The sequence below is a fragment of the Natrinema hispanicum genome (assembly GCF_900111485.1).
In the GTDB taxonomy this organism is placed as follows: Archaea; Halobacteriota; Halobacteria; order Halobacteriales; family Natrialbaceae; genus Natrinema; species Natrinema hispanicum_A.
In genome coordinates, this window is record NZ_FOIC01000007.1 from 1 (window position 1) to 179,196 (window position 179,196).

At 61.8% G+C, this 179,196-nt stretch carries 176 protein-coding genes, 3 tRNA genes and 1 pseudogene; 97 read left to right on the plus strand and 83 right to left on the minus strand.

Going from position 1 to position 179,196, the window contains the following annotated elements; all coding sequences use genetic code 11:
- Positions 1-177: pseudogene (locus tag BSG09_RS20130) on the minus strand (RNA-guided endonuclease TnpB family protein); the annotation flags it as partial.
- Positions 178-466: 289 nt separating this feature from the next.
- Here BSG09_RS20130 and BSG09_RS20770 point away from each other — a divergent pair.
- The 3 genes from BSG09_RS20770 (at position 467) to BSG09_RS20140 (ending at position 4,031) form a co-directional block, all read left to right on the plus strand.
- On the plus strand, positions 467-640 hold the full coding sequence (locus BSG09_RS20770; RefSeq protein ID WP_175542174.1) for a DUF7556 family protein: 174 nt from the start codon (positions 467-469) through the stop codon (positions 638-640).
- A gap of 164 nt (positions 641-804) precedes the next feature.
- Entirely contained in the window at positions 805-3,774 is a 2,970-nt protein-coding gene (locus tag BSG09_RS08500; protein WP_092932119.1) for a bacterio-opsin activator domain-containing protein, read from the plus strand.
- 116 nt (positions 3,775-3,890) lie between these two features.
- Complete coding sequence (locus BSG09_RS20140; RefSeq protein ID WP_008014164.1) at positions 3,891-4,031, plus strand: rubrerythrin-like domain-containing protein; 141 nt, start codon at positions 3,891-3,893, stop codon at positions 4,029-4,031.
- A 33-nt stretch (positions 4,032-4,064) separates the two neighbouring features.
- On the opposite strand, the gene BSG09_RS08505 is transcribed toward BSG09_RS20140, so the two are convergent.
- From BSG09_RS08505 to BSG09_RS08525, 5 genes are all read right to left on the minus strand, one after another.
- A complete protein-coding gene (locus BSG09_RS08505; protein WP_092932121.1) occupies positions 4,065-4,694 on the minus strand; it encodes a phosphoribosyltransferase in 630 nt (209 codons plus the stop codon).
- A 75-nt stretch (positions 4,695-4,769) separates the two neighbouring features.
- Entirely contained in the window at positions 4,770-5,201 is a 432-nt protein-coding gene (locus BSG09_RS08510; protein WP_092932123.1) for a universal stress protein, read from the minus strand.
- A gap of 54 nt (positions 5,202-5,255) precedes the next feature.
- Entirely contained in the window at positions 5,256-5,936 is a 681-nt protein-coding gene (locus BSG09_RS08515; protein WP_092932125.1) for a class I SAM-dependent methyltransferase, read from the minus strand.
- Positions 5,937-6,105: 169 nt separating this feature from the next.
- The gene (locus BSG09_RS08520) at positions 6,106-6,600 is read right to left on the minus strand and encodes a hypothetical protein (protein WP_092932127.1); all 495 of its coding nucleotides are present in this window, start codon (positions 6,598-6,600) and stop codon (positions 6,106-6,108) included.
- 259 nt (positions 6,601-6,859) lie between these two features.
- Entirely contained in the window at positions 6,860-7,603 is a 744-nt protein-coding gene (locus tag BSG09_RS08525) for an SDR family NAD(P)-dependent oxidoreductase (RefSeq protein ID WP_092932129.1), read from the minus strand.
- Between the two features lie 146 nt (positions 7,604-7,749).
- Between BSG09_RS08525 and BSG09_RS08530 the strand changes: the two genes are divergently transcribed.
- Both BSG09_RS08530 and BSG09_RS08535 read left to right on the plus strand, forming a co-directional pair.
- Positions 7,750-8,817, plus strand: a complete 1,068-nt coding sequence (locus BSG09_RS08530; protein WP_092932131.1) for a pyridoxal-phosphate-dependent aminotransferase family protein — start codon at positions 7,750-7,752, stop codon at positions 8,815-8,817.
- A gap of 212 nt (positions 8,818-9,029) precedes the next feature.
- Positions 9,030-10,868 carry a carbon starvation CstA family protein gene (locus BSG09_RS08535; RefSeq protein ID WP_092932133.1) on the plus strand — a complete coding sequence of 613 codons (1,839 nt, stop codon included), beginning with the start codon at positions 9,030-9,032 and terminating at the stop codon, positions 10,866-10,868.
- 106 nt (positions 10,869-10,974) lie between these two features.
- Here the strand turns inward: BSG09_RS08535 and BSG09_RS08540 are convergent, their stop codons facing one another.
- Positions 10,975-11,583 carry a hypothetical protein gene (locus BSG09_RS08540; RefSeq protein WP_092932135.1) on the minus strand — a complete coding sequence of 203 codons (609 nt, stop codon included), beginning with the start codon at positions 11,581-11,583 and terminating at the stop codon, positions 10,975-10,977.
- A 227-nt stretch (positions 11,584-11,810) separates the two neighbouring features.
- Here BSG09_RS08540 and BSG09_RS08545 point away from each other — a divergent pair, with 227 nt between their 5' ends.
- Positions 11,811-12,050, plus strand: a complete 240-nt coding sequence (locus BSG09_RS08545) for a hypothetical protein (protein WP_092932137.1) — start codon at positions 11,811-11,813, stop codon at positions 12,048-12,050.
- 22 nt (positions 12,051-12,072) lie between these two features.
- Here the strand turns inward: BSG09_RS08545 and BSG09_RS08550 are convergent, their stop codons facing one another.
- Positions 12,073-12,297 (minus strand): hypothetical protein, encoded by a 225-nt coding sequence (locus tag BSG09_RS08550; RefSeq protein ID WP_092932139.1) that lies wholly within the window; start codon positions 12,295-12,297, stop codon positions 12,073-12,075.
- Between the two features lie 127 nt (positions 12,298-12,424).
- Here BSG09_RS08550 and BSG09_RS08555 point away from each other — a divergent pair, with 127 nt between their 5' ends.
- A complete protein-coding gene (locus BSG09_RS08555; protein WP_092932141.1) occupies positions 12,425-12,745 on the plus strand; it encodes a hypothetical protein in 321 nt (106 codons plus the stop codon).
- Positions 12,746-12,848: 103 nt separating this feature from the next.
- Positions 12,849-13,052: a hypothetical protein gene (locus BSG09_RS08560; protein ID WP_092932143.1), complete on the plus strand. Its 204-nt coding sequence runs from the start codon at positions 12,849-12,851 to the stop codon at positions 13,050-13,052.
- On the opposite strand, the gene BSG09_RS08565 is transcribed toward BSG09_RS08560, so the two are convergent.
- Complete coding sequence (locus BSG09_RS08565) at positions 13,053-14,309, minus strand: CobW family GTP-binding protein (protein ID WP_092932145.1); 1,257 nt, start codon at positions 14,307-14,309, stop codon at positions 13,053-13,055.
- Between the two features lie 74 nt (positions 14,310-14,383).
- On the opposite strand from BSG09_RS08565, the gene BSG09_RS08570 reads away from it, so the two are divergent.
- The 4 genes from BSG09_RS08570 (at position 14,384) to BSG09_RS08585 (ending at position 18,649) form a co-directional block, all read left to right on the plus strand.
- Positions 14,384-14,680 (plus strand): hypothetical protein, encoded by a 297-nt coding sequence (locus BSG09_RS08570; protein WP_006179832.1) that lies wholly within the window; start codon positions 14,384-14,386, stop codon positions 14,678-14,680.
- Complete coding sequence (locus BSG09_RS08575; protein WP_092932147.1) at positions 14,680-15,654, plus strand: ArsA family ATPase; 975 nt, start codon at positions 14,680-14,682, stop codon at positions 15,652-15,654. The genes BSG09_RS08570 and BSG09_RS08575 overlap by 1 nt, the downstream gene beginning before the upstream one ends.
- Before the next feature lie 90 nt (positions 15,655-15,744).
- Positions 15,745-16,944: a redox-regulated ATPase YchF gene (locus BSG09_RS08580; RefSeq protein ID WP_092932149.1), complete on the plus strand. Its 1,200-nt coding sequence runs from the start codon at positions 15,745-15,747 to the stop codon at positions 16,942-16,944.
- Between the two features lie 67 nt (positions 16,945-17,011).
- Positions 17,012-18,649, plus strand: coding sequence for a spermidine synthase (locus BSG09_RS08585; RefSeq protein WP_092932151.1), 1,638 nt, complete (start codon positions 17,012-17,014; stop codon positions 18,647-18,649).
- A 32-nt stretch (positions 18,650-18,681) separates the two neighbouring features.
- On the opposite strand, the gene BSG09_RS08590 is transcribed toward BSG09_RS08585, so the two are convergent.
- On the minus strand, positions 18,682-19,476 hold the full coding sequence (locus BSG09_RS08590) for a helix-turn-helix transcriptional regulator (RefSeq protein WP_092932153.1): 795 nt from the start codon (positions 19,474-19,476) through the stop codon (positions 18,682-18,684).
- Between the two features lie 237 nt (positions 19,477-19,713).
- Between BSG09_RS08590 and BSG09_RS08595 the strand changes: the two genes are divergently transcribed.
- Entirely contained in the window at positions 19,714-20,700 is a 987-nt protein-coding gene (locus BSG09_RS08595) for a DMT family transporter (protein WP_092932155.1), read from the plus strand.
- A 37-nt stretch (positions 20,701-20,737) separates the two neighbouring features.
- Here the strand turns inward: BSG09_RS08595 and pth2 are convergent, their stop codons facing one another.
- Complete coding sequence (gene pth2 / locus BSG09_RS08600) at positions 20,738-21,076, minus strand: peptidyl-tRNA hydrolase Pth2 (RefSeq protein WP_092932415.1); 339 nt, start codon at positions 21,074-21,076, stop codon at positions 20,738-20,740.
- Positions 21,077-21,245: 169 nt separating this feature from the next.
- Between pth2 and BSG09_RS08605 the strand changes: the two genes are divergently transcribed.
- Complete coding sequence (locus tag BSG09_RS08605; protein WP_092932157.1) at positions 21,246-22,418, plus strand: MFS transporter; 1,173 nt, start codon at positions 21,246-21,248, stop codon at positions 22,416-22,418.
- A 65-nt stretch (positions 22,419-22,483) separates the two neighbouring features.
- Here the strand turns inward: BSG09_RS08605 and BSG09_RS08610 are convergent, their stop codons facing one another.
- Positions 22,484-23,299: a hypothetical protein gene (locus BSG09_RS08610; RefSeq protein ID WP_092932158.1), complete on the minus strand. Its 816-nt coding sequence runs from the start codon at positions 23,297-23,299 to the stop codon at positions 22,484-22,486.
- 163 nt (positions 23,300-23,462) lie between these two features.
- Between BSG09_RS08610 and dcd the strand changes: the two genes are divergently transcribed.
- The 3 genes from dcd to BSG09_RS08620 all read left to right on the plus strand — a co-directional run bounded on the left by dcd (position 23,463) and on the right by BSG09_RS08620 (position 24,745).
- Positions 23,463-24,065, plus strand: a complete 603-nt coding sequence (gene dcd, locus BSG09_RS08615; RefSeq protein WP_092932160.1) for a dCTP deaminase — start codon at positions 23,463-23,465, stop codon at positions 24,063-24,065.
- Positions 24,066-24,230: 165 nt separating this feature from the next.
- A complete protein-coding gene (locus tag BSG09_RS20775) occupies positions 24,231-24,368 on the plus strand; it encodes a hypothetical protein (RefSeq protein WP_175542175.1) in 138 nt (45 codons plus the stop codon).
- Positions 24,369-24,439: 71 nt separating this feature from the next.
- On the plus strand, positions 24,440-24,745 hold the full coding sequence (locus BSG09_RS08620) for a hypothetical protein (protein ID WP_223174706.1): 306 nt from the start codon (positions 24,440-24,442) through the stop codon (positions 24,743-24,745).
- A gap of 242 nt (positions 24,746-24,987) precedes the next feature.
- Here the strand turns inward: BSG09_RS08620 and BSG09_RS08625 are convergent, their stop codons facing one another.
- Positions 24,988-26,271 carry a YihY/virulence factor BrkB family protein gene (locus BSG09_RS08625; RefSeq protein ID WP_223174707.1) on the minus strand — a complete coding sequence of 428 codons (1,284 nt, stop codon included), beginning with the start codon at positions 26,269-26,271 and terminating at the stop codon, positions 24,988-24,990.
- 147 nt (positions 26,272-26,418) lie between these two features.
- On the minus strand, positions 26,419-27,534 hold the full coding sequence (locus BSG09_RS08630) for a tRNA (guanine(26)-N(2))-dimethyltransferase (protein WP_092932166.1): 1,116 nt from the start codon (positions 27,532-27,534) through the stop codon (positions 26,419-26,421).
- Positions 27,535-27,635: 101 nt separating this feature from the next.
- Here BSG09_RS08630 and BSG09_RS08635 point away from each other — a divergent pair, with 101 nt between their 5' ends.
- Entirely contained in the window at positions 27,636-27,992 is a 357-nt protein-coding gene (locus tag BSG09_RS08635; RefSeq protein WP_092932168.1) for a hypothetical protein, read from the plus strand.
- 34 nt (positions 27,993-28,026) lie between these two features.
- On the opposite strand, the gene BSG09_RS08640 is transcribed toward BSG09_RS08635, so the two are convergent.
- Together BSG09_RS08640 and hisH are read right to left on the minus strand one after the other, a co-directional pair.
- On the minus strand, positions 28,027-29,226 hold the full coding sequence (locus tag BSG09_RS08640) for a Cdc6/Cdc18 family protein (RefSeq protein WP_092932170.1): 1,200 nt from the start codon (positions 29,224-29,226) through the stop codon (positions 28,027-28,029).
- An 812-nt stretch (positions 29,227-30,038) separates the two neighbouring features.
- Positions 30,039-30,701 (minus strand): imidazole glycerol phosphate synthase subunit HisH, encoded by a 663-nt coding sequence (gene hisH / locus BSG09_RS08645; RefSeq protein ID WP_092932172.1) that lies wholly within the window; start codon positions 30,699-30,701, stop codon positions 30,039-30,041.
- A gap of 351 nt (positions 30,702-31,052) precedes the next feature.
- Between hisH and BSG09_RS08650 the strand changes: the two genes are divergently transcribed.
- From BSG09_RS08650 to BSG09_RS08665, 4 genes are all read left to right on the plus strand, one after another.
- Positions 31,053-32,321: an MFS transporter gene (locus tag BSG09_RS08650; RefSeq protein ID WP_175542176.1), complete on the plus strand. Its 1,269-nt coding sequence runs from the start codon at positions 31,053-31,055 to the stop codon at positions 32,319-32,321.
- Positions 32,322-32,351: 30 nt separating this feature from the next.
- On the plus strand, positions 32,352-32,783 hold the full coding sequence (gene tsaA / locus BSG09_RS08655) for a tRNA (N6-threonylcarbamoyladenosine(37)-N6)-methyltransferase TrmO (protein ID WP_092932176.1): 432 nt from the start codon (positions 32,352-32,354) through the stop codon (positions 32,781-32,783).
- Positions 32,784-33,032: 249 nt separating this feature from the next.
- Entirely contained in the window at positions 33,033-34,028 is a 996-nt protein-coding gene (locus BSG09_RS08660) for an ABC transporter ATP-binding protein (protein ID WP_223174710.1), read from the plus strand.
- Complete coding sequence (locus BSG09_RS08665) at positions 34,028-34,837, plus strand: ABC transporter permease (RefSeq protein WP_092932178.1); 810 nt, start codon at positions 34,028-34,030, stop codon at positions 34,835-34,837. The genes BSG09_RS08660 and BSG09_RS08665 overlap by 1 nt, the downstream gene beginning before the upstream one ends.
- A 90-nt stretch (positions 34,838-34,927) precedes the next feature.
- Here BSG09_RS08665 and BSG09_RS08670 read toward each other — a convergent pair whose 3' ends face one another.
- From BSG09_RS08670 to BSG09_RS08690, 4 genes are all read right to left on the minus strand, one after another.
- Positions 34,928-36,049, minus strand: coding sequence for a TDT family transporter (locus BSG09_RS08670; RefSeq protein WP_092932180.1), 1,122 nt, complete (start codon positions 36,047-36,049; stop codon positions 34,928-34,930).
- A 412-nt stretch (positions 36,050-36,461) separates the two neighbouring features.
- Positions 36,462-37,058: a uracil-DNA glycosylase gene (locus tag BSG09_RS08680; RefSeq protein ID WP_092932184.1), complete on the minus strand. Its 597-nt coding sequence runs from the start codon at positions 37,056-37,058 to the stop codon at positions 36,462-36,464.
- Between the two features lie 51 nt (positions 37,059-37,109).
- Positions 37,110-37,685, minus strand: a complete 576-nt coding sequence (locus tag BSG09_RS08685; RefSeq protein ID WP_092932186.1) for an endonuclease dU — start codon at positions 37,683-37,685, stop codon at positions 37,110-37,112.
- Positions 37,685-37,864, minus strand: a complete 180-nt coding sequence (locus BSG09_RS08690) for a DUF5786 family protein (RefSeq protein ID WP_092932188.1) — start codon at positions 37,862-37,864, stop codon at positions 37,685-37,687. The genes BSG09_RS08685 and BSG09_RS08690 overlap by 1 nt, the downstream gene beginning before the upstream one ends.
- A gap of 219 nt (positions 37,865-38,083) precedes the next feature.
- Between BSG09_RS08690 and BSG09_RS08695 the strand changes: the two genes are divergently transcribed.
- Positions 38,084-38,752 (plus strand): MBL fold metallo-hydrolase, encoded by a 669-nt coding sequence (locus tag BSG09_RS08695; protein ID WP_092932190.1) that lies wholly within the window; start codon positions 38,084-38,086, stop codon positions 38,750-38,752.
- A 75-nt stretch (positions 38,753-38,827) separates the two neighbouring features.
- Here the strand turns inward: BSG09_RS08695 and BSG09_RS08700 are convergent, their stop codons facing one another.
- Positions 38,828-38,977: a 50S ribosomal protein L40e gene (locus BSG09_RS08700; RefSeq protein WP_092932419.1), complete on the minus strand. Its 150-nt coding sequence runs from the start codon at positions 38,975-38,977 to the stop codon at positions 38,828-38,830.
- A gap of 118 nt (positions 38,978-39,095) precedes the next feature.
- Between BSG09_RS08700 and BSG09_RS08705 the strand changes: the two genes are divergently transcribed.
- Positions 39,096-39,998 (plus strand): hypothetical protein, encoded by a 903-nt coding sequence (locus tag BSG09_RS08705; RefSeq protein ID WP_223174708.1) that lies wholly within the window; start codon positions 39,096-39,098, stop codon positions 39,996-39,998.
- Between the two features lie 40 nt (positions 39,999-40,038).
- Here BSG09_RS08705 and BSG09_RS08710 read toward each other — a convergent pair whose 3' ends face one another.
- Positions 40,039-40,542 (minus strand): DUF367 family protein, encoded by a 504-nt coding sequence (locus BSG09_RS08710; protein WP_008014097.1) that lies wholly within the window; start codon positions 40,540-40,542, stop codon positions 40,039-40,041.
- A gap of 86 nt (positions 40,543-40,628) precedes the next feature.
- Here BSG09_RS08710 and BSG09_RS08715 point away from each other — a divergent pair, with 86 nt between their 5' ends.
- On the plus strand, positions 40,629-40,976 hold the full coding sequence (locus tag BSG09_RS08715) for a nuclear transport factor 2 family protein (protein WP_092932194.1): 348 nt from the start codon (positions 40,629-40,631) through the stop codon (positions 40,974-40,976).
- On the opposite strand, the gene BSG09_RS08720 is transcribed toward BSG09_RS08715, so the two are convergent.
- The gene (locus BSG09_RS08720; RefSeq protein WP_092932196.1) at positions 40,977-42,119 is read right to left on the minus strand and encodes an MBL fold metallo-hydrolase; all 1,143 of its coding nucleotides are present in this window, start codon (positions 42,117-42,119) and stop codon (positions 40,977-40,979) included.
- Between the two features lie 212 nt (positions 42,120-42,331).
- Between BSG09_RS08720 and BSG09_RS08725 the strand changes: the two genes are divergently transcribed.
- Positions 42,332-43,861, plus strand: a complete 1,530-nt coding sequence (locus BSG09_RS08725; RefSeq protein ID WP_092932197.1) for a stage II sporulation protein M — start codon at positions 42,332-42,334, stop codon at positions 43,859-43,861.
- A gap of 242 nt (positions 43,862-44,103) precedes the next feature.
- The gene (locus BSG09_RS08730; RefSeq protein ID WP_092932199.1) at positions 44,104-47,007 is read left to right on the plus strand and encodes a PAS domain-containing sensor histidine kinase; all 2,904 of its coding nucleotides are present in this window, start codon (positions 44,104-44,106) and stop codon (positions 47,005-47,007) included.
- 70 nt (positions 47,008-47,077) lie between these two features.
- Here BSG09_RS08730 and BSG09_RS08735 read toward each other — a convergent pair whose 3' ends face one another.
- The gene (locus tag BSG09_RS08735; protein WP_092932201.1) at positions 47,078-48,454 is read right to left on the minus strand and encodes an MFS transporter; all 1,377 of its coding nucleotides are present in this window, start codon (positions 48,452-48,454) and stop codon (positions 47,078-47,080) included.
- A 121-nt stretch (positions 48,455-48,575) separates the two neighbouring features.
- Between BSG09_RS08735 and BSG09_RS08740 the strand changes: the two genes are divergently transcribed.
- The gene (locus BSG09_RS08740) at positions 48,576-49,265 is read left to right on the plus strand and encodes a DUF502 domain-containing protein (RefSeq protein ID WP_092932203.1); all 690 of its coding nucleotides are present in this window, start codon (positions 48,576-48,578) and stop codon (positions 49,263-49,265) included.
- 414 nt (positions 49,266-49,679) lie between these two features.
- Here the strand turns inward: BSG09_RS08740 and BSG09_RS08745 are convergent, their stop codons facing one another.
- The 4 genes from BSG09_RS08745 to BSG09_RS08760 form a co-directional block, all read right to left on the minus strand.
- Positions 49,680-50,618 carry a branched-chain amino acid transaminase gene (locus BSG09_RS08745; protein ID WP_092932205.1) on the minus strand — a complete coding sequence of 313 codons (939 nt, stop codon included), beginning with the start codon at positions 50,616-50,618 and terminating at the stop codon, positions 49,680-49,682.
- Positions 50,619-50,786: 168 nt separating this feature from the next.
- Complete coding sequence (ribB, locus tag BSG09_RS08750; protein WP_092932207.1) at positions 50,787-51,509, minus strand: 3,4-dihydroxy-2-butanone-4-phosphate synthase; 723 nt, start codon at positions 51,507-51,509, stop codon at positions 50,787-50,789.
- Positions 51,506-52,213, minus strand: coding sequence for a DUF120 domain-containing protein (locus BSG09_RS08755; protein ID WP_092932209.1), 708 nt, complete (start codon positions 52,211-52,213; stop codon positions 51,506-51,508). Before BSG09_RS08755 ends, ribB begins: the two co-directional genes overlap by 4 nt.
- A gap of 243 nt (positions 52,214-52,456) precedes the next feature.
- Complete coding sequence (locus tag BSG09_RS08760) at positions 52,457-53,656, minus strand: AI-2E family transporter (RefSeq protein WP_092932211.1); 1,200 nt, start codon at positions 53,654-53,656, stop codon at positions 52,457-52,459.
- A gap of 228 nt (positions 53,657-53,884) precedes the next feature.
- Between BSG09_RS08760 and BSG09_RS08765 the strand changes: the two genes are divergently transcribed.
- The 8 genes from BSG09_RS08765 to BSG09_RS08800 all read left to right on the plus strand — a co-directional run bounded on the left by BSG09_RS08765 (position 53,885) and on the right by BSG09_RS08800 (position 62,510).
- Entirely contained in the window at positions 53,885-55,048 is a 1,164-nt protein-coding gene (locus BSG09_RS08765) for a glycosyltransferase (protein WP_092932213.1), read from the plus strand.
- A complete protein-coding gene (locus BSG09_RS08770) occupies positions 55,045-56,289 on the plus strand; it encodes a glycosyltransferase (RefSeq protein WP_092932215.1) in 1,245 nt (414 codons plus the stop codon). Before BSG09_RS08765 ends, BSG09_RS08770 begins: the two co-directional genes overlap by 4 nt.
- Entirely contained in the window at positions 56,286-57,005 is a 720-nt protein-coding gene (locus tag BSG09_RS08775; RefSeq protein ID WP_175542177.1) for a glycosyltransferase family 2 protein, read from the plus strand. Before BSG09_RS08770 ends, BSG09_RS08775 begins: the two co-directional genes overlap by 4 nt.
- A gap of 16 nt (positions 57,006-57,021) precedes the next feature.
- On the plus strand, positions 57,022-58,440 hold the full coding sequence (locus BSG09_RS08780) for a sulfatase-like hydrolase/transferase (RefSeq protein ID WP_092932217.1): 1,419 nt from the start codon (positions 57,022-57,024) through the stop codon (positions 58,438-58,440).
- Between the two features lie 46 nt (positions 58,441-58,486).
- Positions 58,487-59,440, plus strand: a complete 954-nt coding sequence (locus BSG09_RS08785) for an alkaline phosphatase family protein (protein ID WP_092932219.1) — start codon at positions 58,487-58,489, stop codon at positions 59,438-59,440.
- A 67-nt stretch (positions 59,441-59,507) separates the two neighbouring features.
- Positions 59,508-60,419 (plus strand): glycosyltransferase family 2 protein, encoded by a 912-nt coding sequence (locus tag BSG09_RS08790; RefSeq protein WP_175542178.1) that lies wholly within the window; start codon positions 59,508-59,510, stop codon positions 60,417-60,419.
- Positions 60,416-61,549 carry a sulfatase-like hydrolase/transferase gene (locus BSG09_RS08795; RefSeq protein WP_092932223.1) on the plus strand — a complete coding sequence of 378 codons (1,134 nt, stop codon included), beginning with the start codon at positions 60,416-60,418 and terminating at the stop codon, positions 61,547-61,549. Before BSG09_RS08790 ends, BSG09_RS08795 begins: the two co-directional genes overlap by 4 nt.
- 37 nt (positions 61,550-61,586) lie before the next feature.
- Entirely contained in the window at positions 61,587-62,510 is a 924-nt protein-coding gene (locus BSG09_RS08800) for an alkaline phosphatase family protein (protein WP_092932225.1), read from the plus strand.
- A gap of 26 nt (positions 62,511-62,536) precedes the next feature.
- On the opposite strand, the gene BSG09_RS08805 is transcribed toward BSG09_RS08800, so the two are convergent.
- Positions 62,537-63,487 (minus strand): alkaline phosphatase family protein, encoded by a 951-nt coding sequence (locus tag BSG09_RS08805; protein ID WP_092932227.1) that lies wholly within the window; start codon positions 63,485-63,487, stop codon positions 62,537-62,539.
- 307 nt (positions 63,488-63,794) lie between these two features.
- On the opposite strand from BSG09_RS08805, the gene BSG09_RS08810 reads away from it, so the two are divergent.
- A complete protein-coding gene (locus tag BSG09_RS08810; protein ID WP_092932229.1) occupies positions 63,795-65,246 on the plus strand; it encodes an oligosaccharide flippase family protein in 1,452 nt (483 codons plus the stop codon).
- A gap of 45 nt (positions 65,247-65,291) precedes the next feature.
- Here the strand turns inward: BSG09_RS08810 and twy1 are convergent, their stop codons facing one another.
- The gene (twy1, locus tag BSG09_RS08815) at positions 65,292-66,299 is read right to left on the minus strand and encodes a 4-demethylwyosine synthase TYW1 (protein WP_092932231.1); all 1,008 of its coding nucleotides are present in this window, start codon (positions 66,297-66,299) and stop codon (positions 65,292-65,294) included.
- A 69-nt stretch (positions 66,300-66,368) separates the two neighbouring features.
- Positions 66,369-66,701, minus strand: coding sequence for a hypothetical protein (locus BSG09_RS08820; RefSeq protein WP_092932233.1), 333 nt, complete (start codon positions 66,699-66,701; stop codon positions 66,369-66,371).
- Positions 66,702-66,918: 217 nt separating this feature from the next.
- Here BSG09_RS08820 and BSG09_RS08825 point away from each other — a divergent pair, with 217 nt between their 5' ends.
- The 12 genes from BSG09_RS08825 to phoU (BSG09_RS08880) all read left to right on the plus strand — a co-directional run bounded on the left by BSG09_RS08825 (position 66,919) and on the right by phoU (BSG09_RS08880) (position 79,798).
- Positions 66,919-68,016, plus strand: coding sequence for a PstS family phosphate ABC transporter substrate-binding protein (locus tag BSG09_RS08825; RefSeq protein ID WP_092932235.1), 1,098 nt, complete (start codon positions 66,919-66,921; stop codon positions 68,014-68,016).
- Positions 68,017-68,046: 30 nt separating this feature from the next.
- Complete coding sequence (gene pstC / locus BSG09_RS08830; protein WP_092932237.1) at positions 68,047-69,123, plus strand: phosphate ABC transporter permease subunit PstC; 1,077 nt, start codon at positions 68,047-68,049, stop codon at positions 69,121-69,123.
- Complete coding sequence (gene pstA / locus BSG09_RS08835; RefSeq protein WP_092932239.1) at positions 69,120-70,673, plus strand: phosphate ABC transporter permease PstA; 1,554 nt, start codon at positions 69,120-69,122, stop codon at positions 70,671-70,673. Before pstC (BSG09_RS08830) ends, pstA (BSG09_RS08835) begins: the two co-directional genes overlap by 4 nt.
- The gene (pstB, locus tag BSG09_RS08840) at positions 70,670-71,602 is read left to right on the plus strand and encodes a phosphate ABC transporter ATP-binding protein PstB (RefSeq protein ID WP_092932241.1); all 933 of its coding nucleotides are present in this window, start codon (positions 70,670-70,672) and stop codon (positions 71,600-71,602) included. Before pstA (BSG09_RS08835) ends, pstB (BSG09_RS08840) begins: the two co-directional genes overlap by 4 nt.
- Positions 71,602-72,321 carry a phosphate signaling complex protein PhoU gene (gene phoU / locus BSG09_RS08845; protein ID WP_092932243.1) on the plus strand — a complete coding sequence of 240 codons (720 nt, stop codon included), beginning with the start codon at positions 71,602-71,604 and terminating at the stop codon, positions 72,319-72,321. Before pstB (BSG09_RS08840) ends, phoU (BSG09_RS08845) begins: the two co-directional genes overlap by 1 nt.
- A 104-nt stretch (positions 72,322-72,425) precedes the next feature.
- The gene (locus BSG09_RS08850; protein ID WP_092932423.1) at positions 72,426-73,451 is read left to right on the plus strand and encodes a PstS family phosphate ABC transporter substrate-binding protein; all 1,026 of its coding nucleotides are present in this window, start codon (positions 72,426-72,428) and stop codon (positions 73,449-73,451) included.
- 359 nt (positions 73,452-73,810) lie between these two features.
- Positions 73,811-74,776 carry a phosphate ABC transporter substrate-binding protein PstS family protein gene (locus BSG09_RS08855; protein WP_092932245.1) on the plus strand — a complete coding sequence of 322 codons (966 nt, stop codon included), beginning with the start codon at positions 73,811-73,813 and terminating at the stop codon, positions 74,774-74,776.
- 48 nt (positions 74,777-74,824) lie between these two features.
- Positions 74,825-75,772, plus strand: coding sequence for a phosphate ABC transporter permease subunit PstC (gene pstC, locus BSG09_RS08860; protein WP_092932247.1), 948 nt, complete (start codon positions 74,825-74,827; stop codon positions 75,770-75,772).
- A 34-nt stretch (positions 75,773-75,806) separates the two neighbouring features.
- On the plus strand, positions 75,807-77,420 hold the full coding sequence (gene pstA / locus BSG09_RS08865) for a phosphate ABC transporter permease PstA (RefSeq protein ID WP_092932249.1): 1,614 nt from the start codon (positions 75,807-75,809) through the stop codon (positions 77,418-77,420).
- A gap of 3 nt (positions 77,421-77,423) precedes the next feature.
- Positions 77,424-78,314 (plus strand): phosphate ABC transporter ATP-binding protein PstB, encoded by an 891-nt coding sequence (gene pstB, locus BSG09_RS08870; protein ID WP_092932251.1) that lies wholly within the window; start codon positions 77,424-77,426, stop codon positions 78,312-78,314.
- 165 nt (positions 78,315-78,479) lie between these two features.
- Positions 78,480-78,971 (plus strand): metal-dependent hydrolase, encoded by a 492-nt coding sequence (locus BSG09_RS08875; RefSeq protein ID WP_092932253.1) that lies wholly within the window; start codon positions 78,480-78,482, stop codon positions 78,969-78,971.
- A gap of 155 nt (positions 78,972-79,126) precedes the next feature.
- A complete protein-coding gene (gene phoU, locus BSG09_RS08880) occupies positions 79,127-79,798 on the plus strand; it encodes a phosphate signaling complex protein PhoU (protein ID WP_092932255.1) in 672 nt (223 codons plus the stop codon).
- Positions 79,799-79,883: 85 nt separating this feature from the next.
- On the opposite strand, the gene BSG09_RS08885 is transcribed toward phoU (BSG09_RS08880), so the two are convergent.
- The 6 genes from BSG09_RS08885 to BSG09_RS08910 form a co-directional block, all read right to left on the minus strand.
- Entirely contained in the window at positions 79,884-80,408 is a 525-nt protein-coding gene (locus BSG09_RS08885) for a cupredoxin domain-containing protein (protein WP_092932257.1), read from the minus strand.
- A 153-nt stretch (positions 80,409-80,561) separates the two neighbouring features.
- Positions 80,562-80,978, minus strand: coding sequence for a hypothetical protein (locus BSG09_RS08890; protein ID WP_092932259.1), 417 nt, complete (start codon positions 80,976-80,978; stop codon positions 80,562-80,564).
- A 1-nt stretch (position 80,979) separates the two neighbouring features.
- Positions 80,980-82,662: an FAD-dependent monooxygenase gene (locus BSG09_RS08895; RefSeq protein ID WP_092932261.1), complete on the minus strand. Its 1,683-nt coding sequence runs from the start codon at positions 82,660-82,662 to the stop codon at positions 80,980-80,982.
- Positions 82,662-84,176: an electron transfer flavoprotein subunit alpha/FixB family protein gene (locus tag BSG09_RS08900; protein WP_092932263.1), complete on the minus strand. Its 1,515-nt coding sequence runs from the start codon at positions 84,174-84,176 to the stop codon at positions 82,662-82,664. The genes BSG09_RS08895 and BSG09_RS08900 overlap by 1 nt, the downstream gene beginning before the upstream one ends.
- A gap of 1 nt (position 84,177) precedes the next feature.
- Positions 84,178-85,044: an electron transfer flavoprotein subunit beta/FixA family protein gene (locus BSG09_RS08905; protein ID WP_092932265.1), complete on the minus strand. Its 867-nt coding sequence runs from the start codon at positions 85,042-85,044 to the stop codon at positions 84,178-84,180.
- 191 nt (positions 85,045-85,235) lie between these two features.
- Positions 85,236-86,093, minus strand: coding sequence for a polymer-forming cytoskeletal protein (locus BSG09_RS08910; RefSeq protein WP_092932267.1), 858 nt, complete (start codon positions 86,091-86,093; stop codon positions 85,236-85,238).
- Between the two features lie 138 nt (positions 86,094-86,231).
- Here BSG09_RS08910 and BSG09_RS08915 point away from each other — a divergent pair, with 138 nt between their 5' ends.
- Positions 86,232-86,429 (plus strand): DUF5800 family protein, encoded by a 198-nt coding sequence (locus BSG09_RS08915; protein ID WP_008014031.1) that lies wholly within the window; start codon positions 86,232-86,234, stop codon positions 86,427-86,429.
- Positions 86,430-86,457: 28 nt separating this feature from the next.
- Here the strand turns inward: BSG09_RS08915 and BSG09_RS08920 are convergent, their stop codons facing one another.
- Positions 86,458-87,021, minus strand: coding sequence for a DUF420 domain-containing protein (locus BSG09_RS08920; protein ID WP_092932269.1), 564 nt, complete (start codon positions 87,019-87,021; stop codon positions 86,458-86,460).
- Positions 87,022-87,214: 193 nt separating this feature from the next.
- Positions 87,215-87,299 (minus strand) — tRNA-Leu (locus BSG09_RS08925).
- Between the two features lie 233 nt (positions 87,300-87,532).
- Between BSG09_RS08925 and BSG09_RS08930 the strand changes: the two genes are divergently transcribed.
- Positions 87,533-88,252: a TVP38/TMEM64 family protein gene (locus BSG09_RS08930; RefSeq protein ID WP_092932271.1), complete on the plus strand. Its 720-nt coding sequence runs from the start codon at positions 87,533-87,535 to the stop codon at positions 88,250-88,252.
- 24 nt (positions 88,253-88,276) lie between these two features.
- Here BSG09_RS08930 and BSG09_RS20780 read toward each other — a convergent pair whose 3' ends face one another.
- Complete coding sequence (locus BSG09_RS20780; protein ID WP_241430493.1) at positions 88,277-88,411, minus strand: HVO_2523 family zinc finger protein; 135 nt, start codon at positions 88,409-88,411, stop codon at positions 88,277-88,279.
- A 146-nt stretch (positions 88,412-88,557) separates the two neighbouring features.
- Positions 88,558-91,677: an adenosylcobalamin-dependent ribonucleoside-diphosphate reductase gene (locus BSG09_RS08935; protein ID WP_092932273.1), complete on the minus strand. Its 3,120-nt coding sequence runs from the start codon at positions 91,675-91,677 to the stop codon at positions 88,558-88,560.
- Between the two features lie 438 nt (positions 91,678-92,115).
- Between BSG09_RS08935 and BSG09_RS08940 the strand changes: the two genes are divergently transcribed.
- Positions 92,116-92,307, plus strand: a complete 192-nt coding sequence (locus tag BSG09_RS08940; RefSeq protein ID WP_092932275.1) for a hypothetical protein — start codon at positions 92,116-92,118, stop codon at positions 92,305-92,307.
- Between the two features lie 127 nt (positions 92,308-92,434).
- Here BSG09_RS08940 and trpG read toward each other — a convergent pair whose 3' ends face one another.
- Genes trpG through trpD form a run of 4 tightly spaced genes read right to left on the minus strand, consistent with a single transcriptional unit; the run spans position 92,435 to position 96,472 of the window.
- Positions 92,435-93,082 (minus strand): anthranilate synthase component II, encoded by a 648-nt coding sequence (gene trpG / locus BSG09_RS08945; protein ID WP_175542179.1) that lies wholly within the window; start codon positions 93,080-93,082, stop codon positions 92,435-92,437.
- Positions 93,079-94,797 (minus strand): anthranilate synthase component I, encoded by a 1,719-nt coding sequence (gene trpE, locus BSG09_RS08950; protein ID WP_092932277.1) that lies wholly within the window; start codon positions 94,795-94,797, stop codon positions 93,079-93,081. The genes trpG and trpE overlap by 4 nt, the downstream gene beginning before the upstream one ends.
- 5 nt (positions 94,798-94,802) lie before the next feature.
- Positions 94,803-95,459 (minus strand): phosphoribosylanthranilate isomerase, encoded by a 657-nt coding sequence (locus BSG09_RS08955; RefSeq protein ID WP_092932279.1) that lies wholly within the window; start codon positions 95,457-95,459, stop codon positions 94,803-94,805.
- On the minus strand, positions 95,456-96,472 hold the full coding sequence (trpD, locus tag BSG09_RS08960) for an anthranilate phosphoribosyltransferase (RefSeq protein ID WP_092932281.1): 1,017 nt from the start codon (positions 96,470-96,472) through the stop codon (positions 95,456-95,458). The genes BSG09_RS08955 and trpD overlap by 4 nt, the downstream gene beginning before the upstream one ends.
- Before the next feature lie 187 nt (positions 96,473-96,659).
- Between trpD and BSG09_RS08965 the strand changes: the two genes are divergently transcribed.
- The 3 genes from BSG09_RS08965 (at position 96,660) to BSG09_RS08975 (ending at position 99,296) form a co-directional block, all read left to right on the plus strand.
- A tRNA-Val gene (locus BSG09_RS08965) sits at positions 96,660-96,734 on the plus strand.
- Between the two features lie 273 nt (positions 96,735-97,007).
- Entirely contained in the window at positions 97,008-98,396 is a 1,389-nt protein-coding gene (locus BSG09_RS08970) for a selenium-binding protein SBP56-related protein (RefSeq protein ID WP_092932283.1), read from the plus strand.
- A 135-nt stretch (positions 98,397-98,531) separates the two neighbouring features.
- Positions 98,532-99,296 (plus strand): hypothetical protein, encoded by a 765-nt coding sequence (locus BSG09_RS08975; RefSeq protein WP_092932285.1) that lies wholly within the window; start codon positions 98,532-98,534, stop codon positions 99,294-99,296.
- A gap of 20 nt (positions 99,297-99,316) precedes the next feature.
- Here BSG09_RS08975 and BSG09_RS08980 read toward each other — a convergent pair whose 3' ends face one another.
- Positions 99,317-100,402 (minus strand): hypothetical protein, encoded by a 1,086-nt coding sequence (locus BSG09_RS08980; protein ID WP_092932287.1) that lies wholly within the window; start codon positions 100,400-100,402, stop codon positions 99,317-99,319.
- A gap of 239 nt (positions 100,403-100,641) precedes the next feature.
- Here BSG09_RS08980 and BSG09_RS08985 point away from each other — a divergent pair, with 239 nt between their 5' ends.
- On the plus strand, positions 100,642-101,550 hold the full coding sequence (locus BSG09_RS08985; protein WP_092932288.1) for an AEC family transporter: 909 nt from the start codon (positions 100,642-100,644) through the stop codon (positions 101,548-101,550).
- A 48-nt stretch (positions 101,551-101,598) separates the two neighbouring features.
- Here the strand turns inward: BSG09_RS08985 and BSG09_RS08990 are convergent, their stop codons facing one another.
- The 3 genes from BSG09_RS08990 to BSG09_RS09000 all read right to left on the minus strand — a co-directional run bounded on the left by BSG09_RS08990 (position 101,599) and on the right by BSG09_RS09000 (position 104,127).
- Positions 101,599-102,366 (minus strand): hypothetical protein, encoded by a 768-nt coding sequence (locus tag BSG09_RS08990; RefSeq protein WP_092932290.1) that lies wholly within the window; start codon positions 102,364-102,366, stop codon positions 101,599-101,601.
- Positions 102,367-102,453: 87 nt separating this feature from the next.
- A complete protein-coding gene (locus BSG09_RS08995; RefSeq protein WP_092932292.1) occupies positions 102,454-103,236 on the minus strand; it encodes a YihY/virulence factor BrkB family protein in 783 nt (260 codons plus the stop codon).
- 147 nt (positions 103,237-103,383) lie between these two features.
- Positions 103,384-104,127 (minus strand): CAP domain-containing protein, encoded by a 744-nt coding sequence (locus tag BSG09_RS09000; RefSeq protein ID WP_092932294.1) that lies wholly within the window; start codon positions 104,125-104,127, stop codon positions 103,384-103,386.
- Between the two features lie 161 nt (positions 104,128-104,288).
- Here BSG09_RS09000 and BSG09_RS09005 point away from each other — a divergent pair, with 161 nt between their 5' ends.
- Entirely contained in the window at positions 104,289-105,008 is a 720-nt protein-coding gene (locus BSG09_RS09005; RefSeq protein ID WP_092932296.1) for an SCO family protein, read from the plus strand.
- 49 nt (positions 105,009-105,057) lie between these two features.
- On the opposite strand, the gene BSG09_RS09010 is transcribed toward BSG09_RS09005, so the two are convergent.
- Positions 105,058-105,378, minus strand: coding sequence for a lycopene cyclase domain-containing protein (locus BSG09_RS09010; RefSeq protein ID WP_092932298.1), 321 nt, complete (start codon positions 105,376-105,378; stop codon positions 105,058-105,060).
- 104 nt (positions 105,379-105,482) lie between these two features.
- Here BSG09_RS09010 and BSG09_RS09015 point away from each other — a divergent pair, with 104 nt between their 5' ends.
- Positions 105,483-106,640 (plus strand): CBS domain-containing protein, encoded by a 1,158-nt coding sequence (locus tag BSG09_RS09015; RefSeq protein WP_092932300.1) that lies wholly within the window; start codon positions 105,483-105,485, stop codon positions 106,638-106,640.
- 115 nt (positions 106,641-106,755) lie between these two features.
- Here BSG09_RS09015 and radB read toward each other — a convergent pair whose 3' ends face one another.
- Positions 106,756-107,487, minus strand: a complete 732-nt coding sequence (gene radB / locus BSG09_RS09020; protein ID WP_092932302.1) for a DNA repair and recombination protein RadB — start codon at positions 107,485-107,487, stop codon at positions 106,756-106,758.
- A gap of 183 nt (positions 107,488-107,670) precedes the next feature.
- Entirely contained in the window at positions 107,671-108,855 is a 1,185-nt protein-coding gene (locus BSG09_RS09025) for a CAP domain-containing protein (protein ID WP_175542180.1), read from the minus strand.
- Between the two features lie 669 nt (positions 108,856-109,524).
- Here BSG09_RS09025 and BSG09_RS09030 point away from each other — a divergent pair.
- Positions 109,525-110,292, plus strand: a complete 768-nt coding sequence (locus tag BSG09_RS09030) for a hypothetical protein (RefSeq protein ID WP_092932306.1) — start codon at positions 109,525-109,527, stop codon at positions 110,290-110,292.
- A 37-nt stretch (positions 110,293-110,329) separates the two neighbouring features.
- On the opposite strand, the gene BSG09_RS09035 is transcribed toward BSG09_RS09030, so the two are convergent.
- The gene (locus BSG09_RS09035) at positions 110,330-112,177 is read right to left on the minus strand and encodes a PGF-CTERM sorting domain-containing protein (RefSeq protein WP_092932308.1); all 1,848 of its coding nucleotides are present in this window, start codon (positions 112,175-112,177) and stop codon (positions 110,330-110,332) included.
- Positions 112,178-112,805: 628 nt separating this feature from the next.
- Here BSG09_RS09035 and BSG09_RS09040 point away from each other — a divergent pair.
- Together BSG09_RS09040 and BSG09_RS09045 are read left to right on the plus strand one after the other, a co-directional pair.
- On the plus strand, positions 112,806-113,255 hold the full coding sequence (locus BSG09_RS09040; RefSeq protein WP_092932310.1) for a toxin transporter: 450 nt from the start codon (positions 112,806-112,808) through the stop codon (positions 113,253-113,255).
- A 935-nt stretch (positions 113,256-114,190) separates the two neighbouring features.
- Positions 114,191-114,640 (plus strand): toxin transporter, encoded by a 450-nt coding sequence (locus BSG09_RS09045; RefSeq protein WP_092932312.1) that lies wholly within the window; start codon positions 114,191-114,193, stop codon positions 114,638-114,640.
- A gap of 237 nt (positions 114,641-114,877) precedes the next feature.
- Here the strand turns inward: BSG09_RS09045 and BSG09_RS09050 are convergent, their stop codons facing one another.
- Positions 114,878-115,933: a PGF-CTERM sorting domain-containing protein gene (locus tag BSG09_RS09050; protein ID WP_092932427.1), complete on the minus strand. Its 1,056-nt coding sequence runs from the start codon at positions 115,931-115,933 to the stop codon at positions 114,878-114,880.
- Between the two features lie 1,414 nt (positions 115,934-117,347).
- On the opposite strand from BSG09_RS09050, the gene BSG09_RS09055 reads away from it, so the two are divergent.
- On the plus strand, positions 117,348-118,238 hold the full coding sequence (locus BSG09_RS09055) for a hypothetical protein (protein ID WP_139246199.1): 891 nt from the start codon (positions 117,348-117,350) through the stop codon (positions 118,236-118,238).
- 185 nt (positions 118,239-118,423) lie between these two features.
- Here BSG09_RS09055 and larC read toward each other — a convergent pair whose 3' ends face one another.
- Entirely contained in the window at positions 118,424-119,821 is a 1,398-nt protein-coding gene (gene larC, locus BSG09_RS09060) for a nickel pincer cofactor biosynthesis protein LarC (RefSeq protein ID WP_092932316.1), read from the minus strand.
- Between the two features lie 209 nt (positions 119,822-120,030).
- Here larC and BSG09_RS09065 point away from each other — a divergent pair, with 209 nt between their 5' ends.
- Positions 120,031-122,262, plus strand: a complete 2,232-nt coding sequence (locus BSG09_RS09065) for a CDC48 family AAA ATPase (protein ID WP_092932318.1) — start codon at positions 120,031-120,033, stop codon at positions 122,260-122,262.
- A gap of 61 nt (positions 122,263-122,323) precedes the next feature.
- Here BSG09_RS09065 and BSG09_RS09070 read toward each other — a convergent pair whose 3' ends face one another.
- A complete protein-coding gene (locus tag BSG09_RS09070) occupies positions 122,324-124,552 on the minus strand; it encodes an AAA family ATPase (RefSeq protein ID WP_092932320.1) in 2,229 nt (742 codons plus the stop codon).
- A gap of 568 nt (positions 124,553-125,120) precedes the next feature.
- Between BSG09_RS09070 and BSG09_RS21555 the strand changes: the two genes are divergently transcribed.
- Positions 125,121-125,255: a DUF7128 family protein gene (locus BSG09_RS21555; RefSeq protein ID WP_262488518.1), complete on the plus strand. Its 135-nt coding sequence runs from the start codon at positions 125,121-125,123 to the stop codon at positions 125,253-125,255.
- Positions 125,256-125,279: 24 nt separating this feature from the next.
- Here BSG09_RS21555 and BSG09_RS09075 read toward each other — a convergent pair whose 3' ends face one another.
- On the minus strand, positions 125,280-125,525 hold the full coding sequence (locus BSG09_RS09075) for a DUF7508 domain-containing protein (RefSeq protein WP_092932322.1): 246 nt from the start codon (positions 125,523-125,525) through the stop codon (positions 125,280-125,282).
- On the minus strand, positions 125,525-125,956 hold the full coding sequence (locus BSG09_RS09080; RefSeq protein ID WP_092932324.1) for a DUF5796 family protein: 432 nt from the start codon (positions 125,954-125,956) through the stop codon (positions 125,525-125,527). The genes BSG09_RS09075 and BSG09_RS09080 overlap by 1 nt, the downstream gene beginning before the upstream one ends.
- A 135-nt stretch (positions 125,957-126,091) precedes the next feature.
- On the opposite strand from BSG09_RS09080, the gene BSG09_RS09085 reads away from it, so the two are divergent.
- From BSG09_RS09085 to BSG09_RS09105, 5 genes are all read left to right on the plus strand, one after another.
- Positions 126,092-126,964, plus strand: a complete 873-nt coding sequence (locus BSG09_RS09085; RefSeq protein ID WP_092932326.1) for a shikimate kinase — start codon at positions 126,092-126,094, stop codon at positions 126,962-126,964.
- A complete protein-coding gene (locus BSG09_RS09090; protein ID WP_092932328.1) occupies positions 126,961-127,296 on the plus strand; it encodes a chorismate mutase in 336 nt (111 codons plus the stop codon). The genes BSG09_RS09085 and BSG09_RS09090 overlap by 4 nt, the downstream gene beginning before the upstream one ends.
- Positions 127,297-127,602: 306 nt before the next feature.
- A complete protein-coding gene (locus BSG09_RS09095; protein ID WP_092932330.1) occupies positions 127,603-128,208 on the plus strand; it encodes a TetR/AcrR family transcriptional regulator in 606 nt (201 codons plus the stop codon).
- A gap of 556 nt (positions 128,209-128,764) precedes the next feature.
- Positions 128,765-131,191: an HVO_2072 family ArtA-dependent S-layer glycoprotein gene (csg, locus tag BSG09_RS09100; protein ID WP_092932429.1), complete on the plus strand. Its 2,427-nt coding sequence runs from the start codon at positions 128,765-128,767 to the stop codon at positions 131,189-131,191.
- Positions 131,192-131,436: 245 nt separating this feature from the next.
- Complete coding sequence (locus BSG09_RS09105; protein ID WP_092932332.1) at positions 131,437-131,691, plus strand: hypothetical protein; 255 nt, start codon at positions 131,437-131,439, stop codon at positions 131,689-131,691.
- Positions 131,692-132,173: 482 nt separating this feature from the next.
- On the opposite strand, the gene BSG09_RS09110 is transcribed toward BSG09_RS09105, so the two are convergent.
- From BSG09_RS09110 to BSG09_RS09120, 3 genes are all read right to left on the minus strand, one after another.
- The gene (locus tag BSG09_RS09110; protein WP_092932334.1) at positions 132,174-134,660 is read right to left on the minus strand and encodes an efflux RND transporter permease subunit; all 2,487 of its coding nucleotides are present in this window, start codon (positions 134,658-134,660) and stop codon (positions 132,174-132,176) included.
- Positions 134,661-134,663: 3 nt separating this feature from the next.
- Positions 134,664-136,253: a COG1361 S-layer family protein gene (locus BSG09_RS09115; protein ID WP_254799174.1), complete on the minus strand. Its 1,590-nt coding sequence runs from the start codon at positions 136,251-136,253 to the stop codon at positions 134,664-134,666.
- A gap of 351 nt (positions 136,254-136,604) precedes the next feature.
- Positions 136,605-137,933 (minus strand): FAD-dependent oxidoreductase, encoded by a 1,329-nt coding sequence (locus tag BSG09_RS09120; RefSeq protein WP_092932338.1) that lies wholly within the window; start codon positions 137,931-137,933, stop codon positions 136,605-136,607.
- Between the two features lie 239 nt (positions 137,934-138,172).
- On the opposite strand from BSG09_RS09120, the gene BSG09_RS09125 reads away from it, so the two are divergent.
- The 4 genes from BSG09_RS09125 (at position 138,173) to BSG09_RS09140 (ending at position 140,630) form a co-directional block, all read left to right on the plus strand.
- Complete coding sequence (locus BSG09_RS09125; protein ID WP_092932340.1) at positions 138,173-138,460, plus strand: DUF357 domain-containing protein; 288 nt, start codon at positions 138,173-138,175, stop codon at positions 138,458-138,460.
- Positions 138,461-138,721: 261 nt separating this feature from the next.
- Positions 138,722-139,699 (plus strand): transcription initiation factor IIB, encoded by a 978-nt coding sequence (locus tag BSG09_RS09130; protein ID WP_092932342.1) that lies wholly within the window; start codon positions 138,722-138,724, stop codon positions 139,697-139,699.
- Between the two features lie 102 nt (positions 139,700-139,801).
- Positions 139,802-139,981, plus strand: coding sequence for a DUF7836 family putative zinc-binding protein (locus BSG09_RS09135; RefSeq protein WP_049911868.1), 180 nt, complete (start codon positions 139,802-139,804; stop codon positions 139,979-139,981).
- Positions 139,982-140,393: 412 nt separating this feature from the next.
- The gene (locus tag BSG09_RS09140) at positions 140,394-140,630 is read left to right on the plus strand and encodes a UPF0058 family protein (RefSeq protein WP_008013940.1); all 237 of its coding nucleotides are present in this window, start codon (positions 140,394-140,396) and stop codon (positions 140,628-140,630) included.
- 136 nt (positions 140,631-140,766) lie between these two features.
- On the opposite strand, the gene BSG09_RS09145 is transcribed toward BSG09_RS09140, so the two are convergent.
- Positions 140,767-141,222, minus strand: a complete 456-nt coding sequence (locus BSG09_RS09145; protein WP_092932344.1) for a DUF555 domain-containing protein — start codon at positions 141,220-141,222, stop codon at positions 140,767-140,769.
- Between the two features lie 155 nt (positions 141,223-141,377).
- Between BSG09_RS09145 and BSG09_RS09150 the strand changes: the two genes are divergently transcribed.
- The gene (locus BSG09_RS09150) at positions 141,378-142,274 is read left to right on the plus strand and encodes a DNA-3-methyladenine glycosylase family protein (RefSeq protein ID WP_092932346.1); all 897 of its coding nucleotides are present in this window, start codon (positions 141,378-141,380) and stop codon (positions 142,272-142,274) included.
- 63 nt (positions 142,275-142,337) lie between these two features.
- Entirely contained in the window at positions 142,338-142,652 is a 315-nt protein-coding gene (locus BSG09_RS09155) for a DUF3784 domain-containing protein (RefSeq protein WP_092932348.1), read from the plus strand.
- An 803-nt stretch (positions 142,653-143,455) separates the two neighbouring features.
- Here the strand turns inward: BSG09_RS09155 and BSG09_RS09165 are convergent.
- Together BSG09_RS09165 and BSG09_RS09170 are read right to left on the minus strand one after the other, a co-directional pair.
- Positions 143,456-143,734, minus strand: coding sequence for an acylphosphatase (locus BSG09_RS09165; protein ID WP_092932431.1), 279 nt, complete (start codon positions 143,732-143,734; stop codon positions 143,456-143,458).
- A gap of 70 nt (positions 143,735-143,804) precedes the next feature.
- On the minus strand, positions 143,805-144,494 hold the full coding sequence (locus tag BSG09_RS09170; RefSeq protein ID WP_092932433.1) for a cob(I)yrinic acid a,c-diamide adenosyltransferase: 690 nt from the start codon (positions 144,492-144,494) through the stop codon (positions 143,805-143,807).
- Between the two features lie 112 nt (positions 144,495-144,606).
- Between BSG09_RS09170 and BSG09_RS09175 the strand changes: the two genes are divergently transcribed.
- On the plus strand, positions 144,607-144,987 hold the full coding sequence (locus BSG09_RS09175; RefSeq protein ID WP_092932352.1) for a winged helix-turn-helix domain-containing protein: 381 nt from the start codon (positions 144,607-144,609) through the stop codon (positions 144,985-144,987).
- A 60-nt stretch (positions 144,988-145,047) separates the two neighbouring features.
- Here the strand turns inward: BSG09_RS09175 and BSG09_RS09180 are convergent, their stop codons facing one another.
- The 3 genes from BSG09_RS09180 to msrA all read right to left on the minus strand — a co-directional run bounded on the left by BSG09_RS09180 (position 145,048) and on the right by msrA (position 147,845).
- Entirely contained in the window at positions 145,048-145,905 is an 858-nt protein-coding gene (locus tag BSG09_RS09180; protein WP_092932354.1) for a hypothetical protein, read from the minus strand.
- A gap of 126 nt (positions 145,906-146,031) precedes the next feature.
- A complete protein-coding gene (locus tag BSG09_RS09185) occupies positions 146,032-147,255 on the minus strand; it encodes an FAD-dependent oxidoreductase (RefSeq protein WP_092932356.1) in 1,224 nt (407 codons plus the stop codon).
- A gap of 56 nt (positions 147,256-147,311) precedes the next feature.
- Positions 147,312-147,845 (minus strand): peptide-methionine (S)-S-oxide reductase MsrA, encoded by a 534-nt coding sequence (msrA, locus tag BSG09_RS09190; RefSeq protein ID WP_092932358.1) that lies wholly within the window; start codon positions 147,843-147,845, stop codon positions 147,312-147,314.
- Between the two features lie 123 nt (positions 147,846-147,968).
- On the opposite strand from msrA, the gene BSG09_RS09195 reads away from it, so the two are divergent.
- The gene (locus BSG09_RS09195) at positions 147,969-148,739 is read left to right on the plus strand and encodes an enoyl-CoA hydratase/isomerase family protein (RefSeq protein WP_092932435.1); all 771 of its coding nucleotides are present in this window, start codon (positions 147,969-147,971) and stop codon (positions 148,737-148,739) included.
- A gap of 5 nt (positions 148,740-148,744) precedes the next feature.
- On the opposite strand, the gene BSG09_RS09200 is transcribed toward BSG09_RS09195, so the two are convergent.
- Positions 148,745-149,410, minus strand: coding sequence for a 2,5-diamino-6-(ribosylamino)-4(3H)-pyrimidinone 5'-phosphate reductase (locus BSG09_RS09200; RefSeq protein ID WP_092932437.1), 666 nt, complete (start codon positions 149,408-149,410; stop codon positions 148,745-148,747).
- Positions 149,411-149,580: 170 nt separating this feature from the next.
- Between BSG09_RS09200 and BSG09_RS09205 the strand changes: the two genes are divergently transcribed.
- Positions 149,581-150,273 (plus strand): metallophosphoesterase, encoded by a 693-nt coding sequence (locus BSG09_RS09205; RefSeq protein WP_092932360.1) that lies wholly within the window; start codon positions 149,581-149,583, stop codon positions 150,271-150,273.
- Positions 150,274-150,352: 79 nt separating this feature from the next.
- On the opposite strand, the gene BSG09_RS09210 is transcribed toward BSG09_RS09205, so the two are convergent.
- Entirely contained in the window at positions 150,353-151,594 is a 1,242-nt protein-coding gene (locus BSG09_RS09210) for an RNA-guided endonuclease TnpB family protein (RefSeq protein ID WP_092932362.1), read from the minus strand.
- A 58-nt stretch (positions 151,595-151,652) separates the two neighbouring features.
- Between BSG09_RS09210 and BSG09_RS21560 the strand changes: the two genes are divergently transcribed.
- From BSG09_RS21560 to BSG09_RS09225, 4 genes are all read left to right on the plus strand, one after another.
- Positions 151,653-151,787, plus strand: coding sequence for a hypothetical protein (locus tag BSG09_RS21560; RefSeq protein WP_277613170.1), 135 nt, complete (start codon positions 151,653-151,655; stop codon positions 151,785-151,787).
- A 73-nt stretch (positions 151,788-151,860) separates the two neighbouring features.
- Positions 151,861-154,287, plus strand: coding sequence for a polyphosphate kinase 1 (ppk1, locus tag BSG09_RS09215; protein ID WP_092932364.1), 2,427 nt, complete (start codon positions 151,861-151,863; stop codon positions 154,285-154,287).
- Positions 154,288-154,511: 224 nt separating this feature from the next.
- Complete coding sequence (locus tag BSG09_RS09220) at positions 154,512-154,739, plus strand: DUF7511 domain-containing protein (RefSeq protein ID WP_092932439.1); 228 nt, start codon at positions 154,512-154,514, stop codon at positions 154,737-154,739.
- A 191-nt stretch (positions 154,740-154,930) separates the two neighbouring features.
- The gene (locus BSG09_RS09225; protein WP_092932366.1) at positions 154,931-155,926 is read left to right on the plus strand and encodes a phosphate uptake regulator PhoU; all 996 of its coding nucleotides are present in this window, start codon (positions 154,931-154,933) and stop codon (positions 155,924-155,926) included.
- 213 nt (positions 155,927-156,139) lie between these two features.
- Here the strand turns inward: BSG09_RS09225 and BSG09_RS09230 are convergent, their stop codons facing one another.
- Entirely contained in the window at positions 156,140-156,511 is a 372-nt protein-coding gene (locus tag BSG09_RS09230) for a 30S ribosomal protein S8e (protein WP_092932368.1), read from the minus strand.
- Positions 156,512-156,871: 360 nt separating this feature from the next.
- Here BSG09_RS09230 and BSG09_RS09235 point away from each other — a divergent pair, with 360 nt between their 5' ends.
- Positions 156,872-157,804, plus strand: a complete 933-nt coding sequence (locus tag BSG09_RS09235; protein ID WP_092932370.1) for a hypothetical protein — start codon at positions 156,872-156,874, stop codon at positions 157,802-157,804.
- Between the two features lie 6 nt (positions 157,805-157,810).
- Here BSG09_RS09235 and BSG09_RS09240 read toward each other — a convergent pair whose 3' ends face one another.
- Both BSG09_RS09240 and BSG09_RS09245 read right to left on the minus strand, forming a co-directional pair.
- Complete coding sequence (locus BSG09_RS09240; RefSeq protein ID WP_092932372.1) at positions 157,811-159,244, minus strand: outer membrane protein assembly factor BamB family protein; 1,434 nt, start codon at positions 159,242-159,244, stop codon at positions 157,811-157,813.
- Between the two features lie 4 nt (positions 159,245-159,248).
- Positions 159,249-161,504 (minus strand): NADP-dependent malic enzyme, encoded by a 2,256-nt coding sequence (locus tag BSG09_RS09245; protein ID WP_092932441.1) that lies wholly within the window; start codon positions 161,502-161,504, stop codon positions 159,249-159,251.
- Between the two features lie 151 nt (positions 161,505-161,655).
- Here BSG09_RS09245 and BSG09_RS09250 point away from each other — a divergent pair, with 151 nt between their 5' ends.
- Positions 161,656-162,123: a phosphopantetheine adenylyltransferase gene (locus BSG09_RS09250; protein WP_092932374.1), complete on the plus strand. Its 468-nt coding sequence runs from the start codon at positions 161,656-161,658 to the stop codon at positions 162,121-162,123.
- A gap of 98 nt (positions 162,124-162,221) precedes the next feature.
- Here the strand turns inward: BSG09_RS09250 and BSG09_RS09255 are convergent, their stop codons facing one another.
- On the minus strand, positions 162,222-162,530 hold the full coding sequence (locus BSG09_RS09255) for a transcription initiation factor IIB family protein (RefSeq protein WP_008013895.1): 309 nt from the start codon (positions 162,528-162,530) through the stop codon (positions 162,222-162,224).
- Positions 162,531-162,745: 215 nt separating this feature from the next.
- Here BSG09_RS09255 and BSG09_RS20785 point away from each other — a divergent pair, with 215 nt between their 5' ends.
- From BSG09_RS20785 to BSG09_RS09270, 4 genes are all read left to right on the plus strand, one after another.
- Positions 162,746-162,919 carry a hypothetical protein gene (locus tag BSG09_RS20785; protein WP_175542182.1) on the plus strand — a complete coding sequence of 58 codons (174 nt, stop codon included), beginning with the start codon at positions 162,746-162,748 and terminating at the stop codon, positions 162,917-162,919.
- A gap of 46 nt (positions 162,920-162,965) precedes the next feature.
- Positions 162,966-163,050, plus strand: a tRNA-Leu gene (locus BSG09_RS09260).
- Positions 163,051-163,272: 222 nt separating this feature from the next.
- Complete coding sequence (gene dacZ / locus BSG09_RS09265) at positions 163,273-164,085, plus strand: diadenylate cyclase DacZ (RefSeq protein WP_092932376.1); 813 nt, start codon at positions 163,273-163,275, stop codon at positions 164,083-164,085.
- Position 164,086: 1 nt separating this feature from the next.
- Positions 164,087-164,854, plus strand: coding sequence for a mechanosensitive ion channel family protein (locus BSG09_RS09270; RefSeq protein ID WP_092932378.1), 768 nt, complete (start codon positions 164,087-164,089; stop codon positions 164,852-164,854).
- A gap of 9 nt (positions 164,855-164,863) precedes the next feature.
- Here the strand turns inward: BSG09_RS09270 and BSG09_RS09275 are convergent, their stop codons facing one another.
- A complete protein-coding gene (locus BSG09_RS09275) occupies positions 164,864-165,685 on the minus strand; it encodes a nucleoside phosphorylase (protein WP_092932381.1) in 822 nt (273 codons plus the stop codon).
- A 59-nt stretch (positions 165,686-165,744) separates the two neighbouring features.
- On the opposite strand from BSG09_RS09275, the gene BSG09_RS09280 reads away from it, so the two are divergent.
- Complete coding sequence (locus BSG09_RS09280) at positions 165,745-166,176, plus strand: DUF488 domain-containing protein (RefSeq protein WP_092932383.1); 432 nt, start codon at positions 165,745-165,747, stop codon at positions 166,174-166,176.
- A gap of 22 nt (positions 166,177-166,198) precedes the next feature.
- On the opposite strand, the gene BSG09_RS09285 is transcribed toward BSG09_RS09280, so the two are convergent.
- The 4 genes from BSG09_RS09285 to BSG09_RS09300 form a co-directional block, all read right to left on the minus strand.
- The gene (locus tag BSG09_RS09285) at positions 166,199-166,396 is read right to left on the minus strand and encodes a hypothetical protein (protein ID WP_092932443.1); all 198 of its coding nucleotides are present in this window, start codon (positions 166,394-166,396) and stop codon (positions 166,199-166,201) included.
- Between the two features lie 60 nt (positions 166,397-166,456).
- Positions 166,457-166,846, minus strand: coding sequence for a cytidine deaminase (gene cdd, locus BSG09_RS09290; RefSeq protein WP_092932385.1), 390 nt, complete (start codon positions 166,844-166,846; stop codon positions 166,457-166,459).
- 43 nt (positions 166,847-166,889) lie between these two features.
- Positions 166,890-168,275: a phosphohexomutase domain-containing protein gene (locus tag BSG09_RS09295; RefSeq protein ID WP_092932387.1), complete on the minus strand. Its 1,386-nt coding sequence runs from the start codon at positions 168,273-168,275 to the stop codon at positions 166,890-166,892.
- A gap of 151 nt (positions 168,276-168,426) precedes the next feature.
- Positions 168,427-169,065: a MaoC family dehydratase gene (locus tag BSG09_RS09300; protein WP_092932389.1), complete on the minus strand. Its 639-nt coding sequence runs from the start codon at positions 169,063-169,065 to the stop codon at positions 168,427-168,429.
- 266 nt (positions 169,066-169,331) lie between these two features.
- Here BSG09_RS09300 and BSG09_RS09305 point away from each other — a divergent pair, with 266 nt between their 5' ends.
- The 5 genes from BSG09_RS09305 to BSG09_RS09325 all read left to right on the plus strand — a co-directional run bounded on the left by BSG09_RS09305 (position 169,332) and on the right by BSG09_RS09325 (position 173,312).
- Entirely contained in the window at positions 169,332-169,646 is a 315-nt protein-coding gene (locus tag BSG09_RS09305; protein WP_092932391.1) for an AbrB/MazE/SpoVT family DNA-binding domain-containing protein, read from the plus strand.
- 2 nt (positions 169,647-169,648) lie between these two features.
- A complete protein-coding gene (locus BSG09_RS09310) occupies positions 169,649-170,134 on the plus strand; it encodes a hypothetical protein (protein WP_092932393.1) in 486 nt (161 codons plus the stop codon).
- A 50-nt stretch (positions 170,135-170,184) separates the two neighbouring features.
- The gene (locus tag BSG09_RS09315; RefSeq protein ID WP_092932395.1) at positions 170,185-170,733 is read left to right on the plus strand and encodes a poly(R)-hydroxyalkanoic acid synthase subunit PhaE; all 549 of its coding nucleotides are present in this window, start codon (positions 170,185-170,187) and stop codon (positions 170,731-170,733) included.
- Entirely contained in the window at positions 170,730-172,325 is a 1,596-nt protein-coding gene (phaC, locus tag BSG09_RS09320; RefSeq protein ID WP_092932397.1) for a class III poly(R)-hydroxyalkanoic acid synthase subunit PhaC, read from the plus strand. The genes BSG09_RS09315 and phaC overlap by 4 nt, the downstream gene beginning before the upstream one ends.
- A 243-nt stretch (positions 172,326-172,568) precedes the next feature.
- Positions 172,569-173,312: a beta-ketoacyl-ACP reductase gene (locus BSG09_RS09325; protein ID WP_092932400.1), complete on the plus strand. Its 744-nt coding sequence runs from the start codon at positions 172,569-172,571 to the stop codon at positions 173,310-173,312.
- Positions 173,313-173,319: 7 nt separating this feature from the next.
- On the opposite strand, the gene BSG09_RS09330 is transcribed toward BSG09_RS09325, so the two are convergent.
- From BSG09_RS09330 to BSG09_RS09340, 3 genes are all read right to left on the minus strand, one after another.
- Complete coding sequence (locus BSG09_RS09330; RefSeq protein WP_092932402.1) at positions 173,320-174,003, minus strand: hypothetical protein; 684 nt, start codon at positions 174,001-174,003, stop codon at positions 173,320-173,322.
- A 2-nt stretch (positions 174,004-174,005) separates the two neighbouring features.
- Complete coding sequence (locus BSG09_RS09335) at positions 174,006-174,860, minus strand: DUF4330 domain-containing protein (protein ID WP_092932405.1); 855 nt, start codon at positions 174,858-174,860, stop codon at positions 174,006-174,008.
- Between the two features lie 326 nt (positions 174,861-175,186).
- Positions 175,187-175,978 (minus strand): hypothetical protein, encoded by a 792-nt coding sequence (locus BSG09_RS09340; RefSeq protein WP_092932407.1) that lies wholly within the window; start codon positions 175,976-175,978, stop codon positions 175,187-175,189.
- Positions 175,979-176,302: 324 nt separating this feature from the next.
- Between BSG09_RS09340 and BSG09_RS09345 the strand changes: the two genes are divergently transcribed.
- Positions 176,303-176,857, plus strand: coding sequence for a type IV pilin domain-containing protein (locus BSG09_RS09345; protein ID WP_092932409.1), 555 nt, complete (start codon positions 176,303-176,305; stop codon positions 176,855-176,857).
- A gap of 40 nt (positions 176,858-176,897) precedes the next feature.
- Here BSG09_RS09345 and BSG09_RS09350 read toward each other — a convergent pair whose 3' ends face one another.
- Complete coding sequence (locus BSG09_RS09350) at positions 176,898-177,887, minus strand: homing endonuclease associated repeat-containing protein (RefSeq protein ID WP_092932411.1); 990 nt, start codon at positions 177,885-177,887, stop codon at positions 176,898-176,900.
- 277 nt (positions 177,888-178,164) lie between these two features.
- Here BSG09_RS09350 and BSG09_RS09355 point away from each other — a divergent pair, with 277 nt between their 5' ends.
- Positions 178,165-178,383 carry a hypothetical protein gene (locus BSG09_RS09355; protein ID WP_092932413.1) on the plus strand — a complete coding sequence of 73 codons (219 nt, stop codon included), beginning with the start codon at positions 178,165-178,167 and terminating at the stop codon, positions 178,381-178,383.
- Entirely contained in the window at positions 178,380-178,694 is a 315-nt protein-coding gene (locus tag BSG09_RS09360) for a hypothetical protein (RefSeq protein ID WP_254799175.1), read from the plus strand. The genes BSG09_RS09355 and BSG09_RS09360 overlap by 4 nt, the downstream gene beginning before the upstream one ends.
- 165 nt (positions 178,695-178,859) lie before the next feature.
- Here the strand turns inward: BSG09_RS09360 and BSG09_RS09365 are convergent.
- A partial coding sequence (locus tag BSG09_RS09365) for an IS66 family transposase (RefSeq protein ID WP_139246200.1) occupies positions 178,860-179,196 on the minus strand: 337 nt, incomplete at its 5' end.

Consider the following 179,196-nt stretch of genomic DNA (forward strand, 5'->3'; position numbering starts at 1 on the left):
CTCCGACTTCAGTTCGGCTTCATCGGGAATCTCACCGTCTTCATCCCACCGTTCTTGGATGTAGTAGCGACCGACGTTCCACAGTTTCGATGCTGCGAACCCGCACTCGTCGAGGTCGTCACGAATCTGCGTGTGATTCGTGATGCGTGCGACGTAGGTGCGGGTTGTCTCCAGCATCGTACTGTGTTCATAATCAGTTATGAAACAGAGGATGTTAGAGGCTATGTTTGACGTGGAATATCCGGCCCTGTCGGTATCGGTGGAACGGGTCACTGAGTGACGGCGCGTATCCACGGCCTGAAGGCCGTGGTATTGCGCCTGTTCCACCTATAACCCTTCCGACTGTTACCTGCATCCGGTTATACCATCTCGATTTATACGAAATGAAGCCATATACATTGTGGTTTGATCATCTATCGAGTTAGTTTCGGAACGTTCATCACTGCTGTCGGTATACGATCGAATAATGACACCCGAAGCGACGTCGGCTGGACGGCAGGTGGACACGTCGAGCGACATCGTAGCAGCGATCGACGAGATCGATGGTCGATCACACCTCGTCATCGCCGATATTGCTCGAGACGACGCTTGGGTTGCGATGTCCACGGACGGTGCCGTAACCGTAGACGACTATCGGTAACCGCTTCGGTCACAACTGGTCGTAGAGCACACAGTCAGTTCCACTCATACCTCAGCTCTGAGGTCATTGGGCCAGCGCCACGCTTTTCGAATCGCGTTCCGAGTGGTAGCAATCGCTTGCCTCGAGCGATGGGTTGTAGCCGCGGGAGCGCCTACTCGTAACGAATGGCTTCCGCACGGACGCTCGACGACGCCCGCCTCCTCGTTGCCGAGCCATCCGACTCGAATCGCGTTCTCTCGCCTGCGCTTGCAGACGAGACACGCACAGTGACTGCCGTCTCGACCGTCGACGGAGCACTCGAGCGACTCGAGACCGAATCTATTGATTGTCTGCTGACTGCACAGTCGCTTGCCGACGGTGAGACGGGACTCGAACTCTGCAAGCGCGTACGCGAGCGCGATCCCGAGTTCCCGATCGTGCTCGCGCCAGCCGACGGTGACGAAACGCTTGCTAGCGCGGCAATCGCGGCCGACATCTCGGCGTACGTTCCCCGCGCGAACACGACCGATCCGGCGGCCGCGGACTGCCGGACGGCCATCGAGCAAGCGCTCGCGGACGGACACGAGCGCCGTCGACTGCGAGACCGCGCTCGTCAGTTCGACGCAATCTTCGAGGATTCGGAGGCGTATGCGTGGGTGCTCGAGCCAGATGGCACCGTTCAGCAGGCCAACGACCCCGCGCTTGCGGCGATCGACGCGACTGCGGGCGACGTTCGCGGCCGCCGGCTGTCGGCACTTCCCTGGTGGCAGTCGATCGGAGACGGTGGGGCTGCGATCGAGGGTGCGATCGAACAGGCGGCGGCCGGCACGGTCGCCCACCGTGAACTGACACGCCATCGCGCCGACGCCGCGGGGACTTCCGACCGCGGCGGAACCGATACGACCGACGAGCCCACCACCTTCGAGGTAACCATCCGTCCGGTTCACGACGAGTCGGGCACCGTCGTCTCGCTGCTCGCACGGGCAACCGACGTCACCGAACGTGCCCGCCTCGAGCGAGAACTCCGTGAATCCGAGGAACTTCATCGGGTGACGCTCAACAACATGACCGACACCGTTCTCATCACGGACGACGATGGAGCGTTCACCTACGTCTGTCCGAACGTCCACTTCATCTTCGGCTACACTGACGACGAGATCCACGAGATGGGAACGATCGACGAACTGCTCGGCTCGGACCTCTTCGATCGCGAAGAACTCGCGGAGACCGGCGTACTGACCAACATCGAGTGTACGGCGACCGGTCGGGCGGGCCGAGAGCACACGCTGCTGGTCAACGTCCGCGAGGTCTCGATCCAGGGCGGGACGATCCTCTATAGCTGTCGTGATATCACGACACGCAAGCACCGCGAAGCGGCGCTGACAGCATTGCATCGAACGACGCGAAAACTCCTGTACGCCGAAACCGACCGTGAGATCGCCGATATCGTCGTCGACGACGCAGCGGATGTGCTCGATCTCGAGGCCAGCGCTGCCTACCTGTTCGACACCGACGAGAACGTGTTACGGCCGGCCGCATCCTCGTCGGGGATCGAGCGGATACACGGGCCGGCTCGCGACCACCGGGCATCCGAGGACAGCATCCCCGGTCGGGTCTTCGTCGACGGAGAAACGCGGTTCTTCGCAGACGTTCACGACTCCCCGTTACTCTCGAATCCTGAAACCGATCTACGAAGTGCTGCGTATGTTCCACTTGGCGACCACGGCGTCTTCGTGGCGGGATCGAGCGAGTCGGGGGCGTTCGACGACGTTTCCCGGGAGCTGACTGACCTGCTGGCGGCGACCGCAGAAGCGGCACTCGACCGACTCGAGCGCGAGCGAACGCTGCGCGAGCGCGATCGTGAACTCAAGCGGCGGAATCGACAGCTCACGCGCGTCAATCGAATCAACGAGATCATCAGGGAGCTCGATCAGGCGCTGGTCCGGGCAGAAACCCGCGAAGAAATCGAACACGCCGTCTGTGACCGGCTCACGACCGCCGACCGGTTTTCGTTTGCCTGGATCGGCGCTCGGGAGGCTGGCGGCGAGCGCCTCGAGTCGCGGGCACAAAGCGGCACGATCGACGGCCAGGAGTACATAGACACTGTCTCGCTTGCGCTTGCGGACGCGAGCGAGCCGGCCGTCAGGGCGGCAACCGACCGCGAGGCGACCGTCATCTCGAACGTCGCCGACGGACTTCGTGACGCCCCGTGGCGGTCGACGGCCCTCGCCTGCGGGTATCAGTCGGCTATGAGCGTGCCACTGGCTTACGACGACTTCGCCTACGGCGTGTTGACCGTCTATGCGGATCAACCTGACGCGTTCGACGACATGATCCACGCCGTCCTCGCAGAACTCGGCGAGACGATCGCCGCCGCGATCGCGGCGGTCGAGCGCAAACACGCACTGCTGTCGGATGCACGCACGCGACTCGAATTCGACGTAACCGACGAGACGTTCCTCTTTGCCCGGCTCGCCCGACAGGCCGACTGTACCGTCTCGTTCGACGGCGGTGTTCGCCAGCACGACGACAGCGCGTCGGTGTTCGTGACAGTCGACGGTGCCTCGCCGGACGCCGTCGCGGCTGTGGCCGCGGATCTCGTCGGCGTCGAGCGTGCACAGGTCATCAGCAGCGACGGACGCACAGACGGAGCCGGCAGCGAGGCGGACACCCCCGACACGAATGAGAACGAGGCTGCCGGGACGATCCGGCTGCAGCTCTCACGGCCCGTCTTCGCCCTCCAACTCGCGGATCACGGTATCGTGTTACGAGGTGTCGAGGCAACCCCCTCGAGCGTGCGAGTCGTCGTCGACGTACCGAGTTCCGCCGACGTTCGGGAGAGCGCCGATATCGTCTCGAAAACGTTTGCGGACGCCGACCTCCGATCGAAACAGACCGTCGAGCGGATGTCGCCGCGGGATTTCCGGTCGACGCTGCGCGACCGACTCACCGACCGCCAGCTCGAGGTCGTTCAGGTCGCCTACTACGGCGGCTACTTCGAGTCGCCACGCGAACAGTCGGGCGAAGATGTCGCCGCGGCCCTCGAGATCTCTCCCGCGGCGTTCTACCGGCACGTCCGGACCACCCAACGGAAGCTCTTCGACATCGTCTTCGACGAACTCGGCGTTCCGTCGGCGCTGTCTACTGGTGGTTGAATATTGAACCCCTTTCTCCTGTCGACGCTAGATAACTGACGGATAGGTTCATCCTAATATCCCTATTATTCCTAAATGCATCGGCCACCAGAGCTAACCCGTCCATCGTCTCTCCCATGAAAGACATCAAACTCGACCCGAAGACGGAATCGACATATGAGTGTTTCAACTGTGGAACCGTCGTCCACGCAACTGCGCCCGATTCTTGTCCAAACTGCGGTGCGGAGATGCGGAATCGCCGGACACCGATCGAATAGCCCGATCCGCTGCGATCGTTCTGCCCGCTAGCATCAGCCGTCTCGATCGAGATACGCGATCGCTTCTTCATCGGTCACCTGTCCAAAATTCCGGTAGTACTGGCCAACAGCACGGAAATCCGCTGGTGTCTGCACGGCGATCACCTCATCGGTCTCGCGCTCGAGTTCGTCGATCGCTCGGGGTGAGCCGACGGGGACGGCCAGCCCGACCCATTCCGCGCCGCTCTCTTGGACCTGTCGGAGGCAGGCGGTTGCGGTCGCCCCTGTCGCAACGCCGTCGTCGACGACGGCGACCCGCTTTCCCTCCAGCTCCGGTAATCCTTCCGTCTCACGGTACCGGGCTGCCTTTTCCCGTGCGTTGTCCGCTTCTTCGGCTCGGACCTCCTCGAGATATTTCTCGGAGACGTCGATCCGTGTGATCAGATCGTCGTTGTACCAGACGCTGCCGTCGCTGGCGACCGCACCCAGGGCGAGTTCGGGATTCCCCGGTGCGCCCAGCTTGCGTGCGACGACGACGTCGAGGTCGGCAGCAAGTGCATCCGCGACCGGTCGCGCGACGGGTAAGGCACCGCGTGGAATCCCGAGGACGACGTCGATATCGAGGTCACGGCGCTCGAGTTCCGCGGCGAGTCGTTCGCCGGCATCGGTTCTGTCGTCGAACATGGTCTATCGTGATCCTATGATCGCGACGCACTATGGGTTTGTGTCGCATGCACTGGTCGAGTGGAACCCGATCCGCTACTGTTCGTGAACGACGACCACTGTCATCGGCGCGCGGCGAACGACCGTCTCGGAGACGCTACCGAGCATCACCCGATCGACGCCGTGGCGACCATGGCTACCGATGACGATCTGATCGAACGCCTCGTCGACGGCGTACTCGACGACCTCCCGGGACGGCTTGCCTGTTTTGACGACCGTCTCGATCTCGATGTCCTCCTCGGCCGCCGTCTGTGCAGCCGCTTCCAGTAGCTCTTCGCCGTGTGCCATTGCATTGTCGTAGCCCGGCACTTTCGTCGTCGAATCGGAAAATGCCGTCCAGTAACCCTCCGGCACCTGCACGACGTGAACTGCCGTGATCGACGACTCGGGAAACTCCTCGAGCGCGTACGCGAGCGCTGCGTTGGCCTGCGGGGAGCCGTCGATCGCGACCAGCGTCTTCCGTTTCATGCGCTCTGTTACCACAGGAGCGGACTTAACGACGATTCCCCGATTCCCTGTCAGTCAGTCTCTCATGAGACTCGAGAGAAGCGACCGATCCGGCGGCTGTCGCCGTCGAAGCCGCCCGCGGACGATCGGGGTCGCTGGAAACACCCCGACGTTTGCACGCTCGACGTCGAGAACCTCGAACGCGTCGTGGTCAACAAAGCGTGCGACCGTCTCGCGGTTTAACTGACAGCCGCCGGCCGCACGCGACCACAGCGGCGTCAGCGCGTCCTGTGCTCGTGCACGCCAGCCGTCGTTGCGAACGTGCTCGAGAAAGCGCAGCTCCCCGCCCGGCCGCAGGACGCGGGCGACTTCATCGAGAGCCGCGTTAAAGCCTGGAATCGTACAGAAGACCAGACTCGAGAGCACGGTGTCGAAGCTATTGTCAGCGTAGGGCAGTGACTCGCCGCGCGCGTCACGGAGGTGCACCTGCACGTCGGCCGCCTCTGCCTTGCGAGTGGCCCGCCGTCGCATCTTCGGGTCTGGTTCGATCGCGTGATACTCGAGGCCGCCATCGGCGACGTCGTCGACGTACGGAATCATCGCGCCGGTACCCGCGCCGAGATCGAGGACGGGTCCGGAGAGATCGGCCACGAGGTACTCGCGATGAGGACCGATCACGAAGCGGTCCGGCAGCCGATCGTACAGCGCCGCGAACAGGTCGCTGTCGGTCGCGTGCCGTCGGTCGCAGTCAGCCATGTTCGTACTCGGTCATCTACGGTGGCTCGAGTGATATACTGTTGGACGACGCCGGGATTCTCTCGTCGATAAAAGATAGTTATCCGGGCAGGGGCTCAATTTCTCCGGATGTTAGCGGGATTGATCGGTTGACTCTGGAACGTCTCTCGGCCAATATCGCTGTTGGTTTTCAATCAGACCCGCTGTACTCTTCGTCTGCAATCACTGCGAAACCCAATAACCCATACCCAATAGCGAGTGGGAGTAATCTGATCCTGTAGGGACAGGTGAATGCGCAGGCTCCCGGTTGCGAGTCAACGAGTAGGGTCGGGCCGACCATTCCTATGTCAATGGCGAATTTGATATTTCGCCACTGCTCGTAATTTTCTGGGATTGGACATGCGCCACTGGTACACCCGAGGAACAACGTCATCGCTCCCCAGAGGAGAAACGCCGTTCCAATAGTGGCTCGCCACGGGCGCGTCGAGAGCCACCCCACATAGGAGCCGACGAGAAGGAGCAGTCCCGGCCCGATCACATAGTTGTAAGCGAACCCACTTACTGGCCCAAGAAACTCCACCGGAAGCAGAGCGTTGAGAACCATCGTAGCGATAATGCCCGTGAGGCCAATCCAGAGACCAAGAACGCGGGCGAAATCATCCTGATACGGCCTACTGTCAGTCATCTCCGGTGCAACGGCAACCCGTCCTGCGGTTGCACCGGGAACTCGTTACAGCAGACCGTATGAAACCTGCGAAGGTTCCGAGTAGCAGTCATATCCGTGGATACCTCTCGAATAGTGATTTTCACTTGCTAAGCTTATAGTTAACTTTGCCGTCATGAAACACGCAGCTGTACTTATCCTGCCATTCACCGGAGAAGACGCTGTAATCCACACCAGCGAAGACTGCTATGTAACCCTCTCCCCTCCTAACGAGCCCCCGTCACTCTAATCGACGTTCCCACTCGTCGGCGGCCATCGATTCGCCGGTGACGCCGTCGGGTCCCTGCGCGAGCAAGCGCGTGGCCGCGTCGTTCATCACGTCTGGCTCGAGAATCTCGTCCCGTTCCGATTCCGGCAGGTGATCCCAGAAACCGGTTTCGACGCGGCCGCCGGGGTCGATGGCGTTGACAGTGATGCCATCGTCCTCGAGTTCGGCGGCCTGTGTTCGGGTCAGTCCCTCGAGTGCCCACTTCGAGGCGACGTACGGGCCCCACTTCGCTGCACCGCGCCGACCCAGTCCCGACGAGACGTTGATGATGGTCCCGCGTCCGTTGTCGATCAGTTCGGGGACGACGTACTTCGAGAACAGGAACACGCCGGTCACGTTCACGTCCAGAATCTGCCGGAAGTCTGTAGTGTCGACCTCGTGAAGCACGCGCTGTTCGCCGTACATGTTCAACAGCCCGATACCGGCGTTGTTCACGAGGCCGGTTACGGTGCCGTACTCCTCGATCGTTGCGTCGACGACGGCGCGAACCGCGTTCTCGTCGGTAACGTCCGCCGGCGCGACGAGCGTCTTGCCAGCCGCGTCGGCTACGTCGGCGGCGACCGTCTCGAGGTTGGCCTCATTGCGAGCGGTCACCACGACGTTCGCCCCCTCGCGAGCGAACCGCTTCGCCATCGATGCGCCGAGTCCCTGGCTTGCGCCGGTGACGATGACCGTCTCTCCGCCGAGTAGCGTCATGCCCGCAGCTACCGTCGCAGAGAACTTAAAAAGGAGTCCACCACAGCCAGTTCGGCTCCCGCTCCGACGGCGGTAGCCCGAGCACCCACGCAAGACACAGCACCGTCTCGAGTGGTTTTATGCCCGAACGCAGCGGTAGCCTCCGTATGAGCGACGATCGACTCCGCATGACGCCGGGTCCGACAGAGGTCCCGGCAGCCGTCCGCGAGCGGATGAGCGAGCCACTGCCGAATCCTGACGTCGAACCCGAGTTCTTCGCGTTCTATCGCGACCTGCTCGAGAAACTCGCGGCGATCTACGGCGACGACGAGATTGCCATCCTCGGCGGTGAGGGAATTCTCGGACTCGAGGCCGCCATCGCGTCGCTGGTCGAACCGGGCGACCGGGTGCTGTGTATCGCAAACGGCCTCTACGGCGAGGGATTCGCTGATTTCGTCGAGATGGCCGGCGGCGAGGCGGTCGTCTGTGATGCGCCGTGGCGCGAGCCGCTCGATCTTGCGGCGATCGAATCCCACCTCGCAGCCGACTCGTTCGACGTGGCGACGATGGTCCACTGCGAGACGCCGACGGGCGTCCTCAACGACATCGAACCGGTCCTCGAGGCCCTCGACGACCACGACGTCATCAGCATTGTCGACGCCGTCTCCTCGCTGGGCGGGACGGCGGTCCCAACCGACAAAATCGACGTCTGTCTCGGTGCCTCCCAGAAGTGTTTCAGCGCGCCGCCGGGGCTGACCGTCTGCTCGATCAGCGACCGCGCGTGGGACAAAATCGAATCCTTCGAGACGCCGAGTCTCTACACCGACCTCGAGCCGTGGCGCGACGCCGCCGACGAGGAGTGGTTCCCCTACACGCACCTCGTGTCGAACCTCTATGGGCTCGATACCGCGATCGATCTGCTGCTCGAGGAAGGCCTCGAACACGTCTTCGAGCGCCACGAGCAGGCTGCAGCACACTGCCGCGATCGGGCGGCCGATCTCGGGTTGTCGCTGTACCCCGACGAGGCGCAGCCGTCACCGACCGTGACGGCCCTCGAGATTCCAGGACGGGCGCAAGCAGTCCAGTCGACGTTGGCCGACGACCATGATATCGTCCTTGCGACCGGCCTTGGCGATCTTTCCGACGACATCCTCCGGATCGGCCACATGGGACACAACGCGCGTCTCGACCGCGTCGACCGGACGATGGACGCGCTCGCGGCCGTTCTCGAGTAGCGCCACACGCAACTGGCCATCACCTTCGTACTGGCCGGCATGCAATGAGCAATTCGTGACAAGAAATACGTCGACCTCTGTCGGTAGGACAAAATCCCCATATATAATGGCATTCATGCATCATTTAAGCTTGAAACAGACAGCCAACGCCCCCAAATAAAAACAAACAACAATTAAGGTTATTCGACCCGCTTCAGTTGTATAGAGGTACCATGACACAAGTAATATGGATCATTGCGGCAGTACTGGTGACGTTTACCGCCGGCTATGTGGGGTATTCGCGATATCTGACACGGTTCGTCGAACTTGACGAGGACGCGAAAACACCCGCACACAAATACGAGGACGGGCAGGAGTACGTCCCCTCGAAAAAACCGGTGTTGTTGGGGCATCACTACTCGAGTATCGCAGGTGGGGCACCGATCGTCGGTCCGATTACGGCCGGTGCAATCTGGGGGTGGGTGCCCGCGTTGCTGTGGATCGCCATCGGGAACCCGCTGATGGGCGCTGTTCACGACTTCGTCTCGCTGTCGGGCAGTCTCCGCCACGAGGGGAAGTCGATCGGCTACATGATCGGCGAGTACGTCGGCGAGAGCGGCAAGAACATGTTGCTGTGGTTCGCGTTCCTGACGATTGTGCTCGTCGTCGCGGTGTTCGCACTGGTCGTCGCGATCGTCTTCAACGCGTACCCACAGGTCGTCACAGCATCGTTGCTCTACATTGGCCTGGCGCTGGTATTCGGCGTTTATCTCTACCAATTCAATGGCCCGTTCATCCCGGGAACGATCGTGTTCGTCGCCGGGGTCTTCGTTTCCGTCTGGGTCGGTCTCCAGTATCCGCTGGCACTGTTCGCTGGCGACTACCCGGCTGGGACGATCGTGTTGTTCGGCGGAGCCGGCAACTGGGTGCCCGGCGCGGGTGCACTCGGCGGGAACACTGCAGCGTGGATTCCCTTCGTCATGGTCTACGCTGCGATCGCGAGCGCGCTGCCCGTGTGGGTGTTGCTCCAGCCGCGTGACTACCTGTCGTCGTTCCTGCTGTACACCGGGGTCGGCGGCGCGACCGTCGCGATCATCGTCGGGACGTTCCTCGGGACGTCGTCCCAGTCGCTCGTCATCGATAGCTCCATCGGTGCGTTCGAAGGCTTCTGGGGCGTCGAAGAAGCCGGGTTAGCACCGCTGTTCCCACTGCTATTCATTACGATCGCCTGTGGGACGATCAGTGGGTTCCACTCGCTGGTTTCCTCGGGGACGACTGCCAAACAGCTCGACAAGGAGACCGACGCCCGGCTGATCGGCTACGGTGGCATGCTCGGCGAAGGGCTCCTCGCAGCCGTCGCTCTCTCGACGCTTGCGGTCGCCGGCTTCGCCGATCCCGAGGGTGGGATCGGTGCTGCGCTGCCAAACTTCGCCGAAGGCGGCGGCATCATCTTGACGAGTCTCGGCGTCTCCGAGTCTGTTGGTGCCGTGTTCATGGCGCTGGTGCTCTGTAGCTTCCTGCTGACCTCGACGGACACGGCCGTCCGTCTGGGCCGGTACATGATGGAAGAGATCGTCGGCACGCCCGCTGGACGGACTGACACGGGACTGAGCGCCGATCCCGCGTCGTTCTTCCGCGGCCGGTACACGAACCCGATTATTCAGGTCGTCCCCGCATACCTGCTGGTCGTCTCCGGGCAGTGGGTCGTCCTCTGGCAGCTCTTCGGTGGGGCAAACCAGCTGCTTGCGGCACTGGCGCTGCTGACCGCGACCGTCTGGCTGGCAAATTGGGACGACAGCAAACAGCTCGTGTCCACCGGCGTCCCGATGGCGATCATGGTGGTGATTACCATCCTCGGACTGTCGATCTTGGTGTTCTACGAGAACCTGTACCTGAACCTGCTACAGGGTGGCGCTGGCTCGCTCGAGGCGATGCTCTCGTCGGCCGTCCAGATGGTGATCGGGCTCGTGCTCATCGTTCTGGCGCTGGCACTCGTCAGGCTGGGGTACAGAAACATTAGCAACGTCCGTCGTGGCCCCGAGACGCCTGCCGCCGAACCGGGCGACGACTAACGACCTGCGGACGATCCGTTTTTCCAGCCACGTTCGTTCGTTGCTGAACGCTGCTACTGCCAGAACGAGAGTCCTCGACCTCGACGGCTGCATTGTCACGCGATCGTTATTGCCAGAAGCGTCTCGCGAACCGCGAGAGAAAGCCCTCCTCGGGAGTCGTCACGTCGTCCCAGAGGGTAAACGCCTCCGCGACATCGGCAGCCTCGCTGGCGACGTGGGTCTCCTTCTCGGGGACGACAACGACCAGATTGACTTCGTAGTGGCCGTGGTAGCCGAACTTCAGTAACGTCCGGTCGCGAAAGCCATCGACGAACTCGCGGATGTCGTCAGGCAACTCGTCGGCAGCGAGGACGAACGTGAAATCCGTCCCGAAGTGTTCCTCGTCGGCGACGACGTGTTCGTCCGCCAGGTCGTGGCCGAGCTCGACGAGGCGCTCGAGCCCTGCCACCGTCGGCGTCGATTCGCGTCTGGCAAAGAGGTATTCTTCTGCTTCGTGGTCGGCGTAACTCAACGCCGGGTGAAAGAACTGCTTCTGGCTGCGCACGCGCATCTCGCCGTAGAGGGCCCACCGCTGGCCGCCAGCGCGATGGTCTTTCTCGAGATCGTAGTTGTACATCAGCCGGTCGGAGACCCGATCGAGATACTCGTCGTCCCAGTCTGGGACGGCCTCGCGGATCTCCACCGGTAGCTCCGCTGGCGTCGCTTTTTCGCTCATCGTGTCCCGGTGGTGAGTGACGGTGGCCGTTCACAACCCGGCGCTCGAGCTGTTCTATCCAGTTTCGTGACCTGTTCTCCCATACCACTGGTTGCCGTCGGAATGGCAAATACCCGTCGGTGATCGGACTCGATACGGTAGCCGATCGACCCCGCGTCCCGACTCCTTGCCCCACTCGGTCGGCAGGTTTTAGCCCTCGGAGACGTACTATTGTGCAAGGGATACGCATGGGAGGAAAGAAAACCGAAGCCTGTGGCCGCTGTTCCATGTCGACGGTCGTCGACATCGCGTCGTCCAGCGACGACGGTGACGGCGACGCCGAGGTGACCGACGCTCGAGATCCGTTCGGCGACGCCGCGATCGAGGTCGACGACGAGACGCTCCGGCGCGTCTCGCCGGGTGCCTGGATGGAACGGCTGACCGAGCGACTCGACGACCTCGGTCGGCGGCTCATCTACGGTCGCTAATTCAGCGCAGCCGTCGCTCGGCTCAGGACATCGTCACGAGATACGTCATCGCAAACAAAAGGATCGCAGCCGTCGCGACGTTGACGACCCCGAACTCGAGAAAGCCCAGATACGACAACCCCCAGACGATCGTCCAGCCAAAGAGCGTCGACAAGACGGCATTCATCACGAGCAGGACTCGAGGGTCTCCCTCCGAGGAGTCCACACCGGCCTCGAACCCATCCACGTCGGCATCGCCATCGCTCATACAGGGAGACGACGCCATCGCTACTTAACTGTTCGTCGGCAGCAGTTCACCAACACCTGCGGCCACTCCATTCGGAACCGACGCGATCACGGTATAGCTCTTTGCTCCTTGAGAACGAACGGCGCGTATGCACCTTCGCAATCGTCACGGGACACCCGTCGATCCCGTTCCATTCGTCGTGGTCGTCGGGCTCACGTTCATGGTCCTGCTGTCGTTCGGTCCGCTGTACGGACGGGAGCTGGGGTTGGCCCTCGAGACGGCGATCGTGCTCTCGGCAGCACTATTCGCGCTCACCGTTATCGTCGCCTTTTATCGACAGGTCTGGACGTTTCGTCCGGAGACGGCAGACAACGTCCCGTCGTCGGTCCGCGCCGAGCGACTGTTCTATCTGATCCCGATTCTCACAGCACTCATCATCGCACTTTCAATTCCGCTACTGCTCAGGTAATCGGACACCAATGTGGCGATAGGGTTCCGTCGCGACCCTGCGATCATGCATCCGTGATACATACCCGCATAGCGTTATTGTCATCCCCGGCGAATAGCCGACTATGGGACTCATCGAGTCGCTGAAAACGGCTTTCGCGTCATCAGCGCCGAACGACCGTCCCGACGACGGCTCCAACGGCGCGTACTGGTGTGACGACTGCGACATCCGGATCAGAGACGTCGATCTCGAGGGAGAACCAGTTTGTCCGAATTGCGAAACCGAGATGCGCTTCGAGCGCTCGACCGGCCGGAGCTGTGCGTGCTAATCAGGGCTCGCGGAGGACGATGTCCGCGTCCTGCTCGTCTGGGAAGGGGCCCTCGAGCGATACGTCCCACTCCTCGTCGGTGACGAGGGCGTCCTCGAGGGCCGCCCGGAGCGCCGATTCGTCGTAGTCGGTGCCGATAAAGACGAGTTCGGTGCGTCGATCGCCGTGCTCGTCGTGCCATTCGAGGTCGGGACGGTTCGATCGATACATGTCGCGTTCGATTTCGGGCAGGCTCGCGATCCAGGGGCCCTGCGCGGTGGCGCGGATCGATGGCCCGGCCTGGGCGATCGCGACCCGCATGTCGTTGTCGGCGATCCAGGCAGTTCCCTTCGCGCGGACGATCGCCGGCGGGAGGTCCTCGAGAAACGCGGCGAATCGATCGGGGTGGAACGGTCGGCGGCGGCGGTAGACAAAGGAGGTGACGCCGTAGACCTCGTCGGGGTGGTGATGGCCGTGATGGTCGTCGTGATGGGTGTCGCCGCCGTGACTGTGCTCGTCGTGAGTTGCGGTCGTTTCGTGGCTGTGATCGTCGTCGGCTGACTCGAGTGCGCGCTTCCAGCCTGGCAGGTCGTTTACTCGGCTGGGGTCGAACCGCTCCGCGCCGAGCAGCCGATTGGGGTCGACTGCCGAAAATTCGGTGCGGATCGTCTCGGCGTCCGGTTGCAGTGCCCCGACGAGTTCGTCGGCCTCTGCGAGCTGTTCGTCGGTGCAGAGATCGGCCTTGTTGAGCAAGACGACGTTCGACACCTCGACTTGTTCGACGAGCAGGTCCGACAGCGGGCGATCGCCTTCGCTGCCCTGTCGTTCCGGCGTTCCCTCGCCCGCGAAGGCCTCGAGAAACGCGGGCGTGTCGAGGACGGTCACCAGTGTATCGACGTCGTATCGGGCTGCGACGCGGGATTCAGTCGTAAACAGCCGCGCGACGGGAGCGGGCTCGGAGATGCCCGACGACTCGACGATGAGGTGATCAAATGAGCGGTCGCGGGCCAGCCGGACCACGGCGGTCTCGAGGTCATCCTGGAGTTCACAGCAGATACAGCCGTTCGAGAGTTCGGCGACGCCGTCGTCGAGTTCGAGTTCCGATCCCTCCGCGACGAGTTCGGCGTCGACGTTGACTTCGCCCATATCGTTGACCAGAACGGCCAGCGTCCGGTCGCCAGCGTTCGACAGCAAGTGGTTAAGCAGCGTCGTTTTGCCAGCACCCAGACTGCCCGAGAGAACTGTTACCGGGATTTCCCCATCCGTATCCGTCTCCATATCTCGCTTCAGGGGCCACAGCGTCTTGAAAGCGAGCCACGAGAGTTTTGAGCGTTCGGCACCCAGAGACAGGCATGGATCTGGCCGACCGGATCGACGCGTTTCGTGAGACGCTCGAAGAGTGGTTGCGAGGGCTCTATCACGGCATGATCTCGCATCCGGCCTACGAGAAAATCGAGAAGGAAGCCGAGGACGCCGAGGACGCCTTCATTCTGGCGTGTTTCCCGGACGCTTTCGGCATTCCGTCACCGGTTTCGTACTACACAGCCGAACTGCTTCCGTATCTCGAAGACGAGTTCGAGGCGTGGGAACGGCGGCTGTGGGACCGTGGCACGTATCTCGAGCGCAAGGGCCAGCAGTACCACTTCTAATGGAGCCATTCGTCTTCTTCGGTGGGAAAGGCGGCGTCGGCAAAACGACCGTCTCGTGTGCCTATGCGCTGCGCTGTGCGCGCGCCGGCCAGCGGACGCTTGTCGTCTCGACCGACCCTGCTCACTCCGTCACCGACGTGTTCGACCAGCCGTTCGACGACTCTCCACAGCCGGTCGACGGCGTCGACGGACTCGACGCAATGCAGATTGACCCCGAGGACGAAGTCACCCGTCACCTAGACGAGATCCGCCAGGACCTCTCCGAGCAAGTGTCGGCGTCGATGGTCAACGAGATCAACCGCCAACTCGAGATGGCCCACGGCACGCCAGGCGCCTACGAATCGGCGCTGTTCGATCGCTTCGTCGACGTAATGCGCGACTCGGACGCGTACGACCGCGTCGTCTTCGACACTGCGCCATCGGGGAGCACGCTCCGGCTGCTTGGCTTGCCAGAACTGCTCGAGGGGTGGATCGACCGGCTGATGTACAAGCGCCGGACGAGTATCGACCTCTTCGAGAAGGCCGCAATCGGCAACAACGAACCACGCCGCGTGATGGAGGGCGATCCCGTCCTCGCGCGGCTTCAGGAGCGCAAGGAGTTTTTCGAGTTCGCCGGTGGAGCGCTGCACGACGACGCTGCCTTTTTCCTCGTCGTGAACCCGGACGAACTCTCGCTGAACGAGACCGAGCGTGCGATCGCCGACCTTCGGGACAAGGACCTCGAGATTCGCGGTCTCGTCGCCAACAAACTCACGCCGTCGCCCGACCCCGACGAGAACGGCCGCGGCGCACGCTACCTCCGCGAGCGTGTCGCAACGGAGGACGAACGCCTCGAGACGCTCCGATCGGAGTTCGAACCGCCGCTGGTCGCCGAGATCGGCTGGCGGAGTTCGGAGGTGAAGGGCGATCTGTTAGACGACGTCGCCGCAGAGCTCGACATCGAGACGGCCGTCGAACCGCCGACGCACGTCTGATTTGGTGGCCGTTTGGACCCGGCACGTTTACTCATGGCACGCTGAAAGCGGAACAAAACCCGTTTAGCCCGGCCGCTCCAGGGACGAACAATGAGTACGAGTTACCGAATCGGACTCGTCGGCAAACCCTCCGTCGGCAAGTCCTCCTTTTTCAATGCGGCGACGATGAACGACGTGCCCGAGGGGGCCTACCCGTTCACGACCATCGATCCCAGCGTGGGCGAGGCCTACGTTCGTGTCGACTGTGCAGCACCGGAGTTCGACGAGGAGTGTACACCCAACGTCGGCTACTGCGACCACGGGACGCGATTCGTCCCGACGAAACTCGTCGACGTCGCCGGGCTGATCCCCGGCGCACACGAGGGTAACGGCCTTGGGAACCAGTTCCTCTCGGACCTGAACGAAACCGACGTGCTCGTCCACGTCGTCGACTTCTCCGGGAAGACGGACGCCGAGGGCGAACCCACCGAGGGCCACGACCCGCGAGACGACATCGCCTTCCTCGAGGAGGAACTCGACCAGTGGTACCTGGGCGTCCTGAAGAAGGGCATCGAACGCTACGAAACGGGCTACACCACCGAGGACGACGCCATCGAAGAAGAGCTCGCCGAACAGATGAGCGCGTTCAAAACCAACGAAGACGAGATCAAACGTCTCATCCGACGCGTCGACATCGGTTTCGAGCCCGACGAGTGGGAGGAAGCGGACAAACTCGAGTTGGCTCGCGAGATCCGCAAGGAGACCAAGCCGATGGTGATCGCGGCGAACAAGATGGACACCCCCGAGGCACAGGCAAACTACGAGGAGATCACGAACGATCCCGACTACGACCACCTGACGATCGTTCCCTGTAGCGCCCACGCCGAGAAGGCGCTGAAGTCGGCCGACAAGGCCGGCGTCGTCGACTACCGACCCGGCGATAGCGACTTCGAGATCACCGGCGACGTCTCTGGCGATCAGGAACAGGGACTCGAGCAGATTCGAGACTTCCTTGACGAGTTCGGCGCGACGGGCGTACAGGCGGCCCTCGAGACGGCGCTGTTCGACGTCCTCGGCGTGACGCCGGTGTTCCCCGGCGGCGCAAACGGGCTGGGCAACGAACGCGGCGAGGTGCTGCCCGACTGTTATCTGATCCCGCCGAACTCGACCGCGGAGGACTTCGCCTACAGCCTGCATTCGGATATCGGCGACGGCTTCCTGCACGCGATCGACTGCCGGACGAACCGGCAACTGGGTAAGGACTATGAAGTCGAGCCCCGGGACGTGATCGAAGTCATCACGACGAACTGAGACTCGAGAGCCGGCGAGTCCGTACTGTGCCGACAAGTTCTCGTCGCGGGCCCACGTTAGGCCGACAATGAGTATGGGGAAGCCCGCCGCCTTTCGGCCGACGAAACCCGACGTCGCGGTGTTCGTCTCCGGCGTCACGAGCATGGGTCTCGAAATTCTCGCCGGTCGGATCATCGCCCCCCAGTTCGGCAGCAGTATCTACACCTGGGGCAGCATTATCACCGTCTTTCTGGCCGCGCTAAGTCTGGGCTACTGGCAAGGCGGGAAGAAGGCAGCGACGGCGTCGAACCGGCGCATGAGCTGGCTGCTGTTGGGGACGGCGGCATACGTCGCCGTCGTGATCTACGGGAGCGATCAACTGCTGCTCTCGGCATCGGCAATCCCGCTGCCGGCCCGCTATGCCTCACTCCCGGCCGTCATCATGCTCTTCGGGCCGCCAACGTATCTGCTGGGCTTCATTAGCCCATACGCGGCCGAACTCTCCCAGAAGGAGGGGACCGGCGAAGCGTCGGGCCACGTCTACGCCCTCGGCACCATCGGCAGCATCGTCGGCGCGGGCGCGACGACGTACGTCCTCGTTCCCGCACTCGGCATCGATATGATCGGCCTCCTGTTTGGGTTCATCCTCGTCGGGACCGCGTTCGCGCTGACGCTGCCCAGACTCACCCCGAAGCCGGCGTCGGCCAGCGTCGCGATCGCGATCGTGCTCGTCGTCGCGGCTGGCCTCGGCCCGGTCGCGTTCGACCACCGCGGCGACGTCGTCTACCAGACCCAGACGGCCTACCAGGAACTCGAGGTGATCGACGACGGCGACGTTCGGACGCTGTATCTCGATGGCGCACGCCACAGCGCGATGGACCTCGAGGATCCCGACCGACACGTCTTCGAGTACACACGCTACTTCCATCTCCCCATGTTGATGGTCGACGATCCGGACGAGGTCGAGAACGTCCTGTTCATCGGCGGGGGTGGCTACACTGGCCCGAAGGACTTCGAGCGGAAGTACGACGTCGACATCGACGTTGCCGAACTCGATCCAGCAGTGACGCGGACGGCCAAGGAGTACTTCCGCCTCGAGGAAAGCGAGAACCTGACTGCACACACAGAAGACGGCCGGATCTTCCTCCAAGAGACCGACAAGGAATACGACGTGATCGTCCTCGACGCCTATCAGAAGGATCAGGTTCCCATCCACCTCACGCAAGTGGAATTCATGGAACTGGCCGAAAGCCATCTAGATGAGGACGGCGTCTTGCTTGCGAACGTCATTGCCGCACCGAGCGGTCCCGGTTCGGCGTTCTACCGGGCACAGTACAAGACGATCGACGAGGCCTTCGCGTCGACCTACAGCTTCCGCACCTCGAGCTGGGACTCCGTCCAGAACATCGAAATCGCCGCGACAAAAGCCGAGACGAACTTTACCGAGGCCGACGTCGAGACACGAAACGACCAGCGCGACCTGGGAATCGACTTGCGCGGTGAGGTCAGAAACTACATGGACGCGCCAAATACCGACGACGTGCCGCTGCTGACCGAGGATCACGCACCCGTCGACAACCTCCAGGCGTCGACGGTGGGCCAAGAGTACGTCATCGAGCAAACTGGAGAAGACGAGACACAGCCGGAGCCAGCGTCTATCACAGTCGGGCCGGAACTGCCCGCACACGCACGGCCGACATCGGGACTCGAGTCGATACCGGCCTGACTCAACTTCCCCGAGCACGCTGTTGCGACCTGTTACTCCGAAAGTGCGTCGACCTCGAGTGACGTCGCCGTCCGCCAATAGTGATCGAGTGAGTCCTCGGCCCACGCGCGGACGGCGTCGTCGTCGGTGTCGACGGCGGCCCGCAGGATGCCGTTCTCGTCGCGCAAGAGCAGACAGACGTCCGCGTCGACGATCATGATCGCGATCGGGACGCCCTCCTCTCGAACTCTGATCTCGGCGTTGTCGGCCGACAGCAGCGCCTCGAGCTGACCGCGAAGTCCGGACTCGTCGGCCAGCGCGTCGATCGCGTTCTGGCCGAAGACCCCCCTGAAGCGCTGCTCGCCCGCAGTCACACGGTCTCGAACGACGCCTAGCGTCTGCTCGTTGAACGTATGCGAAAACGTCCGGACTTCTTCACCCGTCCGGAGAAACTCGAGCAACCGACTCAGCGGCGCGTTCGGCCGCGTCGCGCTGGGAGTGGTAATCGTCGCGTCCGAAAGCCGCCGCAGGTCGAACTCCATCGCGTGGGTCGGCAAGTAGTCGACGATCTCACGCAGTTTGGCCTCCGTCTCGAGGATCTCCTGGAGATCAGTGAACCCCTCTGCGACCAGTCGCCCCGTCGCGGTCGCGACGTATGCATTGCCGTCGTGTCTGATCCACGACCGGTCCGCAAAGTCACCGAGGATCCGACCCAGCGTCGCCTGCGAGGCTCCAGTCGCCGCAGCTAGTTCGGTCCGCGTGTGTCGCCCGTCCGAGAGCAACCGGAGGACCTCAACGCGATTTGACGACAGTGCGAGAAACTCGATCTCCTCGAGCGCCGATTCCATACGGGTTCTCGTCGCCGCCGCGGCAAATTGGTTTCGCACCGTGCAAGGTTTTCAGAGGGTGCAGCAATAGCAGGGTCTCGGCCGCTTTCTCGGCTCGTCCGCTTTTCTTACTATGAAATGTTTTCTGAATCAAACTATAAACCCGGAGTTCGTACGGTGTAGTATGATCATCTTCGCGATTCGCGCGTCGGCTGCTCTCGAGTCGGCGCAATCGGTCCACACGGGGGTGGCGGGATAATGATGTCCCGTCGCAGTGCCGTCTTCTTCGCGCTCTCGAGTCTGCTCTTCGGTGGGACCTTCGTCGCCGCGAAAGCCGGGCTCGCGTACTTCCCACCACTGCTGTTCGTGGCGCTGCGCTACGACATCGCGGCGGTGGTCATGCTGGCGTACGTCGGGCTGACCGGTTCGCGGTCGGCGCTGCTCCCGCAGAGTCGCGGCGACGTTGCCAGCATTCTCGCGACCGGCGTCCTCGCGATCGGGGTGACGAACGCCTTGCTGTTCGTCGGCCAGCAGTACGTCTCGAGTGCCGTCTCCTCGATCATCTACAGTCTCAACCCGATCATGACGCCGGTGTTCGCCGCGGCGTTGCTCTCTGATGAACGCCTCTCTCAGCGCGGCGCGGCCGGGATGGGACTTGGCCTCGTCGGCGTCGGCCTCGTGGTCAGCCCGGATCCCGCAAATCTGCTGGCGGGAGCCGTCGGTAAGGGCATCCTCTTCGCCGCCGCGATCAGCGCCGCATTGGGTGCCGTGTTGATCCGCCGGGCCGACAGCGACCTCTCGAGTCCGGTCCGCGTCGCTTGGGGGCTGCCCTTCGCCGCAGCGCTGAGTCACCTGCTGGCCTGGGCAAGCGGCGAGTCGGCGGCTGCGATCACGTGGACGACCGAGGCGCTGCTGGCGCTTGGCTACGTGAGTGTCTTCGCTGGTGCCATCGCCTACGTCGCCTACTTCGGGCTTATCGATTCGGCCGGCGCGATCCGCGCGAACCTGATCTTCTACGTCGTGCCCGTCGTCTCGACGCTCGGCGGCTGGGCACTGCTCGGTGAGACGATCGATGCGCTCGCGATCGCCGGCTTCCTGACGATCTTCGCCGGCTTCGCCGTGCTCGGCAGCAAGTCGATCGATATCGGCTCGCTGCTCCCGGATGTCGGCTCCGACGTGGCGTCCTCGTCTGCCGACGGCGAGTCGGTCGTCAGGGAGGAACCGCGGGGCTACCGCTCGGACTGATTCGCTGGCGCTCGAGGCGCTCACTGTGGATCGGCAATCAGAACAGCGACAGTTCGCCGGTCACGCTGTCGACACGATCGTCGGCTGCCGGGCCGACGGCGAGCGCGGTGACCGTGCCGGGCTCGAGTTGGGTGTGGCCGGCGTCGCGGATGAGCGCGTTGGGGATGCCGTTACTGTCGGCGATCTCCGAGAGTTCGTGTAGTTGTCGTTCGCTCTTGCCTTTGAGGACGACCTTTTTTTGGCCGCCCTGTTTCCACTGGGATTGTAGCTGGCTATCTGCCTTTTCGTATGCCGACAGCGACGCGTGGGCGACCTGTGCGGCGAGTTTCCCCTGTCCCATGCCGATGTCGGTTCGAGCGACGATGGCCTGTTTCATAGCCGACTCGAGGATGGGGACACCTTTACTTGTACCTATACTGACGCCGGGAGCAAGACGGCCCGACAGGTTCGGTTCGCTGTCGATCCGACCAGTCACGATCGGGCAGCTTCGACTGACAGTCCAGACGACGAGAGCATTGATATGGTAGTGGACACCACACCGGACCATGCAGGAGCGTCGTCGGGTTCTCGTCGTGACGTCGGTCGCGCTGTTCTTCTCGGTACTGGTCTGGTTCAACTATTCGGCGGTACTGCCTCTGATCGTCGAGGAGTGGGGCCTCTCTGGGACTGAAGCGGGGATCGTGTTCGGCGCACTTCAGGCGGGCTATCTCGTTGCGATCGTTCCTGCCGGCGTGCTCGCGGATCGCTACTCGCCGCGGTGGGTGATCGCCGTCGGCGCGACCGGGACCGCCCTCCCGAGTCTCGCGTTCGCCGCGGTCGCTGACGGTCTCCTCGTCGGCACTGCCTTACGATTTCTCTCCGGGCTCTTCGTCGCCGGTGTCTACGTTCCGGGCATGCGCTTTGTCAGCGATTGGTTTCCCGAAGTGACGCGCGGTCGGGCGCTTGGACTCTACATCGCCACCTACGAACTCGGCAGCGGCTTCTCGTTCGTCTTTGCGACGATCGCCGCGGAGGCAGTCGACTGGCGGCTTGCGATTGCCGCCACGAGCGTCGGCGCGCTGTTCGTCGCGCCGATGATGCTCGGCTTGACTCGCGACAGCCCTGAGCGGACGACATCGGCGACCGGCGGATTCGATGTCTCGGTCCTCCGAAACCGGGAGTACCTCGCTGCGGTCAGCATCTACTCGTGGCACAACTGGGAGCTATTCGGCGTCCGCAACTGGTTGCTGGCCTTCCTCGTGGCGACGCCGGCGTTCGTGGCGACCGACTCGGCGGTCCTGCCGGGGCTGGTCGTCGGTGCAATGATTGCCATGAGCGGCGTCGGCAACGCCGCCGGTGGCTGGCTCAGCGACCGCGTTGGCCGGCCACAGACGATCGCCGCCGGTCTCGGTGCCAGTACCGTCCTGAGTGCGACGTTCGGCCTCCTCGGTGGACTGCCGCTGTCGGCGCTCGTCGCCGTGACACTCGCCTACGGCGTCGTCCTCGCGCTCGATAGCGCGCCCACGTCGACGCTCGTCACCGAGGTCGTCGCCGACGAACACGTCGGCACCGCGCTGTCGGTCCAGTCGCTGGCTGGCTTTTCGACGACGGTCGTCTCACCGATCGTCTTCGGACTGGCACTCGACCGTGGCGGCTACGCCGCGGCGTTTCCGACGCTCGCCGCCGGTGCGTTGCTTGGATTGCTGTCAGTCGGTGCGCTCGTGTGGCTCGAGCGATAACGGCTCGAGCGAGTTCAGACCGAGTCGTCGCCCGTCGCCACTCTGCAGGCGGCTTTGTCGCTCGCTCACAGGACGATGGCCTCGTTGCGAAGGAGCTCTCGTTCCGTCCGTTTTGCCTCCGGACCCGCTTCGACGAGTGTCGGCTTGTCGACTGGCTCCGAAAACCGATCCGGGTCCGGCTCGAGTGACTCGAGCATCGCAGAAAAGACCGAGCCGCGCCGGCCGCCGGCCGAGACGATGCCGCCGTATTTGCGTTCCTCGAAGGAGGTGTTGTCCGGGCTGGGAAACTCCTCGCGGATGATCTGTGCGGTCTCTCTGAGATACGTTGCCGCCTGCTGCTGTGAGTAGCAACTGTCCTCGTAGTACGCCTCGGCGTATTCGTCGGCTAGGTCCTCGGTGGAGTGCGCCGGTGATTCGTAGCAGATCGACTTCGTCGTCGTGTATCCATCGGTAAAGCGGATGTTCATCGTAAAGCTATCCGGATACCGGAGGATGACCGGTGAAAACATCATCTCCGTAATTGTGGTTCGTTGTTGAATCCGCCACAGTCCCTCGAAGTAGTAGGCAGCCAGTGCCCCAATCCGGTCGTCGCGATCGCCACGGGCATATGCCATCGCGACCTCCTCGTAGTCATCGCCTGCAATCCGCCTGAGCCGCCGCTCGAAACTCTCGGCAATGCGCTCGAGTTCTGCCTCGTAGGCAGCCAGCAGTGGAACCTCGGGATCGGCGAGTAACTCCGCTTTCCGCTCTCGAGCGTCCGCCACGGTCATCATGTTCTCGTGGAAGGCTCGCTCAGCTGTGGTGTCGGGAAGTGGAACCCGAACCGCACGTTGATGCAAGACTTTCGTATCGCCGTTGAAGCGATCCCGTTCCCCATCCATGCACCGCCGTTCATCATGTATCATTATAATTTATTAGGCCGCTCAGTCTACAATTTCATGTGAGCGATAAGATTTAGATATTACCATACAGTATGTGTGGTAGCTCGTTGGCCGCTCGAGCCGGACCGAGGAATTTAGGGCCCCGTACTCGCTCCTACTCGGTATGATCCTCTCCGATGCGGATATCTTAGCGCGTCTCGAGGCCGGCGACCTCGTCGTCGAGCCTCTCGACGACCCAGAATTGCAGATCCAACCCGCGAGCGTCGATCTTCGGCTGGGACGAGAATTCCTCGAATTCCAGCGGACGAACATCCCCTGTATCCACCCGAACTCCGAGCAGGAAGTCGACGAATACGTCACGGAAACGATCGTCGATGACGGTGACGACTTCATCCTCCATCCCGGCGACTTCGTACTGGGGACGACCCACGAGCGCGTCGAGATCCCGCCGGACCTGATCGCCCACGTCGAGGGGCGCTCCTCGCTGGGCCGGCTCGCCGTCGTCGTCCACGCGACCGCCGGCCTCTGTGACCCCGGCTATCGCGGCCAGATCACCCTCGAGCTATCGAATCTCGGGACGGCACCGGTCGCGCTCACGCCGGGCATGCGCATCTCCCAGCTCACCTTTACCGAACTCACGACGGAAGCTGAACGCCCCTACGGCAGCGAGCGTGGCTCGAAGTATCAGGATCAGGACGGCCCGCAGGCCTCGCGGATCCAGAGCGACGACGAGTTCGGTGGCGACCAGCTCGAGCGCGATCGGTGAACGGCGACGGCTGATACTGCCGGACAAAACGGTTTATCCCTCGATCGCACCCAAGACGCTGTCGCCGACGGCGACAGCCGCCAAGACGCGATCGAGTAGTCACTGACGGTTGTCCGGTAGTCTGAACACGCCGGCAGGCCGGTCACTTTTGGCCCGGGCATCGCGATGGACACTCCCCACGGTGGGACGCCATCGACGAGCGCGACCGCAGCGACGCCCGCGAGACTCGAGGCGATCCAAGACGCGGTGCCCGTCGCCGACGGCCGGGAAACGGTAGACGACGGACTCGGTGCACTGCTTTGAGTTCCGATCGACTGAGAGACGTGTCGCCGGCTGTTGCAGGCACCACCTGCTTGTCTCAGGTTGCAGTACCGATGGACATGTGCGCCACCTTTTCCGACGACGACGTCGGTAAGGCCGTCGAGAACGGTAACGGCGAGGCGGTCGGCGTCATCACCGCAGTCGAGGGCGACATCGCCCATGTCAAGCCGGATCTGTCGGCCGTCGAATCGATCACATCGTCGCTCGGCTGGGAGGGGGCTGCCGAGATGACCGTTACGCTCGAACGGACGATCATCCGAGAGCGTACCGGGGATGCCGTTCGGCTCGAGGGAGCACTTCCGCTCTCGAATGCAGCCGACGATGGAAGCAGAACTGAACGAGACGCCGTCAATGACTGAGACGCGCTCCTGTCTGTCAGTGCCGGTGGGACCGCAATCCTCGCACTGCGGTCCCACCGGGACATCGTCACAGCAGACCGTATGAGGCCATGGCACGTCAGTCGACCCGACCGACCTGACTCCCGCGATCCGTGAAACGGCTCCGATCGACCGGGGGCCGACGAGTCAAAAACAGCCGGGAGAACGACGATGATTCTGGGACCGGGAGCGATCGAGTATTCCCTGGCTTTTGTCCGGTCGTATCAGGAGCGTCGCTCGCCGATTGCGTCGCGCAGGCGGCCGGGCACGTCGAGCATGGAGATGCCAAAGCCGAACAGTACCATCAACACGTAGACGCCAAGCGTCGAGGTCCAGACGACCAGCAGCGAGAGGATCGCCCACGGGCCCGCAAGGAAGTAAAACGCCGCGATTGACATTGCAGTCCCGTAGAGCAAGACGATGTACGGCCCCCAGTCGCGGGCGTGGCCGCGCCGAACGCGTCTCCGAACGTAGCGTTTGAGTTCACTCTCGAGGGACTCTTTTCTGACGGTGCGGTCTTCGACGTCGTCCTCGAAGGTTTCGACGCGATCGCGCAGCCGCTCGATCTCCTCGCGCAGTACTTCGGAATCGTCCGCGCGGTCGTGTGTCCGGGCGCTCGCGCGGTCGCTGGCGCGGTCCTCGGTCGCCCCCTCGTCGGCACCCGTGGCGTCGTCGGTCATCGCTTCTGTCGAGACCTGTCGTCCGCGGGGACTTTGTAGCTGCCGATCCACTTCACGGTCGGCTAGGGTCGCGTTGAGGACCGCCCCGAAGACGAGGATGATCGCACCGGCGTACAGCCAGACGAGCACGAGGAACACGGCACCGAGCGCGCCGTAGATCGTGTAGCCGGTTGTGAAATCGGTATAGAGGGAGAACGTCCCGCTCAGCACGACCCAGCCGACGGCTGCGACGACCGTTCCTGGGAGCGCCTCACGGATCTCAACACTGGCGTCCGGAAAGATAACGTACAACGGGAGGAACATCGCGAGCAACCCCACGATGACGAAGAATTGGCCGATGATCGCCACCTCAACTCCCGGCACGACCAGGATCAGGAACTCGAGAACACCGACCCCAACGAGACCCAGCGTGATACTGATCGCGACGATTGTCGCGTCCCAGAACGTATCGAGCAACGATTTCGATCCAACTGTCCCGTATACCTGAGAGAAGGCCCGATCGAGACCGCGCAGGACTCGACTCGAGCCCCACAGCAAGCCGAGGATGCCGACGACGGTTGCACTTTGCCGGCCAGTCTCGTCGATGATCGTTTCGGCCAGCACCTCTCGGGCCGCCGGCGTGAGGATGTCGCTGGCCGCAACCGAGAGTTGCGCTGCAAGCGTCTCGCCGCCGATCGACGCCGCGATTCCAAGTGCCAGGAGCGTGAGTGGGACGAGCGAGAGAAAGCCGTAGAACGCGACGCCGGCAGCGAGTAGCGTCACCTGTTCGTCTCTTGCGAGCCGAAAGGCCCGCCCCACGAGCTCGAGCCTTCGTCTGTGATCGATCACACCACCTCCTTCGATCCGCCCAGCAATATGTAATCACATGGCACGGGGGCACAACTGGCTGTTAGAAGGATCCCTGTGCGCTGCAGTCTCAGGCTGGCGAGACTATCGGCGCTGTAGCCGCTTCCTTCGAGTGGCTCCGAGACCCAGCTACTCGAGACTGTCCGCTGTCGCCGCGCGAATCTCGCCGATGTTCGCGTCCGTTTTGAACGTCGTGCCGCCATAGTGGGCTCTCGAGGCCTCGTAGCCGGCGTCGCGGAGGTCAGCGAGGAAGTCATCCATCGCGTTAGCGGGCAGCCCCCAGTTCCGACAGAGCTTGTGCTGGTCGTAGTGGGTCGGTTCGTCGAGTTCCGCCGCGAGCGTGTCACAGAGTTCGCGCGCCTGTGGCGCGGTGCCGAACGTATAGGGAATTTCGTCCCGAACGGCGGCGATGAAATCCGGGTCCTGAACGGGGCCGAGCCAGACCGGCCCGGCAGTCAGCATGCGATTCCCGTCGCAGTGGGGGCACGTCTCGAGCGGATCGGCGATCAGGCCGGGATCGGCCTCGCGGTAGAGACAGTCTTCACAGTGGTAGATGTGGCCTAATTCGTCGATCGCTGCGTCGGCTGACGTGGCCTTGTGCTCGAGCTCGAGATACGTCCGGACGTAGTGGCTGGTCGCGTGGGTCAGGATCGGTTCGACGCCCACGTCGAAGCGGGCAGCGCTCCGGGCGAGCGCGGAGGTGAGAACGCGGACGCCCATCTCGGCGTGGTAGTCCGTGTTGCGCGGCACGGCAGAGTACGAGCGGACGCCGCTGTTGAAATGGGCCCCACATAGCGGTGCGGTGTCAGTCGCGGTGACGCAGACGAGATCGCGGCAGTTCGCGAAGGCCGCGTCTGCGAAGGGCATCGGCGTCCCGTAGGGGTCGAGATCGATCACGTCGAACGGCTCGTCATGCATCAAGGCGTTGACGTTGCGGTGTTCGACCGTCGCCTCGCAGTCGTTTCGCTCGAGGTTGTCCCGCGCGAGATCGACTGCCTGTTCGTCGACGTCACAGCAGGTGACGTCCCAGCCGTCGGCGGCGGCTCGAACCCCACGGACGCCGCTTGCGGTCATCGCATCGAGATACGACGTGGCGCGCTCTTCGCGCTCGCGGTAGGCCCGCAGCGTCGCGATCGTCAGATCCCGGTTCAACTCCTGTCGCGGGTTGTAAAAGACCGCCTCCTCGATGCCCTCGGTCTGTTCGCCGGGCACTTCGAGTTCGACCCCGCCCTCGGTGACGCGCATACCACGTCTCGGCGATAGCGGGCGAAAAACGGTGTGGTCTCGAGTGGCCACGCTGGCCGGACAACCAAACCGATTTTACAGTTGGGCGCACAGTTCCGGACGTGTCGAAGGCCAATCCCGTCGAGCGATGGCAAGCCGCTCTCGAGGAAGCTGGCGAGCTCACGCCCGAGATCGTCAGCGAAATCACGCGGATTCACGGCGACCGCGGGGTGCAGGCGATCGAGGCCGTCGGCGAGAACCGGGTGAAGGCCTACCGCGATTTCACGATCGTCGTCGGCTACGACGACGAATACATCGTCGAGGATGGGAACTGTACCTGCAAGGACAGCGAGTACAACCTGGACGACGACGACCCGACCGAACGCTGCTGGCACTCACTTGCCGTCGCGATCGCACGGCGAGTGGGCCACGTTGACTACCACGACATGTGGTACTCCGACGTGCGCGAATTCCTGTGACAGCAGCCTCCCGCCCAGCGAATCGCTGATCCCACTACTCGGATTCGTTACAGGCAGCGATGATGACCTTCGGATCGTCGATCAGCCGATTTTCCATATAATTGCCTTTTCCTCGTCCGGCCCATTTGCGTTCCTGCTCGATGATCGAGAGAAACTCGAGTTCCGAGAGGATGTCACGGACGCGGCGGAGCTTCAGGTGATCGGACTCGTCGCGCTCGCAAAGACGCTTGTAAAGATCGTAGGCCTCATTCGTCGTCACCGGTGCGTTATCGCCCTCCTTTTGCTGGGTGAGTAGCGCCATTGCCTCGAGGACCAGCTTCGCGTGACTCGGACTCTTGGAGATGAGTTCGGCGAGCCGACTCGTCTCCTCACGTTCGTGGGCGTGATCGACGCAGTCCTCCGTGACGGATTCGAGGTCACTCTCCTCGGCAATCTCGCCAGCAAAGCGGAGAATGTCGATTGCCTTCCGGGCGTCGCCGTGTTCACGGGCAGCGAGTGCGGCCACGCGGGGGATGACGCCGTCCTCGAGGACGCCCTCGTGGAACGCGTCCGAACGCGATCGCAGGATCTCACGGATCTGGGTCGCGTCGTACGGCGAGAAGACGTACTCCCGTTCGCAGAGGCTGGATTTGATTCGCTCGTCCAGCGAGTCCTTGTAGCGAACCTTGTTCGAGATGCCGATGACGCCGATCGTACTCTCGGTGAGTGCGCCGGATTCGACCGCCCGCGAGAGCTGCATCAAGATGTCGTCGTCCTCGATCTTGTCCACTTCATCTAGAATGATCAGTGCGACGTCGTATCGACTATCGACGATCCGCCAGAGCCGTCGATAGTACTCCGAGGTGCTCAACCCCGAGTGAGGAATCGAGATATCCGTTGTCGCCTGGTCGTTGAGTTGGTGGCCAGCCGACTGGACAGCCTGTGTCTCTGTCGACTCCTGCAGGCAGTCGACGTAGGCGACACCGATCGAGACATCGTTGTCCTTCGCACGCTCGATGGCCTGGTTGGTGATGAATTTCGAACAGAGGGACTTCCCAGTTCCCGTTTTCCCGTAGACGAGGACGTTGTTGGGTGTGTTCCCGCGCGTGGCCGGTTTGATCGCGTTCGCGAGATCCGTTAGTTCGTTCTCACGACCGATGATCCGGTCGCCGTCGGGGAGGTGCGAGACCTGCAGGAGTTCCTTGTTCCTGAAGATCTCGTTTTCGCTGCCGAAGTAATCCATCGAATCAGGCATTCAGTTGTCGGAGACATTCCCCGGAGAGTACTTAACCTGTTCGAACCGCGGTGCCGCTGTATCCACATCATTTTGCATTTTGAGGGGCTAAACGGCAGAAAAAGCACCCCATGGTGCCGCTGTATTTGTGAAACAGGACCCCGGAGTTCCGCTGTAATCGACGCAGGAGTCTCCTGACGGTCACCCCGCAGTGCCGCTGTATCGCGAGCGAGCAGCCCAAGCTCAAAAAGTAGTTGGACTGATCCGGTCGCAGCCGAGTACCGGATTTCTCCTGTATAAATGCAAATAGGTTTCTATAGGGACTGTTCCAGTCGTTCTCTACCCCGTAGTGCCGCTGTATGCGGAGACACACACCCCGTAATGCCGCTGTAAGTGCCTGGCAGTGTTGGGTCACGAGAAACGGGGGTTCGAAAGGGAAAACCAACCGGCCGATGGATTCAGCAGGCCGCTCGAGCGAACAGTCAGAACGGGCTGCAACCCACTTTATCGATTCGAGCGGCGGTTCTGCGTTCGAAACCGATTGAACGCGACTCCGTTCAAAACACTTAGTGAACGATTACACACCAATCATATTTAATGATACCGTCTTTCGAGTCGATCGTCAGGGTACCGAATTCGCCGTTCTACTCGATCAAAACGGTTTCACAGGGATAGCCCGATAGAGTCGCTATTCTGCGATCTTACAGCGGCATCGTGGGGTGTGTCTCTTCTCTCTCGCTCAACTTCGCTGCTCGTGTCATTGGTCACTAGCGTTCGCGTCGCTACTCTGGTCGAAAACCCTCGAGTCAAAACGAATCGGATCCGCGATGAAACTATTCTTCGGCGCAGATTTCCACGAAGTTCTGCAGAATCCGTAATCCAGTCTCACCGCTTTTCTCGGGGTGGAACTGCGTCCCGAAGACGTTGCCCGCCTCGTTTGCGACGATCGAGGGGAACTCCCGTTCGTAGTCCGTCGTCGCGACGACTGCGTTCTCGTCGTCGGGGGCCGCGTAGTAGGAGTGGACGAAGTAGGCGTACTGTCCATCGATCCCCTCGACGAGAGGGTGCTCGCGTTCGACCTCGAGTTCGTTCCAGCCCATGTGGGGGACCTTCTGGCCTTCGGCGAATCGGACGTTCGTCCCGGAGATCAGATCGAGTCCCTGGACGGCCGACTCACCGTCGGTTTCTCCCTCTTCACTCGTCGTGAGCAGCATCTGCATGCCGAGACAGATACCAAAAAGCGGTGTACCGCTCTCGGCGACCTCGAGGAGGTCCTCGCGAAGCGGATCGGCATTCTCGACGCCTTCGCGGAACGCGCCGACACCTGGCAGGACGACGCCGTCGGCGTCGTGGAAAGCCGCAGGGTCGTCGGTGATCTCGACGTCGGCACCCGCACGCTCTAAGCCGCGGGTGACGCTCCGGAGATTTCCCAACCCGTAGTCGACGATGACAACGGAGGCCAGCGTTTCCTCCGGTGGGGACGAAGCAGTGCTCATACGTCTACTCGGTGTGGCCCGTTCAAGTGAATTGCCATTCGGGCAATCATCCTCACGGGGCGAAGGGGGCCCACAGCCAAGACTGCCGGTCGACTGCCATCGGTGGTGAGCCTCGCTCTCGTCTCCGCCCAAAGTATTGCTCATCATTGTAAATACTAAAAGAGGCTTGATGCGAAGAGGTCAGTGTTCTCGTTGGTAACACAGTCCCAGTACAGTTTCGCTCAGGTTCCCCTCGAGTTCAAGAATCTCCGGAACGAACCATTTAAATGCAGGAATTGACCCCTCTCGAGGATGGCATCTGTCTCCGGTATCGAAGGCACTATTAACAATCGAACACTGAATAATAATTGCGTGGCGAATACAAGACTAACACGACTCAGACACACGATACGAGATCTCTTTGACGCGCGTGGCGTCCCGGCAGCGGACCAGCGGCTCATCGGCTATACGACGGGGGCACATGCACTCGATCACCTCGTCATCCTCTCGATTCCGCTGTTTATCCCCATCTGGATCGCCGAGTTCCAGGTGACGACGTACGAACTGGGCCTGCTCGTAACGCTCATGACCGGGCTGTACGGAGCCATGGCGCTCCCGTCTGGCATTCTCAGCGATCGGTTCGGCGCGGACACGGTGATCACCGGCTTCTTGCTGTTGACCGGTGGGGTGTTCCTGGCCGTTCCCTTCATCGATTCGTTCGCGGCATTGGCAGTCGTGGTCGCACTGGCAGGCGTCGGTGCTGGATTCTACCATCCGCCGGCGCTCGCCTTCATCAGCCGTGAAGCGGAGGCACCGAGCAAGGGCTTTGCCTACCACGGCATCGGCGCGAATCTCGGGATCGGTATCGGGCCGCTGCTCATCACTGCCGGACTCGCGGTCAGCGACTGGCGAACCGTCCTCGGACTGCTCGCGGTCCCACTGCTGGGATTCGGCGTGCTCTTTGCTCTCCGTGGTCCCTCGGACTCGAACGACCACACGGCGTCGACGCACTCGCTCGGTGACGTCCTCTCCCAGCTCCGTGCGCTCGTGACTCCCGTCTTCCTTGGGATCATCGCCGTCTACGTGTTCGCGGGGATCTACTACCGCGGCACGCTGACCTTCCTCCCGCAGTTCATCGACACGCTGTCGTCGCTGCCGAGTCTGGATCTCGCCGGAGCGTCCGTCGGTGCCGGGCAGTGGCTCTACTCGCTGATCTTGCTGACCGGCTCGGTCGGCCAGATCGCCGGGGGCCATCTCGGCGAACGCTTCGAGATCGAGCGCGTCCTGCTTGGCGTCTTCGCCGCGACGAGTCTCGCGTTGCTCGCTCTGGGTGGCCTTTCCGGCACTGCCGTCATCGGGGTCGGGCTCGTCTTCGGTGCCCTCCTCTTTACCCTCGCGCCGCTCCAATCGTCACTCGTCGCGAAACACACGCCCGATGCGGGCCAGGGAATCGGCTTCGGGCTCGTCTTTACCGTCAACTTCGGGATCGGCGCGCTCGGTGCCTCACTGGCCGGCTGGCTCCTCTCGAGCAGTTCGTACTCGCTACTCTTTGGCGTCCTCGCCGTGTTCCCGCTCGTCGCGGCCGCCGCGGTGCTTTCGGTCTCGAAGACAGGCCGCCCTCCTGAATCGCACGCACAGTAGCCCACTTCCAATCACAGACACACGACACTCATGACGATCACCTTCACACCAATCGGACACGTTCGCTCACCGTACGACACTCCCGCAGACGTCGACCACGACGCAGTCGACGAGACGACCGGCGAAATCGTCCTCGAGGGCGACTACGAAGACGGCCTCGAGGGCATCGACGACTTCTCACACATCGTCGTTTTCGCCCATTTGGACGAGATCGACGAATACCGACCGATTGCTCGGCCGCCACACGCCGACGACCTCGAGGTCGGCACCTTCGCGACGCGGAGTCCCCACCGACCGAATCCACTCGCCCAGACCACCGTCGAGTTGCTCGAGTGCGACGGGACGACGCTGCACGTCAAAGGACTCGATCTCGTCGACGGAACGCCCGTCATCGACGTGAAACCCTACGTCGGTTCGATCGACGACGAGGACGTGTCCTTCGGGTGGCTCGAGGACCTCTGAGACCGAATAGTGCTTCTCAACGAGGCTGTTCGGACAGCAGCCACCCCACAACCGTAGCGACTGCTGTCGAAGGCGTTGGCCTCGCACTTTTGTAACGTGGATACTTAAGTAGTGATCGTGACCGCGCGAGAAAACGAGGGGCAGCCGAACGGTGAGCGCGTCAATCACCCTCTCGGTGACCGATCGCCCGTAAGCGCCGCCGATCGGCTGTCACTCGACGAAGGGACCCGCAGCGAGGGAACTGATCCGCTGTCGAACTGCGCTTCCCGTGTTGACACACCGTCGACGACGGACAGCGGCATCGCTGTTTCAGTTACTGGGCTGCGAAAGCGCTTCGGCGACGGAACGGAGTCCGTTATCGCCGTCGACGACGTTTCCTTCGACATCGAAACCGGCTCGATTGTCGGTCTGTTGGGACCGAACGGCGCCGGAAAAACGACGCTCATCAAGTCGATTCTGGGCATGGTGCTTCCAGACGAGGGGTCCGTTCGGATCGGCGGCATCGATGTCTATGAACGGCCTCGAGACGCGTACGCGCACGTTGATGCGATGCTCGAGGGAGCCCGGAACGACTACTGGCGGTTGACCGTCAGGGAGAACCTGCGGTACTTCGCGACGATCAGCGGCGTCGACCCGGATTCGGTTCGCGAGCGCCACGAGCGGCTGCTGATGCAGTTGGGACTTGCGGAGAAAGCGGACGTTCCCGTTCGCGAGTTGTCGCGAGGGATGAAACAGAAAGTCTCGTTGGCCAGCGTCCTCGCTGGCGGTGCCGAGGTCGTGTTCCTCGACGAGCCGACCCTTGGACTGGATATCGAGAGTTCGCGAACGCTCCAGCGGGAACTGCGACGCCTCGTCGAGGAGGAAGCGCTCACCGTCGTGCTCAGCAGCCACGACATGGACGTCGTCGAGACGGTGTGTGACCGCGTCCTCATTATGTCCAACGGCGGGATCATCGCGGACGACACCGTCGACGCGCTGCTGTCAGGCTCCGATTTGCACTCCATTGAGATTACGAGTCGCGATCTCGAGTCGGCCATCGTCTCGACCCTCGAGGAACGCTTCGAGACGATCAGCGTCGAACCACGCGAGCGAGGGCACCGGATCACCGTGACGACGGACAGCGACGGGCTGTACGCGCTGTTTGCCCACCTCCGCGCCGAAGACGTTTCCCTCGAGGGTGTCCGGACGATTGAACCGGATCTCGAGGACGTCTTCGTCGACTTGACGGCTGGGAGGGACCCATAATGGCCAGCCAGCAGGGAACGGATGAAACGCCGCGGTCGGCCGGGTACTATCACCTCGCGCGGGCAGTGCTTTCCCGCGAATTTCTGATCTTCGTCCGCTATCCCGCCAACGCGATCGGCGGCATCGTAATCTCGGTGTTCTTCTTCGGCGTCCTCTTCTATGGCGGACGGATGATCGCCGGACAAGCGCTGACCGACTCGATCGAGGGGATCATCGTCGGCTACTTCCTGTGGACGCTGTCAGTGGGCGCGTACTCCTCGATATCGAACGACATCGCGAGCGAGGTCCAGTGGGGAACCCTCGAGCGTCACGTGATGACGCCGTTCGGGTTCGCACCCGTGGCGCTGTTGAAAGGCGTCGCGAAGATTGTCCGGACGTTCATTACCTCGACGGTCATTCTGGTCGTGATGATGCTTCTCACCGGGACGACGCTCCAACTAAATCTGCTTACGATCGTCGTCGTCGCGACGCTGAGCATCGTCTCGGTGCTCGGACTTGGGCTCGCAGCCGGTGGGGTGACGGTGCTCTACAAACAGATCGGCAACTGGCTGAACCTCCTCCAGTTCGGGTTCATCGTTCTCATCTCCGCTCCCGCGTTCGACCTCGGGTGGATGCAGGTGCTCCCGCTTGCCCACGGCAGCGCCCTCCTTCAGCGGACGATGGTCGACGGTATCCGTCTCTGGGAGTTCACAGCGTTCGATCTCACGTTGTTGTTCGTCACTGCGGCCGGCTATCTGGCGCTTGGGTATGTCGTCTTCCAGTATGCGACCCGCCGGGCGCGACGCCTCGGTGTGCTTGGCGACTACTGATCGACACGGATCGGTCACTACACTCCGCGCTCGAGTCGATTACCGACCGGGTCCCGCGTCTGGTATCGACAACACGGCGGCTGACTGGTGTTACTCACCTGTGAACGCGCGTCCACGGGCAACGAGCCGAAAGGTCTGTCCTGCGGTAATCGTCCAGATGAGCAGTAGCAGCGCCGTCACCCCGATCAGAATGTGGCCGAAGACGGCGACACCGAGGAAGGTCGCGAGCACGTCGGCCGAAACGGCGAACGCACCGATCGGGAAGGTGTAGGCCCACCATGTAAAAAAGAACGGGTGGGTTCGACGCGTGACGTAGTAGGCGACGAGTGCGCCAGTCAGGACGAACCACCAGGCCGAAAAGCCCCACAGCAACAGCGCCAGTAGCTTCAGGAGGGGCACCAGCGGTGCGACCGCGATGTCGAAGCCGACGCCAGCCTGTAACGCGTGAGTCAGTCGTGCGAGATCGATGACGAGGACGGACGTCGGCGCAAGCCCGATGGCGAACGTCGGGGCAAGTTTCTCGTGGGGCAGCGTCTCGTAGGCGTACCGGTAGAGGACGATCGAGCCGAAAAACAGGAACAAGAAAGTTCCCACGCCGAGGGCGACCACTGAGACGGTGAAGATCGTCTGCCCGGTGAGCGTGCCAGCGTAGTACTCACTGGCAAGCAGGAATCCGAGCAGCGGAATCACGAGGTGGGACACCGGCGGGATGTACCACGCGAAGACGCCGTCGTCGGGACCGATCCGGTCGTTGGTGAACATGAGCGTGACCAGCAGGAAGCCAAAGCCGAAGATGCCGACGCTCCCAGCGGCGAACAGGACCGTCAGGAGTGGTCGCAGCGTTGCCGCTGGCAAAACGTCGCCCATCGTCTGAGCGAGACCGACGCCAAGCACGATCAACGTGATCGGCATCGTCGGGAAGAACTGACTCCGGATCGGGTGGGTCAAGTCGGCCCACACCCGGTCGGGATAGAGGACAAGCCGCAAGCACCACGGGATCAGGTACGTGACCGTCGCGACCACCGTCAGGCCGACGAACGCCACAGCGAGCGTCGCGACGGGGGCGAGATCGGCCCGTGTGGCGACCAGCGCGAGTGCGATACCGAGCACGCCCGTCCCCATCGTCGATCCGAACCACTGTGGTCCGAAGAACTCGATCGTGGTCGCGATCCGTGACCACGTGTCGTCTGTGGTTCGTTCTACATTACTCATACACAGCTAATATAGTAGCAGGTGGGCACAACTGCATTTGAAGGTGTCGACTACGCTCTGTGACGACTTCCAAATCCAGTCTGTTCTCCTCCCGATCCAGTGATATATTCTACTTTTTACCTCGACAGCCGATTCACAACGGATTTGGTTGTATGGTGAACACTGCACAATACAACGGTGAGCGACGTTTCCCTGACGATCACCTCGAGTCTATCGAGTCCACCCTGTCTGTCGAAGCTGACATCGACGATCCCGACGAACTAGTCGCTCGCGGCGAAGAACTCTGTCACGTTCACGCAGCGCTTCGCGAGGGGCTGCACGCCGACGTTACCGTCGAAACTGACGCGTTCTGGCTGCCTTCGTCGACTTCGATTCTTCGAGCGAAGTGTCACGCGGGTCCGACTGCCGGCTCTCAAAAGCCGTCGAGTCGTGTTTGCCCGCCGTCGCTGTCGTCGACGTCCGCGAGCTCTGCTGCTCGCTGGAGTGCGTTCTCGAACGTCTCCGCCTGACTGCGATCGTACAGCGTCGCCGCCGGGTGGACACAGATCAGCAATCGTCGCGGCGTCCCGTTGATCCGGACCTCTTCGAGCGAGCCCGCTTCTTTGGTGACCGCGACCGACCGATCGAGGAGGTGTTCGCTCGGGACTTTCCCCAGCGTGACGATCACCTCGGGATCGAGGAGGTCGATCTCGTGCTCGAGGTAGTCCCGGCAGTGCTCGAGTTCCTCAGTCGTTGGATCACGGTTTTCGGGCGGGCGACAGCGCACGCAGTTAGTGATCCGAACGTCAGCGCGTGCGAGACCGACGGTTCGGAGGCCGTCGTCGAGGACCGAGCCGCTGCGGCCGACGAACGGTTCGCCCTGTTCGTCTTCGTTGGCCCCAGGTCCCTCGCCGACGAACAGCAGGTCGGCGTCCTCGGGGCCGACACCGTTGACGATCTGGCTCCGCGAGTCGACCAACGCCGGACAGCGCGTACACTCTGTGACACGGAGATCTTCCATCTTTCCCATACTGGTGGCTCACGCGGTCACCTTCTACCTCTTTCGGGACGTACGTGCCGGTCACTCCGAGTGGTCAACCGAACGAGCGTACGAATCGGCCGCGCGAGCTGCCAGCCGGGCGACGCGAATCGGCTCCGGACGGCCACCTGCGGGCGTAAACGCCCGAACGATCTCGTCCGTCTCGCTGGGCTCGAGGCCGATGGCCCTGACGTAGACGGTGTCGCCGTCGAGCGATAGTTCGCGTCGCTCGGGCAGTGCCCGGTAGGTCTCGAGGCGTGCCTCGAGTTCGGGACCCGAAAACGCGTCACGAAGCCCAGCCGCGAGTCCGTCGCTCGCCTCGAAGGTGACGGCGATTACCGGTCGCTCGGCTGCCTCGTGAATCCGTGACAGGTCGAGAATATTGTACCATGCGGGGGCGACAGCGCCGAGCATGACGTACCGGGCGTCCGGTCGCTCGAGGTCGTCGAACAATCCGAGAACGGCAGCAGTCGCGTCGGTGCCACCGACATGACAGGAACTGTACGCGAGTCCGTCACAGACGCGGTCGGCGCGAACGACGGCACCAGCGAGCGTGCTTCGACCTCGATCACCGCGGTACGATTCGGCGATGCCCAGCGCCCGCACCCCGGACTTCATCAGGTCTCGTCTTCGTCTTTGATCTCCTTGAGCCGGTCGAGGAGTTCGTCGCTCGATGCGCCGTTTTCGAACTCGATGGTTCCGTCGTGGCTGTTCGATCCCGACTTGACTGCGTCATCGTCGTCAAAATCAGCGTCTACCTCCTGCTGCTCGGATTCGTCGTAGCTCCCGAATCCCATACAGTGTCCACTATGGGGTTCGGGTTGAAAAATTCAGTGGTCACTGGTTTATTAGGGGTCCCCAAGTCGCCGGGACGTTCCGGAGGTGGCCCAACACGACCGGTTCGAGCATTGAATATAACTATCTCGTCATATAGTGGACCGGTCGGAGAACTGTCGGACGGTCCAGAGCAGTCATCGATGATACCGTTTTTGCCCCCGGCCGTCAACGGCTCCTGTATGGAAGTTCACCACGTCACCGAGGACGCGGAGACGTTCACCAGTAACGTCTATCTGGCTGTCGACGACCGGCCTACACTGATCGATGCCGGTGCGATGGAGGGCATCGTCGACGAGATTCGGCAACACACCGACGGGCTTGAGGCCGTCGTCATGACTCATCAACACGGCGACCACGTCGCCCAGCTCGAGGCCGTCGTGGAGGCGTTCGACCCCGAGGTGTACGCCTACGCCGACCATCCGATGCGTACCCACGCGATCGACGACGGCGACACGGTCGTGATCGGTGACGAGGAGTTCGAGGTCGTCTACACGCCGGGCCACGCCGACGACCACGTGTCGCTCGTCTCCGAGTCGTCGCTGTTCTCCGGCGACGTGGTCGTCCACGACGACGGCGCGTTCGACTACGGCAGCTTCGGCCGCACCGACATGGCCGGCCAATCCCGCGAGCGACTCATCGAGAGCATCCGGGACCTCCTCGAGCGCATGCCAGACGGGGGTCGCGCGAGCGACGCGAGTGCGGCCTCGGGAGACGAGCGAAGCGAGTCTGCCGGCGTCGAGCACATGTACGCGGGCCACGGCGGCGTCTTCCACGGCGATGTGCGCGATGTGGTCGAGACGGCGCTCGAGCGAGCGGAGAAGCGAGAGCCGAAGTACCCCGACGAGTAGCTCCGCGAGCGCTGCGCGTACCGGGTGCTGTAGCTCTGGTCGAGTGGGACTGGTGTGAGAAAACTGCTCGCTCGATTATGCCGCGCGCGCTTCCTTCGCCTTGGGGCGAAGCTTCTTGTAGCCGCACTTGCGGCAGCGCTTGGCGTCTTTGGAGTTGCGAGCGTTACAGCGCATGCAGATCTGCTTCTCGAGCATCCGTTTCTCGGCGGCGTCGAAACTGGCCATACCCGCCCTTTGCCCGTGGTGCATTTAATCGCTGTGATCCGAACGGGGCGTTTGCGTCTCGAGCGACTGGTTCAGGAACCAACAGTTAGGTGAAGGTAACACGAAGTGGCCGATACTGATGACCGACCCGATCAGGTGGACGCTTGATCCACGTGAAAGCTGGCTTGCGCGGCTCGCGACGTACGCGCCGTACGGGCTCTTTGGCGGAGCCGGCCTTCTGGCCCTAATTGGCGCTCTGGCGGTCATCGTCTTCGGGACGGTCGACGCATCGGTACTAGCGGTGCTCGTGGTCCTCGCACTTGTCGGCGGGCCACTGTCGCTGCTATATCTGTGGCTCCTCGTGAACTACGGGTCGAACGGGTCGAAGTGGCTCGCACAGCACACGAGGGCCCACGTCACGAAACGCGGTGTCGTCCTCTCGGCGGTCGTTGGCGGGCTCCTTATCGTGACCGCGATCGCTATCGCAGCCGAGTTGTTGGCCGTCTTCGCCGCCGCTGTGCTGGTCTCGGTCATGTTCGGCAGTCTACTCACGACGCCGGTCGCACTCGAGCCACGGGAACGACGACTGACCCTCGGCGACGACGATGGGTTCGGTAGCCCGACCGTGGTGGGCCTCGAGAACGTCACCAGCATGTGGTGGTTTCCGCTGGGGCCACTGTCGCACTGGCGGCTCGTCGTGCTCCGGCGAGTACGGGGGAACCCGGTGGTCGTTCCGGTTTCGGATCGACACCTCGAGACGGTCGAGTGCACGCTCGAGGCAGGCCTCGCCGCGACCCCAACCGCAGAGCCGAAGACGGCTGGAACGACGCGCCCGATGCGAATCGTGCTGGCCGCGATCGGGATCGGGTTCCTCATGACTGCAGTCGGGTTCACTGTGCTGATCGAACAGACGGGAATGACTGCTGGTGGGCGAGTGGTCGTTCCCATCGGGCTCCTCGTTATGTTCGCCACAGTCGTGCTCGGCTACGCTGGATACGAGTCGTGGCTCGCGCGCCGTTCAGAACCGTCGTCGGACGGGTGACGATGACCGTGGCTGGCGGTTCTAGTGGCTGCCCGCTCCGTCACTCCTCGTCGGCCAAATAATCGTCTTGGACCGCGACGACTTCGCTCGAGTCCGCACACTCGCTGTACCGACGTAGCGGTTCCTCGTTGAGCGTCAGGAAGGTCTCACCCCAGCGAAACGGCTCGAGGATGTCCTCGGCTAACTCCCAGTCACCGAGGATACAGGCCGCGCCGGCGAGTGCTTCGACGGTCGTCAACTGGAACGGGCGACCGTAGTTGATCGGATTCGCGGCGACGAGAAAGGGGAGTGCCCGATGAATCCCGCGCATCTTGAACGAGGCCGCCTCAGCGGACTCCCACGAGCAGTCGAGGGCGACCAGCGTCCCCAGCCCGTCGTCGGCGTCGGCCGGCGAGAGCGCCTGCTCGGCGTGGGGATTGAGCACGATCCCGTAGGGTACCTGCCCCATCGACCGATAGAGGGTCGCCTTGTCGAACTTCTCGAGGCGACGCGCGGTGCACTTATCGGGGTCGTCGTCGCCCTCGTAATAGACGTGACACTCCACGCAAGGGGATAGGGCAGGCCGCGAGAAAAGCACACGGTTCGGGACCGGAGTCGTACGCTTTTGTCGATGGCGACGAATGCGGTGATATGGATCCGGAGTCGGACGTGACGGACGACGGTCGTGCGCTCGTCCGTCGGTATTACGACGCGCTCGACGAGCACGACTACGGCGCGCTCGAGGACCTTCTCTCGCCGGCGTTCTCACAGCGCCGTCCCGACCGCACGTTCGAGGACCGCGAGACGTTCGTCGCGTTCATGCGCGAGAAGCGACCGAATCCCGACACCAGCCACGACCTCGCGTCGGTGATCGTCGGGGACGACCGCGTCGCGGTGCGCGGCCGCGTGACCGACGACGGGACGACGCTGTTCGAGTTCGCGGACTTCTTCGAACTCGAGGATGGACAGATCGGCCGACTCGAGACCTACTCGCGGTAATTAGGCCGAACAGTTGTTTGGCCCAAGCTCGAGTTCGACCCGGTCTTCCGGCGGAATCGCAGTGACACCGCGGTTGAACTCGATGATCTCCTCGTAGTTCGAGGGCTTCTCGCCGGCGTCAGCCATGCGATCGACGAACGCGTCTTTTTCGAGTCCGAGCAGGTCGATGCCCGTCCGCGCGTCGCGGATCGTCGTCCGGATCGGCTCGCCAGGTGCGCCGTGTTCGAACTCGCCGTCCGCGGTGACCGTCACGTGTCCTGGGAGGACGACGAGACTCTCGGGTTCGGACAGAATCGTCTGATGAAGCGTCTTGTAGAGCATTCTGGCTCCCCGTTCTCCCTCGTCGTCGCTGAACTCGAGTTCTGTCCGGCCCGTCGAGTCGACGTGGAGCGTATCGGCGGTCAGCAACGCGCGGTCGTCGACCAGCAGGGAGATCATCTCACTCGTGTGGCCCGGTGTGTGGAGGGCTTTGAACTCGCGCTCGCCGACGGAGAGGACGTCGTTGTGCTCGAGTGGGGTGTACTCACGTTCGACATCGCGCTTGCTGGCGTGCTCGCCGAGGTAATAGGGCACCTCGAGGTCGTCGGCCAACTGGTGACCGCCGGAGATGTGGTCGGCGTGGACGTGCGTGTCGATCACGCCCGTAATCGTGAGATTTGCTTCCTCGGCGGCGGCTTCGTACTCATCGGTGTCTGCGGTCGGATCAACGACGACGGCCTCGCCCGTCTCCGTACAGCCGACGAGATAGCCCAGACAGCCCTTCGCGCGCCGCTGAAGTTGGACGATCGTCAGTCCCTCACCGGCGTCGATATCGACGCGGCCATAGACGCCGCTCCAGCCCTTCATACCGCTATCGACGGCCATGACGTCGAACTCGTCGGTTGCTGACTCCAGCCGTGTCGCTAGATTGCTTGAGGAGATTCCCTTCGCACAGATAGCGATCACACGATCGGCGTCGCCGACGACGTCTTGCAGGTCCTCGAGTTTGCCGTCGAGTTCTTCCTCGGGACCGAACGGAAAGTTGACTGCACCAGAGACGTGCCACGACTCGTAGCTGTCTTCTGGACGGGTATCGACAAGGGCGAAGTCGGCGTCCTCGTCTTGCAACTCCGCGAGCCGGCCCGGCGAAATTGTGGTAACCATACACGATTGTATTGCCTCGAGTGACGTAAGCACCGAGTCGTCAATTGCCGGGGCCGACGTCACCACCGGACGACACCGGTCTCAGTGGCTTCACGGTCGAGTCACACGCCGGTTTGCGTGACTCTGAATGGTGGCTGATCGAACCTGCAGACTCACAGCCCGGCGGATCGTCGAGTGTAGTTATTTAACTGATACAAACGCAAAGGGCCAGTATGGCTCTGTCAGATTTCGTTACCGCCGTCGTTGCTGTCCTCCGTCGTCGGCCGTCTGATCTCCTCCCGCTGTACCTCCTCGGCGCTGCGATCCCCGCGATCGTCCGTGTCGTGCCACTGCTCGCGCTCGGTGTTGCCTACCTGCAACTCTCGGCGACCGGTCGACTCGAGACGATCCGCGCCCGCCTGATCGACCTCGGGTCGCCACCGGACCCCAACGCGAGTCCAGAGGCGTTCGAGACGTGGGCCAGTGGGCTCGAGCCGCTCGTCGACCAGCTCGTGACGCTGCCGTTGCTCGCACTCATCGGCATCTCGGTTGTCGCGAGCGTGCTGATGTTCGCAGTACTGTCAGCCGTCGTCGCCGCAGGCCAGCTGTCGGCCTGCTACGGCCGGCTTCGTGGGCGTCGCGGACTCCGCATCGGGCTCGACGGTGCATCCCGTTTCTGGCGTCGGGTTCTCGGGCTGTTCCTCCTCGAGTTGCTGTGCTGGGCGATCGTCCTCGGTGCCGTCGGCGTCGGCACGGCGCTGTTCGCCGGCGGCGTCTCGCTCGCGGCCGGTTCGGGAGCCGTCGCAATCCCCATCGTCCTGCTGGGCGCGTTCGTCGCGTTCCTCGGCTTGCTCGTCGTTCGTGCCCTCTTTGCGTTTGCGCCGGTCGCGATCGTCGTCGACGACGCAGGCGTGTTTGCCTCCCTCCGGAACGTCCTCGGATTCGTTCGCGCACAGCCGGTAAACGCGGCGTTCTACTACGTGCTCGCGATCGGCGTGCTCGTCGCGCTCTCGACGATCACGGGCCTGTTTTCGCTGGTCGATATCGCTACCATCGGCTCGCTGCTCTCTGCGCTGATTGCCATGCCGGTGCTGGATCTGTTGAAGACTGCCGTCTACTGTGGCTACCGGGATCGATTGCGACCCCCGGAGCCACCGACGCGATCGCTTCGCGACGGGATTCGGGCTGGGCTCCGTCGCGGCTGGCAGGAACTGATCGGGTTCGTCCGAACGCACCCAGGAACCCACCTGTTCGCCGCTGCCCTCGGCCTCCTCGGATTCTGGATGGGATGGGCTGCCGCCGGCCCCTTCGTTGGCACGTTCGAGGCCTCGATCGCGGCCCGTCTCGAGGGAGAGTTCCCGCCGACGATGGCGGCGAACCTGTTCGGCAACAACTGGCTGGTCGCACTCACGACAGCCTACGCCGGAGCTGCGTTCGCGATTCCGGCGATCGTGTCGTTGCTGTTCAATGGTGTCAGCCTCGGCATTTTCGCCCGGCTCGAGGTCGATCCGCTGGAACTCGCCGCATTCGTCCTCCCACACGGTGTCCTCGAGATTCCGGCAATCCTCGTCGCAGGCGCACTCGGCGTCTCCGTCGGTGGGAGCGTTTGGCGAACGTGGCGAGGACGCGCCGGTCGGGCGGCACTTGCGGAGACGCTCGAGCGAGCGTTCTGGGTCCTGATTGGAATCGGAATCCTGCTTGCGGTCGCGGCGCTTCTCGAGGGTTTTGTCAGCCCGTATTACTACCGGCCGTTTATCTCGTAGCCCCAGACCGGTTTCGCCGGCGGTTATACTGTCGGACAGAACTATTTGAAGGTCGCTCGCTCATATTCGGCTGTCACCGCCGGCAACAGCCGGTTTTCGCGAGCGACTTCTCACTGACTTCTGTCCGACAGTATTAGCGAACCGAAGGCACTGGGGAGCGTCGAACTCGAGAGCACGAGAGCCGGACGACGGATCTCACGGCCGGCGAGTAGCTTATCCCCGTCACTGGCCACTATGCCGTAATGAGTACATGGGCGGACGCCACAAACGAGGTATTCTGGAACGATGCCAACGACGAGGTGGCGCTCGATCGGTATCGGACGCTGGTCGAGACGATCGACGACGGGATCTACCAGCTCGATGCCGACGGGACCTTCGTCGCGGTAAACGAGACGCTCGTCGAGGTGACCGGCTACGACAGCGATGACCTCCTCGGCGAACATATCTCTCTCCTTCTCGCCGACGACGATGTCGACCGGATCAACCGCCAAATCTCGAGCTGTCTCGAAACGGACGACGATACCACTGGGACCGTCGCGCTCGCCGTTCACACCGCAGGCGGGGAGACGATCCCATGCGAACTACGGCTCACCCCGCTCCAAGAGGGCGGCGAGTTCCGGGGAACGATCGGCATCGCTCGAGATCGCTCCGAGACGAAGCGCCAGCGAACACGTCAGCGCACGCTCGACAGGATCTCCGACGCGGTCTACGCGGTCGACGACGAGTTCCGATTTACCTACATCAACGGTCCCGCCGAGGATCTCTTGCACCGCTCGGAGGGCGACCTGCTCGGTGAGCGCCTCTGGGACGTATTCCCCTCTGCCGCCGAGAACGACACGGCCCGAGCAGCGTTTCAGACGGCGATGCGGTCCCAGGAATCGACGCGCTACGACCGCTACGACGACACGCTTGACTCGTGGATCGAAGCGACGCTCTTTCCCTCCGAGACCGGTATTACGGTCTCCGTCCGTGACGTGACCGAGCGCAAGACTCGTAAGCGAGAGTTAGAGCGCTTTGAGCGCATCGCCGAGACCGTCGACGACGGCGTGTATACGACTGACCACGAGGGGCGGTTCGTCTTCGTCAACGACGCGTTCGTCTCGATGAGCGAACACACTCGAGCGGAGCTCCTCGGCGCGCACGGTTCTGTCTTCTTTGGAGACCGATTCGTTGACACGGACGAACCGGAGTGGCGCAAACTGGTCACCGGCGAGTGTGATTCGATCGAGTTCGAGACGGACATCACCGGCCCCGGCGGTGAGACGCTCACGGTCCACAACAAGTTCGTCCGCCTCGAGACCGGCGACGAAATTGGACGTGTCGGTGTCACGCGAGACATCACTGACCGCAAAGCATACGAACACGACCTCGAGCGGTACGAACGCATCGTCGAGACCGTCGGAGATGGTGTCTACCTCCTCGATGAATCCCACCAGTTCACGACCGTTAATAGCGCGTTCGCGTCGCTGACAGGCTACGACCGCGACGAACTCATCGGATCGCACGCGGAACTCGTCTTTGGCGAGAAGTATGTCGAAATCGCCAACGCCAAACAGGCCGAAATGGAGGCCACTGGGTCGTCAGTCGCGGTCTTCGAAGAGGAACTATATCCGGCCACTGGCGATCCGATTATCGTCGAGAGCCGGTTCACGCTATTCGAGTTCGGCGACGGCGAACGGGGGCGAATCGGCACCGTCCGTGACGTCACTGACCGCGTTGAACACGAGCGCGAACTCAAGCAGTACGAGACGATCGTCGAAACCGTCAACGACGGCATCTACGTGGTCGACGAGGACGGCCGATTTACGATGGTCAACGACGCGTACACGGACCTGACCGGCTACTCCCGAACTGAACTGCTCGGGTCGCACGTCTCCCTCGTCGGCGACGACGAAACCATCGAGCAGGCCAAAGAAGTGGAGTCGGAACTGGCGGCAGGAACCGCCGAGGAGCCGATGGTCGAAGCAGCGATCCGAACAGCGGACGGAGATCGCGTTCCGGCTGAGGCGACGTTCTCGCTGTTGTCGGGCGACATGCGCGAACGAGTCGGCGTCGTCCGCGACATGACAGAGCGCAAAGAGCACGAACAGGCGCTCGAGGAAAGCGAGCGTCGGTACCGCACCCTCGCAGAGAACTTCCCGAACGGTGCAGTCGCGCTCTATGACGAGGACCTGACCTACACTGTCGTCGGCGGAGAGCTACTCGACGACCTCGAAATCCCCACAGACGACATCGTTGGCACACCCATCTCCGAGCGCTATCCCGCCGACTTTGTCGAGGAGATCGAACCCCACTTCCGTGCCGTCTTCGATGGCGAATCGAACTCGTTCGAAACGAAATACCACGGCCGAGAGCTCCTTGCGTATACGCTTCCCGTTCGGAACGCCGGCGACGAGATCTATGCTGGGATGCTCATGATACAAGACATCACTGAGCGCGAGCAGTACCGCCGGAAGCTCGAGGCGTCCAACGAGCGCTTAGAACAGTTCGCATACGTCGCCTCCCACGACCTGCAAGAACCGCTGCGGATGGTCACGAGTTACCTCCAGTTGATCGAGCAGCGCTACGATGACGTCCTCGACGATGACGGCAAGGAGTTTCTCGAGTTCGCTGTCGACGGCGCAGAACGGATGCGTGAGATGATCGATGCCCTCCTCGAGTATTCCCGGATCGAGACGCGAGGCAATCCACTCGAGCCCGTCGATCTGAACGTCGTCGTTCAGGACGTCCTCGCGGACCTCCAGATACGGATCGACGAACATGACGCAACGATCGTAATCGAGGAGCTGCCACATGTCGAGGGCGATTCCAGCCAGCTCCGGCAGGTCTTTCAGAACCTGCTGTCGAACGCGATCACCTACAGCGGCGACGAGCCGCCGGCGATAGAGATCTCGGCCACGCGTGATCGCGAGAACTGGGTCATCTCGGTTCGCGACGAGGGGATCGGGATCGACCCGGCCGACACGGATCGCATCTTCGAGGTGTTCCAGCGGCTGCACAGTTACGACGAGCACGCTGGGACGGGAATCGGGCTGGCACTCTGTAAGCGGATCGTCGAGCGCCACGGCGGGGACATTCGGGTCGACTCCGACCCCGGCGAAGGGACGACGTTCTCGATTACACTTCCCGCGACAGCATCCACGTGACTACATCGACCTTCGATTCGTAGTCCGTGAGTCGTCAAAGCAGCTGCCGGGGTATCGCGGGTCAGCGTCGCTATCGATATGCCTCGAACTCCTCGCCGAATAGCAGGAAGTACGCGGTGCCGACGAGGCCGATTCCCGTCGCGATAGTGAAGGCGACAACCGGATCGCCGGCGAACACTTGCGCGCCCGTCAGCGGGTTCGAGATGCCGTCCCAGAGCAGGCCGCCGAGCGCGGCGCTCGGGATGACCACCACGTTCCGCAGGAGGTAGTACGCGCCGGTCACCCGGCCGCCGGCACCCCGTTCGGCGGGGCCGACGATCAGTGCCTTGTGGGCCGGCAAACCCGCGAACCGAAGCCCCGAGAACGCAAAGAGGACCGCGAGGACGGCCGGATCGGCGGGCGCGTTGATCAATAGGACCGGAAAGACCGCATAGACCACGAACCCGAGCGCGACGACTGGCTTTAGCCCGACGCGTTCGGCAGCCTTCGCGACCGGGACCATCGTCAGTAGGGCGACGACCATCTCGAGTCCCAGCAAGAGCCCGAAGTACGACTGCGGCGAGAGGGCAATCGTGCCAACCACCGGTAACGACAGTGAGAGACCGACCTCGAGAAACTGCGTGACGACGAGCACGAAAAAGACGTAGACCATCCCGTTGGCGAAGCGGACCAGCGTATCGCCGATCAGCAGGGGGCGAAGTTCGTCGGGCATCGCACGGAGATCGGTGAGAAGCTGGGAGACGCCCTCGAACTCCTTTCCGATGTCGTCTTCGTCGGACCGGTAGCGGACGTGCTGGATGACTGTCCCGATAACGCCGAACGCGACGGCGACGAGCAAGAGCAGTTGGAAGGCAGCTAAGACTGCACTGTTGCTCGAGCCGAACGGCGCGAACAGCGCGGCGGCGACCAGCGGGCCGACGAGGAAGGCACTCCGGCGGAACGTCTCGGTGCTTGCAAAGCCAGCGGCCAGCTGCGAGGGTGGGACTGCCTGCTTGACGATGGCGAAGGTCGCCCCGAGCCCGAATGATTTCCACGCCTGTGCGAGCAGCAAGCCGAGAAAGATTGCGACGATCGCAAGCGAAGTCGGGCCCACGGTGACGTCTGCCAAGGCGGGTGCGACGAGCCAGATTCCAAAGCCAAGCGTCGAGCAGAAGCCAAAAACCGTCAGAGCGTATCGCGAGCCGAGCCGATCCGAGATCGCGCCGCCGGGATAGGGATAGACGGCACTGATGACGTTTCCGAACGTGCCAAAGAGGCCGATGACGAACACGGACGCCCCCAGCGCCGACATGTACTCGGCCATATAGCGGCCAGTCATCTGGAAGCCGAGACTAAAGGCGAACATCGCCACCGAGAGGACGAGGACGTCCCGCTCGAGCGCGAAAAACTGCCGGAACGCGTCCAGCGGATCCGCCTGCTCGTCCGCGGACTCCTGCGGGAGGCTCATAGTCGCTGCTTTACAGGCCGGCGGCTTGAACCATCTGTGTCAGGCGTCATCGAATGTCACTGCCGGCGGAAAAATGCGAGAAAGGGAAGGGCTCATTAGCCAGTAGTGTGAGTTTCAGGACATGGCATCGTGGAAACGGGACTTCGCCAGTGGGCTCGTCGTCCTGGGTCCCATTCTCGTCACGCTCTACGCTATCTATTGGCTTTATGGACTGGTTGCCGGTCTGACACCGGGGATGATTCTCAACGCCGACGCGCTCGAGCCGCTCATTTCGGGCTCGAGCGTACAGGCCGAACAGACGCGCGAGCAGGTGGCCCAGTTCCTCCGCGTGATCGTCGCGCTGACCGTGTTCGTCATCCTGACGTTTTCGGTCGGCTATCTCATGCGGACGACCATCGGTGGGCTGGTCGAACGGCTCGTCGACAACCTGGCGAATCGGGTGCCCGTGATCCGGGTCGTCTACAACGCCTCGAAGATGGCCGCCGAGACAGCCTTCGGCGAACAGGAATCCCTCCAGAAACCGGTCAAGATCGAGACTTGGGAGGGACTACGGATGACGGCGTTCAAGACTGGCAAGGTGACCAACGACGGCCGTGAAGTCCTGTTTCTACCGACCTCGCCGAACATCACGACGGGCTACGTCGTCGAAGTCGACCCCAGCGAGATCACCGAACTCGAGGAGGACGTCGAGGACGCGCTGACGCGCGTGCTCAGTGCCGGCTTCGGTGACGCAAATCACCGTGGCATGGACGCCGGGATCTCGATCGACGTCATCGACGAAGCGAAGACGAGCCGAACCGATGATGACTAATGACCGTTTGCGCTGTGGTCTGTCGCGCTGACGGCAGCAGAGCCGCCGCACAGCGCGATGTCCCACGGTAAAACCTCGAGAGAGCCGCCCTCTCTCGGACCTCGCGAGAGCGAAGCTCCTGCGCAGTTTCGATCAAAAGCACCGGAAGACGATCCTGCTCGCTATCGCTCGCAGGCTGTGTCTTTCGAGCCGTCGTTCGCTCTGTCTTCGCGCGGCGTTGCGGCGCGTAGCGCCGCGTGCGGCTTCGCTCGCGGTCGATGATTTGGTCCCTGCCTGCCCGCCCCCGACTCGCGCGGCTCGAGCAGCTGCGAGAGCCGCGCTCCCGGCCACAGTGATCACACGGTCGAAGACAGGAGCAACAAGAGCAGAACCCCACATAGCCAGCCCGCGATCCGGTTTACCGCCAGGAATCGGTTACTCGATGTCGACGAACTCGAACCACTCGGCGTACTCGTCGGGGGCTTCTTCGACAATCTCGAAGAACTTCTGCTGGAGTTCCTCGGTCACGGGGCCGCGCGAGCCGTCGCCGATGACGACGTTGTCGACCTTCCGGATCGGCGTGACTTCGGCCGCCGAGCCGGTAAAGAACAGTTCGTCGGCGGTGTTGAGTTCGCCACGGGAAATAGAGACGTTGTCGTGGACGGTGTAGCCAAGATCCTCCGCGATCGTGATCACGGAGTCGCGGGTGATACCGTCGAGGATCGATTCCGAGAGTGCAGGCGTGTAGATCTCACCGTCGCGCACGAGGAAGACGTTCTCGCCGGGACCTTCGGCGACGTGGCCTTCCTTGTTGAGGACGATCGCTTCGGCATAGCCGTTGCGTCGAGCCTCTTCGCCGGCGAGCATGCTGTTGACGTAGAGGCCGGTCGTCTTGGCGTTGGTCGGGATCTGGCTCGAGGAGTGTTTCCGCCACGAGGAGATCATCACGTCGATGCCGTTCTCGAGGGCGTCCTCGCCGAGGTAGGCACCCCACGGCCAGACCGCGATGGCGGTGCGGGTCGGACAGTCCTTGGGGCTCACTCCCAGAGAGTTGTAGCCGTAGTAGGCGATCGGGCGGACGTAACAGGAAGGGAGTTCCTGGCGTCGAATGAGTTCTTTCGTCGCTTCGGTGAGTTCCTCTTTCGTGAACTCGATGTCCATCTCGTAGGGCTTTGCAGACTGGAACAGCCGCTCGAGGTGTTCCTCCCAGCGGAACAGCGCGGGACCCTTTTCCGTTTCATAACAGCGTGCGCCCTCGAAGACGCCCGACCCGTAGTGGAGGCCGTGCGTGAGAACGTGGACCTGCGCCTCGTCCCAGTCGACGAATTCGCCGTCCATCCAAATCGTGTCGACGTCCATCTCGTCGAATCCCATGATCAGAACTGTTGAAAGCCCCTGTACTAAGTGTTCGCGGTTTGCCGCTGTAGGCCGGTGCATACGGACTGCTGTCAGTCAATTCCGACACAGCCACGACTCGCCATGCGGACGTGCCAAGACCCAGTGATAGCAGCCCGCCTGACGGACGGTTCGTCCGATCGAGCGTTATTGTCGCGTGGCGTTCCCGAGCCGCTCGAGGACGTCTTGACCCTCGAGGTAAGCGAAGTCGTGGCGCTCGGCGTAGGCATGGGCGTCGTCAGGGGAGAGTGCCTCACCAGTGTCGTCGTCGAGCATCTCGCAGACGACGATGGCGGACGACTGGTCGGCGGCCTCAGCGAGTGCGAGGGCGAGTTCCGTGTGGCCCTCACGCTGGGCGAGCAGGTTGGGGGCACCTTTCAGTAGATGAACGTGGCCGGGGACGCGGAACTCGTCGGCGAAATCCGTCGCCTCGGGCGTGGCAGCGGCCTCGCCGAGCGCCTGGATAGTCGTCGATCGATCCTCGTCGGTGATGCCGGTGTACGTATCGCGGTGGTTGACCGTCAGCGAGAACGACGAGCGGTCGTCGTAGCCGAGCTCGTGATCGGCCGTCGCAGGGTGATCGACCGCCTCCGAATAGAAGGGGAGGTCAAAGGTCTCTGCGACGTCGTGGCCCAGTGCAACGCAGACCAGCCCGCCTGCGTCGTTACGAAGCCGGGCGACGGCGTCGGGCGTCACGGCGTCGGCGTGATAGATCAGATCCGTCTCACCCTCGCGGTCGGCCGCGTCGTGGACGAGAATCGGCTCGCCCGCCCGCAGCGACTCGAGGGCGTGGTCGAACGCGCTCGAAGCGGCACTCGCCCCTGCTGTCGCCCCGTCGGCGTTCGATCGTGGGCCGGCGTGGCCCGTCATTCGCGATCACCCACGGAGACGGTGACGTGATCGCCGTCTTCCAGCCCGAGTTCCTCGCGGAGCTTGTCGGGGGCGATCACCTCGAGCTGGTCGTCGTCGTGGTGGGTGCGTTCGGGTGCAATCGTGTACGCACCCTCGTAAACCTCGCCGTCGGCGGTTTCGATCGTCGCGGGATAACAGACGGCGGGACCGTAGGTTCGCTCCTCGGACTCCCAGCCGTCGATGGGCACGGGCTCGAGCGAGGCCATGGCGCTGCGTCGGCGGACACTGTCCTCACGGAGATCGACGTTCAACGTGCCGGGAAACGGCTCATAGCCCAGTCGTTCCTCGAACTGGCGCTGGTATCCCGACAGCGAGATGTAGTGGCGACCCTCGCCCATCCCACTGGTGACAGTGCCCTCGAGTGCGATCTGTGAGTCCGTCTCGAAGATACGCCGGTAGTCCTCGTACTCGGCGTGAAGCGTCCGTTCGCCGGTCTCCGTAATCTGGACCCACTGGCCGTCGCTGACGGTATCGCGTTCGAGCAAGTCGGCACTCTCGAGGCGCTGAAGCCGCCGTGAGGCGGTCTGACTCGACGCGCCGAGCCGGTCGGCGAGATGCGAACAGGAAATTTTGACGTCGCCCTCGAGTCCGCCCTCGAGTGCGAGCAGTTTGAGCACGGCGAGTTCGTCGTGCCCGACGGCGGACTCAGCTAGCACTGACATACACGTCTCTATACCGTAGCTCCCTAAAAGCATATCGAATGTGGGATGCGTAACGAAATTGTGATGGAATTCCGGCCGGGAAGCGCGTACATGGATGTCTCGAGGCGAGTGGAAAAAAGCCACCGGTCGGCGGGACGTGAATACCTCGGAGCCGAGGAGCAAACGGGGACGGATCGCACGCGAGAACGCTGACCGAATTACGAGAGCGGATACCACCAATGGTGGCTCTCGCGCCGACGATGCTCACCCCGATCCGATGTCGGTTCGGTCGACATCCGACGGCGGGGCTTTTTCGCGCTCGGGGACGCTTTCGGTAAACTCGTCGAGCGTATGCCCTGGTTCGACATCGACGCGCTCACGGTTGGGATTGGCCAGAACCGGGAGGATCAGCCGGACGAAGGTCACGATAAACAGCATCAGGAACGGCCCGAGGAAGATCCCGTACCAGCCAAACAGTGGCGGACCGAATAAGTATGCGAACATGACCAGCCCGGTGTTGAGCATTCGCCCGGAGAGGTACGGCCGGATGTACGTCCGGACGAGGTTGTCGAACGCGATGATCATGACCGCGAGGAAGACCAGCGGGAACCAGAGGAGCCGCGGATCACTCAGCGCGGCCTGCACTGCAAGCGTCCCAGCGATCGCAAAATAGACGATCGATCGACCCACGAGCGGCACGAGCGTGAAGAGACCGGTGACGACGGCGAACAGTACCGCCGACGGGATCGCCAGGTCAGCGGGCGCAAAGAAATTAAACACCGTGTAGATGATCGCCGAGAGGATGATCACCGCAAAGATCGTCATCGTGTAACCGAAGTAGACCGAACTCAGCCCGCGATCGACGGTGGAGAGATAGTCCGTCGCCAGACTCTCCTCGCCGAACACGTTCGATTCGAACCAGGTGGCGATGTTGCGGTCGCTGATCAGCAGGAAGAACGCGATCAGCAGCGAGATGAACATGTTAAACAACACTGCACCGACGGCCCCGATCGCCTGTCCGACGGAGCCGATTAGGGTTTGGACCGACGGGTCCTGAACCAGTACGACCGTCGTGTCGTACACCTCCGAGGGCGTGTTCGGAAGCTCCGAGACCTGGACCGGTAACTGCGCGAGAATTCTATCGACCGGGAGGTCCGCGACTGCCGTTACCAGTTGCCCGAGCGCGACGAGCAACACCGCACCGATCATTACGACGATCGGGACGACGATCAGCAGCAGCGTCAGTGCGGCGACGAGCGTCGGCGAGGCGATCCGCTGCTCGAGTCGCCGGGTGATCGGCCGTGCGACGTAGTAGATGAACAGCCCGAAGACGAGCCAGGGGAGGTACTGGTCGACGACGAGCCCCAGCACGGCCAGCAACACAGCTCCTAGCACCCACCAGCCGAGATGGCCCTGTGCTGCCCAAACGCGGACGTTCCGGACTGATGATTCGGTTTCTCCCATGGGTAGTGATACCACAGACACACTATTAACGAACGTCCGTCTTCGGCCTGAATGACCCGAAACCAGACGGTTCCGCGATAGTTCTGTCCGGGACGGCGATCTCGACATCTGAACGCTCAGCTGTGTGTTTTCCCGACACAGGGAGTCATGATTGGGAGAGACACCTCCCTTGCACAATGCAAGCCATCGTGCTTTGTCGCGACCCGTTGAGCGTTGCGACAGACCTATATGAAGCGGTTCCTCGAGGCGCTGTTCGGGCTGGTCGCACTGACTGGACTTCCGTATTTGATCTATCTCGGCGTCTACTACCTCCGACGGCCGTCGGGGACGCCCGCCAACACGTGGCCGCGAGAGCCGTCGGTGAGCATCGTCCTGCCGACCTACAACGAGGCTGCCATCGTCGAGTCGAAACTCGAGGAACTGGTCGAACTCGACTACCCGATGGCAAAGGTCGAACTCGTCGTCGTCGACTCGAGCGACGACGGGACGGCCGATCTGGTCGAGACGTTCTTCGCCGGCCGAGACGAACCGCAGCTGACGCTCATCCGCGAAGAGGAACGCCGGGGGCTTGCAGTCGCGCTGAACGAGGCCTACGCGGCCGCGGCCAACGAGGTCGTCATCAAGACCGACTGTGACTCCCGGATCGCACCCGATGCTATCCGGCGGGCCGTGGCGAACCTCGCCGACCCCGAGGTCGCAGGGGTGACTGGCCGCAACGCCGAGGTCATCGGCGACAGCGAAGTCGAGCGGGGCTATCGCGACATCCAGACGATGATTCAGGTGCTCGAGTCCCACATCGACTCGACGCTGATCTTCCACGGGCCATTTTCGGCGTTCGAACGCGACGCGATCGTCCCGATCGACGAGGACTCGATCGCCGACGACACCGAACTCGCGCTCAAGATTCGACGCAACGGCGGCCGAGTCGTCTTCGATCCGGCGATCCACTACAAGGAAGCCGCCCACTCGTCGTTCGGCAAGCGTCGCGAGCAGAAAGACCGGCGCGCGATGGGGCTGTTGCGACTCCTCTGGCGACAGCGTGACGCTCTCGGCCGCCACGGAGCCTACGGCCGGGTCGTCCTCCCCTTCAACTGGTGGTTCATGGTCGTCTCGCCGTGGCTCGTCGCGTCCGGACTCGCACTGGCCACGATCGGTTCGCTGGCTATTTTGGGTCCGCTCGGATTGGCGACGCCGGCCGGTATCGTCGCGTTCACGGCGCTTGGCTCTCGCGACGCGCTCGGGCCACTCCAGCCACTCTATTCGCTGTTCGACACGCAGATTTCGCTGTTTCGTGCGAGCGTCACCCTCCTGCGAGCGCGCGCCAATGGCGACGACGAGACCCACGACGGAACGTGGACGCCGGACGAGGAACTCCGAGAGGTGTTACAGTGACTGACGTCGCGATCCTCCACGACCGCTTCCCCGGTATCGGTGGTGGCGAGGAGTTCGCCATCGAGGCCGCACGCGTCCTCGACGCGCCGATCTACACCGCCTACGTCGCCGCGGGGACTGACCTCCCCACCGACGTCAGCGTGGTCCCGTTCCGCCAGGAAAAATACACCTCACTGCCCTGGCAGCCGTTTCTCGAGTGGCGAAACGAGGGAATGAATCCCCTCGAGACGCTCAACGTGGCCCTCGACATGACCGACGCGCATCCGGCGCTTGCAGAGTACGACGTGATATTAGAGAGCGCGCCGCTGTCGAAATCCTACGTCCCCGAGGTCGACCAGCGGATCGTCCACTATCCACATAGTCCGCCGCGCTGGCTCTATGACCTCTATCGGGACCGACTCTCGTCGTTTCGCAAACCGATCGTCGAGGCCGGCGTCAAGGCCTACGCGAAGGGGTGGCGCGCGCTCGACAAGGAAGCCAACGACTACGTCGACCAATTCGTCGCGAACAGCGAACTGGTCCGGGACCGAATCCGGCGCTACTACGACCGCGACGCGACGGTAATCTACCCACCAGTCACCGGCGATTGGCGCAACGAGGGCGACGACGGCTACTTTGTCACGTGGTCGCGACTCGCCCCCGAAAAGCGGATCGGCCTGATCGCGAAGGCCTTTGCGGGGCTGGACGAACGTCTCGTGATCGCTGGCGACGGCCAGCAACGCGAGCGACTCGAGGCGTTCGCGGCGAAGCACGACAATATCGAACTCCGGGGCTACGTCGACGACATCGAGTCGCTGGTCGCACGGGCCACTGCCGTCGTCTACGCGCCGAAACAGGAGGACTTCGGCCTCGTCGGTGCGGAGACGATGATGGCCGGCAAACCCTTACTCGGCGTCGACGAGGGGTTCACGCGGTATCAGGTACAGGGTGGACGGACAGGGCTGTGCTTCGAGCCGACTGTCGCGTCGATCCGGGAGACGGTACGGCAGTTCGATCCCGACGACTTCGACCCCGTCGAGATTCGTCAGACCGCCAGACGCTACGAGTACGACCGCTTCGCGGAAGACCTGCGCGCGGTCGTCGTGGAGACGGCGGCCGCCGACGTCGCTCCCGACACCGCTGACGAACTAGAAGCCGGTCGGCGGTCCCGCCCCCGATTCCGGAGACGCCACCTTCCCGAAGCGACCCGGGCCGTCGACACGGATCGCGATACGTCGCTTGAGGAGGTGGCCGACGAGTGACGGAACCCACAGACGGCTCGCTTCTGCGGCCAATCGATCATCCTGACCCCGTCATCTCCGTGGTCATCCCGACGATTCCCACAAACAGTCACGACGCCGTCGTCGCGTCGCTTCGCGAGCAGACAGCCGACGCATACGAGGTGATCGTCGTCGACGATGCGACGCTCGACATCTGCGAGGCGCGAAACGACGGGATCCGCGCTGCCCGCGGCGAAATCGTCGCACTGACCGACGACGACTGTCTGCCGCCGCGAGACTGGCTCTCGAAGATTCTGGCCGCGTTCGATCGCGATCCGGAACTCGTCTGTCTCGAGGGTGCCGTCTCCGGCGGGCGGACCTACGACGGGGAGCGCCGGTACGTCGGCTGTAACCTTGCGTTCGATCGCGATACGGCACTCAGCGTCGGTGGCTTTCGCTCGACGTTCGCCGGTTGGCGCGACGACACCGAGTTCGGCTGGCGGATGGAACGCGACGCCGACGGCCACTGTGCGTATCACGACGAGGTCAGGATGAACCATCCCGACCCGCCACGGGCGACGCTCGACGAGGCGCTCGAGGCCCGCCTGAAACGGAAGTATCCCGACCGCTACGAGACGGTTCTGGTCCCCGACACGCTCACGGGGCGGGTAAACGACTGGCTGTGGCGAAAGGGGGTCTGGAACCTCGTCGACACGGTCCGGTATGACCTGCCGAACGCGATTCGATCCAACAGATAACCCTCCATACGAATTCATGACGAACGTTGCACTCATCGTCCTCGATACGCTGCGATACGACGCCTTCGAGGAGCACTTCGACTGGCTGCCCGGCCGGCGATTCGAGTACGCCTGGAGTACCAGCCACTGGACGGTCCCCGCCCACGCATCACTGTTTACGGGACGGTACGCCAGCGAGGCCGGCATCTACGCCGGCGCACAGACGTTCGACTGCCCTGAACCGCTGCTCGCCGAACGGCTGCAGGATGCCGGCTACACGACCCGGGCATTTAGCGCGAATCCCAACATCTCGCCGGTGTTCGACGCCGATCGTGGCTTCGAGCAGTTCGAGAAGAGCTGGCGACTCAAACACCACGGTGAGGACCTCTTCGACTGGGACGGGTTCATCGCACAGACACGCGACAGCGGCCCCGAGCGGTACGCGCTCGCGCTCAAAGAAGTGGTTCTCGGGGACAACCGAACGCTCCCGTCGCTGAAACACGGCGCAAAATTGAAACTGCGCGACACTCGCTTCGGTCGCCATACAGCGGTCGTCGACGACGGTGCGAGCACGGCGCTCGAGCTCGCCCGCGAGACGGCGTTCGGCGACGACGAGTTCCTGTTCATGAACCTGATGGAGGCTCACTCGCCGTACGACCCGCCTTCAGAGTGGAAGACCGTCGACGTCGACATCGAGGGGCTTGCCGCCTCGCTGGGCGAGCCGAAAGACGACCCCGCGGATATCGAACGGGCCTACGACGACAGCGTCCGCTACCTCTCGCATATGTACGAGCGGCTCTTCGCGGCCCTGCGCGACTCCTTCGACCTGATCATTACAGTCAGCGACCACGGCGAACTCCTCGGCGAACACGGCGGCTGGGAACACCTCTCGGGAATCTATCCCGAACTCGCCCGGGTCCCGCTGTCAGTCTACGACGCACGCGATGGCCCCGTCGAGGGGATCACAACCGATAGCCGGTCGGTGACCCTCATGGACGTCTACGAGACGGTTCTCGCCGGGGCCGGCATCGAGTCCAACCTCGCCACTCGAGGCCGCGATCTCACTGCGCTCTCGGAACGCGACGCCGAGACTGCTGTCGAGCGCGACGATGCCGATGCTGCGGCCCACGGCGAGCGCGCACCCGGCAAGTTCCGCGAGGGAGAAACCCTCGTCGAGTATCACGGCCTCCCCGACCGACACATAGACGCCATGCGCCGGAAAGGGTTCGAGGACATCGCGTACCGAACTCGGTGGCTCGAGGGAGTCGCGCTCGGCGGGTACTTCGGCTACGAAACGTTCGACGGATTCGCGGAGTGGGGTGACACGCCTTACGAGGACCCGCAGGCGCGACTGCGCGCCCTCGTCGACGCGCTCGAGCGCCGCGAGGACGTCGAAGAAGACGGCGAACTCGACGAATCGGTGATGCAACAACTCGAGGATCTGGGATACGCATGATTGGGCGTCGAATCCACACGTCGCACTCGAGAGAGGTGCGTAGCTGATGGGGATCAGCCGATTCATCCGAAACGTGCCCGACCGCGGCGTTCGCCGGTCGCTTGAGGTCGTCTACGAGTGGGTAGGTCGGCATATGTGGATGGGTGAGTTCGCCGATCGGACCGTCTTCGAGCGCGAGTGGGACGTCCTCGTCCTGCTGGACGCCTGCCGGGTCGACCTGATGGCTGAGGTTGCCACCGAGTACGACTGGCTCCCCTCGCCGACCGACGTCGAGACAGGGGCAATCGACTCGGTCGCGGGGTCGTCGAAAGAATGGATGCGCCGGACGTTCACGCCGGCGCATGCGGCGACCCTCGAGCAGACGGCGTACGTGACGGGGAATCCGTTCTCCGCGGCGGTCCTCGGTGATGAGCATTCACTCGGACTGCTCGACGAGGTGTGGCGGTACGCCTGGGACGACGACGCCGGCACGATCCGGCCCGAACCGATCACCGACCGCGCGATCCGCGTCTGTCGGTCCGGGGAGTTCGACCGCGTCATCGTCCACTACATGCAGCCCCACGTCCCGTTTCTCGAGCGACCGGACCTTCACGCAGGTTATCGCCCGGCACACTGGGGGTCGCCAGGTTCGGTCGTGGATCCGGACGAGGCTGGACTCGACGCCTGGGGACGGGTGCGACGCGGCGAGTTGGACAGAGACGAGGTATGGGCGGCCTACGCCGACAACCTGCGAATCGGACTGGCGTCGATGGCGACACTTCGGCGCAACGTCGACGGCACGCTAATCGTGAGTTCCGACCACGGCAACGCGATGGGCGAACTCGGCATCTGGGGCCACCCCGACAAGCCCGTCTCGAGCGTCCGGCGGGTGCCGTGGATCGAACTCGAGGCCCGTGACGAAACGACCAGACAGCCGGCGCTCGAGGCGGAGTCGGACCGCGATCGCGAGGTCAGCGTCGACGTTCAGGACCGCCTGACGTCGCTTGGATACACGGAGTGAGACTCATGACGAGACAACTCGGCCGACAGACGAGAGACGATGCGACCGCAACGGGGGAGGACTCGTCGTGAGCTCCCCCAGCACTGCCCTCGGTCTCAAAGTGTTCAACCGCACCGAGAAACTCGAGCGGCTCCTCGAGTCGGTCCCTGCGAACGCCTACGAGACGGTCTACATCGCCGACGATGGGCGGACCGAAGAGCGCGACCACCTCTACGAGCGATCGTGGCCGTTCGATCTCGAGTTGATCGACCTGCCATACGATGCGGGGCTCGGCGTCGGCCGCAACGCGATCGTCGATGCCCTCTCCGAGGAGTACTTGACGGTCGTCGATAGTGACCACGAGGTGCCGACGAACGTCGATATCCTCGCGCGCCAGCTCGAGGCCCGCCCCGAGTTCGGCGGGATCAGTGGCCTGTTGCTCGAGCACGGACGGATTCAGGGATTGTGTCACGATCTGTTCGAGGACGGCGATGTGCTCATCCGTGATACGGGTGCGAAGACGGCAGCACAGGTAGCGGGCTACCCGCTCGTCGAGTTCGACTTCGTGCCGAACGTCGTGACGTTTCGACGGGACTGTCTCGAGGAACAGTCCTGGGACGAAACCTACGTCATCGGCCGCGAACACCTCGACTTCTTCGTCGCCCACTGGCAGACAACCGACTGGCGATTCGGGACCTGCCCCGCCGTGCTCTTCCCACACCACCCCGGCGGCGGCAGCGAGTACGACGCGAACCGGCGAGACCGTGCCAAACTGCTGGCGAGCAAGGCGTACTTCCGCGAGAAGTGGGGCTACGATCAGGTCGTCGCCCGCGAGTTCTGGCTCGGAACGCAGTCCGTCGACAAGCCACTCGCAATCCTCGATAGCGACCTCCCGCTTCCAACGTGGCTCGAGGCAAAAGTGATGGACGCACGAGACGCCCGGCTGCGCATCGAGGCTATGGCACCGACCCACGTGCTGCGACAGGTGATCCAGCGATGACGTCCGACGCGGACACGACCCCAGCAGAAACGACGCTGCTCGTCACCGTCGACTCGCTGCGTGCCGATCGGTTCGACGAGATGGAACGGACGCAAGAATTTCTCGAGCGGACGCACCCGCGAGCGTTTTCGACGTCAACGGCGACCTTCGGGAGTTTTCCCGCTATTATCGGCGGTGAGTACGCGGCTGGTGGCGGCCTCGGGGACGGGACGAGTGTCGCTCGCGCGTTCGACCGCCACTGCGTCGGCGTGACGACGAATCACCTTCTGTCGGCCGAATACGGCTACGACGACGGCTTCGACTCGTTTAGCTCCCCAAAAGGTGGCGGTGAGACGCTCAAAGAGAAGGGGGCAGTGGTGCTGGACCGAGGGACCCTTGCCTATCGGATCGCAAGCTGGAGCTGGAACCGGTATCAGGCGCTTCGGAGTCGCGTGACCGACCTCGAGAAGTCGTTTCGACCGGCAGACGACGTGATCGAGCAGTTCCTCACGGAATGCGAGGGACACGATTCGTGGTTCGGCTGGCTCCATTTCATGGAGCCACACCATCCGTACGATCCGGACACCACAGGCGTCAGTCGGGCCAAAGCCCAGCGAGTGACACGCCGCGTCCTCTCGGGGCGCGGCTCGACGGCAGACGAAGACCTCGTTCGCGATCTGTACCGCCGGGAGATCGTCGAACTCGACCGGAAACTCGCGCGGCTCTGGGAGGCGATTCCCGACGAGACGCGCGTCGTCTTCTGTGCCGACCACGGCGAACTTCTGGGTGAAGACGGCCTGTGGGGCCATCCCGGCGAGATGCGGCCGGAACTGTTACGCGTCCCCTTCGGGACGCGGAACGCGCCCGACCTCGGCGATGTCGTCTCGCTCGTTGACGTCCCGACGGTCTTCACTGGGCGTGAACACGGCGTCGGCACGCTCGAGCGCGAGGTCGCCTTCGCTGCCTACGGCGAGCAAAAGGCGGCGATGAACGCCGAGCACCTCGCGACGAACGATGGAACCGTTCGACTCACAGACGGCGACCCGGCGACCGATCCTGCGCTCGAACGACAGCTCGAGCGGTTCGATCCCGAGTACGTGGTCAAAGAGGACGCGCTGCAGGAGGACCTGGAGGACCTAGGATATGCATGATCGGTGAGCAACGACCGACTGACGGAGGGATCGACAGATGACGGTGATCATCCTAGCACTGGACGCCCTCGATGCCGGACTGGTCGACTACTTCGATCTCGATTCGTTTCGGCTCGCCTCGAGTGGCGACCTCGGGACGTTCGCGCACACACAGGATCTGCCGTACACGCCGGAGGTGTGGGCGACGGTCGCGACCGGTCTGCATCCCGAGGAGCACGGCATCACTGGCGGCGGGACGAGCGAGTGGGATAATCCCGTCCTCGAGGGGCTCTCGCGCATTTCCGGTCGACTCGACGAGTCGACGCGCGGCACGCTCGGAAAAGTCGTCCGCTCGCGGACGGGCGAACGCGAACGGATCGGCCGCACGGATGCCGAGTCGATCTTCGATGCTGAGGGCGCAGTCGTCCACAACTGGCCGGGCGTCGCTGACGGCCGGCCACTGCAGCGGGCGTGGGACCTGATGAACGCCGTCGCTGAAGGGATGTCTCGGAGCGAGTTCGAGCGCGAACTGTTCGGCCAGTGTGCCCAGCAGTTTGCCTGGGCGCGCGAGATGCTCCGCCATCCCGTCTCGATCGCTGGCGTCCACGTCCACGCCCTCGACGCTGCCGGCCACGCCTACGCCGACGACGAGGACGCGCTCCGACACGCCTACGCCCGCGTCGGCGAGTTCGTCGAGGAGATGGTCGACGCACTCGAGGACGGCGACGACCTGCTGCTCCTTAGCGACCACGGCATGCGCACTGCATTCTACCCGCCTGATGCTGGCAAGAATCCCGCGACGCACTCTTGGCGGGCGTACGCGAGTGCAACGACCGACACCCGTCCCGAATCAGTGTTCGACGTCAGAGACTGGGTCGACACACACGTCAGCGACACGCGTGTCGAACGTGAGAACGACGAGGGCGGAGAGACCATCGACGTCCCCGAAGATCATCTGCGCGAACTCGGTTACCTCGATTGAAAGGCGATGGGACAGGTACCGATCGGTTACTCGAGGTAGCCCAGATCCCGAAGCTGTTCTTCCGTCGTGTCCATCACTGCCGGCTGTCGCTCGGCTCGCCTGTCGTCGCTGTCGGCAGCGTGTTCGTCGACCCAGTCGCGAACGTCGAACACGCTTTCTGGCAGATCAGCGGCGAGCGTTGTCGATGCGAGCGCCCGCCAGCTGTGAAAGCCGGGTTTGGAATCGCCGTCGATCCACTCAACTTGCATGCCGTGATCCGACAGCACCAGCAGTTCGTCGACGTGCTCGCGGACGGACCCGAGCAGGCGATCGACCCGTTCGTACACCTCCCGCAGGCGGTCCGGGTGTGTCGCGAAGGCGTGGCCGGCGGCATCGAGGGCGTGCATGTGGACCCCGGCAACGGCCACGTCCGTCTGTCCCATCCCCTGCAACCAGCCGGCCTCGAGGCCGGCATTCCCGTACAGCCGCCGCCAGAGTTCGTCGTCAGAGATGTCATCGCGCGAGGCGAGGTTGAGCCAGTGCCAGGTTTCGCTCAAGTGTTTTCCAGGGGTGACGCCGGGCCACCAGCGGACGACGCGATTGTCAGGCTCAAAGAGGTGCGAGTGGTCGGTCTGTCGGAGCGTCATCCCGACGCCGTCGGTTCCGCTGCCGTCTTCGGCCGCACCGCCGTCTCCGCGCAGCCACGTGCCGATCTTAACACGCGCGTCCTTTGGCAAGAGATAGGGAGCCACCGCACTCGCGTACTCGAGGACCGGATTGCGCCACTGCTGTTGCTCGCCGGTCGAGGCGAGGCCGTGGCTCGGCGGCTCGACGCCCGTCGCAACCGATGTCCAGACCTCGAGCGTATTCGGGTTCTCGCCGGAATGGGCGAACGTCTCGAGTTTCCCGTGGGTCTCGAGCAACATGTTCTCACACCCCCACTCGCGGGCGAGGTCGTAGTCGGCGGCGTCAAGGGCGATAATCCCCAGCATCGTCATGCAGAGACACACCACGACTGGCCTCTTCAACATCCGGGCAGCGTCTCTCTTGGTGTCGCTGACGGGGGTGGCCGAAGATTGAACCCTTGCTATCGATTCGACGATCGGAGCAGGCGGTACACTGATACGCCCGGATAATGAGTGTGACCGCACGCAACTACGCTGGTGCTAGCCTAATGCTGCGTCCCCTCCCGTGTCGTTTCCGTCGATCGAACGTGATCGCTCGAGCGGTGGCTGGCGTGGTCAGCTCCATATACCACGGGAATCGAGCTAGAATCGCCGCTCTGTCGCCGTTGGCTCGAAACGAATGACGGACGCGACGTCGGTCAGCCTCGGCGGCGAGACAGTGAAGGCGACGGCCGCGAAGTTCACGATGGCTGCGATCGGCTTCGCTGGCACCATCGTCTTCGCGCGGGTGCTCGGGCCGGCCGGGTTCGGCGGGTTCTATCTGCTCTTCTCGCTGGTCAAACTCGGCGATCGCGCGGTCAACGGCTGGGGAACGGCGATCATGAAGCGATTCTCGGAGGCCGGTGCCCCCGAACGTGAGCTGATCGGCGGCCAACTAGTGTTTACGCTTGGCTGGCTGGGGCTTATGGGCGTGGTCAGCCTCCTCGCGTCGCAGTGGCTCGTGTCCTATACGGGACTCGCTGCGGCACCGGTGTTGTTCGTCGTCCTGATGAGTGCTGTCACGCTCTACGAGCCGACCGACCGCGTCGTCCAGGCGCGGGGCCTCGTCGGTGCCTCGATGTGGATCGATACCTTCCGGTCGCTGTTGACGTTCCCGCTCCAGCTTGCACTCGTCCTCCTCGGACTTGGTGCCGCCGGCATGGCCTACGGGCTGGCTGCGGCGACGTTCCTCTCATTGCCCGTTCTCTGGTACTTTGTGCGGACGAAACCGACGATTCCCTCCCGTGATACCATCACGAGCCTCTGGTCGTACGCGAAATACAGCATTCCGAACTCGTTTCTGGGACAGACCTACGACCGGTTCGACATTCTCCTCCTCGGCTATCTCCTCGCGCCGGCAGCGGCCGGCCAGTACGAAGTCGCGCTGAAGCTCACCGTCCCGGCAACGTTCGTGATGATGGCCGCCCAGAGTGTGCTGATGGCCCGTGTCAGTCGACTCCACAGTCAGGGCGAAGACGTCAGCGACGACGTCTCGAACACGCTCGCGTTCGCGAGTATCGTCGCGATTCCGATGTTTTTCGGCGCTGTCGCGATGCCCGAACTGCTCGTGGTGACCGCGTTCGGGTCCGAGTACGCCGACGCCGCCGCGCTGCTGGTTGGGCTCGCGCTGTTCCAGATCGTGAGCACACAAAGCGGCCCACTCACGAGTGCGATCGGCGGGATCGACCGGCCGGACGTGAACACGTGGATTTCGTCGACGACGCTTGCGCTGAACATCGTCCTTGGCGTCGCACTGACACTTGCATACGGGGCGATCGGGGTCGTGATCGCGACAGTCGTCGCCGAGACGCTGCGGTATCTCCTCTCCGCATACGTCGTCAGCCGGGAACTGCCGGCTGTCGAATTAGTCCCCCGGACGCTGCTCGAGCAGGTCGCCGCCGCGGTGTTGATGTTCGTGCTGGTCCGACCGCTCATCGACATCGTCGCCGTCGACCGGTGGTATCACCTGCTCGCCGTCGTCGCGTTCGGCGCGGCGGTGTACTCGGTGGCACTGTTCGCCATCAGTCGTAAACTCCGTGTGACGATCGAGGGCGTCGTTCGAGAGTCGCGACTCGAGATATCGAGTAACTGATCTGCGTTGGCTCGCGTTTCGCCGCGGGTCCGGGACGCTGGTGGGTTAGTCGCCGGTCACGGGGTCCCGATTCCAGAACTCGCTTCCCTTCTTCAGTTTTGGCACCCACGTATCGCTCGTCTTCGAGAGCAACGCGACGCGGGAGGCCGGGACGCCCATGACCTCGTCAAACTCGGGCATGTGGTCGGCCACCGATTCCGCGAAGTCCATGACCGCCTCGTGGTCAGGCATCGACGAGCGGTCGAGTCGACCGCGCGAGTGACCGATGTGCATGTAGGCTTTCAGCTCGATGAAATCGGGGTCGGCCTGCTGGTAGAAGCCAGCATACCAGTCGGGATGATGCATGTTCTCGCCGTCGACCAGCGTCGTCCGGAGGACGGTGCGGGTCTCGTCTTTGTCGGCGAGGACGGCCATCGTCTCGAGCAGCTTTGCCCAGGCGTCGTCCTCCATCGCGCCGACGACCTGATCGAAGGTGTGACGCTCGGGGGCGTCGACGCTGACGTACAGCTGGGTGGGATCGCATTCACGGAGCACCTCGGGACGGGTGCCATTGGAAACGAGGAACGTGGTGATGTCCCGGTCGTGGAAGGCCTCGATGAGTTCTGGCAGGTAGGGATAGAGCGTCGGCTCGCCGTCGAGACTGATGGCAACGTGGCGCGGTTCCATCGCCTGGTCGAAGACCTCGCGAGGGACCTCTTCGTTGCCGCCAAAGCCCGAGAGCAGTTTCTTCTGGAGTTTGATCGAGGCGTCGACGACCGCCTCGGGGTCGTCCCACTCGACGTCATCGAGTTCGTATGCGTGGCCGTTGTGATCGCGCCAGCAGAAGACACAGCGCTCGTTACATCGGACGACCGGCGTCATCTGGATGCAGCGGTGGGATTCGATCCCATAGAAGATGTTCTTGTAACACTTCCCCTCGCCGCGGAGGGCGTTTGCCGTCCAGCCGCAGGTCTGAGCAGCCGTGTGGTTCTCGCTGTGGTAGTCCGGACTCGAGACCTGTGCCGGCCCGCCATCCTCGTCGGCGTCGGCCCCGGAAGGTGCGGAATCGCTCATGTTAGCGGCCGTTGGACCGGGGTGGGCAAAAGGCGTGTGGTGTGTACGGCGACTCGAGCCGGCAGCCGGTCACTCGTCGCGGTTCCCGTCGCTCGAGGAGTCGCCAGGGCCGTCAGGCAACGAGAACGGATCAGCGGAGTCGTCGTTGTGTGTCACGTCGTCGCGTTCGAACAGGTACAGCGCCGGTCCCCCGACGACCATCACGAGCAGGCCAGGAATCGGCACGGCAAGCGGTGCGAGATAGAGCCCAAGCGCACTCCCCCAGGCGATGGCCACGATTCCTGCCCAGACCGTTGGTCTCGAGACACCGACTCGAGTTGCGTCCCGATAGACGACAGCGGCAGCGCCGAGCACGACCGCGATCCCAAAGAGTGCGACTGCGCCCACCTGCAGGAAACTCATACGCCGAGTTATACTGCTAGCTGTAAGTCAGTGTCGCGATTCGTCGATCCGACCCGGGCACGTGTAGCGATACCGTCACGCGGAGCCGAGCGCTTCGTGGTCGCCACCCGTCGCGTCGGTTGCCGCCGGCGTAGAGCTATATAGAGCTATGTCGCCACTGATCGGTATATATGGTTCATAGCATCGTATTTTTATAGCCCATCGGATTTCTCAGGTGATGGCAGACAACCAGTTCGAGCGCTCTGTGGATTCGGTATCGCGGCGGAAGTTCATCGCAGCGACCGGCGCACTCGGAACGATGGCAGCCGCCGGCTGTCTGGGCAATGCAAGCAGCGACGGGAGCACCGGCCCACTGACGGCCGACGGTTCCTCCACCGTGTACCCAATCACGTCCGACGCGGCGTCCTACTGGAACTCCAACCACCCCGCCGATGACGGCGAATACTGGGGATCCAACTCCGAAGGCACAGCGCCCGGCTATGACCAGATCGACAACTCCGACAACAAGAACCTCGCCGACTACTGGGCAGGCCTCTACGGCTTCGAGCCAAAGGACGGCGCTGCGCCGCCGTTCTCGGTCAACGTCGGTCTCAGCCACTCCGGGACCGGCATCGAGAAGGTCGCCAACGGGCAGGTCGACATCGGTGACGCCAGCTCGAGCGTCGCTGACGAGCTCCCCGACGCCAGCCAGGAAGAACTCGACAAGTACACCGACCACGTCGTCGCACGCGACGGCCAGCCTGTCGTCGTGAGCAGGGAAGTCTGGGACGCTGGCGTCGAGAAGCTGACCGGCGAGCAGGTTCGTGGGATCTACACCGGCGAGATCACGAACTGGTCCGAGATCCCCAGCTACAGCGGGCCGGACAAAGAGATTCAAGCTGTCGGCCGCGCAGTCGGCTCTGGTACCGACACGGCCTTCCGCGCCAACATGCTCGGCGACCCCGAGGCCGAGATGAACGTCGACGTCCGCAAGGGCCAGAACCAGCAGGTTCAGACGACGGTTGCCGACTCCGACAACGCCATCGCGTACATGGCGCTTGCGTTCGTCGACATGGACCGCGTCCCTGCGATCTCGCTCGAACTCGACGGGACGACCTACACGCTCGGCGAGAACCTCGGCTCGAAGGACTACCCGCTCTCCCGTGAGCTCCACTGCTACACCTACGAGGGCACCAGCGAGAAGGAAGCGGCGTTCATCAACATGCTGCTGAGCGAGTTCGGCCAGCAGCACTTCGTCAAGCCGAACAATTACTTCATGCTCCCTCCCGAGGAGCGCGACGAGCAGCGCTCGAAGCTGCCTGAGCAGTCGAACTAACGCGCGTCGCCGTTCAACCACCGTTATTCTATGTCAACGACAGAATTACACCAACAAGTACGAGAGCGGTTCGGGGTCGAGACGATCGACGACCGCGTCGTGGCGCTGGGAGCAGCGGGAGCGCTGTGTCTCCTCGTGTCGGCGATCACGTTCCTGATCGGATCGCCGTTTACAGCGCTGCCCTTCGCGGGCTTCCTGTTCACGGTCGCGTACGGGCTCTACGAGTACCAGGCGGCCACGGCCAAGGCGCTGAGCTTTCTGGCGACGATCGGGACCGGGACGATCCTCGCGCTGATCACCTTCTACCTGCTCGTCGAGGCGCTGCCTGCGATTCGACTCATGGGCGCAGAGATGTTCACGTCCACTTCCGAGCCGATGTGGCGCACGCGCGGTGAGGAAATGTACTCGCTCGTGCCGATGATGTGGGGCACACTCGTGACGACGGTTCTGGCGATGCTGATCGCCGGCCCGCTCGGCGTCGCGGGCGCACTGTTCATCAGTGAGATCGCGCCCGACGCGGTCCGCGAGGTCGTCAAACCCGCCGTCGAGACGCTCGCGGGCATCCCTTCGATCGTCTACGGCTTCATCGGCTTCACCATCCTGAACGACTACATGATGGAGAGTCTAGAACTGCCGACGTCTGGCAGCCTCGTGATCGTGGGGCTGGTCGTCGGGCTGATGTCGCTGCCGACGGTCGTCTCCGTCGCCGAGGACGCCATCGCGAGCGTTCCCGAATCGATGAAAAGCGGCTCCCTCGCGCTTGGAACGACCGACTGGCAGACGATCAAAAGCATCACCATCCCCGCCTCGTTCTCGGGAGTGTCGGCTGCCGTGCTACTCGGCGTCGGACGCGCCATCGGCGAGACGATGGCGGCGACGGTGATTCTGGGCCACGCCCAGCGGCTGCCCGATCCGCTATACGACGTCTTCGGTAACACGGAGACGCTGACCAGCCTCATCGCGAGCCAGTACGGTGTCGCCAGTGGAACGCACATGAGCGCGCTGTTCGCCGCGGGCGTCGTGCTGTTCGTCAGTGTCACCGTGCTGTCGATCGGCTCGCAGTATATTGAACGACGAATGAAACATCAGCTACAGGGTGAATCATGAGTGGAGAGACTTCTTCCCGGACGGCCGCGCCGGGAGTCGACATGTTCGACCGCGTCGCGCTGGGTATCGTCGGGACCGCTATCGTCACGTTCCTGCTCGGCTGGACGACGCTGTTCGATCGCACGAGCCCAGACACCGCAGTCGCGGGCCTCTCCCTGTTCGCGCTGTTCGGCGTCGCGTTCCTGCTCGCGGGTGCCGGTCTGATCGCCGCCGGGATCGCGTCGAACGTCGGCCTCTTCAAAACGACCGCCGATCAGTACACCGGACTCGGAACCGGCGTCGCGTTCGGCGTCGTTGGCTTCGCGACCGGCGGCCTCGTGACGACGATCCTATTCGGCGTCGGCGCGACCGGCAGCGCCCTCGCGGGGCTGGTCGTCGCGCTCATCGTGACGCTGGGCATCGCAGTACTCCCGGAAGACATCGGAACGACGCTCCCGGTCGGCCTCCTCGCGCTGGTCTGGGGCGTCTTGCTCGCCGCCGGATTCGTCGATGTCGGCTGGGTCTGGGATCCGCCGTCGCTGGCAGCCACGTTCCACGCGCCGATCGTCGTGCCGCTTGTGACGATCGCACTCAGCCTACTGGTCGCCTGGAGCGGTGCGATCGTCGCCGAGGGCTTTGGCAGTCAGGGCCGCCAGAACGGCGCGTACCTGATGATCGGACTGAACGCCTTCGGCATGATCGCCGTGCTCCTGTTGCTGATCCTCTTTGTCGTCCGCAAGGGGCTGCCGACGCTCCTTGAGGGCGCACAGTTCGGTCCAGGGCTGAGCATCTCCGTTCCCTTCCTCACGAAGGGCGTCATGCTCGGCCAACAGTACAACGGCATCTTCCCGGCCATCGTCGGCACGGTCTGGCTCGTGGTCGGCGCGGTGGTGCTTGCGATCCCGATGGGGATCGGTGCTGCCGTCTTCCTCACCGAGTACGCCGAACAGGGCCGGTTTACCGCGGTCATCGAGACCGCGACCAACGCGCTGTGGAGTACACCCAGTATCGTCTACGGCCTGTTCGGCTACGCGTTCCTCGTGCCGCGGTTTGGCAACAGGAACTCGCTGCTGGCAGGGATGATGGTTCTGGGCTTCATGCTGCTGCCCCTGGTCGTCATCACCAGTCGGGAGGCGATCAAGAGCGTCCCCGACGAGTACCGTGACGCCAGTGCCGCGCTTGGCGTCAACCAGTGGCAGACGATTCGAAGCGTTGTGCTGCCGGCCGCGATGCCAGGCGTCGTGACGGGCGTGATCCTCGGCGTCGGCCGGATCGCAGGCGAGACGGCACCGATCCTGCTGGTCACCAGCGGGGCACCGTTCCCGGCGCGCGCGCCGAGTATTCTCGGCTCGTTCCGGTTCACTGCGACGCCGCCGTTCGTCCAGAACGAGGCGCTGCTACAGGCCTCGAGTGCGCTTCCCTACCAGCTGTACGCCGTCATCACCGCCGGTGTCGGCCAGGAGGAGGCGTTCGGATGGGGGACCGCTCTCGTACTGCTGCTGGTGGTGCTTGGCTTCTACGCCATCGGCATCGCCTCGCGGATCTACTTCAGGAGGAAGCTACACCAATGAGCGACCAAACAGTAACACGAACGAACGACGAACAGCAATCGAACAGCCTCACGGACCAGCAACCCACTAGCCACACGGTCGACGCCGAGACCGACGAGCAACTCGTCGACTCGTGGACCGATTATGAGTTCGAGGGCGAGGCCGCGATCACGGTCGAGGACCTCGACGTCTACTACGGGGACGACCACGCCATCGACAGCATCTCGATGGAGATCCCCGAACAGAGCGTGACGGCCCTGATCGGGCCGTCGGGCTGTGGGAAGTCGACGTACCTCCGGTGTCTCAACCGGATGAACGACCGTATCGACAGCGCCCGGGTCGATGGGACCGTCGAGATCGACGGCGAGAACATCTACGAAGGCGACACCGACCTGGTGGAACTCCGGAAGAAGGTCGGGATGGTGTTCCAGAGCCCGAACCCGTTCCCGAAGTCGATCCGCGAGAACGTCTCCTACGGACCGCGCAAGCACGGCGACGTGAACGTCGGCCTGCTGGGTAAGCTCCTCGGCGGTGACGACAGTGAAGCCGAACGGCGGCTCGTCGAGCGTTCGCTCAAGCAAGCCGCGCTGTGGGACGAAGTATCCGATCGCCTTGAGGACAACGCGCTCGGCCTCTCGGGCGGCCAGCAACAGCGGCTGTGCATCGCGCGCTGTCTCGCCGTCGACCCCGACGTGATCCTGATGGACGAGCCCGCGAGCGCGCTCGACCCCGTCGCGACCGCCAAGATCGAGGACCTCATTGAACAACTCGCCGAGGAGTACACCGTCGTCGTCGTCACGCACAATATGCAGCAGGCTGCGCGGATCAGCGACCAGACCGCCGTCTTCCTCACGGGCGGCCAGCTCGTCGAGTACGACGACACTGACAAGATCTTCGAGAACCCCGAAAGCGACCGGGTCGAGGACTACGTCACCGGCAAGTTCGGGTGATGACGCGCGAGGACTATCAGGACCGCCTCGAGCGCCTTCGCGAGACGGTCATCGCGCTGGGCGATCTCGTCCGCGAACAGCTCGCAGATGGATTCAGCGCGCTGTTCACCGGCGATCGTGCGCTCGCGCGCGAAGTAATCGCGGGCGATCAGACCGTCAATCGCCGCTCGCTCGAGATCGAGGGCGAATGTCTCGACCTGCTGGCGCTGTACCAGCCGGTTGCCAGTGACCTCCGGAGCGTCATCGCGACGTTCAAGATCGTCACCGATCTCGAGCGGGTCGGCGATCTCGCGACCAACGTAGCGGAGTATACGCTGGCGTCGACCAGGTCCGCACCGACGCTTCCCGACGTCGATTTCGAGCGGATCGCCGCGCTCGCACTCGAGTTAGTCGAGGACGCGATCGAGGCGTTCGTCACGGACGACGTCGACGCCTGTTTTGCGGTCGCCGACCGTGACGACGAACTCGACGCCCGCTGTGGGGCCGTGACAGAGCGCATCGTCCGGACGCTCATTGATCTCCGCGCCGACGGTGATGCAGTCACCAGTGCGCAAGCGTTTCCGAACGAATCGGACGAGTGGCCGCTCGAAAACGTCCTTTCGGACGTCTCTCGGACGCTCGTGATCGTCCGCGACGTAGAGCGGATCGGCGACCATGCAGTAAACGTGGCCGCACGGACGCTTTATGCACTCGAGAACAGCGAGGAGCTGCTCGCCTAAGCGATCGGAGCCGACGACGCGGCGAACGGATCTATTGGATACTATTGATTGATATACAGCCCTCATAGCATCGTATTTTTGTAGTCTTCGGCGTCGTTCACATGATGAGACGCGACCAGTTCGGACGGTCTTTCGAGGGGGTGTCGCGGCGGAACTTCTTAACAGCGATCAGCGGGGCAACGGCGGCTGCGTTCGCCGGCTGTCTCGGGAGCGAGACCAGCAGTGACGACGAACCCGCTGGCAATGGCCAGGACACAACCGAGAACAGCGACGGTCTCTCGGGTACCGTCACGGTCACTGGCTCGAGTACGGTGTATCCGATTTCCGAGGAGATGAAAGCCCGATTCATGGAGAAACATCCGGATGTCACCGTCACGGTCGATTCAACCGGCAGCGGCGGCGGGTTCGAGAACCATTTCTGTCCCGGTGATTCGGATATCAACGCAGCGTCGCGCCCGATCAAAGATGGGGAGAAAACCCACTGTGGAGAAAACGACGTGACGCCGGCTGAGATGCAGATCGCGGGCGACGCGCTCACGATGGCCGTCAGTACCGAGAACACGTGGGCCGAGTGTCTCTCCTTTGACCAGCTCGCCCAGATCTGGAGCGAGGACGGCGCGGAAACGTGGGCTGACCTGAACGCCGACTGGCCCGACGAACCGTTCGAACGCTACGGCCCCGATACGACATCGGGGACCTACGACTGGTTCTCCCAAAACGTCGTCAGTCGCGTCGGTTCCCACCGATCCGACTACGTCAGCACCGAGGACGACGAGACCATCGTGCAGGGGCTCGAGAGTAGTCCGTACGCGATCGGCTACTTCGGATATTCCTACTACGCACAGAACAAAGACCGTATCACGGCGCTCGCGATCAAAACAAACGAGGGCGACGCGTGTGGCGACCCAAGCCTGCAGGCAGCCAAAACGGGCAGCTATCCGATGGCACGGCCGCTATTTATCTATCCGTCCAAGGAGGCACTCCAGCGCGAGGAAGTCGCCGCGTTCGTGCGCTTTTACCTCGAGAACTCGACGGCCGACTGGGTCGCAGAGGAGGTCAAGTACGTTCCCTCGAGCGACGAGCAGGCCGAGACGAACCTGCAGGCGCTCGCGGAAATCGTCGGGGAGTAACGGGACTGCGGTCAGCTTCGACCGAACAGGGACGAGCTGAATCGAGCGGCGTCTTTGCTGTGGGTTTCGAAGCGATGGTGTCGCCATATCGGAACGGTTTTTGAGAGTGGAACTGACAGCTCGTCTGGCAGGTTGCCCACTATAGTTTTGCGAAATCTATAGTCTCACCTATCTATAGTCGGCTATGTAATATGTGGTGAACGTGCACATACTACCTAGCGCCCTCAGTTGCGTGTTAAACCGTCCAGTGTCGCGGAATTGGTCTTCGATGAGTGAGTTGTTCGGAGCTATGGCGATCTATATAGCAATACATAGCTAACATAGCATCGTATTTCTATATACAGTCGAACGTTCACCTGATGACCGATACCCAGATGGATCGTTCGGGTCGCTCGTTTTCTCGACGAAAGTTCCTGGCCGCGACGGGCGCAGTGGGTGCCGCCGCGATCGCTGGCTGTACCGAAAACACGGGTAATGGTGGGAACGAGCGTGTCGTCGTCACGGGAAGTAGTACGGTGTTCCCGGTCTCCGACAGGCTCGCTGAAGAGTTCATGGAGCAAAATGACGGTATAAGCGTCACCACCGACTCGACTGGAACCGGTGGCGGCTTCAACAACAATTTCTGTCCAGGCGACTCCGATATCAACGGTGCTTCGCGACCGATCAAGGATGCTGAGGTCCAAGACTGCAGCGACAGCGGCGTCGATCCCATCGAGTTCCAGGTTGGGAAAGACGCGGTCACGATGGCCGTCCACAACGATTCGCCGATCGACTGTGTGACCTACGACGAACTTGCTCAGATCTGGAGCGAGGGCGGCGCAGAAACGTGGTCCGACGTCAACTCCGACTGGCCCGATGAGGAGATCGTACGTTTCGGCCCGCCATCCACGTCTGGAACCTTCGACTGGTTCAATACCAACGTCATCGGCGACGCCGGGAGCCACGTCACGCAGTACGAGAAGACCGAAAACGACAACGAGCTCGTGCAGGGCATCTCGTCGACTCAAAACGCGATCGGCTACTTCGGCTACGCGTACTATCGGGAAAATCAGGACGCACTCAAAGCACTCGAGATCCGCGAGACCGAGGACGACGAGTGTACCGCACCGAGCATCGACGCGGCCCAGTCAGGCGCGTATCCGATGGCGCGACCGCTGTACATCTACGTTAACAAGGAAGCGCTCCAGCAGGATGCGGTCTACGACTTCGTCGAGTTCTACATCAACCAGTCTTCGACCGACGTCATCTCCGATGTCGGCTACGTCCCCGTAAGCGAAGAGCAGGCTCAGTCGAACCTCGACAAACTCGAGAGCGAAGCGAACTGACGCCGCGAATCGAACGATTCACCATGGTAAGTCAATTACGCCCCACAAATGAGTGAACGATCGATAGATGTCGACTTGACACGCTCATCGTCAGGTCGAGTCGTCAAAGAGCGCATCTACAAGTGGCTGCTGTTCGCTTGTGCCGCGCTGACCGTGTTCGTTACAGCGGCGATCATCTACACGCTGGCTACCGACGCGATTGCGTTCTTCATGACAGAAGACGCCAGTGTCACTGGGTTCTTTACCGGAACGGAGTGGATTGCCCGCTCCGACGGCGGGACCTTCGGCGTCTGGCCGCTTGTGACTGCGACGCTGACTATCACCTTCGTCTCGGCGCTCGTCGCGGTGCCAACCGGCGTCGCAGCCGCCGTCTACCTCAGTGAGTACGCCAGCGACCGGATGCGATCGATCCTGAAACCGTCGCTCGAGATTCTCGCCGGGATTCCGACGGTCGTCTACGGCTATCTGGCGCTCGTCTACCTGACGCCTGCGCTCCAGTGGATCGGCATCCCCGTCAGCACGTTCAATCTGCTGTCCGCGTCGGTCATGGTCGGGATCATGATCATCCCGATGGTCTCGTCGCTGTCGGAAGACGCGATGAGCTCTGTGCCAGACTCGCTCCGGCAGGCGGGCTACGGGATGGGGGCGACGAAATACGAAGTGTCGACCGGGGTCGTGATTCCAGCAGCTATTTCCGGAATCTTCTCGTCGTTTATCCTCGCACTCTCGCGGGCGATCGGTGAGACGATGATCGTCGTCATGGCCGCCGGCTTGCGACCGCGAATGTTCAACTTCACGAATCCACTTGACAACCTGCTCAGTTCGGGACAGCCGATGACCGCGGGTATGGTTAGCGCCGTCACCAGTGACGCGACCGGCGGCTCGGCAACGTATTTGAGTATGTTCGCACTCGGACTGACGCTGTTCGTCATCACGTTCGTGATGAACCTCGCAAGCGATTACGTCGCATCACGCTATCAGGAGGAGTACCAATGAGTGACACCGACGAAACGATGGAGGTGGATAGATAATGGCGACCGACCAGCAGACCGGAACATGGTACGGAACGGGCGAGGCAGTCAGCCGCGTCCGTGGCCAGGCGTTCAAGACGCTCTGTCTCAGTGCGACCCTTCTGGCCCTCCTGTCCGTGTTCGTGCTCCTCCTGTACGTCGCGAACGACGCTTTCCAGCCCCTTTCGGCGGACACGGGGTGGCTCCTCGTAACCATTGGAACGGTCGTTGTCCCCTCCCTTGCGGCGGTCGGCTACTACTATACGCGCGATACGAGAGCGGGCGAGACGGCAACCATCGCGCTTGGCTTGCCGATCGTCTCGCTGCTGCTCACTGGCGGGGTGTTCATCACGTTCGAACACGTCGTCAGCGTCTATCAGTGGCTCTCGATCCTCGTCTCGCTTGCCGTCGCCGGCGGGATCGTGTACGCCCATAGCCGCGTTCGGACGGAGGCCGACCTCGAGCGACTCGTTGTCGTCGTGGCTGTGCCAGCGCTCGCACTCTGGTTCATTCCGAAGCTCATCCTCTCGCTGCCGATGTTGCCGACACAGTCGATTGCGCTGCTGGGATCGTTCGTCGTGCCAGTCGCAGTCGTCGTCGGCCTGTTCGTCCGCAGACAGCGCGAAAACGACCGTGACGGTGTGATCGCTGCGGTACTGACACTCGTCGGGGCGGCAGCAGGATTCGGCGTTGCACCCGTCGTCGGCATCACCCCGTTCGTCTGGATGCTGCTGGTTACGGTCACTGCCGTCCCTGTCAGTCTCTACGTCGAGAGCGTCATCCGCCGTGGGGCCGGCGTGTCCGGGCTTGCGTTCCCGCTGATCGTTGTCGGAGGGATCGTCGCCAGCGCCGTCCTCACGGACACGCTCGGATTCGCCGGCCCGACGCCGTGGCTCGACTGGGGCTTCCTAACAAACGTCCCCTCGCGGACGCCCGAAGACGCTGGCTTCTATCCGCCGCTGGTCGGCTCGGTGATGATGTTACTCATCATCATCATCTCCGCGTTCCCGGTCGGCGTCGGAGCTGCACTCTATCTCGAGGAGTACGCCCCGCAACGAGGTCGCTGGGGCCGTCTTGTCGACCTGATCGAAGTCAACATCGGGAACCTTGCTGGTGTCCCGTCGGTCGTCTACGGGGTTCTCGGGCTCGCACTGTTCATCCGAGCGGGCGGGCTCGGTTCAGGAACTGCCCTCGTCGGCGGCTTCACCGTCGGACTGCTGATTCTCCCGATCGTCATTATCTCCTCACAAGAGGCGATCAGTGCCGTCCCTGACTCGATGCGCCAGGCATCATACGGTATGGGAGCGACCAAGTGGCAGACGACTCGCAACGTCGTCCTTCCAGAGGCACTGCCAGGGATCATGACCGGCAACATCCTCGCGATGGGACGGGCAATCGGTGAGACGGCACCGCTGCTCATCATTGGTGCACCAGCGGTCGTCCGAATCGCACCGAACTCGTTTACGAACAAGTTCAGCGCGATGCCACGCCAGATCTATACCTGGTCGGGCGAGATCGATGCCGCGTTCCGACACGGTGTGCTGGCAGCTGGCGTTGTCACGCTACTGGTCGTTCTCCTGCTCATGAACGGCGCTGCAATCCTGATTCGTAACAAGTATCAACGGCGAGAGTAACCTATGACACAAGATTCAATGACTAACCCGGACAGCCGTACTGATAGCCAATCGACCGATCTCGAGAGATCGAATCAAACGAGCGATCCGCTCGTCGATTCGTCGATCGACACCGGCCAGTCGGGCGGCTCCGGGGGAGAAACGCGGACAGTAATCGAATCCCGGGACCTCGACGTGTTCTACGACGAGACGCAGGCGCTCCAGAGCGTCGACATCGAGATTCCGGCCGAGAAGGTCACGGCGATCATCGGTCCGTCCGGGTGTGGCAAATCGACGTTCCTCCGGTGTATCAACCGGATGAACGACCTCGTCGACGCTGCACGAATCGAGGGCGCGTTGAACTTCGAAGGGAAAAACGTCTACGACGACGACGTCGATCCAGTCGTCCTTCGACGCAAGATCGGGATGGTCTTCCAGTCGCCAAACCCCTTCCCCAAGAGCATCTACGACAACGTCGCCTACGGCCTGAACGTCCAGGGAATCGAGGGCGATTACGATGCGATTGTCGAGAAGGCGCTCCGCCGCGCTGCGCTCTGGGACGAGGTCAAAGACCAACTCGACTCGAGCGGCCTGGACCTCTCCGGTGGGCAACAACAGCGCCTCTGTATCGCGCGTGCGATCGCACCCGATCCGGACGTGCTCCTGATGGACGAGCCGGCGTCGGCGCTGGACCCGGTCGCAACCTCGAAGATCGAAGATCTGATCGAAGAGCTGTCCGAGGAGTACACCGTCGTTATCGTTACGCACAACATGCAACAGGCCGCCCGGATCTCGGATAAGACGGCAGTCTTCCTGACCGGGGGCGAACTCGCCGAGTTCGACAATACCGACAAGATCTTCGAGAACCCCGAGAGCCAACGCGTCGAGGACTACATCACCGGTAAGTTCGGATAGGCACTCCCTCTCGCTGTTCGGCTCGCAGTTTCGTTCGACCCGTCGCGTGCAATTGCATGTGTGTTTTCACCCCGACCGTTGTCGTGTAAAGACAGTTACGACACGTGTTGTATGTGGATTGCTAACTATGCTGTTTATTGTCCGGTCTCACATGAATCGGACACGATGGTCGCCACTGGGGTTCACATCCTGGTCGGGCTGGCACTGGTCATGCTGATGGGGCGGTCCAGACGGCCCGAGCCGTACCTCATTGCCGCGCTCGCTGCGACCGTTCCCGACAGCGATACGTTCGTCTTTCAGCCACTGATCGAACTCGGATACGTCGCCGGTGCCCTCTGGAGTCATCGGGGGCTCACCCACTCGCTTCTCGGCGGCATTATCGTAATCGCTCTCCTCTCGTATTTCGGCCCCCGGTGGGCTGCTGCGATGGGGTTTGGCTCGCATCTCGTTCTCGATGCCTTCTCCGGCGGCATTCAACTGTTCGCACCCGTCGACCAGACGCTGTATGGTCTGTCGGTCGGTTGGTTGCTGCTGAACTCGCTCACATCAGCCGTTGCGGTTCCCATGATTCTCGGCGGGTTGCTCGCACTGAAACACGATGTCAAGTATCGGCTGCCCCAAGCACCATCGAAACCGGTTCGCGAGTGGTTCCGGTAGTCGGTCACCCGCAATCGATCGCAGGCTCGCTCGAGTATGCACCGAGAATGGACGATCGAGCCGGGTGTCGTGACGGCGTGTCTCACGCCGCCGTCGTTGTCGACAAAATTGGGACTGCACATAGCCTTTATCAGGAACGGACACCGTGAAACGGTATGGCCAGACAATCGTATCAGGACAAGCTCACGGAACTCCGTGAGGACGTGCTCTACATGAGCGAGGTCGTCATGGAACGGCTTCGCATGGGCCTGGATGCCTTAGAACAGAAAGACGAAGATCTCGCCCGCGAAGTGATCGAAGGCGACGGCGAGATCAACCGCATGTACCTCGATCTCGAGCAGGACTGTATCGACCTGCTCGCGCTTCAGCAGCCGGTGGCGAGCGATCTGCGGTTTATTGCCGCCTCGTTCAAGATCATTACCGACTTAGAACGGATTGGCGATCTCGCGACCAACCTCGGCGAGTACACGCTCGATGCCGAGCGCGATCTGTTCCCCGATGTCGACGTCCAGGAGATGGGCGAACTGACCCTCGACATGCTCGAGGACGCGATGCTCGCCTACGACGACGAGAACACCGACGCCTGTCGCGAACTGGCAGCCCGCGACGACGAACTCGACCACTTCGCCGAACGAGCCAGCGAGATCGTCGTCCGCGACCTCATCGAGCGCGAACTCGAGTCGCCCGACGAGGTCGAACAGCTCCTCCAGGACGTGTCACGGCTTCTCTTGACGATTCGTGACCTCGAGCGCGTCGGCGATCACACGGTCAATATCGCCGCACGGACGCTGTATATGGTCGAAAACGACGACGAACTTATCTACTGATCTACCGATCGCGTTTCGCGTGCGATCGGGCGTTCACGGACTGTTGGTGAGCAGTTCGAAACAGGTGCTCGGCGCAGTTCAAGCGCTAGCTGCTTTCGTTGCCGGTTTCGTTTCCAGTTTCGTTACCGGTTTCGTTACCGCCACCACCACCGCCGCCACCGCCGCCACCACCGCCACCCATCTGAATTTCACCCTCCATCTGCGGGTGCGGTTGGCAGTTGTACGTCGCCATATCGCTGCTTGCCGTGAAGTCGATATACTGGCCTTCGCCAGGATCTGAGACGGGATCTCCAGTAGTCAGATCGTCGATCACTTCGCCGTCGGCATTGCGGACCTCCATGTTGTGGTTGGCACCATCACCTTCCGACCAGCCGATGGTGTAGTCTTCGCCTTCCTGCAGCATGAGTGCCGGATTCTGTTCGCCCTCGATCGCGGACGGTGCGAGACCCTCCCAGTGGGTCGTCTGGCCGCTGAAGTCGATCGTCGTCCCGGGTTCGATTTCGACGCCACCGCCACCATCACCGTTTCCGTTCCCATTCCCGTTGCCACCATCGCCGCCACAGCCTGCGACAAACGCTGTCGACGCAGCAACACCTGTCAACTGAAGCATTCGTCGTCGGGATAACCGATCGTCTCGTGCCATCACGCTGACTTTGCGCTCAACGGGAATAGCCGAATACCCGTCTCCTGCGTGGAAGTCAAATACGGGCGGGTGTATGACAGTTTTGTATCATACTTTCACAACCTGGGTTCCTGCCCCGCGTCACTGCGTCGGTTGCTGGCGGGCACGGCGAGCCGGAACGCAGGTCAACAACTGTGCCGTATCGACGATGTTTCGCGTTTCGAGCAACAGCTCTGCCGCCTCACGAACGGAAAATTCGGCCTCGAGGGCGACGCCGTGACAGCGCGTGTAACACTCGAGCCAGCGGTTCATCGCGGTCTCGAGGGCGTCGAATTCGGCGTCCGAGAACGGAACGAGCCGGCCGCCGGTCCGGGCCTCGATGTAGAGCCAGATGGCCTGCCCCGCACCCGCCCGGAGGTAGCCGACGGCATCGTCAGGACTCGTCGGACGAGCCGGACTCGGATCGCCATCCGACCCAGTCTCGGCTGCGTCGAACGCCGCTCGCTCGCGTTCGGCGCGGCGTGCAAGCGCTGCGATCCGCGGCCCATACCGGCTCATACTATCCCTCGCGGAACTCGATGCCCTTGCCGCCGCGGGGGTGTTCCCACTCGGTGTCGGCGACGATCGCACAGGTCCCACACTCGACGCAGGGTTGGGTGTCGAGGCTCACCAGCGTCTCGGCGGTGCCGTTGGTCTTGACCGTTTCCGACCGGTAACAGCCGCCGCCGAAGTCCTCGGCGCTGACCGGGCAGGCAGTGACAGCCGCGCCGCTTTCCTCGTAGGACTCCTCGAGCAGTTCGATGTGCGGATTGCCGACGTCGGTGTCGTACGTGAGATCGCCGATACGCTCCTCTAAGCTCGGCGGCTCGACGTCGCTGTCCCAGTAGATCGTCTTCCCGTGTTCCTCGGCGATCAGTGTCGGCAGGGTGACGTAGCCGGTCTTCGTATCGGGCAGCATCGACACCAGAAACGGCGAGTTGTACGCCCGCTCGAGGAGTCGATCGGCGATTGGATTGCCGACCGCCAGCGAGCCGATCGGCGAGTCCAGTACCCGCTCGACGGCGTTCGTCACAGCGTCGTGTTCGCTGACGCTTCGGCTGAGTTCGTACCGCTGGGGCCGGAGCTTATCCATCGTCCCGGAGTCATTGAGCAGTTTCGTGTAGCGCCGGCCAGCGGCTTCCGGATCGCGGTTGCCCCGGGTGACGGCGAAGGCGTCGGCCGCGAGCGCGCCTGCGCTGACGGCGTGGTTCATCCCTTTGATGATCGGCCCCTGGGCCTGCATCTGGCCGGCGGCGTCACCGACGAGGACGAGCCGGTCGCGGTAGGGACGGCGGTGGGCGACCTTCTTCGAGTCGGGAACGAGTTTCGCCGCGTACTCGCGCTCGTGGTACTCGTTTTGGAACCAGCCGGCCAGCACCGGATGGGTCAGCAGGGCATCGAGTAGCTCGTGGGGTTCGGCCTCCTGCTCGACGAGACTATCGAGGTGGAAGACGGTCCCGATCGACAGCGAGTCCTCGTTCGTATAGAGGAAGCCACCGCCGCGAACGTCACTGAAGAGGTCACCCGAGAACAGGTGAGCAGCCCCTTCGTCGGGCGCGATGTCGAACCGGTCGTCGATCGCATCGGGATCCATGTCGACGACGGCCTTGACGCCCTGAAACCACTCGTCGGGCTCTTCCCAGTCCATCAGCCCCGCCTCGCGAGCGAGTTCGGAGTTGACACCGTCGGCCGCAACGATCAGGTCTGCCTTGATCGGATCGAGTTCGTCGCAGGTGACACCGACGATCTCGCCGTTCTCTCGAAGGAGGCCGTCGACGTGCACGTTTGTCAGAACGCCCCCGCCGGTCTCGCTGGTCTTCTCGTGGACTCGCTGCTCAAGCCACGAGTCCATCTCCCGACGCAGGACGGCGTCACACCAGTCGGTGTCGTGTTCGTGAAGATCGGTCAGGTCGTAGGTCTTGACCGCGTTGCCGGCGATGTTGTGGATGTAGTAGTCCGTGACCGGCCGCTCGGACGCGCGCTCGCGGAAGCCGTCGAAGAGGTCGTCGATCTTGTAGGGAGCCGACTCCTCGGCGTAGATCAGCCCACCGGAGACGTTCTTCGCACCCGCCTCCGTGCCGCGTTCGAGGACGAGCGTCTCGATGCCGTGATCTGCCAGCCGCGAAGCCGCCGCAGCGCCGCCGGGACCACAGCCCACGACGACGGCCTCGTAGTGTTCGTAGACGTCCGTTTCGGTCGTCATCACTCGTCACCTCCATCGGCGACGGCCTCGGGCTCGAGCCCCAGTCCATCCGATTCGACGGCCTCCGTAAGCCGCGGCAGGACCTCGAAGAGGTCGCCCTCGATGAAGTAATCGCTGAAGTCTCGAATCCGGGCATCGGGGTCGGTGTTGATCGCGACGATCGTGTCGGATTCGTCCATGCCGACCTTGTGCTGGACCGCTCCCGAGACGCCCGCGGCGATGTAGACGTCTGGTGCGACGACCTGGCCGGTTTCGCCGATCTGGCGCTCCTCGTTCGAGTATGACTCGACGTGACCCTCGAACTGGTAGGAAGACGTAACGATCCCCCGCGTAATCCCGAGTGCGGCGTCGTCGAAGGCATCGACCAACTCGAGGCCCAGTTCCATCCCCTCGGTCGGATCGTCGGCGATCCCGCGCCCGAGACAGACGATCACGTCGTGGCCGGTGAGATCGATCCCGGCCTCGAGACGGTCGTGGTCGGTGATTTCGACGCGGAACCAGTCGTCGTCTAAGTTCATATCGTGTTCGACAACCAGTCCCTCGCGGTCGGGGTCGCGTTCCATCGGTTCGAAACTGCCCGGAATGACCGAACAGCCCTGCGGATGGAACTCTCGGCCAGGGTTGTCCAGACAGAGAATCGTCGAGTACTCGAAGCCCGAGAAGTCCGGGCGTTTCATATGCAGGACCTTCTCGAAGGTCTTCTTGACGCCGGGCTCGCCGGTCTTGACCGGGTTCGACACCTCTTCGGCCTCGATGAACAGATCGGAACAGTCCGATGCCAGCCCGGAGTCGAGTTCGGCCTGGACCTTCGCAGAGAGGTCCCGCCCGTTGTTCGTCGCGGGGAACAGGATATACCGTGGCTCGTCGTAGTCGCGCCAGTCGGTGCTCTCGACGGTCCCCTTCCCGCGGGCCATGTGGGCCGCGATCTCGGTGTAGGGTTTGTGCAAGAATCGCTCGAGGCGCTCGTCGTCGTGATAGACCGCGACATCTGCCCCGTAGGCGATACACTCCTCGGCCAGCCCCTCACAGTCGTCGCCCATCAGGAAAGCAACGACGTCTTCGTCGTCGCCGTAGTCCTCCTCGAAGCCGTCCATGAGCTCGCGGGCCTTGCCGAGCATCTCCGTCGAGACGTCGAGCAACTCGCCGCCCTGAGTCTCACAGAAGACCCACATATCCGCGTATTCGCCGTCTTCGAGCGCCCGGACGTGTTTCTTGTCCCGAGTGGGACGTGAGAGGTCATCGTCTTCTTCGGCGTCCTCGCCCTCCGGCTCCGACTCGTCATCCGCATCGCCTCCGTCCGTAGCCGCCGCTTCACCTGCTTCGGTATCGCCGTGTTCGCCGTCGGCGGCACCGATCTCCTCGAGCCGGTCTTGGATCGCCTCGCGGGCCGTCGTCCGATCCTGGCCGGCTTGCTCGGCCTCGAAGATCGCCTGAAGGTCGTCAGCGTCGTCGATCGTCTCGAGTTCGTCGGTCAGTTCCTCGACGGTGTAGTCGTCCGGATCGATGGCTGGCATATCAGTCACCTGCCTCCGCGGCGTGGGGCTGCAGTTCCTCGAGAACCGGTGCTATCTCGTCTTCGGCGGGGTCGATCATCGTCGCCTCTCGCTCGGAGGGCGCTTTGGGGATCGGATCGACCGACGAGACGATCGTCGGCGACCCATCGAGCCCGATGTAGTCGGGATCGAGATTTAGGTCGGTGTGATCCCACATCGTCAGGTAGTCGTCGTGGTTCGCGGCTCGCTGTTGGGTTTCGGCTCGCAATTCCTTGTGTGTTAGTCGATGCGAGGCCTTCCGGTATGTCGGCTCGAACTCGGGATCGGTGACGACGAAACAGGGCAACGGCGCTTCCACGGTTTCGACCTCGTCGATATCGCCCTCGACGAGCCGTTTCGCACGCAACATCCGCTCGTCGGGATCGATGTCGAGTGCGATGACGTGAGTGACAATCGGCCAGTCCATCGCCCAGCAGGTCTGCGGGCCGGTCTGGCCGGTCTCTCCATCTGCCGTCTTGAATCCAGCAAAGACCAGATCGACGTCCGCAATTTCCTCCTGATACTTCTCGAGGCCGGCGCTCAGCGTGATCGCCGTCGCCCAGGTATCGGAGGCGGCCAGTTCCCGATCCGAGAGCAAATAGGTATCGTCGGCGTAAACCGTCTCCATCGCCCCCTGCAAGACCTCGGCGTACCCGGGCGGCCCCATGCTCATTCCGGTGACGTGGCCGCCGTGGCGGACTTTCGTCTGTAGTGCGGCCTGCAGCGCGAACTCGTCGTTGGGGTTCATAACGGTCGGCGTCTTCCCCCGTTCTAGGTGGCCGTCTTCGTCGAACGAGACGGCCCCTTCCGAGAAGTCCGGGACGCCTTTCGTGAGTACGATCGATCTCATCGTCCCCTCCGCAACTGTGTGGTTACTATTCGCATGTCTGTGGCCCCCTATCATAGTATCAGTATTAAGAATAGGGGAGGTAATCGCTGGCAGGAAATGGCCACGAAGCGGGTTTCTCTCGAGCGATATCAGGAAAATAGCGTCGACAGGGGCAGCTATAACCTGCGTGCGATCGGGATGACCGATCAGTCTTATTCCTGTTCGCGTTCGGTCGTCCCCATCGTGATCTCACCGGCAGCGCGAATCGTGCCGTCGACCTCGGCGTCAGGGCCGAGCTCGAGATCGCCACAGGAGACGTCACCGAGGATGCGCGCATCGGCACCGATCTCGACATCGCCGTTACGAGTGGTGACGTCGCCGTGAATTCGCGTGCCGTCACCGACGAAGATATCACCGCGTGCCCGGAGACTCCCGAAGATATTGCAGGACGTTCCGACGTCGATCGTCTCCGCGCGGACGTTTCCGTGAAGGCGACAGTCGTCGCCGATCGTTGCGGGCGTCGAGACGCGCCAAGCGTCGTCACCGACGGTCGCGTTCTGTGGGATCACCAGCGGTTCGGCGTCGGCGTCGTCCGCATCGTCCTCGAGGAGTTCGGAGACGAGTTGCTGGGCAGTGTCGTCCTCGCCGATCAACAGGAGGTGTTTGAGATAGACGAACAGGAAAACGATCGTCGGCATCGGGTTGCGGATGACGATCCAGCCGTTTGCCTCGAATCCCTCCTCGATTTCGACGTCGTCACCGATGTCGAGATCGCCCGCGACTTTCAGCCTGCCGCCAACGTGGACGCGTTCGCCGATGTAAGCGTCCTGCCCGACGAGGACGTTTTCGGCGACGTCACACCACATGTCAAGCCGACAGTCACCGTCGGCCTCGATCGCGCCGCCGAACTCGGCCCCTTCGCCGGCCAAGACGTTTCGGCCGCGGACCCCGAACTCGACGGTCGAGCGGCCACCGACGAGGACGTCCCCGTCGGTAACGACGTCGCGCTCTTGCGTTTCCGTTCCATCGGGAACGATGAGTTCGTCGAGCGGATCCCTGCTGAAGGCCACATTCACGTCACAAGGACATATCACCTAATAAATGTCGCGCGTCGTCGGCCGTTCGTCTGACGTGTGTCTGCCGGATGAGAGCAGTGGCGGCCGCAGACAGTCGCCCCGTTTTTACACTCCCGTTGCGTACGGCCAGTCATGACTACACTCGCGTTCGACGACGACGGTGTCGATGTCGTCTACGAAGGGACCGAGTTCCGCCTCGAGCGGGACTTAGTCGAGGAAGCCACCGAGAAGTCCTACTATGACGTGACTGACCACGAAGTTCTGAAAATCGTCGCCGAACAGCCGAACCTGCAGGGCGAGCCGCGCCGCATCGGCGATATTTTGGACTGAGACGGATTGCGATCCCGTCTCTGGGTCGCTAGTAGACGACGTGGAGGAGCACGAACACCACAATCCCGAGTGTAAACGAGATTAGCCATAGCGTCGCGGCGATCCGGCCTACGCGGGCGTGGCTCGTCCGCGCGAGTTCTGCAGCCGGCCGGGAGAACGCGAGCATGAGGGCGTAGTAAACCAACGGAATACAGACGATCGCCAGCAGGATGTGGATCGCCAGCAACGGCAGATAGACGAACTGGTAGACGGTCTCCGGACCAGGGAACGGCTGTGGGCCGCCAGTCACAGTCAATCGGTACAGATAGAGGACGAGAAAGCCCACGAACAGCCCGAACGACGCCATCATCGCGATCCGGTGGCGGTCGACGTTCCCGCGACGGATCTCGCGCCACCCCATCGTGATCGTTCCGATCGCGGCCGCGCTGATCACGGCGTTAACGAGCGGAATCGTCTCGATGACCCACTCCGGAGCTGCGGGGACGCTTGAGGACGGAATCCGGCCGCCCGCAGCCGCGAAGACGACCGCCAGCGATACCACGCTCAACACGCCGGTGAGAAGCCGCACGCGCTCTCTGGGGACGTATTCCATGTGTGGTCGTTCGAGCGCAGCGGGAAAGTGGTTACTCTCTGGGGTGGTCCTGCCGCTGCCGCTCGAGTCAGCGCATCATCGTGACGATGGCTGTCACTCGTCGGAAGTAGTGTCGGAAAGGATTATGCGTGGGTGATGTCCACGAAGGGAGATCACCTGCATCGATTGTGGTGGATGTGTTCCACCGATGCGATGCGTGGGACCGGATTCGAACCGGCGGACCCCTACGGGACAGCGCCCTCAACGCTGCGCCGTTGGCCTGGCTTGGCTACCCACGCTCGCTGTCTTTGTCTGCACTCAATCGTATCCAGTGTGATTATAAAAGCCCTTTCCTTTGCGTCCGCGACTGCGGTCGAATCACACACTCCTAGTTATACCTGAATGATGAGTTTCCGGTCGATTCGCCTCGTTGCTGGTCGATCGGTTCCTGGTAGTCGCGATACTTGCCGCTATCTTCACGACGAGCAGGACAGTCACAAAGGTTTCAACGCTCGAGCGATAGGTTCGACCGATGGCTGTACCGTCGAGTCGGTCGCGCGCGCTCGCCGGGGCGCTCGTCGCCGTCGGGATGATCGCCGCCGGCATCCTCGTCTCGCCGACGACAGTGCTCGAAACCGTCGACGCGATGGCCGCGGATCCGGTCTTGTTTGGGGTCGCCGTCGCGGGACTCTATCTCGTGCGACCAGCACTGGCCTGGCCAACCACGCCGCTGGCGGCCGTCGTCGGCTACGGCTTCGGCGTCGCGGCCGGCGTTCCCATCGCGCTCGCTGGCGTCGTCACGACGGTCCTCCCGACGTTCGTCGCGGTCCGGTGGCTTACCGGCGACGACACAGCTCTCGCGGCTGACAACGACGGCGGGCTGCTCGAGCGAGCCGGCGAAACCGTCGCGCGCTATTACGACACTGCGGGGCCGCTACGGGGCGTCACCGCCTCGCGGCTGGCACCGATCCCCTCTGACGTCGCGACGTGTGCGGCCGCCGTCAGCGATGTCGACCTCCGGCATCTGATCGTCGGAACGGCGTTCGGTGAATTGCCGTGGACGATCGCTGCAGTCGTCGTCGGTGCCTCCGCGGCGACAGTTTCGACGAACGGGCTCGGTGATCTCGGGCTCGCGCTCTCGCTTGGCTGTGCGCTCGCTGCGACCCTCTTGCTCGCCGGTCCGCTCTATCGTGCGCTGCGCGCGCGGACCCAGCGGCGAGCCGACGGCTCGAGGCGATCGACGGACGGCTAACGAAGTTCTGCGCTCGAAAACCACTCACCGGAAGGGGTCGCTGCAATCGATAATGACGCCGTGGTGTGGACAGACGTACTTGCAGTGGCGTTTGTACATCGGTTCCTCACAGTGTGGACAGCGCGGACCACCGGCCCCGCGGTCACTTGTGTCGTCCATCTCTGCACCACCGGCAGTACGTTCCCCACCGTTGCCAGTCATGGCACCGTGTTCTCGCCGGCAAGTGCTAAGTGTGGTGTTCTGCTGGGTACACGACGAAAAGCGAGAGCAAAACGAGACAGAGATATAGACGTCGAAGCGCCTAGTCAGCACTCGCTCCAGCCACAGGACTCGCAGGTCTTGCAGCCTTCGGAGAAGTATAGCGACATCGACCCACAGTCGGGACACTCCGGCGACTCGCCGGCATCGATGAGATCTTGAGTCGCATCGTCGTCGGCAGCCGCCGCGCCGCCCTGTGCGGCGGCCGCACCGCCGTCGGTTTCATGACCGGCGGGTTCGACGCGATCCGCGTCAGCCGACTCCTCGAGCGTCTGTTGTTTCGGATACGGCTTGTCGATCTCGCCCTCGAGATAGCGACGCATCGCGGTACCGATCGCATCGGGGATCGACTGGATCTGCTCGCCCTTGTCCCAGGCGACCTTGGGACTGCGGGTCCCACAGAGCTCGTCGACGATCTCGTCTGGATCGACGCCCGAGCGCAGCGAGGTCGAGATTACCTTCGCCAGCGCCTCGGTAAAGGAGTTGGTGAAACCACCAGAGTGGCCGATGTTGGCGAACAGCTCGAACGGCTGGCCGGTCTCGGGATCTTCGTTGATCGTGACGTAGATCTTCCCGTAGCCGGTGTCGATGCGCTGGCTGACGCCCTGAAGGGCGTCGGGCCGTTCGCGCTTCTCGGTAAAGTCGACCTGCATCGGCTCGGCGTCGCCCAGCAGCGAGTCGACGTCGTCCTCGAGGACGTCCTGAACCTCCTCGCTCTCGAGGAACTGCTCTAAGCCGCCGAAGATCTCGTCGATCTGCTCGACCAGCGTCTCGGCTGCTTCGGTCTCGTCAGCGAAGTCGGCGTTGTCCGCCCGCGTCGTCAGGACCTGTTTGCTGCGGGTGCCGTCACGGTAGTAGGTGACGCCTTTCCCGCCGTGATCGTAAATGTACTCGAACACGTCCTTGGCGTCTTCGAGCGTGGAGTCGTTGGGCGCGTTGACGGTCTTCGAAATCGCGGAGTCGACGCCCTCCTGACAGGCGACCTGCACGCCGGCGTGCTCTTTTGCCGAGAGATCACCGGTCGTGACGAACAGTTCGCCAATGGCGTCGGGCACCGTCGAGAGTCCCTCGACGCCGTTGAACTGGTTGGTCGCCATCTGCTCTTTGGCCTCTTCCTTGACCGCTTCGACGTCGATGTCGTTGTCCTCTAGGACGCGGAGGAAGTAGTCGTCGAACTCGACGAGCATCTCGTCGCCTTGAACGTCGTCGGAGACGTTCTTGTAGTAGGCAACGTTGTAAATGGGTTCACAGCCGCCGGTGGTGTTGCCGACCATGCTCGTGGTGCCTGTGGGGGCGATGGTCGTCGTGTTGTGGTTCCGGACTGGGAACCCGTCTTCCCACTCGTCGGCGTCGAGGCCGGTCTGCTTCTCGAACCACTCGCGGTACTCGGTCGGGTTCGCGTACTTGGACTTGTCCCACTCGTCGAAGCTCCCGCGCTCCTCGGCGAGTTCGTGGGATGTCCACTTCGAGGTGTGGTCGATGTGGGTCATCAGCTGGCGCGCGACCTCGTTGGAGGCTTCGCTGCCGTACTCCATGCCAAGTTGGATGTACAGCTGCGCCAGACCCATGATGCCCAGGCCGATCTTGCGCATCTCCCGGACCTTCTGTTCGATCTTCTCGACTGGGAAGTCCGACATCGTGACGACGTTCTCGAGGAATCGGGTACCCATCTCGATGCGGCGGTCGAGGTCCTCGAAGTCGACGGCGTCGTCGAGGAAAGCGTCTACGGCGTCCGCGAGCGTGTCGTACTCATCGCCGTGCTCGTCGTACCAGACGCGCCAGTCAGGGGCCTCGAGGTCCGCAAGCGTCGAGAGGTTGATGTGGCCGAGGTTACAGGCCTCGTACTCCTCGAGGGGCTGCTCGCCGCAGGGGTTCGTCGCAAGGATGCGGTGGTCGGGGTGTTTCTCGACGTCGAAGGAGTGTTGCTTGTTCACCCGCTCGAGGTAGATAATGCCGGGTTCGCCGTTCTCGTGAGCGCCCTCGACGATGTCGTCCCAGAGTTCTTCGGCGGGGATCGACAGCTCCTCGCCGACCTCGACGTATTCGCCGAGGCCGAATATGTCGTAGAGCTCTTTCGTCTCTTCCGTTGCGATGTGTGCCTCGCCCGTTCGGGGGTTGGTGAACGTAAACTCCTCGCCGTTCTGGACGGCCTCCATGAAGTCGTCGGTGATGCCGACGGAGATGTTGAAGTTCGAGAGGTGGCCCTCGACGGCGTTCCGGAGATGCTTGGGGACCCGCCCCTCGTCGTCGATGAGTTCGCGGGCTTCGTCCAAGGCGTCCTGGAAGGAGGTGTGGGTGTAGTCGTCGGGGTCGTTCAGGCGCAGCGTCTCGGCCAGCGAGACGTCCTTGTTCTTGGCGTGGATGAACTGGATGACGTCGGGGTGGGAGACGCGCATGACGCCCATCTGCGCGCCGCGGCGAGCGCCGCCCTGGGCGATCGTCTCGCACATCTGGTCGTACGTGCGCATGAACGTGATCGGTCCCGACGCGATGCCGCCGGTCGAGCCAACCGCGTCGCCGTAGGGACGGAGCCGCCAGAAGGCATAGCCCATGCCGCCGCCGCTCTGGAAGACCTGCGCGGCCTCCTTGGCGGTCTGATGGATATCGTCGATGTCGTCGTCGGGAGAGTCGACGAAACACGCCGAGAGCTGTTGGAGTTCGTCGCCCGCGTTCATCAGGGTCGGCGAGTTCGGCATGAAGTCGAGGTTCGCCATCATCTCTTGGAACTCGTCGGCGACGTCCTCGACGTGCTCGCGGATCTCGTCGGGGAGCTCGGGGACGACGGTGTCGTAGGCGAACTTGTTGACGTTGTAGATAGAAAGCGTCGTTTCAGTATCGTCGTCCGCGGTGGTACCGGCACCGAAGACCTCCTCGGCGAGTTCGTCTCGCCGCGGGTGGTCGGGCTTGAGTTGGTCGGGCGTGACCGTAATCTCGAGGTCCTGCTTTTCGGCCTCGTAGACGGCTTCTGCGAGCGCGATGTTCTTTCCGACGCGCTCGAAGAGATCCTCCTGTTCTTCGATGAGGTCGCCGTCGGCGTTCTTGCGCAGATAGCGCGCTGGCAGAATGTTGTGGTAGGCGTTGTCGGTCAGTCGCTCCTCGAGGGTGTCGCCCTCGGTGCGCTTGATCGGGAGGGTCAACTCCGCCGCAGAGAGGTCGGTGTTGCTCATTCGCGAGCCACCTCGTCGCTACACCGCTGCAACGCGTCGATTCTGGCGTGGGTCCGGGTCCTGACTCTAATCATTCGTGACGAAGGTTCAGTATTCACGTATTCATCTTAAGCGTGGTGTTTTCTCCTACTCTTCTTGTAGTAGTACAAATCTAGTTGTATAGATGTCTCTGTAGCCTATCGTGTCTAGGTCTCCCGCGGCCGTCGAAACGGCCGCCTGTGCGGTCACTCACTTCTACGTGGCCGACCGTCTTAACGATTTTCAGACCGAACTGAAAGTGATTGTAAGCGACGATATCCCGTCGCTTTCGTGAGATTTTCTCTTTCACAAAGCAGCGACCGGGTGGTTCGAGTCGCCGACTCCCGACTGATCACTCACTGGCGCTGATTAGTTACGATATCCAGAAAGATTACGTCGCTGTAGTGTGGTAAATCACATATGCTCGACGCACTCACGTCGGTACCACCGATCCTGCTGGTGCTGACTGCGCTTGCCGCCTTCGCCGTTGTCGTCGTCGCGGTCAAGATCGCGATCAAACTCGCCGTTAGAATCGGGATCGTCGCCGCCGTCGTCCTCGCGGGGCTCTACGCTGCTGGCATCACTGATCTCTCGTTTCTCCCCTTTTTCTGAGCGCTACCGTCCCGTTTCGCTGCCACGAAACCGCAGGCTTGTCGGACTCATACGGTCTGCTGTAACTGTGTACCGGTGGAACCGCGACCGTCCTGAGTTGCACCGGACTGATTTACCGGAGTCCGTATCAGACCTGCGCGAGGAAATTCTCAATCACGTCGTGGCCGGCCGCCGTGAGCACGCTTTCGGGATGGAACTGCACGCACTCGAGGGGATACTCGCGGTGGCGCACGCCCATGACGAGCGTCTCCTCGCCGTGGTCTGCGGTCGCCGACACCTCGAAACAGTCGGGAACCTCGGTCGCGACCAGGGAGTGGTACCGGCCCGCGCGAAAGCCCTGCTCTAAGCCGGCGAAGACGCCCTCGCCGTCGTGGTCGACTGCTGAGGCCTTGCCGTGGATCGGTTCGGGAGCCCGACCGACAGTCCCACCGTATTCGTAGACGGCGGCCTCGAGGCCTAGACAGACCCCCAGCGTCGGCACTTCGGGGGAGAGGTCACGGAGCACGGCCATCGAGACACCGACGTCGCGGTCGTGTTTCGGGTGGCCGGGGCCGGGGCTGATGACGATCGCATCAGGGTCGACGGCGCGCACGTCCGCAAGCGAGGCCGTGTTCTTCAGCACCTCGGTTTCAGTGTTGGATAGCTGGCTGACGTACTCGACGAGATTGTACGTAAAGGAGTCGTAGTTGTCGATGAACAGGACCGTGATCGACTCCGCTGTCACGCCGTCGTGCTCGTCTTCGATCGCGTCTACTTCATCTGTCGTCGTGTTCATCGACTCACCTCCGGCGTTGCTTCCGCGTCACCGATGTTCGACTCCGCAGCCGGGCGTTCAATCTCCTCGAGCGCCGCTAAAACGCCACCCATCTTCTTTTCTGTCTCCTCGTACTCGGCGGTCGGGTCGCTGTCGGCGACCAGTCCTGCACCGGCCTGTACCGTAACGCGGTCCTGATCACCCTCGTTTTCGACAGTTGCAGTCCGGATCACGATCGCAAAGTCTGCATCACCGGTCCACGAGTAGTAGCCGACGCCGCCGCCGTAGAGGCCGCGTGGCTCAGTCTCGAGGTCGTCGATAATCTCCATCGCGCGGATCTTCGGCGCGCCCGAAAGCGTCCCGGCAGGGAACGACGCTCGGGTTGCGTCGAACGCGTCGGGAGACTCCGTCTCCCGGGCTGCCGAACGTGTTTCGGCAACATCCGAATCGTCGGCCAGCCGGCCGGTCACTGTCGACTCGATGTGCTGGACGTGGCTGTACTTGAGGACGTTCATGAACTCGTCGACGCGAACGGACCCTGGCTCCGAGACGCGGCGCACGTCGTTGCGCGCCAGATCGACCAGCATCGTGTGTTCGGCTCGCTCCTTGCCGTCGGCGAGCATCTCGCCCGCGAGTCGGCGATCCTCGACGGGACTCGAGCCTCGGTCGCAGGTCCCCGCGATCGGATTGGACATGACCTCGCGGCCGCGCACCGAGATGAGCGTCTCGGGGCTGGCCCCGACAACGGTCAGGTCGTCGTGGTCGAGCAGATACATATACGGCGACGGGTTCACCTCGCGCATCGCCTCGTAGAAACCGAGGGGATCGATGTCGCCGTACAGCTCTCGCGTCCGGGAGATCACGCCCTGATAGATGTCGCCGTCGAGGACGTGCTCTTTGGCCTGCCGAACGCTTTCCTCGTATTCGTCTTTCGGCCCCGCGACCTCGTCCTCGCGGACGAACCCGCCAGTCTCGGGCTGGTCGGCTTCGCGCAGCGTTGCGGCGACGGCGGCCGCCTCGTCGACGAGCGCGTCGTACACCGCATCGGGATCGTCGTCGGCCTCGAGGACGGGCGTAAAGACCAGCGAGACCGTCCCGTCGCGTTCGTCGAACGCCAGCGTCTTCGTCGTCAGGAGGAACTGCGCGTCGGGGAATCGCGAGTCGGGCCGCTCGAGTCCGACCTCCTCAAGCCAGAGGTCGTAGACGGCGTCGTAGGCCAGAAAGCCGACCAGCCCGCCCTCGAGATGCTGCCGATCGTGGTCGGGGACGTTCTCGAGGCGTACGTCCGGCATCGCCGCCCGGAGCGCGTCGACGGTGTCGCCGTCGGCGTCCGTCTCGATCGCTGCAAGCGGCGCGTCGTCGGACAGCGCTTCGACTGTTGCGTCGCCGGATTCGACCGTCACGACGGCGTCGGGATCGTAGCCCACGTAGGAGTAGCGCGCGTGGCGTGCGGCACCCGTGGTACTCGGCCGGAAGGCACCATCGGGGTCGCTCGAGGCGGTCTTTTCGGCACTCTCGAGGAGGAACGCGTACGGCGTGCGGTCGCGGTCGGTCGCCCCAGAACGACCGGTGAGTGCGGCATAGGCTGCAAGCGGGGTTGTATCGACCTCGAGGGTCGCGACGGTGCGGACGACGACCGGCTGGTCTGCTCGGTCCGCGCTCGCATCCGCGTAGGAACGAAACGTTTCGCGGTCGATGTCGAACGTCGACGGCTCAGTAGTATCGGACTCGGTCATGGTGATCACGGCTCCGGCTCCGCCGGGCGGGCGGCGGTCTTCGCTCGGCTGACGAACGATTGGACGGCATCAACGTCTTTGACGCCGCCGCGTTTCTCCACGCCGCTTGCGACGTCGACGGCGAACGGCTCGACGGTCCTGACTGCATCGGTGACGTTTGCGGGCGTGAGCCCGCCCGCGAGGATCACCGGTGACTCGAGGTCGGCCGCGGCCGTACGGGTTCGATCCCAGTCGTGGGTCCGGCCGGTCCCGCCACCGCCGTCCTCGCCCGCGGTGTCGACGATGAGTCCGTCGACGACGCCGTCGTAGGCCTCAGCGCTCGTCACGTCATCGGCGTCGATCGCGAGCAGGAGATCGGTGTCGACTGCCGACTGCAGGGCGTCGAGGTCATCGGGATGGCCACCGCCGTGGAGCTGGAGCGCGTCGGGCTCGACTGCCTCGACTAACTCGACTGCGTCGGCGGGATCGTCGACCATCGTCACGAGCACGCTCGTCACGAACGGCGGCGTGGCGGCTGCCAGCTCCGTCGCTCGTTCGACAGACACCTCACGCGGCGTGTCGACCGGTACGTCACAGATGATGCCGACCGCGTCCGCACCCGCGTCGACCGCCGCCGCGAGATCGGAGTCGCTGGTGAGTCCACAGACCTTGACTCGCGTCATCGTCCCTCTGGCTGTGGCGTCACGCTACAAAGCTGCTCGAGTTTCCGGGCCGCCGCGCCGGATTCGATCGCCTCGTGGGCGGCATCGGCACCGGCCTCGAGCGAGGTGGCCTCGCCCGCGACGTAGATTGCCGCGCCCGCGTTCGCGAGTATAACGTCGCGTTTGGCACCGGTCACGTCGCCTTCGACGATGCCACGCATATCCGCGGCGTTCTCCTCGGGAGCGCCGCCGGCGATGTCGTCGATAGCGTGTTCGTCGAGGCCCAGATCAGCAGGCTCGAGTGTGTATTCCTCAACGGAGCGGCCGTCGACTTCGGCGGCGACGGTCTCGCCGTGGATAGCGATTTCGTCGGTGCCCGCACCGTGGACAACCAGTGCGCGCTCGATATCCATCCGCGAGAGGGCGTCCGCGAGCGTCGAGACGAGATCGGCGTCGTAGACGCCGACGACCTGTGCGTCCGCACCGGCGGGGTTGGTCAGCGGCCCGAGCACGTTGAAGATCGTCCGCATACCCAGCTCCTTGCGCGGGCCGATGACGGCCTTCATCGCCGGGTGGAACACCGGTGCGAGCATAAAGCCGATGCCGTCGTCTTCGATGGCTTCCTCGACCGCCGGCGGTTCGGCCTCGACGTTGACGCCGACTTCCTCCAAGACGTCCGCGCTGCCCGACGACGATGAAACCGAGTAGTTGCCGTGCTTGGCGATCGGAACGCCAGCACCCGCAGCGACGATCGCGCTCGTCGTCGAGACGTTGATTGTATTGTAGTCATCGCCACCGGTGCCACAGGTGTCGACCAGCGGCTCGCGGTCCGGCGAGATCGTGCGGGCTGCCTCGCGCATCCCTTCGGCGAAGCCCGCAATCTCGGCTTCCGTCTCTCCTTTCGCGCGCAACGCCGTCAGGAGTGCGCCGATCTGTGCCTCCGTTGCACCCTCGAAAACGGCCGCTGAAGCCGCTCGAGCCTCGTTCTGTGTCAGATCCTGTCCCTCGGTCACTCGTTCGACGTACTCCTGCATAGTGAACACCAATGTACGTTGTTGTCTTGTAATGCCCAAATTCGTACATCAACTTAAGCGTGTCGACCGGATGCGTGAGGGCGACTCCCGTACGGCCTTCGATTCGAAACCTTCAATTACGGTGGCGAGCAACGATTGAATGCAGTCAGGAAGCGTGGCAGTGAGGTCACGCAAACCGAAACCAGGCGGGTTGGTGGTCTAGTCTGGTTATGACACCTCCTTGACATGGAGGAGGCCGGCAGTTCAAATCTGCCCCAACCCACTAATTTTCCTGCGAACAAGTCCCTAAGTGGTGTATTCTTCCCACTCGAGAGTGATCAGGACGAACTAGACACGGTGGGATCGACGAGCGAGCGTGGCGCTGACACTCCTGTGGACAAGCCGATCGTCTGAACCATCCCGAATCCGCTACAGACGTCTCGAGTCGACTGTGCCTTTCCCCAGCAGAAGACCGGTCCGCCGAAACACCTGACCGAAAAATTGTCACTGTTTTCCACGATATTCGTTTATGCTACTACTCGATGCAATATAAGACATGAGTTCGCACTCAAAACACGGCAGTGAAAGTCGCGTCCACGAACACCACCCTGGGGCGGTGGGCTACGAGACACCACAGGCCGCTATCGAGGAGGCGACTCGAGAGTCGATCGCCTACGTGCCGGCGCTCTACGTCGGGACGGGAATCGACGCGCCCGACATGCTGACGGTCGTCGATGTCGACCCCGACTCGTCGACCTATTGTGACGTCATCGATCGGATCGAAATGCCGACCGTCGGTGACGAGCTACACCACTTTGGCTGGAACGCCTGCTCGTCGTCCTGCCACGTCGAGGATGCAGAGCGACGATACCTTGTCGTTCCCGGCAACCGCTCGTCACGCATTCATATCATCGACACCAAAGACCGAAAGAACCCCGAACTCGTCAACGTGATCGAACCCGAGGAGGTCTTCGAGTACGATCTCTCGGCCCCGCATACGGTCCACTGCATCCCGGATGGGGAGATCATGATCAGCATGCTCGGCAACGCCGACGGTGAGCTCCCGGGCGGCTTTCTCCTCCTGAACGACGACTTCGAGATCGAAGGGCGCTGGGACACGCCGGGCGACATCGAGATGAACTACGATTACTGGTACCAACCACGCCGGAACGTGATGGTCTCGAGCGAGTGGGCTGCGCCGAAAAACTACTATCCGGGGTTCGACCTCGAGGATGTCGAAGCCGGGAAATACGGCCAGAAGCTGCACTTCTGGAACTGGGAGGACCGAACGGTCGAGCAGACGATCGACCTCGGCGAAGAAGGGCTGATCCCGCTCGAGGTGCGCTTCCTGCACACCCCCGAGTCGGACCACGCCTACGTCGGGGCTGCGCTCTCCTCGAACATGTTCCACCTGTACCGCGAGGACGGCGAGTGGCACGCGGACAACGTCATCGACGTGGAGGCGCGCGAACACGAGGACTGGGACATGCCCGTCCCCGGCCTCATCACGGACCTCCTGGTCTCGATGGACGACCGCTACCTGTTCTTCGCGAACTGGCTCCACGGCGAGGTCCGCATGTACGACATCTCCGATCCGTCGACCCCGAGACTGGCCGATACGTTCTCCGTGGGCGGGCTCTTCGGTGACCGCCAGGAGGTGCAGGGCCGGCCGATCAACGCCGGCCCGCAGATGCTCCAGCTCTCGCTTGACGGCGAGCGTCTGTACTTTACGACATCGCTGTACTCGACGTGGGACGACCAGTTCTTCCCCGAGGAAGGCAAGCAGGGCTCGGTGATGCTGAAAGCCGATGTCGACCCCCGCAGGGGGACGATGACCCTCGACGAGGACTTCCTCGTCGACTTCGGGACGCTACCGGAAGGACCAGCTCGCGCCCACGAGATCCGCTGGCCCGACGGCGACTGCACGAGCGACGTCTGGCTGTAGGTGCACCGAGCGAAGACACCCCCTCGAGCCGCCGATCGCTCGCGGGGGTGGGCGGCGGCTCGTCGACGGACTGCGGGCTGATCGAAACGGTGACAATACGATGATGATCTACTCAACGAAAACGGGTGGGCGACGATGCGGGTGAGCCGAGCGACCGCGAGCGCGCTCGTCGCGCTCGCAATCTGGCCTGCAGTCGTCAGCGCCCACGGGACTGGCTCGGAGACAGCAGCGGCCGGTGCCCACGAGCCGGCGATTCCGTTCGTCGTCGCGATCGGGTTCTCAGCGCTGCTTGGCGTCGCAGTTGGACTCGGTACCGTCTCACACTACCGATCCAAATCTGCCTCTGCCGTTGCGAACATCCACGGCACAACGACGCGACGCGAGGTGACGGTACTGGTGATCGTGCTGGGACTCGCAGCGTTGGTATCGGGTCTCACACAGCAGTGGCTGCTGGCGATCGGCGGTGGACTGCTCGGCGGGGCGGTCGCCTGGGTCGGACGCGAACACGGCGTGTCACCGCACGCCGGCTGTGCGGACGCGGCACTCGGCGCGGTGCTGACCCATCGTGTCGTCGAAGGGATCCTCGTCGCGGGCATCTACGCGACGAGTGCTTCGTTCGGACTCGTCGCACTGACCGTCCTGACGGTCCACGCACTCGCCGAGACGGTTGCCGTCGGTGGGCTATACGCGCCAGTCAGCCGCAGCTGGGGCATCGCGAGCGTCCTCGCGGTCCAATTAGGCTTCCTCGCTGGTGCCGTCGGCGGAACCATCCTCGTCGCCACCATCACGCCGCCGGTCACCAGCCTCCTCCTCGCTGGTGTCGGAGGTGCCCTCCTCGTCACGGGCACGACCGAGTTCCGCGTGGCGGCGATGGCACGACAGCATCGTCTCGAGGCGTGACGTCGAACACGGCGCGAGCGTCAGTTGATCGATTCCCACGTCGCGGTGGCGGTCACGCGACCGTCCTCAACCGTGACCGAACTCTCGGAAGCCGACGACCCAAGCGAGTCCTCGAGCGCGCTCGCCTCCCCGTCGCCGAGGATCGCCGCGAACTCGCCGGTCGCCTGCGACCCGGTGTCGTCGAACGTGAGTGAACTGACGCCGCTGTCGACGGTCTCGAGTTCGGTATACTCCATGTTGAATTCGTCCTGGGTTCCGCTTCCGAGATCGGAGACGTTGTCACCGCTCTCGCCGTCGTCGCTTTCAGCGGCGGGCTCGAACGACTCGCCGTAGCCGCCAACCACGAGGTGACCATGGCCTGCAGTCGAGACGAGCCACTCGAGGTCGTCGTTCGCCTCGGTCGCCCGCTCCGTCTCGCCCGCAGCGGCTTCGATCGGGGTCCGAATCGCGTCGACCGGCTCCGTAACGCCGTCACCACTCGTAAAGACGAGCGCGCCATCGCTGACGGCGATCGCCTTGCTGCCCTCCCCGTCGACCGGCGTGTAGACGCCGTAGTCGCCGATTTCGTCGGTCTGCTCGTACTGTTTGGAAAGCGTGAATCCCTCCGGTTCGGCTGTCAGAATCCCATCGACCTCCGCAGTGTCGATGTCTCCAGTCAGGACGATGGCCTCGTTCGTCGAGAGCATCGCATCGCTTTTCGAGTTCATGCCCCCGGTTTCGTCAGTCTCAGTTCCTGACTGACTGTACTGGCCGTAGTTGATCATCCCCGAGAGCCCGTACGCACTGAGGCCGAAACCGACGACGAAGGCCGCTGCCACCATACCGGTCAACGGAAGTCCAAGCATCGGGTCCGACTGTGATCCGGTGGTTGAGTTGCTGGTACTTTGATTTCCGTACTCGAGGGTCGAAAGGTGGTTCCAATCGATGTAGACGTAACTGAGCGAGCCGTTGCTGTCGGTCGTGAGCCAGCGGTGATACTCGGGCAAGTCGACGCCATTGCCATTGCCGTTTCCGTTCCCCGCTTCATTCGATCCAAGACAGCCGGCGACACCAGTCGCCATCGACGCGCCTGCAACGCCGAGTACGTTTCGACGGGTGAGATTCATGATAGTGTGCAATATGTATATCACATCATGAACGTTTCTGAATCGACGCCGTGTTGCAGGGTAGCTATCAGGATCCTGCCGATCGATTGAATGGAGCTGTCACGGTCGATATTGATCAGCACGCTGGCTGAACTCGCCCGGCAAAGAGCTGACTCAGACGAAACTGAGGGGTGTGAAAGCTCGACACATAGCCGTAGACGACCGAACGGTACAAACCCCCGAATCAACTGAACCCTGACATGGAAGTCGTCGGACGGCTGCTGGCGCTGCTCGCGGTGTTGCTGTTCGGTGCCGGATTGCGGACGACTGGCATTCTCGATCGCCGTCGGACCGAACTGCTGAACGCCTTCGCGTACTACGTCGCGCTGCCGGCGCTGATCTTCGTCTCTACCTACGACAGAGCTATTGGTGACCTTCTCTCGCCGGCACTGGTCGGTGGCCTTCTTTTGGTGCTGTTTACGACCGTGGGCCTCGCCGCGCTCGTCCACCGCAACCGTGACTCGAGCGCGCGTCGCAGCGTCGCCATCGTCCAGTCGTATCACTCGAATCTGGGCTATCTCGGCTTGCCGCTGGTCGCAGCGACGTTCGATGCGTCGGTGACGGCGATCGCAAGCGTCGTGTTGGGTGTTGTGACGCTGACGCAGATGCCGCTGACGATTCTCGTCTTGTCGACGCTGAACGGAGCCGACGTGTCGCTCGCAAAGGAACTCCGCGGGCTCGCGACCAATCCAGTCCTTGCAACGCTGGTCGGCGGACTCGCCGTCGGCTCGCTCGGACTCTCGATTCCGTCGGCCGCCGCAACCGGGCTCGACGCCGTCGGCTCGCTGGCGTTGCCGATCGCGTTGCTCTGTGTGGGCGCGTCCCTACAGGTCGATCCCGCCGCCGTCGATCTCGAGGCGACTGCCACCGTCGTCGCGCTCAAAATCGGGTTGATGCCAGTGCTCGCGTGGGCCGTCTTCTCGACGCTCGCCGTCGATTCGGCGACGTTCACCGCTAGCGTGGTGATGTTCGGGACGCCAACGGCCGTCTCGACGTTCGTCTTCGCGAACGAACTCGGCGGCGACCGGGAGTTCGCATCGCTGAACGTCTTTGTCACGACGTTGCTCTCGATCGCGACGCTGTTCGTGCTCATCACACTGGTCGGCTAAGCGAACAGGCAGCCTCGAGCGGGATCGCCGTGAACGACGAACAGCGCGTTATGGCGAGAAGAAGTTCTTGATTCGTCCGAGCAGTCCGGGGGCGTCGTCTTCGTCGCTGTCGCCGTCGTCGCTCGCATCGGCCACACCATCGCGGTCGACCGAGCCGGCCAACGGGCCAGCATCGTCGGGTACATCGGGATCGCTCCCCGTGTCACCGACACCAGACGTCTCGAGGTCAGCAAGCGAGAGGTCGACCTCGTCGATCTCGGGAGTCGACTCGCGGCCATCGCCGGCCTCGGCCGCTCGAACGTCCGCGCCCGTGACGGTCCCGTCCTCGACGCGGGCGGCCAGTTCCTCGATCGAGGCGTCGTCGGGCAGGCTCGAGGCGGCGGCATCGACTGTCGCCGCGTCGTCTGCGGTCGCGTCCGCGTCCGGCTCGGACGGTGCGTCGGTGCTGTCGGTGTCATCGGTATCGGCAGTGTCGTCGACTGCGTCTGCGCCCGGCTCGCTGTCAGCAGCTGTGTGGTCGGCTGGCGCAGTCTCGGTGGCCGGTCCTGTGTCTGGCTGACTCGCGTCGTCAGTCGTCTCGCCGGTTGCCGGAACGTCGTCCTCGTCGAACGTGGTCGTCACGGCATCAGACTCGTCCGCCGTGGCGGTCGTGTCGCTCGCGTCCACTGACTCGGATTTCGTCTCATCGAGCGACGCGAGAATGTCGTCGACGCTCTCCTCGGAGACAACACGCTGTGGGCCACCACCTGGCTCGAGGCTGTCGCCCGACTCGGCATTGTCGGCACCGTCCGAATCGGCTGCATGCTCGTCGCTCATGATGGCAGTCTGGCGCTGCCGAAGACATAACTGTTCCCCTGTTCCGACAGTCCGGAATTCGAGACGGACCGCGCCTCGAGCGAGGTCCTACGCCGCGATCGAGGGGTGTGACTGGACGACGTTGAAGACGGCACCGACGAGGATGATGATGCCGGCGAAGTAGAGCCAGGTGACAAACAGGATGACCACGCCGACAGCGCCATAGGCCTCGTACTGGGCGGCGTTTGCCGCATAAATCTGGAAGCCAAACTGCAGAATCGTCCAGCCGACGGCGGCGAAGACCGCACCGGGAAGGATCTCGCGCAGGGTAACCGGAATCGGCGGCAAGACGTAGTAGATCGGCAGGAAGACGAAGATCAGTCCGACCAGCAACGAGAGCCAGCCAAGGGCGCTGACAAACGGGATGGTATCGGCAACGATCGCAAGCAGTGTCCCGATCCCGATCATTAGCACGAGCGCGCCCGCGCCGGCGACGATGACGGTGAGTCCGTCTTTGATCTGGTCGGCCATCGAGTCCTCGGCAACCTCGTCGTAGACCTTGTCGAACGCCAGACCCAGCCCGCGGAAGACTTTGAGTGCACCCCACGCGGCGACGACGAGCGCGATGACGGTCGCTTCAGCGCGCCCGGCTTCGGTCGTCAGTGCATCGGTCACGAGTTGTTCGCCTGCTGCCGGGAGAAAGTCGCCGGCGGCAGTGATCAACTGCTCGGCCGCCTGCTCACCACCGATCAGCGAGCCAACGACGAGCGCGAGCAAGACCAGCGGAATAAGCGAGACGAACGCGTAATACGCGAAGCCGGCAGCGAGGAAGGTCAGATCGCGGTCGCTCGCCGTCCGGTAGATCGCGGTAAGCGTCTCGGGAACCTCCATAGGGAACGTACGACGGTGGTACCCAAGAACCTGTAAGTCGTTCGCACTCTCTGTGCCTCGGTCAGTGCCGGTTTTTTCGCCGCGACTGTCAGAAATCGTGAAACTCAGTCCTGAGTCCCGCTCGAGACGGGGACACCCACCGACCGCTCACCACTCCTGGCAGAAGTTCTGCCCCGCGTAAACCGCCCCGTCATCAGCGATGTAAACGCCGACGCCGGCCCGATCCCAGCGAGGTGTTCTGCCTTCCTCGAGGATCGCCCGCCGGTGTGGCGTAGAGTTCATCCACTGGTTGACCAGTCCGGTCGCGAGACCTTCCGCGGTTCGGTGGCGAACGATACCGTCGTCGTCGGCTTGGCTGACGCGTCGGCCGAGCCACGTTTTGGCGATGTTCTCACCGTATCCCTGACAGTAGTTGGCGACATCCTGAAATCGGTCGGCAGGTGCTTCGCCGTCCGGATTCCGGTGGGCGAAGTAGTCACGTCGGGCCATATCGGCGCTGTGTGCGCGTGCGACGGACGCGACTGTCCCGTCCCACTCGAGCGGCGGGAGGTCGTGGGCGGCCCGTCGGTCGTTGATTTTGGCGTGGACGAAGTCCTCGACGGTCGCAGAGCGAACCATCTCGACGTCGGTCTCGTAACTCGAGGCCCCCGGATTACCGGAGTCGGCCACTGCAGGGTTTCGCTCGCCGGCCGGCGGCGGCTCGGGGCTGGGAGATGGCTGCTCGCCGATGTCGATGCCGTCGATAAACTGCGGTGCAAACAGGGCGGTTCCGAGCGCGAGCGAACAGACGAGGAGGATGGCGACGAGGAGATTCACCAGTCCCCGCACGAGTGCACGGTCGGTGCTCCCGTCGGCGTTCGTGTCTCCCGTCGCGGGCCGCCGCCGATCCATCGATTCGACAGTTGGCCCGTGGCTACAAGAGAACCGCGACCGCTCACAGCGGCTGAGACATCCGCCGCGTTTGATACAACGGTCGTCCGCTCACTCGAGTGCGCAGTTTCGAGGGATATACCAGATGAAGCTTTAGGCTGAGACTGCAATCGTCGATATCGATGCGCAAACGGACACTGCTTGCGTCAGTTGGCTCCGGTGTCGCACTGAGCCTGAGCGGCTGTATGGGCATGTTGGGCAGCGGTAGTGACGGCGGGTCGAATACGTATCTCGACGCGAAAGAGTGGGAGGGCGTCGATGATCCGTCCAATCTCCCGTTCCCGACCCATGGCCAGGCGCTCCCGTCGGCGACCCTGCCGGCACCGCTGCGAGACGACACCGAGGTCTCGATCCCCGATGATTTCGAGACGGATCTGCTGGTGACGTTCATCTACACGAACTGCATGACGATGTGTCCCCGTCTGACCGCTCTCATGGCGCAGACGCAGGACTACGCACGCGAGGAAGGATACAGTGATCAAGTGTCGTTCGTCGAGACGTCGTTCGATCCCGCCAGAGACGACGCCGACGCCTTCCGAGAGTGGGCCGACAAACACCGGGTCGAGATGGACGACGGGAACTGGTACTTCCTGCGGCCACAGAGCAAGGAGCGTGCGAAAGAGGTCGTCCAGGAGAACTACGGCATTCATTTCACCAAAACGGAACCGGAGAACATGGATGCCTATATGTTCTCACACGCGGGTGTGATCCTCCTTGTGAACCAGGACGGATACGTCGAACGCGCGTACAAGCTTCAGGCCCAACGGAACCCCGACTCGCCGCGCGTGTCCAGACAACAAATCACTGACGATCTGGCGACGCTGCGCGAACGGGAAGGCTGATCGGCTCATCCGACAGCCCACGTCCGCATCGTCGACGAGCGACACACGCTTAGGCGGAGCTGCTGGACTCTGTCCCGTCACCAAAGATCGTCTCGTGAATCCCGACGACGAGTCCGGGGACGACCGCCATGAACAGGTGTTCTTCGAGTGGAATGCCAGCGACGTCGATGCCGGTCCGAAGTTTGATGTCGAAGACGCCGACAGCGAGCGTGTATCGGTCCCAGACGTAAGCGATTGGATACAGCGCAAGGATCGTGACCGCTGCCTTTCGGAGCGCGTTCGCACGACGTAACAGGAGGGCGGCGACGGTTCCCCACACGAGTTCGGTGACGAGGTAGGTGTAGCGGCCGAAGACGCTGATGTCGAGCATCGGCTGCAATTCAACGGCAGCTATAAAAACCCCTGGGCTGGAGCCACCCGGCCAAAACGGGCAGTATCTTAAATACGTGGGGGACAGTATCTCATGAGAGAAGGATGAATATCGCTGATATCGCCACCACGGAGTTTATCGAAGTCGACGCTGGCACGCGCATGGGGAAAGTCCGTTCGCAGTTCGAGAACGACAACCCCAAGGGAATTATCGTTACCAACGACGGGGAATACGAGGGCGTCATCAGCGAGCGGGAGGTCCTCCAGTCCCACGTCGAGGACGACGCGAAAGTATCCGCACTCACCAAACCCAGCCGAAGCACGCCGTCACCCAAGGTCGACCGCCAAGAGGACGTCCGCGAGACCGCACGCGTCCTCGTCGAAAGCAACGCGAAAGTCGCGCCAGTCTTCGAACACGGCGACCTCTGGGGCGTCATCAGCAACGATGACATCCTCGAGGCGGTCCTGGACAACCTCGATGCCCTCACTGTCGAGGACATCTACACCGACGACCCAGTTACGCTCCGTGAGGACGACGGGATCGGCAAGGCGATCAACCTGCTCCGCGAGCACGGCATCTCGCGGCTGCCGATTCTCAACGAGAACGGCTACCTCTCGGGCGTCGTGACGACCCACGACATTGCCGATTTTGTCATCCGCAAAAGCGACACGACGACAACCGGCGACCGGGTCGGCGACAGCCAGCGGATGCTCGACGTCCCCGTCTACGACATCATGAACAGCCCCGTCCAGACGACGACGCTCGAGGCGACCGCCAAGGAGGCCGCCGAAGCGATGCTCGAGGACGATTACGCGGGCCTGATGGTCACGCCGGCGGACGACGACCGCGTCGTCATCGGCATCATCACCAAGACGGACATCCTGCGCGCGCTGACGTTCACCGAAGAAGAGCACATGGACGTCCAGATCACCAACATCTCGATGCTCGACACCATCACTCGAGAGTCGATCGTCGAGAGCATCGAGGAGGTCTCGGACAAATACGCTGACATGCAGGTGATGCATGCCCACGTCCGCTTCCACGAACACAACGAGAAGCTCCGTGGCACCCCGCTCGTGCAGTGTCAGATCCGCCTGCGCACCAACAAAGGGCAAGTCGCCGGCACCGGCGAAGGCTACGGCGCTGAAAACTCCTTCCGGGTCGCACTGGACAAACTCGAGCGCAACGTCTTAGAACTCAAAGGCGTCACCAGCGACGAGGAGTACCGCGGCCAGCTCTTGCGGAAGCTCAACGAGATCTAGGCTGCTCGCGCTCGGACGAAACCGATCAGCGTTTTTATGATATTTGGTGGCGGAACGAGAGCGGATTCGACGGGTTCACCGCACCGCTGTGAGCAAGCAATTTCGAGTCTGCTTCTCAGGGGCGGCCCATCTCGTCGGCTCCCTCGAGCCCGGTTGCCGTAATCCGGAACTGAACCGATTCCCCGGCGGGTTTCGAGCGGTGTTTTTCGAGCGTTGCGCGCCGATTGCCGCCACGGAAGCGCTCGAGGCGGACGACGGCCCCGGTCCAGTGTTCCAAGGTATTGCCGCCCAGTCCCCGGGTGCGATCCGAGTCCGGATCGGAAAAGACCTGATTCGTCAGGACGACTGCGAGATCGTGTTTCCGCGCCAGCGAGAGCAGGTGGGTCACCTGTCGGGTGACATTTCGCAATGCCTCGCCATCGTCGCCGTCGCCGGTTCGCTCGAGTCGGTAGAAGCCAGTCGCGCTGTCTAACACGATCAGGTCGGCGCGCTCAGCGAACTCCTCGGCGTCGCGGACGGCTTCGGCTTGCTCCTCGAAGTCCAGTACGTCCTCGATGACGATCCGTGAGGCGACCGCTTCGAGAGCGTCGTCAGCGCCGTTTCGAGCCGGGCCGTCATCGACAGTCGCCTCGAGCAACTGCTGGAAGCGGTCGACGGAGATGCCTTCGGTGTCGATGTAGACGACGGTGCCATCGTCGACGGCCGTTTCGACAGCCGCCGACAGCGCGAGATTCGTCTTCCCGGCGGCCGGTGGCCCGTACAACTGCGTGACAGTCCCGCGTTCGAAGCCACCACCGAGCAACTCGTCAACCGGATCACAGCCGGTCGAAATCGCCTCGTCGGTCACGGGCCGAGTTGGCTGGCTGTGAGGAAAAAGGCCCCGGAACAGGCCGACGGTCGGCGTCGGCTGTTGCGTGTGCTCAGCATTCGGGAGACTGCGACTGCGCTCGAGTATCGGCCTGCGAACCGATCGCAGGCTGGTCGCAACGACGAGATATGCGTCAAAAATGCTGCGGCGTGTGTACGGCAGTTAGCAGAAGTTCTGCGTCGCGTACACTTTGCCGTCGTCGGTCATGTAGATGCCAATGCCTTCGTTCTCCCACTGCGATGCGAGAATGTTCTCTCTGTGGCCCGGCGAGTTCATCCACTGGGTGACGATCGCGTTCGCGAGTTCGGTTTCGGTGGTGTACGTGTCGGTACCGCCGTCGGTCCGAACGGCCGTGTCGTACCACGTCTGTGCGATGTTCTCGCCACCGGTGTAGTACGTGTTGCCGCTGCCGTCGACACGACACGTGTATCCCGCGTCGGAGTAGCGGTCGGCGAAGGTGTCTCCGTCAGGGCTCGTGTGGGAGAAGTAGTCCCGCTCGGCCATGTCACGGCTGTGCTCTCGTGCGATATCACGGAGTTCCGTATCGAACGCCAGTTCGTTCAGGCCACGCGCGGTTCGTTCGTCGTTGACGGCCTCGTGGATCCCACGCTCGACGGCGGCGCGATCGAAGCCGTCAGTCTCCTCGTCAGCCGAGGAGTCGGTCTGGTCGCCGTCTTGGCTATCCGTCGTGGTGTCAGTGTCCGTTTCTTCGTCAGTCGAGGAGTCAGTCTGGTCGCCGTCTTGGCCGTCGGTTGTGGTGTCAGTTTCTTCGTCAGTCGAAGAGTCAGTCTGGTCGCCGTCTTGGCTATCCGTCGTGGTGTCAGTGTCCGTTTCTTCGTCAGTCGAGGAGTCAGTCGTGTCGTCGGTCGACTCTTCGTCCGTCTCGTCAGCATCGGAGTTGGAGTCAGTGTCTGCCGAGTCGTCGGTTTCGTCGGTCTCGGTCTCGTCACTGTCGGACGAATCGTCGGTCGTGTCACTCGGCTCCTCGGTCTTGTCGGTTTCGTCGGTCTCGGTCTCGTCAGTATCGTCGTCCGAGTCGGGAGCATCCGGTCCCGTTTCCGACGGCTCATCGCTATCGACAGCACTCGAGTCGTGGTCAATACAGTCGGCGAGGTTGTCTGGTACTGTGTATCCGTACGTGGTGAAAATACTGGCTAAGCGTGTTTCAAGCGGGGAACAGGAGTTGGCCTGTTCCTGCTGGAATTGCGAAGTTACTGTCTCGCTGTTCGTTGTCGTGGCATGGTTCGTGTTCGTAACGACGTTGTCAGTCGTGGCAGTCGCCGTGGCGGCTGGCGCAGCCGCTGCAACGCCAGGCCCGACCATACTCACCATGAGAACCGCAACCATCGTGAGGGATATCCCTAGTCTCGATATTCGACTCATCAACACGTATATACAGAAAATCATCGACCATGAACTGTCACCTGTATCCGTTCAGTCTTTATCTATGAACTCAAAGTTCGGTATACAACGACCGCTACTGCGGTCTCTTCCGGTTTCGAACGGCGATAGTCAACGAGTGGAGTGGTGCTCCATGCCATCCTCGAGGTCGGTGATATGAATTTGAGCGCATACCTCCGTCTTCAGGCGGAGGTCAAGCGGTAGGCTCAGCATGCTATTCGCAATCGGTGGTCAGGCCGGATTTCCACCATAACCATTTTCATGTGGTTCACAGTAGCATGGAGTGCTACGAATACCGTGAGATGCCGACCCCGAACCACAAGGGGAAGCGGATCAGCGGTGGTTCGCACGGCGATGACATGGTATTCGATGGGGCCTGTTTGACCGGGCCACAGCCCTATACAGGGGAGGAAACGAGAGTTCCTCCGGTATGCTGCCGGTTCCCCTTGAGTGCGGGTTGGAACCTTGAACGCCACACTCGGCGGAAATCCGATGGTCGGATTCCACGCCCTGAAGGGCGTGGAGGAGGTCAATTCGTAGTGAGATTCCGTTGACGCTGTAGGCAGGACGCGTCATCCGTGTACGTTTATTCATCGTGGGACCGAACGTCACAGTGTGATCGTCGTCGCCACGTCAGATTTCGAAGTGTACCACGGCGTCGTCACCGAGCTCCGCGAGCGCGGGACGACGTTCACGACCGTCGAGCCCGACGAGGAACTCCCAGAGCACACCGATGTCGTCGTCACCGGACCCGATCATGCCGACGACTTCGGTGCTATCCCGACGATCGTCGCCGATCCGGACGCGCCCCGGCGTGCGGTCGATCAGGCGCTGGCCGCAGTTCGTGGCGACGGCGGCCGGACGATCATCGGCGTCGATCCAGGACGCAACCCTGGTATCGCCGTCCTCACCGGCGAAACGGTCGTTGCGGCGTTTCAGGTTCCGCTCGGCGACGCCGTTGACCAGATTCGCCGCGAGGCCGACGAAGCACCATCTCCGATCGTCCGCATCGGCAACGGCTCCCGTCTCGAGAGCGCGAAACTAGTCAACGAACTCGACACCGTTCGGGTCGAACTCGTCGACGAGACGGGGACGACGCCCTATCTGGGAACGGGCGCGCGAGGCATGGGTGACGTCCTCGCGGCCGTCAATATCGCACGCCGCGAGGGGGAGGTCATCGACGCGCGCGATATCGAGCCGACGGACGGCGAGTTACAGATGATAAAAGACCGCTCGCGCGAGCAAAGCGAGGAAAACCGGGCGATCGACGAACTGCTGGCCCGGCGGGTCGCCGCCGGCGAGTTGACGATCGACGAAGCGCTCGCGGAGCACCGCGACGATTCGGATCGTACGTCGTCGGACACCAATGACGTGAAAGAGTGAGCGACGAGCGTTCGAGCACTCGACTCAGTGATGATGGTTAGTTTTCTTCGCGTGCCGCGAGCAGGCCAGCAGCGAGCAACGCGACAAGGGCGACGGCGACGCCGAACCCAGGGATCGAATCATCCGTCTCGTCGGACGGAGCTGCGCGTGGCTCATCCGAGGACACGTCGTCGGCCGTCTCATCACCAGCGTCAGTGTCGGGCCGCGTTGTCTCGTCGTCAGTCACGGTGTCGTTCATCTCGTGACCAGTCGGATCGGACTTCTTGGCTGCTTTCTTCTTGGTCGATCCGGTGGCGGGATCGCTTTCGGACCCGTTTTCGGCAGTTTCACTGCCGGTCCCGTCGCCGCGCTCTGTAGTGTCACCACTCGTATCGACGGTCGCCTCAACGTCAGCGAAGCGTACGTTTCTGTTCCGCTGAATCGTTATCTGCGATGCGTTCGCACTCGCGTTGCGTTCGGCGACGGCGACCGCGGCCTGTTGTCGGTTCCTGTTTTCTTGGGTGACGAACTGGATCTGTTCAAACTGGGCACTCGAGGACTGTTCGTCGACGGTCTGCTGGTCGTTCTCGCCGTTCTCGCCGTCGTGTCCGATCGTGATCGGTGCCGTTCCGCGAATGGCGTCCCCGCCGATCGTGAGCGTCGTTTCGTTGCTAATCACGGTTCCGGCGTTGGCGGTAACGTTTTCATAGATGGACGCTGCAGTCGCCACACCGATCTGCTCGTTGTAATTGCGCTGTTCGGCCAGTTGGATCGCGGTTGCATTGCTGCCATCGAGCGCAACCGCGACTGCTGCACTCTGTAAGTTGATGTTTACCTGTTCTGTATGTTGGTACTGCGTCATGCTGACGTCGGCTGTCTTGTCACCGTTGGTCGCCTCACCACCCGTCGTCAGCACGCTACTGTTGGCTTCGTCCGCCGTAGCGACGTTCATCCCTGCCATCGACTCGAGGTGGGAGAGCGTTTCGACGGACGCGTACTGTTCGTTGAGATTCGTTTGATCGGTGATCTGGACGGCCGTCGCAACGGAGTTGCTGCCGACCGCAATCGCGACTGCCATCCCCTGTTGGTTCTGGTTGATCTGTGAGAGGGTCTGTGACTGATCGATGCTTGCCTGTGCAGATTGCTCGGCAGCGCCAGCAGTAGTGCCAGTCTCGCGGAGGGTCGTCGATCCTTGCTGTCGATTCTTGTTGGTTTGTGTAGAGCGTTGATATGCCAGTGCAGTGCTCTCGTTCTCAGCGAGCGCGATAGCGATGCTCTGGTCGTTGAAATTGACCTGGCTGACGTTTTGCTGTTGGGTGGTCGATGTCTCAGTCGCCAGTCCGCTGTCCCGACCACTGCTGTCGGTCTCGTCACGAACGCTCCATCCGTCGAACCCCCGGTCGTCACTGTTACCGAAGACGATGTGTACGTCGCCGACGTTCTCGAAGCTGAGGTCCTGAGACGGAGCCACAGTGCTCTCAGCGGTCGCTTCACCGACCTGGCTGTTGGTGTTCTGCTGTGTCTCCTCCTGAATGGCGGTCGCCTCCCCGCCGCCGATCGCAATAGAGATTGCCCCGCCTTGCTGATTGAAGTTCACCTTCTCGACGTCTTGGTACTGCACGACGTCGGCGATTTCCTCCCGGCCGGCCTCGACGCTTGGGTCGGTCGAGGTCGCCACCTGGGACTCGAGAAACTCATCAAGCGACCGATTCCCCAAGTCCGCACCGAAGACGAAGTAGAGTTCGTCGTCGTTCTCGAGTGTCTTTACGGCCTCGGCCGTCGAACTCGGTTCGGCTGACGTCTCGGTTGTCTCTGCGGCAACAGCGGTCCCGGCTCCAGCTCCGGCCGTCGAGAGGACGACCAGCGCAGCGACGAACAGTGCTGTCGGACTCGAGAGTCTCGTCATAAGCTCTTGTTGTCCTGTCCAGACACCTGTGCTGAGAGTCTGTTCGTATTGACTGTCATCGGTATAAACTGCTAACAGCCGGACACAGTCTTTGTTATCTAGCAGTTATAAGAACGCAGCAGCCAACTACCAGCGGGACAAGAGTTTCACTGAATAAAACACACAAAGTCATCAAACAGCGTTCGGAGAAATGGCTGACTAGATCCCTGAAACCACAAGACACGGGTGAGACAGAACAAGCGGAAGCGGGTGCCGATCACCACACTGTATACATCAATAACATTTCATATTGTGCATATTCATTATAAAGATGTGAATCGAAAATAACGGATTGATTTGATCGTGAAAGCTGACTATCTTTCGGAGTTACGTCTCTGTATTTATTTGCTGATGATTTGATATCGAACTCGTACAGAGGATAGTCAGAGATGCAAGAATGCTGTTTTCTGGGCCTTAGATTGGCCAACTCGCCGTTTTAGGCGAAACTGTTCCTGGGGTTCATATTCATCTCCAAGGTGATTCTCACCTGGGCAACGTGCCATAGCGGTGAACAATCGAGTCCACTGATGAGGGGTTGGCGACGAGTCGAGTCAGATGATCCGACACGTATGCCCGACACGCAAAAACTATGAAACGCGCACTCACGCTCGCACTGACGGTAGCATTGATCGGCAGCCTCACGTTCATGGGGTTCGCTGGAACAGCGGCCGCAGGCAACTTCCAGAACGACGCTGGTGTCGATACTGACAATAGCGTCGACCAAGATACGGATGCGGCGACTGATCAGGCCCAAGACACTGATCAGTCGTCCGAGCAAGACGGCGAGAACGAACAGGACCAGGAGGCTGAACAGGAGAACGAGCTTGACCAGGGTGACAACATCGCACTGTCTGGCGGCGGTGATGCGTATGCATTCAACAATGCTGACCAGACGAACAAGCTCTATCAGAAACAGAAGGCCAAGAACGACCAGTACAACACCCCAGACTCTAAGCAGAAGCAGAAAGGGAAGACTGGTGCAGGTAGCATCGCTGTCCCGATCACCAACCTGACCGACTTCGTCAACGCCGCGCTGTAACGCTGCGGTAAAACCATATCCGATTTTCGTTCCGCGTTTTTTCTGCACCTGTTCTTGAATTCAGAGCTGAGTCTCTCACGAGAACAGCTACTCACACTGACACACATCAAGCAGCTGATTGGTGTGCCAGTGGCAAAGATAACCCAGAGATCGTCGCCGTTCTCGAGGTTGTGCTGTTTCATCCGTGATATTCGGTTCGGCTAGCGACCCAGCAACCTCTGCAGCAACAGCGATTCCGACTCTGCTTTGGCGATAGACCGGATTGCTGTCTCGAGTTTCCGTCCACCCTAGCACGGTCGCAAGGTTTTGTCATTGAATCGATATTCTGATAATATGTAGTATTATAGTGATTTTAGACTACTAATTCGAGTGCTTGCATTTACTATAATATGTTGAAAAAGACCATATGTCGCTAACATTGCGGGAGATACTGTATTATCGAGAAACGCACTACTGAGAGAAGAATTGCAACCAGGCGTCGAACCATATTACGGGGAAACATTCGGCTGTACGATTGAAACTGCAAGACACGGACAGAATGAAACAACTGTAAATAAGCACCGATCAGTCTATCGTATCCATTAGTGTCTCTTCAGATTTGCAGTATTCGGTGCTCGATTGTCCAGCAGAAATGAGTTAGAATTTTCATCTATTAGGACGGACTTTGTTCTGAACGTGTGTAAAAATATTCGTTTTTGTATTTATAGATGCTGAATCCAAGTAGACGATATTCAGAGATCCGAGAAAATCGTTTTGATGCCTTTTAATGGACTAATTCGGCGTTTTAGTCGAAACCGTTCCCGGGGTTCATATTCATCTCCGCGGTGGCTACCAGTTGGGCAACGTGCTATAGCGGAGCGAGATTGGTAGCGGCGAGAAGAGACTAGTGACGGGTCGAATCTGATTGACACGTGCGCCCGTACACGGCTATAACTATGAAACGCGCACTCACACTCGCACTGACGGTAGCAGTGATCGGCGGCCTCACATTCGTGGGGGTCGCTGGAACAGCGGCCGCAGGCGACTTCCAGAACAACGCTGGCGTCGATACCGACGCTAGCGTCGACCAAGATACGGAGGCGACGACTGACCAGAACCAAGACATCGATCAGTCGAACGACCAAGACGCCGAGAACAACCAAGACCAAGAGGCTGAGCAGTCGAACGAGGCTGACCAGGGTGACAACATCGCACTGTCTGGCGACGGTAACGCGGATGCATCCAACGACGCCGACCAGGATAACGACCTCGACCAGGATCAAGACGCCACGAACAATCAGAACAACCAGCCAGATGCTGACCAGGATCAGGATGCTGATACTGATGCCAACAGTGTCGCCGTCCCAATCGTCAATCTAGAGGACTTCGTCAACGCTGCACTGTAACACCGCGGTAAAATCCATCTCCGGTTTTCGGTCCACGTTTTTTTATCGCAGTTGATCCCGGGCCCAAAACCAAGCGGATCACGGGAACCGTTATCGATGCCGAGGAATAGCAACGCGATCTCCTTTAGCGGTGCCTCAGCTGCTGTCGTTCAGTAAGTACCAGACCGGCCACTGAAAAATAGCAGTGCCGGGAAAATGAAACCGGAGTGGCCGAAGTGATTCGGTAGTTACTGCAGTTTAGTTCTGCTGACGGAATGCCAGCATGGCTGCTCCGAGGAGCGCAACCAGGGCGACGCCGACGCCGAACCCGGGCATACTGTCACCGCTGTTCGACTGCGACGCGTCCTCATCCTGATCGTTGTTGGCGTCTTGGTCGTTCGACTGATCGACGTTTTGGTCCTGATTAGTTTCCGCAGACGTATCCTGGTCGGTGCTCGCGTCGTTCGAGACTCCCGAGTCGGTGCTGTCATGGCCGTTGGTGCTGTCGCCGCCAGCAGACTTGTCCTTCTCACCTTTCTCGGTGTAGTCGTTGTCACCTTTCTTCTTGTCGTGCTTGGTGTCGTCTCCCTTCTCGTCGTGTTTGTTCTTCATGTCGGGGTCCACGGTGGCCGAGTCGGACACGGGGACGAAGTTTCCGGCGTCTTCATCGTAGGCCTGGAGCGGTTCATCGTCGACGAAGATCGTCGCCGTGACCTCGGTCTGTGCTGTGATCTTCGACGTGTCGATCGTGATATCTTCGTTCGTCCCGGTTAGCTCGGTTGCACGACCGAGCTCGTTGCCGTCCGCATCAGTCAGGACGACGTCGAACTCGGTGTCATTATCGTCGCCATCCAGCAGGCTCGCTGTGTCGACAGTGACCTGCTCGAGCGTGCCCTTCGCGGATTTCTGATCGGACAGCTCGATGGTGGCGTCGTAGATCATCGCGTCATCGTCGTCTATTTCGTCGCCGCCCTCTTCGGAGTAGAGCGTCGCAGTGTACTCTCCCGGTCCGTCAGGGGTCGCGAAGATAGCAGCATCCGTGGCATTCACAGGAATTACTGTTTTATCCACGACCTCTCCGGACTCGTCTGTGACCTCGAGGTACTGTCCTTTCTGGGCGTAGATGGGCCCAACGACCATGGTGTCCGAGTCGTTATAGACACCGATGGCCTGATCGTTGAACGTGACACTGTCTTCGGTTGCTGCCGCTGCCCCGCCTGCAAACGCTACGGACATCGCAATCACGGACAGGACCATGAGTCCCGCCAGCATCACTGCGCGTCCTTTTTCGAGAGTAGTCGGTTTCGTTGTCATTTTTGTAGTGGTTTGTTTTCGAGTAGTCAGATGTCGAGTCGACTGTCAGCGTCGTGAGCTCGCGAGTCCAGCTCTGCCGGAAGCAGTCGCTGGCTCGTGAAGACGGCGGCCGTATCCGTACCTGCCCTCGCGAACGTCGCGAGGGCAGTACTTTCAGTTCGGTGCAACCATCTGATTTCGTGTACCATCTGTTTCACTCACCCTTTCGGGGTGAAACAGCGTATTGGGAGTGGTAACTTTACTATACACAGCAATGAGTTCGGAATAGATAGGTTACCAAATCGAAGTAACTGCTTAACGTGACTCTCAAATGCAGTTATCTCTCGCCCCATTCTCGGCTTTTGCAAGGAGCAACCCAGGTATCGCGGCCACATCGACTCGTCGAAACACAGCGTCGCAGGATGAAAGGTGCCAGTCGCGATCGATCTCAACTCCGATAGTCGTGTGTGGTTAGCTACCGTCTCAACTCACTGACCGATATGCGAGTGTCTTGAGATTGCACAACACGAGCACGAGCTTCGACACGACGACCTATGTCGTCGTACTTTGCACTCACGTCGGACACTTGCCTATCGCCATTGTTCGCGACGTGTGCGGTCACATCGTGTGCTCAGCACAGCCTTCCGAACATCCAGGCGGTCTGCACCCCGTTCCTGTTCGAACGGCTCTCCCTCGAGGAGCGATCGCGGTCACACAGTAGAGAGACCAAGTCCCTTGAGTACAGTTGGATCAGAACCACTGCGCTGAGAGACAGTCTAGTGGAATGTGCATCAACTCGAGAGTCGAGACGGTGCTGTGCCTCGAGTTGTCCCGTCGAAAGCCACCGACCGTCATGCATCCGGTCTGCTGTCCCGCTGTCCCGGGGCGATCGAAGGACGGTCGCGGCCGGCCGGCACTGACTGACAGGCGTCCGTCTCAACCCCAATCACGCGACAGCCCTGCGATTGGTGTCGCCAGCAGTTTGGCTGTGCTCATAGTGAGACTGACGACTGCTGTCTCACTTGTATCGGTACGCCACGTCACTGCCTGTCCATCGACTCGCTACCAGTTTTGTGAATTATGCTATCCGTGATATGACTGCTGAAGATACTATGTACCCTATAATTTGGACTTCGATTTATATCAGCCTCCTAACGCTGTCATATGATTTTATATTTTAAATACAGCAAATAAATACATTCTTTGTTTTAATATCATGTACACCATTACGCAATTTAGATAGTAGCTATCAGTTTGAACGGTGTTCCGCCTTCATGTGGGCCGATACGGTCGATTTCGACTGGGTGACGCATCGTGGGAAGGGGCAAGGAGTCACGGGTTGCAAGCGACACGACGATCCGTGACGATCCACGTCCTGATCGGACACTTGTTCGAGTACGTGTGCGATCACCCAGACAATCAATATCAACACACTATGAAACGGACATTCACTGTACTGCTGGCGGTCGCTCTCGTCGGTAGCATGCTGTTCGCAGGTGTCGCCGGAACGGCGACTGCCGAGGAACACGATAGCGAGGCAGCTGCTATCGACACCATCACGTTTTATAACGACGATGGTGGCGAGCTAGAGCAGCTCGCACAGGCGACGTGGAACGACGATCACGACGAGTTCACGGTCGAAAAGATGGACGAGAACGACGAGATCTCGCTGAACGTCAAAGACTACAACGACGACGGCCCGGTCGAAGTGGAGTGGACCTACGAAGGATACGCCGGCGCTGACGCTCCCGATATCGTCCGCGTCACTGCCGACGGTGAGACGCGTGACCACGAGGTCGATACGACCAGATATCCGTTCACCGGCACGGTCGACTCCTACGATATGTCGGCAGACGATAACGACGACAGCAACGGTGACGGTGACACTGTCGGCGATGATGATGGCGACAGCGCCGATGACGGAACCGAGGAAGCCGACAGCGAGGCGGCCGCTATCGATACGATCACGTTTTACAACGACGATGGCGGCGAACTCGAGCAGTTAGCGCAGGCAACGTGGACCGGCGACCAGTTCGCGGTCGAAAAGGTAGACAAGAATGACGAGATCTCGCTGAACGTCAAAGACTACAACGAGAACGGCCCGGTCGAAGTGGAGTGGACCTACGAAGGATACGCCGGCGCTGACGCCCCCGATACCGTCCGCATCACTGCCGACGGTGAGACGCATGACTACGAGGTCGATACGACCAGCTATCCGTTCACCGGCACTGTCTCCTCCGAGGACATCTCTGAGGACAACGGCGACAACAACGACGGTGACGACGACTTCGATTTCGGAGATCTGATTCCGATCCTCTCTAGCTGAGACGATCGATTACGATACTGTCTTTTTATTTGCTGATTGGAACTGGTTGACGGACTGGCATCGAACGCCGATCGGCCGTCACGTTGTGAAGGGTGTCGTTTTGAGCACGCTCGAGGGCGACAGACAGTGACCTCGCCCTGATCGCGAACACACCTCACCTCGAGACACGATCGCCGTCGCGACGATCACTCGCCCGTGCGATCGACACTGGCAGCCGCTTCAGCCCGTTTCAACACGGTTCGAATCGGGAGCGTCGTTTCCTGTGCGACCGCCGCCGCATCGTCGTACTCTGCACTCACGTCGTAGACGTTGCCCTCGGAGTCACTCGCGATTTTCACGGCGACCTCGTATTCGTCGCCATCGACTTCGAGTGTCACCGCCTCGAATTCCCGGTTGGCGATCCACCGGTGGGTTGCCCCTGCATCACGAATCCCCAGCGTGCCCGTCTCTTCGGCCAGCGCTCGAGCGACGCGTTTCCGATTGTCGGGCTTACAGATCACTTTCACGAGGTGGCCGGGCCGGGACTTCTTCATCGTCGCAGGCAGTACTGTGACATCGCGCGCGCCCGCGTCCTCGAGCGTCTCTTGCAGCCCGCCCAGCACTTCGGGCGTCGCGTCGTCGAGGTTGGTCTCGAGGACAGCGATGTCGTCTTCGACTAATTCACCCGTGCCGCTGCCATCGCCGACCAGCACCCGAAGCACGTTCGGATGGGGATCGAGATCGTAGCCACCAGCGCCGTAGCCCGACTCCTCGAGCGAGAGCGTGGGCAGTGTCTCGATACCCTCGGCGATGTGGCCCAGAATCGCCGCCCCGGTGGGCGTGAGCAACTCCGCGTCCACCGGCCCACCGCGAAGTGACCAGTCGGCCCGCTGGGCGATCTCGACGACCGCTGGCGCGGGGATGGGATACTCGCCGTGGCTCATCGACACGGTTCCATCGCCGGTCGCAAGCGGCGTCGTCACGACGCGCTCTGGCTCGAGGTCATGCAGCAGCGCCGCAGCGCCGACCACGTCCGCGATCGCATCGTCGGCTCCGACCTCGTGGAAGTGAATCGACTCGAGGTCCTCGCCGTGGACGCCAGCTTCAGCCTCACCGAGGAGTTCGAAGATCGCGAGCGCGTCGCGTTCGACCGCCGACTCGAGGTCCATGTCGGCGACGATCTCGCGGACCTCGAGATAGCTGCGGTGGGGGCCGTGTCCTTCGGCGTGGACGCCGTCGTGATCGTGATCGTGGCTGTGCTCGTGGCCATGGCCGTGACCGTGGTGTTCATGATGATCGTCGTGCCCGTGGCTGTGATCATGGCCATGGTCATGACTGTGCTCGTGATCGTGACTCGAGTCATCATGCTCATGGTCGTGGTCCGACTCCTCGTGGTCGTGGCCGTCCGAGTCGTCGTCCGTCAGGAACACGTCGACCGATGTCGCGGCGATGCCGCTTTTGTCGACGGTGTCGATCTTATATTCGACCTCGAGGGCGTCGGTTACGGGCGCTAAGGCGTCGGGGTCGGCACCGGCATCGAGGAGAGCGGCGAGGATCATATCGCCGCTTGCTCCCATCCGGCCATCGAAAGCGAGAACGCGCATGTCTATGACCGGGATGGCAAGCGAGAAAAAGCCATCTCTCCGGCCCTTCGGCACGCTGTCGGTAGGGCCAAAACCCACCGAGGCCGGTACATCTTTGTAGCATCCCGCCCCAAGTATCTATGGTATAGACTAGCACATAGATGTGGGGTAACACAAAACCTATCCGATCACGTGTCGGAGATATTGACATCGCCGTCCATCCCTAAACCATGAACGAAGTCCAACTTGAGGTCGCGAAGGCGTACCCGAACGATTCGGGTCGTGGTATCGCCCGACTCGACCCGGACACGCTGTTGCATTTGAAGCTCAGTCCGGGCGACATTATCGAAATCGAAGGTGCAGACACCACTGCCGCGAAGGTCTGGCGTGCAGACCGGCAAGACTGGAACACCGATACCGTCCGTATCGATGGTTTCACCCGCCAGAACGCAGACGTCGGCATCGGCGAGCGCGTGACGATCCGCAAAGCCGAGGCGACGAAAGCCGACACGCTGACGCTTGCGCCGCCGGAGGAGGCGTCGGTCCAGTTCGGCTCCGACGCCGCCGGCATGGTGAAACGCCAGATCTTGAAGCGGCCGGTCGTCGGCCGCGACATCGTCCCCGTCATGAGTTCGACGAACCACCCGTTCATGCGCTCACCGGGGCAAGCGATCCCGCTGATCGCCGTCGAAACGGAGCCCGAGGGTGTCGTCCTCATCACCGAGGACACCGACGTCGAACTCCGCGAGGAGCCGATCTCGGGCTTCGAGAAGACTGGCGGTGGCATCACCTACGAGGACATCGGCGGCCTCCAAAACGAGATCCAGCGGGTTCGGGAGATGGTCGAACTCCCGATGAAGCACCCGCAGATCTTCAAGAAGCTCGGCATCGAGCCGCCACAGGGCGTCCTCCTGCATGGCCCGCCGGGCACCGGGAAGACGCTGCTCGCGAAAGCCGTCGCCAACGAGACCTCCGCCAGTTTCTTCTCTATCGCCGGGCCGGAGATCATCTCGAAGTACTACGGCGAATCCGAACAGCAACTCCGTGAGATCTTCGAAGACGCCACCGAGGAGTCGCCCTCGATTATCTTCATTGACGAACTCGACTCGATCGCGCCTAAACGGGAAGACGTCACCGGCGAGGTCGAACGCCGCGTCGTCGCCCAGTTGCTGACGATGATGGACGGCCTCGAGTCACGCGGGCAGGTCATCGTCATCGCGGCGACCAACCGCGTTGACAGTGTTGACCCCGCACTGCGCCGTCCCGGCCGGTTCGACCGCGAGATCGAGATCGGTGTGCCCGACGAGACGGGCCGCGAAGAGATCCTCCAGATCCACACCCGCGGGATGCCGCTGTCGGACGACGTCAGCCTCGGCCATCTGGCCGACGAGACCCACGGCTTCGTCGGGGCCGACATCGAGAGCCTGACCAAGGAAGCAGCGATGAAAGCGCTGCGCCGGTACCTCCCCGAGATCGATCTCGACGAGGAGGACATCCCGCCGAGTCTCATCGATCGGATGATCGTCAAACGCGAGGACTTCCGCGGCGCGCTCGCGGAGGTCGAACCCTCGGCGATGCGGGAGGTGCTCGTCGAGCTCCCGAAAGTCACCTGGGACGACGTCGGTGGTCTTTCGGATCCCAAAGAACAGGTCAAAGAGTCCGTCGAGTGGCCGCTCTCGAGTCCCGAACGGTTCGATCGGCTTGGGATCGACCCGCCGGCCGGCGTCTTGCTCTACGGCCCGCCGGGGACCGGCAAGACGCTGATGGCCAAAGCCGTCGCCAACGAGACCAACGCGAACTTCATCTCGGTGCGTGGCCCGCAACTGCTCAGCAAGTGGGTCGGCGAATCGGAGAAGGCGATCCGGCAGACCTTCCGCAAGGCGCGGCAGGTCTCGCCGACGGTGATCTTCTTCGACGAGCTGGACGCGCTCGCGCCGGGACGAGGCGGCGAGGTCGGCTCGAACGTCTCGGAACGCGTCGTCAACCAGCTGCTGACCGAACTCGACGGGTTAGAGGAGATGGGCAACGTCATGGTCATCGGCGCGACCAACCGGCCGGACATGATCGACCCCGCGCTGTTGCGCTCGGGTCGGTTCGACCGCCTCGTCATGATCGGCGAACCCGATGTCGACGGCCGCGAACGCATCCTCGAGATCCACACCGAGGACACGCCGCTGGCCGCCGACGTCACGCTGCGGGAGATCGCCGAGATCACCGACGGCTACGTCGGCAGCGACCTCGAGTCGATCGCCCGCGAAGCCGCCATCGAGGCCCTGCGTGAGGACGAGGCGGCCGACATCGTCGAGATGCGTCACTTCCGGCAGGCCATGGAGAACGTCCGGCCGACGATCACCGACGAGATCCTCGAGTACTACGAGCAGATCGAAGAAGAGTTCCGCGGCGGCACGGCCGGCGGCCCCGACCCAACTGGTCGTCGCGGCAGCCGGATCGGCTTCCAGTAGCCCCGTTTTTGCAGCTCGTTTTCCGCGTTTCTGCTTCCGACTGCAGTGACGACGCTCGAGCCTACGGTCGCTCGGTCGACGCCAGGGCGTCCTCGAAGTGGTGACGCTCGATTCGAATCTCTGATGCCTTCTCGTTTGCCGTGTCGGGATCGTACTCGCTTGCCACCTCGCGGATCGCCCGCATCGAGGCATCTCTGACCAGCGCCTCGAGGTCGGCACCGGTGTAGCCGTCGAGCTCGGTCGCGAGGCCAGCGATGTCGACGTCGTCACCAAGGGGTTTCCCCCGGGTGTGGACCGCGAGGATTTGCTCGCGTGCCTCACGATCTGGTTCGCCGACGAAGACGTGTGTGTCGAGTCGGCCGGGCCGGAGCAGCGCGGGATCGATCTGGTCTTTGCGATTGGTCGCGGCCAGCACGACGAGGTTGGGGTTTTCGCTCATCCCGTCGAGTTCGGTCAACAACTGCGAGACGACGCGTTCAGTGACCTCGTGGCCCTCGCCTCGAGCGGCCGTGATTGCGTCGATCTCGTCGAAGAAGACGATCGACGGGGCCGCCTGACGGGCCCGCTCGAACACTTTTCGGATCGCCTTCTCGCTCTCTCCGACGTAGCGGTCGATGATCTCCGGACCGTCGACGCGGACGAAGTTGACGTCAGTCTCACCCGCTAACGCGCGCGCAAGCAGCGTCTTCCCCGTGCCGGGCGGCCCGTGCAGCAAGACGCCAGACGGCGGGTCAGTGTTGGTCTCCTCGAAAAGTCTATCGTAGGTCAGCGGCCACTCGACGGACTCCCGAAGCGTCCCCTTTGCGCCCTCGAGGCCACCGACGTCGGAAAAGTCCGTCGTCGGCGATTCGGCGACATACTCGCGCATCGCCGAGGGTTCGACGGACGCCAGCGCGGCATCGAAGTGAGTTTTCTGGACTGTCGGGCGCTGATTCCACTCGCGGCGCTCGGTATCGTCGGCCGGCCGATCGCGGATGGCTGCCATCGCGGCCTCGCTCGCGACGGCGTCGAGGTCTGCGCCGACAAAGCCGTGCGTCCGGCGTGCGATCGCGTCGATATCGACGTCGTCGGCGAGTGGCATCCCGCGGGTGTGGACCTCGAGGATTTCCCGGCGACCGGTCTCGTCGGGGACGCCAATCCCGATCTCGCGGTCGAAGCGCCCGCCACGCCGGAGCGCGGGATCGATCGCGTCGACGCGGTTGGTCGCACCGATGACGATCACTTCGCCGCGGGCGTCCAGGCCATCCATCAGTGTCAGCAACTGGCCGACGATCCGGTTTTCGGCGTCGCTGTCGTCGTCGCGCGTACCGGCGATCGAGTCGATTTCGTCGAAAAAGATGATCGTCGGCGCGTTCTCGCGTGCCGTCTCGAAGGTTCGGCGGAGCTGTTCTTCCGACTCGCCCTTGTATTTCGACATGATTTCCGGGCCCGAGATCGTCTCGAAGTGGGCGTCGACCTCGTTGGCCACCGCGCGGGCGATCAGTGTCTTCCCGGTGCCCGGCGGGCCATGCAGGAGGACGCCGGATGGTGGTTCGACGCCGAGGCGTCTGAACAGTTCGGGCTCCGACAGCGGGAGTTCGATCATCTCGCGAACTAACTCGAGTTCCTCGTCCAAGCCACCGATGTCCTCGTAGGTGACGCCGGAACTCGTGGGCGGCTCGTCGGCTCCGGCGTCGGATGTGGCTGCAGTCGCCGTGTCAGTCGAGTCGCTCGAGCGAGGGCCTCGGACGGCGGTTCCGGCATCTCGTGAGCCAGCGGGTGTCGCGGGGCTCGAATCCGTATCGACGATCCGGACGGTCGTCTCGTTCGTAATCCGCACGTCGCCGTCCGGATCCGTGTCGGTGACTTTGAACGGCTGCTGGTCGATGCCTTCGATTCGGACCTGTTCGCCGGCGCGGACCGGCCGATTGCGGAGTGTCTCCGCCGCACCGGTTTCGGCGGCCCGCCGCTGATTCTCGGCGAGTCCCGGCGGCGCGATCACCGTGATACGATCGGCATCGGCAATGGTCGATTTGTCCTTCGCGCGGACGGTCACCGTGTCGCCGACGTGAACGCCGGCGTTCGCTCTCGTGTCACCGTCGATCTGGACAGCATCGTCCGGGACCGACGGATCTGCGGGCCACATCTTGGCGATCGTCGTCGACTCGCCGTCGATCACGACGGCGTCGCCGCTCAGGATGCCGAGCTGTCGCCGCACTGATTCGGGAATCCGTGCGACACCCCGGCCCGCGTCCCCCTTCTCGGCGGCGCGTACCGACAACGTCACGCCGTCTCCCTCCGACGAACTCATGTCCGTTCCTTTCGGGCCTGTCACCTTGAGAATTGTCCTCGGGGGGTCGTGAGACGTCACCGAACACGGGGTTCTCGAGGCCTATCTTTCTTCAAGGAGAGAATCCCGGCGTTTACGCCGTCATCAGAAATCGAAGATTTCTGATTGCCCGTCAGACGTAGTCTGACGACCGGGCGTGAATCCGACAACGCCTACACAGTCCCCGTTCGGTAGCAATACGGGTATTTAAGTTCAGTCGAGGTGTAGTATGACATACACCGAGGCGGCACGTCCGCCCATCTAATCGGACAATATCGGGACTCCGAGACCCAGAACGTTCGAGACACTCATCTCGAACCGCTGTGGTGTCTCGGTCACCAAGATAACTCCGAGTCCCCGTGCCGGGGATAGGAGTAACGGCGGTGTGGCCCCGCCATCGGCCCGTCATACCGACGAGTCGTAAACCAGCAAATATCCCAACCCAGCGGTGCGGTGCCGTGGGAAGCCTCGCCGTCTACGGCGAGGAGGAGGTCACTCGGTCACTCCAACTGAAAAAACGCCTTTTGTCGTTCGTCTCTCATGACAGGGCATGGTCGTCCAGACAGAACGCGACGACACGACCTGGTACGAGTGTGAGACCTGTGGCCTTCTCTTCGACGAGCGGTCGGACGCAACGGACCACGAACAGATGTGCGACGGGAGCGACCCATCCTACATTCAGTAGGACAAGCGCTAGATCCGAAATCGGTTACTCGAGGCGCTCGCGATGCTCGGCTGCAAGGTCGCGTGCCTGCGCCATCGTGTGGGTTTCCGTCCAGCGGACGCGGTCGCCGTCGTTGTAGGCGAGCGCGGTCTTGAGTTCGTCACGGAGGACACCGTGATCGACCGCAAGCACCGTTCCCGACCCGTCGCCGAGTTCGTAGATGCCGGGTCGGTCCGGCGCAGCGGCCACCGTCTCGCGTGTGAGGTCGCGCCAAGGTTTCTGCAGCGGCATTAGTCGGCACTCTCGACGAGTTCGTAGGCGTGTTCGCTCATCTCGTCCTCGGCGAAGACGAAGACGCGACCGTCGACAACCGAGAGGTCGGCGTCGACGCGGATCGAGTAGGCCTCCGTTGCGACGGTTACGCCCGGGAACAGTTCCTCCTCGTCGTTGCGTGCGAGCATCACGCGGCCGACACCGGTCGACTCAAGGATGTCGTCGTGGGTGTTCCGGTCGTTGACGTAGGTCATGACACCCTCGACGCCGTCGGGATCGGTGACGAGGACGTGCACTTCCTTGCCCGGCGGGGTCGTCAGTGGACCCTCGACGGGTTCGGGCGGCCCGTGGTAGAACACCTCTCGACCGTCGAGATACTGGACGACGATGCCGCCGTCGACGAGATCGACGCCGATCGTACTGGGGGCGACGTCGTTGCGCGCGCTCATGACCACACGTTCGATCGGATCCGGCAAAAGGCGTGCGTTCTGGGCACCAGCGAGCGTGTCGAAAACCGACGATCTCCATGTCGACGTATCACGAGGATCGTCAGCCGTAAGTATTCGGTCTGTGAGTGTCAGGGTATGGATGGCCGTGCTGTCGCCCCCGCAGCCGGGACGGTACTCAACGCACTCGCGACCGGTACCGGCTCGGCGTTCGCGATCGACCTCGAGACGACGGCGACCGTCGATCTCACTGACGACGGCGAAATCGTCGGCGAGATCGCCGACCAGCCCGACGCCGATGCAACGCTCATCGAGCGCTGTGCCGAACTGACGATCGCAGAATACGCCGACGCGGCGGGATTAGACGACTCTGACGTGGGCGCGCGCGTCCGCACCGAAAGCGAGGTGCCGATGGCTGCCGGTCTCAAAAGTTCCAGCGCCGCGGCCAACGCGACGGTACTCGCAACCCTCGACGCCCTCGCAGTCGCCGATGCGGTCGACCGGATCGACGCCTGTCGACTCGGGGTTCGCGCGGCTCGCGACGCCGGTGTGACCGCGACGGGCGCGTTCGACGACGCTAGTGCGAGCATGCTCGGCGGCGTGACAGTCACCGACAACACGTCCGATGCGCTGCTTGCCCGCGACGAAGTCGACTGGTGGGCGCTGGTCTATACGCCACCCGAACAGGCCTACAGCGCCGACGCCGACGTCTCGGCCTGTGAGCGGATCGCACCGATGGCCACCCTCGTCGAAGAACTCGCACTCGACGGCCGCTATGGCGAGGCGATGACCGTCAACGGGTTTGCGTTCTCCGCTGCCCTCGAGTTCTCGACGGGCCCGATGATCGACGCCATGCCCGACGTCGACGGCGTCTCGCTTTCCGGGACTGGCCCCAGCTACGTCGCCGTCGGCGATCGGGAGCCACTCGAGACCGTTCGAGACCGGTGGACCGACCGCGACGGAACGACACGATTACTGCAGACGCGAACCGACGGAACACGAATACGATGACTCGAGAGCCAACAGACACAGCGATGGACGGTGGAATCGACGACGAGACACTGACACCCGAGGAAATGAGCCTCGACGAACTGCGCGAGGAGATCCGGACGATTGACCAGGAGATCGTCGAGCTGATCGCCCAGCGGACCTACGTCGCGGACACGATCGCGGCGGTCAAAGACGAACAGGGGCTGCCGACGACCGACGAGAAACAGGAACAGCAGGTCATGGAACGCGCGGGAGACAATGCAGAGCAGTTCGACGTCGACGCGAACCTCGTCAAAGCGATTTTCCGGCTGCTAATCGAGCTGAACAAGGTCGAACAACGAGAGAGTCGATAGCACGACGTGTGCGCACGAACCGCTATTCGTGCGATCAGTGCGTATCCCGGGTTGTCCGATAGTCTCTCTTCACAGCGAGAGCGACGCGTCTCCATTCCGAATCAAAGTTTTAAATAGTCCGACACTAAATCGTGGGTGGTCAGAGCAGCTACCGATTGGCGTTCTCGAAACCCCCAAACAAGTCGATCAAATTGGTTATGTGCCACAAGGAACGACCTCAACCAATGATCTCGAGCATGCCGAAACTTGCATCGGCAGCCGTCTTCCGGTTTCGATGGAGACGCAGCCGCGGAGAGGTGACATATAGTGAACAATAATGTCTTCGACGATCCGGCGACGACCCGCGAAGAGATCCTGGCAGCGACCTATCGAAGCCTTCGGCGGCATGGCTACGCCGACCTGACGATCCAGAAGATCGGCGACGAACTTGAGCAGAGTCCCTCCCTGATCTACCACCATTACGAGGACAAGGACGCGCTCGTCCTCGCCTGTCTCGAGTATCTGCTCGATCATTTCGAGGCCGAACTCGGGCGGGGGCCGATCGAGGCACCCCGCGAGCGACTCGAGGGACTCCTCGGCTGGGGTTTCGGCACCGAGATGAGCGACGAGTGGCAAGCGTTCATGCAGACCGTCCTCGAGTTGCGCGTGCAGGCGATCCACGATCCGGCTTATCGAGATCACTTCACCCGGAGCGATCGGGTTTTCACGGAGTCGATCGCGTCGATCATCCGCTCTGGCATCGAGTCCGGCGAGTTCCGCGAGTGTGAGCCGGCCGTCGTCGCAGAAACGCTTCAGTTGCTCTTTTTCGGGCGGCTCTTGCGGTTGTCCAGTACTGCTGACGAGCTCGAAGAGTGGGCTGTGGACATCCAAAGCGAGGCCCAACAGTATCTTGAAACGCGCGTGTACGCCTGATCGGAGCGAGACCGCGTCAGTGTCAGACCGCATACCGTCTCTGGCTGTTGGGACACTACACTGACGGGTTCGTGCGACTGATGGGTCGTTACTGCGACACGTAGTGGTAGTCGCCGATCGTCGAAAGCCGTTCTTACTGCGAGTGGCTGGCTCGAGGGCCACGCAACTGTGAGAGTAACTATTGATTAGTGGCGGTCCGAGTGGTGATCGATCGGGACTGACCCGGACAGCTCAGTGGCGCTCACACGGACCGAGTCAACTACGCCAAATCCGCGATAGCGCGGGTGTGGTAACTTCTACCGTTTGGTTTTGTCTGACGCACTCGAGGGTAATATACAATAAATACAGCCAGATAGTGCGATTATTCATATGGTTCAAACTGTATTCGACAACAAAGCATATATGCAATCGGTCGCAACGAACAGTCGTACCCCTACCCATGGTCGTGCAAGCAAGTACGATCGGCCAACATCTCGGCGATCGGATGTAAGATCTGATTACCGGGTTACTCGATCGGAACGCAAGCGTGGCCGCACAAGCGAAACTAAACTACAACATGACAAACAACAATGCATCCTATCGTGAGAAGGGACGCGCAGTGTTCCTGACCGCGATGATGGTACTCTCTGTTGTTGCAATGTCCGCAGCGTTTGCGGGCGGTGCAGCGGCGGCAGAGAACAATCGGTATGAAGATGGAATTGCTGTGGAAAGTGGCGACACAATTTACCAAGGTGAGGACGATCTCACCTTCAACGGGTTCGCAGATACGTTGACCGGTGTGGAGAGCGGTGGTGCAGAGGGACAGACCCTTGACACCAACCTCCAGATTCCGGAAGACCAGGACACTGGTGTCTACAAGGGCAGCAACGGCAACACCGTGACGGTCGCACAGCCGCGAGTCGCGGATATCACCGTCTACAACCTGGATTCCAATGGCAACGTCATCTCTGACGACGTTGATGGCTCCAGCATTTCGACTGAAGATGCGGAGTACATGAACATCAGCGTCAATTACAACTTCGAGCAGGCTGAGTCTGTCGAAGTTGAGATTACGGACGAGAGCGGATCCGATATCACCGCCCAGGTCCTCGAAAGCGAGGACGCACTGATCGAGACGAGCGGTAACAACATCTCGGTTGACCTCTCCAACGAGGACACCGGTGAATACACGATTACGGCAGAAGGTACGGAGAACCTTGACTTCGGCAGCGCTGTCGAGACCACGACGGTCACCCTGACTAACGACGAGGATCTCGGCATCGAACTGGCCAACGACTCCGCTGTCCGCGGTGACGACGTCCAGTACACCGTCACCGGTGGAACTGACGGCCAGACCCATGTCGTGACGATCGAAAGTTCCGATTTCCGTGACGGTATCACGGCCGACGATGCGGAATCCATCTTCCGGAACGTCGACGACACGGAAGAAGTTGGTAACAACAGCGACGTTGCGTACGCCATCGTTGAGATGGATGGTACGACTGCTGTCGGCTCGATCGAGACCCAGTACCTTGATGACTCCTCGATCGATGTTGAAGTCTACGACAACGACGTTTCTGTTGCAGACGTAGACGATGAAGACTCGGAAGATGACGCCACCCTCGACGTCGAGGAAGGCGATGTCATGATCGACAGCCCAGAAGGCACCTACATTGTCGGTGAAGAAGTCGACATCACCGGTAGTGCAGCAGGCACCGACAACGTTGCAGTCTACGCTCGCGATAACGGCGACTGGGAAGTTGTCACGGAGAACATTGATGTTGAGTCCGACGACACCTTCGAAGAGGAAGACGTCGTTCTCTCCGGCCTTAACACAGGTGGCTCTGACATTCTGAGTCTGCCCGGTACGTACCGTCTGGGTATCATCGCTCAGTCCGATGCGACAAGCGAGACTCTCACGACTACGGAATTCAACCAAGGTACCAGTGCCACCCAGTCGATCACTGTGACCGAAGGTGACCTGAGCGCCGACTTCGAAACCATCAACGGTGAAATCTCTCAGGACGTCGATGCCGATATCGACGTGAACGGTACCGCGGCGGGTCAGGACAACGTTGTCCTCGCCTTCGTTGACGAACGTGGTAACACGATGGCCCAGGAGATTTCCGTTGACGACGATGGGACCTTCGAAGAAGAAGATCTGACCCTCGGCGACCTCTCGCAGGGTTCGGTCTCCGCACACATCATTTCGAATGGTCGTGACGATACCTACGGCGACGGTGACCTCCCCAACGACGCCGAGCTCGTCTCCTGGATCAACAATGACCTTGAGGGTCTGACTGGCGAACAGGTTCGCGAAAGCATCGCGACTGAGACTGTCGACGAATCCGCCAGCGACGACCGCATGGTCACGGAGAACTTCCGTTACACCGACGCCTCGTCCACGATCGAATCGATCTACCCCGCCGGCGCTGACGCCAGTGGCGTCAACCCCGTCCCGGCTGACGGTACGATCGTCGTCGAAGGTCAGACCAACCTCCAGCCGGATGACAACACCATCACGGTGGAGGTCCTGAACGACGCAGGTAACTCGCAGACGATCACCAGCACTGACGAGTGGGGCACTGACGGTCAGTGGTCCGTTGAAGTCAGCACTGAGAACCTCGACGTTGGCACCTACACGCTCGAGTCTGACGACGGCGAAACGACCGACCGCGCAGACCTCGAGATCGTCGAGGAAGTCGGTGACGACGACGAAACCGAGGACAACGAGTCCGAGGACAACGAGACCGAGAACAACGAGACCGGCAACACCGACTCCGGCACCTCGGACAGCACCGGTACCTCCGACAGCTCGGACAGCTCCGACAGCTCGGACAGCTCGGACAGCTCCGACAGCTCGGACAGCTCGGACAGCTCCGACAGCTCGGACAGCTCCGACAGCACCGGTAGCTCCGACGACGGTACGCCCGGCTTCGGTGTCGGCGTCGCCCTCGTCGCGCTCCTCGGCGCTGCACTGTTCGCGCTCCGCCGCGACAACTAAGCGCTAAGCGCTGACGACTAACTACCGGGCACTCGCCCGGCCTTTGCCGCATCCTTCCTTTCTTTCGACGCGCTACTCGGATAGTGGCGACGCCGTCTGTATCGCTATTGCGTTGCCGACCACCGACAGCGGACGGACGCCAGTCGTGCACCGTCGCTGAACGGACATCGGACAAGCACGGAGGGGTTTGCTGTCGTCTCAATCATGTCCTCGAGCAGACGCCGCGCCGCAGCCACGACACGAGCATGTGGCCGATCGGCAGGCAGCCGATCCACGACCGATACCTCGGTCGGCGACAGGACCGAAAGCGACGCGACAAGAGCGTGACCCAGCCGTCGACGGACGAGGCAGCGTTCGACCAAGCGGATGGCAACTGTGTCGAAGACGATGCCAGCCGTTCCGATGCTGGTGAGATTGCTGGGCAGAACGACGCGACACCGGTCGCGAATTCACAGTCGCCCACAGTGATGGCCGCATGTCTGCGACCGGCGTCGTCGTGACTGCTATCTAGGTGGATGAATCACCAGCTGTTCCAGACGACGAGGAAGTACCACTGTTGATGAGCGTCCGAGACCTGCAGTGGTCACGTGCCAGCGCAGTACCGAGACCGCACGCGAAGGGAGAGCGAAGACTGGAACAGTCCACACAGGATCGCACGGCGAGCCTGTGATCGGTGTGTCGTGACTCCCCGTGGCGATTCTCGCATCGATCGAACAGAGCCTCGAGAAACACGTACCGCGGATCGTGGCTGTCCACATCGACGCGTTCGTCGACCACGCTTCACGATCGCATTCGAGGAACTGGTCAGACGGTCGCCCGGACACACCGTCCATGCAGAGACTGTGCAAGCAGTAGACAGACACTCCTCGAGGAGTGTCTATACAACACCCACCAGGGACAGTCCCGTACGCATCTGCTCGCGAATCGATGGCACTCGTCGGCGAACGGACGACACACCGCCGAGAGAAAAGTGACGGAGAAACTACCTGGAGCTGTCGACCGTCGCGACGACGCGATTCCACAACGACTGTGACTGGTTGTATCTGGCCCACAACAGCATCGCGGGTGGCAGTGCGACGATCGAGGTAATGAACGAGTAGGCGACGCTCAGAGCCATCAGCAAGCCGAAGTCGCCCAGCACGGGGGTGATCGCCAGTGCGAGTGCCCCAGTCCCCAGCGACGTCGTGAGCATACTCCCCATGAGCGCGCCACCAGTTCCCGACAGCGTCGTGACGAGCGCCGTAAGCGCGTCGTCGGCCGCTTTGAGTTCGTCGATGAACCGGTGTGTCGCGTGAACGGAGTAGGCGATCCCGAGGCCGACGGAGATCGACAGGATCGTCGCCGTCAACGCGTTCAGCGACATCCCGAGATACCGCATCGTGCCGATCAGGAACGCGATCGCGATCAGGATCGGGAACACGTTGACGATCCCGAGCAACGGCTTGCGCTCGAGTGCAGCGTAGGAGATGACGAGGAACACGGCGGTCAACCCGACTGCGAGGATCAGCCCCTCGATCGCCGACGCGAAGATCAGGTCGGTCACGGCAGCGAAGACGACGATTCCGCCCGTCGCCGTCGCCGTATATCGGAAATCGTCCGCGAACTCGGCGGCATCTGCGGCCGCCTCCCGCTGTGACGCGTCGGAATCGATCGCGTACTCGACTTGTGCGCTGCGCCGGTCGTCGGTCAGATACTGTTCGGCTGCGGATCCATACGGCGACGCGAACAGCTCGTCGTAGATCACGTCGAGATTCCGGTCGGGGATCCCGTTGTCGTTGCGATCGTTCCGCTCGACGAGGGCGGCGAACTCGGGGTCCTGGTCGGCATAGGCCTGAATAACCGTGATGATACTCCGGGCATCCGCCTCACCGCCGTCACCGACGGCGAGATTACTCGGCGGATCGTCGTTCGGGCTGGCCAGGGCCTCGAGCGCGTGGTCTTCCTCGAAGGATCCTTGGACGTATATTTTCACGGACTGGTCCTGGTTCGTTGCGAACTTGTCTTCGAGGAGATTGTACGTCTCGGTCACCGTATACTCGCCGGGGGCGAGTGGCCCCGGGACGTATTCGATGTACGCCGGCTGCTCCTCCGGTGGCAGGAAGTCTTTCTCTTCGAAGCTGGTATCGACACCAGCACCGTAGCTGGCTGCTGCAGCGCCGGCAACGAGGATCACGACGACGAACACCAACGGCGCGTGCTGGCTCGCCTTGGCGGGCATCGCGAGGAGGCGACCCAGTGTTGAGTCCTCGGAGGCGATCGGCTCGGAGTTGAACTCCGGCACGCCGAACCGTTCGCGGAGTTCGTCGACCTCGAGTTTGGCCGCGGGAAGGAAGAGCCCGAAGATGAGGAACGTAAAGATGATCCCAACGCTCGAGGCGATCCCCATGTTCCGGATGGGGCCCAGATCTGAGGCGATATTCGCCCCGAATCCGAAGACCGTCGTCACTGTGACGATGACGAACGCGACCATGAGCTGGTTGTTCGCGGTCCGCATCGCCTCGAGCGGTTCGAAGCCTTGGACCGTCTCTTCGCGGTAGCGATTGATGATGTGGATTCCGAAGTCGACGCCGACTGCCAACAGCAAGACAGGGACGGATATCATCTGCTGGTTGAACGGAATCCCGGAGTAGCCGAGGAAGCCGAACGTCCAGACGACCGTCATCAACAGCGCCAACAGCCCCAGTGCGAGGTCGATCGGGTCGCGATATGCAACGATGAGGAACACGAGCAAGAGCACGACGACGACGGGCATGACGAGCGTCATCGAATCGCCGATGACGGTTCCGGTCTCCGCGTCGACGATCCCGGATCCAAACGCGCGGATGTCGCCCGACTCCTCGTTTGCGATCGTCTCGATGGCGAGTTGAATGTCGGTGAGATCGTCGTCGCTGAACTCGCTTGGAACGTCGTGTGTAATGGTCGTGATCGATGCTGACGCGGACGCCGCTGTCGGGTTGAAGTCCTCGGAGACGACTCCCGTAAACCGCGGGTCGTCGCTGCGTTCCCGGATCGCCCGTCGGATCTCGGTGGACGTCGCCGACTCGATCACCCGACGCTGCTCGGCTGCAGTGGTTGCCGTCGGGTCGATGGTCTGTGCGACCAGCGGGGCCGGGCCGTTTGCAGACGCCATTCGGAGGTCGTCGCGCTGTTCGACGCGTTCGATGACCGCCAGACTCCGAACGAGTTCTGTTTTCGTGAGGACGTTGTTGCCGCTGTGGACCAGCTGTGTGGATTCGGCCGAGGCTTCAAAGGGCCCCTCGAATTCCTCGTTGACGGCGTCGAGGGCGTCCTGTTCGGGGAGGTCATTGGTAAACGAATCCGTCGAATCCGTATCGGTAGAGACCAGTCCGAATCCACCGGCGAAGACGGCGGTCATGACCAGAAACGCGATCACGACCGTCTTCGATCGAGAGATGATGACCTCGTTGAGGGCTTCGGTTGCGGCCTCGATTCGCTCACCGGTTGTCATCGGTCAGTCCCTCCGACGCCAGAGGACACCGACTGCACCAGCGACGAGCGAGCCAACGACCAGAGTCGACGTCAGTGGGAAGCCACCACCGTCGCTGCTGGAGACGGACATTGGAACACGGATCGTGTTCGAAAGCTGGCTGTTACCGCGCTCGTCGTCGTATCGGAAGTCGAACGAGACCGGGTACGTCTTCTCGGTGGCCGACTCGGACGCGCTCAGTTCGAACGACATCGTGACCGATTCGCCGGGTTTGAGCGATTCGACGTAGCCCGTATCGTCATCACCGGTGCTGAGCGGATCGTCGGCAAAGATACGCGCTTCAACGTCGGTCACTGTCTGGTTGAGGTTGTTCGTGACCTCGACAGTGAGCGCCTGCTCGTTGCCAGCCCCGATCGTCGTCTCTTCGATATCGACGGCGAACTGATCGCGCTCCGGCGCGACCGCAGTGACGACACTGAGTTTGTCGTACTGGCGTTTCTCGTCATCCGAGTTTCGATACTGCACGCCGAAATCGAACGATTTCGAGCCCGCTTCGGCTTCGCCACTCACTTCGATCGGCAGCTCGAACGACGCCGATTCGCCGGCCTCGAGTGCCCCGACGGCGACGGACTGTTCGATCGGAATCACGTTTGGCGAGTCTTGGTCGGTAAACCGGACGACGGTGCTGTCGACCGCGTTCGGCCCCGTGTTCGTGACGGTCCCCATGATCTCACCGTCCTCGCCGACGCGCAGCGTCGAGGAGACGTTCTCGAGGGCGAACGACTGTTCGGCAGCAGTCGAGATGCCGGCCGTGAGTTGTTCGGATGTTTGGTCGATGCCGTTCGTGTCGGTGTACGCAACGGTGACGTCAGCAGCGTAGGATCGATGTGGGGCGTCAGGCGTCAGCGAAGTGCGATAGGTGACCGTCTTCGCTTCGCCGGGTTCCCAGGCACCGACGTATCCCGTCGAACTTTGGCTTTGGCCGGTTCCAAACGACAGCTGACCCGTTCCCGAACGGGCCGTCACGCTCGCGTCCCGTGCTGGTTCGGTTCCCGTGTTCTCGAGCGTAATCGAGACGTCCTTTCGATCACCGATCTGTGCATCCGAGTCGACGTCGACGACCTCGAACTGTGGCTTGTCGTCGACTTCGATCGTGAGCGTTGCCGTTCGCGTTCGCGTCAGGTCGGCGTACTCTGCGCTTTGCGTGTTGAACTCGGCAACGCGCGTGTACGCGTACTCGTATTCGACCGGCAGTTCGTAGACGCCTGGCTCGAGTTTTTCGGGGACGGTGATCTCGACTGGGGAAACGTCTCGCGTCCCAGTCGGGACGTTCCCGACGGCGACCGGGCCACTATTTACCTCGATGGGCGACTGCCCATCCTGAAACGTCATCGTCATGCCGCGTGCGGTCGTGACGCGACTCTCGTACTGCTGTGGGCCCGCGCGGTCGATCTGCCCACGGTTCGTGATCGATAATGGGATTGCTACTGATGTCCCGGGAGCCAGTTTTCCGGCGGACGTGTCGATCGAGATGTCCGGCTGTCCGACGACCTGACCCGACGACTGTTGTGCGATCGCGGGGCCAACCCCTGCGGTCGTGAGTAGTACAACCATCAGGAGAGATGCGACTCGAGTGCGCAGTTTCATTGTATCCCCCCGCTCGAATCCGCGATCGGTTTTCCATCCCGTCTACTCAGTCTCTCGGCTATGCAGAGTTGAATGTTCATTCAGTTAATGCTGTGTTACGCCACTCATATAGTAGTATGCATCTCGAGTGAAATTGCCGAATGCACGCTCGTGGGTCTGTATTCTATCGATAATTCTTTCGAACAGCAATACTGCAATCGCTCGAGAACGACACCCGTTCAAACGAAGCAAGTTCGCGTTCCGTTCCGCTTTCCCACCGGAAAATCGGTGAGAAATAGTTTGTTGTACTGACCAGTATGCCTGTTCGCGCCGGAGTCGTCAGTCGTCAGCAGCCGCAGGTTCAGCTTCTTCAGCGCTCGAGTCAGCGCGCTCTATATCCTCGAGGTATTCGTCTGCATCTAACGCGGCTTTCGAGCCCATCCCAGCGGCAGTGACGGCCTGCTGGTAGTGGAAGTCGACGACGTCGCCGGCACCAAAGAGGCCGGGGACGTGTGTTTCGGTCTGGCCGCCGCCGTCGCCGCCTTTGGTCTGCAGGTATCCCTCGTCGTCCATTTCGACGCCGGTGTCCTCGAGGTAATCAGTGTTGGGAGTGTGACCGATCGCGAAGAAGACTGCGCCGACATCGAAGTCGAACTCCTCGGTTTCAGGGTCGTCGAGGCGGTCGGTGGGGTGGCCCTTGTCGTTTTCGACGAGAGTAACGTGGTCGACGCCGTCTTCCTGGGAGCCGTGGATCTCGATCAGTTCGGTGTTTTTCATGATCTCGATCTCGCCCTCTTCGACCTTTTCATGGACGCGGTCGACCCAGTAGTCCTCCGCGCGGAACTCCTCGCGGCGGTGGGCGATGTAGACGGTGTCGGCGAACTTCGTGAGGAAGGTCGCTTCCTCCATGGCGGCGTCGCCACCGCCGACGACGAGCATGTCCTCGCCGCGGAAGAACGCGCCGTCACAGGTCGCACACGTCGAGAGACCATAGCCCATGAGTTCGTCTTCGCCGGGAATCCCGAGCGTCCGTGCGCTGGCCCCCGAGGCAGCGATGACGGCGTCTGCGGTATAGATGTCGCCGTTTCTGAGTTCGACGCGGAAGGGACGGCTTGGGCTTTGCTCGACGCGCTCGACTGACTCGATGATCCCGTTTTTCAGCTCGGCACCAAACTGCGTGGCCTGCTCTTTCATCCGGTTGACGAGGTCGGGGCCGCCGATGCCCTCGGGGAAGCCGGGATAGTTGGCGACGTCAGTGGTCAGTGTGAGCTGGCCACCGGGCTCGTCGCCTTCGATGACCAGCGGCTCGTTGTTCGCGCGGCCGGCGTAGATTGCTGCGGTCAAGCCCGCGATACCGGTGCCGGCAATGATCAGTGGGCGGTGGTCGACGATCTCGTCGTCGGCAATGCCAAGCAGTTCGTCGAGCGCACCGGTCTCGTCGAGTTCGTGTGTGTCATCCCAGCCACCGACGTATTCGTCGTCGATGAATACTTCCGGAGCGGTCTTGCGACCGTCTGTCCGCTCGACCATCTCTTCGAATCGTTCGTCGTTCTCGGAGACGTTGTACTCCTCGTAGTCGACGCCCTTGCCCTCGAAGAGGTCCGTGACTCGATTGCAGTGTGAACAGTCGTCCTTGGTATAGATCTCGACGCGTGGCTGGTCGGTCATATTGCAGGTGTTGGGCCAGAGCGCCTAAACCGCTTGTGCTCGCAGCAACGACACCCCCTTGCTGTGACGGTGCTTTTGGGCCGTCAACAGGCGTTGTTCGGCTGTCTGGAGAACCAGCGGTGGTCGGTGCAATAGCGTTTCTCGAGGCACACACTATGAACAGGTGCGTGCGTGACCGCCGAGGCGAGCGTCTTGCATCGACACGACGCACTTACGGGGTCAAGCGACGATCACCGACTATGGCTGCCGATCTCGAGGAGAAAACGGACCGGTACGGTAAGTTACTCACAGAGGCGCTCGATGCAGCGACGATCGCACCACCCGAGGGGACCCCGATGGCGGATGCGGCCGCCGATTGTTACGAGATGGCAGCGTCGTATCTCGAGGATGGGAATCACTTTCGGGACCAAGACGATCTCGTCAACGCGCTGGCGTCGTTTTCCTACGGCCATGCATGGCTCGATGCTGGCGCTCGCGTCGGGCTGTTCGACGTCCCGCGAGAGGGACACCTCTTCACCGTCGAATAGTAGCGGCCGCTCGTGTGTGATCGAAGCGGGAGTTGGTCGGTCGACGATGGGGAGGCTGGATGACGAACGTGGACGCCGAGTCGCCACATCCTACATGATCAATAACTATGTAACCGGAACATATATAACAACAAACCCAGCTAGTTTATAAAGTAGGCGAAAACTTTATATGCTTTACGGCCTTACTCTATGTTAGCTGAGGCGACCGGGTTTCTTCTGGTTATCCCACCCGGGAGTCCCAAGTAACCCACCCGATACACGATGACAGATACAAACATCAGAACCTATACGAACGAGCGAGAGACCGAGGGGGACGAAACCGCGTCGGTATCCGATGAGCGCGAGCGCTGCCCGGAGTGTGGCGGCCGACTGGTCTCGGACGACGAGCATGCCGAGACGGTCTGTACCGAGTGTGGTCTCGTCGTCGAGGAAGACGAGATCGACCGCGGCCCTGAATGGCGTGCGTTCGACGCCGCCGAGAAAGACGAGAAGTCCCGCGTCGGCGCGCCGACGACGAACATGATGCACGACCAGGGGCTGTCGACCAACATCGGCTGGCAGGACAAAGACGCCTACGGCCGGGCGCTCTCGAGCCGCCAGCGCCAGAAGATGCAACGGCTTCGCACCTGGAACGAGCGCTTCCGCACCCGCGACTCCAAGGAGCGCAACCTCAAGCAGGCACTCGGTGAGATCGACCGAATGGCATCCGCGCTCGGCCTCCCCGAGAACGTCCGCGAGACGGCGAGTGTCATCTATCGACGCGCACTCGAGGAGGATCTGCTGCCGGGCCGGTCGATCGAAGGCGTCGCGACCGCGTCGCTGTACGCCGCTGCCCGCCAGGCCGGCACGCCGCGCAGCCTCGATGAGATCTCGGCCGTCTCCCGCGTCGAGAAGATGGAGCTGACCCGCACCTACCGCTACATCATCCGGGAACTCGGCCTCGAGGTCAAGCCGGCCGACCCCGAACACTACGTCCCGCGGTTCGTCAGCGACCTCGATCTCTCGGACGAGACCGAGCGCATGGCCCGCGAACTGCTCGAGTCGGCCCGCCAGGAGGGCGTCCACAGCGGTAAGTCGCCGGTCGGCCTCGCGGCCGCGTCGGTCTACGCTGCCGCCTTGCTGACCAACGAAAAGGTCACCCAAAACGAGGTCAGCGAGGTCGCAAGCATCTCCGAAGTCACCATCCGCAACCGGTACAAGGAGCTGCTCGAGGCCTCTGATACGGCTGCACCTGCATAACGACCCTCCTTTTGACGGTCGCTCGCAGGCTGCCGCGGGTGGTATTTTCGACCGACTGGAACTGCGGCAATGTTTTTGACCTCTCGTGTGAAAGAGTGTGGCATGGATAAAACGACCGTCCAACTGTTGTGTCCCGAATGTGCGAAGGATTGGCAGGTTTCTCCGGACGAACTCCCCGCACCCGCTGACATGTTTCACTGCCCGAACTGTCACGCCTCACATCGCACTGCCGAGTTCATGCGGACGGATCGTGACCTTCAGACGCTGAAACAACTCGGTTAAGATCGTCGCTCCTCCGATTGGAGGGCAACCGTACTCATCGACCAGCGACAGCTATTGCGTCGACGAGTCACACCACTTCATCCGATCGGACGCTCGCTCCACGATCGGTACAAAACATGGGTGAGTTGCCGGCGTTGTTTTGCCCACGCGGATAGTCACTGGCCGCCTTCTGTGCGCCCGACACTCGAGTAGGAGCTTTTTAATACCCATCTCGATCCTCAGAAAATATAACGAAAGCCGCTATTACACCGGTAAACAAACGCCTAACACAGTTTCATCACCTGGTTCCGCTCACGTAATCACAGCATTCGAATCGTTTCCGCTGATGACACACCAATCATTTAACATAGGTTGCGTGTTAACGCGACTCAAGATAATAATATAACCCTGCAGTGGGTAGGAGTGGATGGTTATGAAGAAGCAGGAGCTCATTCACCTTCACGGCCTTCTTGCGGAGGTATCAAACCAGTGTGCAGAGTGGGATGACTGCCAGATCGACCTCGAAGAATACGAATCACGAGGCATTCGGCCAACATCCATCCACAAATCAAAGACCGACCACAAAGCTGCTGTTTTTGCGCTCGCCGGGGGAATCACGAAGAACATGCGGGAAGGGGAGCAGGAAGCAGTCGCCGCAACTGCGGACTAAGAATATCGTCGCATCCTCCGATCGTCATTACTGACGACTGGCAAGACTCGTTGGACGATTCGGAGCTGGCAACTCTCTATTGAGTCCTCGCACTGGAAGGCATCGAATCGCTGAACAAAAACTGGGAATCAGACCGTCACTCGACTAGATCCTCGAACTCGGGAAGGATCTCGTCGTCGTCGTCCTCTGTCTCCTCCGTCTCGTCGGTTGATTCCGTATCTGTCGACTCGTCGGTCGCGTCCTCGTCAGCCGGTTCCTCTTCGATGACCTCGACCTCTGTCACCTCGAGTGGAATGTTCTCGAGGCGCTGACCGATTTCCTTTCGTGCGATCCGCGAGGCGTGTTCCTCACGTTCGACGTTGAAGACGGTCATCTCCAACTCGAGTGCGACGAGTGCTTCGTCGGCCGCGATAAACGCGGGCGGGAGTTCCTCTCCGGATGGAGAGGTACGCTCGCCCATGTTGATCTCGACGTAGTTTAGATCAGGGTTCAACATCTCTCCCGTCTTCGAGATGGCGATCCGGATCGCCTCATCTTCCGTCTCGACGTCGAAGACCGGCACGGCGGCTTCAACGACCACCCTGCAATTCATACCGTGACATTGGATGGCCTACAGTAAGAAGGTTCGCCTCGCACGAGCTCTCACCGCCCATCTCACTGTGAGATCCAATGCAGCAATAGTCGAGCAGTTGATAGCTCGGCGGTGGGTCGAAAGGCAAAAGCCCACACCGTCGAAGGGTTGGACGAATGGAGACGGGGACGATTTCGATCGACGAACTCGCCGGTGGCTTCGATCTGTACCGAACGCTCGAGAGCGGCCAGAGCTACCTCTGGCAGCGCTCTGACGGTGAGATGTACGGCGGCACACCGGCACCCGACGCGTGGTATACGACGGTCGTCGGCGGATCAACGGGCACCAGGGACGTGATCCGTGTGCGGACTCACGACGGCTGTCTCGAGTGGGAGTCGACGACCGACGCCGAGCCGATCGTTCGCCGGTTGTTGCGCCTCGGCGACGATCTCGAGGCGATCGTCGCGGCCGGGCCGGATGATCCGCTGCTCCGCGAGGCATACGAGGCCCACCGTGGGATGCGACTCGTAGCTGATCCGTCCTTCGGCTGTCTCATCTCGTTTATTTGCTCGGCCCAGATGCGCGTCGGACGGATTCACACGATGGTCACGACGCTGGCACGGGAGTACGGTGACGAAGTCGCGTTCGACGGCGAGACCTATCACGCGTTCCCGACGCCGGAACAACTCGCGACCGCGACTGAGGCTGATCTTCGCGACCTCGGACTGGGCTACCGCGCCCCCTACGTCGTCCGCACGGCAGAAATGGTCGCAAACGGTGAGGCCGATCCGGACGCTGCGCGGGACCTCGAGTACGAGGACGCACGCGAGTACCTGACGCAGTTCGTCGGCGTCGGCGACAAGGTGGCCGACTGCGTCTTGTTGTTTTCGCTTGGGTTCGACGAGGCGGTCCCGCTCGATACCTGGATCAAGTCGGCAGTCGAGGAATACTATCCGGACTGTGATCGCGGTTCCTACGCTGCCACCTCACGGGCGCTGCGCGACCGTCTGGGCGGCGAGTACGCCGGCTACGCCCAGACGTACGTCTTCCATCATCTCCGAACCGGGGAGTGATAGGCCGCCCACCCTAGCTGGATCGCTCGGAACTGTTTTGTGAACGAAGTGTCAATTTCCGATATGGTCACCGCGTCGGTTGTCGGCCTCATTGCGACTGCGGGATTCATCGGCGCGCTGGGCATCCTGATCAAGCACTTCGGGATGGTCCAGTTGATCGCGGGCTACGATCCGGATCGCGTCACCGACGTAGAGGGGCTCGCTGAGTTCGTCGGAACGAACGTCCTGTACGTCGCGGCGCTCGTTCTGCTCGTCGCGGTCGTCGAGGCAACAGCACCTGATAGATCCGATTCAGTCTGGATCGCGTTCGTCGCCGGTGTCGGGCTGCTCGCTGTCAGAATGATTCGCGGTGCTCGCCGTTACGAGAGCGACGAGTGACTGACGGTCGCTAGTCTTGACATCCTCCTCCGCGTTCACGCGGAGGAATCCCGAGCGGTGGGAGTTTCAGGTTTGCAACCATGGATACCGCCACTTTACGGGAGTTTGCATCTAACCCAGTCGTCGTGGTCGGTGGCTGACTGGCGTTCACGAGAACGGAGTTCTCGTGCAGCCCATCAGAAATCTTCGATTTCTGAGGACGGTGCCAAACCGCCGTTACTCCTATCCTCAGCGTCATTGACTCCCAGTTGTTGTTTTTGCCAGCAGGGAGTCACTGACACGTTGACAGACTTGGAGGTATCGTCGTGCTTTCTCAGGCCGACGGGCACAAGACGAACCCTTCGTGGATTTGCGTTCACCGCGTCGGCATTTCGGATACTGCCTCGTTACGAGGGCGGACAGGCCGTGGTTCGAAAATCGGAGATTTTCGTCATCACGAGAGAGCAAAGCTCTCTCGAACGACTTCCGAAGGTGGTTCGAAATCCGCTCCATTCCGACCTGACCTTGCCATTGTGTAGGGGTTCCTGTGAGTTGAATGTTTAGGATTGGAAACTCGGCTATGCTATTGTCGGTGGAACGTATCATTGAGTGACAGCGCGTATCCACGGCGTGAACGCCGTGGTATTGCGCCTGTTCAGCGTATAATCCTCGCGCCCGGTCATGGCCCAGTAGACTTGTGAGACGATCGTGATCGTGAACACGATAGGCAGCGCTACAGCGAGCAACTCTCGAATCGTCGCGCGGCTGCTCGAGAAACCGAGAGATTCCTCTTCGAAGCGGTCGATGATGCCATCAGCGGTCCTTCAGTAGCGAATTTCGAATCCGTCCTCGCTCTGTGGCTCCTCGTATTCGACTTCGACGTCATCGACCTCGGCCGCGGGACTGCCTGTGTGACACCACTCGATCATCGACTCGACCGCGTCTTCAGGGCCTTCGAAGGCTGCCTCGACGCGGCCGTCCTCGAGATTTTCCACCCAGCCGTCGACGCCCTTCTCGCGGGCTGTATCGCGTGTGTTCGCGCGATAGTAGACGCCCTGTACGGTTCCGGAGACGAACACGTGTGCGCGAGTCCGTTCTGTCATACGCGAGTCGTCGGCTTCGACCGGCAAAAATCCGGGTCCATTCGAGCGGGGTCGGAACCCGCTGTGGCGATCAGAATTCAGTGCCGCACCGCGCCCGCTGTCCGTCGTCGATCGGATGTTTCACCTTCCGAACGTTCGTGATCAGGTCCGCGCGGTCCTCGAGATACGACGGCGCAGTGTGGCTTCCCGATAGCACCAGTTCGAGATCGTCCGGCTTTGCGTCGATGAGCCCGTGGACGTCGTCCTCGGAGAGTAGCCCGCGATCCGCGGCATAGAGCACCTCGTCCAAGATTAGCATGTGCATCCCCGCTTCCGGCTCCGCATTGAGGTCGATCGGCTCGTCGAGGGCGGCGTCGTCGGCCGCCTCGAGCAGTTCATGGGCGCGCTCGAGACCCGCCTGCGCTTCGGCCTCGTGGTCGGCCTCGTCGCTGCCGTCTGCCATTCCGTGCCAGCCGTAGTGACCAAGATTCTCATAGCTGATGCCGGGAAGGGCAGTGATCGCGTTGTACTCGCCACGAACCGCGTCAACGCTCGAGGCACCACCCTTCATGAACTGTAGCATGTGGACACGGTAGCCGTGGCCAGCGGCGCGCATGCCCATACCGAGCGTCGCGGTCGTCTTCCCCTTGCCGTCGCCCCACCAGACCTGCACGAGGCCAAACTCCTCGGGGGCGGCTGGCTCGATCCGCTCGGCTTCGGGCGTCCGTCCCTGTCCGGGCGTGTTTTCGATCGGTTCGTCGGATGACTGGTCGTTACTCATATCCGACCGATCGAACTGAGCGGACATGTAGTTGGCCACTCGCTATCTGCTGGGTCGGTAACACGCCGAACCAAACACGTCTTTACTACTGGCTGCAAATCAACCGTTAGCAATGGCTCTCGAGGGGTTACCATCCGGCGAGACACCCGAGCTCGAGCGTGTCCTTGCCGCACTGGATGACGACGGCTGCCGGGAGATCATCGCGGTTCTCGAGACACCGAAAACCGCCACCGAGATCGCAGCGGCAGCGGATCTCCCGCTGTCGACGACCTATCGAAAGCTCGATCAGCTGACAAAGGCTGGGCTCGTCAGCGAACCCCTTGGCGTTCGGCAGGGCCGCCACCAGATGTCGCGGTACGTGATCGATTTCAATCGTATCACGATCGGCCTCAACGACGAAGAGACGTTTCGCATCGATGTCGATCGCTCGGGCGGTCGATCGCTCGGTATCTGGTCGAACGCTGGCCGGGACTCGTCAACCACCCCGCCCTGAACGCGTCGGCCGCCGAACGAGGCAGGAACGTACTCGAGCCCTGGCTGGTGGCGTGTTCGATCAGGCGTTTTCTGTGTCGGGTGCCTGCGCCTCGAGCGAGTCGAGGGCGGTGACGACAGCCCTCACGTCACGTTCCGTGACAATCTGGGCACCGAAGAGAATCACGTACGGGGCGTCCGATGGAATTTGATCGTCAGACACGTCGGATTGGGAACCGCCCGGGAACCCAGGTCCGGGGACGCCGCCCGGTGTTGCGTTTCCGCGCGGCGTCTCGTTTTGCATCATCTGCTGGTCAGCCGTCGTGTTTCCGCCCGGTAGTTCGCCCGCCGATTCGTCGACTGGCACACCAGCCATCGCCAGGAATACCGTTTCGCTGTCACCACACTGGGAAAAGAGCTGGCTCAGGAACACGTACTCGGCGGTCCTGAACAGCTGCTGGCCGCCGTCGGTACACTGCTCACCGACCTCGAGTTCCTCGAGATACTGGTCGAGGGCCTCCTCGAGGTCGGAGCCCAGTTCCGTCGTCACGTACACTTCGATGCCGGGAACGTCCCAACTGGCGATGAACGCGTCGAGATCCGGCGCGGCCCAGATCGAGGGACCGATGCTGGCCGGCGTGGTGTCGACGTCGCTCCAAGCGGCCGGAATCGTGACTTCGATGGTTTCGGTGTCGTCGGTGACCGTCTGCTGGTCTTCGTACTCCTGATCGTCGTCGACATGCTCTCTGTCCCGTTCGTGCTCCCGGTCAGATTGCCCGTGTTCCCCGTGTGAACCGCCGGCGGGCCACTCGTGATCGCGCTGTGCGGCCGCTGTCTGGACTGCCGCGAGTGTCCCCAGTCCTGTCAATGTGGTCCCCACCGCACGGAGAGTGGACCGTCGATCGATCGTCGGCCGTGACGAGTCGGTGTCGTCGCTCATGCACCCCATCGCACACCAGCAGGGGTAAGAAAGCCAATTCACGCTCGGAGAGACAGTCAAATCTCGAAAACTATGAGCGCACGTGACGAAGCGACGCCACCCACAATCAGCTTCCGGCATTCCGGTTCAGTCTGGGTCGACGATGTCCGCATCCGTCGGTCCCTGTCCGTCGAACTCTTCGACGAACGCATCGAGCCTTTCGGGGTCCGACGCGCCCGGGAGTTCGGTCTCCGCCGTGCGACAGTCGGCGTCGACGCCGAGCCGGTCACAGACCAGGTCAGCCGTCACCTCGGCCATCGCCCGGTAGGTCGTCAGTTTTCCGCCGACGATGCTACAGCAGTTCTCGACGCCCTCGTCGGCGTGCTCGAGCAGGTGAAATCCTCTCGAGATGCCGCGTCCGCTATGGGCGGCTTCCTCGGGTTCGTACAGCGGCCGCACGCCCCACCACGTCCGGACGTGTTCGGCGTCGGCAACCGGCGGGAGCATCGCTGCACACTCGTCGATCGTTCGCTCGAGTTCCCAGTCGGCCCGCTCGTAGTCGTCGGGATCGTCGACCGGCACGCTCGTCGTCCCGAGGACGGCCTGTCCGTCATGTGGCACGATGATATCACCGTCGTCGGGGTCGCGACACCGGTTGAGCACTGGCTCGAGACCCTCGTGTTCGACCGAGACCATGACACCCCGGGTCGGCCGCATCGCGACGGTGACGCCGGCCAGTTCGGCGACGTGGCCAGCGTGGGGACCGGCCGCGTTCACGACGTAACGCGGGTGAATCGTCTCGTTCGCGTCACCGCCGAGCGTGACGCTCGTCACCCGCCCGCGCTCGACGGTCATCGACGTGACCGGCGCGTGTGTACCGATTCGAGCGCCGTGCTCACGGGCGTCGACCGCGTTAGCAGCGACCAGCCGGGACGGAACGACGACGCCATCCGGGACCCACATCGCCCGTTCGACATCGGCGGCGAGGTTCGGGACTGCCTCGCGAGCGGTCGCTCCGTCGATCACGTCGGTCGGGATGCCAACGTCGTCGCAGGCAGCGCGCTTTGCGTCGAAGTACGCCGGGTCGTCGTCGACGAGTTGGACGAACAGACCCCGCGTGTCCCGGATACACGCTCCGGCAATCGCACGGAGGGTGCGGTTTTCCTCGAGACATTCCCTGGCCTCCGGCCCGTCGGCCTCGGCGTAGCGAGCGCCGCTGTGGAGCAGGCCGTGTGAGCGGCCGGAGGTGCCGGCCGCGAGTCCGTCTCGCTCGACAAGTGTGACGTCAACGCCTCGCAACGCGAGGTCTCTGGCGATTCCCGTTCCGGTCGCGCCGCCGCCGATAACGAGGACGTCCGGGTAACTCTCCATACGTGCTTGTTTGACTCGAGACGGAGATACCTTTCACCGAATGACCTGGGACAGATTCAATCGTCTGCAGCCGCTTTCTCCGCGAACTTCTTCCGGACCTTCTCGACTTTCGGCGCGGCGTGCATCCGACAGTAGGCGTCGGTCGGGTTCTTTTCGAAGTAGTTCTGGTGGTACTCCTCGGCCTCGTAGAAGGTGTCAAGCGGTTCGATTTCGGTCACGATCCCCTCGTAGACGCCTTCCTGTTCCAGTTCCGCAGCGAACGCCTCGGCGGTCTCGAGTTGTGCGTCGCTGTGTGCGTAGATCGCCGACCGGTACTGAGAGCCCACGTCCGGGCCCTGACGGTCCTTCGTCGTTGGATCGTGGATCGTAAAGAAGACCTCGAGTAAGTCCTCGTAGGCGATCTGATCGGGATCGTATTCGATCTGGACGACCTCTGCGTGACCGGTCTTGCCGGAACAGACCTCTCGGTAGCCCGGGTCCTCAGTGTGACCGCCAGCATAGCCCGAGGTCACCGATTCGACGCCCTCGAGTTCTTCGAAGGCCGCCTCGATACACCAGAAACACCCGCCGCCGAACGTGGCTCGTTCCATACTTGTTCTGAAGGCATCCGCGAGGAAAGATGTGACGGGGACCGGGATCAAAAACCGATCGTCGATTCGCCGAACCGTCACCGTGTCCGAAAGGATTTGATGGTGGCCGTCAAACGCCGGAGTATGTCTTGGGATACAGTCCGACTCGAGTGGGACGGAGACGTTGCAACACTGACCGTCGACCGACCCGATGCGCTGAACGCGTTGAACATCGAGACGCTCGAAGCAATGGGAGAAGCACTCGAGGAAGCCGCCGAGGAGGGCGCTCGCGCGCTCGTCCTGACGGGGGCTGGCGATGCGTTCATCGCCGGTGCCGACATCAAATATATGCAGGACCTCTCCACGGCGGAGGGCGAAGCGTGGGGCGCACTCGGCCACGACGTCGCCGACGCGCTCGAGGCCTTCCCCGCGCCAACGATCGCCGCGATCAACGGCTATGCGTTCGGTGGCGGCTGCGAGATGGCGATGGCCTGCGATCTGCGGGTCGCGGCCGAGTCGGCACTGATCGGCAACACCGAGATCGATCTCGGGATCATCCCCGGCTGGGGTGCCACCCAGCGGCTGCCGCGACTAGTTGGCGACGAGACCGCACGCCGGATGATCTTCCTCGGCGAGCGCCTCGATGCCGAGTCGGCCGCCGAAGTGGGACTCGTCGGCGAAGTCGTTGCTGACGACGAACTCGAGGACGTCATCGATGAACTCGCTACCCGTCTCGCCTCGAAGCCGGCCTTTGCGATGCAGACTGCCAAACAGGCGATCAATCAGACCCACGAAGGGTCCCAAGAGAGCGGTATCGCGTACGAAAAGCGCGCCTTCGCGAGCCTCTTCGGGACGCACGACCAGCGCGAGGGGATGTCGGCGTTCGTCGAGGACCGAGAGCCGGACTTCGAATAGCGCGTCTAGCGATCGGCGACGCACCAGGTCAGGACCACGCCGTCGTCGAGTCGGTCAACCGACTCGAGATCGAGCGATGGAAATTCCGTGACGAACCCCTCACCGTCGGCCAGCGTCGGGGCGTCGCGGCCGCCGATAATTTTCGGCCCGATGAATACCCGGAGTTCATCGACCAGCCCGGCGTCGAACAGCGAAAAGATTAGTTCGCCGCCGCCTTCGACCATGACTTGCTCCAGTCCTTGTTCCTGCAGCGTTGCGAACGCACGGAGGAGATCGACCCGCTCGTCGCCCGCGGTGACCAACTCGGCGCGACCGGCGAGGGCTGCGCGGCGCTCGACGGATGCGGCCTCGCTCAGACAGACGTAGGTCGTCGCCGCGTCGTCGAGGATCGCTGCATCTGTGGGGGTCCGGCCACTCGAGTCCACGACCACGCGTGCGGGGTTTGCCGGGCGGTCGTTCTCGCGGCGCTGTGCGCGCAGCGTGTCGTCTTTGACGATCAGGTGTGGGTCGTCTGCGAGGACAGTCCCGACACCGACCACGACGGCGTCGCTGTCCGCCCGGAGTCGGTCGACGCGTTCGAAATCGGCTTCGCCGCTGATCGCAATCTGTTCGCGTCGACGCGAGGAGAGCTTACCGTCCGCACTCATGGCGGCGTTGACGACGACGTGCATACCCGTGGTGAGGTGGCTGTGGTAAAGAAATCCCCGTGTCTCGAGATCCTGCCAGCCGAATTCAACGCAGTTGTCGACAGGCATCCCGTATATATGGCACTACATAGTATACAATACAGAACATATAAACGACTTATCCGGTCTCGCTGGAGCACTGCAACAGAAAGCACGTGACGACCGGGAACTTCGCGATCGACGACGCGGTATCGTTCGACCACCGACATATCGACCTCGAGAAACGGGACGACATCTACGTCATCGGTGACGTTCACGGCTGTCTGGACGCGCTCGAGGATCTTCTAGAGACGCTCGACCTTGCCGATAACGACCTCGCCGTGTTCGTGGGGGATCTGGTTCGAAAGGGACCGGAGAGCAAGGCCGTCCTCGATCGCGTCAGGCAGTCGCCACGGCTGCTGTCGGTGAAAGGGAACAACGAGCAGAAGCTTATCGACGGGGAGAAGTCGCTGTCGTCGCTTGACCTGGCTGACCAGCAGTACCTGAAGTCACTGCCGACGGCGATTTCGTGGGATGGTGGCCTCGTCGTCCACGGCGGCGTCGATCCGAACCGACCGCTGTCGGCACACGCCACCGATGACCTCCTGACGATGCGAGCACCGGACGGCGACGGCTACGACGGTCCGTTCTGGTTCGAGACCTACGAGGGGCAGCCGCGGGTCTTTTTCGGCCATACTGTCCTCGATACGCCGATCGACCGAGAGTGGGCGGTCGGCCTCGATACCGGCTGTGTTTACGGTGGGGAACTTACCGCGTACGACGTTCGACGCGATCGCTTCCACAGCGTTTCTGGGCCTGATCACGTCGAACGCTCGGCCGCGAAAATTGTCGCGCTTGGCGATAGCTGAGGTGGACGATTCGGTGACATCCTCGCCCGTCCTAAAGGACGGGGCTTCCTACAAGGGAAGCCTCGTGTCGAGGGAGGTTTCAGGACTCAAAGACCGCAAGCGTCGTCTGTCGGGATTGCCGACTCGGCGAGCGGTGTCCTGTGGCCGTGTCACAACGGCTCCCATCCCGTGGCGAGTCATCGCGCTCCGGTTTCCAAGGAACGCTCTCTCCCCACGGGTCAATGCGACCAGCAATGTTTGCTGCTGCGTTGATATCCGCCTGATACTCCGTCACCCAACACTCCACGTTCGTACACGTGAACTCAGCTTGCGATCCACGACGGCCGATGTGGCCGCAAGCGTGGCACGTCTGAGACGTGTAGCGCGGGTTCACGAACTCGACTGGGACACCGGCTTCGAGGGCTTTGTCCTCGATACGGTCGGTGATCCGGGCAAACGCCCACGAGTGCAAGCGTCGATTCATGTACTTCCCGTAATCCAGATTCTCGCGGATGTACGACAAGTCCTCAAGAACGATCACTGGATCCTCAAAGGACTCGGCGTATTCGACGGCTTCTCGAGACGCCTTCTCGACGATGTCCGTCAGGGTGTTCTGGTAGTGGTCGAAGCGTTCGTCCACGCGCCACTGCTCGGCGTCACGCTCTTGGAGGCGTTTCAGCGTCGTGTACATCTCCTTACGGAGTGCTCGCGAACGACCGCCGTCGTAGATGTACGGTTGAGTCGGAGTATCGTTCTGACAGGCACAGCCCGTCAGAAGCTTGGACTCACCGATATCGAAACCAATTCGGGTCGGATCGTCCGGGATCTCTGGGTCGGCGACCTCGTACTCGACGGTGACGTGCAGCACCCAATTCGTGCGGCACTGTTGCAGTCGGAACTCACCGACTGTCGCGTTCTCGTCGAGCAGGTCGAACCACAAGGATTCCTGTTCGGGATTGATCCGGAGCGGAATCCAGAAAGCGTTCCCACGTCCGGCCTGTGGAACACGCCAGCAGAACTCGCACACACGGTCGTCGGAGTGGTCGATTCGAAATCCCCGGTTCGTGAACCGTACCGGATGGTCGTCTTCGAGTTCCGACGCGTTGTACGTCCGCCGGAGTTGTGGGACGTAGTTCTTGAGCGCGTCCTTCGCGTAGGACGTGAGGGTGTAGCCGGTAACAACATCGTTGACCGCCGACTGCGTGTCCGCGCCACTCTCGAAAGCGTCAGAAAGCGCACGGTGGTAGGTCGCCACAGTCCGCTCGAGACGTTGCTCTTTGCCCGTCGTAGGCGGAGCAAGCGTAGCTTCGAGGGTTTTCGTGACGGTTGTTTCGGCGACCATTCGACAGTACAGTCTACGCAATCGGTGCACATTAATTGCACGAATATGATAATCATGTGTGAGCAAATCAATTCGGTTCGAGGTAGACGACGAACAGCACGAGCGGTTGAAAGAGATCAAAAACAAACGCGGTTACACCTGGAAGGGGCTGATGCTCGAAGGTGCGGAAGCGTTGGACACCGGGGAGCAGTAGCAGGGCGAGTCGAGACACGAACGAACGCGATTCCTCCCCGTCGTGAGCAACGGGGTTTCCTCGCTACCACAAGATGAGCGAGGGACACACGACGGAGAACGACGAGGGAAGCGAGGAATCGGACGACAAACGGCACGACTCGATGACCGACGGCGCGAACCCGGAGACAGTTTCGTTTCGGTCGATGCTGGACGAGACGAGCGAAAACGGCGACTCGAGCGCACCCGACCAGTCGACGGACGGGAACGCTGAAGACGGGATGCTCCCCGCCGACAGCGAATCGGCTGCACGGCTCGATCCAGTTGAGGACGGCGGACTTGATCGATCTGCTGACGACAACTCGATGGCAGCCGACGAAGTCGAATCGGCGACACTCGATGCGACGACCACAGACGACGGCACGGAGTCCGACACCGCGAGCCATGCCGTCGATCTCTCGGAGCCATCCTATTACCTGAACCGCGAACTCAGCGAACTCGCCTTTCAGCGGCGCGTCCTCCACGAGGTGCTCGACGACGACAAGCCGCTACTAGAGCGTGTGAAGTTCCTCGCGATCGTCACGACGAACTTAGACGAGTTCTTCCGCAAGCGCATCGGCGGCCTGAAACAGCAGATTGCGGCCGGCGTCACCGAGGAGACACCCGACGGACGCACGCCCCGCGAGCAGTGGGCCGACTCCCTCGAGGAGGCCCGACCGTTGTTCGAGCGCCAAGCCGAGTGTTATCGCGAGAAGATCCGGCCCGCACTGGCCGATGAAGGAATTCACATCGTCGACTACGACGACCTCACCACTGCCGAACGCCAACACCTGCGCGAATACTTCGAGAGTTCCGTCCTGCCAACGCTGACGCCGCTGACGTTCGACCCGGCTCATCCGTTCCCTTTCATTTCGAACCAGAGCCTTTCACTTGCGGTTCTGACACGGGAACGGCCCGATGCCGAACTCACCTTCTCGCGGGTGAAGATTCCCCGTAACCAGCTCCGATTCGTCCAGCTTGGCGACGACACGCGGTACGTCTTGCTCGAGGACATCGTTCGAGCCAACCTCGAGTTGCTCTTCCCGGACGTCGAAATCGTCGATACCGCGCTGTTCCGAGTCACGCGCAACGCAGAGGTTCGGCGTAACGAGGAAGTCGCCGAGGATCTGATCGAGATGATCGAGGAGGTCATCGAAGAGCGACGGTTCGCGACTGCCGTTCGACTCGAGATCGAACGCGACGCGCCCGAGGCGGTCCGTGAGATTCTAACCCGCGAACTCGATCTCGACGAGCGGGAAGTGTTCGAACTCGACGGTCCCCTCGACTATCGGGATTTCGCGGAGCTAACAGAACTCGACCGACCGGATCTGAAACTCCCAGAATGGTCACCACAGCCCCATCCACGGCTCAAGCGGGCCGACGACGGCATGACCGTCTTCGACGTGATCAGCAACGACGACGTGCTCGTCCACCACCCCTACCACTCCTTCGAGGGAACCGTCCAGCGATTCCTCGAGGCCGCGGCCAACGATCCCGACGTGCTCGCGATCAAGGCGGCGATCTACCGGACCGCCAGCGACTCACAGATCATCGAGAGCTTGCTCGAGGCCGCGCGCAACGGCAAGCAAGTCGCCGTCATGGTCGAGCTCAAAGCCCGCTTCGACGAGGAGAACAACCTCGAGTGGGCGAAAAAACTCGAAGAAGAAGGGATTCACGTCGCCTACGGGACGATCGGCTACAAGACCCACACGAAAACGTCGCTGGTCGTCCGCCAGGAAGACGACGGGGTGCGACTGTACTCCCACGTCGGCACCGGCAACTATCACTCAGAGACCGCCAAGCACTACGAGGATATCGGCTTGCTGACGGTCGATCGAGACGTGGGACAGGACCTCGTGAAGTTATTCAATTACTTCACGGGTCACTCGATGCACCGCGACTACCGGAAGCTCTTGATTGCGCCCGGGAACATGCGCGAGCGCTTCGTTGAGCTCATCCGGGCCGAAGCCGAACGTGCCCGCAACGGCGAGGACGCCCGTATCGTCGCCAAGATGAACCGGCTCGAGGATCCCGCAATCGTCCGCGAACTCTACGAGGCATCGATGGCTGGCGTCGACATCGATCTTATCGTCCGTGACATCTGCCGGCTCCGGCCTGGCCTCGAGGGGATCAGCGAGACGATCGACGTCTACAGCATCGTCGGCCGCTTTCTCGAACACTCCCGAATCTTCTATTTCCAGGCAGGCGGCGAGGACCGATACTACACCGGCTCGGCCGACTGGATGACCCGCAACCTCGATAGCCGGGTCGAGGCGATTACGCCGATCGAAGCACCACGGCTGCAAGACCGCCTCGAGACGATCCTCGAGACGCTGCTGTCGGACAACCAGAACCGATGGGTGATGCGCTCTGACGGGAGCTACGAGCGATGTCGTCCCGATGGGGACGGTTCGACGACGAATGTCCACGAGACATTCATGCGAAAGTCGCTTGACGACGGACAGACCGATCTCCGGCCATAGTAACGCCGGGCACGTACACGCTGGAGTGGACACAGCCGTCTCGCTTGCGGTCGCCGCTTTGGGTTTGTAGTCCTGCAGTCAAGATTCTGCATTGCTGTCGAACCGACAGCCGTCTGTGACATTCGTATGGAGTGGCTGGGACTGATACAAACCTCTCAATAGCACAACTAGCAGTGGCTTTGTACGTGCCGTTGGTCGGTTCGCATACGCGACTCCACGAACTCATGACCGGATCCACCAGCGGCTACGACGACCGGACCACCCGACAGCGACTTGCCACGGCCACACAGTACGAGCAGGACACGTTCGCCTTCGAGTCGACTGTCGTCCGATACGAGGACGGACCGGATCGGTGTACGATCGCGCCACGCGAGTGTTCCGAAACCGAGCGGTTGACCAAGTGGCTGTCGGTTGATCTCGAGGCGGTCGTCGATCTTGACGAGTTGCGCTAGCGACACGCCGCTCCAGATGTACGGAGTGGAATATCTATATAGTCCTATGGTTGGTAATTGTTATCGATAGAGGAATAACATCTCGAAGGTGCCGAAAACGGCATACATAGTCGCTCTATCGCCAATCTCGCCATCACCATATCGCTCTATAGTCTGGGGGATTTATATTGTTGTAGTAGAAAGCGCCGCGTATGGAGACGCGAAAGGTCCAGATGACTGGTGGGTCGACGTATACTGTTTCGCTGCCGAAAACGTGGGCGACCGAGAACGACGTCAGTAGCGGGACGACAGTCGAATTCTATCCCGAAGGTGACGAACTGCTCTTGACCCCCGAGCGGGAAACTCGACGACAGAAGGGGTCGATCGATGTCTCCGGTCTCGAGGACGAACAGCTGATGCGAGCCGTGATGACGATGTACGTCAGCGGCTTTGACATTATCAAGCTTGAGGCGGGCCGGATCTCGACCGACCAGCGAAGCGCGATTCGCGACGCGACCCAGCGTCTCGTCGGCGTCGAAGTCTTAGAGGAGACAAGCGACAGCGTCGTGATTCAGGACTTGCTCGATTCCGCCGAGCTCTCGATCGTCAACGCGGTCACGCGGATGCGACTGATCGCCCAGTCGATGCTCGAAGACGCCGTCCGTGCGCTGGTCGAAAACGACGATGACATCGCCCACGACGTGATCGAGCGCGACGACGATGTCGACCGACTCTGGCTCGTCGTCTCGCGAATCTTCCGGGCGACGCTTCGCTCACCCCGTGCTGTCGAGGAACTGGGCGTCTCCCGGGAGGACTGTTTCGACTTCCACTCGAGTGCCCGCCAACTCGAGCGGATCGCCGACCACGCCGTCAAGATCAGCGACATCGCGCTCAAACTCGACGACCTCCCGGCAGACGTCGCCGACGCGATCCATGGCCTCCACGCCGAAGCCGGCAGTGTCTTCGAACAGTCGATGGACGCGCTGTTTGCCGAGGAAGCCGATGAGGCAAACCGGCTCGGCCACGACGCGCTTGCGGCCGTCGTCGAAATCGACGAACACACCCGCAGAATCGACGACAAACTCCGCGATCTCGAGCCCGCACAGGCCCAGTCGCTCGGGCTGATCGTCGACTCGCTGTCCCGAAGCGCCGACTACGGCGGCAACATCGCCGAAACGGCACTCCAGAAGGCCGCACCGCGGCCCTAACTGCTTCCGGTCATCGCCATTTTCTCCAGTCGCTCACGCTACTTCGCTTACTAAGCCTCATCAATAGGCTGGCTATCAGATTTGGTACTCGAGTCCGAGAGCCGAAGGGGCGCGTGACAGTGGTATCGCTGCCGATACTGAGCGGCGAGGAGAGATGACTCTCGTCGACCACGAGGAACAATCGGAGAACAGTTCAATTCGGCAGAGTCGGCGTTATTCGACGAGGACGGCGTTGACCTGACCGGTCTGTCCGGGACGGGACGTGACACGTGCCTGTCCTTCCGAGGTCTCGATGACGGCACCCTTCGTGATGATGTTCCGGCGGACGTAGTTCGGGTTCGCGTCGTTCTCGACGACGTCTTCGATCTCTGTGGAGACCGTTTCACCGCCTTTGTTGACGCTTGCGACGTCCGTCGCGAGCGCACGCGTCTTCGTGCCGTTGCCGCGAACGTCGACGGTGCGGAATCGTGGCTCGCCGACCTCCGTTTCGGTTGGCAGCCGACCGAGTTCGTCTTTGCGGCGCTTTCGAACGTTCTTCAGTCGACCACCGGTTCGCTTGCGCGTAGAGCGTCCCTGATCTTGCATACCAGATCAAAATCTTGGCGTCTACTTGAATGCACTGCTACGAAATTCCACCTGAGATTCGGTTGCTGTTGCCTCGTGTTGACGAATCAGTGTGCTCGAGACGGTTCCGGCATCGCAGCAGCAAGCGAAACCGCCGGTTTCGCGGACGATGAGAGTGTGACACTCCCTCGAGTGAGAGGGGCAAAGCAGCCGAAAAGCGCAGTAGGACAGGGATACAGCACCGTTTCGTCTGGGCGACGCCCCGCGATAACCGGCCTACTGGCGGCAGGTACAGGTCGGCAGCGATTACGAGGTGTGTTACCTACTGTCTTCTCGTCGTACGGGCTCGAGAGATCATAATCACGACTCCCTCAGCCACCAATGACCCAGCAATACATTCGAGACGACGACCGGGTCCACACTGGAAGACGTCGATTTGTCGGATCCATCGCTGCGACTGGCGCGGCTATCGGACTGAGTGGACTGGCAACTGCAGACACGAACGAGGGATTCCCCCCACCGGGCATCACTGAATGGGGGCGGTCAGTCAGTCTCGGAAACGGCGAAGCGACGCCGTTTACCACCGTTACACCGTCAGGACGCCCAAAATATCACGGCCTCTTGATGGAGCGGGCCGTCCTCGAGGGGCTCCCATCGACCGACGCACTTGCAAACTCCGGTGAGGACGACTACACCGACAAGTACGGCCCGAACGGTAAGTCGACGATCATACACCACAAATGGTCCCAAGAATTCTTCGTTCCGTTTCCGGAGACGGATTCGACACCAGTAACATTCCTCGGGCTGAACTGGAACCCAGGAGGTCATCCGCCAGATGGCGTCTGGACGGTGCCCCACTTCGACGTTCACTTCCATATGTTGTCGACTGAGACCGTCGACGAAATCACTGGGCCGGCCGCGCCGACCTACGATCTCCCGGCCAAATACATCCCCGAGGGATACACTCGGAATCCAATCGTCGACGAACGGGTCATCACCGACATGGGCGAACACCTGGTCGATCCTACCGTCCCCGAGATGACCGGTGGGACGTTTACGAACACGCTCATCTGGGGGGCCGCCGACCCGGACGCCGATGGGACTGCGGCGCTATCGTTCGTCGAGCCGATGCTCACCCGAGCGTATCTTCGCGAGCATTCCGGGATCGATCGGCGGGCGATCGCACAGCCCGAAACGTACGCCAGAGCCGGCCGCTATCCGACCGCGTACGCAGTCCGTGACCTCCCGGAGCAGGATGCGATTGCAGTCACTATCGAAAACTTCGATCAATTCGAGGGGGACAACTGCCGATAGTCGCCCTCACTCGTCGGGAACCAAACAGTATGCGTGACCACGCTCCTCGAGCACCGTCTCCTCGTCCTCGTCGTAGTAGTTCGAGAAGACGCCGCGTTCGGCGTAGTAGAGTCGCCCGTCGTGGGGGATCGCACCGCTGGTCACGTGGCCACGGTTGTTGACCCGCCAGCGGCGGTCGCCAGTTGCTCTGTCGAGTGCATACAGGTTCGTATCGTAGGATCCGACGAGGATCGTGTCGGCAGTCGCCGTGATCGAGCCGATGACGGTACCACCGACGTACGCCGACCAGCGTTCGTCGCCGGTTGCAGCGTCGAGCGCACGGACGTGGCGGTCGTCGCCACCGACGTAGACGATACCCTGCTCGGGGTCGATCGCCGGATTCGACATGACGACATCGCCGGTGTCGATCGACCACTCCTCGCTACCGTCTTCGAGATCGAGCCGATAAAAGCGGCCATCCCAGGAGCCGACGAACGCCGCGCCGTCGTAGACCGGGATCGTCCCCTTGATCTGTGCTCCGAGGTTGAATCGGCCGTCGGCCATCGGCTTGCCGTCGGGGCCACCCTCGCCGCCGGCCTGGAACGACCAGGCGAACTCGAGGGAAGGAAACTCCCAGCAGTAGACGACGCCGTCATTGGAACCGGTGACGAGCTTGCCGGCCTCGCAGTCGATCGCCGGCGAGGGATGGGGCATCCCCCAGATGCGGTCGTCGCTCCAGGTCGGAGTCCCGGTCTCAGCGTCGACCTCCCACAATGCGCCCTTGGCGGGGTTTTTGTACTCCGCGACGAGGTAGAGGTTGCCATCGATGTAGGCGGGGCTCGAGCCGATCGCGATCGAGCCGCCGAACTCGCGCAGTCGGGTGTGCCAGACGATGGTCCCCGACGGGATATCGATCGCGTAGAGCTCGCCGTCGTAACCGCCGATGTAGGCAGTATCGCCGACGATCGCTGGCGTGCCATGAAAGCCGAGGCTACGGCCGGCTCCCGTCTCGAGCGTCCAGCGGCGCTCGCCGGTCGGCCTGACGGCGTGAATCGTCCCGGTATCGCCGGCAATGAGGATCGTCTCGCCATCGGGCGTCGGCCGGGGCGTCGACTTGGCCGCGGTGTGGCCGATGCCGTTGACTGGGAACGACCAATCGACGCGTACGGACGAGGGAACGGTTTCGTTGGGGTAGTAGCCATACCGGCGCAAGCCACGTCGAAACATCGAAATCTCGTCGTCCGCCGGAAGGGGAACGTATTCGTCCGTGTTCATCGCGGCAGCGATAGGCGAACAATCGGGCACCGAGCGAGATGCTCGTCCGGTACAGCCGGCAAGACCCATCATGCCAGCGGTGCCCGCAGTACAGAGCAGTTGGCGTCTGGAGAACCGCGGCCCGTCGGCTGTCTCGCCCTCTCGGTCGGACGTTTCGTCCCGACGGTCGGCGGTCTCCTCGCTCACACGTCTAGTTTTTCTGGGCGTCGACGACCGCAACGCCTGCCAGGTTCACGATGTCTTTGACTTCGTCGCCGCGCTGGAGGACGTGGACTGGTTCGTCCATCCCGACCAGCATCGGACCGATCGCGTCCGCACCGCCCAGCCGCTGGAGCAGCTTGTAGCCGATGTTCCCCGACTCGAGATTCGGGAAGACCAGCACGTTCGCGGGCTCGTCGAGGTCGGAAAAGCCGTAGGTGCCCTCGAGGATATCCTCGACGACGGCGGTGTCGGCCTGCATCTCGCCGTCGACGGGGAAGTCGATTTCGGGGTCCTCTCGGAGCATCGCGGCCGCCTTGCGCGGTTTGCGTGTTCCTTCGTTGTCGACGCTGCCGAAGTTCGAGTACGAAAGCAGGGCTGCGCGGGGTTCAACGTTGAACCGGCGTGCGAGTTTTCCGGTCTGTTTGGTGACTTCCGCGAGCACATCTTCGTCGGGCGCTTGGTTGACTGTCGCGTCGGCGATGAAGATCACGCGGTTCTTGAACGTCAGCATGTAGACGCCCGCCGCGTAGTCGACGTCGTCAGCGGTACCGATCACTTGCAGCGGTGGTCGGAGTGCCGACGGGTAGTGATGGGAGAGTCCGGATAGCAAGGCGTCGGCGTCGCCCTGTTCGACCATGACGCTCCCGAAGTAGTTCGTATCGTGTTCGATGAGTTCGCCGGCCTCGCTCCGCGTAATTCCCTTGCGTGCGCGAAGTTCGTGGAGTCGGTCGGCGTACTCCTTGTAGTCGCCGACGGACGGATCAGCGACCTGCGGATCGTAGTCGAGACCGAGGTTCGCAGCCGTTCCCTTGATCTCGTCTTCGTCGCCGATGAGGATCGGCAGGGCGATTCCCTGCTCTTGGATCTGGTAGGCCGCCCGGATCATCTTCTCGTTTTCGCCCTCTGCGAGCGCGATCGTCTTGGGATCGCTCTTGGCCTTGTTGAGGACGACGCGCATCATCTCGCGGGACTTGCCCAGCCGGGCCTCGAGTTCTTCTTCGTACTCCTCTAAGTCGAGTTCAGTGCGAGCAGCACCGGATTCCATCGCAGCCTCGGCGATCGCCGGTGCGACGCGGAAGAGCACGCGCGGATCGACGGGCTTGGGGATGATGTAGTCGGGGCCGTACTGCAGTGGCTCGTCGCCGTAGGCCTTGACGACGGCGTCGGGCACGTCTTGGCGTGCGAGTTCGGCCAGCGCCTCGGCGCAGGCGACTTTCATCTGCTCGTTGATCTCCGTCGCGCGCACGTCGAGTGCGCCACGGAAAATAAAGGGGAACCCAAGGACGTTATTGACCTGATTGGGGTAGTCCGAGCGGCCAGTAGCCATGATGACGTTGTCATCACGGGCCGCCTTGGCTTCCTCGTAGCCGATTTCCGGATCGGGATTGGCCATCGCGAAGACGATCGGGTTGTCCGCCATCGACGCGACCATCTCCTGGCTGACGATGCCGCCGGCCGAGAGGCCGACGAAGACGTCCGCGCCGTCCATCGCGTCCGCGAGGCTTCCCCCGGGGACGTCACGAGCGAACTGCTGTTTGTACTCGTTGACGTCGCCCGATTGAGCGCGTTCTTCAGTGATGATCCCCGTCGAATCACACATCGTGATGTTCTCTTTCTGGACGCCAAGCGAGACGTAGAATCGGGCGGTCGCGATGGCGCTTGCCCCCGCACCCGAGAACGTGACCTCAAGTTCGTCGAGGTTCTTATCCGCGACGTCGGCGGCGTTGAGCAGCGCTGCACCGGAAATAATCGCGGTGCCGTGCTGGTCGTCGTGGAAGACCGGAATGTCGATCTCCTCGCGTAGGCGTTCCTCAACGGTGAAACACTCGGGGGCTTTGATGTCCTCGAGATTGATCCCGCCGAAGGTCGGCTCCATCATCTTGACGGCCTCGACCAGTTTGTCGGGGTCCGATTCGTCGAGTTCGATGTCGAAGACGTCGATGTCGGCAAACCGCTTAAACAGGACGCCTTTCCCCTCCATGACGGGCTTGGATGCCTGTGCGCCGATGTCGCCGAGTCCGAGCACGGCCGACCCGTTCGAGACGACACCGACGAGGTTGCCCTTCGCCGTGTAACTGTAGGCGTCGGTTTCGTCCTCGTCGATGTCGAGACACGGCGCGGCGACGCCCGGCGAGTACGCAAGCGCGAGATCACGCTGCGTATTCGTCGGTTTCGTCGTCGAAATCTCAATCTTTCCTGGGGGATCCGTCCGATGGTACTCCAGTGCGTCCTCGTCTAATCCCATATTGGGGACACTGTCGGCGACCACTAAAAACAATGTGAAGGGGACAATCGACGATCGTCGAATATTCTGGTAGAAACTGAGAGACGAGAGTGTGGGCGAGAAAACACAGCAATTCGACCGTTTTATACGGGCCGCGAGAGTGACGTGGGGTATGGACGTCGCGCTTGGTGGGACCTTCGACCCCGTTCATGACGGTCATCGGCGGCTGTTCGAACGGGCGTTCGAACTTGGAGACGTGACGGTCGGGTTGACCAGCGACGAACTCGCGCCGAAGACACGCAGCTCGGATCGGCAGGTACGGTCGTACGACGAGCGAACGGAGACGCTTGCGTCCGAACTCGAGTCGATCGCGGCCGAGTACGACCGCGAGTTCGAGATTCGCAAACTCGAGTCGCCGACGGGGATCGCGACGGAACCACAGTTTGACTACCTCGTTGTCTCTCCGGAAACCCGCGAGGGCGGCGCACGGATCAACGAGATTCGCCGCGAGCGCGGCCACGACCCGCTTGAGGTCGTTGTCGTCCCGCACGTCCTCGCCGAGGACGGCGATATCATCTCGAGTACACGGATCGTCAACGGCGAGATCGACGAGCATGGCGCTGTTCGTAACGACGATTGACGTGTCTCTCCGACGCAGGAATGGTCTCGTAGCAGACACTTACGGCACATCGTTGTCTCAGAGCGTTAGCCGTGGCAGTTGTACGGGGTCCTTACGGGCTACCAGCGCGGCGGCTCGAGTCCCGCCGACTCGAGCAGGTCCTTCCAGCGGGACTGAATCGATAGCCGGGAGACGTCCGCGGCGTCGGCGACTGCACTTTGTGTGCGACCGTCACCGGCGACAAGCGAGCCGGCGTACACGCTTGCGGCCAGCACCGCTTGCTTCGATCGATCGGAGTCGGGGACATCGGCGAGAAAGAGATCGGCCGCACACGACCGCGCCTCCGTCGACAGCTCCAGCCGGTCGGCGATCTCCGAGAGTTCCTCGAGCCACGGTTCGTACTCGATGCGGTCACGCGCGCTGTGCATACGTCGCCTATCGGGTCGGATAGGATAAACGTGTGGGCCCGTCCGATCCGTGTCCATCGCGCCCCAATTCGACACTACCGCCTGCAACAGTGCGCTACGAACAAATCGGTAGCACAGCCGTTCACCACTGATTGCACTAGGTGACGCCTACTAAACCGGTTGCCGACCGAATCAGGGCGCAACGCCAGCGGTCGGTGGCGATCCACAACGCCCCCATGAAAGAGCCAACATGTAAACTCGTCTGTACTGGCTGCGGTCTCGAGATGCCCTATCAGTCGCGGGCGCTCGCCGAAGAGGCCGCTGAGTTACATCAGTCGCGAGATCCCGAGCACGTGACGTACATCGTGCCACCGGACTGGTCGCCGGAGGAATCGGTGACTCGTTGCTAACGCGGACCGACAGGTACTTACTCGATTCGGCAAAAGGCGAAGACGAGCGCGGGTAGCCAAGCCAGGCCAACGGCGCAGCGCTTAGGACGCTGTCCCGTAGGGGTCCGCCGGTTCGAATCCGGTCCCGCGCATGTTTCTCCAAACAGTTTCTCGCGGAGAAGCATCGCCGGCTGGTTCGAACCCTGCAAGGAACGCACAGCGCTCGAGCCAGCGTCCAGCGGCTGATCGTCCGACAGGGAGTGTCGGCCACGGTTGGACAGCTGACTTGAATTCGACCGCCATGAGCGATAATCGAAAGACGTGCGTCAGACACCCCATAACGCTTATTCGCGCAGGAACGAGTTGTAGTATCAATGGCTGGGTTAGACGACGTGTTTGGGGATCTCTTTGCGAGTGTGGATGGCGTGGCCCTCTTTTCGCCCAGCGGCTCCTACTACGAACAGGTCACAGCCGTCGAGGACCTGAACGTGATCGTTGTCGGCACCGAAAACAGCGTCGGCGCGGAAACGTTCGTCGAGTTGCCGCTCGAGTTCGAGGACGTCACCGAGCGGATCCGGTTTGGTCTCGAGGGGGCGTTAGAACAGGACGTCATCGAGGATGGCGACGAACTCCTCTGTGCGACCAGCGCCTTCAGCGACGGGATCGATACGATCTCTCGCGTCCGGGCGGACGCAGAATCCCACACGGGGATCTACGATCTCTTCGCCAAATCCCGCGCCGAACCCGAAGTGGTCAAGGCGGTCCTCGAGTTGGCGATCGAACTGGGACAGAAGGGGCAGAAGGGGAAACCGGTGGGCGCATTGTTCGTCGTCGGCGACGCCGGGAAGGTGATGAACAAGTCCCGGCCCCTGTCGTACAACCCCTTCGAGAAGTCCCACGTCCACGTCGGCGATCCGATCGTCAACGTGATGTTAAAGGAGTTCTCGCGACTCGACGGCGCGTTCGTCATCTCGGATGCGGGCAAGATTGTCTCGGCGTATCGCTACTTAGAGCCCTCTGCGGAGGGTGTCGACATTCCAAAGGGACTGGGTGCACGTCACATGGCTGGCGGCGCGATCACGCGGGATACGAACGCGATCGCGATCGTGCTTTCGGAGAGCGACGGGCTCGTCCGAGCGTTCAAAGGCGGTGAACTCATCCTGGAGGTCGACCCGGAGGCGTACTGATATGGTTGCATGGCAGCCGTTGCTCAACGAGCCGGCGGTCATCGCGGCGGCAGTGCTTGCGCTCGGGCTCATCGTCGGGTACTTCGTCGGCCGACTCAACGAGGAGTTGCTCTCGGCGTCGGGTGTTCCGGACGCTGTCGAGGGGACGCCGTTCGAGCGGACCGCCCAGTCGCTTGGCACCTCGACGGTCGAGATTATCGCCCGACTGAGTTCGTGGTTTATCTACGGTATCGCAGTCCTTACGGCGATCCACATCGCGCAACTGCTCGATACGAACGCCTTCTGGCTTCGGGTGACGGAGTTTATCCCACAGCTGTTTATTGCGGTCCTCGTGCTCATCATCGGGTTCATCGTCGCGGACAAGTCCGAACTCGTCGTCAGCGAGTATCTGCGCGGTGTGAAGCTCCCTGAAGTATCGATCATCCCGAAGTTGGTCAAATACTCCGTGCTGTACGTCACCTTCATCATCGCACTGGGCCAAATCGGCGTCCACGTCCTCGCCTTGCTGATCCTGCTGACGGTCTATGCCGTCGGCGTCGTCATCGTCGGCACAGTCGCGTTCAAGGATTTCCTTGTCTCGAGCGCCGCCGGCATCTATCTGCTGCTCAACCAGCCCTACGGGATCGGTGATCAGGTCCGGATCGGTGATCAGCGAGGGATTGTCCAAGAGGTCGATCTGTTCGTCACCAAGATCGAAGACGACTCCGAGGAGTACATCGTTCCGAACCGCAAGGTCTTCGAAGACGGGATCGTCCGTATTCGGGAGTGACGATCGGAACTACTCAAGCGAGAGGCCAGCGTGCCAGCGGTCGACACCGGCCTCGCGTTTGACGGCATCCATTTTGGCCAGGAGATGGGTCGCGAGTGTCGCAGTCTCGGCGGCCCGCGATTCGCCTTCGGTTCTGAATTCGCCGGTTTCGCGGTTGGCGTAGACGGTACAGACCACCCCCGCACGGAGCCCGTACAGGTTTGCAAGCGTGAGGATCGCGCTCGCCTCCATCTCGATGTTTTTGACGTTCGCCGCTTTGAGATCGTCGACCAAGTCGTCAGCGCCGGCGGCTTCGAACCCGCCGAAGCCGGGTCGACCCTGGCCGGCGTAGAACGAATCTGCGCTCATCGTGACACCGGTGTGGTAGTCGTAGCCGAGTCGTTCAGCGGCGGCGACGAGTGCGGAAATGACCTCGTAATCTGCGGCGGCCGGATAGTCCTCGCGGACGTACTCGTCGCTGGTTCCCTCCTGACGGACCGCGCCGGTCGTGATCACCAGATCGCCGACGGCCATCTCCGGCTGGATCGCCCCACATGACCCAACGCGGATCATCGTCTTGACGCCGACGCGTGCCAGTTCTTCGACGGCAATCGCAGCCGACGGGCTACCAATCCCGGTCGAAGTGACTGAGATCGGCGTCCCCTCGTATGTGCCCGTTGCCGTCCGGTACTCGCGGTGATGGGCCCGATTCTCGTGGTCGTCCCAGAACGCGACGATTTTTTCGAGTCGTTCGGGATTGCCGGGCAACAGCACAGTGTCTGCCACGTCGTCGGGGCCGACCTCGAGATGGTACTGGACGTCGGCGTTCGGATCTTCGCTGTCGCGAGCCATTGAACAGCGACGGTTCGATCCGTCACGGTATATAACTGCAGGGAGAGTAGAGTCATGCTATGTCATGGGGAAAAGTCACAGACACATACGTCGCTGCCATCCAGCACGGCTTGGCCGATCTGTCGCCGGACGTAACTCGCGTCGGCGTCGTCCGGCAACCGACCGGGTGGTTTCACGCGGCTATTGACGAGAATCAGCCCGAACTCGGGCCACCGACCGACCTGCTTGAGGCGTTTCGTGACGCCGAAGCGGACATGAAGCTGCAGGGATTCTGCGAGGAAGGTGCACACAACGCCGCGTGGGAGCAGGTCGGATTCGGGAAGGCATACCGGGAGTATCTCGAGGACTCGAGTGACGCGCAAGCGGCGCTTTCAGAGCTCGAAGACAGGCTAGAATCGGGCGAATCGCTGGCGTTAGTCTGCTACGAAAACACTGAGAAAAAGCGGTGTCATCGGACGATTCTTCGAGAGCAACTCGAGGGGACATTGTGAGACTGCGAGTAACACTCAGTACTCAGATATCTTCGAGGGGCGTTAGTTCGCCAGAATCCTTCAGCTCGATCTCACGGGCTTTCTGCTGGAGTTCCTTGCGGTTGCGTTCCTGAGCCAGTTCTCGGAGCAATTCATCATAGGACTGGTTTGTTCCCTTGAGTTGATGGAGTTGTTCGTGCGTTTCTTCGGTTACCGGAATGCGTTTGTTAGCTTGAGTCATCTTGTCGGGATTCTGCATTTTATAGGGCATAAGTCCATCGTCTGTTCACAACATCGTTATTTACTCGAGGGTTTCCTGCGTGATCGTATTTGGCAACAGTTCGCCGAGCGTGTACTCGGTCACGTCGCCGTCGCCTTCGTCACAAACCACTACCAACTCGTCATCACAGAACTCGGTGAGTGTCTGGCGACACATGCCACAAGGAGTGACGCCGTCGCGGCGATCCGAACTCACCGCGAGTCGTGCAAAGTCGCGGTGGCCCTTCTTGACAGCCTCGGCGATTGCGACCTCCTCGGCGTGAAGGCTGTTGCTGAAGTTGGCGTTCTCGAGGTTACAACCGACGAAAACCTCGCCATTAGCCGTCTCGAGGGCGGCACCGACTCGATACTCGGAGTAAGGGACGTGCGCGCGGTCTTGGACATCGCGAGCGGCCTCGATCAGGTCGTCCATAGACGAGGGGTTCGACCAGTGGCCACCAAAGGATATCGACTCCCTACTGATTTTGCTCGATCGCCGCCTCGGTAACTGATCGTGCGTCGGCGACTAGGTCGTCAACGGACTCGCTTTCCGCATACAGGCGGATGTACGGCTCCGTTCCACTGGGTCGGACGAGCAACCACGAGGCGTCGTCGAACTCGAGGCGGATGCCGTACTCCGTGTCGACCGCCGCGTCCGGGAACGCGTCGGGAAGGTCAGTCTCGAGAGTGTCCATCGCGTCGGCTTTGGCCCCGTCCGGACAGTCGATGCTGACCTTTCGGTAGGGACGTTCGGTGACAGGTTCGCGAAGCGTCGCCGTGTCGCCTGCGTCGGCGACGAGCGCGGCGACCACGGCAGCGCTTGCGACACCGTCGATCCAGCCGCCGAACGCGGTGTGGATGTGTTTCCAGGGCTCGGCAGCGAAGACGATCTCGGTGTCTGCTGTCCCCTGGTCGCGCTCTCTGGCGATACCCTCGTGGAGAACCCCTAACTGGACGCGTTCGACGCGGCCGCCAGCCACTCGGACCCGCTCGTCGATGCGTGCCGAGGCGTTCGGTGTCGTGACGACAACGGGATCGTCGGCGTCGCTGTCAGCCGTGTAGTGGGCTGCAACCACCGCAAGAATCGTATCCTCGTGGATCACCTCCCCGTCGGGACCGAGGACGACGAGGCGGTCGGCATCACCGTCGTGGGCGACCCCGAGGTCGAAGGTCCCATCCGCAAGGAACTCGCTGAACTCCGTCAGCGTCTCCGGCGTCGGTTTGCTTTCGCGACCTGGGAAGTGGCCGTCGACGGACGCGTTAATCGAGACGACCGTCGCACCGAGCCGTTCGAGGACTTGCGGCGTCGCGAGCGCGCCGACACCGTTCCCGCAGTCGACGGCGATCCGCAGGCCGGAGAGCGGTCGGTCTGCATTCGTCCCATCGGTGCCGCCGAACCGGTTGCGGACGTAGTCGACGACGGCGTCGCGATACCGCTCGAGTACGGAGAGCTGTTCCGAATCGCCCCATTGCTCCCAGCGGGCGAGTCGAGAGTCGTCGCTCGTGATGCGGTCGTCGATTACCTGTTCTGCGTCACTGTCGTACTCGACGCCGTCGATGAAGAGTTTGATGCCGTTGTCAGCGGGCGGGTTGTGACTGGCGGTGAGCATCACGCCGCGTCGGCCACGCGAGGCAAAGGCGAGCGCGGGTGTCGGCACCTGTCCGACGCGGCGAACGTCGGCTCCGGCACTCTCGAGGCCAGCTTCCATCGCCGCCGCAAGCGCCGGTCCCGTCTCTCGCCCGTCGCGACCGACGACGAACGTTTCACCGGGTTCACCGGCAGCCTGCCCGACGGTAAGCGCGAGCGAGGGTGAGACGTCCTCGACCGGGCCGCGAATCCCTGCAGTTCCGAAAAGGGTCATATGGCTAGGTTCCGCGAGGAGCTACTTAATCTCGAAGACTCGAGCAGCGTTATGACAGTCCCTGCATCATTGAACGCGGCTGGCATGAGCCGACAAAAGCGGCTGTGGTGCGCAGCGAGCGATCTCGTCAGTCGACCGAGGGAGAGAGGTCTTATTCAGCTGGCAGATCGTCGATCAGGACGACGGCCTCGCCGTTAATTACGGTCGTGTCGTCGTCTTCGTCTCGGACGAGCGTCTCGAGTCGGTACTGGTCGTTCCCGAGGCTCTCGACGACTTCGACGCGCGCGGAGACGCTGTCGCCGATGCCGACGGGGCCGCTGAACTCGAGGTCCTGTGAGAGGTAAATCGTGAGTCCGGGAAGCCGCGCGAGGGCGGCGCTGATGAGCCCGGAGACGAGCGTCCCATGGACGATGCGTTCGCCAAACCGGGTTTCGGATGCGAACTCTTCGTCGAGATGGAGCCGGTTCGTGTCGCCGCTGACGGCGGCGAACGCCCGGATATCCTCGTCGGAGAGCGTCTTCTCGAAGGTGACGGTGTCACCGACGCTGATGTAGTCCGGATCGTCAACGGTGCGGTCGAACTGCCAGTCCAAATCGGAGTACTCGATCGACGGGATCGACGGGGCGATTCGGTTAACTTCTGCGCCGTTGCTCTCTTCGGTCGAGGGCAACATTGCAGAGACAGCAGCACGATTCGCCGCGGTCGCCGTTCGAAGAAATCCTCGCGTCATCGCCGACCACGCATCGGTCATGCTCGCGAGATTATCTTCGCCCGCGTTCTGGTGGGACATCTACAAACGGCTAAGTGTGGCGGCTATATGACTTCTTTGGCTGTCACAATACTGATTTGATGGCGGAGAATCACAGTAATCGTCACTTAGAGATTCTCTAACTGTAAATCTCTACTTACAGCGTCGGCTGTCGAACCCCCTGAACAGCTGCAAGTCCTGTCTTTTGCAGGTGCATAACACCATCTTCCCTCCATATCTACCATCTCTTGCCATCAAAAGACATCTAGTGGAAAGGCTTATTATGTATCCGATCCAACCAACAGGTGATGACGGACGACTCCGACCGATCGCTCTGGTTCCCACCTGCGATGTTCACCGAGCAAATGCAGGAAGCAGGCGAGCAGGTCGCTGAATCCCAGCAGGAGATGATGAAACAGTTGCTGCAGGCTACGTCGGCGAACCCGCTCGATAACACATCGGCGTTCGGACCGATGAACATGGGCACGGCGACGTTCAAAGCCCGCGTCCAGAGCGGCGGCCGGATCAGCATTCCCGGACCCGAACGGGAAGCCCTCGACATCGAAGAGGGAGATATCGTCCAGACCATCGTCGTCCCAGTCAAACGCAACCGAGAGGATTAATCATGACTCAGAACCCATTCACCGCAGTTTTCGACGCCCAGCGCACCGCACTCGAACAGAGCCAGTCGTTCACCCACGATGCCCTCGACGCACAGCAGACATCGATCAGTGTCATGGCTGACGCCATCGAAACGTCGAGCTCGATGGTCGAGTCCAACGCCGAGATGACCAAGGGTGCGATCCACGCCTACTTCGACGCCGTCGAGATGTCGATGCCCGAGGACGCCGCCGACTTCGACGAACTCCGCGAGCTCGTCGACGAAAGCGTTGACTCGGCCACCGAGGCCCAGTCGCAGTCGATCGACGCAATGATCGACGCACTCGAGGAGTCGGAAGTTGCCTACGAAGAGTTCGCCAAGAGCTACTCCGAGGTCGTCGACACGTCGTTCGACGCAGCCCTCGAGGCCCACGAGCAGATGGAAGAGAACATGAGCGCCGTCGCAGAGAACGTCGAAGCGGCCACCGAAGAGTTCGACGCCTCGGCGTAGACCGTCGGCCGGGCCTAGTCTTTTGATAGTCGACTCCCAATTTTATCCCAATGACAGATTCACAGCCCCAGACACAGAACTGGAACGCGTTCGTCGAACAGTGGAACGAACAGTTCCTCGAGGCACTCGAGGACAACATGGAAGCGCAGGCGCAATTCGTCGAGAGCTGGTCGGAGACCGTCGGTGAGGTCAGCGACGACGCCGAACTGTCCGACGGCGTCGAGGGCTATGCCCGCGCCTACGAGACATGGATGAACGCCTCCCAGCAGATGGTCGAGCGCATGAACGACCAGCTCGAAGGCGAAGACGTCGATGTCGAGGAGTTCCGCGACATCTGGCTCAACACGGCCAACGAGGCGTTCAAAGACGTCATGTCGACGACCGCCTTCGCGAAGATGACCGGCGAGACCGTCGGTGACGTCCTCGAACTCCAGCAGCAGGCCGACGAGGCCTCCCAAGAGACGCTCCGATCGCTTGGCTTTGCGACCGAGGACGACGTCGTCGAAATCGGCGACCGCCTCGTCGAACTCGAGCGTCGTCAACACGCCGTCGAGGAGAAACTCGACCGCGTCCTCGAGCACCTCGAAGACGAGCAATGAAGAACCCGTACGCAACCGCGCTGGAAATGCAGCGACAGGCCTGGGAGGCGACTGCCGGCCTAGCCGAGAAGAGCCAGGTCGCCCCCGAGCGCACCGAGACCCTCGAGAACGTCGAGGTCGGCCAGACGCCAAGCGAAGTCGTCTACGAGGAGAATAAACTCCGGCTTCTCCACTACGAGTCGAAGACTGAGGAGCAATACGACATTCCAATCCTCATCGTCTACGCGCTGATCAACAAGCCGTACATCCTCGATTTGCAGCCCGACCGCTCTGTGGTCCAGACGCTGCTCGAAGAGGGCTTCGACGTCTACCTGATCGACTGGGGCGAGCCATCCAAGCTGGACCGACAGCTCTCGCTCGACGATTACGTCAACCGCTACATCGACAACTGTACTGACGTCGTCCGCGAACGCTCCGGTGAGGACGCGATCAACATCCTCGGCTACTGTATGGGCGGGACGATGTCGGCGATGTACGCCGCGTTACACCCTGAGAAGGTCAAGAACCTCTCTCTGATGGCCGCCGGTCTTTGCTTTGCGGGCGACGGTGGCGTCCTCGAGCTGTGGGGCTCCGAAGAGTACTACGATCCCGAGACGGTTACCGAGACCTTCGACAACGTCCCGGCAGAGTTCTTGGACATCGGCTTTGCGCTGATGGACCCTGTCGCGAACAACGTGACGAAATACGTCCGGTTCTACGACAACGTCGAGGACGAGGACTTCGTCGAAAACTTCGCTCGGATGGAACGCTGGCTCGACGAAGGAATCGACGTCGCCGGCGTCGCCTACGAGGAGTTCATCAACGACATCTATCAGGAGAACAAGTTGTATAAGAACGAACTCGAGTTGGGCGGCGAGCACGTCGACATCACCAACATCGACATGCCCGTCCTCCAGATCGTTGCCGAGTACGACCACCTCATCCCGCCAGGAGCCTCGAAGCCATTCAACGAGATTATCTCCTCGGAAGACACCGAGACCCTCGAGTTCGCGACGGGTCACATCGGCATGTCCGTCTCCTCGCGGAGTCACGAGGAACTCTGGCCGCAGGTCTGTGACTGGTTCGAAGCGCGCTCGAACGGTACGGAAGAAAGCGCTGAGCCAGCGACACCTGGAACTGAGGATACGGACGTCGCCGGTGGCGAGGCGGGAACAGCGGATCTTACCAACGGTGGCTCACCCGTCGAGACGGACTCCGATACCAGTGCTCAGACCGATCTCGACTCCGTGACAAGCCCTGATACGGAAACGGATCTTGACGCCGAGACGAGTGACCTCCACGGCGAAGACCGTTCGGACGAGGAAATCATCGAGCGTGGCGAAGACGAGGTTGAAGAAGAACCCACAGAGCCCGGCGAGATGAACGTTGACGAGGACGTCGTCGAGGAAGTCACGGACGAGGAAATAGAATCCGAGACCGACGATCTCACGGAGCTGACCGGTGTCGGTCAGGCATACGCCGAAGATCTCTCTGATGCCGGTATCGACACGTTCGACCAACTTGCGGAGGCAGATACCGCCGACCTCGCCGCCGAGACGGGTATCTCTCCAAGTCGGATCGAAGACTGGATCCAACAGGCACAGGAGCAGTAAGTAGCTACTTGGAGATCGCGGTCACCATCGCAGGAGCCGTCGTCGCTTGACGGCTCGAGTGCGTTCCGTTTCGTATGTGATACCGATTCGGCCGGACCAGCGACGGCAATCGCTCTGGTCTGTTACCTGAATCTGTGATATCCGTGGGATGTGTCCACCGTCTCCTCGTGGGGTTGTTATCACCCCCAATTCACTGACAACTATCACATCATTATTTATCATTGGGGATTGAATTGACGAACTATGTCCATGGATGGTCGTACCTGTGTGATCACAGGCTCAGCGCGGGGTATCGGTCGCGGTATCGCAAAATATCTCGGTGAAGAGGGGGCGAACGTCGTTATCAACTACCGATCATCGGAAGAAGACGCGTACGAGGCCGTCGACGCCATCGAATCAGCGGGCGGTTCGGCTGTTGCAGCCCAGGCCGATGTTTCCGACCGCGCGGCCGTCGAGCACATGCGCGAAGTCTGCCATGAGGCCTTCGGCCAGTGTGATGTGCTGGTGAACAACGCCGGCATCACTGCTGACAAGCAGTTCACCGAGATGTCCCGTGAGGAGTGGGACCGTGTAATGGACGTCAACCTCGGTGGAATGTTCAACTGTACTCAGGTGTTCTACGACGATATCTGGAACGCCGAGGAAGGCCGGCTGATCAACATCTCGAGCGTCGTGGGCAAACAGGGCAACTTCGGGCAGGCCAACTACGCCGCTGCGAAAAGTGGGATGTTCGGGTTCACCCGGACGATTGCCCTCGAGTTTGCCCAAGGTGGCTCGACTGCTAATTGTGTTGCGCCTGGTTTTACCGCCACCGACATGGTCACGAGTGTCCCGGACCACGTGCTCGATCGGATCATCGCGGAGATTCCGCTCGAGCGGCTTGCTGAGGTTGAGGACATTGCTGCTGTCGTGCGGTTCCTGGCGAGTGAAGACTCGTCGTACGTGACTGGAGAAGTGATCGACGTCAACGGCGGGATGGATCTGTAGAAGGGGTCTATCGACGGCGGCTCTGTTCTCCTGCGGTCTCAATTCCTTCGGCCATTGTCTTGGCCGATTCCGTTTCCTCGAGTGGGTCCGTTTGGTTTTCCGCCGTCGCTTCGTTTGTTGGTTTCTGGTCTGTCGGTGGTTGGTTGGTTTCGGGTGGTTCTGGGGGTTCGAGTGCTGCTATGAGGAGTTTGGCTGGTCGGCTCTCGAGAAGATCTGCGAGCGAGTGTGTCGATCGAAGCGCGGCGGCCGAGAGGGCTATTGTGATAAGATGGACAGCGAACAGCGTTGTCGAGATCGAACCGGCCAGTGTGAGGGTGAGCAAGGAGAGCGGGACGCAAGCGAGCCCGACGATTCCTAGTAGGCGAATGGGCTGTGCTTGTATTGCCGTGGTGATTCTGGAGATGGTGTACTCGGCCTGCGAATTTGTATATCCCGTCTCGAGTTCGTCTATGACCGCGTCGAGCAACCGGATGAACGATCCGACGGTGTAGGTCTCTCGAAGATCGATCACGATGATGTCCGGATCGGGCTCGGCCGTGAGCCATCGGTAGCAGAACGACGAGCGAACGTAGCTGGTGATCGTGTCGCTGAGTTCGCGAAGTCGGCTCTCCTCGAGCGCAGCCTCGATCTGGTTCGGAAGAGAGGAGAGGAATCGGACGGTAGTTGATCGCTCGAGTGCGGTGTCCAGCATGGCTAGTCGGTCTCGTCGATCAGTTCTGATGGCCCGCGATGGGTCAGTTCACCGCTGAAGTCATAACTCTCGGTTCGAAGGTTGATCTGGGTGCCAATACTGAGCGAACGACCTCCGAATGTCTTCGTCCCAGCGCGATCGAATGTTACGAGATCGGCCTCGAGGTCGACGGCCACCTTCGAGGTGTTTTCCAGTTCGGTCGTCTCAACATCGGTCACGGTCGCGATTGTCTGTCCATCGAACTGATATTCGTCGCCAATCTCGATTGCGTTGGCCGTCGTCGCCGAGACGTTCGATTCGAGCTGAACGCTCGTTCGTTCTGTGTTGAGGGTTGTGCCATCGTCTTGGAGTTGCTGGACGGTCCCCTTGAGCACGTAGTCGGCTGTATCGATTGTTATCTGGCTGCCGAGCCGGATCGAACGGTTATCGAACTGGAACGCCGTTTCTGGTTCGTCGGCCGGCGGATACGCGCCCTCGAGTTTGGCACGGACAATCACGTGTCCGTCGCCTCCGTTTGTCGGGGACACGTACACGTCTGTGATCGTCAGGTTGTGTTCGTCCGTGGCGACGGCTGCTTGATCTCCCTTGTCGACGGCTTCAGCGACGTAGTCAGGTTGGGTTCCCAGGTTGATCGTGGCATACTGCGTCGCCAGTTGGCTCGCGTTTACGGATTGGTTGGTCGGCGTTGCATTGGACTCGTTGCCTGCCGTTTCGGGCTCTGCAGCCCCGTTTCCGTCGCCAAGGACGCCGACAACGGCGACACCCGCGACCAAGACGGCGATGACGAGACAGACTGCAAGTGCGTCGATGACATTGACGACGCCGAAGAGGTTCCCCTCGTCGTCTATCAGCGGCATAAATTCCTCCCAATGTTCATGTGGGAGAGAGTTAGTTCCGGACCTATAGATATTGTTATGTCGATGCTTTCCTGGACTCTGATCGCCAACTGGCCTCACTCTGTTTGAACCGTATCTCGGTCGATTGAGAGTACAATCGCCGTGATCAAGACGGCGACTGCGAAAACTGCTGGATCGGATAAGACGTACAGGCCCAGCAGGATAGCGAGCCCAGGTAACCGGAGAAGTCTTCGAGCCATGAACCCGCCCCCTCAAGTGCAGCCGCTCACAGCCACCATAGCAGTCAGAAAACAGATCAATAACGGAGCGTATCCCACCGATTGCTCTTAGCGCACCGTCCCCAGCGCCCGTGTTGCATCCGCCGAGACCACGATATCTCGCTCGCTAAACCGGACCCCACCGCCGGCCACGTCGTCGATCAACGCGGCCAGTGACTCGAGATAGTCTCGATTGCGGTCCTCGCGTACTGTGAGCGTTGCCTTCCCGTCGTGTTCGATGGCCCGGTTCTCGAGATAGCTGTAGACGAACGTCTCACGGACGTCGTCGGGTGCGCCCTCGAGATAGTCAGGCAGCGACAGGCGTGTGTCCGTCTTCGGTCCGACGGGAGCGCCCAGGACCGCAAGGACACGCCCGAGCACACTGGCGTCCTCGGTTGGGCGGGCTTCGTCAGCGCGGCCCTCGCGACCGTCGACCACCTGGTAGTCAACGCCGGCCAGCTCGATCGCGTCGATGACGTGACTCTCCTCTCCACGATGATTGAGCGCGAAACTCGGTTGGTAGTTCGTCGCGGTGATTGAGCCGCCCGAAAAGACGTTTGCGACGAGCGTGTTCAGTGCGGTAAACTCGGGGTTGTCGTAGTCGGCCTCGAGCCACCCATACTCGCGGGCCGTCTCGAGGCCTCGCACACAATCAGGTTCCCCACCGCGGTCGATCCATGTGCGAATCCGCGGTCGTGGCGTGTCGGTCGCGGTAGCGACCGCATGTGAACTCTTGTTTAGATGTTGACTTGCATAGCGCATGACTGCGCGATACTCTTGGACAGTCTCGTATGGATCGGCGTAGGCACCGCCGTCATAGGTGCGCGCGAGTTCGCGGTCGTCGATAATCGGCCCCCGGATGACATTGGCGTGTGCTGTATCCGATATGGAGAATTTGAATCGATTTCCTGAACGGACCAGAAATCGCCCGACGGCATCGGGTCAAGGTATTGCTGTAACCCTTCCGTCAGACGCTGATTATCAAACGTGAAACCGTTAACTTCCACGCGAGTAAGACTATCAGATAAATATATATGGCCGGCCTCGAGTCTCATGGTTAGCATCGGTTACGGCAGTTCGAGAAAGCGGGGACGGCGGGTGGCACCTCAATCCCCTGTCCGCAGTGCTCAGTATGTCGTGAGCGCTGATAAGTTTTCTCACACGCCAGCCCGGTGCGTGAGAACAATGTTAGATGGGAAACAGATTCGAGCAAAATTGATCGGATCAGATGACGAACGCGCTGTATCGCCTGTTATAGGAGTGATACTGATGGTTGCCGTGACTGTTATATTGGCAGCAGTAATTGCTGCCTTCGTAATGGATATGGGCAGTGGGTTGGGAGAATCTGCCCCTAGCGTGGGCACAGAAGCGACTTCAAACTCAGGGTGGGCTGATACCGGGGACGATGTTGTGTTCCGAATCGCCCACCAATCCGGGGACTCGGTTGAAATGGATAACATGAGAGTTGTTATCCGCGACAGTGATAGTGCTAGCGTTGCAACATTAGATTCGGATGGTTGGAGCGGACAAGGCAGTAATAGCGAAGTTAGCTTAGTGATAGATGGGGTTAGCAGTAACCAAGGTGCTGAAACCTTCAGTGGAGGTTCGACAATCGAAATAGAAGCATCTGGTACAAATGATATCAGCGAAAATACGGAATACACTATTCAGTTAATCCATACTCCATCGGACTCCACCTTCGTAGAGCACACTGTCGAATCCGGCTCATATACTGCATAAGGTGCAATAGCTGGATTCCCAGCAAAAATAGATTCGTATCTTATCTTCGCGGATCGGCTTTCAGCCGATCCCATTTTGCATGACACGACTTGCATAGCGTTACCAGATTCTCGAGTGCATCCGGCGAGCCGTCGTCGGTCGCAACATGATGGACGTGTAGGCACTCGCTATATTTCTCGCGGTGGTCGTTGTTAGTCATATCGCAGGCAACACACTGGTAATCGTCGCGTTTCCGAACACACTCAGCGCGGCATCTCCAATCAGTAGGATAATCGTCAGGCCACTCGCGCGACGATTTATCGAGATCGAAGCCAGCCTTCTCGAGCGCGCTGCGTAGACTCTTAAAATGGCGGTAGTACGCCATATGAGAGTGTTTTCCGTAGTCGCGGATTTCTGGTTGTGTCGGCGCACGACCAAACATCTCACCAAGTCGCTCGAGATCAGCGAGCAACTCGTCACGATCGACACGCCGACCGTAGGACTGTTGGGTGCCAGACAGACCGGCCTGTTCGCGAGCCTCGAGCCACGAGCCGAAGCGCTCGTGATACATCGAGCCGCTGTAGCCCGTGACCTCTTTGGCTTCGACAAACAGTGGCTCACGCCCCAACTTGTCGGCGGCGTCCCGAAGTGCCTGTAGTAGCTCCGCGTCGGTGATATCCTCGCGGTGGTTCGGCTCGAGGTCGGCCTGTTCAACGGCGTCGTTCCACCCATCGAACTTATTGTAGTACGGTTGTGTCGAGTAGCGACCGTGCTCGTTCATGTCGGCTTTCGTCGGCGTGCCACCAACGTCGTCGGCCAACTCGCGAATCGCATCAAGCAACTCGTCTCGCGACAGTCCCTGTTGGCGCGGTTCGCGCTCGAGATCGGCTTCAGCGAGTGCATCGTCGAAGCTGTCGAACTCGTTGTAATAGGGCTGGTAGGAGAACTTCGCGTGCTCGTTGATATCAGAAGTCGTTGGCGTCTTGCCAAGATCGGCAGCCAGTCGCTCGAGTTCGGCGACCAAATCCTTGCGGGTAATCTTAGCAGACATTAACGCCACCTCCGGCGGTCGGTGAGTGACGGTCAACGATACGAGTCTCTGTCGTGCCGGTGGACTTATCACCGGCTGCTCGATAGACTTGCATGGGTTCTAGGCCACATCGTAGAACCCGGCCCGCCCAGTGTAACGGGTGGGCATTTCCTACATGGAATCCCTAGTAGGGCCGCGTTCTACACCTAATTCGTAGTACTCTGACTTACTTGATACTACCGGCTCGCGTGATAGTCGGCGGTAGATACTAATACGAGCCAAAATACAGCTACTCTTAATGAGTAGCCCACCCACGAAACCAGTGCAATACGAGAGTGCCGATATGCTCGCTGCGATTCGAGACTATGGCAACGCTGCTGGGACTGCTGACGTAGCCGACGCCGTCGGGTGTTCACACGATACCGCCTACAAGCGGCTTCGGTCGCTCGAGGGTGATGGGCGCGTTACGTCGCGGAAAATCGGGCAGGCGCGCGTGTGGTCTGTCACCGACGAATGAGTGTCGAACGACGTGTGGTCGATGGTGTTTCGGTGCGACCCTCACTCGAGCACTCGCTGTGGCTCGCTGCGATTGCCCTGTTCGGCATCGGCGATCTCGCCACAACGATCTATTTCATTGTCGCACACGGCGCGGCCGAAACGCATCCGATCGGCGCAGTGGCGATCGACCAATTCGCGTTATGGGTGCTCGTGTCTTGGAAAGTAGCCTCATTCGTCGCATTCTATGCGTTCTCCCGTGCGGTGCCACGAGAGTACGCCGTCGGCGCGCCGATCGGGCTTACGTTGTTCGGTGCGTTCACGAGTACGTGAACACGCTGATTTCGACGGTCGAGATTCCGATCGGCTAAGTTTTACCACTCTGTCGTCGCGTGACTCCAGCACGTCCTCGAGTGACCATTTTGAATCACAATTACAATCCAGTTACACTAATGTAGTTGGATAGCGTGACCAGGATTCACCGGTCAGTGATACCTCTCATCCTGAACTGAGTTCTTTCCCACCGAGGATGGACTGGAGCTGTTCGGGCGGATCTAGTCCTCGCCGTTTCCACGTGGCTAACATGGTTGTGATCGTCTCGTGAATCTGGACCCCTTCGGCTGAGCGGAGGGTCCGGAACATCTTCCGCAGCACAACTTGCTCGCGCAGAGCGCGCTCTGCGCGATTATTCGTCGACTCGACGTCTGGCTCTGTAACGAACGTCAGCCAGTGCCCTAACCCGTTCCTGATCTTCTCGATCAGCTTCTTGACCTCCTGTGCCTCGTAGTCTTCTCTGATCAGCCCTTCCAGATGTAACGACGCCTCCGCCCGCTTT

Coding starts and splice junctions, on each gene's coding strand:
- BSG09_RS20770 (WP_175542174.1), top strand. CDS start 467: ATGACACCCGAAGCGACGTCGGCTGGACGGCAGGTGGACACGTCGAGC.
- BSG09_RS08500 (WP_092932119.1), top strand. CDS start 805: ATGGCTTCCGCACGGACGCTCGACGACGCCCGCCTCCTCGTTGCCGAG.
- BSG09_RS20140 (WP_008014164.1), top strand. CDS start 3,891: ATGAAAGACATCAAACTCGACCCGAAGACGGAATCGACATATGAGTGT.
- BSG09_RS08505 (WP_092932121.1), bottom strand. CDS start 4,694: ATGTTCGACGACAGAACCGATGCCGGCGAACGACTCGCCGCGGAACTC.
- BSG09_RS08510 (WP_092932123.1), bottom strand. CDS start 5,201: ATGAAACGGAAGACGCTGGTCGCGATCGACGGCTCCCCGCAGGCCAAC.
- BSG09_RS08515 (WP_092932125.1), bottom strand. CDS start 5,936: ATGGCTGACTGCGACCGACGGCACGCGACCGACAGCGACCTGTTCGCG.
- BSG09_RS08520 (WP_092932127.1), bottom strand. CDS start 6,600: ATGACTGACAGTAGGCCGTATCAGGATGATTTCGCCCGCGTTCTTGGT.
- BSG09_RS08525 (WP_092932129.1), bottom strand. CDS start 7,603: ATGACGCTACTCGGCGGAGAGACGGTCATCGTCACCGGCGCAAGCCAG.
- BSG09_RS08530 (WP_092932131.1), top strand. CDS start 7,750: ATGAGCGACGATCGACTCCGCATGACGCCGGGTCCGACAGAGGTCCCG.
- BSG09_RS08535 (WP_092932133.1), top strand. CDS start 9,030: ATGACACAAGTAATATGGATCATTGCGGCAGTACTGGTGACGTTTACC.
- BSG09_RS08540 (WP_092932135.1), bottom strand. CDS start 11,583: ATGAGCGAAAAAGCGACGCCAGCGGAGCTACCGGTGGAGATCCGCGAG.
- BSG09_RS08545 (WP_092932137.1), top strand. CDS start 11,811: ATGGGAGGAAAGAAAACCGAAGCCTGTGGCCGCTGTTCCATGTCGACG.
- BSG09_RS08550 (WP_092932139.1), bottom strand. CDS start 12,297: ATGAGCGATGGCGATGCCGACGTGGATGGGTTCGAGGCCGGTGTGGAC.
- BSG09_RS08555 (WP_092932141.1), top strand. CDS start 12,425: ATGCACCTTCGCAATCGTCACGGGACACCCGTCGATCCCGTTCCATTC.
- BSG09_RS08560 (WP_092932143.1), top strand. CDS start 12,849: ATGGGACTCATCGAGTCGCTGAAAACGGCTTTCGCGTCATCAGCGCCG.
- BSG09_RS08565 (WP_092932145.1), bottom strand. CDS start 14,309: ATGGAGACGGATACGGATGGGGAAATCCCGGTAACAGTTCTCTCGGGC.
- BSG09_RS08570 (WP_006179832.1), top strand. CDS start 14,384: ATGGATCTGGCCGACCGGATCGACGCGTTTCGTGAGACGCTCGAAGAG.
- BSG09_RS08575 (WP_092932147.1), top strand. CDS start 14,680: ATGGAGCCATTCGTCTTCTTCGGTGGGAAAGGCGGCGTCGGCAAAACG.
- BSG09_RS08580 (WP_092932149.1), top strand. CDS start 15,745: ATGAGTACGAGTTACCGAATCGGACTCGTCGGCAAACCCTCCGTCGGC.
- BSG09_RS08585 (WP_092932151.1), top strand. CDS start 17,012: ATGAGTATGGGGAAGCCCGCCGCCTTTCGGCCGACGAAACCCGACGTC.
- BSG09_RS08590 (WP_092932153.1), bottom strand. CDS start 19,476: ATGGAATCGGCGCTCGAGGAGATCGAGTTTCTCGCACTGTCGTCAAAT.
- BSG09_RS08595 (WP_092932155.1), top strand. CDS start 19,714: ATGATGTCCCGTCGCAGTGCCGTCTTCTTCGCGCTCTCGAGTCTGCTC.
- pth2 (WP_092932415.1), bottom strand. CDS start 21,076: ATGAAACAGGCCATCGTCGCTCGAACCGACATCGGCATGGGACAGGGG.
- BSG09_RS08605 (WP_092932157.1), top strand. CDS start 21,246: ATGCAGGAGCGTCGTCGGGTTCTCGTCGTGACGTCGGTCGCGCTGTTC.
- BSG09_RS08610 (WP_092932158.1), bottom strand. CDS start 23,299: ATGGATGGGGAACGGGATCGCTTCAACGGCGATACGAAAGTCTTGCAT.
- dcd (WP_092932160.1), top strand. CDS start 23,463: ATGATCCTCTCCGATGCGGATATCTTAGCGCGTCTCGAGGCCGGCGAC.
- BSG09_RS20775 (WP_175542175.1), top strand. CDS start 24,231: ATGGACACTCCCCACGGTGGGACGCCATCGACGAGCGCGACCGCAGCG.
- BSG09_RS08620 (WP_223174706.1), top strand. CDS start 24,440: ATGGACATGTGCGCCACCTTTTCCGACGACGACGTCGGTAAGGCCGTC.
- BSG09_RS08630 (WP_092932166.1), bottom strand. CDS start 27,534: ATGCGCGTCACCGAGGGCGGGGTCGAACTCGAAGTGCCCGGCGAACAG.
- BSG09_RS08640 (WP_092932170.1), bottom strand. CDS start 29,226: ATGCCTGATTCGATGGATTACTTCGGCAGCGAAAACGAGATCTTCAGG.
- hisH (WP_092932172.1), bottom strand. CDS start 30,701: ATGAGCACTGCTTCGTCCCCACCGGAGGAAACGCTGGCCTCCGTTGTC.
- tsaA (WP_092932176.1), top strand. CDS start 32,352: ATGACGATCACCTTCACACCAATCGGACACGTTCGCTCACCGTACGAC.
- BSG09_RS08665 (WP_092932178.1), top strand. CDS start 34,028: ATGGCCAGCCAGCAGGGAACGGATGAAACGCCGCGGTCGGCCGGGTAC.
- BSG09_RS08670 (WP_092932180.1), bottom strand. CDS start 36,049: ATGAGTAATGTAGAACGAACCACAGACGACACGTGGTCACGGATCGCG.
- BSG09_RS08680 (WP_092932184.1), bottom strand. CDS start 37,058: ATGGGAAAGATGGAAGATCTCCGTGTCACAGAGTGTACGCGCTGTCCG.
- BSG09_RS08685 (WP_092932186.1), bottom strand. CDS start 37,685: ATGAAGTCCGGGGTGCGGGCGCTGGGCATCGCCGAATCGTACCGCGGT.
- BSG09_RS08690 (WP_092932188.1), bottom strand. CDS start 37,864: ATGGGATTCGGGAGCTACGACGAATCCGAGCAGCAGGAGGTAGACGCT.
- BSG09_RS08695 (WP_092932190.1), top strand. CDS start 38,084: ATGGAAGTTCACCACGTCACCGAGGACGCGGAGACGTTCACCAGTAAC.
- BSG09_RS08700 (WP_092932419.1), bottom strand. CDS start 38,977: ATGGCCAGTTTCGACGCCGCCGAGAAACGGATGCTCGAGAAGCAGATC.
- BSG09_RS08705 (WP_223174708.1), top strand. CDS start 39,096: ATGACCGACCCGATCAGGTGGACGCTTGATCCACGTGAAAGCTGGCTT.
- BSG09_RS08715 (WP_092932194.1), top strand. CDS start 40,629: ATGGATCCGGAGTCGGACGTGACGGACGACGGTCGTGCGCTCGTCCGT.
- BSG09_RS08720 (WP_092932196.1), bottom strand. CDS start 42,119: ATGGTTACCACAATTTCGCCGGGCCGGCTCGCGGAGTTGCAAGACGAG.
- BSG09_RS08725 (WP_092932197.1), top strand. CDS start 42,332: ATGGCTCTGTCAGATTTCGTTACCGCCGTCGTTGCTGTCCTCCGTCGT.
- BSG09_RS08730 (WP_092932199.1), top strand. CDS start 44,104: ATGAGTACATGGGCGGACGCCACAAACGAGGTATTCTGGAACGATGCC.
- BSG09_RS08735 (WP_092932201.1), bottom strand. CDS start 48,454: ATGAGCCTCCCGCAGGAGTCCGCGGACGAGCAGGCGGATCCGCTGGAC.
- BSG09_RS08740 (WP_092932203.1), top strand. CDS start 48,576: ATGGCATCGTGGAAACGGGACTTCGCCAGTGGGCTCGTCGTCCTGGGT.
- BSG09_RS08745 (WP_092932205.1), bottom strand. CDS start 50,618: ATGGGATTCGACGAGATGGACGTCGACACGATTTGGATGGACGGCGAA.
- ribB (WP_092932207.1), bottom strand. CDS start 51,509: ATGACGGGCCACGCCGGCCCACGATCGAACGCCGACGGGGCGACAGCA.
- BSG09_RS08755 (WP_092932209.1), bottom strand. CDS start 52,213: ATGTCAGTGCTAGCTGAGTCCGCCGTCGGGCACGACGAACTCGCCGTG.
- BSG09_RS08760 (WP_092932211.1), bottom strand. CDS start 53,656: ATGGGAGAAACCGAATCATCAGTCCGGAACGTCCGCGTTTGGGCAGCA.
- BSG09_RS08765 (WP_092932213.1), top strand. CDS start 53,885: ATGAAGCGGTTCCTCGAGGCGCTGTTCGGGCTGGTCGCACTGACTGGA.
- BSG09_RS08780 (WP_092932217.1), top strand. CDS start 57,022: ATGACGAACGTTGCACTCATCGTCCTCGATACGCTGCGATACGACGCC.
- BSG09_RS08785 (WP_092932219.1), top strand. CDS start 58,487: ATGGGGATCAGCCGATTCATCCGAAACGTGCCCGACCGCGGCGTTCGC.
- BSG09_RS08795 (WP_092932223.1), top strand. CDS start 60,416: ATGACGTCCGACGCGGACACGACCCCAGCAGAAACGACGCTGCTCGTC.
- BSG09_RS08800 (WP_092932225.1), top strand. CDS start 61,587: ATGACGGTGATCATCCTAGCACTGGACGCCCTCGATGCCGGACTGGTC.
- BSG09_RS08805 (WP_092932227.1), bottom strand. CDS start 63,487: ATGACGATGCTGGGGATTATCGCCCTTGACGCCGCCGACTACGACCTC.
- BSG09_RS08810 (WP_092932229.1), top strand. CDS start 63,795: ATGACGGACGCGACGTCGGTCAGCCTCGGCGGCGAGACAGTGAAGGCG.
- twy1 (WP_092932231.1), bottom strand. CDS start 66,299: ATGAGCGATTCCGCACCTTCCGGGGCCGACGCCGACGAGGATGGCGGG.
- BSG09_RS08820 (WP_092932233.1), bottom strand. CDS start 66,701: ATGAGTTTCCTGCAGGTGGGCGCAGTCGCACTCTTTGGGATCGCGGTC.
- BSG09_RS08825 (WP_092932235.1), top strand. CDS start 66,919: ATGGCAGACAACCAGTTCGAGCGCTCTGTGGATTCGGTATCGCGGCGG.
- pstC (WP_092932237.1), top strand. CDS start 68,047: ATGTCAACGACAGAATTACACCAACAAGTACGAGAGCGGTTCGGGGTC.
- pstA (WP_092932239.1), top strand. CDS start 69,120: ATGAGTGGAGAGACTTCTTCCCGGACGGCCGCGCCGGGAGTCGACATG.
- pstB (WP_092932241.1), top strand. CDS start 70,670: ATGAGCGACCAAACAGTAACACGAACGAACGACGAACAGCAATCGAAC.
- phoU (WP_092932243.1), top strand. CDS start 71,602: ATGACGCGCGAGGACTATCAGGACCGCCTCGAGCGCCTTCGCGAGACG.
- BSG09_RS08850 (WP_092932423.1), top strand. CDS start 72,426: ATGAGACGCGACCAGTTCGGACGGTCTTTCGAGGGGGTGTCGCGGCGG.
- BSG09_RS08855 (WP_092932245.1), top strand. CDS start 73,811: ATGACCGATACCCAGATGGATCGTTCGGGTCGCTCGTTTTCTCGACGA.
- pstC (WP_092932247.1), top strand. CDS start 74,825: ATGAGTGAACGATCGATAGATGTCGACTTGACACGCTCATCGTCAGGT.
- pstA (WP_092932249.1), top strand. CDS start 75,807: ATGGCGACCGACCAGCAGACCGGAACATGGTACGGAACGGGCGAGGCA.
- pstB (WP_092932251.1), top strand. CDS start 77,424: ATGACACAAGATTCAATGACTAACCCGGACAGCCGTACTGATAGCCAA.
- BSG09_RS08875 (WP_092932253.1), top strand. CDS start 78,480: ATGGTCGCCACTGGGGTTCACATCCTGGTCGGGCTGGCACTGGTCATG.
- phoU (WP_092932255.1), top strand. CDS start 79,127: ATGGCCAGACAATCGTATCAGGACAAGCTCACGGAACTCCGTGAGGAC.
- BSG09_RS08885 (WP_092932257.1), bottom strand. CDS start 80,408: ATGCTTCAGTTGACAGGTGTTGCTGCGTCGACAGCGTTTGTCGCAGGC.
- BSG09_RS08890 (WP_092932259.1), bottom strand. CDS start 80,978: ATGAGCCGGTATGGGCCGCGGATCGCAGCGCTTGCACGCCGCGCCGAA.
- BSG09_RS08895 (WP_092932261.1), bottom strand. CDS start 82,662: ATGACGACCGAAACGGACGTCTACGAACACTACGAGGCCGTCGTCGTG.
- BSG09_RS08900 (WP_092932263.1), bottom strand. CDS start 84,176: ATGCCAGCCATCGATCCGGACGACTACACCGTCGAGGAACTGACCGAC.
- BSG09_RS08905 (WP_092932265.1), bottom strand. CDS start 85,044: ATGAGATCGATCGTACTCACGAAAGGCGTCCCGGACTTCTCGGAAGGG.
- BSG09_RS08915 (WP_008014031.1), top strand. CDS start 86,232: ATGACTACACTCGCGTTCGACGACGACGGTGTCGATGTCGTCTACGAA.
- BSG09_RS08920 (WP_092932269.1), bottom strand. CDS start 87,021: ATGGAATACGTCCCCAGAGAGCGCGTGCGGCTTCTCACCGGCGTGTTG.
- BSG09_RS08930 (WP_092932271.1), top strand. CDS start 87,533: ATGGCTGTACCGTCGAGTCGGTCGCGCGCGCTCGCCGGGGCGCTCGTC.
- BSG09_RS20780 (WP_241430493.1), bottom strand. CDS start 88,411: ATGGACGACACAAGTGACCGCGGGGCCGGTGGTCCGCGCTGTCCACAC.
- BSG09_RS08935 (WP_092932273.1), bottom strand. CDS start 91,677: ATGAGCAACACCGACCTCTCTGCGGCGGAGTTGACCCTCCCGATCAAG.
- BSG09_RS08940 (WP_092932275.1), top strand. CDS start 92,116: ATGCTCGACGCACTCACGTCGGTACCACCGATCCTGCTGGTGCTGACT.
- trpG (WP_175542179.1), bottom strand. CDS start 93,082: ATGAACACGACGACAGATGAAGTAGACGCGATCGAAGACGAGCACGAC.
- trpE (WP_092932277.1), bottom strand. CDS start 94,797: ATGACCGAGTCCGATACTACTGAGCCGTCGACGTTCGACATCGACCGC.
- BSG09_RS08955 (WP_092932279.1), bottom strand. CDS start 95,459: ATGACGCGAGTCAAGGTCTGTGGACTCACCAGCGACTCCGATCTCGCG.
- trpD (WP_092932281.1), bottom strand. CDS start 96,472: ATGCAGGAGTACGTCGAACGAGTGACCGAGGGACAGGATCTGACACAG.
- BSG09_RS08970 (WP_092932283.1), top strand. CDS start 97,008: ATGAGTTCGCACTCAAAACACGGCAGTGAAAGTCGCGTCCACGAACAC.
- BSG09_RS08975 (WP_092932285.1), top strand. CDS start 98,532: ATGCGGGTGAGCCGAGCGACCGCGAGCGCGCTCGTCGCGCTCGCAATC.
- BSG09_RS08980 (WP_092932287.1), bottom strand. CDS start 100,402: ATGAATCTCACCCGTCGAAACGTACTCGGCGTTGCAGGCGCGTCGATG.
- BSG09_RS08985 (WP_092932288.1), top strand. CDS start 100,642: ATGGAAGTCGTCGGACGGCTGCTGGCGCTGCTCGCGGTGTTGCTGTTC.
- BSG09_RS08990 (WP_092932290.1), bottom strand. CDS start 102,366: ATGAGCGACGAGCATGCAGCCGATTCGGACGGTGCCGACAATGCCGAG.
- BSG09_RS08995 (WP_092932292.1), bottom strand. CDS start 103,236: ATGGAGGTTCCCGAGACGCTTACCGCGATCTACCGGACGGCGAGCGAC.
- BSG09_RS09000 (WP_092932294.1), bottom strand. CDS start 104,127: ATGGATCGGCGGCGGCCCGCGACGGGAGACACGAACGCCGACGGGAGC.
- BSG09_RS09005 (WP_092932296.1), top strand. CDS start 104,289: ATGCGCAAACGGACACTGCTTGCGTCAGTTGGCTCCGGTGTCGCACTG.
- BSG09_RS09010 (WP_092932298.1), bottom strand. CDS start 105,378: ATGCTCGACATCAGCGTCTTCGGCCGCTACACCTACCTCGTCACCGAA.
- BSG09_RS09015 (WP_092932300.1), top strand. CDS start 105,483: ATGAATATCGCTGATATCGCCACCACGGAGTTTATCGAAGTCGACGCT.
- BSG09_RS09025 (WP_175542180.1), bottom strand. CDS start 108,855: ATGGTTGCGGTTCTCATGGTGAGTATGGTCGGGCCTGGCGTTGCAGCG.
- BSG09_RS09035 (WP_092932308.1), bottom strand. CDS start 112,177: ATGACGAGACTCTCGAGTCCGACAGCACTGTTCGTCGCTGCGCTGGTC.
- BSG09_RS09040 (WP_092932310.1), top strand. CDS start 112,806: ATGAAACGCGCACTCACGCTCGCACTGACGGTAGCATTGATCGGCAGC.
- BSG09_RS09045 (WP_092932312.1), top strand. CDS start 114,191: ATGAAACGCGCACTCACACTCGCACTGACGGTAGCAGTGATCGGCGGC.
- BSG09_RS09050 (WP_092932427.1), bottom strand. CDS start 115,933: ATGACAACGAAACCGACTACTCTCGAAAAAGGACGCGCAGTGATGCTG.
- BSG09_RS09055 (WP_139246199.1), top strand. CDS start 117,348: ATGAAACGGACATTCACTGTACTGCTGGCGGTCGCTCTCGTCGGTAGC.
- larC (WP_092932316.1), bottom strand. CDS start 119,821: ATGCGCGTTCTCGCTTTCGATGGCCGGATGGGAGCAAGCGGCGATATG.
- BSG09_RS09065 (WP_092932318.1), top strand. CDS start 120,031: ATGAACGAAGTCCAACTTGAGGTCGCGAAGGCGTACCCGAACGATTCG.
- BSG09_RS09070 (WP_092932320.1), bottom strand. CDS start 124,552: ATGAGTTCGTCGGAGGGAGACGGCGTGACGTTGTCGGTACGCGCCGCC.
- BSG09_RS21555 (WP_262488518.1), top strand. CDS start 125,121: ATGGTCGTCCAGACAGAACGCGACGACACGACCTGGTACGAGTGTGAG.
- BSG09_RS09075 (WP_092932322.1), bottom strand. CDS start 125,525: ATGCCGCTGCAGAAACCTTGGCGCGACCTCACACGCGAGACGGTGGCC.
- BSG09_RS09080 (WP_092932324.1), bottom strand. CDS start 125,956: ATGAGCGCGCGCAACGACGTCGCCCCCAGTACGATCGGCGTCGATCTC.
- BSG09_RS09085 (WP_092932326.1), top strand. CDS start 126,092: ATGGATGGCCGTGCTGTCGCCCCCGCAGCCGGGACGGTACTCAACGCA.
- BSG09_RS09090 (WP_092932328.1), top strand. CDS start 126,961: ATGACTCGAGAGCCAACAGACACAGCGATGGACGGTGGAATCGACGAC.
- csg (WP_092932429.1), top strand. CDS start 128,765: ATGACAAACAACAATGCATCCTATCGTGAGAAGGGACGCGCAGTGTTC.
- BSG09_RS09105 (WP_092932332.1), top strand. CDS start 131,437: ATGTGGCCGATCGGCAGGCAGCCGATCCACGACCGATACCTCGGTCGG.
- BSG09_RS09110 (WP_092932334.1), bottom strand. CDS start 134,660: ATGACAACCGGTGAGCGAATCGAGGCCGCAACCGAAGCCCTCAACGAG.
- BSG09_RS09115 (WP_254799174.1), bottom strand. CDS start 136,253: ATGGTTGTACTACTCACGACCGCAGGGGTTGGCCCCGCGATCGCACAA.
- BSG09_RS09120 (WP_092932338.1), bottom strand. CDS start 137,933: ATGACCGACCAGCCACGCGTCGAGATCTATACCAAGGACGACTGTTCA.
- BSG09_RS09125 (WP_092932340.1), top strand. CDS start 138,173: ATGGCTGCCGATCTCGAGGAGAAAACGGACCGGTACGGTAAGTTACTC.
- BSG09_RS09130 (WP_092932342.1), top strand. CDS start 138,722: ATGACAGATACAAACATCAGAACCTATACGAACGAGCGAGAGACCGAG.
- BSG09_RS09135 (WP_049911868.1), top strand. CDS start 139,802: ATGGATAAAACGACCGTCCAACTGTTGTGTCCCGAATGTGCGAAGGAT.
- BSG09_RS09140 (WP_008013940.1), top strand. CDS start 140,394: ATGAAGAAGCAGGAGCTCATTCACCTTCACGGCCTTCTTGCGGAGGTA.
- BSG09_RS09145 (WP_092932344.1), bottom strand. CDS start 141,222: ATGAATTGCAGGGTGGTCGTTGAAGCCGCCGTGCCGGTCTTCGACGTC.
- BSG09_RS09150 (WP_092932346.1), top strand. CDS start 141,378: ATGGAGACGGGGACGATTTCGATCGACGAACTCGCCGGTGGCTTCGAT.
- BSG09_RS09155 (WP_092932348.1), top strand. CDS start 142,338: ATGGTCACCGCGTCGGTTGTCGGCCTCATTGCGACTGCGGGATTCATC.
- BSG09_RS09165 (WP_092932431.1), bottom strand. CDS start 143,734: ATGACAGAACGGACTCGCGCACACGTGTTCGTCTCCGGAACCGTACAG.
- BSG09_RS09170 (WP_092932433.1), bottom strand. CDS start 144,494: ATGAGTAACGACCAGTCATCCGACGAACCGATCGAAAACACGCCCGGA.
- BSG09_RS09175 (WP_092932352.1), top strand. CDS start 144,607: ATGGCTCTCGAGGGGTTACCATCCGGCGAGACACCCGAGCTCGAGCGT.
- BSG09_RS09180 (WP_092932354.1), bottom strand. CDS start 145,905: ATGAGCGACGACACCGACTCGTCACGGCCGACGATCGATCGACGGTCC.
- BSG09_RS09185 (WP_092932356.1), bottom strand. CDS start 147,255: ATGGAGAGTTACCCGGACGTCCTCGTTATCGGCGGCGGCGCGACCGGA.
- msrA (WP_092932358.1), bottom strand. CDS start 147,845: ATGGAACGAGCCACGTTCGGCGGCGGGTGTTTCTGGTGTATCGAGGCG.
- BSG09_RS09195 (WP_092932435.1), top strand. CDS start 147,969: ATGTCTTGGGATACAGTCCGACTCGAGTGGGACGGAGACGTTGCAACA.
- BSG09_RS09200 (WP_092932437.1), bottom strand. CDS start 149,410: ATGCACGTCGTCGTCAACGCCGCCATGAGTGCGGACGGTAAGCTCTCC.
- BSG09_RS09210 (WP_092932362.1), bottom strand. CDS start 151,594: ATGGTCGCCGAAACAACCGTCACGAAAACCCTCGAAGCTACGCTTGCT.
- ppk1 (WP_092932364.1), top strand. CDS start 151,861: ATGAGCGAGGGACACACGACGGAGAACGACGAGGGAAGCGAGGAATCG.
- BSG09_RS09220 (WP_092932439.1), top strand. CDS start 154,512: ATGACCGGATCCACCAGCGGCTACGACGACCGGACCACCCGACAGCGA.
- BSG09_RS09225 (WP_092932366.1), top strand. CDS start 154,931: ATGGAGACGCGAAAGGTCCAGATGACTGGTGGGTCGACGTATACTGTT.
- BSG09_RS09230 (WP_092932368.1), bottom strand. CDS start 156,511: ATGCAAGATCAGGGACGCTCTACGCGCAAGCGAACCGGTGGTCGACTG.
- BSG09_RS09235 (WP_092932370.1), top strand. CDS start 156,872: ATGACCCAGCAATACATTCGAGACGACGACCGGGTCCACACTGGAAGA.
- BSG09_RS09245 (WP_092932441.1), bottom strand. CDS start 161,504: ATGGGATTAGACGAGGACGCACTGGAGTACCATCGGACGGATCCCCCA.
- BSG09_RS09250 (WP_092932374.1), top strand. CDS start 161,656: ATGGACGTCGCGCTTGGTGGGACCTTCGACCCCGTTCATGACGGTCAT.
- BSG09_RS09255 (WP_008013895.1), bottom strand. CDS start 162,530: ATGCACAGCGCGCGTGACCGCATCGAGTACGAACCGTGGCTCGAGGAA.
- BSG09_RS20785 (WP_175542182.1), top strand. CDS start 162,746: ATGAAAGAGCCAACATGTAAACTCGTCTGTACTGGCTGCGGTCTCGAG.
- dacZ (WP_092932376.1), top strand. CDS start 163,273: ATGGCTGGGTTAGACGACGTGTTTGGGGATCTCTTTGCGAGTGTGGAT.
- BSG09_RS09270 (WP_092932378.1), top strand. CDS start 164,087: ATGGTTGCATGGCAGCCGTTGCTCAACGAGCCGGCGGTCATCGCGGCG.
- BSG09_RS09275 (WP_092932381.1), bottom strand. CDS start 165,685: ATGGCTCGCGACAGCGAAGATCCGAACGCCGACGTCCAGTACCATCTC.
- BSG09_RS09280 (WP_092932383.1), top strand. CDS start 165,745: ATGTCATGGGGAAAAGTCACAGACACATACGTCGCTGCCATCCAGCAC.
- BSG09_RS09285 (WP_092932443.1), bottom strand. CDS start 166,396: ATGACTCAAGCTAACAAACGCATTCCGGTAACCGAAGAAACGCACGAA.
- cdd (WP_092932385.1), bottom strand. CDS start 166,846: ATGGACGACCTGATCGAGGCCGCTCGCGATGTCCAAGACCGCGCGCAC.
- BSG09_RS09295 (WP_092932387.1), bottom strand. CDS start 168,275: ATGACCCTTTTCGGAACTGCAGGGATTCGCGGCCCGGTCGAGGACGTC.
- BSG09_RS09300 (WP_092932389.1), bottom strand. CDS start 169,065: ATGTCCCACCAGAACGCGGGCGAAGATAATCTCGCGAGCATGACCGAT.
- BSG09_RS09305 (WP_092932391.1), top strand. CDS start 169,332: ATGACGGACGACTCCGACCGATCGCTCTGGTTCCCACCTGCGATGTTC.
- BSG09_RS09310 (WP_092932393.1), top strand. CDS start 169,649: ATGACTCAGAACCCATTCACCGCAGTTTTCGACGCCCAGCGCACCGCA.
- BSG09_RS09315 (WP_092932395.1), top strand. CDS start 170,185: ATGACAGATTCACAGCCCCAGACACAGAACTGGAACGCGTTCGTCGAA.
- phaC (WP_092932397.1), top strand. CDS start 170,730: ATGAAGAACCCGTACGCAACCGCGCTGGAAATGCAGCGACAGGCCTGG.
- BSG09_RS09325 (WP_092932400.1), top strand. CDS start 172,569: ATGTCCATGGATGGTCGTACCTGTGTGATCACAGGCTCAGCGCGGGGT.
- BSG09_RS09330 (WP_092932402.1), bottom strand. CDS start 174,003: ATGCTGGACACCGCACTCGAGCGATCAACTACCGTCCGATTCCTCTCC.
- BSG09_RS09335 (WP_092932405.1), bottom strand. CDS start 174,860: ATGCCGCTGATAGACGACGAGGGGAACCTCTTCGGCGTCGTCAATGTC.
- BSG09_RS09345 (WP_092932409.1), top strand. CDS start 176,303: ATGTTAGATGGGAAACAGATTCGAGCAAAATTGATCGGATCAGATGAC.
- BSG09_RS09350 (WP_092932411.1), bottom strand. CDS start 177,887: ATGTCTGCTAAGATTACCCGCAAGGATTTGGTCGCCGAACTCGAGCGA.
- BSG09_RS09355 (WP_092932413.1), top strand. CDS start 178,165: ATGAGTAGCCCACCCACGAAACCAGTGCAATACGAGAGTGCCGATATG.
- BSG09_RS09360 (WP_254799175.1), top strand. CDS start 178,380: ATGAGTGTCGAACGACGTGTGGTCGATGGTGTTTCGGTGCGACCCTCA.